This window comes from Jeotgalicoccus psychrophilus DSM 19085 (assembly GCF_000425845.1).
GTDB classification, from domain to species: domain Bacteria; phylum Bacillota; class Bacilli; order Staphylococcales; family Salinicoccaceae; genus Jeotgalicoccus; species Jeotgalicoccus psychrophilus.
Genome location: NZ_AUEF01000001.1, coordinates 57,672 through 288,357 on the forward strand (window position 1 = coordinate 57,672; position 230,686 = coordinate 288,357).

Below are 230,686 nucleotides of genomic sequence, written 5' to 3' on the forward strand. Positions count from 1 at the left end.
CAGTCAGTGTAGCGAGATCAATATTGTTGCCGCGTGCAGTTTCTTCAAGCAGCCTGCGTTGTGCTCTGACTGCAGGCGAAGCCTGCATAAAGATTTTAACATCAGCATCCGGCAGCACAGTCGTGCCGATATCTCTGCCGTCCATAACAACATTGCTGGTTCTGCTGATTTCACGCTGCATCTCGACGAGATATGTTCTGACTTCGCCGATTGCAGATACACGGCTGACATTATTAGTGACTTCCGGCGAGCGGATTTCAGCGGATACATCTTTATCATTTAAATATACTTCGTCATTAATGCCAAACGTAATATGAATGTGTGATGCGATATCCTTAATAACATCATCACCGTGTTCAAGCACGTACAGTGTGACTGCACGGTACATTGCACCGGTATCGATATATAAAAACTCTAATTTTTTTGCGACGCGTTTTGCGATTGTACTCTTGCCGGCAGCCGCCGGCCCGTCAATTGCGATGCTGATATGTGACATTTGATGCCCTACTTTCATTTACGGTATTATAAGTTCCTGCCCGACACTTAAACTATCGGGTGTGACGCCGTTTGCTTCCATGATGCGCTGTACATTCTCTGCACTGCCGTCACCGTAATACTGAATTGCAATACGGTATAAATTATCCTGGGGTGTGACGACGTGCGATGCATTGGCGTTTTGTGTTTCAGAAGAATCGGACTCTGTATCTGTCTCAGTATCTTCTGCTGTTTCAGTTTCTTCTTCAGGCTCTGCTGCAGGTTCGTCTTCTTCTGACTCAGCGCTGTCTGCTTCAGCTTCTTCTGTATCGGCGCCGTCTTCTTTACTGCGGATGGCACTAAGCGCAGCTTCTTCAAGCTCCTGAAGTTCTTCCTGAGAATAATCTGTTTCGATGTTTTTCGCAGCTAAATCTTCATTGCGGTTTGCTGCGAGGCGTCTTTCATGTTCAGCTTTTTGTGCTTCAAGTTCGTCGTTAAAACCTTCTTCGCTATCTTCTTCAGCTCCGCTATTATCAGCAGTCTCTTCAGAAGTGTTTTCCTCGGCCAGCTGAATTTCATCATTCAGTGACGGCCAGAAGTTAGAAAATATTAAGAATGCAAATAAGACTGTAATCGGAATTAACACGAGGACAGCAAGCACCCATGGAAGCATGCGTTTTTTACTGCCGTTATTCTTCTCCGGTTTTTTGCCTGTTTTCTTTGCAGCACCGAGGCCGCCGAGCTTTTCTTTTGAAATCTTAATCTCGTTTTTAATACGGTTTTGATATGAAGAAAATTTGCCTGCAAATAACGCTTTGCCCTTAGCGGCGTTCTCAGCGCTGAAATACCCTTTCAGCTTATCGGTAAAGTTATTTTCTTTTTGCTGTTTTTTTGGCGCTGATTTTTTCTCCGGCGGTTTATTCTCGCCGGTCTCTTTAGTTTTGTGCCGCGCACTGCGGCTTAAAGTTTCGCGGTTTTCTTTTTCTGACTTTTTGCTGCCTGCATTTGTTTTACTAGATTTTTCATCCTGTGCCCGCTTATGTTTAATATCTTTGTAGAAATCATCTTTCATAGCGCATTCTCCTAGTAACTTCATTCTTAGTTTAATTATATATTGTTTGAAAGGACATTTAAAGAGTAATCATCCTTCCGATGGATTGTTGACGAATTCAATGATTGTTCATTGATAAATTTTTGATTTTCTCTTAATATTAGTTATGAACTAATCGTAAACGTTAAGAGGTGAAATATATGAGCGCAAAACAGTACACAATAGTAGATCAAGATACTTGTATCGCATGCGGCGCGTGTGGTGCTGCTGCACCAGATATATATGATTACGATGACGATGGCATTGCTTACGTCATTTTAGATGAAAACAAGGGCGTTACCGCTGTGCCTGACGACCTGCTCGAAGACATGGAAGACGCATTTGATGGATGTCCAACAGATTCAATTAAAGTTGAAGATGCTCCATTTGACGGCGATCCATTAAAATATGAATAAAATTTATTAAGATAAAGGATGGGACCGACACGGTCCTGTCCTTTTTTTGAATGCTGTCGTACTTTAAAGCACGATTCTGCTAAAAACATCCCGGAATACGGCAATGTGAAATCTTCTCTCTCCGCATAAAAAAGTCATCCGGCTCAACCGGATGACCATAAATTACATTATTGTCTGTTTATCAGAACAGGAAGTGCTTTTTTATAAATTACATAACAAATCAGACTTAGAATAACCCCTTTAACGATATTGAACGGAATGATTCCCGCCGTAATTACCGTACGCAGATTATTAATAATATCTGTCTGGTCAACGATCAGACCGTATGCCGGCAGCAGAACGAAGTAATTCAGTACTGCAAGCGCCAGGGTCAGCACGATAGTTCCGGCAATGAATCCTGCGATTAAACTTTTCGCAGTTTTACGTTTGTAGTAAATAAAATATACAGGCAGCAGGAATGAAAATGCTGCGAGCAGGTTTGCAATCGGTCCGATCGGCTCACTTGCCATTAATATACTGTACAGCACTATTTTCAAAATGATGATTAACGAACCGCCGACGCCTCCGAATAGTATAAAGCCGATAAAGGCCGGTATATCAGATAAATCGAGCATTAAAAACGGCGGCAGGAATGGCAACGGAAATTGTATCAGCATCAGAATGAATGATAATGCACTTAATATACTGATGTAAATAATTTTTCTCAGGCGATGTCTGTCCAAATCGCTCATTCCTTTCTATTCTTTAGGTAGTTTAATAGTGAACGTTGTACCTTCGCCGAAGATACTGTCTGCAGCAATCGTTCCGCTGTGCTTCTTAATAATATTGCTGACAATATATAAACCGAGTCCGGTGCCGTGTTTTCCTCTTGTCCGCGCTTCGTCCACTTTATAAAAGCGTTCAAATATATGTTTAATATTTTCTCGTTTTATACCGGTTCCGGTATCGCTGACTTCGATTGTTACACAGTCTTCATCTTCTGCAATATTTATTGTAATCACATCGCCGGCTTTTGTATAGCGGATTGCGTTATCGATTAAATTCGTGAAGACCTGGTTCAGTTTATCGTAATCGAATGGAAACGTGACAGTTTCACTGCCGGCATTAATATTCAGCTCAATGTTGTTATCTTTAAGTTTATAATCAAAACGCTGGTGCAGCTCGTGAAGCAGCAGAGTAAAGTTACGCGATTTAATATCATAAAGGACATCATCTGAATCCATGCGTGCAATAATCAGCAGTTCCGAGACGAGTTTGTTCATGCGGTCGGATTCATCTTTAATAATCGAGACCATTTCCTTAACTTCTTCCGGTTCAGTAACGATATCATCTAACAGAGCTTCTGAATAGCCGCTCAGCATCACCATCGGTGTTTTAAGTTCATGGGAAACGCTCGAAATAAAGTCTGTTCTCATCTTTTCAGTATTGTATTCATCCGTAATATCACGAATCAGCACGGTTACGCCGTTTTGTTCTTCAAGTGATTTAACGGGAGACATTGCCAGCTGTAAATGCAAATCTTCAATATCGAGACGTTCAAGGTGGTTTTCATCTGATTCAGAGACGTCGATAATAAGCGATTTAAAGTATTCAAATTCTTCTTCAGACTGCTGGAACAGTTCATAGTAGCTCCGACCCCTGTCGTTCGAATAGACAGGCTCTCCGGACGTATTAAAGTACATAAGACCGTTCGACAGAGAAGAGAATACAGTTTCCCTTAAATTTTTCTCGTGTGTCAGTTCTGTAATCGTACTTTTAATATTATCATTCATCTTATTAAAGGCCAATGTCAACTCACCGATTTCATCTCTCGATGTCACTTTCAGCTGATTGTAATTCCCGCCTGCTGTTGAGAACGAGGAATTTTTCAGCGCAATAAGCGGCTTAGTAATTCTTGAAATTAGGAAAAATGCAAAAAAAGTCGTAATCAGAAACAGAATCGCCGCAGTGATAATTAAAATAATTAATACTGTTAAAAATGACTGGTTCAAAGTATCGAGATCGCTGTATTTAATAATCGCAGTATCGGATTCAAAGAACTCGCTTAAATCTGATACTTTAACCATAAACTCGCGGTCGTTAATATCGTTAACGATAAACGTGCTGCTCGACAGGTTTGAAGTGGTAATCTCGTTGTAAATCTCTTCGGCTATCTGGTTGCTGCCCGCGATAAACTGCCCGTCTGAATAAATAATCAGGTTTTCTTCAGCTGCAAGGTATGAGTCGTTTAAATCAAGAGTATGATTGCTGAGCACAACATTTTCAATCCGGCTCAGTTCTTCTTCCAGATGATCTTCCGTGCTGCCGAGCGCATAGTTCCTGAAGTAAAAACTCAGAATGATAGATAATATAATTAAAACTGTAGTTACTATCATTAAGATAGTAAACCACAGTTTAGTTACAACGCTGGAGAAAAAACTCATTTGTCATTAACCTCGAATTTATAACCGATACCCCAGACCGTGTGAATCATCTGGCTGGCTTCAGGAGACACTTTGTTCAGTTTCTCCCGGAGACGCTTAACATGTGTATCGACAGTTCTTAAATCGCCGTAGAAGTCATAGTTCCATACTTCTTTCAGCAATTCTTCGCGGTTAAATACTTTATCGGGACTCTTCGCTAAAAATAATAACAATTCGTATTCTTTCGGTGTTAAATTCACCTTTTCATCATCGGCTAAAACGCGGTGAGCGTCGTTGTCGATAACAAGATGTTCATAGACTATCATATCTTTTGCTGATGAATCTTTTTCGATAAATGCCGTTTCAGAAGAACGGCGTAATATTGCTTTTACTCTGAGGACAACTTCGCGGGGTGAAAACGGCTTAACGATATAGTCGTCGGCACCGACTTCAAGTCCTTCAACGCGGTCCCCTTCTTCACCTTTCGCTGTCAGCATAATGACAGGTGTTGATTTTTCCTTGCGCAGTTCTTTTGCGACTTCAATCCCGTCCATTTCAGGCATCATGAGATCGAGCAGAATACAGTGGAAATCTTCATTAAGTGCAAGCTCCAATGCTTCTTTGCCCTCTCCAGCTTCAGTGATTTCATAACCTTCACGTGTAAGGTATAAGTTAAGCAATTTACGAATACGTTCTTCATCATCGACTAATAGTATTTTTTCTGCCATAATAACCCTCTTTTCATATTATGCGTACGAATGCAGGCCAGCTACAATTAAGTTAATTGCAATCAGGTTAAACAGAATAAGAATGAACCCGCCTACTGCTAACCATGCAGACTTCTCGCCTTCATATCCGCGGTTTAAGCGCAGGTGAAGGAAGATTGTGTAGAACATAAATGTAATGAATGCCCATGTTTCTTTCGGGTCCCAGCCCCAGAATCTGCTCCAGGCAATCTGGGCCCAGATTGCAGCGAAGAAAATGCCTCCGAGTGCGAAAAGCGGGAAACCGATAATCACAGAACGATAGCCAATTTCATCCATCAATGCAAGGTCAGCTTTCTTAGTTAACGGTTTAACGAGAGCAAAGAGGCGTTTTCTAATAACAAGACGAACAATGCCGTAAGTAATTAAACCGATAATAATTGACCAGACTACTGTATTTAAAGTATGTGCTTTAATTACAGGCGGTAAATCAATTCCAAGGTGGAAATGATCTGCGGGCTCATATTCATTATTACCGATATGTTCTACCGGAATCGCCTCGCTGTAATTTATAAGACTTGGAAGATGGTATTCAGCAATGACCTGCTGCCCCTGCTGATCAGTATAATAGAACTCATCGTTATAGCCGACAATATTCTGCATGAATACTGTAGTAACCATATACATAACAACAGTCAAAATACCAATCATTATAGCTTCAAGCCAGCGTGCGCGCCATGAATTTTCTTCTGCAGGAATAGCTTTCAATAAGTAGATAAGCCCTGCGACTGCACTCATCGACAGTATACCATAAGACAATGTAACAGTAATAACGTGAATAGCCAGCCAGTTACTTTGCAGCGCCGGGATAAGCGGCTGAACATCTGTAGAGAACAGACTGCCGTATCCTAACAGAAGCAGTGAGATCGGAATGGCGAACAGACCGAATACTTTCGTTCTGAAATAATGATACGTAATTAAGAATCCGCCAATCAGCATAATTGAGAACATCGCTATAAATTCATACATGTTTGAAACCGGAGCGTGTCCAGTCGCCATCCAGCGCAGAATAAAGTACGCGAGTTCAAGGACGAATGCAATAACGATCATCCAAATTGCAATTTTTTCGTATTTCTTAGATTGTGATTTCGATTTAATGCTTATGCCGAGCGGTAAAAGTGATACCAGCAGCATAAGAAACGCGATAAATATCAGTGTATTACTCAGTGATAAGAATGTTTCCTCCATAATTTAAACACTATCCTTTCAGCTTGTCATTTTCCTCTTTTTCCTGTTTATCGAATATCTCGGCTAAATGGTGAGATTCAAGTACTGCGTTCATCTCTTTTTTCAGTCCGAAATAGTTTTTGTTAGTGTGAGCCGCTACGTTCATCGTGTCGCCTTCTGCATTAATCCATATTCTGCGGTGATTAATGTAAGACCCGATAAACAGACCGATGAGGAAAATTACAAATCCAGTTGCAATAATCGGCATTGATAAATCTTTTTTCAGAGTCAGGACACTTGCCATATGCTCTTCGGCTTCGACGAATTTAATACTGTATTCGTTGTCCTGTGTAATATCAGTTGAGTTCATAATCTGCAGCAGGCTGAGTTCTACTTCGTCTCCTTCTGCAACTTCAAACACGAATGCCGGATTTGTCGGAACCGGTGTTTCAGAAACAAGGGTACCGTTATCTTCAATTTCTAAAAAGTCCGGTGCATAGGCTTTCATGTTAATCGTAATATCTTCAGTTATTTTATAACTGTCAGCAGGATCATCAAGGCTGACTTCAAAGTTCTCACCGAGGACATTTCCTTCGCTATCTTCAAGTCTGAAGGTCATCGATTTTAATTGCGAGTTATCGTAACTTGACTGATACAGTTCGTAATCGTCAAAACGGTACGGATGGTTTACACGGATACTGTAATTATCTATTTCTTCCAGTTCCGGCGATGAACCGACGATATCAGCAGTTTTGTTTTCATACATAGTGATATCGGTCTGGAAGTTACTGATTGTCAGAGCCATGCTGTTCTGCAATGTCTCATCAAATACCGTACCCGAATCTTCATCGTATGTATCGAGTGTGAAACCATCGTTACGCATGTAATACTGTCCTTCAGTTGTTGGAATGCTTACTGTTTCTCCTTCTTGTGCATAGATGATTTCATCTATATAAACACCGGGGAAAAATCTCAGCATGCTGCCCGCGAGTAAAATAATTAAGCCGGTATGGTTAATATACGGCCCCCATCTGGACAAACGGCCTTTTTCAAGCAGATAGTGATCGCCGTCAGTTTTAAGTTTGTACTTTTTACTTTCAAATGCTTTCGCAATGTCAGCTGCATTATCAGTGGATTCATATTCATTAAATAAACGCTGGCGCTTAAAGAATGAAGCGTGTTTTTTAGCGCGCTGATTCTTTAATGATTTATACAGCGGTACACCTCTGTCGACACTGGCTGCAATTAAGGATAAGGCAAGAAGTCCCATTAACAGCACGAACCACCATGAAGAATAAAGCTGGGTAAACCCGAACTTGTAATACAGCGTTCCGAATGTACCGTACAGCTCAGTGTAGTGCTGAGCGGGATCTGCACCGATCGGAATAAAGTATTCCTGCGGCAGAATCGTACCGACAGCAGCGGATATTGCAATTATTGCAATAATAGTTACCCCGACTTTTATCGAAGTGAAAAAGTTCCATATCTTATCAAAGATACTTTGTGAACGGACTTTCGAACGTACAGCACTTCCGTCGTAGCGCATAAGATCTTTAATTTTTTTCTTATCGTAATCTTCATTGATCATTTTCCCGCATGATTGGCACAGCTGAGTGCCTGGAGGATTGACATGACCGCAATGATTACATTGTATTTCCTTCTGTTCCATATAAGGTCATCCTATTCCAGAGATTCATCTATAAATGCATAGATATCCTCTTTAGTCAGTTGATATTCCTGTTTCTTAACGACGACACCTTCTTTGTTAATAGCGATTGTCGTTGGCAGCGGTCCGATATTGTAAGCTTTCGTTACACTGCGATTTGAATCTAATGCAATCGGGTAATCAAGATCTTCAGATAGCCCTGAAAGAAACTGTTCAATCTGCTGAGGGTTTTCAGAAACGTTCACAGCAATAATTTCATAATCTTCATGACCTTCGTTATACACCTGGTTCATTTCCGGCATTTCTTCCCGGCATGGTTTACACCATGTACCCCAGAAATTGAGTATTACGCCGTTTTCGGCAGTGATTTCAGACAGCTGAAGTTCTTCTCCGTCCAATGTTTCCAGTTTAAAATCAACTGCATCATCTCCGACGTTTACAGTTTGAGTGCCATCCCTCAAATTTAAGTAAAGTGTTACGCCGAGGAGTACTGCAATCGTAATAATTGTACCTGTACGAATAATTTTTCTAGTTCCTTTTTTCAACGTCAGGCCCCTTTCGTAAATTAATATAACCGCAATAAAATGCGTACGTAGCAATAATTATAACACTACACATTTTGTTGCGGTTTGACAGTATTATGACATTTAATTACTTACTTCTTGCTGTTGGCAATCAGTTTTTTAACTTCATGCGGTTTAAGGAAACGGTATTCGCCTTCTTTTAGGCCGTCGAGTGTCAGGAAGTCAAAGTAGATACGCGTAAGTTTCGTTACGTTTAAGCCGAAGTGCTCAAACATTCTTCTGACCTGGCGATTACGTCCTTCGTGAATTGTAATTTCAAGAATCATGTCCTTGCCGCCCTTGTCGCGGATTACTTTCAAATCACATGGTGCAGTTTTTCCGTCGTCGAGTCTAATACCTCTGCGCATCTCATCCTGCTGATGACGAAGTAAAATACCATCTGTTTTAACTCTGTAAGTTTTCTTCATTTCAAATTTCGGGTGTGTCATGTGCTGTGTAAATTCTCCGTCGTTAGTAACGAGTAATAATCCGGACGTATCGTAATCCAGACGACCTACAGGATAAAGACGTGCATCGATGCCGTGGAAGACGTCGATTACCGTGTCGCGTTTTTTATCGTCTTCTGCAGCTGAGATTTCACCGGCAGGTTTGTAGTATAAAATATGCACGGGTTCTTCTTTCGTTAGCTGAATGCCGTCTACTGTTACGCGGTCTTTGTCTGTAACCTGAAGTCCGAGTTCTGTAACGAGCTTGTCGTTAACGAATACGCGGCCCTCTTCTATTAGTGTATCTGCTTTACGTCGTGAAGTAATTCCTGCATCAGCAATTTTTTTATTTAAACGTGTAGTTTTCATTGATTTTGCTCCTTTAAGCTATTGAAGAACAAGTCGATTTCTTCTTGTTCTGTAATCATATCATCTGCCGGTAAGTCATCTAAAGATTTCAAACCGAATATTTCTAAAAAGCTTTGTGTCGTTTCGAAATGTGCGGCGCGTTCATCAATTATATTTTTCTTTTTCACTAACCCTTTATTGATCAGTGTTGAAATTGGACCATCTGAGACAATGCCGCGTACACTTTCTATGCCGTTCCTTGAGATTGGCTGGTTGTATGCGATAATTGCAAGCACTTCCAATGCTGCCTGCGATAATTTCTTTTGGGGTCTGTCAGCCAGTACCCTCTTGATGTATTTTTCCATATTCTCCGTCGTTTTTAAAAAATAAATATCGCCGTGACGGGTAATTGTTAAATGTTCTTTATCGTATTTTTTTAATTCTATTTCCAGCTGCATTTTAGTAATCGGCACGTGCATCATCAATGCCTCTTCACTTAAACCCAGGTCGCCGGCAATATATAATAAACCTTCAATAATGTTTATCTGCTCCATACTTAAGCCAACCTTTCGAGCTCAAAATCATCTTCATCGATGCGCGTAATATGATAGAGATTTTGACTGATATAATCTAGAATAGTTATAAATACCTGCACTACTTTGCTGCGGGGTTCATCGAAAGTAAGCAACTCAGTCATTTTTAATGACTTTCTGTCTTTAAATTTCGACGCGATAAAAATCACAGCTTCTTCTTTCGTATAGACCTCGCGCTGCACGACGACATATGATTCTTCGGTGATAGATACACGGGATTTTACTTTGTTATACGCTTCTAAGAGATCGTGGAGACTCAGCTCAAGTGTATCCGTGTCATCTTCATCATCTTCGAATAAATGCGGCGCCTTGACGAATTGAAGTCTGTTTTCCTCTTTCAGCTTATTCAATTCTTCAGCATATAATTTATAATTTTGATATTCTATTAGCTGGGACATCAATTGCTCGCGCGGATCTTCATAATCATCATCGGCCATAGGCGGTTCCGGCAACAGCATGTGACTTTTAATTTTCACAAGCTCGCTCGCCATAACGAGATAATCGCTTGCAACGTTAAGCTCAAGTTCTTTCATCTGATTAATATATTCCATATACTGCTCTGTGAGCATTTTCATCGGAATATCGTAAATATCAATTTCAAGTTCTTTAATCAAATGAAGGAGCAAATCGAGCGGTCCTTCAAAAACATCTAATTTCACTTTATAAGCAGTCATTACAAAACCTCAATTTTAGGAGTGATACGTATCGATAAAGAAATACTTTTACAATTCTTTAACGAATTAATTATAAAGCAAGATTACTTCGAATGCCATGAAATCATGGAAGAAGCGTGGAAAGACAAGGAAATATTTACGAAAGAAGACCCCGAAGTGTTTTTTGTGCTCATTGTTACCGGTGAATATCATTACCGGAGAGACAATATCATCGGTGCAGCGACATCTTATAAACGCGCGTTAAAGCTGTATGACAAACACCGCTATGACGTGAAGGCGTTTGGATTTGGCGAAGAATTAGCTGAAATGCTTCAGAGCCGGTTTAATGGGCTGGCAGATACACCGTTCAAACCGATGAACTACCCTGTTGACAGCTGGGTTTACGAATCGCTTTATGAGTTGTATCAGGATGACTATGAATCTTACAGCGCGTTTACTTTAGAAATCCTGGAGCGCTTTGAAAAAGACGAGAGTATTATCCATCGTCACCGCCTGCGCGACCGCGAAGACGTTATTGAAGCGCGGCTCGAGGCGTTAAACAGGAAACTGGCACAGCGCGGGCAGTGAATTTAACCGCTCGATGGGACGAATACGCGTATTCGTCCCAATGTGAGGTGCTCAATGAGACAAATAAGATTATTCGTCCCAATGAACGTTTCCTTCATAAGCTAGATAAAAAATCTTATGCTGGAGAGTCATTTTTGACTCTCTTTTTTGCTGAAAAATTGTACTCAGAGGTTAAAATCCAAACTTCTGCCCTTGAAAATAAAAAACAGTCAAAACACCTTAAACTAAAGGTGTTCAGACCGTTTATCAATCTTACTTATTCAACTTAAACTAAAAACATCCAATAGAGGAATCCCCAAACTATACTCATGAGAAGTATTCCGAAGAAGATAACGTATTTTGCTTTCTTCATCTATTTTATTTCCTTTAAGAAGCTCGTACCATGTGTGTCGTATTCAACGCCGAAGTTTTCAGCGAGAGTTGCTGCAATGTTGCTGAATGTGGCACACTGATCAATTTTACCAAATTCGAGGTCTTTGCCTGTCGTAATAAGCAGCGGCACATATTCTCTCGTATGGTCTGTTCCTGTATATGTTGGGTCGTTACCGTGGTCTGCAGTAATAATTAAAAGATCGTCTTCTGTCAGTTTGCCAGTTATTTCAGGTAGTCTGTCATCGAATGCTTTTAATGCATTGCTGTAGCCAACGGGGTCACGGCGGTGGCCGTATTCTGCGTCAAAGTCTACCAGGTTCAGGAATGATAAACCGTTAAAGTCGCGGTCCATTACTTCGAGAAGTTTGTCGACGCCGTCATCGTTGTTTTTCGTACGGACTGAATCTGTAACTCCGCTGCCTGTGAAGATATCGTTGATTTTACCGATTGCGATAACATCTTTGTCATCTTCTTTCAGGGCGTTCAGCACAGTTTTACCAAATGGCTGAAGTGCGTAGTCATGACGGTTTTCCGTACGTTTAAATTCTCCTTTTTTAGAGCCGACAAAGGGACGTGCAATAACGCGGCCAACTAAAAATTCAGGGTCTTTTGTCATTTCGCGTACTTTTTCACAGATTTCATAAATTTCTTCAAGTGGAATGACTTCTTCATTCGCTGCAATTTGAAGTACAGGGTCATTTGATGTGTAAATGATTAAGTCCCCTGTCTCCATCTGGTGTTCACCGAATTCTTCGATGATGTCAGTACCGCTTGCCGGTTTGTTGCCGACAATGCCGCGTCCTGTTGCTTCTGTAATTTTATTCAGCAGTTCGTCAGAAAATCCGTCCGGATATACTTTAAATGCAGTATCGATGTTTAAGCCGGCAATTTCCCAGTGACCTGTCATCGTGTCTTTACCTTTAGATACCTCCTGCATCTTAGTGTAGAATCCTGTAGTATTTTCCGTCTCATCAACGCCCGGCAATTTATCGATATTGCCAAGCCCGAGTTTTGCCAGGTTCGGCAATGTGTTCGGATGCGCTTCAAGCGTATGTTTCAAAGTATGCGTGCCGACGTCTCCAAATTCTTCAGCATCCGGTGCTTCACCGATACCGACTGAATCAAGAACGATTAAATGAATTTTTTTGTACATAATTAATTTACCTACTTTCTTGGATGGAACTGCTTATACATTTCTCTGATTTTCGTCGCAGAGATTTGTGTGTACACCTGAGTGGTGGATATATCGGAATGACCGAGCATTTCCTGCACAGCGCGAAGGTCAGCACCGTTTTCGATTAAATGCGTCGCAAAAGAGTGTCTGAACGTATGCGGCGTAATATTTTTGTTGATGCCGCTGATCAGCACATACTTTTTAATAGTCTTCCATAACCCCTGACGGGTGAACCCTTTACCTCTGTTCGTAAGGAACAGTATATCAGTATTTTCATGCTTTAATAACGTTAAACGCTGATTTTTTATATAATTATTTAATTTATCTGCCACATATTCGGTTGTCGGGACAATTCTTTCTTTGTCGCCCTTACCGTATACATGAATAAAACCCATATCCAGATTCAAGTCGCTGAGCTTTAAGTTAATCAGTTCACTAACTCTAAGCCCGCTTGCGTAGAGGAGCTCCATTATTGCGTTGTCTCGTATGCCCTGTGCACTCAAATCCGGTGAATGCAGCAGTGTTTCCATTTCATCAACAGTCAGCACTACCGGCAGCTCACGTTCTTCTTTAGGCGTGTTCAATCTGAGCGCAGGGTTCGACTCGATAACCTGCTCGAGCTGCAAAAACTGGTGAAAGTTTCTGAGCGTCGACTGCACTCTTCTGATCGTTTTATTGCTCTTGCCGTTAAGCGATAAAAACTGTAAAAATGTTACGAGGATCTCTGTCGTAATCTGCTCGACACCCGTAACATTTTCATCACTTAAATATTGGCTGTATTGTTTTAAATCCTGTTTATATGATGATATCGATGCATCACTTAAACCATTTTCAATCTTTAAATACGTTAAGTATTCATCGATATAACGTTTAAGCATCTGTGTTTCCTTCTTTCCCTTTGCACAATTTGCAAACGCCGTGGAAGGTTAGACGATGGTCGATGATGTCGAAATTAAAATCCCGTGTAACGATTTTCTCAACATCTGTCAGTAAATCTTCTTCAACTTCTTCAACCGAACCGCAATGTATGCAAATTAAATGATGGTGAAAGTGCTGTGCACCTTCTTTTCTGAGATCATATCTTGAAACGCCGTCGCCAAAATTCACTTTGTCGAGGACGTTCAGTTCATTTAAGAGTTCAAGTGTACGATATACTGTTGCCAGTCCAATTTCCGGATATTTATCTTTTACTTTCATAAAAACATCTTCAGCGCTTAAATGAGAGCTTTCGTTTTCGAGGAGTACTCTCACAGTGACTTCACGCTGTGGAGTTAATTTATACCGAGCATCGTGCAAGGCCTCTTTAATTCGCTCAATTCTTTTTTCCACAACTGCACCTTCCAACTTTCGTAATCTTATTAATAACTATTATACATAAGAAAGCAGAGTTTTAACAGTTATTTGTAATGATTATAAATAACCTTGTGACAGCAGCACATGGTGTACAGCAACCAGTGTTTTACCATCTCTGAACTCGCCGTTATGCATTTTCTCTTTTAATTCTTTTAGCGGAATTTTAACGATATCGAGGAATTCATCTTCTTCCAATTGAGAATCACCGAACGAAACATCTGCTGCCTCGTATAAATGGATCAATTCATTTGAGAATCCGGGTGATACGTAAAATTCATAGAGCTTTTTAATATTGTCTGATTCTCCGCCGATTTCTTCTTTTAATTCTTTTTTCACTGTGTCATCAGGGTGTTCATCAACTTCAATTTTTCCTGCCGGCACTTCGAGCAGTACTTCTTCTGTTGAAATTCTGAACTGTTTGACAAAATACATATATTCCCGGTCAATCGCTATAACAGCGACTGCGCCTTTATGATAGACGACTTCCCTGTATGCTTCTTTGCCGTTTGGCAATTCCACAGTCAGTTTTTTGACATCGATTATTTTACCATCATAAATATCTTCTTTGGAACGTGTATTCTCTATCAAATGATCATTAGAAATAGTCATCACCGCTTTTCAATAGTTATATTAAATATATCACATTATATTATAAAAATAAGGATTTGAAAATATTATACAGGTGATATAATAATGTTTGTTAATAGAATGGAGGACCACAGATGAAAAGTTTTTCTAAATGGCTTGCTGCTCTTGTCGTATCGGCAGCTGTGATGTTTATATCGCTCGGTTATTTTGCTTCGAGCCAGATTATGTTTTTTAAATTGAGAGACGTTGAAATTGTTAAGCGCCGTGAAACGCGTGCGAAACGGATGAATATGGAAGAATACGATAAACTTCCTAAAGACATCGTGAACGTCCCTTCAAGGTTCGGCTATGATATCAGTGCATCATTTATTTATCCGCACCAGACTAATAAATGGATTGTTATTTGCCACGGTGTATCGGAGAACAAACTCAGTTCAACGAAATATGTCAATTTATTTAAAGACATGGGCTTTAACTGCGTTGTCTACGATGCACGACGTCATGGCGATACAGGCGGTGTCGATTCAACCTACGGTTTCTATGAGAAGTTTGATCTCGAAACAGTTATTGAATACCTGCAGGAAAACTACGGCGATGATATCGAGTTCGGCGTACACGGTGAATCGATGGGTGCAGCAACAACACTGCTTTATGCCGGTGAGCTTTCAAACCAGGCGAAGTTCTATATTTCGGACGCATCATTTTCGAAGTTCAGAGATCAGCTCACACATATTTACACATCCTATTCACGTGTTGCGTCACCGATAGTATTGTTGTTCACTTATATATTCTTAAAAGTGCGCAGTAAATTCAGCCTGTATCACGTATCACCGATTAAAGTAGTCGATAAAATCGAACAGCCTGTACTGTTTATCCATTCAAAACGCGATTCATTTATTCCTTATGAATCGACTGAACAGCTGTACGATAAGAAAAAAGGACCGAAAGAGCAATGGTACCCGGAACGCGGCAATCATGTAGAAAGCTACAACCGCAATCCAAAAGAGTACCGTCAGACGGTCTCAGAATTTATTGAACGTTACGCGGGATGGGAAGTTCAAAATAATCGTAGGCAATAACAGCGTGATTATTTAATCCGGCATTGACTTCTTTAATATCTTCATCGGTATAGCGGCTGCTGATATGAACGAACATCAGCATCTTATAATTAATATTTTTAAAAACATCGAGCACCTGGTTAATTTCCGAATGGAAATAATCATGTGCTTTTTCTTTTTCCTCTTTTAAAAATGTTGCCTCATGCACGATTAAATCCGAGCCGTTTATCAGCTTTAAATATTCATCATCACTGTTTAAACGCGTATCACCGTGCACCGTAATTTTACGTCCTTTGATTGTTTCACCGATAAAATCTGACGTATTATAAACAGTATCATCGACAGTGAACGTCTCACTCGATTTAATCTCGCCATATACAGGGCCTGGTTTTACCCCCAGTACGCGGAGTTTATCAGTCTGCAGCCCCCCTATTTTGTCATCTTCTTTAAAAATATAAGCGTACGACTCAATACCATGAGATAATGGGACGACATGAACATCAAAATCATTCAGCCGTAAATTCATATGCGGTGCAACTTCAACAATTTCGAGCCGATAGTTGAGCGTACTTTCCGATATCCGGAAAGTCGTCTGCAGCCACTCTGTGAGTCCCTTTGGACCGTAAATTTTTAAAGGTATACCTTCCCCGCCCTGGAACGCTCTCGACGATAAAAATCCGGGCAGCCCGAAAATATGATCGCCGTGCAGATGCGTAATAAATATGTTTTTTATTTTAGATGGTTTAATATGAGTATGAAGGATGCGGTGCTGCAAAGCTTCACCAGCATCGATTAAAATATATTCGTTGTATTCAAGTACACAGTCAATAACAAAGCTCTGCGTATTTCTATCTTTGGACGGCAGCCCGGCCCCCGAGCCTAAAACAGTAAATTTCATTTCGACACCTCGTTAATTAATTGTTTTATTATATCATATAATCAGTTGTGTTTTAGAGCCGCGGGTGGAATAATAAATAACAGTACATTAAGTATAGGTGATTACATGGAAACGATTCGATTCGTAGAAAGATTTATCGTATATATAGAAGACCACCTCAGAGAAGATATAGATTTCAGTGAGGTTTTGGAAAACATGGGAGTGGAGCAAAAATCATTTATGACGATATTTACATCCCTCGTCGGGATGACGCCGTCCCAGTACCAGGAAAAAAGACGTATGACAGAAATTGCATATGAAGTTTACCAGGGGCACAGACGTCTTGTGGATATTATTAAATATTACGGCTACCGCGACGTTGATAGTTTCAAAAAACTCTACACGCGCACATTTGGTATTTCGGTGCATGAGACAGAACGCAATATTAAAAAGATCGATCTGCTCGATTACATTTCATTTGAAGTGGTGCCGACTAAAAAACCTAAATATCCATCGTATAGAAGTTTTGTAGAAAGCTTCAGACTGATTGGTATCGCACAGTACTTCGATATTAATTCATATCACTCCGACTACAAGTACAAGTTTTTAAAGATCCTTGAACGCGACGGACTGATTGATGAAATATTAAGATACAACGACGGTTTCGTCAAAGGGATATTCGTGCAGGAGCGCTTTGTCGACGGAGAAATAGAAATATTCGTCGGCACAGCAAGCTACCAGCACACACCATTTGACGAAACATTTACCGAAACGATGAACTATGAAGTATTTGAAACATCCGGTGAACCCGGCGTTGCCATCGATAAAGTATACGAATATATATTCAGAAGATGGCACTTCAGAGAAAATGTCAACATGACGTGTGACTTCTCACTCGAATTAATTAAACACACTTACTCTTTTGAAGACCCTACTACTAAAATACAAGTATGGCAGGCATTAGATGAGTAAAAATAATGAACCCGCTAAAAATCTTAGGATTTTTGTCGGGTTTTTATGTTGTTTGACTTTATTTGGTTTGCTCATGCGGTTAAATATTTTTTATCAACCTGATGTGAGCTTCTCATGCGGTTAAATATTGTTTATCAACCTGATGTGAGCCCCTCATGCGGTTGAATACACTTTATCAACCTGATGTGAGCCCCTCATGCAGTCGAATACATGAGCGCGAAAATCCCAAATAAAAAGCCGGGGCACCCGCCCCAGCTCAAAATGATTACATTAAATTATTTACTCTCATTTCGATAATGTACTTTAACAATCTCAACGATCAGTTCAGTCATTTTATACAATTCTTCAAGCGGCATACGCTCGCTTGTTGTGTGAATGTATTCATAACCCACACCTAGAATTGCTGTCGGTACACCCTGGCCGTGGAAGATATTGCCGTCGCTTCCGCCGCCGAGACTGATAATATCAGATTCTCTGCCAATATTTTTAATTGCTTCAGCTGCTGTTGTAATGACAGGGTCTTCTTTAGGTGCATGCAGTGAGGGATACATGATGTCGACCTGCACATCAGCGCTCCCGCCTAATTCTGCTGCTGTTTCTTCGAATGCTGTTTTAATTTTATCTGACTCAGCGTGAAGCTTTTCGTCTGATAAACTGCGCACTTCTGCTAAGATTTCTACGTTATCTGCAACGATATTTGTCGCCTGTCCGCCTTTAATTGTACCGATATTTGATGTTGTTTCATCATCGATACGGCCGAGGTTCATCTTGCTGATTGCTTTCGCAGCTAAGTTAATTGCACTGATTCCTTTTTCAGGTTCAATTCCGGCGTGTGCTTTCTTACCGAAAATTGTTGCTTTAATCTTCGTCTGTGACGGTGCACGGTTAACAATTGTTCCTACCTGGCCTGTTCCGTCCACTGCGTAACCGAATTTACTTTTAATGTTATTAATATCAAGCGCTTTCGCTCCGATTAAGCCGGTTTCTTCTCCGACAGTAATAATAACTTCAACGTCGCCATGAGGAATGTTTTCTTCCTGCAGGACGCGTACCGCTTCGATAATTGCGGAAATTCCCGCTTTATCGTCAGCGCCTAAAATTGTTGTGCCGTCAGAATATACGTAGCCGTCTTCGATATGAGCCTTAACACCGATACCTGGTGTTACTGTATCCATATGTACCATGAATGCGACCGGTGAAATGTTTTCTTCGCCTTTTAGCGTGAAGATTAAGTTCCCGGCACCGTAACCTGTTACTTCCTGTGTATCATCTTCAAACCCGGCAAGTTCCAGTTCATTTAACAGATTTAATAAATAATCTGCCACCTGACGCTCTTGTCCTGATACTGAATCGATTTGTACGATTTCTAAAAATTGTTCTGTCAGACGTTCTTTATTCATAAAATATGCCTCCAGCAGTTGATATATTGATTTGTCTTCATGTATAGTTATTATAACAATAAATTCTTAAGGATGATGGACGAATGCATAATAAAAAAGTACAAAGACTTATTATCTGGTTTATGATAATTCTTATAGTAGTTTCCGGTCTTTTAATGGGCGTCAGCTACTTAACTTCATTTTAATTAAATATTTGCTTACAAAAACACCCTCTTCAGCAGTTGCTATTGGAGGGTGTTTTTTTATTAAGCTTCTTTACCGTGTTCTTCAAACCATGCTTGCAGATTAGTAATAACGCTCATAATCTCATGGCCTTCAATTTCGTGGCGTTCAATCATATCGACGATTTTACCGTCTTTAAAAAACGCGAATGATGGAGATGATGGTAAAAAGTCAGGTGCTTTGTCACGCATTTGTTCAGTGGCTTCTTTATCCTGACCGGCAAATACAGTGAGTACCTGGTCCGGAAGTTTGTCGTAGTTTAACGCATGAATTGCTGCAGGGCGTGCAATACCGCCGGCACAGCCGCATACAGAGTTTACCATAACAAGAGCTGTTCCCTCTTTGTTTAAGTGTGCATCAACTTCGTCAGGTGAACGCAGTTCTGTGTAGCCTGAGTCAGTTAATTCATTACGCGCATTCTGAACTAAATCCTGCATATATAAATTAAAATCCAATTCCATTTTAAAAATCTCCTTTATACGACTCATTAAAAGTCATGTCAGTACTGTTTATTTTAGCGAGCGCATGACTGTTTGTAAAGTTAATAAACTGAAACCGCATCAGGATCGAGATTTTCTATTTTTTCTTTGACAGCTTTCAGGAAGTCCCCTGCAACTAATCCGTCCAATACTCGGTGGTCGATAGACAGGCACAGATTGACCATATGGCGTGCTGCGAGCATATCTCCGATAAAGACCGGTTTCTTGACGATTGATTCCACCTGCAGAATAGCTACCTGAGGCTGGTTAATAATACCCATAGACTGCACTGAACCGAATGCACCTGTGTTATTCACAGTGAACGTGCCGCCGGCCATGTCGTCGCCTGTCAGTTTATTCGTACGCGCTTTATTTGCAAGCGTGCTGATGGATTTAGCGATACCAGTTAATGAGCGTTCATCAGCGTTTTTAATCACCGGAACAAACAGCTTATCTTCATTCGCCACAGCGATTGATAAGTTGATATCATCATGCACGGTAATTGTATCGCCATCCCATGAACTGTTTAAAATCGGATAGTCTTTTAATACTTCAGACACAGCTTTAACGAAGAAACTAAAGAAGGTTAAGTTATATCCTTCTTTTTCTTTAAACGCTGCCTTGTGTTTATTACGCAGATTGACCAAGTTTGTTGCATCGACTTCCATCATCAGCCATGCATGAGGAATTTCAGTTTTTGACTGAACCATGCGTTTTGCTATTTCTTTTCTGATGCCCGAGACTTTAATCGACTCGCCACTCTCATTAGAAGATTTAGCTTTTGGCGCTTGAACCGGTTCAGGTTTTACTGCGGTCTGCTGTACTGGTTCAGCTTTTTTAACCGGGCCGTCAGCAAGATACTTCTCAACATCTTTTTTAGTAATGCGGCCGTTAAAACCGCTGCCGTCCAGTTCATCGATATTAATATTATGTTCACCGATCAGGCGCATCACGACTGGTGATAATCTGCGGTCGCCCTGCTGTTTAGGCATGGCAGGCTGTTCATTTTTAACAGGCGCTTCAGTTTGCGCCTCGTCATTATTGCTGTCAGCTGTTTCGTCAGCAGACGCATCGCCGTCGACCTCAATTTTGTAAATTGGTGCGCCGACATCAACTGTCTCGCCTTCTTGGACGAGTATTTCAGTAATTACACCGTCGTGCACTGATGGCACTTCAGCAGTTACTTTTGCTGTGTTAACTTCACAAACCGGATCGTATTCGCTGACGTGATCGCCAACTTTAACCAGCCAGTTTTCTATCGTTCCCTCGGTTACACTTTCTCCGAGTTTAGGCATTGTAATTTCCGTCATCCTTGTCACCTCTTAATACTCGCTCAATTCGAGCATTTTTTTGTAAATCTTTTCAGGATTCATCATAAAGTAATCTTCCATCGGCGGTGCATACGGCATCGACGGCACGTCAGGTCCTGCGAGGCGCATAATCGGCGCATCGAGGTCATATAGACAGTTTTCACCGATAATCGCAGACACTTCACTGATCAGACTGCCTTCAAGGTTATCTTCAGTTACTAATAGAACTTTTCCTGTTTTAGACGCGGCTTTTATAATCGCTTCTTTATCAAGCGGATACAGCGTACGAAGGTCCAGTATTTCTGCTTCATAGCCTTCTTCTTTTAACTGCTCTGCAGCCTGGATCGCGTAATTGACACACAGTCCGTAAGTAATAACAGTAATGTCATCACCTTCACGCTTAACGTCGGCTTTACCAAGCGGAATTGTGTAGTCGCCTTCTGGTACTTCACCTTTTAATAAACGGTATGCTTTTTTATGTTCAAAGAATAATACAGGGTCGTTATCTTTAATCGCTCCCATTAATAATCCTTTAGCATCCGCAGGTGTTGATGGTACGACAACTTTAAGTCCCGGTGTTGAGACGAAGAGCGATTCGATAGACTGCGAGTGATACAGCGCGCCGTGAATTCCTCCGCCGTATGGTGCACGCATGACCATTGGGGCATTCCAGTCGTTATCTGAACGGTAGCGGACTTTAGCCGCTTCGTTTAATATTTGGTTGACTGCAGGGAGAATATATTCAGCGAACTGAATTTCAGCAACCGGACGTTTTCCCATCATTGCTGCGCCGACACTTGTGCCGACAATATTACTTTCAGCGAGCGGTGTATCCAGTACACGCATTTCACCGAATTTTTCCTGCAGCCCTTCTGTTACTTTAAAGACACCGCCTTTTTTACCGACATCTTCACCTAAAACAAATACATTATCATCTTGCTCCATTGCAACAAACAGCGCATCGCGAATGGCATCGAGATAAGACAATTTAGCCATTGTTTACCTCCTCATAAACATGTTTTAAAGCGTGTTCAGCTTCGGCATAAGGTGCAGCTTCAGCGGCTTTCGTCGCTTTGTTTACAGTGTCCTTGATTTCAGCTTCCGCTGCTTTTAGCCATGCTTCATCTATTATTTTCTCATCAAGTAAATATAATTTAAATGATTCGAGACAGTCCATATCTTTATTTTTAGCCAGTTCATCAGCTTCGCGGTATTTATCGTCATCGTCAGACGAATGCGGTGTTAAACGGATAGACATTGCTTCGATTAATGAAGCGCCTTCTCCGTTAATTGCACGCTCACGTGCTTCCTTCATTACTTTATACACGGCGATGGGATCGTTGCCGTCCACTTGTTCACCGTGCATGCCGTAGCCGATTGCACGATCTGATAATTTGTCAGCTGCATATTGCAGATGCGTCGGTACACTGATTGCGTACTTATTGTTTTCAATCAGACAGATAAAAGGAAGCTTATGCACGCCGGCAAAGTTTAAGCCTTCGTGGAAGTCACCTTGTGACGTTGAGCCTTCACCAAGCGTAGCCAGTGAGACGCGTTTTTCGCCGTCCATTTTAAAGGCATAGCTCGCACCGACTGCGTGAGGAATCTGCGTTGTTACAGCAGAGCCCTGAGTCATAATGTTGCTCGCTTTTTTACTGAAGTGGCCCGGCATCTGACGCCCGCCGCTCTGAACATCTGCACCGCGTGCAAATGCTGACAGCATTGTTTCCTCCGGTGTCATGCCGAAGTGTGTGACTAAAGCTAAATCCCTATAGTACGGATTTAAAATATCAACTTCTTTATCGAGAGCAAAAGCTGCGCCGACCTGTGTTGCTTCCTGCCCCTGGCATGAAATAACGAACGGCAGCTTTCCTGCACGGTTTAATAACCACATACGCTCATCAAGACGTCGTGAAATGAGCATCGTCTTGTACATTTCCTGTAAATCTGTTGCTGTTAAATCTGTTTCTTTATGTGATAACAAAAAGTTCACCTTCCTAAATGTGAATTGCGATACCTTCGGCATCGAGTCCGACTTCTTTAATAATTTCCCCGACAGATGGATGCGCAAATACCGCGCTCGACAGCTCGAGTGCCGATGCATCCATAAATTTCGCCAGCGACAGCTGATTAATCAGTTCCGTCGCATTTGCTCCCACTATTGAAGCGCCGAGAATATCTCCTGACGGTGACACATTTAACTTGATAAAACCTTCACCGCCGTCTTCAATAACAGCTTTCGCAATTGAAGAGAGTGGTAATTTATGTGTTTTAAACTCTGTATTCTGTTCTTTTAACTGCTTAGTGGTATGACCAATAGAAGCAACTTCCGGCGACGTGTATACACATCTCGGTACATTACTGTAGTTCATGACGAGCGGATTATTATCTGTAATATGTTCTGCAGCAATTAATCCTTCTTCTATCGCCACGTGTGCAAGCTGAGGTGATGATGTGACATCGCCAATTGCGTATATGTGGGATTCTTTCGTCTGCTGAAACTCATTGACTTCAATTACGCCGTTATCCATTTTAACTTTAGTGTTCAATAGACCGAGATGCTCAGTGTTTGCCTTACGTCCGATTGCAACGAGTGCTTTATCAAAAACTGCAACTTCATCAGCAATAGTCAGGCTGACATTGTCATCTTTAATATCAACGCCTTCAGCTTCCAGTTTAACACCTGTCTTAATTTCAACGCCACTCTGAGTCAGTGATTTATGCACGGCCTGCGCCACGTCTTTATCTTCAGTCGGCAGTATATGCTCTGACGCTTCGACAATTGTGACGTCTGTACCAAAGGCATTAAGTATTGTTGCAAACTCAACACCGATGACGCCCCCGCCGACTATGACAATTTTCTCTGGGATGTCTTCCATATACATTAAGTCATCACTCGATAAAATTACATTGCCGTCAAACGGCATAAAAGGCAGTTCGGAAGGTTTTGATCCTGCAGCGATAACGACGAAATCATTGACGAGTATTTCACTCTCTTTTTCCTCATCTTCATAGCTGACGCTGACAGCGCCTGCAAGCGGGGAAAATAAAGATGGTCCAAGTACTGTTGCTGTGCCTTCGTAAATATCCACTTTATTTTTATCCAGCAGGTATTTAATGCCGCTCTGCATCTGATTAACAACCTTATCTTTCTGTGCGATAATATTAGCAATCTCAAATGATGGTTCCGCGGGTGTAATCCCGTAAAGATCTGCATTTTTCATAGTGTTAATGACATCAGCACTCTTTAAAAAACTTTTCGTCGGAATACATCCTTTGTTTAAACACGTTCCGCCAAGTTTACTTTTTTCTACGACTGCGACCTGCTGGCCGAGCTGGCTGAGTTTAATCGCAGTGACATAACCGCCGGTTCCCCCGCCGATCACTACTGTATCGTAATTTTTAGACATGTGTCTCCTCCGCTCTGTAAGTCTTAAGCAACGTTCTGTCTTTATTTATCGTATATGCACCATATGCCAGTGCTTCCATTTCAAGTTCACCGGGATAAATTGTAACAGGTGCAAGAAATGAAATATACGGTTTAATTAAATTCATTACATAATCACTGTAGCTGACACCGCCGGTAAAAATAATCTGGTCGATCTCACCGTGCAGCACAGCTGCTTTAGCACCGATTTCTTTGCCAATCTGAAATGCCATTGCTTCAAGTACTTCTGCACTGTATGTATCTCCGTCATTAATATCACTGACAATATCCCGGACATCTTCTGTATTTAAATGAGACAGCAGTCCGCCCTGTTTTGAAATCAGCTTATTAATATCCTGATGTGACAATTCGTGTTCTTCTATATACTTCAGCAGTCCGTTTACCGGCAAGCTGCCTGCGCGTGTCGGACTCATCGGTCCGTCGCCGTTTAAGCCGTTATTCACATCGATGACACGGCCGAGATGATGGGCACCCACTGTAATGCCGCCGCCCATATGAATAACAATTAAATTTAAGTCTTCATAATTCTTATCGACTGAAAGAGCGTACTTTCTCGCAACTGCTTTTTGATTTAATGCGTGAAAGATTGATGTCCGTCTGACATTTTTAATGCCGGTATATTGAGCCTGCATACACAACTCATCGACAACAACCGGATCGGTAATTACAGCTTCGATATTGTAGTTCCCTGCAAATTCTGCTGCGAGTATACCGCTCAAGTTAGATGCGTGATCCCCGTACTTTCCGGATGATAAGTCATTCAGCATATCGTCGTTAATTAAATATGTGCCCCCCTCGACGGGATGAAGCAGTCCGCCGCGTGCTGCAACGATACTGATTTCTTCCGGTGATACTTCACACTCATGAAGAAACTTAATTATTGTTCCGTAGCGTACTGTCTTCTGCTCGTTAATCCCCTGGCTGATTAGTTCCTTGTCATGGGAGTAGGTCTTAACTATGTGGCAATTTAAATCCCGGAAGAGCGCAACTTTCGTCGTTGTACTCCCGAGATTTAATACAAGTATAAACTTTTTCATTATTATTTTCTTCCGGAAAGGATGTTTTTATCAGTTTGAGAATAAACGCTCTTCACATTTTGAATTGCTTTGATGCGTGATTCTGCTAAATGATCAGCTGCATGCTGCGGTGAAATATTTTCATCTTTAGCAATTGTAAAGATTTTATCTAATTGGTTGTACACTTCTTTAACTTTAGCTGTTGCACGTTCTTTGTTGTATCCTTCAAGCTCGTCAGCAACGTTTATTACGCCGCCAGAGTTTACTACGTAGTCAGGTGCGTATACAATACCTCTGTCCTGAAGTGCTTTACCATGTTTTTCAATGTCCAGAAGCTGATTATTTGCACTGCCGCAAATTGCTTTAACTTTAAGCTCGGGAATCGTGTCGTCGTTTAAAATACCGCCGAGTGCACATGGTGCGAAGATATCTGCCTCCACGCTGTAAATCTCATCAAGACCGACAGCAGTTGCACCGAAATCATCTACTGCGCGCTGTACTGCTTTATCGTTAATATCAGTAACGATTAATTTAGCACCAGCTTCGTGCAGGTGTTTACAAAGACTATAAGCAACGTTGCCGACACCTTGAACTGAGACAGTTTTGCCGGTGAGGTCGTCTGAACCGAATGCTTCTTTCGCTGTACGCTGTGTTGCAACGAAAAGACCAAGTGCTGTGAACGGGCTCGGGTTACCGCTTGAACCGTAAGCTTCGCTGACACCGCATACGTAGTCAGTTTCCTGATAGATATAATCCATATCTTCAACAGTTGTGCCGACATCCTCTGCTGCGATGTAGCGCCCGCCAAGGTTGTTAATGTATCGTCCTAAAGAACGGAAAAATGCTTCTGATTTATCTTTGGATGCATCGCCGATTACGACTGCTTTACCGCCTCCGAGGTTAAGTCCTGCAGCTGCATTTTTATATGTCATACCTTTAGCAAGACGGAGTACGTCTGTGATTGCTTCATCTTCATGTTCGTAATTCCAGAATCTGATTCCGCCTAGAGCCGGTCCGAGTGTAGTATCGTGAATACATATAATCGCTTTAAGGCCGCTCGCTTTATCCTGGCAAAATACCAGCTGTTCGTAGTCGCCTTGTTCCATTTCTGTAAAAATCATATTAAATATCCTCCTGATTGTGTTACATCATTTTAATTGCTAATTTAATTGAATTATACTTCTCTTCTTTTGAATCTGCACGCGAAGTGAGTACGAATGGCACTTTCAGTCCGGCAATTATGCCTGCAACGTGAGCCCCTGCTGTAGTAATTAATGCTTTATACAGTATATTGCCTGCGTCAATATGAGGCATAATCAGTATATCTGCATCGCCTGCTACAGCTGAGTCGTAACCTTTAATCCGTGCCGCAGATTTTGACATTGCCAAATCGTACTGCATCGGTCCGTCGATAATTGCACTTTCAAAATTATGAGCCTTTACTATTGTATCATTTGTGACAGTAGAAGCTATTTTTTCATTCACTTTTTCGACTGCAGAAACGAGTGCAATTTTCGGTTCTTTTATACCGAGCTTGCCGGCGACAGTGATTGTGTTTTCTATTATTTTAATTTTAGTTTCTGTATCCGGATCAATGTTCATTGCAGCGTCGCTTATAATTACCGGTTTATGGTAGTTCGGCAGACTGAATAATGCAACGTGGGATAACAGTGCCTGATCCAGTAATTTTAATTCTTTATTCAATACTGCTTTTAAAATAACACCGGTTGAGATAAGTCCTTTCATCAGCACGTTTGCTCCGCCCGATGAAATTAACCTGCCAGCTTCTTCTGCACAAGCAGCATCGTCAGTACAATGATGAATCGTCACACCGAAGTTGCCGTAATCGAATTCCATTGCGCTGAATGCTTCTGCAAGCACTCTTTCATCATCAAAAAGATGCCATTTTATACCGTGTTCAAGTGCTGATTCACGGACTAAATCAAGCAGGTCCTCTGAGCCTGCTCTGACGAGTGCAATTGATGCATCGGTGTTAAAATTGCTCTGTAATGTTTCATCAAAATTCATGAATTCGCCTCCCCGGAATTATTATACAATATTTCGGATAAATACATTTGCCAGAGCTCTTTTGAAAGCCCTTACAAAAAGCATACAATTAATTATTGCAAAAGAAAAGCGTATTAAAAATGTTTAATAATTAAGAATATTACAACGCGTTATTTCATACATGTTTCATAAATTGTAAATTTTACTTTCTCCAGTTTGCTGTATAATATAATTTAGAAATGATTTTAGGAGAAGACTATGCTGAAAATAATTGCTTTAATAATATTAGTGATTCCCGGTATTATCGCGGGGGTCGGAATAAAATTGATGCGTGACAGTGTGTTCGGAATTGTTATCGATCCGTTTACTTATACTGCACTGCAATTTTTTGCCGGCCTTATTATGACTATTTTTGGAATATGGTTTATCGGGGGCTACCTGCTCTACCGCGAACGTAAAAACAAACGTGCTCAGGAACGTTTTATGAAGCAAACGAAAAAATCCAGTGAAGATTAGTCTTCACTGGATTTTAGTAATTCTGCAGCATTCAGCCGTGCGGCTTCAGTTATTTTAGAGCCGCTGATCATACGTGCAATTTCTTCGATTTTGTCTTTGTAATTTAAATATGATGCGGTTGAACGCGTACGTTCATCTTCAACCGTTTTCTCCACATGGAGCAGATGGTCTGCTGTTGCTGCCGCCTGAGGCAGATGTGAAATTGCCAGAACCTGGCGCTGTTTTGATAAAAGCTTCATCTTGTCAACCATGCGCGCAGCAACCTGTCCGCTGACACCTGTATCAATTTCATCAAAAATAATCAGCGAATCGCTGTCAAATTCGGAGAAGATTGTACGGAGTGCTAGACTCACGCGGGACACTTCCCCGCCCGAAGCGATTTTATTCATCGGTTTTAAAGGTTCTCCTTTGTTTGTCGCAATTAAAAATTCAACATCGGTGAAACCGAGCGCGTTAAAATGGGATTCTTTTAAACTGATTTCAAATTGTACGTTCGGCATTTCGAGTTCACTCAGCTCGCGGCGGAGTTTACTTTCCAGAAAATGTTTCCGCTCACCGCGGTAATTGTGCAGCTTCATCGCAGACTGTTCCATTTTCAGATAGAACTTTTTTTGTTCTTCTTCCAGTCTGGTAAACGATTGCGAAATATTCTCGAGATCATCGATGTCTTCCTGCAGCTCCTGCTCGAATTCAAGGAGTCCCGGATATGTTTTCGTAAATTTACGTTTCAGCTGATTAAACTGATTTAATCTCGACTGAATAGAATTCAAACGCTCGGCATCGTAATCAATCGATGACAAATCATTCGATACGTGCGAGTTCAGTTCTGTTAAAAGGTAATATGCATCCGTCAGCGTATTTTTATACGATGTATATGACTCGTCGAACTTAGTTACTGTATCGAGTGACTGATTAATATCATAAAGCATGCCCTGCGGCGGATATTCACTGACAAGCAGCGCTTTAATCCGGCTGAGTGCACCGTGGATATTTTCATAGTTTGATAAGAACTCAAGCTCCTGTTCCAGTTCTTCTTCCTCGTCTTCTTTCAGCTCGAGCGCTGAGATTTCCGCCTGCTGCATTTTTAGCAGCTCGAGCTGCGTCAAACGGTTGCGGTCTTTGTACTCAAGCTCTTCTATACGTTTTTTAACTGATTGATATGACTCGTAATGTTTCTGATATTCCGTAAAAATACTTTCTTTTCCGAGACCGATATAACGGTCGAGATATTCAATCTGTTCACTTTTTTGCAGTACAGCAGCTTGTGATGACTGTGAATGAATCGACAGCACAAGCTCCATAATCTGCTTTAAATTATTCAATGTGATCATTTGATTATTAATTTTAATTAAACTTTTACTGCTGGCCATCACTTCACGGCGGACGATGTATAATTCGTCCTCTACAATACCGAGAGAATTAAGCATACTGGTCAGTTTATCATTGACGGGAAAATCAAACACGCCTTCAATGACAGCGCCGCTGCTTCCGTAGCGAATATCGTCTGCAGATGCGCGGCGCCCTTCTAAATAGCTGACAGCTTCTATAATTTTTGATTTACCGGCACCTGATTCTCCGGTAAATACGGTCATTCCTTTGGAAAAATCCAATTCAATATTTTCAAGCACGGCAAAATTCTGCACACTTAATCTGAGCAGCACATTAAACACCCCAGTTAAATAAGATTAAAAATACGATCTTTAATTAATTGCTGTGATTCTTCGTCACGGCAAATTAACAGACATGTATCGTCTCCGCAAATCGTGCCGACAACTTCTTCCCACTCAAGCTGATCGATAATCGCACCGATTGACTGTGCGTTACCCGGTAATGTTTTCAAGACGAGCAGATTGCCCGTAAAGTCCAGTTTAACGAAACTGTCCATCAAATAACGGCCGAGTTTTTCTAAAGGATGGTACTGCCTGTCTTTTGGCATGCTGTAAACATATTCCCCGCCCGGTGATGGTACTTTAATCAGCTGCAGTTCTTTAATATCCCTTGAAACTGTTGCTTGTGTAACATTAAACTTATGGTCGATAAGTTTGTCGACAAGTTCTTCTTGTGTCTCAATACGGTTATTAGTAATGATTTCTCTGATTTTAATTTGTCTGATTGATTTATTAGACATTAAAATCCCCCCTTTATAAATGAATTGCTGAATATTTATTCATTATATTATCATACAGCAGGTCCTTTGCATAGCAAAAACAAAAGACATCAACCGTATACAACGGTTTTGATGTCTTTGTCTGTTAATGCATATTCACTTTCTTTACTTGTCAGATAGAATAAATATTCTATATTGCCTTTAGTTCCGGTAATCGGTGAACGCTCTATTGCTGAAATATTAAGGCCGAGTAATTCGCATTCCTTCAGTACGCGCTGAATTACTTGGTAATGCGTGTCCGGATTCGTAATAATCCCGCTTTCTTCACGTTCTTCCAAATAACTTTCAAACTGCGGCTTAATCAATGCTGCAATTTCAATATTGTGGCTGAACAGGGATTTTATATGACGGAGTATCGGCACAATTGATGTAAATGATACATCAATCGAGATGACATCCGGCAGCGGTTCGAAATCTTCGATAACTGTTTCTTTAAAATTCGTCTGTTCCATTACAGATACGCGTTCGTCAATTCTTAACTGGTACGCAAGCTGATTTGTTCCGACATCCACTGCATAGACATGCTTCGCGCCATGCTGCAGCGCACAATCGGTAAATCCTCCTGTGGAGGAACCGATATCGAGCATTACTTTCTCAGTTACCTCAAGACCGAATGAATCAATGGCATGTTTTAATTTTAGTCCGCCTCTCGAAACAAACTGCTTCACATTTTTAAATCTGACATGTGCTTTGTCCGGTGCGATTTTATCAGAGGCTTTATAAACAGGTTCGTTATTATTCAGCACCTTGCCTGCCATAATCAATTTTTTTATATCATCAATTGAGCCGACATTGAAATGCTCAAAAATATATTCATCGATTCGTATTTTCTTCATGAGGCGCCCCTGTAAGTTTCTTAGTACGCAGTGCGATATTCGGAGCAGTAATGCCGATATCACGGAGAAGCAGATCGACATCACCGTGTTCGATATACTCACTACCGATACCAAGACGCTGAATTTTATTCGTATATAATTCATCATTCATATAAGTCGAAATCATACTGCCAAGTCCGCCTGTAAGCATTGATTCTTCAATAACAAATACAGGTATGCCGCTCTCACCAAATGACTTGAGCATAGCGTTATCAAGCGGTTTAATAAAGCGCGCATTAATTACTTTAACTTCAATACCGTCTTTTGCAAGTATTTCTGCTGCTTCCATAACAGTCGCAAGTGTCGGACCGTATGAAATTAATGCTGCATCTGCACCTTCTCGGAGAACTTCCCAGCTGCCTATTTTAAGCGGCTCCCGGTTTTCATTCATATCGATGCCGAGTACATTGCCCCTAGGATAACGAATCGCCATCGGTCCGGCTGTAGCAAATGATAAATCAATCATCATTTCAGCTTCTTTTTCGTCTCTCGGCATCATTAAAGTGATGTTTGGCAGCGGCGAGATAAAGCTGATATCGAATACACCCTGATGAGTTTCACCGTCTGCACCGACAAGACCGCTCCGGTCAATGCCTAAGAGGACGTCCAGGTTTTGTCTGTCGACGTCGTGCAAGAGCTGATCGTAACCGCGCTGCAGGAATGTCGAATAGATTGCAAGGTACGGTTTCATACCTGCAGCTGCCATGCCTGCTGCCATTGTAACTGCGTGCTGTTCGGCAATGCCCGTATCAAAGAAACGATTGGGCAGTTCATTCTGGAACTTAGTGAGCTTGCTGCCGACAGGCATCGCCGGTGTCATAGCTACAATTGCCTCGTCTTTGTGAGCACGGTCTAATACAGTATTAGACATAAATGCACTCCATGATTCGGTTTTCTTCGAGCCAAGTACTTCACCGGTATCTATTTTATACGGTCCAAGACCGTGCCAAATACCGAGTTTGTCATGCTCTGCAGGATGATAGCCTTTACCTTTTTTCGTAATGACATGAATGATGACAGGACCGTCATATTCCTTAGAAGTTTTAATTGCAGCACCGAGGTCTTCAAAATTATGACCGTCGACCGGACCGATATATTTAATACCGAGTTCTTCAAAGAAAATGCCGTCGACAAACATATATTTGGTGCTGTCTTTAAAACGGTCTGCCAAATCACGAAGGGTTGTACCGACCTGCGGCAGACGCTCGATAAACCCTTCAGCACCGTGTTTAAATTTATTGTATTGTGCATTTGTTCTCATACGTCCGAGCATATTGTGCAATGCTCCGACGTTTGGTGCGATACTCATTTCGTTATCGTTTAAAATAATCGTCATGTTCGTCTTATCACTGCCGATATGATTAAGTGCTTCAAGCGCCATGCCGCCTGTCAGTGCACCGTCACCGATAATCGGTACAACGTGATTTTTTTGACCTTTAATATCGCGGGCTTTTGCAAAGCCCATTGCTGCAGACAGCGAAGTCGATGAATGGCCCGCTTCCCATACATCGTGTTTGCTTTCGCGCATTTTAGGAAATCCGCCTAAGCCTTTATATTGTCTCAGCGTAGCGAAATCTGCACTTCTGCCTGTTAATATTTTGTGTATATATGCCTGGTGTCCTACATCGAAAATCAGTTTATCGACGGGTGAATCAAAGTACTTATGAAGTGCGATTGTCAATTCAACAACACCTAAGTTTGCTCCGATGTGGCCGCCTGTAACTGCACATGACTCGATGAGAAATTCTCTTATGTCACTTGCTAGCTGTACGAGCTCTTCTTCATTTGAGTTTTTCAAAAATGATGGCTCGTCAAAACTATATATATTCATATAGCAACCACCTTTAATTTTACTATTAATAATTATAACACTTTACTGTTCCGACAAAAAAGAAAAATGATAATTCATACTGACATATGAATTATCATTGGTCTCTTTCAGCAAACATCTGAACGATTTTACGTAATCCCGCTGTCTCTATTAATTCATCCAGGCTGTCTAGGATTCTGTATGCTTCTGTTTCTTTTTGCTGCAAAGCTGTTTTGGCACCTTCAAGTCCGAGTTCGCTAACGTAGGTTACCTTGCCTTTTTTCGCATCGCTGCCTATGTTCTTACCGGTAATTTTTGGATTGCCTTCAATGTCTAATATATCATCTTTAATCTGAAATAAGACACCGATGACTTCACTGAAATTTTGAAGACTTTCAGTAACCTCAGGTACCGCTTCAGCAATAATACACGCTGCTGTTACAGGTGCTGTTATCAGTGCGCCGGTTTTATAAGCGTGAATCGTTTCCAATTCGTCGAGTGACGTTGGACGTTCTTCTGCTTCAATATCGAGCATCTGACCGCTGATCATACCTGCCTGTCCACTCGCCGTAGCAATCGTTTCAACAAGTTTAATTCTGATTTCTGCAGACAATTCCTTATCTTTTGCTATCACATTAAAACTTTCATTAAGCAGATTATCTCCTGCAAGAATAGCTGTGCCTTCGCCGAAGATGATATGATTCGTCGGTTTACCGCGTCTTAAATCATCGTTGTCCATTGCCGGCAAATCATCGTGAATAAGAGAATACGTATGGATCATCTCTATCGCGGATGCCGCACTGAGACCTTTAGAAATATCCGTATTCAGCGCTTCAAGCGCAGTAAATAACAGCAGCGGTCGGAGTCCTTTGCCGCCTGCTTCAACGGAATACTTACTCGCATTGTAAATCGTTTCAGAGTGCTGATACGTTTTTAAGTGCACTAATATATGGGACTTCACTTTATCGATGTACGATATGCTATTCTCCATCGTCATCAGTATCCTTATTGAGCTCTTCCACTTTTAACTCTGCGTTTTTCAGTATATTGTCGCACTCCTGTGAAAGTTTAATGCCTTCCTGATAAAGTTCCAGCGACTTTTCAAGAGATACTTCCTCTTCGTCTAGTGATTTAACGATTGTTTCCAATCTCGTCATTTTCATTTCAAAAGTCTGATCGTTTTTAGTCATCTGTATTCACCTCTGTCACTTTAGCGCTGACTGTGCCCCGATTAAATGATGTTTCAATAACATCGCCAACATTTAAGTTTTTTGCTTCTGTTACTATTTTATTATTAAACGTCGTATAAGAATAGCCTCTTTTTAATATTTGTACGGGACTGACTGATTCCAAGACGTTAATATTACCAGCAAGACGTTCTGACTTTTGGCCGATTACTGCTTTCATACGGCGTTTCAGTTCATTTTCAGTTCTTAAAAGCTCTTCCTGGTAATTCCTGATATCAGGTGCCGGATTGTTATACGACAGCCCTGACATGTGCTTATTAAGCATATGCCGGTTCTCAGAAAGTGATAACGACATATGGTTCTCTATAGTTACTGTTAAATCGCGCAGACGTTCAGTCTGTTCTGTATATAATAAATTCGGATTTTTAAATTTGTAGTAATTTGATAAACCTTCCAGCACTTTACGTGAACGCTCGATTTTAGACATAATCAGATTATCCGATTGTCTGTGCAGTTCGCCGAGACGAAGCTGTAAATCCCTGATGTTTGGTACAGCCTGTTCGGCTGCTGCTGTAGGAGTTGGTGCACGGAGATCACTCACGTAATCTACAAGTGTAATATCGGTCTCATGACCGACACCTGTAATCACCGGTGTATTCATATTAAACACAGCGAGAGCCACTTCCAGCTCGTTAAACGTCCACAGGTCTTCAATAGAACCGCCGCCACGGGCAAGAATTACAGTATCTGCACCGAGTTTGTCAGCACGCGTAAGATTCGTTAACACACTGTCCTGACTGCGGGCGCCCTGCACATATGTATTTAATAATGTCACCTTAACGAGTGGATATCTGCGCGTTAAAGTAGTAATCATATCTTTTATTGCAGCACTTGTACTGGATGACACGATGGCGATATGTTCCGGAAAAGCGGGAATCGCTTTTTTATGCTCTGGATTCAAATAACCTTTTTTCTTCAGCAGCTCTTTGTTCTGCTCGAGCTTTAAAAATAGTTGGCCAATACCGTCAATCTGCATTTCTTTAACGTAAATCTGATATTGTCCGCGGGCTTCGTACAGAGTAATATTCCCGGCGAGAAGAACATTCTGGCCCTCTTCGGGTTTGAAATTGAGCTTCTCGGCATCGTATCTGAACATGACCGCACTGATGACAGACTTGTCATCTTTTATAGAAAAATATATGTGGCCGTTCGTATGATGTTTCACATTCGACAGCTCACCTTTAAGAAAGACCCGTTGCAAGTACGGGTCTTTCTCAAATTTATATTTAATATACTTTGTTAAGGACTGAACTGATAAATACTTTGTACTATCCATTTTTACCTAACCTTCATTCTGCACGGCAAAATTCTTTAATACCCCGTTAACGAAACGATGGCTGTCTTTGTCACCGTAATTTTTTGCGAGTTTAATTGCTTCATCAATAACAACCTTTACAGGTGCACCGTGACTCTGCAATTCACTTACCGCGAGGCGTAATATATTTCTTTCTACTTTTGATATACGTTCAATCGTATACCCTGTTAAGTAACGGCTGATTTCATCATTTACTGATTCCTGATTGTGAACATAGTAATCGACGACCGATTTAACAAATGTCTCAGTCTGGTATACCTCGTAAAAACGGGTATCTTTAAGATCAACGACGTTTTTATCTACCTGGAATAACAGCTGAAATGCTTTCTTACGTTGTTCATGTCTTTTCATGCTTACACCTAAACCTATCTATTAACTTATTTAATAATATTGACGATGTGCACGTTAGTTTCGTTAACTGTGACTTCGAGCATATCATTTACAGCTTGTTTAACATTTTCCTGAATACGCTCAGCTACGCTGTGAACGTTCCGGTCAGTCGATAATACGACGTAAATCGCAATGTGGATCTGATCATCTTTAGTTTCAACTTTAACACCGCGACCGCGGAATTTCTTCCCAATCTTTTCGATATTACCACTGGCAAAATTATTTTGCAATGAGTGAACACCTTTAGTTTCTTCAACCGCAATACTTGCGATTACTTCAATGACTTCACTGGAAATTTCGATGCTGCCTAAATTTGTCTTATGATTTTGTAAAATCATACAATCACCTCACTGTTTTATTATATCACGTGATGCAGGTAATATTAAATGGTTTACTGAATGGATTGATAAACATTCCGGGTCGTCTGAAAACTGAAAAACCGCTGTTTTTAATACTTTAAATATATGACTATTTGTTTGTTTAGTCAATAAGGTGCGGAATACGGGGAGGTTGAGTTCTTTGGTTCTTTGCTCCGCAATGAAGAGCTGTCATTCCCGAGTAAGTGACTTTGCTCCGCAATGAGAGCGTGTCATTGCCGAGTAAACGACTTTGCTCCGCAATGAGAGCGTGTCATTCCCGAGTAAGCGGCCTTGCTCCGCAATGAAGACCTGTCATTCCCGAGTAAGCGTCTTTGCTCCGCAATGAACTAATTTTAAAATAAAAACATGAACTGGATAATTGAATAAAAATTGACCGGCTTCTTGAGCCGGCCAATAAATAAACTATTCCAGATTATCGATTGCGTATTGTGCTTCTTCCGGCGTAAATTTCTCACCATATTCAGATATCAGCTGATCATAAATTGCTGAATGCGACATACTCATCAGGTCCTGATAATTTTCAGCTGATTTCAAAGCATTTTCATTCCAGTCGAATTCAATATTATCAATCGCATATTGCGCAGCTTCTTCCGGGAATGCTTCACCATACTCGGATACCAGCTGGTCATATATACCTGCTTTTGACATGCTCATAATTTCGGCATAGTTATAAGCACTGCTTAATGCAGATTCCCATTCTCTCGGGACATCGTCTGAATCATCTGATGATGAAGCAGTTGCTTTTTCTGCATCTTCCTGTTCATCTGCTGGTTCACTCGCTGATTGATCCTCAGCTGCGAGCTCCAGTTCTTCGACTTTTGATTCAGTTTCTGACAGGCTCATTTCTAAAGAAGAAATTTGTTCATCTTTCTCAGCAATTTGATTTTCCAAGCTGTCTATTTCTTCTTCCAAAGCAGTTACATCAGTATCATTTGAATTGGTTTCATCATTTTCTGAAACCTGCCCTTCCAATTCTGTAACTTGATTTTCCAGTTCACCAATTTGTTCATTCAACTTCTTATTTTCCTCTTCTACCTCAGAAACATCAACGTTTTCTGCAGACGCATCTTCAACTTCATCTCCTGTACCGCACGCGGCAAGTAACAACATAGCCGATAAACTTCCCAGCATTAAAAACCTTCGCATTAGACAGCTCTCCCTTAATTACAATATATTTACATTAATTATAATAAATATAAGTACTAAAGGCTATATAAATTTAGACTTTTCTGTTATTTTTAGTTCGTTAAAGTACAGTCCTACTGTCCGTCTTTCCCCACATATCTCGCGAGTCTTGCAACGTGCTTCTCTAATACTCTCTCAAACTGATCGGTTTCAACAACACCATCCGCGTCCTGGTATGGAATACCAACGAGGTCGTCTTTGTCATTGTCTTCGGTCGATGTGTGTTTATCTTCAAAGTAGTAATAATGACCGTTGTCATTCGTCTGCACCAGCATATCCGGCAGCTGCAGTTTTCCGCCAACTTTAATTCTGTAGGCTGCCGGCACATTGGATGATACTCTTCTCTTTTGCAGCTGATACGAAATCACCGTACTGCCTTTATATAAAACAGCAACTTCATCTCCTGCTTTGTATACTTCTGTATGCCTGACCTCAGCCGTGTCATCATATTTTTCCTGAATAACTTCAATCACGGGTCCGAAGTGGCCGGGAATATCACCGATATCCTTTTCAATTTCTACTAAAAAGTTGTCATTTTCATGCTCTTCAGTTTGTTCTGCATCATTACTCTGCACTTTTTTCAGCTCATCATTAAATACTTCAAGGAACTTATTCATAGTCTTATATCCTCCTCAATACTATTTATTAATGTGTACCCTAAATTTAAGAAGATAAAAACCGCCTCCCTATTCCGTGAGGAATAAAAAGACGGTTCAAAGTCTTACTTCATAATATCCTGTTCTGCCAAAAAGTTAGTATTATAGTCATTGCTTAAGAATGCATTGTTTAATAATATATTCTGGTGGAACGGGATTGTCGTATCGATGCCGCTGATTTGGAATTCATCGAGTGCACGTTTCGCAGTTGCGACTGCTTCTTCTCGGTTTTTACCGTGAACGATCAGTTTAGCAATCATTGAATCGTAATACGGAGGAATCACATATCCTGCGTATGATGCAGTGTCCATTCTTACTCCGAATCCGCCAGGCTGAAGGAATTCTGTAATCTTCCCTGCTGATGGCATAAAGTTTTTATACGGATTCTCAGCGTTAATTCTAAATTCAAATGCGTGGCCTTCGAATTTAATATCTTCCTGTTTATAAGGAATCGGTTCATGGTTTGCGACTAGTATTTGTGATTTCACTAGGTCTATACCGGTAATCATTTCTGTTACCGGATGTTCGACCTGAATACGTGTATTCATTTCCATAAAGTAATATTTATGATCGTTTAAGTCGTAGATGAATTCAATCGTGCCGGCACCGATATAGTCGATACTTTTCGCTGCACGGACTGCTGTTTCGCCCATTTCAAGACGTGTTTTTTCACTAATGACCGGGCTTGGTGCTTCTTCCACAAGTTTTTGCATGCGGCGCTGTACTGTACAGTCGCGCTCGCCTAAATGGACAACATTGCCATGGTAATCTCCGAGCACCTGAATTTCAATATGGCGGAAGTTCTCAATATATTTTTCAATATAAAGACTCTTATTGCCAAATGCACTTTCAGCTTCCTGCTCAGTTAATTTATAGTTTTGAGTCAATTCTTCTTTAGTACGTGCGACACGGATTCCTTTACCGCCGCCGCCGTGGCTTGCTTTAATAATGATGGGATAGCCGATTTCTTCAGCAATAATATAAGCGTCATCAAGTGATTTAACTACACCGTCGCTGCCTGGTACTGTCGGTACATCCGCTTCAATCATCGTCTTTTTCGCAACGTCCTTCACACCCATTAGTGAAATTGTTTCAGACATCGGTCCGATAAAGATTAAGCTTGATGATTCACACATCTCAGCAAAATCACTGTTTTCAGCTAAAAATCCGTAACCCGGGTGAATTGCATCACAGCCTGTGGACTGTGCAATAGTTATAATACCTATCATATCCAGGTAGCTGTCTTTTGAAAGCTTGGGTCCGATGCAGTATGATTCTGTCGCTAGTTTCCGGTGTAGACTATCATGATCTGCTTCAGAGTATATACTGACAGTTTCGATTCCAAGTTCATGACATGCACGAATGATTCTTACCGCAATCTCACCGCGGTTGGCGATTAATACCTTTTTAATCATCGTAATCTGAATAATGGCTGATTGTATTCAACCATATCTCCGTCGTCTACTAGAATCTCTGTAACTTCACCGGATACTTCTGCTTGTATTTCATTGAATAGTTTCATCGCTTCTAAAATACAAACGACTGATGTACTTGAAACTGTGTCCCCTACTTTTATGTAAGCTTCAGCTTCAGGTGAAGGTGCTTTGTAGAACGTACCAACCATCGGCGCTCTGACAACAAGACCTTCGTCTGCAGGCTGAGTTTCTGCAGCTGGAGCCTGATGGGCTACTGCTTGCGTTTGTGCCACCTGAGGTACTGGTGTAACCGCTGGTGCTAATTCTCTTTTAAGTTTAATATCCACATCTTTGTCTTTATAAGAAATTTCAGTAAGAGATGCGCGTTCCATTTTTTCTATTAAAGAATCGACTTGTTCTAAATTCATTAGTTTTACTCTCCCATAAAATAATATGTCTACATTTTACATAGGTGGTCATACCAATTCAAGTATAAATTAGGAGCAGTAAATATTTACTGCTCTTAAAATGTCTTATGCTCTTGAAACGTACGAAGCTTCATCAGTATTAACAACCAGCATATCGCCCTGGTTAACAAATAAAGGTACCTGAATTGTTATACCTGTCTCAAGTGTTGCTGTTTTAGATGCACCGCTCGCAGTGTCACCTTTAATTCCCGGTTCTGTTTCTGTAACTTCAAGTTCAACAGTTTTCGGAAGTTCTACTCCGAGTGTTTCGCTTCCGTACATCATAATTGATACCGGCATATTTTCTTTAAGGAATTTTAGTTCGTATTCCAGCTGATCGCCAGGAATTTCAATTTGTTCATAAGAGTTGTTATCCATGAATACATAGCTGTCGCCATCTGCATATAAATACTGCATCTTCATGTTATCAATTTGAGCTCTGCCGACTTTCTCGCCTGCTCTGAAAGTTTTTTCCTGTATTGCGCCGTTGCGAAGGTTTTTTAATTTACTGCGCACGAATGCCGCACCTTTACCCGGTTTAACGTGCTGGAAGTCTAAAACTCTCCAGATATTGCCTTCTACTTCTACTGTAAGTCCAGTTTTAAAATCGTTAACTGAAATCATGATTTTCCTCCTAGTAATCTGCTTTTCTTATACGATAAACAGTTTTTTACTGCTGTGTGTTAATTTTTTAAGACCAGTTTCGGTAACTATCGTATCATCTTCGATACGCACACCGCCTAAACCGTCCACATAAATGCCCGGTTCTATAGTAATACACATGCCCGGTTCTAGATTCATTGTACTTTTTTGTGCAATGCCCGGCAATTCGTGTACTTCGAGGCCGAAGCCGTGACCGAGTGAATGACCGAAGTTTTCGCCAAAACCGTGTCCGCTAATTACATCGCGTGCAATAGTGTCAGCTTCCTCCCCTGTCATACCAGATTTAATTTCTTCCAATGACTTGAGTTGAGCTTCTAAAACGACATTATATATGTTCTCCATCTCTTCAGATACAGAACCAACGCCGAATGTACGCGTAATATCGGATGCATATCCTTTATAGTAAGCACCGAAGTCCAATGTTACCATATCGCCTGATTCAATCACTTTGTCTGAAGCGACACCGTGAGGCAATGCGCCTCTGTGACCGCTGGCTACAATCGTATCGAAGCTTGGTCCGCTGGCACCGAGTTTTGTCATATAAGCTTCGAGCTCATTTTTGACTTCCATTTCAGTCATGCCGGCTTTAACGTAAGTTAAAATATATTCATAAGCCTGATCAGCAATTTCACATGCTTTTTGAATTATTTTTATTTCTTCATCCGTTTTAATTAAACGGATTTTTTCAACTTCTCCTGTTAATGGCACTGTTTCAAAATCTTCTTTAATTTTAGTGTATGTATTGTAGTTTACGTGTTCCCCTTCGAAACCAATACGTTTAATGTTTTTTGATTGCATAAATGAAATTATTGAATCAAGCAGTCCTTTTTCCTGCAGCACAAACTGGAAACCTTCAGCCTGTTCAGCTCCCTGGGCTTGGTACCTGAAGTCTGACATTAGGAATCTTGAGTCCTTCGTAATAATAAGCGCTCCGCTGGAGCCGGTAAAATCACTTAAATATCTTCTGTTGTGACTGCTCATTACGAGTAATGCATCAAGGTGTTCTCTCTCTAACAACTGTTGTACTTTATCAAATTTAATCATTTCTCCTCCACCTCTCCATAACCATTTTACATGAAATTAATATCTATTTCATTTTCTTTTTATATTTTAACGCTAACATGTTAAAATAGTCTAATGAAATATAGGAGAATGTGCGATGAAACTTAAACTGTCTGCAATGATATTAATATTACTCGCTGCGGGGTGCTCAAATAGTTCACCTGAAGAGTCGCTCATAGAGCAGGAGGAATACAAAAGTGAATTGGAAGGCCTGCTGCAGACCGAACAGGTACGCAATCAGCAGCTTACTTTGCATTTGGAAAACCTCGACACACAAATCGTTAACTTCGAACGTGACCGCGATAATCCCAATGTCGAAAAATATGTAGAAATCGTAAGTACATATGCAACCGGCATTACAGAAAACCTTAGTAAAATGAACGGACATATTGCTGCTTACCGCGGTAACGAACAGCTGAATACAGGCGATATCGTCAAAACAAGAGATGCAGTTACCGACACAGTTGATACATATTATGCTGCTGTCAGCGAACTGGAACTCACCGACGTTCTCGAACGGGAACATTCCAATGTGGTTCTTGCCAATGAAGAAATTACTGAAGCTGTCAACCAGATTGCAGATGCACTGGCTGCAGAAGACGATGCACTGCTTAACGAAGCAATTGAGCGGCTGCAGTCGGCGACAGAATACTTGTAGAGAGAATGAAGAATAATGACAAAACCGATCTACGGCGGCCAGGCAGTGCCTGAGGGCGTCATGTTCCAGTCGAAAACCCATATGTCTACAGCTATCCGGCGGACAAATGGCGACATTGATTATTTTGAGATGCCGCGGCCCGAAAGGTCGTTCTTAACTAAACTAAAGAAAATACCGCTCGCCCGCGGCAATGTCGCCATTTTAGAAGCAAGTGTCTACGGCATGAAGCATATGGACTTTGCAGCGGACCGCTACGACCGGCACCCTGGGGAAGATTATAAAATAGAAGCGGAGAAAAATTCTGCAAATACTGCGAAAGTCGTGCTTTCCACTGTAATTATCGGTATACTTACCTTCTTAATCGGTAAATTTGTGCTGACTTTGATACCTGTTTTTGTAGCGGAGATATTTTCCGGTATTATTACCGGAAAATTCGGACAAGTTGCACTGGAGACACTGATTAAATTAATTATTCTGCTCGGTTACATCTATTTGCTGTCGCTGACACCGATGGTAAAAAGACTGTTTCAGTATCACGGGGCCGAACATAAAGTCATTAACTGCTTTGAACAGGACAAGCCGCTTACGGTGGAAAATGTTCAAGCAGAATCAAGGCTCCACTACCGCTGCGGCAGTTCTTTTATACTGTTTACAGTGCTTGTCGGATTCGTCGTGTACATGTTTGTACCAGTCGACCCGCTGTATGTGAGAGTAATCAACAGAATTTTACTGATACCTGTCGTGCTCGGGCTGTCATTTGAAGTACTGCAGCTTACGAACAAGCTGAGAGAAGTTCCAGTATTGAAATTCCTTGGACTTCCAGGTTTATGGCTGCAGTACTTGACTACAAAACAGCCGCATAATGATCAGGTGGAAGTTGCTATACATTCATTCAACCATCTTTTAGGGAGTGATAAAAAATGAAAAGAGCTTTGGTAATTATCGTTTTACTTATCGCAGCAATCGGCCTTTTGATGAATCTTGATATGGTCTTAAATATGATCGTCAGCTCATTGATTTTTCTTTTAGTGCTTGCAGCAATTTTATACGGCATTTACTATTTCTTTATCTTAACTGAAGATCAGAGAAAATATAAAAAAGCACTGCGCAAAGCAAAACGTAAACAACGTAAAAAATAATAAACATATATAAGGAGAGGTTTTTAAGTGGAAAGCTGGATTATTGCTTTAATTATTCTGGCAGTTGTCATCATTGCATTGGTGATAAATGCATTTTTAAGTATGAGAGGCGTCAACATGCTGAAGGAAGATGAATTTAATCAAGATCTGCGTAAAGTACAGCTGGTGGATTTACGCGAGAAAGATAAATTTGAACACGGACATATCCTCGGAGCAAGAAACCTTCCAATATCATCATTCCAGATGAAAAAAGGCGGTATCCGTAAAGATAAACCGGTTTACTTATACGATCAAAATGGACGTACGGCATTACGTGCAGCACGTATGCTGAAAAAAGACGGTCATAAAGACATCAACGTTCTTAAGCAGGGAATTGCTAAATGGACAGGTAAGATTAAATCTAAAAACCGTTAATATAATATTAAAGCGTCTGGCCGGAATCGGTCAGACGCTTTTTTTGATGACGACGGGAGGATGATTCCCTATAGATAACAAAAGGGCTTGGGAGGACATCGTCACTCGCGGTGCTGTGGATTACCATGTGACTTTAACATCGTCACCCGGGAGGCTTCGGACCACCATGTGACTTTGACATTGTCACTCGGGAAGCTTTGGATTCCCATGTGACTTTGACATTGTCACTCGCAGTGCTCTGGATTACCATGTCCATTCTACATAGGTATCCAAACCGGGAATTTTCACCTCCCAATAAAAAATGGGCTGGGAATCTTAATAAAAAGATCCCCAGCCCGTTTTTATTAGTTTTTATGGAATGGTGTTTTAACGAATTTAGCAGGTACGTCTTTGTTACGTACTTTGATTACGAATTCTTTATCTAACTCATAGAAGTCAGTATCAACTAGTGCGAAACCGATTGAGCGTTTAGTCGTTGGTGACTGTGTACCGCTCGTTACGTAACCTACTTTGTTTCCTTCGTTGTCGTATACTTCGTAATCCGTACGCGCGATTCCTTTGCCTGTAATTTCAAATCCAGACAGACGGCGTGGAATTCCATTTTCTTTTTGTGCTTTTAATACCGGCTGACCGATAAAGTCGCCTTTGTCCACTTTAACAGCGAAACCGATACGTGATTCAAGTGGTGAGATTTCAGGTGATAAATCCTGTCCGTGAAGTGGAAGTCCAGCTTCAAGACGAAGTGTATCACGTGAACCGAGTCCACATTCAACAGCACCGTTATCTACGAATAGTTTCCACAGGTGAAGTGTATCTTCTGGTTTGCAGTAAAGCTCAAATCCGTCTTCTCCAGTGTAACCGCTTTGTGAAATAATAACGTCTTTACCGTCTACTTGAGCGTCTGTTACAAAGTTGAACATTTTCAGTTCAGAAAGATCAGTTTCTGTGAATTTTTGTACTAATGCTCTTGCATTCGGTCCCTGTACTGCAAGCTGACCGTAATCTGCAGATACGTTTTCCACAACAGCATCGTATCCTTCGATAGCTTTAAGCCATTCGAAATCTTCTTCTGTGTTGCCTGCGTTAGGAATAAGCAGGTATTCATTGTCAGCGAGCTTGTATATTACAAGGTCGTCGATTACTCCGCCTTTTTCGTTAGCGAGCGCAGTGTATTGAGCTTTTACATCTGTTAACTTAGTAACGTCGTTAGTCAGTGCATAGTTTAAGAATTTTTCAGCCTCGGCGCCTGTAACACGAATTTCACCCATGTGACTGACATCGAAAATACCAACGTCTTCTCTTACTGCTGTGTGTTCTTCTTTGATGCTTGAGAATTGAACGGGCATTTCCCAGCCGCCAAAATCGACCAGTTTAGCACCATTCTCATGATAGTACTCGTTTAAAGGTGTTCTTTTTAACTCACTCATTACAATTTCCTCCTCAAATAAATAAAACAGGACAGTGACTAATCGCTGTCCTGTTGAAATAATCTTCAGGATTACGTCGCAATACTGTCCTTTTGCCTGAGAGATTGACCTTCTTAGGCTTGCTCCTTCGGCGACGCATAATGCGTTCTCTCCAGTATTATTCATCCGTAACTGTCTTTCTGAATCCGTATACATTATACTCATAATTTATTTAAAATGGCAAGCTGAATACTCACGCCTTAAAATTCACTCTGTCCATGTAGCCAATGATTTCAGCAGCTGTTTTTTCAACTGTCTGCATAGTGCTTATTTCGCTGTCGGCAAGTGAAACGTACTTATCCAATCTTGAATTATAAAGCGTTTGTACTTTATCAATATCCTGATTGCCGAGCGGACGGTTTTCATCTTGCTGAATCCGGCTGTACAGCTCTTCAAATGGTGCGTTTAAAAAGAATACCGGTCTGCCGGTTAAGTCTTTTAACAGATTGTAAGATTTTTCGTACGTGACGACCCCGCCGCCTGTCGCGATAATGACATCTTTTTTAAGCGTTGTCTGAAGTGCCTGGAATTCATATTCCCTGAAGGCTGCTTCCCCTTCTGCATCAAAGATTTCCGGAATCGTTTTGCCGGCGATTGTCGGAATCACTGCATCGAGGTCGATAATTTCTTTATTCAGTTGAGTACCCAGTTCATGTGCGATAGTCGTTTTGCCGCAGCCCATAAAGCCGATTAATATCATATTATCATTCACCTAATTTATTATTTGATCAATTCTTGAAATATAGATTTCAATTAAATTCATGCGGATATCGAGTATCAGCTGAAATCTATTATAGTAATGATAGTATACCCCGATTAAATATATAAGTAAAAAGTATACCGACAGGCTAAAGAACCCGTCACTTTTTAAAAATGAGTGTTTCATCGGCTGCTCCTTTCAGCTGCAGGGCAATTGTTTCTTTCGTTTCTGTAATGATAAATGAGTCGATATTGAACATTAAAGTAACAAATCCCGCATTATCGATACTTTTAATAATCCGACCGCTGCTGTAGCTGTATGAAATTTTTCCTCTGTCTGTCTTAAAATTAATTTCCGACTTTCCTTCAGCACCGATTTCTTTAGCTGCATTAGATACTTCTATAATATCCAGCATAAAGATATCGGTATCATAATGATCTTCGTGAAGCGTCAATCCTTGAAACAGTATCATCACGTTAGGCATAACCGCCATAATTAAAGCGGCCGTCATCAACGACAGCAGCATCTCCAAATAAGTAAATCCGTCAGCCGCATATTTTTTTGAGCCGCTCGTCACATGGTATCCCCGCCTTATCAAAGATTTTTTCTGCAGCTTTAATATAGTCGAGAGGTTCGTCATAACTTGCGCTCAAAATATACAGTTCACGGTAAACTTTCAGAGATTCCAGACTCAGCTGGTCGGTGCTTGAAATATAAAAAATTCCCGGCAGCAGCAGAACGATGAATGTGAAAATCAAGAGAGCCAGCATACTGTCAAACAAAAGAAATCCGTTATTGTTCAATTCTGAATCTTCCTTTCTGTATTTGAAAAATAAATTTAACGATTTTACCTCCGCACGATATATGGACTGTACCGAAAGCATTCGTGTCACCATTTTCTTTGTAAGTGAAACTGTTCATACCGTAGTTTTCCAGACGGCATGTCTTCAGTTCATAACTTGAAATTATTCTGCGTGCTTTATCCCTTACCGTAATCGTTTGAATATCGTGATCCATTAACACGATAAATGACTCTTCTGCAGCGAGCGCCTTCATCTGGGCGCCTTGAAATACATACCTGATGCTGTCAATTTCATCCGCGGCACCATTTTCTTGGTACTCAGGTAAATGCGGAATGGAAAGTGACAAAATAATGCTGACGAGCATTAGCGCCAGCATCATTTCCATCATAGTAAATCCGCTATTGCCGCGTTGCTTCGCCATTAGTTATCGTAATAGAATCACCATTTTGGCAGCTGACCTGTTCAGCTGTTAAATAATCGGGCACTAATTCCTCGATCGACGCAGGTGTTCCGCCTTCATTAAGCGTATATGCTTCTATCTGGCTTTGAACCATACGGACCTGCGCTTCACATCCTGTGTCCTGTACATTTCTGCTCTGTGCGGCAATATTCGGTATAATAAGTATAATCAGCACTGAAATAACGAGCAGTACCAGCAGCATTTCAATCAGTGTAAACCCTTCTTCATTGTTGTTAAATTTACGTTTAATTGTTTTTCTCATAATATTATTCCTCCTATTTTATCGTGCTCATCATATTGAATATTGGTAATACAATTACTAAATACAAACAGACGATTAACAGCCCGAGAATTAAAAATATAATAGGCTGTATTTTCTTCGTTAAGCTTTCAATTTTAATAATGATATTTTCTAAAGAATATTCGCTGTAAATAATGAGCTCCTGCCCTACATTGCTGTTGTATTCGCCGTGATTGACGAACACTGCGAGCCGCCTGTCCAGCATATCCAGTTCTTCAATTGCGTCACCAAGTGATACGCCGTAGAGCAATTGCTGTTCGATTGTCTGTGCCAGCAGGCTTAAGTAACGGTTAATGGTCTGTGTTTTAAACAGCAGAATAATCTCTTTTACTTCAAGTCCGTTATTTAAAAAGTAGCCGAACTCGCGCGAGAAGCGGTAAGTGACATAATATTTAAAGTAAGTTTTAACGACGGGGATCTTTAACAGCAGTTTAGATGCGAGCTCAGTATTTTTAAGATTGATGATAATCAGCACTGTGAGTGCAAAGAAGAATACTACCAGCAGCATTCCTAAAGCTGCATACGGCAAGTAGTTTAAAATTAGCGTCAACATATTGACGAGCATTGTTTTATCGGCCTGCATAGCGCTGTAGAGATCATTAAACTGCGGAATTACCGTGTAATTTAACAGCACCAGCATAATGATGAAAATACAAACGAGCACGAGCGGGTACTGCAGTGTCTTTGCGAGCTGCTGCATCGTCTTTCGCCGCGTATTTAAATATTCCCCCGACTGTTCCAGGTTCATAATAATCTCACCGTGTATTTCTGCGAACGACACTTGCATAATTATCGACTTTGAAAAGCCCAGATACTTAAGTACGGTGCTTAATGATGCACCTTCGTTGATCATATCCAGTAAATTTTTTCTGTCCGTTTGCTTAATTACGTCATACTGCTCCGTTAAAAACGTTAATGCCTGCTTCATCGTGAAGCCGTTTTGAAGTAAACCCGCAAGTTTTGTTAAGAAGTGTGCATCGTATTTACCGAGCTTATTGGAACGACCGATGGTAATATTCATATTCTTCATCCGTCAGTGCCCCTTCCCCGTGTATTTCCTGAAGTTTATCCTGGATTGTTTTATACGATACGCGGCCCCCGTTTAAATGAGTCTGAATCATTTCTTTGTCCAGATATTCATACACGATAAAAGAACCGCGGGCTGTATGAATCAGCCGCTGATTGACGATAAGTGAAATACTCTCGGCCATTTCTTCTTTGTATAAGCCGTAATCTTTAAGTCGCGTCAGTGTGCTGAGCGCATTTTTACTGTGGAAAGTGCTCAGCACGAGGTGTCCCGACAGACTTGTTTTCAGCAGTTCTTCAGCAATTGTACTGTCGCGAATTTCACCGAACATAATAATATCAGGATCGCACCGGAGCACACCGCGGATAAGCGGTCGATAGCTTAGTTTTGCTTTATCATTTATTTCGACCTGTACGAGACCGTCTATTTCAAACTCGACGGGATCTTCAATACTTATTATCTGCCGCGTACTCTCCGTGACTGCATCAGTCGCGAGACGGTACATCACTGTACTTTTGCCGGAGCCTTATGAGTAGTTCGTAAACTGTACAAAAATAAGAGGAATTTATTATGAAATGTTATAGTTTATACATCTATATTTTTAGGGAAGTGTTTACAAAATGTATTTGGTAAGAGATATAAAAATGAAGTACGGAACACTATATGAGAAGATATTCGATATTGATAATAATAGGAAAAAAACAATAGGTGCATTAGGGTTTATAAAAGTATCTAGTGAAAGTGATTTAACGTATTTTATGGTAATGGATCAAGATGGAATATTAAGCGAAGAAATAAATTATTTTCTAAATGTGACTATAAAAAGTGCTGGATATAAGACAAGAGAGAATACCTACAATGCTTTAAAAGTATTATATTCTTACTGTTTAATATTTGATATAGAAAAAGTTGAAGATTTTACAGAAGTAGAAATCAATAAGTTAATACATTTCTTATATGGGGGTAAGTTAGAAGGTAAATTTTTAAGTCTTGATCTAAGTACAACAAGACGTAAAAGTACTATTCTTAATTATCTTAATATCTACAATCAATACTATAAATATTTTTCCAATACACAGATCTCTCCATTTGAAAATACATTGTACTTCCCTACCCCTAATTATAAAGTAAATGGGAGTCGAAGTCATCCAATAACACATATAAATCATACAAAATATATCAATAAAAATCAGTTTGAAAGAATACAAAAAATCATTATAAATGATTACTCCATTAGAGAACATTTAATTATTAATTTAATGTATTTTTATGGATTAAGGATTGGTGAAGTTCTAGGTATTACTTTTGAAGATTTAAAATATGATAACAATCAGTATAAGATTGTAATACGAAATCGTATAACGGATAAACCTTGGCAAAAAGCTAAAGGAGTATTGACTCCAAATAATAAAAATGATTATTCCAGGGATATTTTCAATGAATTAGATTCTGGATTTCAAGTTATATATTTATCCAAGTCTAGTTTTGAAATGTTTGATAACTATATAGAAAATACGAGAACAACAGATCGTTTGATGAATTCTAACAAAAGATTACGGAACATAAATAAAACATGTATCGCAGACAAGATTGACACCTCTTCAAATTTAATGGAAAATCAGTACGTTTTCTTATCAAAAAACTTATTTAAACCCCTAACAAGTACAGGGTGGAATAGTGTCCTCCGAGAAATTTTTCAACGTGCAAACGTTATTATGGATCAAAGTAAAAGAAGAATTAATCTTAATCATAGATTTAGACATGCTTTTGCAATGAATTTAGTTAAGGAAGAATTAAGTCCAAATCAACTTGCAAAAAGAATGAGACATAAAAGCGTATCAAGCTCTTACAAATACTATAACCCTGATGAAGAGGACCAGTTTAAAATACTTGAAAAATACAAGGAAAGTATTGGTGATAAATATGACTTCCGACTATGATTTATTAGAATTTGAAGAGATAGTAGATATTTTAAATAACATACCAAAAAAACAAGTGAAACCAAAAACTAAAAGTATTTTATTTGAATGGATTCAATCAAATGAGTGGCAGCAAGTGATTTATAAAATTCAGTCAGGTTTTTTGAAACTAAAGACTCGTCAAAAATCGATATTTATAAGGTTTTTTGATGCTATTAAAAACAATCATTTTGGTGAAACTGAACAGACAATCTGGATGAGTTATGTTCAAATACAAAATTACGCTACAGATAATGTTGAGAGGAAATATATTACATACATACGTAATATGATTAGAAGTTTCTATATATTTTATATTGGTACTAACTGTACTTTAAAAGATGAAGAACAACTGAAGAGTATTATGTTAAACAATGAACCCCATAGAATGCAGAGGAAAATAGACCCAGAAAATATACTAGGAACTAATTTTCCTCTGCATTCTAAATATTTTCAAGTTATAAGTATTGAATGTCATGCGGGTGATAAAGCTGGTAACTCTTACTACTACGATAGAAATTTTTATATTGATAGTAATAATACTTTTATTATCAATATTATGAAAGATTACTTAATAGATTTGAAAAAGACATCTAAACATACAAGTTTTAACTCAGATTATTTTAGGTATTTTTTGTATCATTTTGAAAAATCTCTAAATAAAAATGTTACTAGTTTAAAACATTTTTCTAAAGTAACATTTTTTAATCAAGTGGAGTATTACAAAAGTTTAGTTGAAAATGAACTAATGCCATCTATGAGGAGAAAATCGGTTATAGCAGATTTAGCTAGGTTTTATAGATACATTGACAACATTGTATTAAAATTAGATGGAGATTATTTATTTAAAAACCACTCTTTCAATTCATCACTTTTAAGGTCTAAATTGTTAAAAAGTTCAATTGAAGAGGGTTTTGAATTTGTATTAATTTCTAAATTTGATTCAATTCCTAAATCAAACAAATGGACTGTAATTCCTGATAATACCACTTTGGGAACAACCCGACATATATACAGAAAAATAGATTTTACCTTAATAGAGAATGAAGAGTTACGATGGGATTTAAAAAGATTCATCTGGCATGCTAACAGTCTTGACCATATTCATCGTTTCACGCATCTAGTTGAGTTCTTAAATAGAATGCATAAGTATACTGGTAAACATGATTTTAATCTGAATGAATCATTAATGTCAGAATTTATAACTTTTTATTATGTAGATATCTGTGACAAAAACGATATTACAAACAGCATGAAAAATTCTATTATATTTTCAATAAGAACACTCTTACGATCAATACAGTTAAAATATAATATTTCCGAAAATCAATTATTATTATTTAGAGAACTACCTAGAGAAGCTTTTTATTCGGGAAACCCGATTACGGTTGATGATTTTAATGTTATTAATAGACATTTTTATAATATGACAAGAGGGAAAAGAGAAGAACTTTATATACTTTTCAAACTCTCAATATTGACTAAACTCCGACCTGGAGAATTAATAAATCTTGAGCGCAATTGCATTGTTTCTAAGAATGAACAGTACGGAACAATTGCCTACTATTCAAAGATGAGCAGTAAGGAAAAAAACTTTGCAACTTTTCCAATTGATATAATAAGAGAAATAGAGCATGCACTTGACTTGACATATCCCTCATTCAAAATAGCGAGACCTGAAGATAGAAAGTATATATTTATAGGACCAAGATATGAAAAAGCTGTGGGAGCATCAGAATATAAAGTAATGCACCTTAATTATCCTTATAGAACCCTTTTCAACAGTATTATCAGTGAACTTTATGAAAATAATCAAATTAGTCGATGGTATACAACTTATTCATGTAGAGATACCCACATCAATAATGCATTTGAACTTCTTGAAGATGGAAAAATTAATTCATTTGAATTAACTACTATCACTGGAAATAGCGCAAAAATTGCTAGAAAACACTATTTAAGTAAAGATAGAAGAACCAGGCATTATTTAGAAAATCTCTATGAAGTTTCATTATTGGATGTTGATATAGAAGGAAATGTTGAGGTAAATAAGTCTGAAAATGCTCTGCAACATATAGTACAGGACGATGCCGGTTCATGTAGTTCGAGTAAATGCATCAAAGAGACAAGCTTTGAAGATAGCTCCTATAAATGTTTAACGTGTAAATATTTCATGACTACATTAGAAAAGATACCTGTGTTCGAAGACAGAGTTAATACATTAAGAGATAAAGTAAATAGGTCTTCAAATAAACAAGAAAAAGAATTTTATACACATTCATTAAAACTTAACTTAGCATACTTAGAAGAGATGTATTCAATAAGAGGTGAATTATGATGACTAGTCTAAATAATCAATACAGTGACCTAAAATGGAATATAGAAGAGACTGTAAAATTTATTAATGCACCTCCGGATGAAACAATAGATAACAATGAATTTTTTTATATAACCGATCAAATTTCTTTCAGAGATGATTTATGGGACTTCAGATATTTATTACAACCAAAGGGGAACTCTACTCATATATTCGAATTTGGGAAATTGTCTTCTGTTGAATTTAAAATGTTATTGAAAAGAACAGTGATACAGCAGTTATTAATAAATAAAAACCGTTTCACTACAGTGTGGTATAACTTTTACTATATAAGAAGATTCCTCTTATACTTGGAAGAACATTTTATTTATCGTGTTGATGAAATTAAACTTAGTGATGTAAAGAGGTATACAGATCTTCTGAACTATAATAATTATGATTCAAAAAGGAAATTCTCACATTCTTTAAAATTATTTTTCTATGATTGTGATGTTCATAATTTAATTGATAATAAAAATGAAATTGTTGCATTCTTAGAAAACTATTCGCTATGGGGTAGAGAGAAGAAGTTCTACAAACGTGGTAAGACCTTTAATATCCCCTACTCTATTCAAAAAAACATAGTGAAAAGTGCATTAGAAGATATAGATAATAATCAGTTAAGTACACGTAATAAGATTATCTCTTGTGCAGTAATAATACTTTTTTACACAGGTATGAGAAGAAGTGAACTACTTTCTCTAGAAGCTAATAAACTTAAAGAAATATCAATCTTTAAGAATAGTAAATCAGCTTATATTCTAGAATTTTTGACATTTAAAACCGTACGAGGAGCTAATGGAAGATGGACAAAGGCCAAAGCTTTCCCCGAGCTTGTATATGCATATCAAGCACTTGAAAAACTTACGCTCACTATAAGAAAAAAATTTGATAGTAACTACTTATTTTTATCGAAATTCGGAAACATATTGGGGAAAACACAACTTTTAACTCACTTAGATAACTTTTTCCACAGGAACCAAAATGAAATAAAATTCTCTAGTTTAAATCATAAGGAATTGCAACAATTAAAGAAAAGAATATTTAAAGAATCAAATTATAAAATCTATGCTCATCCAAAGAAAAAAGTATGGATTGATCAACCTTTCTATTCTATTTCTACTCACCAATTTAGAGTAGCATTTGCAAATAATTTGAAAGATAAAGTAACTTTAGAATGGATTCAAGAACACATGAATCATTTGTCTCAAGAAATGACTAAGTACTACTTCAGAGACGACGAGGATTTAAAAGAAACTTTACTATATAAGTCTAATAAAGAAGGAACAGAAATAGATATCAAATTGAATGATAACATAAAGTCAGACGAAGAAATTCTAGAAGCGTGCAAAGTTATAAATGAATTTCTCTCTCAAAATAAATTGAATATTTTTAAAGATATAGATGAAATTTTAAACATCTTCAAGAATAATCCTTTTAATGAATCTTTAGTGGGTTTGTGTAGCAAAGCTATAATATTATTGTGCGAACGACAAGATAAGCTTAATACTATTGAAAACTGGTATTATAACTCTCCTACAATTCCCAGCATAATAGCTGTTGATTTCACGATTAAAAGATTTTTCGAAAAATGTAAAGTAGTTTACCATAATATGAATCTAGCTTCAAAAAATGAGATATATTTGCGTAACTTTGAAGTAGAAAGAGATTCTTTAAATAGGTTTTATTCTTTTAAATTATTACCTGAGATTCAACTATTAAAGAGCTATACGAGTCAAAATAAAGCTGAAGAATTGATAGATATGCATCCTGGTTTAAAAAACACAATTTTGGAATTAAAGAATATTGAGAAAGAGGTAGTAAATTGGAGCGAAATTTTAAAGCTGAAGAAAAACTACACAATTACTTGAATGAGTTTAATTTAAGTGAAAATGATTTTTCAAAAGGGAACTTATATCATCAACTTCTTGATATAGAATCATTTTTTCAAGAAGTTACAAAAAATCAATTTCATTACTATAAATTACTAAAAGAATCTAAGAAATTAAATGTAAATAAAATATCTAAAAAAACTAATATTTCAAGAAGCTCAATATATAGTAATTCAAATGTTTTATTATATTACATTAATAAAAGAATAGATCAGATTAATGATTCCGACATAACCATGTTAGATTCATTAAATAAACAAAACAATAGAATTAGTCTACTTGAAAACATTAACAATGAGTTAAAACAACAAGTAGTCGACACATATGAATTAAAGCTATATGTCTCAGAATTAGAACAAGATGTGAGGAGTCAATATGAGAGAAATCAAAACTATATTGATGAAATAAATAATTTAAAAGAGCAGATGAAAACCCTTAAAATTAAGTTGAAAAAATACACCAATGACAAGGTTATTAATCTACGTAATGAGGATTGATTAAAAAACTGAGCAATAAAGGATTTGTTTAAATTTGATTAAAAAGACACCAAAAATTATTTTGGTGTCTTTTTTATTAATCTATATTCTATTTATAAAAATATCCATCTGTATCGAATATATGGTTCAATTCTTCATTGTTGGTGGCCCTAAGAACTTTATTTTGAATTTCCGACTTAGCCATATCTAACCGTTTAAATCTTCTCAAACCGGAAATGTCGTTATTAGGTATACGAATCAACTCAATCCGTCCTAGACCTGGATTTAGCCGTGCGTATTCAGCAAAACCTTTAGCCTTTGGTAAGTTATCGTCTAAATCTGGTCTATGAGGCTCTAGTAAATCAGCAACATAAGCTTTTTTGTCGTCTCTTCGTATAATTAGAAGGTCAGGATAAGCACTTCTAGTCTCTCTATCTATTTGATATGGAATGCATAAAGCCCAACTCTTCCTATCCTCATTACGTAACCAGGACACGAAATCATCCCGGTCCTGCTCTTCTTCTAAAACCGCTTTTTCCCAGCTGTTCAGTTTTATTTTAGCCAGACCAGACTCGCTATTTGCAAATAGATGATCTAAATATAAGTCACCATTGAAGTCTTGGGTCACTGTGATGATTTCAGGAAGTTTAAAGTTATGAGGGGTCACTTCGTCACCATTAGCGACAATGCCCTTATATTCTTCTTGAAGCTTATCTTCTATATTCACTGTTTGTCTGCGGTGTCTATCATGTAAATCATAAAATTTATTTTGTGCATAGCTATCTAACTCTACGATATTGTTTTCTTCCATAGAAAAAAGGATAACATCTAGCTTAAAATTATCGGGATTTTCATTATCATAATAGGTGTTCCCATAGCGGTTTCCAACACCTTCGCTTCCCAAACGATGTTCTGCACGTTTAAATTTATTGTCAATATCAGTAGTAGTTGAGGCGAATAATTCTGTTTGGAGTTCATCTACCACTGATTGCCCATAAACATCAAAGCTTTTTGTAAGCATGCTAAATTGAGAAATCTCTTTTACTAATGCTTCATATTGACCTATTTCTTGTAATCTTTCAACGTAAGCACGAATCTTTTTGACGATTTCATTGAATACTTCATCTAAAGCATCAGGTGCTAAGCCATTTTGGGTTAAAAACCGTGCTAAACTAAACATTGTTTTTAAATAGCTATTAATCCTTACACGACGTACACGATAAGTTAACAGACCTGACTCATTGATATATCTAATAATACCTTGGCGGTCGACTGGACTATTTATATTGGTGTCTTCTGACGTTCCTTCATCATTAATAGTTTCAACTTCTTTAGGAAAAATTGTATCATCTTTAAGAGCTTCATCTTCGAAAAAACTTCCTGTAGTAGCAGTTTCTTTAGACCATGAACTTTTATATGGGTCATTTGTATTTGTTGGCGGTTCTAATCTCACGCGATTCTTTGTATTAGGGCTTTCTCTATGTACTGGCGGTACGTGAACTGTCCAAGTTTCAAAGCCAGGTGTTTCAATTGAGTCACTATAGACGTCCGATGCTATGGCTTGATTCCCTTCGGTTGTCTGGAAACGTTGAATGACATCCTCAACATTTTCCTTATTAAAATATGGTAAGAACAAATGAACATCGTTTAACGACTCGTCAACATTTACACGCATTTGTAGAGGAGTTCTTACCATACGACCCAATAATTGTGTGATATACGTTGTATCCTGAGCGCCACGGAAGGAAATCATTGTTTCTGCCCGAGGACAATCCCAGCCAGTCGAGAGGTTTTCCTTAAAGAAAACGATTTTGACTTTACGGTTATCAGCTATTTCTGACGGGTCGATATGTTCTACTTCAAGCCCATTAATTGTTATCTTTCCTGTATCGCCGAAGGTATGAACTACTTCTCCTGCGTCGAACCGTAGACCTATCGTCTCTTCGATCTTAGCCAGACAGTCATCCAAGTCAGTATCTGAAACAGTTTTTCCTTTGGCATTTTTAACTTGAATAACAAAGATTGGATATACTTGCTGATAATGTTGTTCATAGCAATACTGGTGCCAATGGTCCCATTTATCCTGCCACTCGATCGTAGCAGCGGCTAAAACAGCCATGTCATTATTACGTGAATCGTCTTCAGGATGAGTCACAATAATTCTATCTTTAAGGAGTCCTGAAGATCTGACTTCACCAGGCGTTACAGCGACCTTGTGAATCGTCGATGTCGTATCAGACACTAACTTATTGAAGCGTTCAACCGTCGCCGACATCCCAATTACTACGGGGACGGCCGGTAAATCATCTTCAGGACTCCCCTTGATAAACTTTTGCATTATTGTTGTTGCTTTATCTTCTTCGGACTCGCGCATGCCTCGGTGAGCTTCATCAATAATGAAATAAAGTCGATCAGATTTATGTTGTATCGTATTCGTTAAAGTCTCCCAAATAGTATACTGTCTCGTATCTCCATCTTTAGTTAAGTTACTGCTTTTACCTAATTTCTGTGTGTTTAAGAAGTAAATCATGCCATCGTCTAGCATTTCTTGGTCAAAGGTCTCATCGTTAATAATCTCAGTTTGATTTAAGTTGATTTTATCGCTTTTGGTATCAATCTTTTGTTTAGATTGCTCGTTTAACTCGGGCGAATCAGATAGCCATACTAACACCGCGTTAGATTGTTCTGGATGCACATCATCACCGTAAAGAATGCTTTCAAATAAAGCTGTTATGATAATTGTTTTCCCAGATCCGGTAGGAGCGGTAAATGAGACCACTTGAGGGATCTTCATACTAAAATAACTATGCAATGCACCCTGTGCTCTTGAACGCAACTCTCTCAAAGCTTTACGTTGAAATGGATATAATTCGATTCTCATTCTACACTCTCCTTACATTTATCCGAAAATTATCTAAATAATCTCGGTACAACTGATAGGTTTTAAGACCTGGGCTCAATTGTAAGTTCATCTTGCTGAAACCGTTCTCTGAGTCAGTTACTATATAAACTGTACTAATTGTCTCATGATTAGCCAATTCCACTTTAAATTGTTGAAAATATGATTCTTTAATTAAGATAGCCATGTGATTGTCTGGAAATATTAGATAGTCAGGGATGGTATCATTATTTAATTCTGGACATTTCCCAATAGAACCTGCCTTCATCCACAAGACTGATAATAACTCCTTAAGTTGACGGCCTAAAGCAACTGAAGTCTTATCTAAGAATCCAAGCTTAAAATAATTGGCGTTAGTCTGAAAGCCGTCCGAAATCTTCATTTCACTTAGTTTTGGGTTCTCTGGCTTTTTGACCTTCTTGTAGAGGGTGCCTCTATAATTTTTATCTCCTTCAGCATATTTCAAAGAGGTTTTTACTTGCTCAAACTCTTCACTATATGTTCCATAGTTACCTTCGATTTCATTTCCTTTAGTATCTTTTCCAGTTATACTTGAAACAGTTCGAGGCCAAGTAACATGTCGAGCAATTCCTAAAGCTTCCCATTTGTTGTCTCCCGGTTGGTAGCCAGACGCGACTAGATGCCTCGCTTCTTCTGCAGAAACTTCATTATTAGTAACCATAATACACTTTCTACGGCCATCATCTTCAGCATTTAACAGATTGACTGCATGTAACGTTGTTCCAGAACCTGCAAAAAAATCTAAAACAATAGCTTCACTTTTATCAGAAATAAAAAATCGAAGTGTATCTTGAACTGCGTAAAGAGATTTAGGGAAGGTAAATCGTTTTTCACCAAGAAACTTACTTAATAAAGTCGTGCCATATTCTGAAGCACTGTGAGATGCTATTTTCCATTGAGTAGGTGGGCTACTTAATTTACTATCTCTGACATAAACGATTAAAGAACCGTCGTCTCTTTTACCAGCTACCTCATGAATGCCTTTCACAACATTTTCGTACTCTCCCTTAGCTAAATAGCTTATAGAGTATCCATAACTAGTTTCATTGCCTACACGTACACGCCCCTGCTTTATGCGCGAAGCTAATTCAGTACTCTTCATCATCCATCTGCCTTGATCACCGTTTCTTCTTATCGGCAGAACTTGAACTAGCCCTTTTATTTCTTCGCCTCTATCTACGTCAGGAGGCAATGTTTCTCCTATTTTGACTATCATTTTACATTCCGGATCGACATATATCGGATAGTATAATGTTGGCACCTCCTTTCTGGCAGCTGCGGTCCCACTCCTTAAGAGGGACGCCCATCTAGGTTCTTTCTTTTTACTGCTCGTATTCTCTGCACTTGAAGCCAACTTCGAAGAGGAAGACCATTCACTTCTTAACGGTAACCTGTTAGGTAATGAGTCGCCAAACATTACGAAAAAAATGTACTCGTCAGAACGGCTGAAGCCATCTCGAGCACTCCCTTTAGGATTAATTACGCTGCTAATCATTTGTATTTTGGCTTCAGGAAACAACTCCTCTAATAAGGCACCTAAATGGATATATTCTTTCTCGTCAATCGTTACAATTAACACTGACTCATTTGGATTAAGCAATTTTTTTGCCAATTTCAAGCGTTTCTCCATAAAAGATAACCACTTACTGTGCGTATAAGCATCATTAGGATCTACATAATCATTGTTATACTTCCAGTCATTATTTCTAGTATTATACGGCGGATCTATATAAATACAGTCTACTTTACTTGCATAACCGTATTCTAATAACTGCAAAGCATGATAATTATCTCCCTCGATGAGTGTATGCCACAAATCGCTGTCCGGTGCGTTCTCGATTTCATCAATCTTTTCTAAATATGGATAAATTGGCTCACCAAACTCAGCTATAGCAACTACATTGTCTTTAAGAAAAGTAACTGGTTCAGAGTCTATAGCATTTTTTAAAATACACGTTACTTCATTTTCTGCAACCTTTATTACGATATAAATCTTATTATTTTCATTCTTCAAGCTAACTGTCTGTCCTACTCTAATGGGTGTGTTGTATAAAGGTGTATACTCAGGTACATGCTCTTCAAAAACAAGTCCAAACTTCTTCTGCTTACTAAGTTTACGAACTTCTTCAGAAATTCGTTGTTTTAAAGCTTCATCGCTAATTTTTGCAATTAAATCATCAATAACAGCCAAGTGTTATCTCCTCCTTTTATAAAATCATCTCCGATAGAGTGAGGTACTCATCTTCAGTAACCTATCTCGATAGCGAAAGATGACCTCCTACAAACGCGGTGGGCTACTTCTTCCAACTCTTCACGTATGCTTGTTATATCTTATGGATTTTCAATATAAGCTTATCACTGCTTTGGTTAAAGCAGTGATAAGCTTAGATTTATAATAATTCATTCGATTCGTCGCTGACTGAAATTGATTGCTTCAGTATATTCATGCTTTTAATATCTTCTAAAAGACCATCCTTATCGTCACTTAGCCGTAGAAATCGATTAAACCTTTAGAACTGTTTGAGCTTAGAGCTCTCAACATTACTTTTACCAAATCAATCATCGGACCTTAGCTTAATAGTTCATTCCTAGCTATTTTTATCACTACTTTACATAATATCACCTATTCGTTCAGAAAAGTCTTTTAAAAATATAACAAAATCTGAAGATGATAGGATTAAATACGAATTATACTCTTTATCAATGTTATGAAGCATGTTTGTGAAAGGATACAATCCAAATATGCCTTCCTATAACGCTTTCAAATAAACTCGCTCTCCTTTCTATTTAGGAGCATATCAATCCTGTGTCATCATTATTGTTAACAGAAACATAAAGGGACTGATATCATGTACTTTATGTATATTATTATGTCATTTTTAATGATAAATCTCTTATATTTAATCAACTTATACTATTACAATAAACACTCTTTTTAAATTAAAAAATATGGTTTACTTTTAATTAACTAAATACTTGCTATGATTATTGTAGCTTACAGAATCTAAAACCATACAATTGTAAGATATTACGATTTTAACAGAATGTATATAGCCTGTTCTTTCATTCACTCCTTCTACCAATTATTTTATCTAAGATTTATATAAACTTGAAGAATTAGAAGGTAGAGAACAATAAAATAAGAAAAAATTACTTTAACTGATTCTTTTAGGCTACATTATGTATTCCTAATGCATATGTGATCTAATAAAAATTGGAGAAATTAATGTTATACAAATAGAGTTCAATTAATAAATCATCTTGATATTGATACAAGCACCTTAAAAGTATTGAAAGACAAAGCTATGTCTGTTTATTACAAAGAAGGTAAGAGAATACTTTGACATAGATAAAGATAAGAATGGTTAAAAGTAAAAAGAAATGTACATGTATCTGAATATGTTAAGCGTAGAGCGTATGGGCACTGTGATTTTATTGAAGAGTCAGATCCTCTCGTCGATAGGAAAGGTAATCCATTTGTATAGTGCCTTCATGTTTTGTGGCTGAGTGGAGGTGGAGAAAACAGTATAAATAATACAGTCGCATTAGATTCTTTTTGTCATAGAAAAATGCATGAGCTAGATCTGGCAGCCGACATAGAGAAATTACAGGACAAAATAACTGAATACCAAAGTAAACATTTATAATTGTCTATCAACTTTTAGTATGAATAATAATCTTTATGTATTCTTTCAACGAGAAGATTATTTATGACTCGAAATTAATTGTTTTATATATGTAGAATAAGTATGGAATGACTGAAGGTTTTAAAATTAAGTTATATTTAGGAAAGTTAGAAAGTTTTAATCATTCCATACTTATGGAGAATTTGAGAAGATATAGAAAAATATAAAATGTTTGAAATAAAAAGTGTCCAAAATTATTTATTTAAAATTCTAGTGCAAACCTTATGATGGCAGACTTCTATTACAGTTGTACAATTTTTATAGTACTCATAATACGCCTGTCGGTCCTGTAAAGAGTATCAGCCCTTGTGATAATTTCATGTATGAAGTGAGAAATTCATAATCTTCATCTTTATAAAAAAGACTTTCTGAAGATTTTCCTGCACTGGTATTCAACAGTCTGATGACTACAATTTCCTTCATAATTGTCAGCGGCAGCGTGCTGACGCGTATATTGCATTGTAAGTCATCAATGTAAAAACTCGTGCGGCCGCTCTGGGGAATTTTATGTTCGTTAATATCCAGTTCTGCAATGAACTTTAAATAGTTAATCAGACGTTTCAGCATACCTGTTTCCAATGAACGGACGGCTACCATCTTGCCGCGAATACGTTTTTTAACCGATCCTTCGGTCTTTTCAAACGTAATATGAATATCGCTTGCGCCACTGTCGTATGCATCCTTAATTATTGTTTCTGCCAGCTGTTTCAAAAAAAACACCTCCTACCCTATATATACGTGAAAAGTGCGTTTTCCTTTTAAAAAAGTTACTTTAATACAAAAATAGCAAAACTGGTTTACTTTTTACACTAACTTACATAGTTTTGGAATTTAATTACAGCAAAATAAATGCAATTACTATTTACATTGCCGCTGAGTTTATCTATAATTGAATTTAATGATATGTGAAATTATTCAGGTGGGAGGATGTATCACATGGATAAAGTATTTAAAATGATTGGATTCTGGACTGCGATGTTTGCAATTCTGTTCTATATCGGAGATATGGTTACAATGTCACTATTCTTCGTAGCACAGACTGGACTCTTTGTATTACTTGGTTACATGAAATTAAGTGAAAGAATGTACATGTACGTATTTGCTGCTTACTTAGTCTTATTCTTTGTCGGCTTTACATATTACACAACATTCTTACTTGAACCATCATTCGGCAACGAACATTAATTAAAATAAAAGGCAGGAACACATTTGTGTTCCTGCCTTTTTAACTGACTATTTACCTTACGTACGGATTATTTTCTTTTTCATCACCAATTGTTGTTGGTGTATTATGACCCGGATATACAGTTGTTTCAGGCGCAAGCTTATACAGCTTCTCTCTGATTGAGTACATCACTTCAGCTGTGCTGCCGCCGTACAGATCTGTACGGCCGACACCTTTATTAAATAATACATCGCCCGAGATGATAAAATCATTGAATTTATAAGTCAGCGAGCCAGGTGAATGGCCCGGAGTATGAATGACATCGAATTTAAAACCTCCTACAGCAGCTGAACCCTCTTTCAGGGTATTTGGTCTCACTGATGAAGTAATCTCCTCAGTGAAGCGTATTGAGCCGTTTTTAGCGATATCTGTCAGCCAGTCGATTTCGATATCTGACATGTAGACTTCAGCTGCTGTAAAAGCCTGAACTTCATCCAGAGCGCCGAAATGATCGTAATGTGCATGAGTTAACAGAATGCCGTCCACTGGCAGTCCGATATCTTTCAGCTTACCGATAATTACTTTCGCTTCCGCTGACGGATCGACTACCAGCAGTCGTTCTCCGTTACTGACAATGTAGCAATTTGTTTGTAAAGCCCCTAAAGGCAATCTAGTTATTTTCATTAGTAATCACTCTCCAAAATGTTCTCGACAAAACTATAGATTAATTATACAATATTATTAAGTGATTGTTTAAAGAGAAAGATTAGGGGGTCAATATAATGCCTTTCTTCGATACAGGAGAATTATTTACTATTGGTGGATTAACTATTAGAATCGGTGTTAACGCACTTGCAATTCTTATGGGCTTAGTAGCAATTTTTGGAGTGATTGGACTTTTAAACTCTATGAAAGCTAAAAACCTTCTTGCTGCGGGTTTTAGTGCATTAACAGTTCTTGTCTTCGGACTTTGGACACTAGCAACGATATTCACATTCGGTTATCCGGATCTCGGTTAAAAATTTAAGTATAATAAAACTCCCTTTCGGAATATTCCGAAAGGGAGTTTTTAAAATTTACAGATGATTTTTAGCAACTTCCAGCTGCTGTTTAACAGACTCTGTGCCTGTTGAGCCGTAGCTGATTCTTCTGTTAACGACAACTTTCGGAGACAGAATATCATAAATATCTTCTTCGATGACGTCGCTCGCAGCTTTAAATTCGTCAAGTTCCATATCTTTTAAATAGATACCATTTTGTATACATTCAAAAACCAGTTTGCCGACCACTTCGTGAGAATCTCTAAATGGAATGCCTTTAGACACTAAATAATCAGCAAGCTCCGTCGCATTGGAAAAATCTTCAGTAACTGCTTCTTCAAGCACTTTTTCATTAATCGTCAGCGTATCGAGCATGCCGTTCATAATTTTAAGTGACCCTTTGACAGTTGTTAAAGAGTCAAACAGCCCTTCTTTGTCTTCCTGCATATCTTTGTTGTAAGTCAGCGGCAGACCTTTTAACAGCATCAGCATGGACATAAGGTGCCCAGCTGTACGCCCGCTCTTACCGCGAATCAGTTCTGCCATATCCGGATTTTTCTTCTGAGGCATCATTGATGAACCTGTCGTAAACGCGTCGCTCAGCGTCACGAAGTTTGCTTCGTCTGTCGTCCAGAAAATCAGTTCTTCTGACAGTCTCGATAAGTGGACCATCGTCAGAGAGATATTCGACAGCGTTTCGACAATATAATCTCTGTCGCTGACAGCATCCATACTATTATGATAAATACCTTCAAAGCCCAGTTCGTCTTTCGTCTGGAAACGGTCGATATTAAAAGTTGTACCGCTGATTGCCCCTGCGCCGAGCGGAGAGACGTCAATGCGTTTTAAAGAATCGTTAAAACGTGATTTATCGCGTTCCAGCATCCAAAAATATGTCAGTATATGATGTGAAAATAAAATCGGCTGTGCACGCTGCAGGTGCGTGTAGCCGGGCATAATAATATCAAGGTGTTTTTCTGCAAGTTCAATAATTGTCTCCTGCAGCAGTTCCACACTGCTAATGACTGCATTTACTTCTTCTTTTACATATAAATGCATATCCGTTGCGACCTGATCATTTCTGCTTCTTGCTGTATGCAGTTTACCGCCCGCTGCTCCGATTTTTTCAATCAGTTTTGCTTCGACATTCATATGAATATCTTCCTCGGAGACGCTGAATGTTAATTTATCATTATTATAATCATCCAGTATGCTGAGCAGTCCGGCTTTGATCTGGCTGTTCTCGTCTTCTGAGATTATATTCTGTGCCGCCAGCATATTCGCATGTGCGATACTGCCGTTAATATCTTCCTCAATCAAAACTTTATCAAAATGGATGGAAGCATTGAACTCTTCCACCCATGATATTGACTCTTCCTGGAACCTGCCGCCCCAAGCTTTTTTACTCATCCACAGCAACTCCCTGTTCAAGCATTGCTTTAACTTTAGTCGGAAGTCCAAAGATTTCGATGAAGCCGACTGATGCTTCCTGGTTGAACGCATCTTCTTTCGTGTATGTTGCAAGTTTTTCATTATACAGGCTGTTCTCTGACTTACGTCCTGTAACAGTTACGTTGCCTTTGTATAATTCAACACGCACATCACCATTTACCGGCTGCTGCATATCTTTCAGTGTTGCTCTTAACGTGTCTGATAATGGAGTAAACCATAAGCCGTTATACACCTGTTCTGTATATTTCTGCTCGATTACCGGTTTAAAGTGAGCGATATCTTTTGTCAGCGTAATCGTTTCTAAATCGTGTTTTGCAGTTAAAATAACTTTCGCAGCAGGTGTTTCATAAATTTCTCTCGATTTAATACCGACAAGTCTGTTTTCAACATGGTCGATTCTGCCGATGCCGTGTTTACCTGCAACATCATTTAAATGCAAGATTAATTCGTGCAGTTCAAACTTTTCATTATTAATTGCGACCGGCAGTCCTTTTTCGTATGTGATTAATAACTCTTCAGCTTCATCCGGCGCATCTTTAATATTTACAGTAAGGTCATATGCATCTTCCGGAGGCGCCGCCCACGGATTTTCAAGAATACCGCATTCGTTGCTGCGTCCCCATAAGTTCTGGTCTACTGAATATGGTGAATCAAGATCAACTGGAATCGGAATGTTATGCTCTTTTGCATATTCAATTTCTTCTTCTCTTGACCATGTCCATTCACGTACAGGTGCAAGAACTTTAATTGTCGGATCAAGTGATTTAATTGCCACTTCAAAACGCACCTGGTCATTACCTTTACCTGTACAGCCGTGTGCAACGTAATCAGCATTTGTTTCATGTGCAATTTCTACTAATTTTTTAGAAATTAACGGACGGCTGAGTGCCGATACCAATGGATATTTTTCTTCATACATTGAGTTTCCGTAAATAGTGTAGGCAACGAATTCTTCTGCGAATTCTTTTTGCGTATTTATGATGTGACATTCACTGGCACCCATTTTTAGTGCTTTGTCATGAACCTGGTCAAGGTCCTTGCCTTCACCGACGTCCAAACATACTGCTATAACGTCGAATCCTTTATCGATAAACCATTGAATCGTAACGCTCGTGTCCAAACCGCCTGAATATGCTAAAACTACTTTTTTCTGTGCCATATATGTCACCTCATAAGTTTATTTGTTTTCTTGATAATTTATATACTAACATCATAAACTTACATAATCAAGTATATTTATACATATTTATTAATTGGCTTCATCGAGGAGAATCTGCAGGCCTTTATCTTCAACAGGCGTATCCAGTTTGCTGATCGCTTCATTCATACTTTCATAATCCTGGACTTTACGGAATTCGAGTATTTTTTCTTTGGCAGCAAACTCATTTGATGGATCCATCTCATAGCTTTTGTCTACGTACTGCTGCCCTTTCTCTCCGTCGCCCGACTCAATATACAGCTTGCCGAGGAGATAGTAAGTCATATCTGTCGCAACTTCTTTATTAATCGAATTATTTACGACCTCCAGTGCAGCGTCGTAATTGCCCTCTTCATAATAGTGCAGAGCTTCATCGTCCATCGGATGAATAGAAGTCTGCTGATTCATGCCAAAATGGCTGAACATCGTGAATAAGATTAAGACAGCTGCAGCTATAATCGTATATTTAAACTGAATTCTTCTGAAATTGAATATGATACCAAGTAGCACGCCGACAATCAGTCCGCCGATATGTGCATAATGATTAATGTTTGCTGTGAACATAGATAAGACTGAAACGACTGCAAACACTGCGATTATTTGGAAAATCAGTTTTGCTTTGATTTTTCTTGTGATTAATAAATGTATAATAATTAATCCAAGCAGTCCGTATACAGCGCCGCTCGCTCCGAGAGATATTCCTTCGGTAATGAAGACCAGTGAAAACAGGCTCGCGATGGTGCCTGCTGTAATGTACGTTATGAGCATATGCCACGGCGTGTATATTCCTTCAACGAACTTGCCGAGTATATACAAGGCGAAGATGTTAAACAGGAAATGGCTGACTCCTACGTGTAAAAATGTACTGGTGACGAGTCTGTAATATTCACCTGAAGCGACTTCGTAATGACTGACTGCAAGAAGATTCGTTAATTCATAAGTATTAAACAGATGAACAAATATTAGATTGATTAACAGCACAATCGTATTTAATGTAACGAGCAGTAGTGTCATCGGCGTAAATTTGATCATGTATTTCTCGAATGGATGACGGGACATCAGTCTGCGTTTATAAAATGCATCATCTTTCGGCTTCTTATATTTCATATCTATTTTATAAAAAGGGTTTGAGATAATCTTTTCAAGATTGTTAACCGTCCGGTGATTCACTTTTAATGTTTTTGATTTAAATTTACGGGTGAACTTTTTCTCGGTTAAATGATATAAATTAATTGTTTTAACTAAGAAGCCTGCGATTTGTGACAGATTATCCTGTGAATTAAAAATATTATCTGTAATTGATTCAAGCTCACTGTCAGACAAATCAAGATCTAAAAGACACATCAGTGTTTTCTTTTTGCGGTCTTTCAGCCAGATGATTTCCGTATCATTTTCATAATGAAGAAAATCATAATTTGTATATTTAGCAACTTCAAATGCTGCCTGCCATTTATTCTTCATGCTCTCTCACTTCTTTTACGTTAAATATCTCTTTATCGGTAATCAGTGTATTAACCGGCAGATCATATTCTTCAACGATAGTCTCCCCTATCTGCTCACTGAAAATTAATGAAGCTGTATCGCCTTTAAAAGTCGTTAGGAAACGATCGTAAAAGCCGCCGCCGTATCCGATACGGTATCCTTCAGGACTGAAGATGAGGCCGGGCACGATTAATAAATCCACATCGTTGTTAACCGGTGCATCAGGACTCGGAATTGGAATATTTTTCTTATCGAGCGTCACTTCATCCCTGGAAGTCAGACGGTGGAAAGTCATTGACTTATCATCGTAATGACATTGCGGTGAAAACACGTCTACATTCATTTCAAGCAGTTCATCAATCAGTTTCCACGTATCGTATTCTATTTTCATCGGCAGTACTATGCCGACACTCTTATAATTGCCCGACTGAATAAAGTCCGCTGCATATGCTGTAATATTTTCTTCAGCACGCAGTTTAGCCTGTTCGCCCATCGACTTTAAGGTGCTGATCATATTTTGACGTAATTCTTTTTTAGTCATCTTAAAAACCCCTTATATATTTATTTCATATATTGCTTCCTTACAGTTATTCTATATGAATATAGAAAAAACCTCCAGAATTACTGGAGGTTTCTCTTATTCGCTCTTGTGCTTTTCGTACGGATTGCCCGTATGAATATAGTAAATATGTTCAGCAATACTTTTAATGTGGTCGCCGATACGTTCGAGGTATTTAGCTGTTAATTGTATCTGACCGGTTAAAAATGCATCCGATTCTTCAAAAATATCAGAAGTGGTAATCTGGACGAATACTGCGTCGATATCCTGATCTCTCAAAATAATTTCATCGAGCAGATCCATATCTTCTTCTTTGAAGGCGGTATAAACATCTTCAAGCATTAATGAAGCGAGACGCTCCATCGTTTTAAAACGGAGCAGCGTGCGTTCATTCGTAATTTTAATACGTTTCCTTACTTCTGCCACATTGCTTATATTATCACCGATACGCTCTAAGTTATCGGCGATCTTAATGCATGAAATAATCATTCTTAAATCAGTTGCGACAGGCGCCTGTGTCGTAATTAAATTAATAGCATGCGCATTAATATCTGCTTCCATTTTATTAATCTCCGCATCTTTACGGACGACTTTCCTTGCCTCGTCAATATTTTCTGCAACAAGTATTTCAACAGTGTTTGCCAGTCTTACATGACATTCTTTCCCAAGGATTATACATTCGCTGATCAGTGAATTAAGTTCTTCATGGAACTTTTCACGATAAACAGTCATATTTTAACCGAATCTGCCCGATACGTAATCTTCTGTACGTTTGTCAGAAGGATTTTCAAAAATAACATTTGTATCGTCTGATTCAACAACATAGCCTTGGTAGAAGAAAGATGTTCTGTCCGACACACGTGCAGCCTGCTGCATGTTGTGCGTCACGATAATGATACTGTAATCCTTTTTAAGTTCCTGCATTAAATCTTCAATTTTAGTCGTTGAAATCGGATCGAGTGCACTTGTCGGCTCATCCATTAAAATAACTTCAGGTTCAACAGCTAAAGCACGCGCGATACAAATACGCTGCTGCTGTCCGCCTGACAGGCCGTAAGCATTGTCGTTAAGACGATCTTTAACTTCGTCCCAGATTGACGCACTGCGCAGTGATTTCTCTACAATCTGGTCAAGCACTGCTTTCTTTTTAATACCGTGAACACGCGGGCCGTATGCCACGTTATCATAAATTGATTTCGGGAACGGATTTGGCTTCTGGAAGACCATGCCGACCCGTGTTCTTAATTCTTCAACTGACATGCCGCTTTTAAAAATATCATCTCTACGGAACTGGATATCACCTTCTGTACGGACAATCGGTACTAATTCCGTCATACGGTTTAATGATTTAACGAAAGTTGACTTACCGCAGCCTGATGGTCCGATGATCGCATTGATGTCGTTTTCGTGGAAAGTTAAGTTAATATCCTGGAGTGCATGGTTGTCACCGTACCACAGATTAAAGTTTTTAGACTGGAAAACAATGTCTTTTTCTTCCTGGATAATCGGCGATTTCTCTACGCTTTGTTCCTGTGTATTGTGTTTAACTGCAGTTTTTAGTTCTACCATTTATAAAACTCCTCTTTCAAAAATTAATATCTGTTCGAAAACTTATTGCGGATAAATATTGCGACTGAGTTCATCAAGAGCAGTATGACAAGCAGGACAATAATCCCTGCGGCTGCGATGTACTGAAATTCTTCATTCGGCATTTTAACCCAGCTGTAAATCTGCATCGGCATTGCCTGGAATGAATCGAATATGCTGCTTGGAGTAACCAGCAGTGTCGTCGGAACTCCGATGACTACAAGCGGTGCTGTTTCACCAATCGCGCGTGATATTGCTAAGATAATACCTGTGATAATACCGGGAATTGCTGCTGGTAAAATAATTCTTGATACAGTCTGCCATTTAGTGGCACCCATACCGATCGATGCTTCACGGACTGAAGCAGGCACTGCGCGGATTGCTTCCTGTGATGCCACTACAATAACCGGCAGTATCATCAGTGCTAGCGTAAGACCTGCAGCGAGTACCGAGTTGCCAAGTGCTAATGCCCGGACGAACATTGCCAGTCCTAACAGACCGAACACGACTGAAGGTACTCCTGCGAGGTTTGAAATATTTATTTTAATGAATTCTGTAAATTTATTTTTAGGTGCATACTCTTCTAAATATAATGCTGTTCCGACTGACAGTATAATTGCAACCGGTGTGGTTACAAGCATCAGCCAGAGCGAGCCGACGATTGCGCCGAAGAATCCGGCATTCTCAGCCCTGCTCGAGTTAAAGTTAGTCAGGAAGTCGAGATTTAACCGGCTCCAGCCGTCCATCAGCGTATCGGCAATCAGCAAAACTAATACTGCCAGACCGAACATCGTGCAGAGGAAGAATAACCATTTAAATATTTGGTTTCTCGATTGTCTGCCGGTACGTTTTTTGGCAATGATATCTTTGTCTACCAAAGTCATGATTAATACTCCTCCTTAAATCTCTTAGTGAACCACGATGCAATCACATTCATTAACAGTGTCATAATGAACAGCATCATACCGACGGCAAACAGACTGTAGTATAAATCAGTGCCGAATGCAGCATCACCAGAAGTAATCTGAACGATAAACCCTGTCATCGTCTGCAGAGGTTCTGTTAGATCGAAACTTGCGTTTGGCATTGAACCTGCTGCAATGGATACGATCATCGTCTCACCGATGGCACGTGAAATTGCGAGTACAAATGAAGCAACTATGCCGGAAAATGCTGCCGGGATAACGACTCTGACGGCTGTTTCAAAACGTGTTGCTCCCATACCGAGCGAACCTTCACGCATGGCAGTTGGAACTGAGCTCATTGCATCTTCACTTAAGCTCGCAATCATCGGGATAATCATAATACCTACTACAATACCGGCAGAAACCGCATTGTATAAACCAAAACCGCTATATATACCCTGGAGGATCGGGTTAACAAAATTAATTGCGAAGAATCCGTAAACTACTGTAGGAATACCTGCAAGCACTTCTAACATAGGCTTAATAATACGTCTGACTCTTTCAGATGCGTATTCACTTAAGTAAATTGCAGCACCGAGCCCGATTGGCACAGCGAAAACAACTGCGATTGCTACAATTTTAAGTGTTCCCATAATAAGTGCCCATATTCCCCACTCGCCGTCACCAACGTATGGCTGCCATGTTGCTGAAGTCAGGAATTCAGTAATAGGCACACGTGAGAAGAACTCAAAAGACTCAGACAGTAATGTGACCAGAATACCGATAGTTGCGAGAATAGATACTGAAGTAATTAAGAGTAAAATGACTGGAATCAATCTCTCAAAAATATTGGATTTATTTCTGGTGTTGTTAATAATTTGATCTCTGATATTTTTATTACTCATCATAAAGCCTCTCTTTACTTTAAAAATGGACGGGATAAAAGGATCCCCGTCCATCTGTTATAAGTTTTTAATTCTTACTGTTCTAAGTTTGGAAGTTTAGCAAGTTCTTCTTCAAGCGCGCTGTCTTCAAGAGGTACATATCCAACTTCTTCTGCAGCTGATTGTGAATTCTGAAGCGTGTATTCCATAAATGTATGGAACGTTTCATTTTCTTCTAATGCAGCATTGCTCGCATAAACATAAAGCGGACGTGACAATGGATAAGAGAAGTTCATTACATTGTCAAATGTTGGTTCAACAGCTTCTTCGCTGTCAGGTCCTGTGATTGAAACAGCTTTTAATGAATCTTCATTTGCCTGATAGAAACTGTATCCGAAGAATCCGATTGCATTCTCGTCACCTACTACAGATGAAACAACCTGGTTAGTATCCTGGATTAGCTGACCCTGGACACCTTCTTCGTCCATGACTTCTTCATTAAAGAAGTCGTGCGTACCATGTGACTGGTCCGGACCGTATGCTGTAATTGGTTCTTCAGGGAAATCTTCGCGAACATCTGACCAGTTTTCAGCTTCGCCTGAATAGATCATTTTCAGTTCAGCGAATGTTAAATCTTCTACGAAGTCGTTAGACGGGTTAACTGCAACAGTCAATCCGTCAGTAGCTACTAAGAATTCTGTCCATTCAACTCCGCCGTCTTCAAGAGCATCAATTTCTTCCTGCTCAATACCACGTGATGCGTTAGCGAATTGTGCTGTACCGTCGATTAACGCACTGAAACCTGATCCAGTTCCGTTACCTCCAAGCTCAACTGCTACACCGTGGTCAGCGTTAAAGTCTTCGACCAAAAGGTTAAGTATAGGGAATACTGTTGAAGAACCTTCACCAGCGATCTGCTCGTCATCTTCATTTACATTGCCTGTAACTTCAGCAGATGATCCGCCTTCTGAACTTTCGTCCTCAGTATTTTCTTCTTCAGTGCTTTCTTCAGTTGAAGCTTCTTCGCTGCCTGTATCTTCTTCTGATCCTGAACCAGAACAAGCCGCCAGAATGAACATTAAGCTCATTAGTAGCGCAGCAAGAAATAAATTCTTCTTCATAGCTAAAATTCCTCCAATTAGTTATCTAGTAATTTATCTTACATTCTTATTCTAGCCTGCTATTGTAAATGTAAAATTAATGAATTGTTAAGGTTATGTAAAGATGCAAAAAAAGACCTTAATCCGTAGATTAAGGTCTAAAATTTAATAGCTGCCAAACTCGAGCTGAGTATAAAAGTCATCTGCATCATAGTTGTACAGAGGTTCCGCTTCCTGGCCGTAGTATATTTCATAATATTTCTCTATAACATCCTGTCCCATGAATTGCGCCGGGAAGAACGGCACAGTACTCGGCATGGTTGGAAAAATAATTGAAAATGCCATATCGGGATTATCATATGGTGCATAGCCGAGGTAAGTCTGATTTAAAACAGGGTCGCCGTCTCTGAAGCTCTCCGCGGTACCTGTCTTGCCTGCTGCTTTCGGTTCCAGATTATGATAAGCATCCCAACCGGTACCGTACATATCTCTCGCTTCATCATGAGTGTTGAAAACATCATAGAAACCTTGCTGAATCTGTGTCATCTCGCTTTCAGTAATCGAAATCGTATTCAGAACGTTCGTGCCGTATGAATTTAATACCGGTCCTTTTTCATTAGCGTTACTGCCGCGTACCTCTTTAGCTAGATGCTGCTGAACGCGTTTGCCGTCAGCTGCAAATGTAGACATGTACTGCGAAAGCTGCAGTGCTGAATACGTATCGTACTGTCCAATGCTTAAGTACAGATAATTCATCGGATTTGTCAGCTGAGGCGAGAGACCCCTCGCTTCATTTGGCAAATCGATTCCTGTCGATACGCCGAGGCCGAACTGGTTCAGACCGTTACGGAGTGCGTAACCTGCCGCTGTAACATCCGTCGGCAGCGGCATGTTCGGACTGTACTCTTCACCCATTATAGCGAGTGCAATTTTAAACATATACGTGTTGGACGAAACCATCAGTGCTCTCTGGTCATCAACCGGCACCTGGTTATTACGGTTAAAGAATGAACTTACCGTATCCGTGCCTGAAAATGTCATCGGTTCATCGATAAGTGTTTCCCCGACATCGAGAATATCTTCCTGATAACCTGTCGCAACAGTCGCACCCTTAACGGATGATCCAGGAACGTAAGTTGCCGTCAGTGTGCCGTAATCATAATCGACGATATCACCGTCTTCATTAATATGTTTGCCGATCATCGCGAGTATATCTCCATTGTTCGGATCCTGCACAACAAGCTGCACGGTATCGATATATTCTGGAATAATCGTATAATCAATATCACCATTCGCTTCATCCATCTCTACTATTTCTTCAGCCATGTCCCGGATGCCCGTTAAATGATGCTCGGCTATCTTTTCAAGTTCAAGCTGCAGTTCGATATCTATAGTCAGATATAAGTCGTCACCCGCTTTACCTTCTTTAATCGTTTCCTCACCGGTTACTCTGCCCGATTTGTCAGTCGTGTATTTGACCTGCGGTTTTTCACCGCGGAGGACATTTTCGTACTGGAACTCAAGGTATGACTTACCTACTCTGTCGTTACGCGAATAGCCAAGCGCCTGATAATATTCAACCAGTTCACGCGGCAGTCCTTCTTCGTTTGTTGACGCTTCTCCTAATATTGTACGGAGTGCTGCATCGTAAGGATAAGTACGCTGCCAGTCGAGTCCTGTTGATATTCCTGCAAGCTCGTCGAGGTCTTCATTCACTTTCGCAAACTCTTCCTCTGTTACACCTTCACTTTTAACAATGACCGGATTAAGTTCACTTGCCGAAACCATTTCAACGTAAACAGCAATAATATTTAAATCTTCTTCGTTTAATACAGAGTCCGCAAACTCCTCATCGATAATACCGTAAGCATCTTCATTAAAATCACTTTGGGAAATACCGCCGTTTTCAAGCAGTGTAACCTGTTCCGGCATAATCGCCGACAGCTCCCCGGGATAGTTATTTATAATATAATCCTGCTTATCGCGAAGAGACAAACGATCAGTTTCCATGGATATGTATGTACTGAGAGTATTTGCGACATCCATTATTTCGAAGTTAGACATATTTCTGTGTCTGGTGAAATAAATAGCTTTTTCAGCAGTGTTGCCAACAAGAAGATTGCCGTTGCGGTCGTAAATTTCACCACGCGGCACACTCTGATTGATTTCAACATACTGTGCATTCTCAACCTGTTCCTGGTATGTATCGCCGAGAACAATCTGCAGGTAGCCGAGACGTATAATTAGAATTAAGAAAAGAATAAAAATTATTAGCATAATTATATTTATACGCGATTTCAGCACCTGTTTATTTATAGCATCCAAACTTTTAATTTTTGCTCGTTTCAACCTGCATCAAACCCTTTTATAAAGTCCACATCATTTTAACATATTTTAATGCGGGTATACTAAAATAAAAAAAGACGAGGATAGAATCCCCGTCTTTTTAATGCTGTATTATTTAGCAGCCTGATATAATTCGCTAACTTTGTCCCAGTCTACTACATTCCAAATTGCGCCTAAATACTCAGGGCGTTTGTTTTGGTATTTAAGGTAGTAAGCATGTTCCCAAACGTCAACACCGAATACTGGAGTTTTACCTTCAGATACAGGGTTGTCCTGGTTAGGTGTGCTTGTAATTTCTAAAGCACCGTTGTTAACTACTAGCCAAGCCCAGCCTGAACCAAAACGGCCAGCGCCTGCTGCTTCAAATTCTTCTTTAAATTTATCAACTGAACCGAAAGCTGATTCAATTGCTTCTTTTAAGTCACCTGATAATTCTTTTTTCTCTGGAGAAAGTAATTCCCAGAAGAATGTGTGGTTGAGGTGTCCCCCACCATTATTACGTACCGCAGTCTTGATGTTTTCTGGTACAGCGTCTAAGTTTTTAACAATTTCTTCGATCGATTTAGACTCGAGATCTGTACCTTTAACTGCGTCGTTTAATTTTGTTACATAAGTGTTATGGTGCTTAGAGTGGTGAATCTCCATCGTTTCTTTGTCGATATGAGGTTCTAAAGCATCATAAGCGTATGGTAATTTTGGTAATTCAAAAGCCATAATTAAAAATCTCCCTTCAAAATTGTTTACATCCTAAATATAGCAATTTGATGTTAAAATAACAATTAGATTGCTTAAGGTTTATTTAAATAAGACTAAGGTCTTATTATTATACATATTTAAGGATGATAGAATGAAATACTTTGAATTTATTAAACGTCTTGCAACATTTAAAAAGTATCCTCTGTTTCGTACTGTACCCTTTCGGTATCTGCTGCTAAACATATTACTGCTGTCGATTCTTATTTCGCTGCCTTTTATTACTTCTTTATTGGCAACGGTAAATACATTTTCCAGCCTGTCTGAAATTGGCGATGAAATTCCCGAGTTTCAAATAGCAAACGGTGAGTATCAGGGTGAAGAGAAACGACTTAACCTAAATGATCAGCAGCTTCTGTTTACGCCGGATATCTCACAGGATGATACAGCTGAACTGGGCGATGATATTCTATTCGCCTTTCTGAGCGATGGGATTTACATAAAAGATATTCAAAACGGCACATTCAGCTACAGTTTTATAGGAGATATAAATGATAATGAATCACTCGAACAATTTGTCTCAAGTCAGATGTCGAGTTTGTATTTCTACATATTTATTTATATTACTATATATGTTGTCGTTATTTATTTCTTTATTTTTACGCTGATGCTGATGCTGTCTTTATTATTAAGTTTTATTGCAAATCTTGCGGGCAGGAAAACAGATTATATGAACTGGTTTAAAATCGGTTCATATATAATGATGCTGCTCGCACTGCCGATTGGAATAATTGCAGCCTACACAGAAACCTTTTACTGGGTTATACTGGTAACCGCATTAATACCGTATATTTATTACTTTAAAAAGCTGCCAAAACAAAAGAAAACGCATTCCTAATGCAAGATGGTTACATTTGTCTCAGTTTTTTATTATAATAAGATTATAAATTAGAAAGAATTTTAGATTAGGGGCTTGTATATGTCTGGAATTACACATCGTACACAAACTAGAAAAGTTAAAGTTGGCGATCTTACTATCGGCGGAGCCGATGAAATTATCATTCAAAGTATGACAACTACGAAAACACATGATGTTGAAGCGACTGTTGCTCAGATTAACGAGCTTGAAGAAGCAGGATGTCAGATTGTTCGCGTTGCATGTCCAAAAGAAGAAGATGCGCTTGCTATTGCAGAGATTAAAAAACGCATCAATATACCGCTTGTTGTCGATATTCACTTCGACTATAAGCTTGCATTAATCGCAGTTGAAGGCGGAGCGGATAAAATCCGTATCAACCCTGGGAACATCGGGCGCCGTGAAAAAGTGGAAGAAGTCGTTAAAGCTTGTAAAGCTAAAGGCATTCCAATCCGTATCGGTGTTAACGCAGGAAGTCTTGAACGCCATATTATTAAAAAATACGGTTTCCCGACTGCAGACGGAATGGTTGAAAGTGCACTGCATCATATTAAGATCTTAGAAGATCTTGATTTCCACGATATTATCGTTTCGATGAAAGCATCAGATGTTAACCTTGCAATTGAAGCGTATGAAAAAGCGTCTGAAGCATTTGATTACCCGCTCCATATCGGTATCACGGAAAGTGGAACGTTATTTGCAGGTACTGTTAAAAGTGCCGCTGGTCTCGGTACAATTATTTCAAAAGGTATCGGCAACACAATGCGTATTTCATTATCAGCAGATCCGGTTGAGGAAATTAAAGTATGTAAAGAACTTCTGAAAACTTTCGGTCTTGCGAGTAATGCAGCGACTCTTATCGCCTGCCCTACATGCGGACGTATCGAAATTGACCTGATTGCTATTGCAAACGAAATGGAAGAATACATTTCGCACGTTAAAGCACCGCTTAAAGTAGCAGTACTCGGTTGTGCAGTAAACGGACCCGGTGAGGCCCGCGAAGCCGATATTGGTATAGCTGGTGCCCGCGGAGAAGGATTACTCTTCATGCATGGTAAAACAGTGCGTAAAGTACCTGAAGAAACTATGGTTGATGAACTCAAGAAAGAAATCGACATTATGGCAGAAGCACACTACGAAAAACAGCGTCTTGAAAAAGAAGAAGCTGAAGCTAAATAATATATTTACACCCGCGGCTTTGTGCCTCGGGTATTTTTATGTCTTCATTGCTATTTTATATATAGATATATATAGTAAATCATGGAAATTAATTTATTTGAATAAAAGTCAGGTGTAATCTATGAAAAAAGTTATGAATATAATATTTCTTACAATAATCGCTCTGATTCTGCTTATTGTCTTAGTATTCTGGTTTACAGATACAGTTATCCGCCCCTCAGTTGCGGTATTGCTAGTAGTAATTCTCGGCATCGCTGTAATTATTAAAAACAGCTTGGCGAAGAAAACGAGCGAAGAAGAACAAGAGAAATAGTGATGTTCAGGGGCGTTGTTCAAAACACAGTGACGAGTTAACACCTTTATACCGTCATTGTGAAAACCACAGTGACGACTTAACACATCTATCCCGTCATTGTCAAAGTCACAGTGACCCGTTAAGCTCATTATTTCTTATAAAAACAAAAAACAGCGCGTAACTCCAAATTAAGAGTTACACGCTGTTTTATTCTATTGGCATACTTCGCATAAACCGTATAGTTCCACTTTATGGCTGTTAATTTTAACGCCGTTTAATTCGCTTTCCCACGTTTTGACCGGGCAGTATTGAACGACTTTCGTTTCTCCGCAGCGTTCGCATATAAAATGATGATGGTGATGATCCGTACAAGAGATCTTATACTGCATTTCTCCGCCGAATGTCGTCTGCTCCAGTACATTGATGTCTTTTAGAGTATGAAGGTTCCGGTAAATCGTATCATAACTGATTCCCGGATATTCCTTATTCATCATCTCCTGAATTTCTTTAGCAGATAAATAGCGTTCGTCTTCCATAAATATTTCAATCATGCGAAGACGTTTTTTAGTTACTTTAAATTTTGCTTCTTTTAACATTTCTTTATAATCCACTAGTTCTTTGTGCATTCCTAACCACTCCTACACGATTTAATACCAGCGTACATAATAATATAGCGATAGATACAAGTACTATCGTACCTCCGGGTGATATGTTCAGATGGAATCCGAGGAACAGACCCGCTATTACTGAAATTTCTCCAAAAATTATGCTGACAATCATAAGCTGCTTGAAACTTGAAGTGATTCTCATCGCACTTGCAACCGGCAGTGTCATCATTGCACTGACCAGCAGTATGCCGACGATGCGCATCGATGCACTGATTACTAGCGCAACAAGGATAATAAATATGATGTGAATATATTTGCTCAATTTCATAACGCCTGCATATTCTTCATCAAATGAAATAAAGAACATCTCTTTGTATAAGAAGAATACAAACAGGATAACGATTGCACCAATTATACTAATCAGTATGAGGTCGCTGAAACTGACCGCGCTGATACTCCCGAACAGGTAACCGAATAAATCCTGATTAAAGCCGTTTGCCAGCGATAAGAATAATACGCTGAGTGCGATACCGAGACTCATTATTATCGGAATTGCTATTTCCGAGTAATGTTTATACAGGCCTCTAAGCTTTTCAATACCGAGCGCACCGATTACAGAAAATACGACACCTGAAATTACCGGATTAATTACGATATTAAATACTGATGTTAAGTACACACCGAAAGCGATGCCGCCAAGCGCAACATGACTTAGTGCATCTGCGATTAACGACAGCCTTCTCACCACGATAAACGTCCCGAGGAGCGGTGCAATCAGTCCAACGATAATTCCGCTGATAAATGAATATTTCATAAAGTCGTAGTTTAATATTGCTTCGATCATTTACAGCACTCCCTCTGATGGTTATGAGAAACGAGCTGCAGCGGAAAGCCGTAAATTTTTGATAACTCTGCTTCGCCGAGATTCTGGAACTCCGTATTAGTGCCGTGGAAATGAAGGTGCTCATTTAAACAGGCAACTTTATCGGCATTATCGACAACGACACCGATATCATGTGTTACAAGCAAAATCGTTACATTTTGTTTTTTTAATTTGAACAGCACATTATAAAAATCTTTAACATGCTTGCTGTCAATTCCCTCAGTCGGCTCATCCAGCACTAAAATGGATGGCTCATTAATCAATGCACGTGCGATAAATACACGCTGGGCCTGGCCGCCGGACAGGTTTGATACGTTCTGATGCTTAATATGTTCAATATCAAGCAGTTTTAAAGTTTTATCCAGCTGCTCATTATCCTTTTTCGTAAATCTTTTAAACAGCCCTTTTTCTTTTGTCAGCCCGCTTAAGACAACTTCTTTGACGGTAGCCGGGAAGCCTTTCGCATGAGCTGCGGCTTTTTGCGATACGTAGCCGATTTCCTGCCATGCATTAAATGATTTACGTGTCTTCCCGTTAATCAGTATATTGCCCTGCTGCAGTTTATATACACCGAGAATTAATTTCAGCAGTGTAGATTTTCCGGAGCCATTCGGTCCGACAATTGCCAGAAATTCTCCCTGGTTAATTGAAAAGGAAATATTCTGGAGTGCAGGTGTCGCTTCCAGCTTATCTTTATATTCATATGTTACGTCTTTAATTTCAAACACAGGCACAGCCATTAACAAGACTCCTTTTATTTATGTCCAAATATATTTTACAGGAATCATTACGTTTTGTAAATAGGAATGATTACGAAAAAAGAACACCCCCGAAGAAGTGTTCCCTGAATTTAACTATTCTAATGCAGCTACGGCAGGATTAATTTTTACTAACAAGTTCGGATCAAATTCCCCCGACTTAATCATATCAATTTCGTGTTTGTATGGTGCAACGCGATTTGTCTTATCCGGACCGACGAATGGAGTTTCTAATATTTTTGGAACGTCAGTGAATTCCGGATGATTTATAATATAAGCCAGTGCATCAAACCCGATATGGCCGAAACCAAAGTTTTCATGTCTGTCTTTATGTGCGCCAATTGGATTTTTAGAATCATTCATGTGAAGAATTTTAATACGGTCGATACCAACAAGTTTATCAAACTCGTTTAATACACCGTCAAAATCGTTTTTAATATCATAGCCTGCGTCGTGAACGTGACACGTATCGAATGTAACACTCAAACGTTCGTTGTTCGTGACACCGTCCATGATATGTGCGATTTCTTCAAATGTACGTCCGATTTCAGAGCCTTTGCCCGCCATAGTTTCCAATGCAATCTGCACATCGTTGTCGTTAGATAAGACTTCATTAAGTCCTTTTACAATCTGCTTAATTCCCGCTTCGCTGCCGGCACCGACGTGCGCACCAGGGTGAAGGACAATCTGTTTTGCACCAAGTGCTTCAGTACGGACGATTTCTTCCTGTAAAAATTCAACGCCTAAATTGAAGACGTGAGCTTTTTCAGTATTGGCGATATTAATAATATAAGGCGCGTGGACGACGAAATTCTTAATGCCGAGTTCCGCCATCGCCTGCTGTCCTTTTTCGATATTCAGATCTTCAATTTTTTTACGGCGCGTATTTTGCGGTGCACCGGTATAAATCATAAATGTAGATGCACCATAATCTGCTGCAGTAGTCACTGACTCTTCCAGCATTTTTTTACCGCTCATCGAAACATGTGATCCCAATAACATTTATATCAACCTCTACTTATTGTCTTTTTTATTTCGTTTTTTCTCATTGCGTGATTTTGCTTTCGCATAGCGTCTGCGTTCCTGGCGCTCAAGTTCTTCTTTTTGGAACTTAATTTTCTTTTTATAGCCAGGTTTTACTTTTTTAGGACTGCGCACTTTGTAATTTTGTGTTTTGTTCGTCTTGCTTCGTGTGTTTCTGCCTGCGCGCTGCGTACGGTCCTTAATTTCTTTCAGCTCGCCGCCGCGGATGTCTTCATGATTGAAAACATATCCTTTACCTTCAAGAGCATCAATTTCGTTTTGTTCACTCGGTTCGTAAAGTGTAATCGCAACACCGCTGTACTGTCCTCTGCCGACACGCCCTACTCTGTGAGTAAAGAATTCAATCTGCTTCGGAATATCGTAGTTAATAACATGTGATGCGCCGTCAAAGTCCAGTCCTCTTGATGCCAGGTCACTTGCAACAACCCAGTGGTAGTCAAGATTTTCTATTTTCTTAATTTCCTGTGTCCGTTCACGCGGCTTTAATCCTCCGTGGAATAATCCAACGTTTATGCCTGCTTCTTTTAAATAAGCATACAATTCATCGGCACGTTCACGTGAATTGGCAAAAATTAATCCGGTATACGGAGTAATGTTTTTAGTCAGCTCGAGAGTTTTCTCTAATCTGCTGCTTCCTTTTACAGGTACAAGGCTGTAATGAATAGACGCTTTATTAAGCGGTGTATCAATTACAATAATTTCAGTTTCGCCAATGTATTTTTCCATAAATTGTTTTACCGGTTCAGGGATAGTGGCCGAAAAGACCAGAAACTGGCTTGCTGTCGAAATGCGGTTGGATATATAGTCGACGTCAGCCATAAAGCCTAAATCAACCATTAAGTCTGCTTCATCGATTACAACAGACTTCGCAGAGTGAATATCCAGTGCCTGTTTATCGATTAAATCCTTGATGCGTGTCGGTGTACCAATAACAAGCTGAGGATTTTGACGTGCACGCTCTTCATCGCGTTTCATTTCCGTTCCGCCGATAAATGCACGGCAGCTGATTTCATCGTATGATTCGAGAACTTTTCTCGCCATATTATCCAGCTGTTTCGCCAGTTCTCTCGTCGGCGCCATTACTATAACCTGAGGCGTTTTTTTAGCGCCGTCGATATTATAAATAAGCGGCAGTAAAAAGGCATGGCTCTTCCCGCTCCCTGTTGCTGACTGTGCAACAACATTGCTGCCTTTCATTATACGGGGTATCACTCGCTCTTGCACCATCGTCGGATGTGTGAACCCGACCTTCTCTATTGCATCGAGCATTGTGTTGTTAAATTCAAATCTTTTAAATGCATTTGACATATATGTCACCTGTCCCTTTCAAACTCCTTATCAATTATAACTAAAAATGCATATTTACGCTATAATAATCGTTCATCCATTTGGATGATTTGAATATCCCGTAAAATTAAGTATAATCATATGTAAGGAGGAGTTCTACTTATGGATATTATAAAAATCTCACCGCGCGGTTACTGTTACGGTGTTGTTGATGCAATGGTGATTGCACGCAACGCTTCTTTGGATCAGTCACTGCCGCGTCCTATATATATATTAGGTATGATTGTACACAATAAACATGTGACGGATGCTTTTGAAGAAGAAGGTATTATCACACTCGACGGGCCGAACCGCCTTGAAATCCTCGAGCAGATTGAGAATGGTACTGTTATTTTTACAGCTCACGGTGTCTCACCGCAGGTAAAAGCACGCGCTAAAGAAAAAGGACTTGTCTGCATCGATGCAACATGTCCTGACGTAGAATTCACACATGATCTGATCAGAGAAAAAACGGCGGATGATTATGATGTTATCTACATCGGCAAGAAAGACCACCCTGAGCCGGAAGGTGCAATAGGCGTTTCACCGGATCACGTTCATCTAATTGAAACACAGGAAGACGTTGCAACTCTGCCGGCCCACCTTGCAGATAAAAAACTTATCGTTACAAACCAGACGACGATGAGCCAATGGGACGTCAGCCATATTATGGATGAACTTAAAGTACAGTTCCCGCACATCGAAGTGCATAAGGAAATCTGTCTTGCGACTCAGGTCAGACAGGAAGCTGTCGCAGAACAGGCAGGAGAAGCTGATCTTCTTATCGTAGTCGGCGATCCTAAGAGTAACAACTCTAACCGTCTGACACAGGTTTCAAAAGAAATTGCTCATACGAATGCTTACCGTATCAGTTCATTAAACGAATTGAAAAACGAATGGCTTGAAGGCGTTGAAAAAGTTGCAGTTACTGCAGGTGCTTCTACCCCGACACCAATCGTTAAAGAAGTAATTACGTATATTAAAAACTACAACATTGAGCAGCAGACTGCTCCTGAGTCATCAGTACCGATGGCTAAAATTTTACCGAAAATTAAAAATCCTACACCAGTTAAGGTGATGGAATAAAAAAAGACTGCGAAATCTAAATTTTAGATTTCGCAGCTTTTTTATTTATTCAAATGGATTTGTTGATACTTTTGATGCTGTAACAGGAACATCGAGCTCGTCGTCAATTAACTCTGCAAGCCCCGACGTCATTAATACTTCCAAGTAGTGACCTGCGTCGATTATATTATGCCCTGCAGCCTTTGCATCATATGCTTCATGATACTTAACGTCACCTGTAATGAGCACGTCAGCACCCTTGTTAAATGATGCTTCACGGTAGCTCATTCCTGCGCCGCCGATAACAGCTGCAGTGTTAATGATTCTATCGTCTGCTTTAACGACATTAACAGTTTTAAGCCCGGTTTTGTTTTCTATCAAGTGAACAAGACTGTCCAGTGTATCCCCGTAATTGAATTTCACTCCCAGTCCTGTGTCAGTCTCTCTGTCGAGACTGTAGACGTCAAAAGCGGGCTCCTCATAAGGATGATACTTTCTGACTGCATCAATTACAGCATGCTGATCCCTGCCGTCAAAAATACATTCTATGATATATTCATCCACGTATTCAAGTTTTCCGGATTCACCAATCGTCGGATTAGCTTCAGCTTCAGGTTTGAACTGGCCGTGAACTTCGTATTCATAGCTGACTTCTGTATAATCTCCCATATCACCTACCGGTGCATTTTTCAGCAGATTTTGTTTAAACGCTTCTTTGTCCTCAGTATTAATATTTACTCTGAGTTTTTTGAAGTTCCCTTTTTTAGGCAGCAGTATTTCAGTATCGGGATAACCGAGTGCAGCTGCAATTATATGGCTGACTCCATTCTTCTGATGATCCAGATTTGTATGCATCACAATCAAATTAATATCATTCTTAATCAGTTTGCGGATGACCAGCCCCGGCCCTTCGTTTACCACTTTTGAAATTTCAGGGAAAATTAAAGGATGATGACTGATAATAACGTTGGCATTTTTCATGACGGCTTCATCAACAGTATCAGCACTGCAGTCAAGCGCAGTAATAATACCTGTTACTGTATCCTCTTCATTACCAACCAGCAGTCCCGTATTATCCCATTTTTCACTGTCTGAAAATGGGGCAATTTCATTTAATTGTTTAAGCAGATCACTTATCTTTAACATTCTCCAGCACCTCATCGACATATTTAAGATTAGATTCAAGTCTTTCAACTTTATCTATATTCTTCTCTCTATCGTTGATACCATTTAATATTTTCTCCATATGACTCTTTTCACGTTCCAGCTGCCCGATAAACACCGGTTCTCTTTTTTCTATATTTACAGGACCAAAACGCAGTTCAGCTTCACTGTATTCAACAGCTTCTTTTGAATGGTCAAAAACAATAATATCGTAAAAATGAGGACCGTCTTTTAACTGCAGTTCCTCGGTAATCTTATAATTATGTTCAGCCATTATTTTACGTATTGGATAAGGATAAGTATTGGCCTGCACGATAAAGCGCGGTGTACCTTGAACAAACTTCATTCCGCTTTCAATGATACTTGCGATTAATGGTCCGCCCATGCCGCAAATCGTAATAGTATCAGCATCATCCATACTGCGAAGGACAGATAAACCGTCTCCCAGTCTGATTATAATTTCATCGGATAATTTATTCTGCTGTACATTTTTAACAGAAGAATCATAAGGCCCTCTGGCAATTTCTCCGCATATCGCTTTTTTAATAATATTTTCATTTACAGCGTAAATCGGTAAATACGCATGATCGGAACCGATATCAACAAGTTCATCTCCAACAATATATTCTGATACTGTCTTAAGCCTCTGGTTTAACATTTCCTCACTCCTGTATTAAAAAAAGACTCCCATCATTGAGAGTCTTTTTTATAGATAATTACTGTTCAGAAAAGAACTGATATAAAGCTGTAAGTTCTTCATCTGCAATCTGGTCTGCCGAGAATGCAGGCATAGAACCTTGACCGTCACGTACGATTGACGTGAACTCGTCTTCAGCAAGACTTGTTCCAGCTAGTGCAGGACCCATTCCGCCGCTGAAGTCTTGACCGTGACATGAAGCACAGTTATCACGAGCGATACCTTCTGCGTCAACGTCGCCGCTTGATGCTTCTTCGCCGCCGCCTGATTCCTCAGAACCTTCTTCTGTTGCAACATCTTCTTCACCGTCATCAGTTGCGCCTAGTCCGGAAAGCAGGAACACAAGTCCGACTCCAAGGAATATAATCAGTAAGAATGGAATTATAGGATTTTTATTCATTATGTTACCCCCTCATCTGTTATTCATGTTATCTCATATATAATTGTATCTCAAATTGTGTCAAAGTCAAAACAATTTTAAGAAAATATTACACTGCTAATCCATAAAGTCTTTTAATTTCTTACTTCTCGATGGATGTCTTAATTTGCGCAGTGCTTTTGCTTCAATTTGTCTGATACGTTCGCGGGTAACACCGAATACTTTACCTACTTCTTCCAATGTGCGCGTTCGTCCATCGTCAAGACCGAAACGCAGACGGAGTACATTTTCTTCACGATCTGTCAGGGTATCAAGCACGTCTTCGAGCTGTTCTTTTAACAGTTCGTAAGCTGCATGATCTGACGGGCTCTGTGCATCCTGATCTTCGATAAAGTCACCAAGATGGCTGTCGTCTTCTTCACCGATAGGCGTTTCAAGAGACACAGGCTCCTGAGCGATTTTAAGAATTTCACGGACTTTTTCAGCAGGCAGATCCATTTCTTCACCGATTTCTTCAGGAGTCGGTTCGCGTCCTAAATCCTGAAGCAGCTGGCGCTGAATACGGATAAGTTTGTTAATTGTCTCAACCATGTGCACCGGAATACGGATTGTTCTTGCCTGGTCGGCAATAGCACGAGTAATCGCCTGGCGAATCCACCAAGTTGCATAAGTCGAGAATTTAAAACCTTTAGTAAAGTCGAATTTTTCTACAGCTTTAATCAGCCCCATGTTTCCTTCCTGAATCAGGTCAAGGAAGAGCATGCCGCGTCCGACATAGCGTTTTGCAATACTTACCACGAGACGTAAGTTTGCTTCAGCCAAGCGGCTTCTCGCAATATCGTCCCCCTGCTCGATACGTTTCGCCAGTTCTACTTCTTCAGCAGCAGTTAATAAATCAACTCGTCCGATTTCTTTAAGGTACATACGCACAGGGTCGTTAATTTTAACGCCTGGAGGTGCACTCATATCAGAGAGATCCAGTTTTTCGTTTGTATCCGACGAATCTTTTTCATTAATCATCTGAACTTCATTTTCGTTTAATTCTTCGAAAAATTCGTCCATCGCATCTGAATCCAGCTCGAAGTTTGCTAATTTATCTGCAACTTCTTCATGAGACAGCTGGCCGTCCTTTTTCCCTTTTTCCAACAGGTATGCTTTCGCCTGTTCGACAGTTGTGAATTCAAGTTCTTTAATTTCAGCTGCAATTGTTTTTTTCTTCGCCATACTGTGCCTCCTAAGTTATCAAAAACTACATTTTGTACGTCCGGTTAAGCTCAACTAGTTCCTGGGTAAGCTTAATCTGCAGTTCAAAGTCATTATCACGTTCCGCAACTTCAAGTCTGCGGTATAATTCCTGTTTTTCGTTTTCACTATTTCTTATACCACTTAAATCTTCCAGATAATCATTTATTTCACTATGTGAGACATCTTCATGAATCAACATGCCGTCGAGTTCTATCAATGTGTCCGTCAGTGCGGGATCAAGATAATTAAGGGCTAGAGACAGATCGAAAACTGTATGTGCTTCAAAATAGGCACAAAGTCCTCTTATTATATCATAGTAAGGACCGTAAGTTAAGACATTCCCATCAAGCGTATCACTGTATTCAAGCAGATACTCGCGGTTTACCATCATTATTCTCGTCACATAGCGTTCTTTTTTCTGACGCTGTGATAATTGCTGACGCTGCGGTTCAGGTATAGCGTAGTTTGTCTCCTGCCTCACCGGTTTTGGTATTTGCCCGGATAACGCCTGCTTATCGACACCGAAAATAGAACTGATTGTACCAACCAGCCGTTCAGCTGTTAAATGATCACTGACATACTGCATGTCGTTTGCAAGTGAGTTCAAGTGCTGTGTAAACTTCATGTCGTTCTCTTTCGCGTCGTGGCGCAGGACTTCTGCTTTAAAGTGCAGATAATGCTGCTGCTGGTCCTGAATAAACTGTTCAAATTCCTCTGCACCAAACGTTTCAATATATTCATCCGGGTCCATTTTATCAGGAATTTTCTGCACATAGACATTTAGGCCGCGCTTAAGGAGAGTATCCCCCACTTTCAGCGTAGCATTTCGTCCGGCAGAGTCGCCGTCGAACATAATCGTGACGTTTGATGACAGACGTTCAAGCAGATTTAAATTTTCCTGGCTGAGTTCCGTTCCCATCGTTGCAACGATATGTCTGACCTTGGTCATTTTAACTTTTAAAACGTCAAGATGACCTTCCATTAAAATGATGTTATCGAGCTTTCTGACATGTTTTCTGGCATCGTTTAAGTTAAAAAACAGTTCCCGTTTTTTAAATATTTCTGTTTCAGGTGTATTTAAATATTTGGGTTCACTGCCGTCGATGCTCCTCGCAGTATAGCCAACGTGGTGTCCCTGATGATTCTTTATTGGAATCATAATGCGCCCGACAAAGCGGTCGTAATAAGAAAAGTTTTCTTCATTTCTGGACAGCAAGCCTGCCTGGTATGCCGTTTCTTCGTTATAGCCCTGTTCAAGCAGTGCATTTTTTGCAAAGTAAGACATATTCGGTGCGAAACCAATTTTTTCAGCGCGGATCAGATCTGTGCTGAAGCCTCTGTCCCGCAAGTATTGGAGCGGTTTTTCACCCTCGTTGGTGTTCATAAGAAGATGATGGTAAAGATCCGTCATATAATCGTGCATGCGGATAAGCGTCATATCGCTTTCTCTGACATTGCTCGTTTCAGTATCTATTTTTATATTCAGCGGTTCTCCGAGTTTTGCTGCCGCTTCAGCGAAAGACATACTCTCAATTTCCATTAAAAACTGGAATACGTTACCGCCCTTTTTACAGCCGAAACAATGTGCAATCTGTTTTTCCGGACTGACGGAAAAAGATGGTGTCTTCTCATCGTGAAACGGACAGAGACCAACATAGTTTCTCCCGCGCCGTTCAAGTTTAATATAACTTGCAACTAACTCAGTGATGTCGGTCTCGTCCTTTATTTTAGCTATGGTTTCCTCGGGTATTCTCAAATTATCACCCTCTAATATTACTATCGCTGTCTACGTATTTCATAATAGCATTCGCTGTTTCCTCAATCGCTTTATCGGATACGTCTATTATCGGACAGCCTATTTTACCGATTATTTCATCGAAGTAAGTAAGCTCGTCTTCAATGCGCGTACTGTTGGCATACATTGCTGTGTCTTTTAAGCCGAGCTGGCTTAAACGCTCCTTGCGGATTTTATATAATGTATCCGGGTTAATGCGCAACGCGACACACTTTTCAGGGTCTACATCGAATAATTCAGCCGGCGGCTTCACTTCCGGTACGAGCGGAACATTCATCACTTTGTATTTCTTTAAAGCTAAAAATTGCGACAGCGGTGTTTTCGAAGTTCTTGAAACACCAAGCAGCACGATATCTGCCTTATCAAGTCCGCTTGTATCTTTGCCGTCATCGTATTTTACAGCAAATTCAATCGCTTCGATTTTTTTGAAATACTCTTCGTCAAGACGGTGAACACGGCCAGGTTCATTGTATGGTTCAAGACCTGTTGCTTTCGCTATTTCATCCATCAGCGGCCCCATTACATCGATATAGGAAATGTCTTCTTTTTCGAGTTCAGCGGCCATGTATGTTCTTAAATCAGGTGTAATTAAAGTATAGACGACTAATGCATTTTTGCTTTTAGCTAAATCTATCACGTCATCAATGTCATCGCAGCTGTTCACATACGGATAACGATCGATGACATTATCGGGTGCGTCGATTTTAAATTGTGACAGGCATGCTTTCGTTACGAGTTCGCCTGTTTCTCCGACTGAGTCTGATGCAACGATTATTTTAAAATTCGACATTATTTTTTCACTCCATTAAATTTACAAATACTTTTGTAATATTGGTTTTAGTAATCCTGCCTGTAACTTCAATTCTGCCGTTACTTTCTTTTACTACCGGCAGTGAATCAATCTGTCTGTCAATGATCTGTTTTGCAACATATAAAAGAAGGTCATCCGGATAACACATCGTAATGTTGGGCGTCCGGGTCATTACTGCACTGACCGGCGTATTTTCTGTATCATTGAAACTCATCGTTCCTTTTAACAGGTCTTTTCTTGAGACAACACCGGCCAGAGACTGCTCGTTATCAATAACGTACAGCGTGCCTACATCTTCCAGGAACATCTTGACGATTGCATCGTAAATACTTGTTTCAACAGTAATTAAAATAGGTAAACTTTGTACATCCCGCACTAATATATTATTTACTTTAAGTGCGATGACGTCGTTTGTTTCTTTGCCGGTATAAAAATAACCGACACGAGGTCTTGCATCCAAAAAGCCGGACATCGTCAATATAGCCAAATCCGGTCGTAATGTCGCACGGGTCAATGACAGCTGTGCGGCAATTTTACTGCCCGTAATCGGCCCGTGCTGCTTAACTATGCTTAGAATTTTTTCTTGGCGTTCGTTCAGTTCCACGTTCTCACTCCCAACATTAATATTATATAATATTTACAGAGATAAAGAAATATGATCGTACTTGCATTCATTCTGCTCTAATTATATAATAGCCTTAAGCGAGTCAGGAATGGTGTGAGCCTGGCAGCAAATATGGCATAATAATTTACAAATACAATTAATTTTATATATAAAAGCGAGTTTTCTTACTAAATTGGGTGGAACCGCGGGCTACGCTCGTCCCTGGATAGCATTTTTTATGCTGTTCAGGGACTTTTTTATATATAAATTAATAATAAAAAGGAGCTGCATTAACTATGAACATGGACACAATTGTAAACCTGGCAAAAACAAGAGGCTTTGTTTTCCCCGGCAGTGACATATACGGCGGTCTTGCAAACACTTGGGATTACGGTCCGTTAGGTATCGAACTGAAAAACAACGTTAAAGCTGCATGGTGGAAAAAATTCATTCAGGAATCTCCGTATAATGTCGGACTGGATGCTGCAATTTTAATGAATCCGAAAACTTGGGAAGCTTCAGGTCACTTAAATAACTTTAACGACCCGATGATCGACTGTAAACAATGTAAATCACGTCACCGTGCTGACAAATTAATTGAAGATGTTATGCAAAAAGAAGATGACACTTTCGTTGCAGATGGTTTATCATTCGAAGCAATGAAAGATATTATCGACGACAAAAATATTGACTGTCCGACTTGCGGTGCTCACGAGTACACTGACATTCGCCAGTTCAACTTAATGTTTAAAACATTCCAGGGTGTAACAGAAGGCTCAACTAACGAATTATTCCTCCGTCCTGAAACTGCACAAGGTATCTTTGTTAACTATAAAAACGTTCAGCGAGCTATGCGTAAAAAACTTCCATTCGGTATCGGACAGGTTGGTAAATCATTCCGTAACGAAATTACACCGGGTAACTTCACATTCAGAACACGTGAATTCGACCAGATGGAGCTAGAATTCTTCTGTAAGCCCGGTACTGAAATGGAATGGCAAACTTACTGGAAAGAATTCGCTGTTAAATGGCTGAAAGATTTAAACTTAAGCGAAGAAAACACGCGTCTAAGAGAACATGATGAAGATGAACTTTCACACTACTCTAACGCGACAACTGATATTGAATACAAATTCCCGTTTGGCTGGGGAGAGCTGTGGGGCGTTGCCAGCCGTACAGATTTTGACCTTCGACAGCACATGGAACATTCAAACGAAGATTTCAGATATCACGACCCTGAAACTAACGAAAAATATATTCCATACTGCATCGAGCCGTCACTCGGTCTTGACCGTATGACTTTAGCATTCCTTACAGATGCTTATGATGAAGAAGAACTTGAGTCAGGGGACTCACGCACAGTGCTGCGTCTGCACCCTGCTCTTGCACCATATAAAGCGGCAGTACTGCCTTTATCGAAAAAATTAAGCGGAGATGCTATGGAAGTATACAGCATGCTCGCTGCTGACTTTAACATCGAATTCGATGAGTCACAATCAATCGGTAAACGTTACCGCCGTCAGGATGAAATCGGTACACCGTACTGTATTACATTTGACTTCGATTCAGCTGAAGATAAAAAAGTAACAGTAAGAGACCGCGATACGATGGAACAGACACGTCTTGCAATTGACGAACTGCATAATTTCCTATCATCAAGAATTAAGTTTTAACATCATGGGTGCCTCAAACTATTGGGGCACCTTTATACATATAATTATTATTTTAATGGAGGATGCTTATGTTTAGAAGCACTCTGCTTATAGTCCTCGTTATGCTGCTTGCCGCATGCGGCAGCGAGGAAGTTGAGCCGATGTCTTATTACGGCAATACGCTGAATGATTTTGAAGCTGTAAATCAGCATAATGAAACATTTACATCAGATGATATGGACGGGAAAGTATGGCTTGCCAATCTTATATTTACCGAGTGCGTTACGGTATGCCCTCCGATGACACAGAATATGACCGAGCTGACTCAGGAACTTGCAGAAGAAAACCTTGAGGATGTTGGTATTATCAGTTTTTCTGTAGATCCTGATACAGATACACCGGAAGTGCTCAGCGAATATATGAGCTGGTATAATCCGGCGGATAATATTGAATGGCAGCTTGTTACGGGATACGAATTTGAATATCTGCGCGATTATGCACTGAACAACTTCAAATCGATAGTGAAACTGCCGCAGGACGGCTCAAATCAAGTACTGCACGGGACTGCGATTTATTTAATCGATGAAACCGGCACGCTGATCAAAGACTATACCGGCGTTGATGCAGGAGATAATACGTTTGAGACAGAAGAGATTGTAAAAGATGTTAAGACGATGACGAGTAATTTAGATTAATAATTTATAAAAAACGCACTTGATTTCCTGGGTTCAGGAGTCAGGTGCGTTTTTTGTTTTGTGTATACATGAAGCGTTGTCATGACTGCGTAAATGATTATTCATATACATGAGTCTCAATCATAACTACTGAAAAAGAAATACGTATACATGAGGTAACCTAATGTATACGTATTTGTCTTCACTGCGGATCTATTAATTTCTTACTTCTGAAATATACACCGCTGTATTCATCGTACAGCACTTCAATAAATTTAAGCAGCTGTCTGCCGATGTCTGCCGATATTTTTATGCTGTTCACATCTTCGAGTTTTACCGATTTTAAATACAGTGCAAAATACAATACTCTGTTGCTGACAGGTATTGCCCGTTCGAGTGTTTCTTCTGTCAGACAGTCGTGGCAGATGACGTTATGGTATTTAAATGAATAATGGCTGTACTTTTTATAGTCACTTCTGCCGCATACTGCACAGCTGTCGAGATTCAGCTGACCGCCGTAGGCCGGAAGCATTTTGACCAGTACAAGTGACGTGACCCCAAAGCTTTCATTGCCATCATCCAGCAGGTTAAATGCTTTTTTCAGCAGTCTGTAAAATCCCGGTTCAGCAATGTCATCTTCAAGCGCTCTCGTAATGACTTCCAAAATATAACTTGCGTGTGTGTATACATCGAAGTCGCCGTTAATGTTTTTAAACCGCTCGGTCACGTCAACATCATTGAGTGTGCCCATGCCTTTAAAACGGTTATAAGTAAACAATGCTTCCAAATATCCCTGCCGCAGTGTAATAAACTGGTTTTTCGGTTTATTAAAACCGCGTGCCATTAATGGAACCTGTTCTCCCGTTTCTGTCAGTATAGTAATAATCCGGCTGGACTCGCTGTAGCTCGTCTGCCGGATCATCATACCAGTCTGTTGATAGATCATTATCTCACCCAGTTTTAATATTCTTCGTCTTTATACCCAAGCGACCTGATAAACGTAGGTTTATTGCGCCAGTCTTTTTGTACTTTAACCCACAGCTCAAGATATACTTTGCTGCCGAGGAGATTTTCGATATCCATACGCGCATGACGCCCGATTTCTTTCAGCATCTTGCCGCCTTTACCGATAACCATTCCTTTTTGTGATTCCCGTTCAACGTAAATCAGGGCTTCCACTCTGACTTTGCCGCCGTCATCGTCACCTTTCATTTTAAGCACTTCTACTCCAATCGCATGAGGCAGTTCCTGACTCAGCTGGTGAAGTGCTTTTTCACGAATCAGCTCACTCACGATAAAGTGTTCAGGGTGATCTGTAATACGGTCTTCCGGATAGTACATCGGCCCTTCCGGCAGGTGTGATTCAATCACAGTCAGAAGACGTTCGATATTATTTCCCTGAAGTGCTGAAATCGGCACTACATCACTGAAGTCCAGTTTATCTTTGTATACTTCAATCTGCTTAATCAGTTCATCCGGATGAATTAAGTCGATTTTATTTAACACTAAAATAATCGGTGTCTTCGTATTTTTAAGCATATCGATAATGAACTCATCACCGCGCCCGATTTCTTCAGCAGCGTTAATGACGAACAGAATTGCTTCTGTTTCACGGAGCGTATTGCGCGCAACTTTCATCATATGCTCACCAAGCTGGTGTTTCGGTTTGTGAATTCCAGGTGTATCGATAAAAATCATCTGAGTATTATCTTTTGTATATACACCTTGTATTTTATTTCTTGTCGTCTGCGGCTTGTCCGACATAATCGCAACTTTCTGCCCAAGAACTTTATTCATAAATGTAGATTTCCCTACATTTGGACGTCCGATTATACTGACGAAACCTGATTTAAATCCATCAAAATCCATTAATCCATATCCTTCCCGCTAAAACCGAGCGGCAGCAAATCGTCTACCGTCCGTTTTATTACTTCACCTGATTTACTCGTTAAGTAAACCGGCATTTCATCATGGCATAATTCTTTCATTACTTGTCTGCATTCACCGCATGGGCTTGCAGGTCCAGGTGCATCCGTCACGACTACAATCGCTTTGAATTTTCTCTTATTATTTGAATACGCGCTCACCAAGGCAGAACGTTCTGCACAAATTGATGCAGGATACGCAGCGTTTTCAATGTTCGCTCCGTAAATATATTCATCATCTTCTGTAATTAATAGAGCACCTACATTAAAATTTGAGTAAGGTGTATATGCCCGTGACTGTGCTTCCTGCACTTCAGTCAGCCATTCTTTTTTAAATAATCCGTCGTTCATCTGATGTCCTCCTTATATTAAAGCAAATACGGCAGCAGGATAACCATACCGACGATTACAGCATATATACTCGCAAGCAGTACTGCCGCTGCTGCGATATCTTTCGCATAGCGTGCAAGTATATGGTAATCGCCGGTAATTAAATCCACCGTGTATTCAATTGCACTGTTCAATGTTTCTGTAATTAAAACTAAAAATACAGCAGTAATAATAAACAGCCATTCAACTGCTGTGATATTCACCGCAGCGCAAATACAAAGGACTGCTGCTGCAATAACAGAATGCAGTAAAAATTTCCTGTCTTTTTTAAACAGCTGAAAAAATCCCTGGAGAGGATGTTTAAACCGGTCTAAATTAATCGCGTGTCACACCGAATGCGTTTAATATTTCTTCTTGTTTGCCGTTCATTTCAGCTTCATCATCGCTCTCCATGTGATCGTAGCCAAGCAGATGTAAAAATCCGTGGAGGCTTAAAAACATCAGCTCACGGCGGTAGCTGTGGCCGTAATCATCAGCCTGCTCTTTCGCACGGTCGGTGCTGATAACAATATCTCCCAAAGTGCGCGGAGCATCTTCGTGAATAATATTCATGTCTCCTTCTTCAAGTGCGAAAGAAATGACGTCTGTTATGCTGTCCTTATTACGGTAATCTCTGTTAATATTTTGGATTTCTTCATTTGACACGAAAGATACAGATACCTCTGCATCGCCTTCTTCTTTAAGATGATCAAATGCGAACGATAACAGCTCCGATACTTCTTTAAGCTCAGACTCATCTACAAAATTTTCATCGTTAATAAAATCTATATTAATCATAAATTTGTATCCTTTTCATACGCAAGGATTATTTTAGAAACAAGCGGATGTCGGACGACATCTGTTTCATCCATGCGTTTAATAGCGATTCCTTTAATATTTTCAAGACGTTTTACCGATTCAACCAGTCCGCTTTTCGTCGAGCCCGGAAGGTCAATCTGTGTTTCATCGCCGGTAACTATCATTTTCGAACCGAAACCAAGACGTGTCAGAAACATTTTCATCTGCATTTCTGTCGTATTCTGAGCTTCATCCAAAATAACAAAAGCTTCATTCAATGTCCGTCCGCGCATATAAGCAAGCGGTGCAACCTCTATGACCCCGCGTTCAATTAAACGGTCAGTCGTCTCAGCTCCGAGAACCGCATGAAGTCCATCATACAGCGGACGCAGGTATGGGTCTACCTTCTCTTTTAAGTCCCCCGGCAGGAACCCGAGGTTCTCCCCCGCCTCCACCGCAGGACGCGTCAGGACGATGCGTTTAACCTGGTTTTCCCGCAGCATCTGGCATGCGATTACGACAGCTAAAAAAGTTTTACCGGTCCCGGCGGGCCCAATACCGAAAGTCAGGTCGTGTTTACGTATATTTTCTACATACTGACGCTGACCCGTCGTTTTCGCTTTAATACTTTTACCTTTAACATCTTTAGCGATTTCTTCGTTATAAAGATCTTGTAAATATTCGATGGTATCATTTTTAGCCATCATCGCAGCAGATTGCACATCTCTTAAAGAAATTGACATGCCGCGCTGAATTATTTTTAATAAATGAAGCAGCACATCTTCGACTAATTCGACGTCCTTTTCATCTTCGCCGCTGACAGTAATTTCATTGCCGAGCGTATGAATTTTAACTGCGAATTCGTCTTCCAGATATGTGATGTGTGAATCATTTGCACCTATTAAAGCCTGAGCTTCGTCAAGGCTGTCTATATTAATAATATTAGGCATTTACAAACCCCTTTATAATAGTCTTGTCTATTTAAATTTACCACTATCAATAGCCGACTGCAATTATTTCAGACATGATAAAACCGTGCGGGATGTGACAGGTCGTATGAGTTTATCTCATAACGGAAGACGCAGTATTAATTATACTATTAAAAATTAAAAACAGGGCAGAGAATCTGTTATCGAGACTCTCTGCCCTGTTTTATTTGCCGAAGCTTATCCAAGCTTCCTGGTCGATTTTTGTTTGGACTTCGGCTTGCCGAGAACCTCCGACATAATAATGCCGTTGAGGACAGCTTTAGAATCAAACGCCAAATCATCTGAAGTAATATTTGTGCTTTCATGTTCACTCTTTTGCTTTTGAGTAAGAACGTCACCGTCTGAATAACCGGACTTATTACCAATATCCCGACCGAGATCTTCTCTTTTAGTGCGGTCTGTAATACGTTTCTCAATATCAGAAATATTTTGCGCCAAGTTTTGACGCCCGCGTGCTTGCTGAATCGTTTCCCTTACGGGACGCTCAGATGCTTGTCTATCAGGCCGGCTCTCACGTCCGGATGCTTGCACCGGCTGCGGTTTAGACTCTGTTTTAGACTCTGTTTTAGACTGTTGTTTTGTTTCTTGTTCGGGTTGGTTGAATTCATCATCAAATGCCTCTTGCAGCGTCTGGAAGAATCCTTTTTGTTCATTTGTACTCGTCCTTGTATCAGGTTGTCTGCTGCGCGGTGCAGTATTTTGTCTTCTATCTAGCTTAGAAGTATCAATATTGCGGCCGCCTTCTTTTTCTTTGTTGTTTTTACTGCCGATAATCGAAGAGACAATACCTAGAACGATAATTAGTAGTGGAATAAGTTCCATACTATATCACACCCTATTCTTCTTCGTTAAACTGTGTAGGGTTTGTCATTTTGTTAATTGAATCTCTCATGCTGGTATCTGCTTCAACATTTTTCAGATCGTAATAATCAGATGCTGATATATTGCCATCTTCTAATGCTTTAGCAAATGCAAGAGGTACTCTGGATTCTGCTTCTACTACTTTCGCTCTCATTTCCTGTACGCGTGCTTTCATTTCCTGCTCCTGAGCAACAGCCATTGCACGGCGTTCTTCAGCTTTCGCCTGTGCAATATTCTTATCGGCTTCAGCTTGTTCAGTCTGAAGATCTGCACCGATATTACTACCGATGTTCACATCTGCAATATCAATCGATAAGATTTCAAATGCAGTACCTGAATCGAGACCTTTAGCTAAGACAGTCTGTGAAATACGTTCCGGATTTTCAAGTACATCAGCGTGCTTAGTTGACGAACCAATAGTTGAAATTACGCCTTCACCAACACGTGCAATGATCGTTTCTTCACCAGCACCACCGACAAGGCGTTCGATGTTGGCTCTAACTGTAATTCTTGCTTTCGCTTTAACTTCGATACCGTCAACCGCAACACCAGCAATAAATGGCGTTTCGATAACTTTCGGGTTAACACTCATCTGTACTGCTTCAAGTACGTCACGTCCTGCAAGGTCAATTGCAGCACAACGTTCAAACGTTAAGTTAATATCTGCACGCTGCGCAGCGATTAGTGCGTCGACAACGCGGTCGACGTTACCGCCTGCTAAGAAGTGAGACTCTAGCTGGTTTGTAGACAGCTGAATACCCGCTTTATGCGCTTTAATCATTGGTTCGATAACGCGTTTAGGTTTAACACGTCTGAGGCGCATACCTACTAATGTAAAGATTCCTACTTTAACCCCTGCAGCAATTGCTGAAATCCATAAACCGATTGGAACAAATGACAGGATAAATGCAATCACGATAATAATTACTACAAAAATAAGTAATGTTACGAGTGCACCGCCTGTAATAAATGCTAAATTCATTCTCCACTCTCCTTGTTTTTAATCTCCCGTTGGTCTGACGACAACTCTTGTACCTTCTACAAAAATAATCTTAACTTCCACATCATTTGTAATATACGAACCTTCGGCAACAGCATCGATACGCTCATCACCGAGACGTATTGTCCCGGATGGACGGAGCACAGTATGTGTTACCGCAACTTCACCGACTAAATGCGAACGGTCATCAAATGATGTATATCCCGATTCTTTATCCGTTGCATCGTTTAAAATTAAACGATTGAGGAAAGGGATTTTACGTTTCTTATACTTCACAAATATCACCCACTCTATAATCACCATAATGAATATTACGGCTAAGAAAACACTGTATAAAAACACATTGCCGCTGACTAGTAAAATACTTACACCAAATAGCAAAACTCCCACGGCTCCAAGAATCATACCTATGACGAAAAATTCTATAAGCATCAGAATTCCGCTTATCAGGATAAATATCAATGCCAGCAAATTATCATCGCCAGTAAGAAGGTGACCCGAGAAGAATATAAATATCGACAGTACACAAAGGATGCCGATAATATTTACTTTCTCAGAGAAGAGCTGATACACCATACCAAGGAAGAATATTAATAATAATAGAAATGCAACAACGGGTGTAGTCACAACATCTATATAAAATTGAATTGAATTATTAATCATATATAAATACGAACCCCCCATGTACATCCCTCCTGATTCCGATTATACATTAACTGAACCCAAATGAGAAATGGAGAGACAAAAAAACAGCGCACAAAATGTGCGCTGTTTTATTATATATCACTTATCAGAGGGAAGAGTGATATTACTTGAACTTACGCTTACGCGCAGCTTCAGATTTCTTCTTGCGTTTTACGCTTGGTTTTTCGTAAAACTCTCTTTTACGTGCTTCTTGAATAGTACCGTTTTTAGAAACTGTACGTTTGAAACGACGCAAAGCATCTTCAATTGGTTCGTTTTGCTTAACAACTGTTTTTGACATTTGTTTTCCCTCCCTCCGATAATGCAAAAGGCTAATTCACATAGTCTATACTATGTACTTTAATATTATAATATATTACATTGTTTTCAGTCAACTGAAATTTAATAATCGCTGTCTGAAATTGCACCGTTAACGATAGCAATACCGCTTGATGCGCCGATTCTTGTCGCACCGACTTCGATCATCTTCATCGCGTCTTCACTTGAGCGTACACCGCCGCTTGCTTTAACGCCCATATCTTCGCCTACTGTCAGACGCATTAATGCTACAGCTTCAACAGTTGCGCCGCCGCCGTTAAATCCTGTAGAAGTTTTAACAAAATCTGCTCCTGCTTCTTTGGCTAACTTTGATACAGTTACGATTTCATCTTCAGTAAGAAGTGAAGATTCAATAATTACTTTTACAAGTGCTTCTTTGTTCGCAGCATCTACAACGCTTTTAATATCTTCTTTTACGTAATCAAGGCTGCCTGCTTTAAGCTGGCCGATATTAATTACCATATCCACTTCATCCGCACCATTTGAAATCGCATCTTTTGTTTCGAATGCTTTTACTTCAGAAGTTGCTGCACCGTGAGGGAAGCCTATTACTGTACAAACTTTAACTTCGCTATCAGCAAGTTTTTCAGCTGCAGTTTTAACCCATGCAGGCTGAATGCAGACACTGAAGAAACCATGTTCATGTGCTTCTTCACATAGTACTGTAATTTCTTTGTCAGTAACTTCCGGTTTTAGTAATGTATGGTCAATATACTTTGCTACGTTCATTTAAATGACACTCCCAATAATTTATATTCCTTGTAATAATAGCATAAACAATCTATTCATAGTAGCTCCCAATTACAGAAAGTGCATACAGCGGCGCTGTTTCCGCTCTTAATATTCTGCGTCCGAGCGCAACATTTTCATATGACTTAAATATTTCAGCCTCGTTTTCAGAAAAACCGCCCTCGGGTCCGAATACAACCGCAATCGTCTGTGCATCAGAACGACTGAGGACATCTTTAATTGATCGGCCGGTGAGATTATTATCTTCATATGCAAATAACACGACATCATATATTTCAAAATCAATTGATTTCAATGTTTCTGCAAATGAAATCTCAGGTATTTTAGTACGTCTGCTCTGTTCTGCAGCTTCCCTGGCAATTTTTTCATAGCGTGTACGCCTGCTGTCTTCTTTTTTTGCATTCAGTTTTACGACACTGCGCTCGGCTTTATACAACACAAATTCATGTGCACCGAGCTCAGTGGATTTCTGAATCACAACGTCCATCTTGTCGCCTTTTAACAATGGCGAATACAGAGTAATATTTACCGGAAGCTCAACTTCACTCTCTATTTTCTCTATAACTTTATAGGTCACGGGCTCCAGTTCAGTCAGCTTGACAAGATAAGCACTGCCCCTCTTGTCAACAACGTTAAATTCATCATCAACTTTTGCACGCATCACATTTTTAATGTGATGTATGTGCTCTGTGTCCATGACAAAAGTCTCATTAATCGATACTGTTTCTTCGATAAAATAACGCTGCATTATGTCACCTTCAGAGCTAATATTGCAACCCAGCCATCTTCTTCAAGGACATCCGTAATTGAAAAACCGGCCGCTTTCATATGAGTAATAATCTCATCGCGCTTCTCAACGATAATTCCCGACGCGATAAAGCGTCCGTTATCATTCAGCAGTTTATAAGCATCATCGATCATATCACCTATAATGTGAGCGAGAATGTTAGCGACGACAACATCGTAATTCTCTGTTTCCTCTTTTAAAAGGTCTGCAGGCATTACTGTAATATCTTCCCCGCAATCGTTTAAAGCAAAGTTCTCTTTAGAAACCTGCAGCGACAGCTCATCGATATCAGTCGCTTTTATGTTTCTTGCCCCGAGTAAATAAGCACCTATCGCAAGAATACCTGAGCCTGTCCCTACATCGATAACTTTGTCAGATGGTTTTATAACATCTTCCAGGAAGGTCAGACATAAGCTTGTCGTTGCATGGTCACCCGTGCCGAATGCCATTCCCGGGTCGATTTTAATAACTTTATCACTGTCGGCAATTTCGACGTCAGCATATTCCCATGAAGGAACGATTAAGAAGTTTCTGCCGACTTTGAAATTATGGAAATATTTTTTCCATTCATTTTCCCAGTCCATTTCATCTATTATGCCAGTCTTTATTTCAATTTCTTCTTTATTAGCCAAAGGTGTTTCTTCGATAAATTCTCTGATTTTGTTTATCTGCTCATCGATATTATAAGTTTCATCAAAATAAACTAATATTCGAATATCGCTGTCCGGATAATCTTTCGGATCCAGACGGAATTTTTCTTCAAAGTTATCAGTCTTGGATTTCAAAATATCCACGGAATGCTCGATGGATACACCTTTAGCGATTGTATTTAAGAATATCGAAAACTGTTCTTCGTTCTCTTCTTTAGTGCTGATACTGACTTCCTGCCATTTCATAGTTTACTCACCTTTAAAGAATCGTTTTGTTTTATCAAAAATATTTTCCTGCTGCTCGCTGATTACTTCACCGTTAATGTCTGCAAGCTGTTTAAATACTTCGCGTTCCTGTTCTGACAGACGTGTCGGTGTCACAACTGTTACAGTGACATACTGGTCGCCGATGCCGAATCCCTGAACGTTTTTAACACCTTTTTCTTTCAGTCTGAAGCGTCTGCCGGACTGAGTTCCTGCAGGCACTGTCAGCATAACTGATGAATTGATTGTCGGTACTTTCAATTCGTCGCCGAGAGCTGCCTGTGCAAATGAAATTTTAAGTTCGTAGTGAATATCATCGCCGTCGCGTGTAAATTTAGCATCCTGCTTAACTCTGAAGACGATATACAGATCTCCTGCCGGTCCGCCGTTCACACCAGGTTCACCCTCGCCTGATAAACGAATCTGCTGGCCGTTATCGATACCTTCAGGTACTTTAACTTCGATATCAACATTTTTCTGAACTGTGCCGTGACCGTTGCACTTATCACATGCATGTTCGATTTCCTGGCCTGTACCGCCGCATGTAGGACATGTGCGCTGTGTTTGTACACGACCGAACGGCGTGTTTTGTTCCACTGCTACATTACCTGCACCTGAGCATGTTTTACATGTCGATTTTGATGTGCCGGGTTTTGTACCCTCTCCGTCACAAACATCACACAGCACATCTTTTTTAATTGTTACAGTTTTAGTCGCTCCGAAAACAGCTTCTTCGAAAGTAACTGTCATTGTATACTGCAGATCATCACCTTTTTTAGGTGCATTCGGGTCTCTCTGACCCCCGCCGCCGAAAAATGAACTGAAAATATCTTCAAAGCCGCCAAAGCCGCCGCCTGAGAATCCACCGCCGCCGCCAAAGCCGCCTTGAGAGTTCATACCTTCATGACCGAAACGGTCGTACTGCGCGCGTTTATTGTCGTCTGAGAGCACTTCATATGCTTCAGCAACATCTTTAAATTTTTCATCGGATCCGTCTTTCATATCCGGGTGATATTTTTTCGATAATTTGCGGTAAGCTTTCTTTATTTCTTCTTGTGTTGCATTTTTATCTAAACCGAGTATTTCATAAAAGTCTCTTTTAGCCACAATTTTCCCCTCCAACAGTCAATATAATACCATTTAAAAAAGTCAAAGCCAATGCGTTTGGCTTTGACTTTGGTGTTGAAGATTTTATTTTTTATCTTCGTCTTTATCGTCTTCGTCTACTTCTTTATATTCCGCATCGACTACATTGTCATCAGCATTTCCTGCTTCTGCACCCGCATCCGCTGCGCCTTCTTGCTGCTCTTGGGCCATTTGTTCGTAGAGTTTAGTTGTAACTCCTTGAACTGCCGATTCAAGTGCTTCTTTTTTCGTTTTAATCTCTTCTAAATCTGTGCCTTCAAGAGCTGTTTTAAGTTCTTCTTTAGCACTTTCAATTTGTTCTTTTTCATCAGTTTCAACTTTGTCGCCAAGGTCTTCTACTGCTTTATCGCTTGAGAAGATTAACTGATCTGCTTCGTTGCGGAGTTCAGCATCTTCTTTTTTCGCTTTATCAGCCTCTGCATTTTCTTCAGCCTCTTTTACCATTCTGTCGATATCTTCGTCAGTCAGGTTAGAGCTTGACTCGATTGTAATCTTCTGTTCTTTACCTGTACCTTTGTCAGTAGCAGTAACATTTACGATACCGTTTTTGTCGATGTCAAAAGTAACTTCGATTTGCGGTACACCTTTTGGTGCAGGTGGAAGATCTGTTAACTGGAAGCGTCCTAAAGTCTTATTGTCGCTTGCCATTGGTCTTTCACCCTGTACAACATGGATATCTACTGCCGGCTGGTTGTCAGCTGCTGTAGAGAATACCTGTGATTTGCTTGTAGGAATCGTCGTGTTTCTTTCGATAAGAACTGTAGTTACATTCCCCATCGTTTCGATACCTAGTGATAATGGTGTAACGTCAAGTAATACTACGTCCTGAACGTCTCCTGTAAGCACTCCGCCCTGAACTGCTGCACCCATTGCGACTACTTCATCAGGGTTTACGCTGCGGTTAGGTTCTTTACCAAGTTCTTTCGTAATTGCATCCTGAACTGCAGGAATACGAGTCGAACCGCCGACTAAAATAATTTCGTCGATTTCTGATTTATTTACGCCAGCATCTTTAATTGCCTGACGGACAGGTCCCATTGTTCTTTCAACAAGTGAGTGTGTAAGTTCTTCGAACTTCGCACGTGACAGTGTTGTTTCAAGGTGTAACGGTCCTGCTTCTCCGGCAGAGATAAATGGTAATGAAATTTGTGTTGAAGAGACGCCTGATAAGTCTTTCTTAGCTTTTTCAGCTGCATCTTTCAAACGCTGCATAGCCATTTTGTCTTTAGATAAGTCGATACCCTGTTCCTGCTTGAACGTGTCGACCAGGAAATCGATAACTAAATCGTCAAAGTCGTCACCGCCGAGACGGTTGTCCCCTGCAGTTGCAAGAACGTCGAATACGCCGTCGCCAAGTTCTAAAATAGATACGTCAAACGTACCGCCGCCAAGGTCAAATACTAAAATGTTTTCTTCTTTGTCCTGTTTATCTAAACCGTATGCAAGTGCTGCTGCAGTCGGCTCGTTAATAATACGTTCAACTTCAAGTCCTGCAATGCGTCCAGCATCTTTTGTCGCCTGACGTTCAGAGTCATTGAAGTATGCAGGTACTGTAACAACAGCTTTAGTTACTTTTTCACCTAAATAGCTTTCAGCAGTTTCTTTTAAGTTTTGTAAAATCATTGCTGAAATTTCCTGCGGTGTATATTCTTTATCTTCTGCTTTTTCAACGTGGTCTGTACCCATATGTCTTTTAACTGACATAATAGTGTTCGGGTTTGTAATTGCCTGGCGTTTAGCTACTTCACCAACCTGGCGTTCACCATTTTTGAATGATACTACAGAAGGTGTTGTACGGTTACCTTCAGCATTTTGAATTACTTTAGGTTCTCCGCCTTCTAAAATTGATACTACTGAGTTCGTTGTTCCTAAGTCTATACCGATTACTTTACTCATTTATATATTCCTCCAATTAATTTAAATATTATTCGCTTACTTTAACCATTGTCGGTCTGATGACACGGTCTTTTAATATATAACCTTTTTGGAATTCTTCTATCACGATGTCGCTCTCTGAATCAGCCGCTTCGGTCATTACTGCCTGATGGAAGTTAGGATCAAATGGTTGATTAAGGGCATCAATCGCTTTAATATCATGTTTTTCCAATGTTTCAACAAGATTTTTGTACACCATTTCAACACCTTTGTTCAAGGCGATGAAACTTTCGTCTGTACCGTCGATAGCGAGCGCGCGTTCCAGGTTATCAATTACCGGAAGTAAGTTTTCAGCAAACTTCTGATCTTTGTACTTGCTGTTCAATTCAGCTTCCTGACGGTTGCGACGTTTAAAGTTTTCAAACTCAGCATAGAGTTTCAAATACTTATTTTCGCTTTCTTCGACTTGTTCTTTCATAGAAAGAAGTTCGTCTTCTAGTGAAACTTCATCATTTTTCTCAGTTTCTTCCTGTTCTGGTGTTTCTTCAGCTTCTTCAATTGCTTCCTCTTTAACAATTTCTTCCTGCTCTAGTGTTTCTTCAGCAGTGTTTACTGTTTTTGAAGTTTCGTCAACTGGCTTTGTTTCTTTTTCTTCTTCGTTAGTCAATGCCTACACTCCTTTTTTAAATGAGTGAAGTAATTTAATAACTTGTTTGTAGCCCATTAATTCCGGACCGACAACAATTAAATTACCACTCAGTCCAGCGTGCTCAAAATTCGTTGTAATGACTGAAAGTGATTTATAACTTTCATCCAGTTCATCACCGAAGTAAATACTCACATCATTTGATGTCAGCTGTTCGACTGACTTATACAGTGCTTCGGATTCGATATCACCATATAAGTGTTCGAGCGTTTCTACTTCAGTTCTCATGTCCTGCAGTAAATAATTAAACCCAGCATGACCAATCGTCCGTTTCTGTACATCAACAGATGCCATAATTTGTGCAGTCACCTGATTGTACAAATCTCTTATTTCCATCGGAACGTGCGCATTGTTCTTTAAAATAACACGCGTGTCACCGAGATTTTTATCGAGCAGCAATTCATTAAAAATGTTGCTTAACTTCTGAAAATCATCAATCGTTATATCGCGATTTGTTTTAACAGGCATCTGCCTGATTTCACCGCTGTTTAAAACGATGATTGCAATACTTGCAGTGTCGGTTAAAGGCGTAATATAAAGACCTTTAACAGTTTCATTATTCGCCACGAGTGAGACCTGAGTCAAATACTTCGTCCGCTCGCTGATCGTCAGTGCAAGCTCATCAGTTAAATTTTCTAAATTATCCGTGCCCGAATAAAGTTCAAAGGATTTAGCCGGTGATTGTTCAATATTCAGTTTAAGTTCTTCGATGTAGAATTTCAGAGCCTTTCTCGACGGCACCCGTCCAGATGACGTATGAGTCTTAATTAAAAAGCCTTCTTTTTCAAGCACTGCCATGTCATTTCTGATTGTAGCGCTCGACACATCGAAATTATATTTTTCCAATAAATGTTTTGAACTTATGGGTGTCATTACATTTAAGAAATCATCTACGATAAATGTAAGTATGATCTCCTGCCTTTCTGTTAGCAAAGAATCACCTCGTTAGCACTCTTCTCTCTTAAGTGCTAATAACAATTTATCAAATAGGTCAAAGAATGTCAACAATTAACCCCATTTTAATTTCTTATAGTAAAAACTCGACGAAAACATCATTGCCGATCATACGCCCGGCTTCAGTTAAAGATATATAGCCATTCTTTCTCGTGAGCAGTTTTTTTTCTACCAGACGCTTAAGTACATCGCCGTAAACAGCATCGACCGGCACGCTGTATTTTTCTAAAAAGCGTGCTTCACTGACACCTTTATTTATACGCAGTCCTAAAAACATTTCTTCTTCGAACTTATCATTTTGAGTCAGCAGCAGTTTTTCTTTTACGACCGAGCCGTGTTCGTTCATATTATTAATATAATGATTAACAGGTTTGATATTGTAATATCTTTCGTCTCCGGTGTAGCCGTGACTGCCGGCACCTGCACCGATATACGGTTCGTTCAACCAGTATGTTTTGTTATGCATCGATTCGTATTCAGCTTTGGCAAAGTTCGATATCTCATATTGCGGGTAGCCGAGTGCATCCAGACCTGAGATGACTTTATCGTACTTTTCACCTTCTTCAAAGCCACCTGCAATCGTCATCTTGCCTTGCTTAATTTTATTATAAAACACAGTATGCGGCTCGATAATGAGTGAGTACCACGAAATGTGTTTCGGCTTCAGTTCGTTTACGTATTTTAAACTCATATCGATATCTTCAAATGTTTCACCCGGAAGATTGTACATCAGATCAAGCGAGTAATTCGTCAGGCCAATTTTCTCCAGATGGTTAACACTTTTAAAAATATCATCAAAGTTATGCGTACGGCCGAGAACTTTTAACAAGTCATTATTAAACGTCTGCACGCCGAGACTGATACGATTCACACCGTAGTTGTTCAGTACATCGAGTTTTTCAGTCGTCAGTTCATCCGGATTTGCTTCAAACGTGAATTCATCCGTGACGGTAAAATGCTCCGTTATGAACTTTAACAGCCTGTCCAGCTGGCTGACTGTCAGAGCCGTCGGTGTTCCGCCGCCGACGTAGATCGTTTTAAGGGTCTCTTTACCGTATGTTTTCAATTCGTTTATGAGCGCACTAATATAATCATCCACTGGCTGATTTTTAATCAGTACTTTGTTGAAATCGCAATAAGTGCAGATGCGATTGCAAAATGGGATATGGACATACATGCTATCCATTAAATTCCTCCTAAAATTAGAGGAGAAATCAAATGATTTCTCCTCTTGGTGTTGTTAATCTTCATCCATTTTTAGTACGGCCAGGAAAGCTTCCTGAGGTATCTCTACGTTACCTACTGCTTTCATTTTCTTCTTACCTTCTTTTTGTTTCTCTAAAAGTTTCTTCTTACGAGTGATATCTCCGCCGTAACATTTAGACAGTACATTTTTACCCATCGATTTAATGTTCGTACGGGATACAATTTTCTGGCCGATTGCTGCTTGAATCGGCACTTCAAACTGCTGCCTCGGGATAATTTTTTTCAGCTTGTCAACGATTGCCTTACCACGGTCATAAGCAAAGTCCTTATGGACGATAAAGCTGAGTGCATCCACTTTTTCAGCATTCAGCAGAATATCCATCTTCACAAGCTTGGATTCTTTATAGCCGATAAAGTCATAATCAAGTGACGCGTAGCCCTTAGTATGTGATTTAAGCTGATCAAAGAAGTCGAATACTATTTCAGATAATGGAATTTCATAAATAATGTTTACGCGCACATCATCCAGATAATCCATCGTCATAAAATTACCGCGTTTTCGCTGACACAGTTCCATTACAGCTCCAACGTAATCGTTTGGCACCATAATTTGTGCTTTAACGTACGGCTCTTCTATGCGTTCAGTTTTTTGCGGATCCGGCATCTGTGCCGGGTTATCTACTCTGATTGTGCTGCCGTCTGTTAAGTCAACACTGTAAATCACTGAAGGTGCTGTAGCGATTAAATCGATACCGAATTCTCTTTCGATACGTTCCTGAACAATTTCCATATGCAAAAGGCCTAAGAATCCTGTACGGAAACCAAACCCTAATGCTTGTGATGTTTCAGGTTCGTACTGAAGTGATGAGTCATTTAACTCCAGTTTTTCAAGCGCTTCACGTAAATCGTTATACTTTGAAGAATCGATCGGATACATTCCGCAGAATACCATCGGGTTCATCTTTTTGTAACCCTGCAGCGCTACTTCAGCCGGATTTTCTGCACCGGTTATCGTGTCACCAACCATTGAATCTCCAACTTTTTTAATCGATGCAGAAATATAACCTACATCTCCAACTGTTAATTCATCAACAGCAAGCTGTTTCGGAGTGTTGATACCAACTTCGTTAACTTCGAACTCCTTGCCTGACGACATCATGCGGATTTTATCGCCGGCTTTAACTGTTCCGTCGACAATTCTAATCGATGAAATTACGCCGCGGTACGGGTCGAAAACAGAGTCGAAAATAAGGGCTTTTAACGGCGCTTGTGGATCGCCGTCCGGTGCTGGAACATCTTTAACGATACGTTCAAGAATTGCTTCGATACCGATATTTGCTTTTGCTGATGCGTAAATTGCATCTTCTTTCGGCAGACCGATAACATCTTCTACTTCAGCTGCGACTCTGTCCGGGTCTGCAGCTGGCAGATCAATTTTGTTAATGACCGGAATAAGTTCCAAATCATTATCAAGTGCAAGATAGACGTTTGCGAGCGTCTGCGCTTCAATGCCCTGGGCTGCATCGACAACAAGTACTGCGCCTTCACATGCCGCAAGTGAGCGCGACACTTCATAAGTGAAATCGACGTGTCCGGGTGTATCTATTAAGTGGAAAGTATACTCTTCCCCGTCTTCAGCTGTATATTTTAAGCGGACAGCGTTCAGCTTTATAGTAATACCGCGTTCTCTTTCAATGTCCATTGAATCTAAAAGCTGCGCTTTCATATCCCGGCCTTCAACCGAGCGTGTGTTTTCCAGTAACCTATCAGCCAAAGATGACTTACCGTGATCTATATGAGCAATGATAGAGAAGTTCCTTATATTTTCCTGTCTTTTCAAACGTTCCATATTGTTCATTAAAAAATCCAACTCTCTTCATGTTTACAATGTTATAATTATATCAATGCATAGCACTAACTTCAATTCATTTCGGATTGATTATTGCATAATAAGCTTAGATTTGGTAAAATATCTGTTGTTGCAATAAAAGTTGTACAACTTTATGTCGGAGGTGACATTATGCCAAACATTAAATCATCAATCAAACGTGTTAGAACTAGCGAAACTGCTCAAAGCCTTAACATCGCTCAGAAAAACGCTATGCGTACTGCAGTGAAACAAGCTGAAACTGCTAAGAGTGAAAATGCTGAGAACAAAGCTGAGTTAGTTTCTAAAGCTGTCAAACTTATTGACAAAGCTACTAAAAGTAACCAGGTTCATGCTAACAAAGCGAGCCGTCTTAAATCAAAATTAATGGCTAACTAATAAAAAAACCTTCTTTATGAAGGTTTTTTTATTTTGCCTTTTATATTTCCAGTATAAATAATTCAAACAAAGCATTACGATCGAGATAACTTGATTTGAACTTGTAATCGATATCACGGCATATAACCATTTTCTGAAGCAATGCATCCAGCGGGTACTTTCTCGTGTGTCTCTGTGCAAGTTTAACTCTGTACGGATGGACTTTCAGTGTTTTCGCAATATTATCTTCTTGATACCCTTCTCCGTTTAAAATCTTCACCTGATACAGCAGTCTGAACTGTCCGATAACCAGATGAAGCAGTTTCATCGGCTCTTCCTTTTGTAAAATCAGTTCACGCACTAAATTAACAGCTTTCGTTTTTTCATTTTTTAAGATGAAATCCGTCAGCAGAAATACATTTTGTTCCAGAGATACACTGACTGCACTTTCGACGTCCTCTACTGTAATATTCCCGTCAGCATAAAGAACTAATTTCGTTACTTCATTATGTACAGACTCATACTTATAACTGGTTTTTTCAAGCAGCAGATTCAGTGCATCAGTAGAAATTTCAATATCGTTACGGTCCAGCACCGTACGGACATAGTTCGTTAATTCCTGTTCGTTCATCTCGTTAATCTCTATCTGTTTACCGCGCTCTGTTATCATTTTTGTAATTTTTTTACGCTTATCGAGCTTCTCTGTAATAACAGTAAAAATAAGCAGCGTATCATCGCTTTTATTTTTAATATAATCAATCAGCAGATCAATATTATGATTCACAGCTGTTCCTGATTTCTGAGCGGTAAACAAAATCGCTTCTTCAACGACGATGACTTTTCTGTCAGCAAGAAAAGGCAGGGTTTGTGCTTCCTCGACAATCTGTTCAACAGTCGTATCTTTAAAATTAATTTTTGTATAGTTAAAATCGTCTAGTGTTCCGACGTATTCTTTGGCAATACTTTTTATTTTATCTTCTATGCGGATAATATTAGTGCCATACAGAAGCTGCAGCAATTCCATAAATAATCTCCTTAATGTTTATAAATCTATTATAGCTTTTTATTTAAAATTAGCCTATACTGTAACTAAGTGTTTAGGGGGTAATTATATGAATAAGTTTGAGAAAAATGTTCAGTCAAAAAACAATGACGTTATTGACGCAGGTCTTGCTTTCATAGTTGGATTCGTGGCACTTGCTGTAATTTATATTATTCCACAAGTATTCGCTATCGTTGCAGGATAATCGACAGAATCATCAGGGCCGGCTCTCCGGCTCTTTTTTTATGTCTTTTTTCAGACACTCTTCACCGTACTCACTAAATTTTGCACGGATACATATTGTATCATGATTTATTTTAAACTCCACCATTCCCTTAGCATTTGTACTGATAATTCTGCTCGGCTCCAATGTCTCAACTACACTGTCATGAGGATGACCGTAACGGTTATTGACCCCGGCTGATATCAATGAGATTTCAGGGCTTACTTCATCAATAAAACGTTCACCGCTCGACGTATCACTGCCGTGATGCCCTACTTTTAAAATATCACTTTTTAAATTATACAATGACATCAATTCCTCTTCAGTCCGAAGACCAGCATCACCTGTAAATAAAATACTGAAGTGGTTTAGATGCGCTTTTAAGACGACGGATTGTTCGTTCGAGTCCAAAGGTTCACTCTCATGTAAAAAGTTTTCAAAATGAATATCTCCGACACTGAATTCAGAAAATCGGCGGCTGTCGACAATTAAAGACTGCTGCTCGGGACTCAGCTGCATCACCCACTCATTAAATTTAATATCCTGTGTATTCATAATAATATTCCCAACTTCTTTCTTCTCAAGAATATTAATCACTTCCCCGCTGTGATCAAGATCCAGATGACTGATTATAAGCAGGTCGATAAAATCTATGCCCTGCTCTTTTAAATAAGGCAGCAGTGTTTTATCGCTTAGATTAATAGTGCTATCATCATGCTTATAGGCACCGCCTGTATCAATCAGAACAGTTTTATAGTTTTTGTGGTCCTGTATAACAAATGCATCTCCCTGGCCGACATCAACCATTGTGAGCGTAAATTCTGTATTTAAGTGCTGATGATTAACGACGAGTACAGTAATGAAAATCATAATACAGACTATTATCTTCTTTGCTTTAAACTGTAAAACATTTACCGTCAGCCGGTAAGTTAAAAACAGCAGAATGATAATAGTGGTTCCGGATAAGTTTTTTACAGATATTCGATGTTTAAATGCATCTGAAATTAAATAAATACAGCTTTTCATCAGCGAAAACAGCAAATGATAAAGTTCATTTATAGTCGGCGGAAAATGTAAAAATATAAGCAGGTTAAAAATTATTACGCTCGGAAAGATAATAAATGAAAATACGGGTACGAAAACTATATTCAAGAGCAGACCGCTGATGCTGATTTCATTAAAGTGGATTAACACTATTACGAGTGTCGACAGTTCGCTGATGACTGTAATCAGTACAAGCTGAATAATACTGCTGTAGTGCATAAACAAAGGACGTGTCAGCAGGATAAAGTATGTAGTGACATATGACAGCTGAAATCCGGCATGATAAATCACATATGGATTAATGAGAATTTGAATAAGTGCACTTAAGGAAATAATTGCGAGATACGGTTTTTTCTTAAAAAAGGAGCAGACCAGAAGCAATACACCCATAAAAACTGCACGGAGCACACTTGGAGAAAAGAAATTTAGAAACAGGAAAAATATCAGTGAAATTATTATAATAATTTTGATTATATTTAACGGCAGTCGGAAATATTTTAAAACACCAAAAATAACCCCACTTAAAAATGCAACGTGAGTACCGGAAATTACGTATAGATGATATATACCAAGTTTTTGCAGTGAATCAAAAAAATCCGGACTGATATAATTTTTATTGCCGATTGACAGTGTTAATATATCGAATTTGTAATCGTACACTGAAGCATTCAGTACTTTTGACATATATGCATGCCTGATATTGCTGAACTTCTGACTGTAAGTTAAACTGCCTGGTTCACATTCAAGCTCAGCAGTATCATTTAAATATATTCTGCCGGCGAGTTCATTAATCTTTAAAGACTCGTGAGCATTCTTTTTAATAAAGTTCCGCTGTTCCTGCGGTATCGTGACCTGCATACGGCCTCTGCATGTACTGCCGATATCAAGACGGGCATTTCCCGCACCGTCATACAGCTCGTAAGTTCTGCCGTTATTACTGACTATATAATGGAGACTGTCGGTGTAATACTTATAGTCCTCGATAACAACATCAGTCAGTATATGCTCATCGAGAACAATATCTTCGTTAAAATAAGTGAGTGCAGAGGCAGCTGCTGTTAAAGTCAGTACAGATTTAAATAACAGACTCCCCCCTTTTAAATGACAGCTGTACAGTAAAATTGCATAAAAAAATAAGCCCAGTAATGGGCTTTTAATTATTGTACATCCGGCAATAATTGATATAAAAAGATAAAATAATATCATTTTATTGACTCGAAATACGTATTCAGCTTTTGATTGTCAAGCTCGATCAGTTCATAATGCACATTGTTTTTATTTAACAATTCAATTGCGTAAGGATGATTTTTATAATCGGTACGGTAATATATATTTTTAATGCCTGCCTGAATCAGTGATTTGGTACAGTTTACACATGGAAAATGAGTAACATATACGGACGCGCCTTCTGTTGAGACACCAAATTTAGAACATTGAAGAAGTCCATTAATTTCTGCGTGAATGGTTCTGATGCAATGACCGTCTTCCACATAGCATCCTTCATCCACACAATGGACTTCACCGGAGACGGAACCATTGTATCCACCTGCGATAATCCGGTTATCTTTTACGATAGTTGCACCGACGCTCAATCGTTCACATGTTGAACGGAGCGACAGCAGCATTGCCTGTGCCATAAAATATTCATGCCAATTTATACGCATAAAGTCACCTCAGTTTATAGTGATATACGGCTTCAGATTTTCAAATGTTTTGTCACCAATGCCGGGTATATTTTTTAAATCTTCAAGTGTGGCGAATAAGCCCTGTTCTTCGCGGTAAGTTAAAATTGCCTGCGCTTTTTTCTCGCCGATACCGTTTAGAGTCGTCAATTCGTCTATGCCTGCCGTATTTATATTAACCAGTTGATCGGAAGCATCAGATGTCCCTGTTCCGCCTTCAACCAAATCCAGTACAGCACTCTCATCAATTTCGCCTTCATAAGGAATATAAATAACCATTTCATCAGTAAGTTTTGCGGATTGGTTCACTGTCATTAAATCCGCTTTATCAGACAGCACTGCAATATCGAGTACATTTTTAACTCTCGCGTCTGACGGCAGTTCATATACTCCCGGAGTGCTGACTGCACCTTTTACTTCAACGAATACAGTGGCAGCAGGAACTGAGACCTCAACAGGCTCTTCGACTTCAGGTTCCGCAGATCCGCTGTCAAATGCCAGTGACTCTACAGGCTCCTGTATACTCGTAATTAAAAAGTACACAAGAATAATAACAGCAGCAATGCCTCCAATTACATAAAACTTATACTGTTCAAAAAAAGATTTAATATCCATCGTTTTCCCCTCCATATAAAATACCTCTCATACTATATATAGGGAAAAACGGCGATTTATTTTTTTTTCGTACAAGTTAATTTATAAACCTGCATAAATGCAAAAATCATTTCTTTAAAATGTAAAAGTTTCTTTCAGCTACTTCAGTAATAACATTAGTGGTATCAAAGTCACTGAATGTTTTATCGATAATAAAACCTGCATCATTCACTATTTTTAAAATTTCACTGTGTTTATATGTCTGCTGATAGTGAGTTTCTTCGTACTTTTCATATAAATTTTCATGATTTCTAATGAAAAATGTCAATTCATGCCAAACGCTGAGCGCTTCTTCACCCGGAACTGTCTGCCATGTGTAAAAAACATCGTCTGTACTGTCCGAATATAACTCAAAATTAAAATCATTCTGCATTTTATGTTCTGTATGCACATCAAAAATAAACACGCCGCCCTCATTTAAATGAGCATAAACATTTTCAAGCACAGTAGTAAAATCTTTCTTTGAAGGTGCATAATTCAGTACGTCAGCTGTTGCTGTAATCATATCAAACGATTCATCCAGCTTCATAGTCATCATATCACTGACTTTGTATTCGCTCGAGGCATCATTTTCTTTGGCAATCTTCACCATTTCCAGCGAGTTATCAATGCCGAGTTTTCTCTTTGCACTAAGTGCTTTTAAAATCTCACCGGTACCTGCACCAATGTCTAAAATCGACTCTGCACCCGCTTTTACTTCATTAATAATATCGAGCCACAAATTATACGGCATATCATAGTTTAATATATCGTATACTTTGGCGAATGTTTTGTATTCGCTAGCCTCCAATAGTATCACCGGAATCTTTAAATAAACGCTCTAAATTATAATATTCGCGTTCTGTTTTCAAGAATATATGAACGATAACGTCGCCGACATCACAAAGAATCCATTTACCCTGTTTTTGTCCTTCGATATTGATATCGAGTCCATTTTTATGAGCTACTGATCTGACTTCGTCACTGATTGCTTGTGCCTGACGTTCTGAATTACCGTGGCATATAACAAAATAGTCCGTCACCGGGCTCGTTTCTTTTACATCATATACTTTAATTTCAGCAGCACGCTTATCGTCACATGCCTCAACCATTAATTCCAATACTTCTTTACTTTGCATCCTGTCACTCCCTGGCCATATTATAATAATTTAGACATTCAATTGTCTTATAGTAAATCGTCTGATCTTTATTCAGCAAATGTTTCACATTTGCTTTTGTAATTGTATAAATTGCTAAATCCAGATTCTGCTCTTTAAACACAATATCACGTACAGCGTCGACACCCGGCTGAGTGCGTTTAGGCTCGATGTAGTCTGCAACGAAAATAATCTTTTCGATGATGCCCATCTGTTTTCGGCCGGATGTGTGGTAAGCAATTGCATTTAAAATCTCTTCATCTGTAATGTCAAACTTATTCTTCATTTTAGCCGCTGCAATTGGACCATGCAGGACTTCAGTTTTATACTGGAGCAGCTCAGGATCGAGATTCTCTGCAGTTACCGTCTGATACATTTTACTCAGTTCATCGTATTTCGAATAATCATGCAGAATACCGGCTAAAAAACATTTTTCTGCATCTGCGTTAAATATTTCAGCCATTTTTACAGCTGTTTCAGCAACGCGCTGACAATGGTTAAATCTTTTTTTCGGCAATTTTTCTGCTGCAACTTTCAGTGCTTTTTTACGTTTCATATAATCGCTGCTCCTTAATGTATCCGTACACATTCTCATGCATTAAGTGCCTGACTTCAGTATTTGTTTTTAAACGCTCTCTTATAAGCGTCGATGAAACCTCAACGATATTAGTATTTAATTTAATAAACGGAGCTTTAACATTATATAATTCATCATTACGGTCCAATACTACAAATTTTGCAAGTTCATGTAATTTGTCAGCATTCGCCCATTTATCGAATGATATATAATGATCTGTTCCGATAATAAAATACAATTCATCGCCGGGATATTTTTCATGCAAATACTTCAGTGTGTCAAAAGTATACGTTACCTGATGCTGATCGATTTCAAATGTGTCTATCTCAGCGAAATCGTAATCTTTTACTGCGAGTTTTAACATATTTAAACGATGTCTGTCACTGGAACCTGTCTGTTTTTTGAACGGTGAAATAAAGGTCGGCACAACGATGACCTTATCCAGTTCCATGCCGATATAAGTTTCCGCGAATGCATTAATATGACCGTTATGAACCGGGTCAAATGTTCCGCCGAATACACCTATTTTCATGGCAGTTTAATTTCTTTGTTATCCTTTGATTCTCTGTAAAGTACAATTGTGCTGCCCATTACTTGTACAAGTTCAGATCCTGTACCTGCCACAAGTCTTTCAACAATTGAATCTTTATCTTCCATGCAGTTTTGCAAAACAGACACTTTCACCAATTCACGTTTTTCAAGAACATCATCAAACTGTTCTACAAAATTTTCTGTAACACCATTCTTACCTACTTGAAAAAGCGGCTTTTCATGGTGTGCTAATGAACGCAAATAGCGTTTCTGTTTACCTGTTAATGTCATTTTATTTCCTCCATATATCGTTGCAGTGCATCTTGCACCGCTTTATTGCTGCCTGTTTTGGCAGTCCAGATTTCAAATGCATCGAGTGCCTGATTAATCAGCATCTCAAGCCCATTCGCATTATTTTTAAAATAGTTCATAAATGGTGTTACCGCCGGATTATAAATTAAATCCATGCCTGCAGTATCTTCTGTTATAAACGACGTATCAAGCTGCATCATTTCAAACACATCTTCACCGTTCAGTCCGAGCGGTGTTGCATTTATGACCGCATCGTATGATTCGCCGGTAAACTCCGTATTTAAAAGTCTGTTAAAGTCGGCTGTCTTAAATGAGTCAAAACTTTCGGCTCTTCTCGCCATCACTGTCACTTCATCATTGTTATCCGCATGTGCACGGTGCACAGCTTTCGCAGCACCGCCTGCACCAAGTATAAGAACATGTCGTTTTTTTAGTCCGAACGCATCGTTAAAAGCTTTCATATAACCGGTAATATCAGTATTGTATCCGTGATACTTGCCATTTTTAACATGGACTGTATTTACTGCTCCAATTTTCTCTGCTGCGGGTGCAATATAGTCCAGATACTTCATGATATTTTCTTTATGAGGCACAGTAACATTGAAGCCTGATAAATTATGTTCATTTACCAAAGTTTTAATATTAGCAAGTGACTCAGGTTTTATTTCAAGCGCCTTGTAATCAGCATAGATATTTAACACTTTAAAGTTTGCATTATGAATGACTGGTGACAGTGTGTGTTTAACAGGATAGCCGATTACTGCATAGTTCATCTTTACTGCACTCCTTTAAAAATAGTCGAACGTACAGTGACATTAACGCCTTTCGGTACAGTAACTGTAACGACGGACGGTTTTGCAACCGACACAAAAGTCAGTCCGCTGATTAAAATATCACTTGCATCGTCCAGCGTAAATTCATGGACATCAAAACTTGTGCTTAAATATGCTTCTTCAATTTCCGGCGGTGCAAGTAAACCATTGTAATGCTTATCATAAAATTCACCAGCATTAACAGTTTTCGTGCGGTGAACATTCAAATGGTGGTTGCAGTATACCGAAAAGCTGTTTGCTTCCCCTGAAATATAATCCACGCGTGCAAGATTTCCGATAAAGAGCGTCTGCTCACTTTTCAGCTGGAAAGTTTTCGCTTTGATTTCTTTATCAGGCGAAACATATTTTAAATCTTTTATTTTTACGTAGTGTGCAATTTGAGAATCAACGACAATTCCCGGAGTATCATACAGTGTCTGAGTATCTCCAAGAGGAATATCAATCATGCCGAGAGTCGTTCCAGGTATATTGCTCGTCGTAATAACATTTTTTAAGCCTGTGTTATCTTCAAGCAGCTTATTGATTAAAGTCGATTTGCCGACGTTAGTTGTGCCGACGATATACACATCTTTACCATTTGCCATTTCGCTAATTTTCTTCATCAGAGTATCCAGGTTACGGCCTTTTAATGCACTGATTGCAATCGTATCATTCGCTGTAATACCAGCATCTTTAAGCATTTTTTTAGCACGTTCCACTAAGCGGCTGACATTTGTCGATTTAGGGAATAAGTCTGTTTTGTTAATTACAGCCAGTACTTTTTTATCTCCGACAATACGGTTGAACGACGGAATAATACTGCCTTCGAAATCGAATACGTCGATTACTTTAACAATCAGGCTGTCTGTTTCGTAAAGTGAATTCAGCATCGTTAAAAAGTCTCCTGAATCCACGTTTAACTCCTGCACTTCGTTATAATGTCTTAAACGGTAGCAGCGCTGACAAATCGGCTCTTCTTTATCGAGTCCGCTTGCTGGAATATACCCTTCTTCGTTCTTGTTTTCTGTTTGCAAGATGCTTCCGCATCCGACACATTTTATATCAGTCAAATTAATCCTCCCATGTAATCATGTTTTTTCTTTTAAAGTACTTCATTATAACACGTTCTATTCTGCGGTTTAAGTAGGTCGCCCAGCCGTCCTTCTCTTTCACAGGCACGACGAGAATACTGTTAATATTCACGCGGTTTGCGCCGAGAATGTCCGTCATCAGCTGATCGCCTACCATAACAGTGTTTGCTTTTTTCGTACCGAGTATTTTTAAGCCCCGGTGGAAATTGCCGAGCATTGGTTTTTTTGCAGCAGAGATATACTTAATACCATGCGGTTCTGCAAAACCTGCCACTCTGCTGTCATTGCCATTCGACAGAATAAGCAGTTTTATATTGGAATCTTCCAATGTTTTAATCCATTTTAAAACATTGTCATCGGCATCAGCCTCATCAAATGCAACCAGTGTATTATCAAGATCGGTCATAACAGCTTTTATGTTATGCGCTTTTAAAAATTCAGGCGTAATGTCTTCATAACGATGAACAAAGTGGCTTGGCATAAATTTATCTTCTATAATTTTCATAAAATCTCCTCGGAAATTAAATTCATATTAACACAAAAAAAGCACCTTAAAATTAAGGTGCGTTTTCTTTACTCGATTATTTCAGGATCTTCTGTGTCAGTTTCCGTAAATACAACGAAACCGATGACAACCGTTATTACAATTGAAAGGATCATTAAAAATAACATAGTAACCTCCACATCACAGTACTCTTAATAATGATTTTACAACTTCAGACGAATGAACACAAGCTTTCGCTAAAAATTCTTCATAATTCATGTCTGCTGATTCATTTGCCGAGTCGCTCATTGAACGGATAATGACAAATGGCGTGTTAAATTGCCAGCATGTCTGTGCAATACTCGCCGACTCCATATCGACACACATTGCATCCTGGAAGTTCCCTAGAATATGCTCTTTTTTAGCATCGCTGTCGATAAATGAATCACCGCTCACAACGAGACCGCTGCTGCCGTTAACTTCATCGTTTAAGGACAGCGCTGCAAGTGATTGTCTGACAAGCATGTCGTCACTTGTATATACTGCCGGCATACCAGGCACCTGGCCGTAGCTGTAGCCGAAGTTAGTTGCATCGACATCGTGATGCAGCACTTCAGTCGACACCACCATATCAGTTACCTTAAGGTTTTCACCCATCGCCCCCGCAACGCCGGTGTTAATCACGTAATCGATATCGTAACGCTCAAGAAGAAGTGCTGTAATAATACTTGCATTCACTTTACCGATACCGGATTGAACGAGTACAATGTTCTGTCCGTTTAAAGTACCTTTATATGCTGTTGTGTGTGCGATTCCTTCTTCTTTTTCCACGAGCATTGCATTTTTTAACAGTTCAACTTCCGGCTCCATAGCTCCAATGATGCCAATTGTGTAATTAGTCAATTTTAACAATCTTAACTTTCATATCGCTGCCGTTCGGTAAAGAAACTTTAACTTCGTCTTTAAGTTTAGAACCGAGCAGTGACTTAGCCATCGGAGATTCATTTGAAATTTTCCCTTCAAATGGATCGGCTTCTGCGCTTCCGACAATCTGGTAAGATTCTTCATCGCCGTCCGGAATTTCTTTGAATGTTACTGTTTTACCAAGTGCTACAGTTTTGTTATCCCCTGTGTCTTCGATAATTACAGCGTGTCTGATCATTTCTTCAATTTTCGTAATTTCTTTCTCAACGAAGCCCTGCTCGTCTTTCGCTGCATCGTACTCAGAGTTCTCTGAAAGGTCTCCGAAACTGCGTGCAACTTTAATTTTTTCTACTACATCAGGTCTTCTAACTGTTTTGTATTCTTCTAAATCTACGTGAAGCTGATCATAACCAGCTTGTGTCATTGGGTATTCTTTATTTTCCATCGTAAATCCTCCGTTATTTAAATTACTTCTTAATAATTTATTCGTTTACCAGCGTGCGTATCTTGGTTGTAATAATATCTATCGCAACCATATTTTCGCCGCCTTCCGGAATTATTATATCACTGAAGCGCTTTGTCGGCTCGATAAACTGCAGATGCATTGGGCGCACCACTGATAAATACTGTTCAATAACTGAATCCATCGAACGTCCGCGTTCTTTAATATCTCTGCTTAAGCGGCGTAAAATACGAATGTCAGAATCTGTATCGACATATAATTTTACGTCCATAAGATTTCTCAGTTCGTCATTTTCAAGGGCGAAAATACCTTCGATAATAATAACTTCTTTCGGCTCCACAGTGATTGTTTCACTGCTTCTTGTATGATTTGCATAATCGTACGTGGGAATATCTATCGTGTCACGATTTATCAATTGCTTAATATGTTCAATCAGTAAATCGTTATCAAAAGCGAATGGATGGTCGTAATTCGTCTGGAGACGTTCTTCCATCGTCTTATCACTTTGATCCTTATAATAATAATCCTGTTCGATTAAAACAATACTGTGGCCTTTCAGTGATTCCATAATCTTTCTCGTCACTGATGTCTTACCTGAACCGGAACCTCCGGCTATACCGATAATTGTCGGTTTCTCCATTCTGTTACACACCCTTAGTAAATTACGAGCAAGCCGTCGCCGACATTTAAAAATGAAGTCGTATACTCGCTGTCTTTCATTGACTGATTAAACGTTCTGACTTTGTCGCGCAGTTTACGCTTATTTTTATTTTCGACATTGTCATTGGCAATAAGTCCGCGGACAAAAATATTATCGACAATAACTAGAGCATCTTCAGTTAAATATTCTTTATATTTATTAAAAAATAACTGATTATTCCCTTTTGAAGCATCGATAAAAAGAAAATCAAACTGAGCATTGCCAAGTTCAGCTTCTTTGGCATCCGCTAAAATCGTTTTAATATTATTACTGTAGTCACTCGCCTCAATATTCTGATTGGCAATATCATGGCTCGCTTCATCTTTTTCAATCGTCGTGACATGAACACCTTCCGCCGCACTCGCAAAATGCAGAGCACTGTAACCTATAGCGGTACCGATTTCAAGAATATTTTTGACACCTTTAATTGCGATGTACTGTTTTACAACATTCAGTGCATCGCTGTCTATTATTGGTACGTGGTTATCAATAGCGTACCTGTGAATAGCAGGGAACAATTCTTCGTTCGTATTCAAATCTCTTACATAGTTTATAAGTTCCATCTAATCACCATATACAAAAAATACAACTGATAACAAAAGTTATCAGTTGTTCGTCCATTACAAAAGATAGTACCATATTTAGCACTTTTTGAAAAGAGCCGATTACTGGTTATCTATATATTTTTCTCTGTTTGCCAGATGCTCATCATACGTTTCTGCAAAGTGATTCGTACCTTCACTGTCAGCAAGGAAATAGAAATAGTTAGTATCCGACGGATTCATCGTGCTTTGCAGTGATTCCTGCCCAGGTGATGCAATCGGCCCCGGTGTTAGTCCGGCATTTAAATAAGTGTTATACGGATCTTCAACTTCCAGATCTTCAAACAAGACAACTTCCTGATGTTCGCCGAGTGCATACAGCACTGTCGGGTCAGTCTGCAGCGGCATTGCCGGATTCACAGACATACGGTTTAAAAATACACTTGCAATACGCGATCTGTCAGCGAGTGACGTTGCTTCCTCTTCAATAAGAGATGAGAATGTCAGGAACTCATGGAAAGTCAGGTCTATCGGCTCGCCTTCGTAATCGATAGTGTATTCAGGAATTGATGTGTAGAGACTATAGCTGTTCTGCTGTGTTGCATCCAGCATATTTCTAACCAGCTGTTTTAAATCAGGCTCTTCAGTCGTAATATCATATGTTGCAGGATATAAATAACCTTCAAGCGGATATTTAATATCCTCAGCTAAAATTTCATCCGTCAGCATATCAGGGTATTCACCAATCAGCTCCTGAATGAATTCTTCGTCCTCCATCAGGGTCATGAAATCATCCGCTGAAACAGGCAGGTTGCTTTCAAGCTGTGCAGATATTTCCTGCAGTGTGTAGCCTTCCGGGACTGTTACACGGTGCATCACTTCCTGATATATTGTACCGGATTCAAGTGTTCTTGCAATCTGTTCGAAGTCCATTGCAGGTGACATTTGGTAAGTCCCTGCCTGATAACTCGAAATACTGTTTAAACGCAAATATAATTCAAACATCGTACCATTTTTAACGATGCCCTGTTCTTCAAGAATATCTCCGATATCTCCGGCAGAGTATCCCTGATCAATTGACAGTTCGACTGTTTCTGTCGAATCTTCATCCACTGGCTGTAATCCGCCGCGTATGTATAAAAAGGCGGATATAATACCGATAATAATAACAATAAGTAATGCCAGGACGATGAACAGAGTAAGGTACGATGAAACATTTTTAGAAAATTTAACATCGTCGTATTTGCTCATATTGTTCTCCTATCTGAAAAAATAGCTTCCAATAAGTTATTGGAAGCTTAAATAATTTTACTCGTCGTAGTCATCCATCTGAGTGTTGACTACTTCTTCGATCATGTCCCATTCGTCATCAGTCTCAACAGGCAGGAATTTACCGCCGTCTCCATTTTCGTCAGGTACATTAATCATCGGAATGAGTTCTATGTCTTCTTCGTCATCGCTGAAATTTCCTTCTTCAGCTAAAATAACGTAGTTTTTATCGAAATCCGGGTGATAAAATTCCAGCATTTTGCGGTAAAGTACTTCTGAACCGTCCTCATCATATAGTGTAAGCAGTTCTTCTTCTTTGTTAAATTCAGTGTTTTCTTCGCTCATAATTATGCTCCTTTGTGCGGGTTATCTAAGTACCCTTGTAATATAAATACTGCTGCCATCTTGTCGATAACCGCTTTTCTTTTCTTGCGTGATAAATCTGCTTCCAGCAGAGATCTTTCAGCTGCAACTGTGCTCAGCCGCTCGTCCCACAGAGTTATTTTAACATCTGTGAGTTCAAGCGCAAGTAATTTGACGAAATACTGGGATCGCTCCCCGCTTTCGCCGATTGAGTTATTCATGTTTTTCGGGAGTCCGACTACAATTGTATCGACTTCGTTAGCCTTTGCAATCTCGACTACCTGATCTATGCCGTAATCCCCGGCATGTGTATTGATTTTAAGCGTTGTAAGTCCTTGAGCTGTCCATCCCAGTGCATCGCTTAAAGCTACACCGATTGTTTTTGTACCTAAATCAAGCCCTAAAATTCTAACCATTTATCTCTTTGGAAACGTAGTTATTAACTAGTACTTCCATTATTTCATCACGTTCAACGTGGCGAATCTGATTGCGGGCTTCATTATGACGCGGAATATAGGCTGGATCTCCGCTTTGAAGGTAACCGACGAGTTGATTAATAGGATTATAGCCGCGTTCTTCCAATGTGTTATAAACGTTAGTGAGTACTGCTTTTACGTTTTCTTCTTTACGTTCATCAACACTGAACTTCATTGTTTTATCGAACTGGTCCACAAAAAGCACTCCTATTCCTACTTCTGTATTTATTATTAATTATATCATCTTAACTGTGCTAAAGAAAATCTTTAATGTACTCGTCAACAAACTGTAATGCTGCTGTTATACTCTCGATATTTGTTCCGCCGCCCTGGGCCATATCCGGTCTTCCGCCGCCTTTGCCTCCGGCGATATTTGCCATACCTTTCATGATATCCCCTGCACGGACTTTTCCTGTTAATTCTTTCGGCACAGTAACGACGAGTGATACTTTATCGCCTGTTACTGCAGCAAGCGCTACAATTGCATCCTGATTCTGCGATTTGATTAAGTCCATCTGGTCGCGGAGATCTTTAGCATCTTTAGCTTCAACTTCTTTTCTAATGACAGTCACACCGTTTACTTGTGCTGTTGCATCGCTTAAATCATTCAGTTTTGACTGCTGAAGTTCAGCTTTCAGTTTATCGTAAACATCCTGCAGTTCTTTTTTCTCAGCAAGCAGCTGTGCAACCTTATGTTCAACATTGCTGACTTTCGACTTAACTGTAGCCGCAATATTTTCAACAGTCGTTTCATGCTCTTTGTAAATTCCAATTGCATATTTGCTCGTTACAGCCTCGATGCGTCTAATACCAGCACCGATTCCGCTCTCAGAAACAATTTTAAAAACGCCGATATCAGCAGTGTTTCTGACGTGAATACCGCCGCACAGCTCAACAGAGTATTGATCGATATCAACGACACGTACTACGTCGCCGTACTTCTCGCCGAACAAGGCCATAGCCCCTTTTTCTTTCGCTTGTGCGATCGGCATTTCTTCTATTGAAACATTTAAGCTTGCATATATTTTTTCATTAACGATATTTTCAATTGTTTCAAGCTGTTCTTCGCTTAACGATTCGAGGTGCGAAAAGTCAAAACGAAGACGCTCTGCCTGCACGAGTGATCCTGCCTGATTTGCATGTTCACCAATAACATCTTTTAATGCCTGGTGCATTAAGTGAGTTGCCGTATGGTTTTTCATGACGAAATTGCGTTTCTCGCTGTTTACTTCGAGCTTATACGTTTCTTTTGCTGTTAAAGTTCCTTCAACAACACGGATAACGTGAACGTTTTGTCCGTTAGGCGCTTTATAAACATAATCCACTTCAGCTTTGCCGTGTGCATTTGAGATTGTACCTGTATCAGCAATCTGTCCGCCGCTTTCAGCGTAGAAAGGTGTTTCAGCGAAGATTACTTCTACTGATTCTTCACCTCTATAGTCAGTGACGATTTTATCATTAGAAACGATGTACAACAGACTGCTTTCTGCTGTTTTATTGTCGTAACCTGTAAATATGCTCGGTTCTGTAATTCCGCGGAATGTTTCCGACTGTACCTGCATTGAGTCTCCTGCTTTACGCGCCTGTCTTGCACGCTGTTTCTGAGCGGTCATTTCTTCATTGAAAGCCGCTTTATCGACAGTCAGTCCGTCAAGCGCTGCATATTCAACCGTCAGTTCAAATGGGAAACCATATGTGTCATAGAGTTTGAATGCATCTTTACCGGCAATTACTTTATCGCCTGACAGTGCATGGTCACGAAGATTCTGGTAAATTTTAATGCCGTCATCAAGCGTCGCAAGGAAACGGTCTTCTTCACCTTTTACAACATCTTTAATAAATGATGCTTTTTCTTTCACGTTCGGATAAAATCCGCCCATCACATCGCCGACAACATCTACAAGGTTATACATAAATGCTTTTTCAATTTTAAGGTCTTTACTGAATCTTACTGCACGGCGGAGTAATCTGCGGAGTACATAGCCGCGCCCTTCGTTTGAGGGCAGTGCACCGTCAGCAACTGCAAATGTCACAGTTCTGATATGGTCGGAAATCACTTTAAATGCAGTGTCGAGTTCATCAGATTGACCGTATTTCTGTCCGCTGACTCTTTCTACTTCTTTAATGATTGGTACGAATAAATCTGTATCAAAGTTTGTTTGAGCATCCTGAATTACACTCACTATACGCTCAAGGCCCATTCCCGTATCAATATTTTGTTTCGGTAATGGTGTGTAGCTGCCGTCTTTATTATGGTTAAACTCACTGAATACCAGATTCCAGATTTCAAGATAACGTTCGTTTTCCCCGCCCGGATACATTTCCGCGAGCGGTGTTACTGTGTCATAATGCGCACCGCGGTCATAAAATATTTCACTGTTCGGTCCGCATGGTCCTTCACCGATATCCCAGAAGTTGCCCTCGATGCGGATAATGCGCGATTCATCTAGACCGATGACATTCTTCCAAATATTTAATGCATCTGTATCTTCGGGGTGTACTGTGACGTACAGTAAATCCGGATCAAATCCAATCCAGTCAGCGTGTGTCAGGAACTCCCAGGCCCGGACGATTGCTTCTTCTTTAAAGTAGTCGCCGATAGAAAAGTTTCCGAGCATTTCAAAGAACGTATGGTGCCGTGCTGTGAAACCAACATTTTCAATATCGTTAGTACGGATTGCTTTTTGCGCATTAACAATACGCGGATTCTTTGGTACTACACGCCCGTCAAAATATTTCTTCAGTGTAGCAACACCCGAGTTAATCCAAAGAAGTGAATCATCATCGATTGGAACGAGCGGAGCACTGGGTTCAACCATATGGTCGTGTGCTTTAAAATAATCTAAAAACATCTGACGTACTTCATTGCCTGTTAATTTTTTCATCGTTATCACTCCTGTAATTTTATAAAAGAATACAAAAAAACCGCCCCTTAAGAAAAGGGACGATTGTTACCGCGGTACCACCCAAATTATGACTAAGTCATCACTTTAGCTTGTTTTAAACTGACTGAAAAACAGCACATATACGGATTATCATTGTTTTCACCAGCCACAATGTCTCTAAAATTAATTACCGCACATTCAAAATTTCAGCTTTTATTAATTGCAATTATAATTTTTTAATCAATTAGTGTCAAACAAATTCATAGGGTGTGACACTTTCCATGCCAATCATCGGATCGACAGTCAGGTTTTCAACCATTTCTTCGGTTAAATACTCAGGCAGTTCTGACGGTTCTTTTTCGTATACTTTGCAGTATTTCTGCAAGAACTGCTGCAGCATCGTATTCCTCGGAATACCTTCACGTTTAATTGCCCCGTAAAATGCATTGGCATCGCCGCACAGAATTAAAGATTCTTTTGCCCGTGTAATTCCCGTATATATAATATTCTTCATCAGCATATGGTAATAGCTCGACACGATAGGCATAATCACTATCGGATACTCGCTCCCCTGCGCTTTATGAATACTCGTACAGTATGCGTGCGACAGTTCTGTTAAGTCACTGCGTTCATATGCAATTTTAGTATTGTCGTAGTCGACGACAAGTGTATCTTTATCAACGTCATCTTTATCTTTAAAATAAATGCCGTCGATAATGCCTGAGTCTCCGTTAAAGATATTATCTTCTGTCCGGTTAATCAGCTGAATAACTTTGTCGCCAGTCCTGTATACTTTATCTCCAAATTCAAGTTCACTTTTGTCTTCTGCTTCAGGATTTAAAATACGCTGCAGCAGCTGATTTAATGTGTTAATTCCTGCCGGGCCTCTGTAAATCGGCGCCAGCACTTGAATATCCCGCATGTCATAGCCTTTTTTAACGGCTTTTGATACTACTGTATCGACGACCTCTGCAATCTGATTCGCAGCTGCAGGAATAAACAGTCTGTCTTTAAATTTATCGCTGATATTCATCGGTACGCCTTTGTCGATATCATAAGCCAGTTTAACAATCGATGACCCTTCACCCTGACGGTATACTGTATCAAGAATTGTTGTTTTGATAGTGTCTGAACCGATTAAATCTTTAAACACCGTTCCAGGGCCGACTGACGGCAGCTGAGCACTGTCACCGACAAATACGAGTTTCGTGTGCGGCATAACGTTTTGCATAAACTGATAAAACAGCCACGTATCCACCATCGACATTTCATCGACGATGATCAGTTCGGCTTCAATTTCATTATCGATTATATCGTCGACAGCCGTATCCTGGCCCCAGCCGATTAATCTGTGAATCGTACTTGCTTCAATGCCGGATGTATCTGCCATCCGTTTCGATGCTCTGCCGGTCGGCGCCACGAGTTTAATCGGGTAATTTTTCGATTCGTAAGAATCGTAGTCTTCATATTCAAAAATTTCCTGATATAAAGTAATAATCCCTTTAACAATCGTCGTCTTTCCAGTCCCTGGACCACCGGTAATAATCGATACTTTTTCAGTTAAGGCGTTTAAAATTGCAGCCCGCTGATTATCGTTGTAATCAATCGACAGTGTCTTTTCAATATCTTTTACTACATCTTTAGCAGTATCCAAATCAATTTCATCATGATTATCACGGAGAGTATGACTGAGTTTCTCAGCTGCTTTGTGTTCTGAATAATAAATATTAGGCAGCGTAACCCGGTTTTCGGTAATAATCAGCTTTTTATTCAGTGCGAGCTGCTCCACAGCGACTGCTACGTCTTCACTTCTGAAATACATATCGCCTGTATTCAGACGTTCAAGCGTTTTCTCCTCAAGCTCATCATGCATAATATACGTATGACCAATGCTCGTAATTTCATCGCTCAGCGTATACATCACTCCGGCGACGAGACGTTCTGGATCACTTGGTGCAATACCTGCATTGATAGCAATCTGATCAGCTTTTTTAAAACCGATTCCAAAAATATCACTAACGAGCTGATACGGGTGATTCTGCAGCACGTTTAATGTGTCTTCTTTATATGTATCGATAATTTTTGAGCGTTTTGACGGCTCAATGTTTAATTTAATCATGATTAAATAAGCTTCATCAGCTACATTTGAACTGCGGACTGTTTCTGTAATCTGCAGTTTTTTTGTCTTTGTTAATCCTCTTACTTCATTTAGAGCATTGTCGTCTTTAGCAATCTTACTCAATGCATCCAGCCCGAGTGCTTCGACTATTTTTTCTGCGGTCTTTGTCCCGATACCGGGGAATTTATCGCTTGAGAAATACTGGACCAGCCCGTGGCTGGTATTCGGTATTTCCTTTTTAAATTCAGTAGCACTGAACTGCTCGCCAAAGCGTGCGTGCATCGTTACTTTGCCTGTGAATTTATAGCTTTCGGTTTCCTCGATATCGTGAAAATGACCGGTGACAATCGCATCCTCTTTAAATTGAGTATTCGTTTTCGTCACGTTGACACGCAGCACGTGAAAGCGCGTATCTTCACTCATGAAGATTACACGGTCCACATCACCGATAATATAAAGTTCATCATATATAGATGTCTGTGCATCAGGTGTCATAATAATCTACTCCAGCTCTTTAAATTTTTTCAATGCATGATGTGCCAGGTGATGGTCAGCCTGAATATCAATTGCGCGCTTAAAGTGCCTCTCGGCCGCTTCGATGTCGTCATCTTTCATATACGTCGCGAGACCGAGATTATATTCGGCATCTGCGTGATTTGTTTTCTCTGTGACTAATGTTAACAGCTTCTGCGCCGGTTCGTACTGTTCAAGCTGGCACAGTGTCAAGCCGTATTCGAAACTGATATCCATATCTTCCGGTTCGTTTTTATGAGCAGTATCAAAAAAAGGAATACTCATTAAAAAATCGCCGGTATTGACGTATGAACGTGCAATCATAAAGTTTAAATCACTGTCTTCATAATGTTTATCATAGACATTTAAATAAAGCGTCAGTGCTTCTTTATAACGTTCTGCGTTAAAATACAGATTGGCAAGCGTGTAGCCTGCACTGAAACTCTCAGGCTTCAGTACAAGGGCCTGCTGGAGAAAGCGTTCCGCTTCCTCAATTTTACCGATCTGACTCAGCACCACCGCACCATTAATATAGTGTGTTTCATCTTTCGGATTCTCATCAATTGTTTTAAAAATAATTTCCAGTGCCTTTTCATGTTCCCCTGCTTCAATATGCTTCTGATAATCAAACATTACGCAAGGTACTCCAGAGCTTCTTCCTTACGGAATACTTTATCGATTGTTGCGCCGCCGATTACTGTCTCACCGTCGTATAACACAACAGCCTGACCCGGAGTCACCGCGCTTGCACTGTCATAAGATACTTCAATCAGATCGTCTCCAAGGACTTTAACAGATACAGGCACATCTTTTTGTCGGTATCTAAATTTAGCAGTACATTCGAAGGCTTCAGCAACAGGATTGATAAAGTTCACTTCACTTGCTGTCAGACTAGTTGACAGCAGTGCTTCGTGGTGATCTCCCTGTACAACGTATAATTCATTTGTTTCAAGGTTCTTGCCGGCTACGAAATACGGTCCGCCGTCTCCGCCGATACCAAGCCCTTGACGCTGGCCGATTGTGTAGTACATTAAACCGTCGTGTTTACCCTTGTCTTCGCCGGTTTCCATATTTATCATGCGTCCTGGATTTGCAGGCAGATAGCTGCTTAAGAACTCTTTAAAGTCTCTTTCGCCGATAAAGCAAATACCGGTAGAGTCTTTTTTATCTTTCGTTGCAAGATCGTATTCATGTGCCAGTCTACGGACTTCAGGCTTTTCTAAGTGGCCGAGCGGGAACATTACTTTCGACAGCTGTTCTGTTGTCAGCTGATTTAAGAAATATGTCTGGTCCTTGTTGTTATCCACACCGCGCAGCATCTGTACGCCATTTTCGTCGTGTGTCACACGCGCATAGTGACCCGTTGCGACATAGTCTGCGCCGAGTTTCATTGCGTGATCTAAAAATGCTTTAAATTTAATTTCTTTGTTACACATTACATCCGGGTTCGGGGTGCGGCCTTTTTTATATTCATCAAGAAAATACTGGAATACACGGTCGTGATATTCTTTTTCAAAGTTTACAGAATAATAAGGAATACCGATTTCTTCCGCAACGAGTCTCACATCTTCGTAATCATCCGTTGCTGTACATACTCCAAATTCATCCGTGTCATCCCAGTTTTTCATAAATATACCGACGACGTTGTATCCCTGCTCGAGCAGTAATTTAGCCGTCACTGAAGAATCGACGCCTCCGCTCATTCCAACAACAACAGTCGTGTCTTTATTAGTCATTAAAATACTTCCTTTCTTATCCTTTAAAATTATATAAATCCATTCGAGTCGAGACCCGTATAAATATCTTTTAGTTTTGCTGCTATATATTTCATATCTTTCTCAGCTAATTGTTCTCCGAAACTGAAACGTATCGAACTTCTCGCACGGTCTTCATCGTACATTGCTTCAATAACATGAGACGGCTGTACTGTACCGGCGTTGCATGCTGAACCGCCGGAAGCATATATTCCTGCCATATCCATCGCTGTTAACAGATACTCGGATGTGCTCCAGGGGAAATACAAATTAACGATATGGTTCGTCTGTGTCCGGGCACTGCCGTTAATTTTAAACGGTACTTCCTGCTGCTGAAGCTCTGTAAGCAATGTTTCTTTTAATGCTTGAAGAACAACTGAAGTTTCTTCACGGCTCGTTTTGGCTTTGTGCATCGCTAAACTCATCGCATGTGCATATAATGTATTTTCTGTACCTGCACGCCGTTCACGCTCCTGCGAGCCGCCTGTAATTATTCTGTTCAGATGGGTATTGCGTTTTATAAACAAAACACCGATGCCTTTTGGTGCATGCAGCTTATGACCGCTCAATGTAAGAAAATCGCAGTCCAGAGTGTTTACATTTACCGGCAGCTGTTTAAATGCCTGTACTGCATCAACGTGCAGCAATGCATTGCTGTCTTTTACCGCTTCACTGATTTCTGCCATCGGCTGAATTGTGCCTGTTTCATTATTTACCATAATAATCGACACAAGTTTTGTTTGTTCTGTCAGTGCGTTTCTCAGCTCATCGATATTAATTCGACCATTTTCATCGACGCTTAAATAAGTCACATCAGCAGTCTTTTCCACATCTGCGTATGTTTCTTTTACAGAAGCATGTTCAACTGCTGTCGTAATAATATGCGGATTATCATAGTAACTTGTAATACCGCGGATGACCATATTATTCGCTTCAGTAGCACTGCCTGTGAATACTATTTCATCTGGCTTGGCACCAAGCTCTTGTGCAACATTTTTACGCGACGTTTCGTAAAATGCCTTAGCTTCTTTGCCGATACGGTGAATGCTTGACGGATTGCCGAATTTATCCGCGTTATCGAGCATACTTTTTAAAATTTCTTTATCTATAGGAGTCGTGGCTGCATAATCCACATAAATTGACATGTTATCCCTACCCATCATCTACATTTAATTCTTATAGATTTTACCACGTTCAAGCAGATATTTATACTTTTCTGTTTGGTTATAAGAGAATACTATATGATAGATAATTTAGTTGGAGGTTTCAGGATGACAAAGAAAATAAATATTTCAGTACTTAATTTAGTACCTGTCCGCGAAGGCTCAAATGCAACAGGTGCATTTGAAGATATGATAAAGCTCGCTAAACATGTAGACGGCTCAAGTTACCAGCGCTACTGGATATCTGAACACCACAATATGATATCCATCGCATCGAGTGCAACGCGCCAGCTGATTCAGCATATTCTTCAGAACACTGAACATCTCCGCGTCGGGAGCGGCGGGGTCATGCTGCCAAACCATTCACCATATATTGTAGCTGAAGAATTCGGTACGCTGCACGCCATATTCGGCGACCGTCTGGATTTAGGTCTTGGACGTGCACCAGGAACGGATATGCTGACAGCAAATGCCATCCGCCGCAACAATCATGACGGTGTATTTTCATTTAAAGATGAAATTGAAGAGCTGCAGAGATATTTATCGAACTCAGGCACATCCCTTGTTGCCTATCCCGGCAAGAATACAAACATTCCAATTTATGTACTCGGTTCATCTACGGATTCTGCACATATCGCAGCGAGCCTCGGTCTGCCTTATGCATTCGCAGCACACTTTGCACCGGCACAGATGAAAGATGCATTTACAATTTATGAAAACAACTTTAAACCGAGCAAACAACTGTCTGAGCCGTATAAAATGGTTTCTAATAATGTGATCTTAGCGGATACTAATGTTCAGGCTGAGTATTTGGCAACAACACACTACCAGAATATACTCGGCATGTTCAGAAGTTCCCGTCAGCTGCTTCAGCCCCCGGTCGACTCAATGGACGGCATCTGGTCACCGCGTGAAGAACACACAATCAACACACAATTCCCGCTGCAGTTCTTCGGGACGAAAGAAGATGCTCTGCAGCAGCTTAAAGACTTCCAGCAAGAATTCAATGTTGATGAAATTATCGCAGCAGCATATATTTATGATGTCGATCAGTTATTGAAATCATATGACATATTCGAAGAAGCCGTTAAGGAATATAACGCGGAAATTGAATAAGGTTTAAATTTGACAGCAGAGTCGTCCTTTTGAAGACGGTTCTGCTGTTTTTTTGCTGGTGGTTTTGTTTGGAGTACTACACCGGGTCGCCGTCGTACTCCAGCAACTCTTAAAGTACAACACCGGGTCGCCGTCGTACTCCAGCAACTCTTAAAGTACTACACCCGTTCGCCGTCGTACTCCAGCAACTCTTAAAGTACTACACCCGTTCACCGTCGTACTCCAGCACCTTTTAAAGTACAACACCCGTTCACCGTCGTACTCCAGCAACTTTTAAAGTACAACACCAGTTCGCCGTCGTACTCCAGCAACTCTTAAAGTACTACACCGGTTCGCCGTCGTACTCCAGCAACTCTTAAAGTACTACACCCCATATCAAACAAAATAAAAAGGGCTGATTATCAGCCCTTACAATTGAAGCTATTCTTTTTTACCGTCTTTTGTATACGTCACGACGTTAGAATCTTTATTCTCTGCAATCTCACGAGCGCGCTCCACAGCTTCGGTCTTATATTTATAAGTGCCGGCTGCGCGCTCTGCTTTAACGGATTTCACTGTCCATTCACCAGCTTCGCTGTCATACGAGACGACAACGTCTTCATCCAGCAGATCCGGATTGGAACTGTCGGTATCGTGTGTATCGTTTTTCGACGGATTGGGTTCTTCGTCAAATTCTTTCAGTTCTTTGTCAGATGCGTTTTCGTACCAGTCTTTACCTTCAGACGTTGCAATCGGAATTGCGCGGTCTTCACTGTAGCCGCTGTCCAGAAGAGCATTCGCAATATCGATAATCTTTTTGCGCTGTAGAGCATCAAAGTTCTTCAGTGAATCGGGATAGTCCTGCATATTCCAAGCCATGGTATCAGTCCTTTTTATAACATAGTTAACTCTTACCAGTTTTCCCTTTTAACTGTTTCTTAAACGCCCGACTTCGTATACACGCTTACAATTTCATGGTGAACGTCTTCGACAGACTGCAGATTTTTAAGTACTGTATTAAGCGTATCTTCCTCAGCCAGTGTCAGTACTGTCGGTCCTGCCCCGCTGATCACTGTAGCGAGTGCGCCTGAACCGAGCGCCGCAGCTTTAATGTCATCGAATTCTTTAATTAACGGCTGACGGTACGGCTCATGGAAGCTGTCTTTCATCATCAGCTCGCCCATCAGTTTGTAATCTTTATTATGCAGTGCCAGAATCATCACGTTCGCAAGTGCATTTTGCGCGACTGCTTCATTTCTCGTATAAGCATTCGGCAGCACATCTCTCGCGTCTTCTGTATTAATTTCATATTCAGGGACGCTGACAATTAAGCCGAGATTATCCAGAATTAGATGATAGTAAAACAACTCGCCCTGCTGGTAATAGCCGACGAATGCGCCGCCTGTAATACACGGACCGATGTTATCAGGATGGCCTTCGATTTCACAGCCGATAAGCACTTTATCGTACTCGGATAAATTTAGTTCTAAAAAGTGGTCGGCGATTTCAATGCCCGCAACGATGGCACTGGATGACGACCCGAGGCCGTGCGATAAAGGAATCTCACTCTGCATTTCAATATGCAGCGCCGGCAGTTCCCTGCCGTATTTTTTTGCAATATTTTGTGCAGTTGTAAAGACTAAGTTTGTCTCATCTGACGGCAGCACTGATAATGCGAAGTCTTTAAATGATACTTTAAATTCGTCTGAAATATTTGCTTCGATATACAGAAATTTATTAACAGCGACACCGATTGAGTCAAATCCGAGTCCGAGGTTTGCACTCGACGCCGGTATTTTTAACGATAAATCAGCCATTTTACTGTTCTAAACTTTCAATATATTCAACGATAATTTCTTCATCCAGCGGTAATTTCTTAGGCTGATCCAGTGCAACTTCCATCGCTGTATCCGGATCTTTCAAACCGTTGCCTGTCAATACAGTAACGACTGTCGAGCCTTTTTCAATACTCCCGTTTTCAACTGATTTAATGACACCTGCAAGTGAGGCAGCTGAACCTGGTTCACAGAATACGCCTTCTGTTGATGCGACCAGTTTATATGCAGAGAGGATTTCTTCATCAGTCACAGAATCAATTTTACCGCCTGACTCATCGCGTGCCGCTACTGCTTTATCCCAGCTGGCCGGATTGCCGATACGAATTGCAGTGCCGACAGTTTCAGGATTTTCGATAACTTTATCTTGCACGATTGCTGCTGAGCCTTCTGCTTCAAAACCGTACATTTTCGGCAGCGATGACCCTTTTTTCTCATTATATTCTTTAAATCCTTTCCAGTAAGCTGCAATATTTGCAGCATTGCCGACAGGAATACATAAATAGTCCGGCGCTTTTCCTAAAGCATCAACGACTTCAAATGAAGCTGTTTTCTGGCATTCGATACGGTATGGATTTAACGAGTTAACGAGTTCGATGCCTTCGTTGTCATCAGAAATTTTGCGCACAATTTTTAATGCATCATCAAAGTTTCCTTCAATCGTTACTGTTTTCGCACCAGACATCATCGCCTGCGTTACTTTGCCGAGAGCCACTTTCCCTTCAGGCAGCACAACGATTGAGTTTAAACCTGCGCGTGCTGCATAGGCAGAAGCTGCTGCAGAAGTATTGCCAGTGGACGCACAGATTACAGTATGTGCACCGTTCTCCTTCGCTTTAGCGACTGCGAGCACCATGCCGCGGTCTTTAAATGAACCTGTCGGATTTAAACCTTCGAACTTGGCATGCAGTTCAATACCGAGCTGCAGAGAAATCTTTTCAAGTTTAATCAATGGAGTATTTCCTTCATACAAAGTCAGTTCCGGTGTGTTTTCTGTTACAGGTAAATATTCTTTATATTCTTTTAAGACACCTTGCCACGTCATTATTATTCAGCTCCATTTATTTTATACACTGCTTCAACTGCAAATGCATCTTTAATTTTTTGTAATACTGTTCCGCTCATTTTAACTGTTCTTAATGTAACTTCCTGTGTATCAATAATATCAAATTGCACATCAAGCGATGATAAAAACGCTTGAACATCATGTAAAGATTCGTTAAATCTTAAATAATACGCGCTGTCTGGAAGTTCTTCAGACAGCAAACCATTTTCTTCAGGTACATTTTTCGCTGCCGTTTGAATCACAGCACTGTTAATCATGTCACTGACTACAGCTGAAGCAGTCTCATAGCTGCCTGCACCGGGGCCGTAGAACATTGCTTCGCCGATCATGTTGCCGTTAACGAACACAGCATTTTTTTCATAGTGCACATTCGCCAGCTGATGTGTTGTTTCAACGAATATCGGTTCAACTGCAAGATTGTATTTGCCCTCGATATCTTCAGCGACACCGAGCAGCTTTAATGTTAAACCAGCACTTTTTGCAAGCTCAATATCTTTTATATCCACAGTGGAAATACCGTTTAATTTCACCTGATCGAGCGTAAATTTTTTATCGAATGCGAGACGTGCAAGAAGCAGTGTTTTACGTGCGGCATCAATACCTTCAACGTCAGCCGTCGGATCCGCTTCAGCATAGCCGATGGCCTGTGCATCTTTCAATGCATCATCGTAGTTCCAGCCGTCAAATGCCATCTTCGATAAAATATAGTTTGTCGTACCGTTTAAAATACCCATAACCTTTGAAATCTTATTAGCATTTAAACTGTGCTGAATCGTATGAATAATCGGAATACCCCCCGCTACTGCCGCTTCATAATATAAAGCCGTATTATTTTGTGCAGCCGACTTCTCAAGCTCATCTATATGCACAGCGAGCATATCTTTGTTCGCAGTTACTACCGTTATTCCTTTTTCTAAAAATTTATTAATAATATCTTTCGTGCTGTCAATACCGCCCATTACTTCGACAGCAAGATCAATATCTGCATTTTGAATTTCGGTAATATCATCGGTCACCCGAATCCCTGACACATCAGCAGTTCTGGTTTTCGTCGTATCCGTAACCAGAACATGGGTAATTTTAAAGCTCACCCCTGTCGATGAATGTATCAAATCTTCGTTTTCTCGTATTAAATTAACGACACCGCTGCCCACGGTGCCCATGCCGAGTAAAGCAATTTTCTTATCCATAGTGACCTCCAATATTAATTAGTATAAATACTCATATTAGAGCGGTTCGTAAAAAAACTCAAGTGATTATTCAGAAAACTCTACACTTTTCTAATCTTTTCATGTAATATAATCAGCTAAACTAATAAAAAAAAGGTGTTAATTATGAAAGTAGCTAAATTTGGTGGAAGTTCCCTATCTAATGCAAGTCAAATAAAGAAAGTCGCATCCATAGTTCAAAACGATAAAGATATTAAAACAATTGTTGTCAGCGCACCCGGTAAACGTCACGATGATGATGTTAAAGTGACCGACATGCTTATCGCACTGTACACAAATAAAGTTGCGGGTATTGATACCGATGACGCTTTAAAAGAAATATTAAAACGGTATAAATCAATTAATGAAGAATTATCAATCGATCCGTCGCTGCTCGATGATTTCGAGCGTATTTTATCGGATTACTTAAATACAATTGATGATAACGCTGTACTGCTCGATGCGCTGAAATCGCGTGGTGAAGATTTCAATGCCCGTCTGATTACTGCATACTTAAATTCGCTTGGCATCCGTGCGAAGTACGTATCGCCTGAAGAAGCTGGTATTAAAGTGACAAACACACCGGCAAATGCTCGTTTAATTCCGGCGTCATACGATGATATTAATAAATTAAAAGACTACCCGGAAGACGTCCTTATTATCCCGGGCTTTTACGGCATCGCAGACAACGGCAATATCGTGACCTTTGCACGCGGCGGCTCCGATATTACTGGGGCAATTATTGCACGCGGCATCGGTGCGGATATTTACGAAAACTATACGGATGAGTCACACATTTACGCAGCTCACCCCGGTATTATCGATAATCCGTATAAAATCGAAGAGATTACTTACCGAGAAATGCGTGAACTGGCATATGCCGGTTTCGGTATTTTCCACGATGAGGCCCTTGAGCCGCTGTATCAGGAAAAAATCCCGGTAATGATCCGCAATACGAATGAACCCCATATCGAAGGCACAAAAATTGTTCCGGAGCGCACGCTTGATCCGGATATTCCAGTTATCGGTTTCAGCTGTGATGAAGGATTTACTTCAATCTCACTGCACAAATATTTACTGAATAAAGAAATTGGTTTTACACGCCGTATCCTGCAGATTCTTGAAGACTATCAGATTTCTTATGAGCATATGCCTTCAGGTATCGATGATATTTCTATTATCATGCGCTCGAATCAGTTTGAAAATAATAACTCACTCGATAAAATCATAGAGGAAATAAATCTGCAGCTTGAACCTGAATGGATTGAAGTTGAAGAAGATTTGAGTCTGCTCTTTATCGTCGGACTTGGTATGGCACGCCAGATTGGTATTGTCAGCCGCGTTACGGCTGCTCTCGCAGCAGAAAAAGTAAACATTCGCATGATGAATCAGGGCTCTACAGAGTACAGCATGATGTTCGCTATTAAGACTGAACATCACAAACCTTCAATCAGAGCGTTATTCAAGGAATTTTTCTAAGGGATTATCCTTTAACTAAAATACGTGCACATCTATAATGGAAAGTAGTATTTAAATTTTAGGAGTGACCGGCATATGAGTCTTCAGACACGGGTAAATTATATTAACCGATACCGCGAAATTGCAATGCAGTTTTCAAAAAGCGGACTCGGCTTCCTTATAGAAGAAATCGGCCTGGACCGTGTGATTTCACTGCCTAAGCGTATTTTAATGCGCCAGCAGAATAATGACGTTCTCGAGAAAACGTATGCAGAAAGAATTCGCATCTTTATCGAAGAGATGGGCACGACATTTATTAAACTCGGACAGATTGCCTCAACGAGAGCCGATCTGCTTCCGCCTGACTTAATTAAAGAACTGGAAAAGCTTCAAAGCCATGTGGCACCCTTCCCGGCAGCTGAAGCACGCAGATTAATTGAGGAATCACTCGAAGCACCGATTGATAAGCTCTTTATGATATTTGATGATGAGCCTGTCGGTTCAGCGTCAATTGGGCAGGTTCACCGTGCAATGCTGCACACCGGCGAGGATGTAGCTGTAAAAGTTCAGCGTCCAAACATTGAAAAAACTGTCCGTACAGATCTTGAAATACTCCGTCATCTGGCGGTGCTTGCTGAATCCAATCTGGAATGGGCACGTAACTATCAGGTGACCGACATGATTGAAGAATTTTCCGATGCGCTGATTAATGAGCTCGACTATACAATCGAAGCACGTAATGTTGAACGTATAGGGAAAACTCACAAAAATGACGCCAATATAAAAATCCCTGAAATATACTGGGAATATTCTACAAAAAATGTCATGGCGATGGATTTCATTAAAGGTATACCTGTAAATCACTTTGACAAGCTTGATGAGATGAATATTAACAGGAGTGAACTTGCAGATACTCTGGCAAAAGCAATATTCCAGCAGATTTTTGAAGAGGGATATTTCCACGGTGACCCGCACCCCGGGAACGTGAGTGTTTTAGAAGACGGCACGCTCGTCTTTTTAGACTTCGGTATGATTGGCAGGCTGACCAGCGATTTGAAAAGCAACTTCGGTTCCCTGCTCATATCACTGATGCGAAAAGACTCCTCCGGCGTTGTCAAAGCCATCGTTAAAATGGGTGTTGTTCCCGGTGATGTATCGATGCGCGACTTAAACCGCGAAGCAGAAATTATGCGCGATAAGTATTACGATGTGCCGCTGGCAAAACTCAATTTCAGCGATGCAGTGAATGACTTATTCGGTATTTCCAATAAGTATAAAATTAAACTGCCGCAGGACTTTACTATACTGGCGAAAACATTGTTAACACTGGAAAGTGTTGTCAGTCAGCTGGACCCTGATTTCAGTATTATGGATGTTGCCGAACCATTCGGTAAAGCACTGCTCCTGGAACGCTACAATCCGAAAAATCTGATAAACTTCCAAATCGATGAGGTACAGCAGCTTGCCAGTGAATTAAGAGAAGTGACAGAAAATGTTCACACTTTCTCAAAAGGATTAAAAAACCAGAACCTGCCGATAGAAATCGATGTTAAAGGCCGTTCTCAGTTTTCCAAACACCTCGACAGAGTCATTAACAGACTGTCGTTCAGTATCGTGCTCCTCGCCTTCAGTATAATTATGGTCGGTTTAATTGTCGGTTCGGCAATACTCGGTGAAGGCAGTATCATCTTCAGAATTCCGATTATAGAAATCGCCGCGATATTTGCTATGGGTATGTTCGCATGGCTGTTATGGTCTATCGTTAAATCCGGACGGTTTTAAATTAAAAATCGCACTTGCTCGTATACGAGTCAGGTGCGATTTTTATTAGTATTATTAAATATAGAACATATAGCCGTCGAAGTCGTCCGTATCATTATCGACGATATCGTGCAGGGTCGTATGATCCAGCACATCGTTCACTGCATCTCTGATACGTTTCCACAGGAAACTTTCATTTTTAGTTTCATGGTTATCAGCATCGACAATCATAATATTTTCTTCAACTGCACTGAATACCTGACCAACTGTAATTTCGTCGGGGGCAAAATTCAGCTCATAGCCTCCGTAAGCACCTCTCGTACTTTTAACCAGACCGTCTTTCTTTAAGTTGGCAACAATCTGCTCTAAATAGAGATCACTGATGTCGCGCTCTGTTGCGACAGACTTTACACTGCGTTTTTTAACGCCGTAATCTTTCGCAAGCGTCAGCATAAAATATAAACCATATCTTCCTCTTGTGGATATTTTCATTGTTACACCTCAATAATTTTAGTTCATGTACTTTTTATATTATAATTAAATATAACATATCTTTTAAAATAAGGTGAAATACTATGAATAAACAACCATTAAGTTACCGTATGCGCCCCGAGTCGATTGACGAAGTCCTCGGCCAGCAGCATCTTGTCGGAAAAGGCGGTATTATCAGAAGAATGGTCGATGCGAAACGACTGTCTTCTATGATACTGTATGGACCGCCTGGCATTGGTAAAACCAGTATCGCCAGCGCGATTGCAGGTTCAACTAAATATAAATTCCGCACGCTGAACGCCGTGACGGATACAAAGAAAGATATGCAAATTGTTGCAGAAGAAGGGAAAATGAGCGGCAGCGTTATTCTGCTGCTTGATGAAATTCATCGACTCGATAAGGCGAAACAGGATTTCCTGCTTCCGCATCTTGAGAAAGGCACGATTATTTTAATCGGAGCCACAACATCCAATCCTTTTCATGCCATTAACCCTGCCATCCGTTCGAGAACTCAAATCTTCGAACTTGAACCGCTGGATATTGAAGATATAAAAACTGCCATTCACCGTGCTTTAAACGATGCAGAACGCGGACTCGGTGAATACAATATCGAAATAGAAGACGACGCTGTTGAACACTTTGTCACATCAGCCCATGGTGACGTCCGAAGCGCACTAAACGCGCTCGAACTTGCAGCTTTAAGCACTGAAAAAAACGATGATGAAGTAATTAAAATAACACTCAAGGACGCACTCGACTGCATGCAGAAAGCTGCATTTCTGCACGATAAAGACGGCGACATGCACTACGATGTTATGAGCGGGCTGCAAAAATCGATCCGCGGCAGTGACGTCGATGCCTCACTGCACTATCTCGCGCGACTGATTGAAGCAGGAGATCTTGTGACGATAGCAAGACGCCTCCTAGTTATCAGTTACGAAGACGTATCATTAGCTAATCCAAATATCGCATCACGCACACTCGATGCAATTATCAGTGCAGAGCGGCTTGGTTTCCCGGAAGCGAGAATCCCTTTATCGCAGGCAGTTATTGAACTCGCACTCTCACCAAAATCGAATACAGCCATCTCAAGTATCGATAATGCACTGTCAGACGTACGAAAAGGCCGCAGCGGCGCCGTGCCGAGACATCTTCGCGATGGTCATTACAAAGGTGCTAAAGAGCTCGGCAATGCGGTTGGTTACAAATTCCCTCACAATCATCCAAACCACGTCGTCGCTCAGCAATATCTGCCTGACACGCTGATTAATCAGCGCTACTATAAAGACGACGGCATCAGCAAATACGAAGCATCGCTGAACGAGACTTATCATAATTTGAAGAAAATGAACAAAGACTCAGATTACGGCAGAAAGAAATAGTTTTAGTTAAACCCCGTCCTTTTTGGCGGGATTTTTTTATGTCCTTAATACTTATTATGGAAATAATCATCGCTCATTGACTGAGTAAACCCACTACACGGTCAGTGAGTTCCACGGTGGCACACAAACACCAAATGCGCGCCACCGAAATCTCACAGTAGAGCGCGCTCTATATAACTTTTATAATAACTCGAGTAAAATTATTAATTTTTAGAAAACACATAAAAAACTACATAAAAATAGCCACCAAGTAAACTTGGTGACTACCGAAATACCCAATGTAAGCCGTGTGTTATAGTTGATTATTTTGGCCTGCTATTTGCAGGTGGGTGCCCTGTTTCCAACTCCAAACGTCCTATTACGTTCATAGGCTTGTTTTTTGAAGGAAAACCAATTAAGCTCCCGATAAAAAAAGTGTTAGGTCAAAATATAAGTCAACACATCACGAACTCTTCAGGATTTTCTATTAATTTAATAATACCATATATTTTTTATATGTAAACTAAAAAGCATGAAAGCGCTTTAAAAAACTTGGCAAACATCTATATGACAGTTTTCACAGTTGATTAAATGACGTAATTTATCCATGTCATGTATCGTAATTATCTTCTGCTCGACAGATATAACCCCTTGTCTTTTAAGATCCCCGAGCAGTCTGTTTATGACTTCTCTCGACGTGCCGCAAATCAGTCCGAGTTCCTGATTCGTAATTTTTATAGTAATACGGATCCCTTCCGGAACTGTTTCTCCAAAAGAATTCGACAGCCGGATTAAATTCGAACACAACGCCCCGAGTTTGCCGTACATTACGCTATCACGTATTTTCGTAATCGCGCGCTGACGGTCTATTTCTATCCAGCGCATCCACTCTGTTTTTATTTCTTCGTTATTTAAAACGAGCCCTTCAAACTCTTTTTGAGGAAGTCTGTATACCGTAATATCAGTTTTCGCCTTCGCTGAAGCTGTATGCGCCTTAGGCCCGCAAAACAGCGTCACTGCTCCGAATATCCCTTTTTCCTTTAGCAGGCTGGTTGCGAGTTCTGCACCCTCTGCATGCATTCTGCTGATAAAAACCTGTCCTTTTTGAATGATATAAATATAAGCAGTCGGATCGCCCGGATGGTATATAAACTCACCCTTCTTAAACGTAATTCTATTACCGTTTTTTTCGATTTGGCTAATGAGCTCGTCAGGGTAAAAAATTATTTTATTAGTCATTTTCTGCTCCCTCGTCATTTGCTTAAATATTATCACAAAATGTGAGATTTATCACTTTTTTATAAATGAAAGTATTTTACAATTTACCTATACAAAACGTCTGAAAAAGAAGGTGAAATCATGGCTGAAGAACAGGACAGAAAAAAAGAAGAAGAAAAGCACGATGAAGATGATCATCACAAACTTGATTTACGAGGTACCTTTATGATGGTTATGGCAATTGGCGGACTGATGCTTTTAAGCTGGTTCGCTGTATTTATATTATTTATGGAAAGGATGTAAGGTGAACCGATATGCATAAATACGAAAAGATATGGATTTCTTTAGGAACAGCTTCTCTTGCAATATTTTTAATTATTTTAGGTATTTCAGCTGTTCACGGCGGACATACGCCGGCTGCAAGCGGTATTGAAACAATTCATCCGGAACATATCCGTGAAGATGCACGGTTCAGTGAGCCGGGCTTGAAGAAAGCAACTGAAGGCGATTATGACTATGATCTGTACTTTATCGCCAGTGCTTTTATGTACGAACCAGGGGAAGTCGAAATCCCTGCAGGTTCTACCGTAAAAATACACGTGACCAGTCCTGACGTTGTTCACGGTTTTCAAGTGGTTGGCACGAACATTAATATGATGGCGGAACCGGGCTTAATTTCTACATATGAGATGACATTTGATGATCCCGGTGAGCATCTTATCGTCTGTAATGAATATTGCGGCGTCGGCCATACGGATATGACATCGACGCTGAAAGTAGTAGATGGAGGTACGGATCATGACTAACTATACCGGTTCTGAAATTTTCTCAAGTAAGACAAGAGTAAATCCGAAAGATGGAAAACTCGTCTTAGCGAACATGTTCTGGGTCGCTTTTGCTTTATTAATCGGCGGCACTGCCGGTCTCTTGCAGACACTCGTCCGTTCCGGCCATTTTGAATTGCCGTTTGGCATCGGCTACTATCAGCTATTAACATTGCACGGTGTAATCCTTGCGCTCGTAATGACATTCTTTTTCATCATGGGTTTTCAGATCGCAGCCTTGTCGAGAACTGCAGGAGTATTTAACAATAAAGAGCGTACGCTCGGCTGGATTGGTTTCTGGGTAATGACAGTCGGAACCTTAATGTCCGCTGCAATGATCGCAATGAATGAAGCATCTGTTTTATATACATTTTACGCACCGCTGCAGGCGCATGTTCTTCACTACATCGGCCTCACTCTTGTTATTGTCGGCACATGGGTTTCAGTTGCCGGACAGCTGATGAGATATTTCAGATGGCGTAAAGAAAACAAAGGACATAAAACACCGCTCTTAAGCTATATGACTGCAATTAACAACGTCATGTGGATCGTCTGTACTATCGGTGTAGCAACTACTGTAATATTCCAGTTTATTCCATGGTCACTCGGCTGGGTTGAAACGATTAATATTACGCTGAGCCGTACTTTGTTCTGGTACTTCGGCCATCCGCTCGTATACTTCTGGCTGCTCCCTGCCTATATGATATGGTATGCAGTAATTCCGAAAGTACTCGGGACAAAAGGATTTTCTGATAACCTGGCCCGTGTCTCTTTCGTGCTGTTTTTATTTTTCAGTATTCCCGTCGGTATTCACCACCAGCTGGTTGATCCGGGAATCGATGCATTCTGGAAAGGTCTGCAGGTTGTACTGACGTTTATGGTCATCATTCCTTCACTGATGACTGCATTCAGTATGTTTGCTGTATTTGAAACATACGGACGTAAACAGGGCGCTAAAGGACTGCTTGACTGGTTTAAAAAGCTTCCTTGGACAGATGCACGCTTCGTACTCGTATTCATTGGTATGCTGTTCTTCATTCCAGGCGGCCTCGGCGGTATTATTAATGCCTCAGGCCAGATGAACCAGGTCGTTCACAATACAATATGGATTGTCGGACACTTCCATATTACAGTTGGTGCGCCGGTTATTCTGACATATTTCGCTGCAATGCTGTTCCTGCTGCCGCACATTACAGGCAGAAAAATCGATAAAATTGCTAACAGACTTGGCCTGTTCCTCGCCTACACTTGGGCGCTCGGCATGGGAATCATGTCATTGGCGATGCACTGGGCTGGCCTTCGCGGCGCACCAAGACGCTCTACATATTCAGAGTACGGCGGAGCTGAAGTGGCCACAGAATGGATTACCTATCAGGTCATGCAGGCTGTCGGCGGATCATTTCTGTTTATCGCGATCATTATCGCAATTCTGATGTTCTTAAAACTGATTACCGGCCCTAAAGCAGATGACATTGAAGAATTCCCGGTAGCAATGTTTATGGACCAGGACGCACCTGTTGTTAAATGGGTGGAGAACTGGCGCTTGTTAATTATTATTACAATATTCCTTATACTGATTGCATATACAGTACCGATTACACAAATGTTTACAGAAGAAATTCCAGGAGCCAAAGGCTTTAAACTCTGGTAAATACTAAAGGAAACACCAGTTTTATACCGGTGTTTCCTCTTTTTTGTTTTCAGTTTTATTTTTTCTGCTGTTAAATAAATTAATACTTAAACGAATAATTAATGCGACAATCACAAAGCCGATTCCTATCCCGAACATATTCAAAAAGAAGTATACCGGATCACTCAGGTCATGCATAAACGGTCTGTCTTCAGTATAGAAGTAGTTGCTGCCGATAGCGTTGTTCAAGAGCTGCATACCAGTTAAGTAAACAGCAAATAATATTGCGGACTGGAATGCCCCTCTAAGTGACGGCACAAATCCGTTTGTAAAATACCGGATAATCGGATAAACGATAATCAAACTGTGCAGCATAAAGAACGACATACCCAGCATGTGCAGTGCCGGTGAAATACCAACAGGGTATACGAAAGATGCATATGCAAATAATCCGAAATAGAAAATTACCTGATCGAGCCATTTCTTTTTAATGAAAAATTGAATAATGATTAAGTAACACACTAGTCTGCAGATATGCAGAGGGAGTGAATCTGTTACAGTAAACTCACCGATTATAAGGTAATAACTGACACTTACGATTCGCTGAACTACAGCAAAAATCAATATACCGAGCATTACAAGCCCGGAATTTTCTTTAATCTGATTCCGAAATTTAAACAGTAAAAATAAAATAATTTATATACCAAGCAGATAGCTCACATGATTGAAATCACCTATCTGTACCGTCTGTGCATTTGGATCAAGAAATGACTGCATATACGCCTCCTCCAAAATAAAAAAGATAAACTAAGATCTTACAATTTTAGTTTACCCAATTCTCTTAGTCTTTATCAACTGCCACGTCGATATGAAGTTCTTTTAACTGTGCTGCCGATACATCTGACGGTGCATTCATCATCAGATCGCTCGCATTTTGTGTTTTAGGGAATGCAATAACGTCGCGGATATTATCAGAACCTGTTAAAAGCATTACAAAACGGTCAAGACCGTATGCAATTCCGCCGTGCGGCGGTGCGCCGTACTGGAATGCTTCAATCAGGAAACCGAACTGGCTGTCTCGTTCTTCATCAGTGAAACCAAGTGCTCTGAACATTCTCTCCTGCAGTTCTGCATCACTGATGCGGATAGAGCCCCCGCCAAGTTCATAACCGTTTAAGACGATATCATATGCATTCGCTTTAACTTCATGCGGTGCAGTTTCAAGCTTGTCGATATCTTCTTTTTTAGGCGAAGTAAACGGATGATGTGCTGCAAAGTAGCGTCCGAGATCTTCGTCGTATTCGAATAAAGGCCAGTCAGTAACCCAGATAAAGTTAAACTGTTCTTTATCAGTTAATCCAAGGTCTTTACCAAGTTTATTGCGCAGGTTGCCGAGTGCCGCATGTACAACGGAGTCTTTATCTGCTACGAATAATACAAGATCATCAGTTTTCAGAGACAGTGTTTCAGACAATTCCTGTTTCTTCTCATCGTCGAAGAATTTAGCAATCGGCCCCTGCAGTCCGTCTTCATTTACTTTCATCCACGCAAGACCTTTTGCTCCGTAGTTTTTCACGAATGCTTCAAGTTTGTCGATGTCTTTACGCGAAAAATCAGGTGCAGCGCCTTCTACAACAATCGCCTTAACAGAACCGCCTGATTCAACCGCTGCTTTAAATACTTTAAAGTCAACGGTGCTGCTGAATTCGCTTAAATCCTGAAGTTCCAGTCCAAAGCGTGTATCCGGCTTGTCTACACCGTAGCGTGCCATTGCGTCATCATACGTAATACGCGGAAACGGTGCAGGAATGTCGAGACCTTTAACCGTTTTCATCACATACTGAATCAGACGCTCGTTCATGTCGATAATATCTTCCTGATCGGTGAATGATTTCTCAATATCGATTTGTGTAAACTCAGGCTGTCTGTCAGCACGGAGGTCTTCATCGCGGAAACATTTAACAATCTGATAGTAGCGTTCCATACCCGACAGCATTAACAGCTGTTTGTAAATTTGCGGAGACTGCGGCAATGCGTAAAATTCGCCCGGGTGAACACGTGACGGCACTAAATAGTCACGCGCGCCTTCGGGTGTCGACTTGGACAGTACAGGTGTTTCAATATCCATGAAATCTTCCTGAGCTAAAAAGTCCCTGACTGCTTTATTAATTTTAGAACGTGTTTTTAGAATCCCCTGAAGTTTTGGACGGCGCAAATCAATATAGCGGTATTTCAAACGCGTATCTTCATTGATATTGTCATCGCTTACTTGGAAAGGCGGTGTTTTGGATTTTGCCAGAATTTCAATTTCTTCAGCGTAAACTTCTATTTCACCGGATTCAATATTTTTGTTCACCTGTTTTGCGTCACGTTTTTTAACAGTACCTTTAATATCCACTACAAATTCCGTACGGATTTTATCGGCAATCGTTAACGCTTCTTTAGATACGTCAGGGTTAAAGACAACTTGAATCAGCCCGTTTTTATCTCTTAAATCGATAAAAATCAGTCCGCCAAGGTCACGTCTTTTTTGTACCCAGCCCTGCAGATGAATTGATTCTTCAACTGTATCCATTGTTACTTCATTAGAATATATACGTGTCATCTACAATTCCTCCAGTGTATTAATTATTTCTTCAAATGATAATTTTTTAGTTTCGCCTGTCGCCATTTCTTTCAGTTCGGCCTGACTGCTCTGTAACTCATCTTCACCAAGCACGATAGTATAGCGTGCTTTCTTTCTGTCAGCATCTTTCATCTGTGCTTTCAGTTTGCGGTTTTCATAATCCATATCCGCACTGACACCGCGGGAACGTAATTTGTGAAGCAGTGTACCTGCAGTATCACGTGCTTGATCAGTCATTGTGCAGACATAAATATCGATACCTTTATTTTCTGGAATATCGATACCTTCTGCTTCAAGTGCAAGCAGTAGACGCTCAATACTTAAAGCAAAGCCGATGCCAGTCTTGGCAGGGCCGTCTATCATCTCTAAGAGACCGTTGTAGCGCCCCCCGCCGCATAATGTTGTAATGGCACCAAAGCCTTCAGCATCGCTCATCAGCTCAAACGCAGTGTGCGTGTAGTAATCGAGTCCGCGCACAAGGTTGTAATCCACTTCGTATTTAATATCCAACTCATCAAGTTTTGCCTTAACTGTTTCAAAATACGCTTTTGACTCATCGTTTAAATAGTCATAAATACGCGGTGCCGATTTAACAAGCTCGTGATCGTGATCTTTTTTACAGTCGAGAATACGCATCGGATTTGAATCAATGCGTGTCTGACAGTCGTGACAGAATTCATCGATGCGCGGTGAGAAGTGTTCTACAAGCGCTTTGTTATATTGTGTTCTGCTGTCAATATCTCCGATAGAGTTAATGACTAGCTTCAGATTCTTAAGACCGAATGACTGGTAAATGTGCATCAGCATGCTTAGAATTTCCACATCGATTAATGGATCTTCAACACCGATTGCCTCAACGCCGAACTGAACAAACTGGCGGTAGCGTCCTTTCTGTTTGCGCTCATAACGAAACATCGGTGCTACATAGAATAATTTAACCGGCTGTTCAACATTGTGCTGCATTTTGTTTTCAATGTAGCTGCGTGCTACGGGTGCAGTACCTTCCGGACGCAGTGTTAAGCTGCGGTCGCCTTTATCCTGAAATGTATACATTTCTTTATTTACAATATCTGTTGAGCCGCCCACTGCTCTGACAAAGAGATCAGTTGATTCGAACATCGGTGTGCGGATTTCATCGTAGTTATAATTTTTCGCAATTTCATGAAGTTTTTTCTCGATAAACTGCCATTTATATGACTCTTTTGGCAATATATCCTGTGTGCCTCTTGGTACCTGTATCATAATTATCACTCCTGTTTTTTTATAAAAAAAATAAAATCCCTTATACCGAAAAACGGTATAAGGGACGAAATGGTCGTGGTGCCACCCTAAGTTCAGCACAAAAAAGTGCTCTCTATTACAGATAACGGCTGTGACCGCTGTATATACAGCTTCTCTGATTCGAAGTGTCGGCAAATATCATTTGAAGTATTCACTTTCAGCCTGGGTGAATTTCTCTGTGTCTCATTATTGATATTCTCTTCGTTAAGAAGGAAATATATTAAGTTGAATTATTCTCTTTATAATAGTCAGATTGCTTATCTTTGTCAAGCTAACGACTTAAATAACTGTCTATGCCTTCCATAATTGCCGTAACCATTTCGCCCTGATATTCTTCCTGATTTAAAATATAATCATCGAACTCATTGCTTAAATAGCCGAGTTCAATTAATACTCCGGAATAATCGAGCTGCCAGACGACCTGGTACTCCATGACCTGATTGCCGCGGTTATAAAGAAGAGAATGCTCATCGAGCGCAGCATTTAAATGCTTGCCGAAGTCTTCCTGGTTCGGATAAGTATAAAATGTCGTGAACCCTGAAATTGCAGGGTCATCAAAAGCGTCACTGTGCAGACTGATAAATAAATCCGCTTCGACTTTACGGTCATCGAGACTGACAGTTTCGTCCTCTCCGCGGGTCATAATTACCTCTGCTCCCGCTGCAATCAGCTGACTCTCAAGCTGTGAAGCGATTGAGTAAACTACATGGTCTTCATCTTCCCCGTAATTGCTCGGCGCACCGGGGTCATCCCCGCCGTGTCCCGGATCAAGTGCCACTGTCGTACCGCTGAAATCATAACTCACTGCTTCTTCATTACCTGTGAAGTCCATAGTAATTAATTCTTCCGGTTCATGTATGACATTTTTATAAACGTAAACCGAAATTAACACTATACCCAGCGCAATAATTATAAAAAAGAGCGGTTTAACGTACAGATGCTTTTTGTACTTAAGGAAATAACCGATTGCTTCCGCAGTTTTTTTGAAGATTGATTTAAGTGAATCCATCAGATAACTTTACCGCCCTCGGCTTCGTAAATAATAGTAATGGGACCGTCATTTGTCAGCCTCACATCCATATGTTCCCCGAAAAAGCCTTCTTTAACGACGATATCTTCAGCGCGGAGTGCTTCGTTAAATACTTTATAAAGTACTCGTGCATCTTCGCCTGAAGCCGCTTCAGTAAAACTCGGACGGTTGCCTTTTAAAGTGGATGCATACAGTGTAAACTGCGACACACTTAAAATTTCTCCGCCGACTTCTTTTATCGATAAATTAATTTTACCGTCTTTATCTTCAAAAACACGGGCATTTGCAATCTTTCTTGCAAGAATGCGGGCGTCGTCTTCAGTAGATGATTTGCTGACACCTACTAATAAACAGTAGCCGTCATTAATTTCATTAAACATTTCGTTGTTGGCAACCAGTGCGTGTGAAACCTTCTGTAAAATGATTTTCATCTCTATACCTCACTTAAATACGCGTTCAACGCTGTATATGTCTTTTAATTGTTTAATTCTGTCGACTGCACGGTGCAGTTCATGCTTGTTCGGCACCATAATCGATAAACTGACTTTTGCCTGTTTCGTTTCGTCTGCGTGTCCGTTAACTCGTGTAATCGGCACTTTCAAACTGGAAATTAAATTTAAAATTTCATTGACCAGACCGTTGCGGTCGTAGCCTGTAATTTCGAGATCAACCTGATACCGCTTATCGAGACTCTTGTTGCCGACCCATTCAACATCGATCAGACGTTCGGTTTCATGCATAATGTTCGGACAGGTTGCCACATGTACTTTTACGCCGTGCCCTTTTGTTATATAACCGATAATGTCGTCTCCCGGAATCGGATTGCAGCATTTGGATAAATTGATAAGCATATTATCCATACCCTCAACATATACACCGGACTCTGTCGTAATTTCCTTATAATGATGTCTGCGGTCAATCTCTTCAATCTGGTTCGACTTCAGTTCTGTTTCCTTAATTTTTTCAAGGAGACGGTTCGTCACCTGATTCGCTGTCACTCCGCCGAAGCCGATCATCGCAAACAAATCATCTTCTTCGTTCAGATTATATCGTGAAAGAACACTGTCTACATTAGAATCATGAATGACGTCATCAGGATTATAACCGCGCGCTTTAATTTCAAGGTCAACAGCCTGACGTCCTTTTTCAATGTTTACTTTACGGTCCTGTTTCTTAAAGAATGAACGGATTTTATTGCGTGCACTCGATGTTTTGACCATTTTCATCCAGTCGATACTTGGTCCGTAAGACTGCTTGCTCGTTCTGATTTCTAAAATGTCTCCTGTTTCAAGTTCATGGTCAATCGGGACGATTTTACCATTTACTTTGGCACCGACCATCTTGTTCCCTACTTCGGAGTGAACCTGATAAGCGAAGTCAATCGGAATTGCGCCCTGCGGCAGTTCAATAACATCACCGTCCGGTGTAAAGACGTATACTTTATCGCTTAATAGATCCGTTTTTAATGCAGCCATAAATTCCTCTGCATCAGGGTTATCCGTCTCGTTGCCGACGATATCTTTAAACCAGTCAAGGCGTGCATCGAGCGAAGCTTTGTCCGCATCGACACCTTCTTTATATGCCCAGTGTGCAGCCACACCATGTTCTGCGATTTCATGCATTTCATGTGTGCGAATCTGAATCTCAAGCGGATCGCCGTTCGGTCCGACTACAGTCGTATGAAGTGACTGGTACATATTCGGTTTCGGCATTGCAATATAGTCTTTAAATCTGCCCGGCATCGGACGCCATATTGTATGAATTATACCGAGTGCTGCGTAACAGTCTTTCACATCGTTGACGAGTACACGGATTGCGAGCAGATCAAATATCTGTTCGAACTGTTTTGACTGCTTCTGCATTTTTTTGTAAATACTGTATATATGTTTCGGACGTCCGGATAAGTTATGTTCCACCGAACTGTCATCGAGCTCTGAATCTATTTTTTCAATAGCTTCGTCAATAACATTTTCCCGTTCACTGCGTTTCTTTTTCATCAGACTGACAATACGGAAATACTGTCCAGGCTCTATGTATCTGAGTGCTATATCTTCAAGCTCCCATTTAATGCTTGAAATACCAAGACGGTGAGCGAGCGGTGCATATATTTCCAGCGTTTCACGCGAGATACGCACCTGTTTTTCTTCAGGCATTGCTTTCAGCGTGCGCATATTGTGAAGACGGTCAGCAAGTTTTACTAAAATCACACGGATATCTTTCGCAATTGCGATAAACAGTTTACGGTGATTTTCAGCCTGCTGCTCCTGCTGAGAACGGTATTTTACTTTTTCAAGTTTCGTTACACCATCTACGATAATCGCCACTTCTTCATTGAACATGCCGATTAAATCATCATATGTATACTGGGTATCTTCAACGACATCATGCAAAAATCCTGCAACAATTGTCGGTGCATCGAGTTTCAGCTCTGCTAAAATTCCCGCAACCTGTACAGGGTGTGCAATATATGGCAGACCATTCTTACGGAACTGTCCCTCGTGTGCTTCATGTGCCAGCTCATATGCTTTTTTGATCAGCAGCATATCGCTGTCATCGAGATAATCACCGCACATATTGAAAACATCTATTGCTGTATACGGGTATTCCTTATCCATGATCACGCCACCCTTCCCTGAAATTTATATATAAAATAATAATACTACAAATAAATGTCTAAAGAAACCGAACCTATAGAAAAAAGCCTGTATTTACAGGCTTTTCTTAACTTTCATAAGTGATTAATGAAATTGTATCATAACCTTCGAGCAAATCCATTCCATTTAAATACTCAAGTTCAATAAGGAATGCAATTCCGACTACAATGCCGCCCATTGCTTCGATTAATTTAATCGTCGCCATGATCGTACCGCCGGTTGCTAAGAGATCATCCGTAATCAGCACACGCTGACCGGGTTTAATCGCATCTTTGTGCATTGTCAGCAGGTTTGTGCCATATTCAAGTTCGTATTCGAACTCCAGTACTTCGCGAGGTAATTTACCTTTTTTACGTACCGGTGCAAACCCGATTTCCATGCTGTAGGCTACCGGGCAGCCGATAATAAATCCGCGCGCTTCAGGTCCGACAACGATATCCACATCTTTCGCATCGGCGTACTCTACAATCTGGTCAGTTGCATATTTATATGCAGGACCGTTGTCCATAATCGTAGTGATGTCTTTAAAACTGACACCTTCTTTTGGCCAGTTTTCAACTTCTGATACATACTGTTTTAAATCCATAATTTCCTCCAATTTACGTTGTAATTAATGTACGTAAATAATCTTTCATATTTTGGCCGGAAGACATTTTAAGTTTGGCTTCGGCTTCAATTTTAGTAGTTAAGCGTTTTAAATATTGACTGTTTTCTATATGAATTGAGCTCTGTACTTCATCCTTATATACTATACCACTTTCGAGCCGAATTCGTGACAAATCTGCTAAAATATCGATAATAATTTTTAAGTTTCTCATCGATGTGCCTATTCTCTCAGCAAGATGCGGCGCATGAATTGATAAATCAATCGCCCCGTCTTTTGCCTTCATTATTATTTCATCCGCAGACTCAATTAATTGCTTCGATGGCAGTCCTTCAAAGAACAATTCATTTTTATCGTTGAAGATAACGATAATTTTAGAAGCCTGCAGTCCTTTCATCGTCGTCTTCAATTCTTCAAGGTCGTAAGGAATATCCCGAAGCACTAAAGTGCTGACCGCAATCGGCAGTGACTCACCGTATGTGAAGTAATTATTTTTACCATCATTATCTTCACTTGTGACAAACAGATCATCCTGTTTTATCAGTGAAAAATCCTGTTCATTCTTTGCGCGCATATCTATAATCTGCAGATCGTCGATACGTGCATCGAGCAGCACCATCTGCAGCGTGCGTTTATGATTAAAATCATTAATGTTTAAAGAACCAATCAGACTGATTTTATCTCCAGGCTGAACTTCATTGTGCAGAAAGCCGAATTTAAAGCCGATAATATCAATATCCAGTTCCTGGAGTGTAATTTTAATATGGGATAAATCCTTGCCGACCTGACGGATACTTTTAACCGTCTGGTTTGTAATCATAAATACGGGCTTGTTAAAGTCCTTGCCGAAAGGTTTTAATCTGCGGATTCTCTCAAAATCTTTCAGCGTTAAATTATCATTGGTAATTTTATAATCAATATACTGAATCGGTTTTAAGTTCAATTCAAGGTTATTAAAATATGCTGTCACAGTTTCTTTAAATTCATTAATCGAGTCTTCATAAACGGATAAGCCGAGTGCTTGTGAATGACCGCCGAGTGTTGCGAAATAATCCTGATGTTTTTTTAGTACACTGAGCAGGTCAATGCCTTCGATAGAACGTGCCGATCCTTTAAATACATCAAAATCACTGCTCATTACAATAGCCGGCTTGCCGAACTGATCGACCAGTCTTGATGCTACTATCCCTAAAACACCCTGATGCCAGTCTTCACCTGTCACAATATTGATTTCATTATTTTGATTGACCTGTGCCGATGCTTCTTTATAAATCATTTCAACGAGTGCTTTTCTTTCGGTGTTCAATTCTTCAATGCCTGAAGCAATTTCATATGCGCGGTTTTCATCATCGGCCATTAACAGCTCCACACCGATTGATGCTTCGTCCATTCTGCCTGTCGCATTTAGTCTCGGCGCAATAGTAAAACCGATTGTTTCCTCATCAATTGTACCTGAGTGATTACTCATTTTTAACAGCGTCGATAAACCGAGCGGCATTTGCTGATTGAGCACAGCGAGCCCTTTTGTAACAAGTGATTTATTTTCATCTGTCATCGAGACGATATCTGCGACTGTGCCGATAGCAGCAAGACCGAGATATTCATCTTTCTGGAGACCCAATGACTCAAGTACTTTGTATGCTGCACCGACACCGGCCAGTTCCTGGAATGGATATTTACTGTCAGGATATCCTGCGTGGACAATTACAGCATCCGGAATTTCATCGGCAAAAGCATGGTGGTCAATAATCACCACATCGATGTTATTTTCACGGAGCAGTGCAATTTCCTTCGCTGCGGCCACACCATTATCAACCGTAATTACAAGATCGGCATTTCCGACAACTTCAAATTCAAAAAAATCATAGTTCGGCCCGTAACCGTGTTCCATTCTGTTCGGGATAAAATAAAAAACATTTTCATTTTTCTCTTTCAGTGCATCATAAAGAATCGTTGTGCTGGTAATGCCATCCGCGTCATAGTCACCGTAAATTAAAATCCGGTTGCCGGCATAGAGATGTTTTTGAATCATTTCAGCCGCTTCATTAATATTCGGTATATACTGCCAGTTGTATTCCGCCGGCGCTAAAATCTCATCGACTTTATCCGGAGTATTATATCCGCGGTTTTCCAGCAGTGTCGTTTCAAGATGGTTTAATTTATATTCTTTTTTAATGTCTTCACTTAATTTTTCAGTACGTTCCCTTACCTGCCATGTATATTTTGATGTAAACATAATTATCACCTTTTTAAAAAACGTCCAGGCGCACCCGGACGTTTTGATTTACTATTCTTATACTAACACTTTATCATCATTTTTTGATTTTTCACTGTAGACGACAATTTCTCCGCCCGACTTTCTGAACTGTCTGCGTTTTAATACACCCCACAGCTGAATCGCGATAAAGAACGATGAATACACACCGCTGACGAGACCGATTAACAGTGCCAGCGAGAAGTTAAAGATTGATGTTGCGCCGAACAGCACGAGAAAGACAACGACGATTAATACCGTCAGTATCGTATTGATTGAACGCGTTGCTGTTTGTCTTAATGAACGGTTGATAATAACATTGATCTCATCTTCACTTCTAATAACTTTAATCTTACGGTTGTTTTCACGTATTCTGTCCATCGTTACAATGGTGTCATTAATCGAATAACCGACAACAGTTAAGACCGCAGCAATTATCGTAATGTCCACTTCGATGCGGAAAATTGAAAATACTGCAAGAATGACAAAGACATCATGCATCAGCGCAATAACTGCCGGTAATGCCATGCGCCATTCAAAACGAATGGATGCATAAATGATAATACCAATTGAGGCGATGATTAATGCAATAATTGCATTTTGCACCAGCTCCTGTCCGATTACCGGACTGACTGTACTGACCATCGGGTCACTGCCGTAAAGCTCATTGAAGTGCGACTGCATTGCTGTGACATCTTCCTGAGGAAGATCTGTACCATAGCGTGCAACAATTGTATCTTCACCTGACATCGTCAGGTTTTCAGGCGGTATGCCCAATGTCTCAAGTTCACTTTCAACCTGCTGCACTGTCGCAGTCCCGTCTGTCACAATATCTGCTCTCGTACCGCTGGTAAAGTCGATACCGAGATTCAGTTTAAAAATAAATAGAATGATTAATCCTGCAGCTACGATGAGTCCGCTCAGCGCGAAAAACTTATTCGCATGCTTGACGAAATCAAAGCGGTCCCATGGAGATGATAAATCTTCAATATCTTTACCTTCAGCAATATTATGAATATTTTTTTGCTTAACTCCGAACCAGCCTTTTTTATTGTTGGCGTAATTCGACTGCACAATCAGCGACATAATGACACGTGTCAGGAATACTGCAGTGACGAAACTCATTAAAATGGATAAGAGGAGCATCGTCGCAAATCCTTTAACACTGCTCGTCCCGAAAATAAACAGGACTATTGCCGCGATTAAAGTAGTTAAGTTAGCGTCGACTATCGTCCATAAAGACGATGCGGCGGCTTTTTTATAAGCCTGTTTTAAGCTGCGGCCGATGCGCAGTTCATCTTTCAGCCTTTCGTATAAAATAATATTCGCATCGACTGCCATGCCGACCCCTAAAATTAAAGCGGCAATTCCAGGCAGCGTCAGCATTCCGCTGATAGCATTAAAGCCGGCGATTGTGAGGAATATATAGACAGTCAGTGTAATAACTGCAACAAGACCCGGCAGTCTGTAAAATCCGAGCATAAACAGGAACACAAGACCAACCCCGATTAAGCCTGCTGTAACTGTTTCATCGAGTGCCTGTTCACCGAACTGGGCACCGACAGATGTCGAATACACTTCATCCAGTTTTACCGGTAATGATCCAGAATTAAGTAGTGATGAAATATTCTGTGCGCGTTCGACACCTTCCTGGCCGTCAAATCCTCCGGAAATCATAACGTCGGTAGAATTTATCGGCTGTGATACAGTTGGTGCAGAAATAAATTTCGGATTTTCCTTTTGGACTTCCTGGACAAATGAATCTTCACCTTCGACAAAATCCATCCAGATTACCATCAGGTTTTCACCTGGCGGACGTTCGGAAATTTCTTCAGTGACTTCTCTGAACTTATTGCTGTCTTGAAGTTCTAAAGACACCATTGCGTTGTTCATTTCATCATAACCCTGTGAGGCTCCGCCCTGAACTAAATCTTTCCCTGATAACAGCACATTATCATCAATATCACGGATCGTCAGTTCCGCCTGCGTGCTTAACAGCTCGCGCGCTTCCTGCTGATCCTCAACACCTGCGAGCTGTACTCTAATTCTGTTATTGTCCTCAATTTGAATATTCGGTTCTGATACACCAAGGACATTGACCCGGGAATCGAGTGTCGATGCTGTACTCCGGACTGCATTATCATCAATCGTATCCCCTTCTTCAAGCGGTTCAACCTGATAAAGCACTTCAAAACCGCCCTGAAGATCCAGCCCCAGATTCACATCATTCAGTACATCTTTAAGCGTTAATGCGATCGTTGTAAACAGTACAACAACAATCATCAAAGCGATAACTAATTTACTAGACTTCTTTTTCACGTGGACACCTCTAATTTTTACAGTGAGTTAATTATAACGTTAAAAATTATAAAGATAAATAAAAAAAGCCGACGAATGCCGACTTGGTTTCATTGTTTTTATTTTACAACTTCTTTTAATGCAACACGGTCAAATTTAAGAACCGCTGCTTCATCTGTACGTAAGTACATGTGTTTTTGATCAAATGATTCTACAGTGCCGTGCATGCCGCCGATTGTAATAACGTTATCGCCTTTTTGCAGTCCAGCCTGCATTTCTTGAACTGCCTTCTGTCTCTTTTGAGCCGGGCGGATCATTAAGAAATACATAACTAAAACTAAAACGATTATCGGTGCGAAAGTTACGAGTAATTCCATTGCGCAATTTCCTCCTGCTTAGAAATTTTTCGGATTTTCTTTATTTAATCCATAAGATTCGAAAAATGCTTCTTTAAAGTCCAATAAATTATCATTTAAAATTGCAGTTCGAACATCTTCCATTAAGTTTAACAGAAAATACAAGTTATGATAAGTAGTAAGTCTCAATCCGAGAATCTCATTTGCTTTAAATAAATGTCTGAGATACGCGCGGGTATAGTTTTTACATGTGTAGCAGTCACAGTTGGGATCAAGCGGTGTAAAATCGCGCTCGAATTTTTTGTTTTTTACAACGACGCGCCCTTGTGAAGTCATCGTTGTGCCGTTACGTGCAATACGAGTCGGCAGCACACAGTCAAACATATCAACACCGCGGATAACCCCTTCAATTAATGCATCCGGCGAACCGATACCCATTAAATATCTGGGTTTATCTTCAGGTAATAAATGAACAGTTTCTTCAAGTACTTTGTACATGACCGGTTTCGGTTCACCAACGGATAAGCCGCCGATAGAATACCCTGGGAAGTCCATAGACACTAAATCTTTGGCACTCTGTTCGCGGAGGTCTTTATACTCTCCGCCCTGGACGATACCAAACAGCGCCTGGTGTTTATCGTGTCCTTTTTTAACGTGGTGGTTTAAACCGCGTTCAGCCCAGCGCGTCGTACGCTCAACCGATTGTTTTACGTAATCGTGTGTCGACGGAATTGCCGCGCATTCATCAAAGCTCATCATAATATCAGAGCCGAGGTCGTGCTGGATATCCATCGCGCCTTCAGGTCCTAAAAATAATTTAGAGCCGTCCAGATGGCTGCGGAAATGCACACCCTCTTCGGTAATCTGACGTCTGTGGCTTAAGCTGAATACCTGGAAACCGCCTGAGTCAGTAAGAATCGGCTTATCCCAGTTCATGAACTTGTGAAGTCCGCCGGCCTCTTTAATAATGTCATTACCCGGACGCAGCCATAAATGATATGTGTTCGATAAAATAATCTGCGAACCAATATCAGCAAGCTCTTCCGGTGACATCGACTTGACTGTTGCCAGCGTGCCGACCGGCATGAAAATCGGCGTATCAATAACACCGTGCGGTGTATGAAGTTTACCGAGACGCGCTCCAGTCTGTTTGCACGTTTTAATATGTTCATAGCGAATAGCCATGATGTTCACCTCTTTATTAATTTACTGCGGCTGCGGGATATTGTGTCTGGGTTGGAGTTGAGTTGAGCTGGAATACTTTGTGGAGTCCGCATGGTACTTCAAATGCTTCAGGAGTACCTCGCGCATTCAACATCGTACTTCAAACGCTTCAGGAATACCTTGTCGATTCAACATCGTACTCCAAGCGCTTCAGGAGTACCTTGTCACTTCAACATCGTACTTCAAACGCTTCAGGAGTACCTCGCGCATTCAACATCGTACTTCAAACGCTTCAGGAGTACCTTGTCAATTCAACATCGTACTCCAAACGCTTCAGGAGTACCTCGCGCATTCAACATCGTAGACCAAACATATATCCAACCTCAATATCCGCGTCCGTAAAATTCTTTAGTATAATATCATCGCATCGCCAAACGAAAAGAATCGGTATTCCGAGTCAACTGCATGTGCGTATGCGTTTAAAATGTGTTCTCTTGAACTGAACGCGCTGACCAGCATAACGAGTGATGATTTTGGCAGATGGAAGTTCGTAATTAATACGTCCACAGCTTTATATTCAAATCCGGGATAAATAAAAATATCAGTAAATCCGGATGCTTCTTTAAATTCACCGTGGTCATGGATAATTGTTTCAAGCGTGCGTGTACTTGTCGTACCGACGCTGATAATTTTACCGCCGTCTGCTTTCGCATTGTTCAATGTTTCTGCTGCACTTGATGTCATCGTGTAAAATTCGCTGTGCATTTTGTGATCTTCGATTGTTTCTGCTGCGACTGGTCGGAATGTTCCGAGTCCGACGTGCAGCGTAATATAAACAACTTTAACGCCTTTATCTTCAATTTCTTTAAGCAGTTCCTCAGTAAAATGCAGTCCTGCTGTCGGTGCCGCGGCTGATCCTGATTCACGTGCAAAGACAGTCTGATAACGATCTTGATCTTCAAGTTTTTCTTTAATGTAAGGCGGCAGCGGCATTTCGCCGAGGTCGTCCAGAACATTTTCAAGTATGCCATCATAAATTAATTTCATATGATGGATGCCTTCTTCGAATTTTGCTGTACATTCCGCCACAAGTTTACCTTCGCCGAAAGTAATTCTCGTACCGATGCTGATTTTTTTCGACGGACGGATTAACACTTCATATCCGTCATCAAGCGGTTTTAACAGCAGCATTTCAATTTTCGCGCCTGTTTCTTCTTTTATGCCGAACAGCCGTGCCGGCAGTACTTTTGTATCGTTTAATACAAGTGCATCGCCAGCTTTAAAATAATCTGCGACATCGTAAAAGTGCTTATCAGTAAGCTCTCCTGTCGTTTTATTAACAGCAAGCAGTCTTGAATTTGTGCGTTCTTTTAACGGTGTCTGGCCGATTAAATGCTCGGGTAAATGAAAATCAAATTCATCTAACTTCATGTGTTTCCTCCTAAACCAGCTTAATCCATATCTATATTTTTAAAATACTCAAAGGATTTCGCTGTAGCTTTACGCCCTCTCGGTGTACGCTCTAAAAATCCGCGCTGTATTAAATACGGTTCATATACATCATTCAATGTGATGACTTCTTCACCTATAGACACTGCGACAGTTTCAAGTCCGACCGGACCGCCGCCGTATGTACCGATAATTGTCCGCATAATTTTATGATCGATCGGTTCAAGTCCTTCCGGATCGACTTCAAGTACTTTAAGTGCGTAGTTCGTAGTATTAAGCGTAATCGCTTCTTCACCTTTAACCATCGAGAAATCTCTGACACGGCGCAGCAGCCTGTTGGCAATCCTCGGTGTGCCGCGTGATCTTCTCGCCAGCTCATCCAAACTGTTTTGTGGAATTGCCACTTCAAAAATATCCGCTGTACGTTCAATTATCATCTTCAGACTGTCAAGATCGTAATACTGCAGGCGTAACTGCACACCAAAACGGTCTCTGAGCGGTGCTGAAAGACTTCCGAAACGGGTCGTTGCACCGACGAGTGTAAACGGCGGCAGGTCGATTCGGATACTTCTCGCTTCATCTCCCTGTCCAATGACTACGTCGATAAAGAAATCTTCCATTGCAGAATATAAAATTTCCTCAACGAAACGCGGCAGTCTGTGAATCTCATCGATAAAGAGCACATCACCCGGTTCTAAACTCGATAAAATCGCAGCGAGGTCACCGGCACGTTCAACGGCCGGTCCGGATGTCGTTTTAATATTAACGTTCATTTCACTAGCGATAATGTTCGCGAGCGTCGTTTTACCAAGTCCCGGCGGACCGTGTAAAATGACATGGTCCAGCGCTTCTTCACGCATTTTTGCCGCCTCGATAAATACACTTAAATTATTTTTAAGCGCATCCTGTCCGATATACTGCTGCAGTTTATTCGGACGGAGCGACAGTTCAAGCGATACTTCATCATTGTGTTCATGTTCATCTAAAATACGTTCATCCATTACTTCACCCCGTTTAATTTAGTAATAGTTTAAGTCCAAGTTTCACTGCTTCATCGACAGAAGTGATTTCTTCTTTCGTAAGTTTTTTCTCAATGCGAGTGAGTTCTCGTTTCGAATAGCCGAGCGCTTCTAATGCCATCAGCGCTTCTTCAACATAAGATGGATTTGCTGCCGGCGCTGTTTCAGCAGGTGCCGACAGTTCATCAGGTTTAAGCTTGCCTTTTAAGTCCAGAATAATCTGGCTCGCAGTCTTTTTCCCAATACCGGGAAACTTCTGCATAAAGGCATTATCTTCTCTTTCTATTGCACTTATAATTTCATTTGGCGTTGCTGCAGCAAGTATAGCCAAGGCACTTTTAGGACCAATACCGGTCACTTTCAACAATGATTTAAACATCGATTTTTCGCTTTCACCGGTAAATCCGTAAAGCGTATGAGCATCTTCTCTCACTATAAGCTCTGTAAAAATCGTTACATCCGTATTGATATAGCGTTCAAGACGAAACGGGTTCGGCACGAGCAGCAAATACCCGATACCGCCAGTTTCCACCGTCACTCCTATTGGTTTAACTTCCGTTAACTTACCTTTTATATACTGATACATTTATAATCACCTATTCTACAAATTCGAACTCTCCGCCTAAAATTCGTACGATATTCCCGGCCTGTATGCCGCGGTCTCTAAGTGCGTCATCGATACCCATTGTACGCATTTGTCTTGCAAATCTTCGAACTGCAGCTTCACGAGTAAAGTCAGTCATCATAAACAGACGTTCAATTGCTCCGCCTGATACGACGTATGCACCGTCATCATCACGTGTAATGACAAATTTATCAGGGTCTTTCTCGTGACGATAAACAACACGGCTTTCCGTCTCGATTTCTTCTTTAAGTACAGGCTGTTCTTCTAACAGATCTGCTACTTTATACAGAAGAGCATCAATATTCTCACCTGTTGCTGCTGATATTTGCACGATCTCGCTGTCTGTATCAATACTGTTTATAAAGTTATTAATAATCTCTTGATCATGATCAATTAATTCCACTTTATTCAGTGCGATAACTTCCGGGCGCTCTAACAATTCTTCGTTAAACAGAGCCATTTCATTGCGGATTGTTTTATAATCTTCAACCGCATCTCTGCCGTCTGTTTCAGAAATATCCACGACGTGGACGAGTACTTTTGTACGCTCGATATGACGTAGGAACTGGTGTCCAAGTCCCGTACCATCTGAAGCACCCTCAATAAGTCCCGGCATATCAGCCATAACAAATGTACGTCCGTCTTTTGACTGTACAACACCTAAGTTAGGCTGCAGCGTCGTAAAGTGATAATCTCCGACTTTCGGTTTTGCTTTAGAAACAGTGCCAAGCAATGTGGATTTACCCACACTCGGGAATCCGACAATACCGACATCCGCCATCATTTTAAGTTCAAGTGTAATTTCCAGCTCTCTTCCCGGTTCGCCGTTTTCTGCGAAGTCAGGTGCCGGGTTACGGCTTGTAGCAAAACGGGAGTTACCGCGTCCGCCGCGTCCGCCTTTGGCAATTACTGCCTGCTGACCGTGTTCAACCAGGTCGGCAAGTGTTTCACCATTTTCCGTACTTTTTACAATTGTACCTGGCGGCACTTTTAATACTAATGGCGCACTGTTTTTACCGTGCATATTAGAATTCATTCCATTTTCCCCGTGTGCTGCTTTAAAGTGGCGCTGGAATCTGAAGTCCATTAATGTTCTTAAGCCTTCATCCACTTCCATAATAATATCTGCACCGTTACCGCCGTCTCCTCCAGATGGTCCGCCCATCGGGATATATTTCTCTCTGCGATATGCTACCAGACCGTTACCGCCGTTACCTGCTTTTAAATACACGGATACGTAATCTATAAACATAACACTCACCTCCATTTAATTAATCTCTATTTTAAATTATAACATTCATAAAAAAAGACATCAGCAGAAGCTGATGCCACAAAATTATTATTTTGCTTCCTGATAAACAGAAACACGTTTTTTGTCGCGTCCGAAACGCTCGTATTTAACAACACCATCAATTTTCGAGAATAATGTGTCGTCTCCACCGCGTCCTACGTTTTCACCCGGGTGAATTTTAGTGCCGCGTTGACGGAATAAAATAGATCCGCCTGTTACGAATTGTCCATCTTGTCTTTTAGCACCAAGGCGTTTTGATTCAGAGTCACGACCGTTTCTAGTCGACCCAACACCTTTTTTCGATGCGAAGAACTGTAAGTCTAATTTTAACATTGGTATACACCTCACTCATATTCAAGTTTTATAAATTCGTTATATTCAGATTCAATAGTAGCCAATGATACAATCATTGTTTCCAAAATCAATTGAACTTTGTCATCGGATGTATCCTCAAGCTTAACACTTAAATATCCACCTTCTTCGGCCAAGTCTATGGCCGGCTCGTAATCAGTCAGCGCATAAAGCGCATTAACACTGCCGAACACAACTGCCGAAGCACCTGCACATACGAGATCTTTACCGTGGACATCAAAGTCCGCGTGGCCGCTCATCGTAAATCCGGTAATATGCTGTTCACTGTTACGTGCAACGATAACTTTAATCATTATGCGTTGATCTTGCCGATTGTTAATTTAGTATAAGGCTGACGATGACCTTGTTTACGGCTGTAGTTCTTTCTGCGCTTGAACTTGATAACGTTAATCTTCTTACCGCGTCCATGCTTATCAACTGTAGCTGTAACAGTAGCACCTTCAATTGTAGGAACTCCAACTTTAACGCTGTCGCCTCCAACAAAAAGTACTTTGTCAAACGTGAATTCAGCACCTGCTTCAACCTCTAGTTTTTCAACGTAGATTGATTGACCTTCTTCAACTTTTACTTGTTTTCCACCTGTTTCGATGATTGCAAACATACTTACACCTCCTATTATTTAAGACACGCCATTATAGGTGGGCTCTGCCTCTTATACCTATATATGTGCGGTTGACGTTTACGTTTCATCAACTACTGTATTATATAAAATTTAACTCAATGTGTCAATTGATTCTCCGTAATTCTTTTCTCACTTTAGCCGTTTGAATTGCCAGGACATAAAGGATAACGAAAAACACTGCACTCACCAGCACGCTCGGTATTGCACGAAGTGCGATATAGTCGAAAAACGGCATCGCTATAAAGTCGAGTACACTGTACACCGCGTACTGATATAAATCGAATAAAAATGTATTCAGCAGTACGACAAATGCCATCGCTACAAAATCTCTGTAAAACACTCTGAATGCAGTCTGCATAAAGATAACAAATGCTATAAAGCCGAATATGTGGATACCGTACAGGGAACCGATATAAACGTCCAGCATAACACCAAACAGAATTGCAAAAAGCATACTGATACGGGGACCCGCGTAAATTGTTAGGAGCAGAATGTACATAAAGAGCATTTTCGGTACGAAGTATACTTCAACACTAAACATCATCAGTGGACTGAAGCTGGTAAAAGCCATGTCAGCATACATTAATATGACTCCAATTATAAAAATCACTATCGTCTGCATCGTATCAGTCCTCCAATGAATCAGGATCGCGTTTTAAGACAAACACATTATCCACATCATTTAAGTCACTGTTCATTTGCACGTATGCATTTTGACTCAGTCCGTATTCATCATTTTCTACTTCTACTACTTTGCCGATAACTATGCCTTCAGGGAAAGCACCAGTTAGACCAGAAGTATATACTTCATCGCCTTCTTCAAGTTTTACCTGACTTTTAATATTTTCAACGACAAGCACATCTTTTTCAGTATCAAAATTGCGGATATTACCGTAGACCGCTTCATCGTTATGTCTCACTTCAACCGACATATTGTTCTGTGATGCATTCGTTGAAATCATCTCGATAAAACTCGAATTGCCGTTAACTCTCGTGACAATACCGATTAATCCTTCCGATGTCGATACCGCCATGCCTTCTTCAACGCCGTCCTTTTCTCCTTTATCTATCGTAAAGGATTCGAGCCACTGGTCTGGTGCACGTGAAATCACGCGAGCGTTGACTGTTTCGTAAGCCATACTGGAGCTCACTTCAAGAGATTCACGCAGCTTCTCGTTTTCAGCTGCAAGACGCTCATTATCAGCCTGCAGCTGCGGCAGCATATCCAGCTGTTCTTTCAGCGCTTCGTTTTCTTCAAGCGCACTGAAACTTCCTGTAATACTGGAAAATATGTTTCCTATAAAACTGAACGGTGCATCGACAACCTTTTGAGTCACAGCGACCGTATCACCGGTAAATTGTTCCGCTTTCGTTGTGGAATCTCTGTCCGACAATGAAAATCCGATTAATGCAATTAATACTACTATGCCAAACAGCACAATCAACATGCGGTTTCGATTAAAAAACTTAGTCACTCTCATGCCGCCCCCAAAAATTAATATCTGGGTAAATAATACCACATTTGATGTCAGACAATAAACTAATCTTGATAGAGATCTTTAATCTCTCCTAGTCTTTGTACGAATGTTTTTAAATCTTCGTCCCGGACCGCAAGAGATATACGTATATAATCCTCTGACAGGCTGCCGAAAGGTTTTCCTGGCGTAGCGAGAATGGACTGTTCTTTCAGCAGGTAGGTGACGAAGCTCTCACCGTTAAAACCCGGCGGCACTTTTATCCAGCCGAATATGCCGCCCTGTATCGGTTCTAGCGGAATATTTAAATCCAGCAGCGCTTCATTGATAAAGTCTTTGCGCTTTTTGAATATTTCGTTCTGTGCAGGAATTAACGTATCAGCATTGTCAAGAGCTGCGATTGCTGCATCCTGTGTGACACCGAAGACACCAGCATTCGTATGATCCTGAAACCTGTTAATGCTTTCAATCATCTCTGTGTTCCCTGCTGCAAAACCGATTCTGTAACCCGACATATTAAATCCTTTAGACAGCGAATATATTTCCATGGATACTTCAAAATCAGGATCGCTCGTCAATATGCTTGGATGAGGCCCGTTAAAGCCGAACGCTGAATAGGCAAAGTCGTGGACAACCTGTGTTTTACTTCCTTTGAATCTTTGTATCACATCATCAAAGAATGATTTGTCTGCAGCGGCACCGACAGGATTAGACGGATAATTTAAATAGATAAGCTCCGTTTCTCTAAGTTCGGTTTCCAGTGAATCAAAATCCGGCAGGTAGCTGTTTTCTTTAAGCAGCGGCATATCAATCAGTTTCGCCTGTGCAAGTTCCACTGCGGTAATATAATCTGCGTAGCCCGGATTCGGCAGCATAATACCGGCGCCCGGATTGACGTGTGCCAGAGGAAAGTTCACCAGCGCATTTTTCGTCCCGAACAGTATCGCAATATTTTCGTCCTTCAGATCCACATCATAAGTTCTTTTGTAAAATCTTTTAATGCTGTCTTTTAATTCAGGTTTACCGCGGAAGGCACCGTACTTTTGATTTTCTTCTTTATCGATTGCTGTCTTTACTGCATCAGTAATGACTTTCGGCGTTCTGCCGTCGGGAATACCGACGGCGAGGTTTAACAGCGGTTTGTCCCCGACTTCCAGCTCAGCATTCATCATACTGCTGAAGTAGCTCGGGCTTAATGAGTTTAATCGTTCGCTCGCCATTTACTCATCCTCCTCTGGTTTATCGAATCCTTTAAAGTCAGCATCGATCACTTCATTAAACGCTTCTGACTCCACTGCTTTAATTAAATCATCTTCTATTTTAGTGCCTGCATCGTCACCGTTAATTACAATCTGGTTTCTAAAGTTTTCATTCATATTTTCTAAAGTTAATGCATCGTCCAGGTTCATTTCACTGGCAAGTGCAAAGTTACCCGGCACAAGTGATAACCCAATCTGTTCAACGCTTCTCGGGAGCTGACCGGCATCCTGATAAATAAACTCAAGATTTTTCTTATTATTAATAATGTCCGCTTCATCGATAGCAAACATATCTGCATCTTCACTAATTGTGATCAATCCCGCATCCTGCAGAGTTAAAAATCCGCGGCTGGAGTTAACAGGGTCTAAAGGAAGGGCAACTTCACTGCCTGACGTAATATCTTCCAGTGAACTGAATTCACTGCTGTACAGGCCCATCGGCGCTGTCGGCACCTGGATGATATTTTTTAAATCTGCATCGTTTTCTTCATTAAAACTTTCCATAAAGAGCACATTCTGAAAGAGGTTAGCATCTAAGTCTCCGTTGGCGAGTGCATTATTCGGCTGAATGTAGTCGCTGTATTCAACTATTTCAACAGAATAACCCTGCTCTTCCAGCACCGGCTTTAATGCGAACGATGCCATGTCGGCAAAAGGCCCGCTTGAAGCCCCGATCGTAATGACTTCTCCTTCATCTTCATATAAAAGAATACTGGTACTTGCTATAACGACTAATGTACCGATTAAAAATATTATAATTCCGCGCATTTATCTTTCCTCCGCTCTGTTAGAAATAAAGTCTCCGGCCCACTGGACGATTTGTACAATAATAACAAGCACAATCACTGTCACAATCATCGTCAATGTGTCGTAGCGGTAATAGCCGTATCTGATAGCAAGGTCACCGACCCCGCCGCCGCCGACAACACCTGCTGTTGCACTGAATGCAATAATCGAAATAATCGTCAGTGTAATTGCCTGAGTGATACTCTTCTTAGCTTCCGGCAGAAGAACGTCTGTCACGATTAAATAAAGCGGTGCGCCGCCTGAGATACTCGCTTCAATAACACCGTCACCCACACTGTTAAAGCTGGATTCAACAAGACGTGCAAAAAGCGGCACAGCAGCTATAGATAATGCAACACTGGCAAAAACGGGACCATGTGAAGCATTAACAAGCCATGTTGCAAACGGCATAATTGCCACGATTAAAATTATAAAAGGGAAAGACCTGATTATATTTACGAGCCATCCCAGTGTCGCATTTAACGGTTTAATTTTAAAAAGTAGCGGATGCTGTGTAATATAGAGCAGAATACCGAGCGGCAGTCCGATCAGTACTGCAAAGAATATTGAAATTGAGACCATCAGTGCCGTTTCTAAAAGTGCACGGTACAATAATGGCCAAAGCTGACTGAAATTATCCAATATAACCCACCCTTTCTATTCCATGAGTATTATCGATATGTGTTTTAAGACGCTCGATTTCTTCAACTTTTCCTGAGACCTGAAACATTAAAAATCCAAGCGGCTTTTCTTTAATATATTCGATTCTGCCGTTTAAAATACTAATACTTAAATCGAAGTCTCTGTAGAGCTGATTTAAATAGTTTTCTTCAGCATTCTCGCTCAAAAACTGAATTGTAATCACTTGATTTTCAGGTGTTTCTTTAATTTGTTCCGGCACTTCAAAATTATATATTTCCTGCACGAAATCTTTTGTAATTTTCTCTTTAGGATGACTGAATACATTGTATGTTTCGCCGCTTTCAATAATTTCACCGGCGGACATTACACCTACACGGTCGGCAATTTCTTTAATAACTTCCATTTCATGAGTAATGATAACCATCGTAATACCGAGCGTTCTGTTAATACTCTTTAAGAGATTTAAAATACTTTTAGTCGTATCCGGATCAAGTGCACTCGTTGCTTCGTCACATAAGAGAATATCCGGGTTATTGGCAAGTGCCCTTGCAATACCGACACGCTGTTTCTGTCCGCCGCTTAAGTTTGCTGCATTGATACCGGATTTATCGTTTAAACCGACGAGCTTTAAAAGCTCTTCAATTCTTGCCGGCACATCTTTTTTATTGTATCTGCTCGCTTTAAGTACAAATTCAATATTTTCATAGACTGTCTTTGATTCAATTAAGTTAAACTGCTGGAAAATCATGCCGATTTTCTGACGTCTTATTCTTAAATCCTTAGATGATAATTCAGTCAGATTGTCTTCACCAACAATAACTGTGCCCGTCGAAGGTTTTTCAAGCAAATTAATCAATCTTACCAGGGTACTTTTCCCAGCGCCGGAATAGCCGATCAGCCCAAAAATTTCACCGGTTTCAACTTTTAATGATGTCGGTTTTAATGCTTCAATATTTCTTCCTTTTAAATGATACGTTTTTGAAACGTTATTCAGCTGAATGCTCATGAATTCCCTCCTATGTATATTAAAAAAAGCCATTTATCTATATAGACAAATGGCGTTTTGTGATTATCTTCCAAGCCGCTGCCTGCAGGAATTAGCACAGTACTTAAAAAGCCTGCTGCTGAGACTTCACAGGGCCTGATCCCTCCGTCTCTCTGGATAATTTCATATTTAATTGTATTTCATACTAAAGTAACTTGAATAAATAGTCAAACAATTTTTAATAATTTGTTATCAGCGTGATTCTACCATGCCTTTATAGATAAACTTTCCACGGCAATGCTTGCAAATATAACGTTTGTTATAGCCCTTAACTCTTTTAGTAAATTGATAGCTGCACTTTTTGCACTCATATAAATAAGCTTGTCCTTTATATTTATAAGTTCTTGTTTTGGCAATGCCGAGACGCTCAAGTGTTTCGGTAAATTCCCGGTCTGAATCCCTGTAAGGTTTCTTTAATGTGTAAAGTGCGTAATGAACGCATTCATGATAAAGCACATCTAGAATAGTTTCCTTGGAGTTGTTAATAAGAAAGCTGTGTGACATTACAATTTCTTTCGAGACTACTTTTCTGTTCTGCAATTTAATCTGAAATGCACCGAGCTTAGACTTCATTCTTTTCGACACTCTGATTGGAATATCGAGCTCGAGACCGAAATTGTCCCTGAGAAATTTATCGGCCCAGTTATGTAATTCACTATTGTTCATAATATGTTCACCTTCTTAATGTTTTAAGCGCCTTAAAAAAGGCAACAAAAAAAGGGAGATCTAAAGTCTCCCTAACAGATAAATAATATAATATGATATCTAGGCCAAAGGCACTATCGAAGAACGACTAGTTAATGATATGAAGAGTATAGCTTTAACTTATGTTTGTGCGTTCTGTTATGTATTTCTTAATGTATTTTCATTATATTTTAATGTTCAGCATATTTCAAGGTTATTAGCCTAATTCTTTTGCTTTGTAACCTGTTTGTAATAAACAGGGTAATATTTCATGAACATTTGTTTTCTTTAGTGTAATTATTGCCTAACACGTTCTAAATAGCAAGATGTTAATTGAAATTATCTTAAAAATATTTCAGGAGTTCTATCCTGCCTGTGCAATAATGATATGCATATCTACTGTAATTTCTTTGCTTCCGCTACCTACAAATGTTTCAATCTGTGCTGCATCTGCATGCCAGCCAAGCGGCGTCATGGAAATTAAATCCTTCAATGCTGAAGCATTGAGAGTTTTCTTATAAGTAATACGTTCTTCACTTACTACTTTAACATTTCTCTTCATCAATTCAAGTGTATCGTTATTTTCATATTCACTTTCACCGGTATTATTGAACAGTTCATTACGCAATTCCTTTAAATATCCGCTTCCCGGAATCACTTTTATAATCATGCCGTCTTCAGTTAAAATTCGTTTAAATTCAGCGTAATTGGCAGGGGATAAAAAGTTTAATATAAACTTGCATGATTTGTCAGCAAGCGGCGGATTTGCAAGATCTCCGACAAACCATACCGGCCCCTCATAGTTTTTCGCAGCCATCATGACACCTGCTTTTGATATATCAAGACCGACGCCTGTCAGCGTTTCTGTGTTTACCTTATGCTGAATCATCTTTAAATGAGAGCCTTCACCAGACCCTGCATCAAACAGCAGTGAGTTTTCTGCCGATTGGTTTGTTATGATGTCAGAAATTCTATTATGTATCGGCGCATACAGTTCTACTTCGATGATAATTCTCTGACGTGCATCAAATAATGCATCATCATACTGCGTATTTACAAGTTTCTGAAGCAGATTCACATAGCCCTGTTTTGCGAAATCAAAAGTGTGATTATTAATGCAGACTAAACTGCTAAGTGCTCTGACCTCAACAGCACCGTAACAAAGCGGACATCTTAATTTGCCGCTTATATTCTGTGCTGCCGCTGCGTTTTTTTCTCTTTTCTTCATTTAAATCCCCTGCCTGAACTTATATTAAAATAGAAATATTACTACACCGATTGCGAAAAACACCATACCGATAAAACCCGGTATAAATGCTGCAATCGTCTGCATTTTCGTGCCGCCGATTAAACAGCGTTTAGGTTTATCAGGATCGTACAGAACCTCGAGCTCGTAACCGAACGGGTAGCCGTTATTGATCGAGCCGTGGGCTGTCATATTTTTCTTTCTTCACTGCCACACCGAAAGTATAAATCACCAGTGAAATTAAAATTAAAAAGAGCCCTATAGAACCGAAAACTATAGTTAAAATCTGCTGATCTGTCATTATATGAAACACTCTGATGAATTACTATATTGAAAAGTAATTATATCATATGACTGTCGATATAAATTTAAGAATCAGTCAATAAAAAGTATGTTAAAATCTTGTAAATGTCTTAGTAGGAGTTTAAAAACAGTCGTATCCATGGTAAGTTTTAATAAATTACATATACAGGAGAAATTAATGAATAAACTCAGAATTCTTTTAGAAATACTATTAGTATCTACGAGACTCGGGCTGACATCATTTGGAGGTCCGACTGCACATCTTGGTTATTTCCATACTGAGTATGTACGCAGAAAGAAATGGATGGATGAGAAAAGTTACGCAGATTTAGTCGCACTTTCACAATTCCTACCGGGGCCTGCGTCCAGCCAGGTAGGTATCGGTGTTGGTGTAATGCGCGGCGGCGTACTCGGCGGTCTTACATCATTCATCGGTTTTACACTGCCGTCCGTTATTGTGTTAATGATTTTCGCATCTCTATTAACAACATTTGATATCGCAGATGCGGGTTGGATACACGGTTTGAAAATCGTTGCCGTGGTTATCGTTGCCCATGCAATTATGGGAATGAGTAAAAATCTGGCACCTGACGTCAAACGAAAAGTAATTGCCTTGTTTGCACTCGTCGCAACCTTGCTCTTTCAATCGGTGTTTACACAGGTCGGCGTCATTCTGATTGCAGGGGTCATCGGTTTTATTCTTTATAAAAATCATGATGCAGATGATAATAAAAAAGCAGCGACTTTCCCGATTAAGAAAAGTTTTTCCGCTGTCTGTTTAGTGATATTTTTCGTACTGCTATTTGCATTACCCGCCCTCCGTGAATTAACAGGCTCATACTGGGTTGCGGTAGTAGACAGTTTCTACAGAGCCGGCTCACTCGTATTCGGCGGCGGACACGTTGTACTTCCGCTTCTCGAACAGGAACTGGTTCCGATGGGATGGATTTCTGCAGAAGAATTCCTTGCAGGATACGGTGCAACGCAGGCTGTGCCTGGCCCGTTATTCACATTTGCAGCATACTTAGGAACAGTGATGAACGGCTGGGTCGGCGGACTGATCGCAACTGCCGCGATATTCCTGCCGGCATTCCTGTTAATCCTGGGCGCACTGCCATTTTGGGATATGCTCCGTAATAACGATAAAGTTAAAGGCGCAGTCATGGGCGTTAATGCTGCAGTCATCGGCATATTAATTTCAGCATTATACACACCGATTTGGACAAGCTCAATACTGGAGCCGGTTCACTTCGCACTTGCAGCAATACTGTTTGTGATGCTGGTCTACTTCAAACTACCCCCGTGGGTCATTGTTGTAACCGGTGCACTCGGCGGTATGCTGATTGGATTCATTTAAATATTATTAAATCAGGTGCAAATTTTATTTGCACCTGATTTTTTAGTTGGAAATGGAATTTGGTTGACGATGTCGATATAACAAGTTATTTATCCAAGTAAATTGCGCGCACTTTCAATAATTTCTTCCACAATTTCAGCAGCCGGCTGTTCTTTCACAACAAGACGCAGGTTCTGCCCTGCCCACAGCGACATATATTCAGCATTATTATTTTTCGCGGCAGCACCTCTGATACTTTTAGTTGCTGAATTCTGATACGGATACGCTAACGGTTCTTCACTGAATTCTTCTATAAATTTATTGAGTATGCCGCGGGCCGGCCTTCCTGAAAATACTTTGGTGATGACTGTATCGTCTTCTTTACTGGTAAAAAGTTTTTGCTTATAAGCTTTATGAATGCCCGCTTCTTCACTCGATAAAAACCGGGTGCCGATCTGCACTCCGTCTGCACCGAGTGCGAGTGCAGCAATGAGACTTCTGCCGTCATTCACTCCGCCGGCCGCAACTACTGGAATATTCACATGATCTGCAACTTGCGGTACTAAAGAAAAGGTGCCGATATCCGCTCCGTTTTTATGATGACTTAAATCAAAAGTACTTCTGTGTCCGCCGGCATCTGAGCCCTGGGCAATAATAATATCCGCACCGCTTCTCTCGGCAAGGACTGCTTCTTCAACTGTTGTGATCATTGATGTAATTATCATACCGTTCTCTTTTGCCTGATTCGCTTTAGCCTCAGAAAGCAGTCCAAATGCTGTACTGATTACTGGTACTTTCTCATCAATTAATACTTGAAACTGTTCATCAAAATAGTCAGCTGCATTAAACTGAATATCTGATTCCCTGACACCTAAATCTCTGCCAATTCTATACAGTTCATTTTTTACCGCTTCCTTCTCATCATTACTTGGCTCATCAGAGTTTTCAACACAGAATAAATTCACTGAAAACGGCTTCGCTGTGAGTTTTCGAATTTCATGAACAGCTCGCTTAATATCTTCTGGTTTCATATAAGCAGCACCTAACGTGCCAAGGCCCCCTGCATTGCTCACGTTAGCAATCAGCTCCGCCGTCGTTGCTCCCCCTGCCATTCCAGCCTGGATAATGGGATATTCTATATTTAAGATAGAACACATTTCAGTTTTTAAATTAAGCATTTAAATCCCCCTTTAAAAATTCTGTTACTGTAAACATAATTTAAAAATATTCAAATCAACAGTAAAAGACTCCATTCTGATAAATTCAAAACGGAGTCTTAATATATTACTCAGGTGTCTTCGAAGCGTTCATTCCTGTAACGATATCCATAATATCGTAGTCCACAATACGCGCATATCGTCCATCAAGCTCTGCAATTTTTTCCATATCAGATTCATCAAGTGAAAAATCATGAACATCTAGGTTTTCTGCCATACGTTCTTTACGGACGGATTTCGGAATAATAATTATCCCCTGTTCCAGATGCCATCTTAAAATAACCTGCGCAACTGATTTATCATGCTTAGCCGCTATTTCATTCAGCATTTCATCGTCAAGAATACCGTGTTTAGCTTCAGCAAGCGGACCCCATGATTCGACTTTAACACCGTACTCCTTCATCACTTTCTGAGCTTCTTTCTGCTGGAGAAAAGGGTGAAGTTCAATCTGATTAACAGCCGGCACGATTTCATTATTGACTATTAAATCTACCAGACGTGTTGAATCAAAGTTCGATAAACCAATCGCTTTAATTTTGCCATCTTTGTAAAGTTCTTCCAGTGCACGCCATGAACCGTAATAGTCTCCGAGCGGCTGATGAATTAAATACAGATCAAGATAATCTGTACCAAGTTTATTTAATGTCTTCTCAAATGCTTTCTTAGCTTTTTCATATCCCTGATCTGCAACCCACAGTTTACTCGTCAGGAAAATTTCTTCACGAGGTATACCGCTTTTTTTAAGTGCGTTGCCGACCCCTTCTTCATTGCCGTAAGTTGCTGCAGTATCGAGACTGCGGTAACCCGTTTCGAGTGCATCCAGCACACAGCGCTCTGTTTCATCAGGTTTAACCTGGAATACACCATAACCTTCAATTGGCATTTCAAGACCATTATTTAATTTCACATGCTGCATATAAATACCTCCGCCAAAATATATAGTATGAATCGCTTTCTACTATTAGTATACAGATATATCTCTTACGAGAACAGACTGCAATTTTCTCAGGTTTTCTATGTAAATGAGGGTTTTATCGGCTGTGAAACAGGGAATTTATAAATCAATATACATCGAGAGGTGTTACTGTAGGCAGACATTTAGGAGTGAGTATATGTCCCAAGCAATTTTGACTTTGTTTATATTATTTTTCCTATTTCAAATCGGTATGTTCGCTAAGAAAAAAGGAGAAATGGCCGGTACACATAACTTTACTATGTAATGGCCGCTTTACCTCTATATTTTTACAGTAATGATTTCTCTCACAATAATCTTTGCCTTAATATATTATGTTATGTCTTTTTCAACACCGATACTGATAGACAGTAACCAGGGAACAATAATGAAAGATCACAATCTAGCTGAAATGATTTACTACAGCGGATCCACCTTACTTTCTATCGGATATGGTGACTTAAATCCAATTGGCCCCATACGGTATATTTCATTATTTGAAAGTTTCCTCGGTATTGTCGCTCCTACAGTAATATTTATCAGTGAAGTGAACAAAAAATTTAAAGACAGCTGATTTAATAAACACCTCGCTGAAATAACAGCAGAGGTGTTTATTAATGAGAGCACTTCAATTCATTCCGTTTATATACAAGTCAAAAACAATTGCTTCTATATAAAAAACGGGTGGAATATCCACCCGTCAGTCTAAGTTTATTATTGTGTTACCAAATGGTTTAAAGTACGGACAAGCTGAGCAGTATAAGACATTTCATTATCATACCACGCAACAGCTCTTACAAGCTGGTTGCCGTCTACTTCAAGTACACGTGTCTGAGTCGCATCAAATAGTGAACCTTCTTTGATGCCGATGATATCAGTCGATACAATTTCATCTTCGTTATAGCCGAATGACGGGTTTGCTGCATTCTTCATCGCATTATTTACATCTTCAACTGAAACATTTTTATCAAGAGTTACAGTGACTTCAGTTAATGAGCCGGTTGCTACCGGTACTCTCTGGGCTCCGCCGTCAAGTTTACCTTTAAGTTCAGGCAGTACAAGACCAATTGCTTTTGCAGCACCTGTAGAATTTGGCACGATGTTTTCTGCTGCTGCACGTGCACGGCGGTAGTCGCCTTTTGCATGCGGCGCATCCAATGTGTTCTGATCGCCCGTATAAGCGTGGATCGTTGTCATTAAACCTTGTTTAATTCCAAATTCATCATTTAATACTTTAACGACCGGAGCCAGGCAGTTTGTAGTACAAGAAGCTGCCGAAACTATTTTCTCAGAACCATCAAGTGTATTTTCGTTTACGCCGTAAACGATTGTCTTCATATCGCCTTTACCAGGTGCAGAGATTAATACTTTTTTAGCCCCTGCGTCAAGGTGCTTTTTCGCATCCTGCTCTTCAGTGAAGAATCCTGTACATTCAAGCACGATATCTATATCAAGCTCTCCCCAAGGTAAGTTGGCAGGGTCTTTTTCAGTGAATGATTTTACTTCACGGCCGTTTATTTTGAAACTGTTTTCGAGTACTTCGATATCTCCATCAAAACGTCCCTGAGTTGAATCATATTTGAATAAGTGTGCTAAAAAGTCATCATCTGTTAAATCATTAACTGCGACTACTTCCATATCCTCATAATTTTGAATTTCTCTTGCTGCTAGTCTTCCAATTCTGCCAAATCCGTTAATTGCTACTCTAACCATTAAAATGGCCTCCTTTGTTTTATCCTAATAAGTGTTCTGCTATGACTTCATCTATAAATAAAATTGTATTTTGCGGTGCTAATTTCAAATACGCTTTAACTGCTTCTTTTTTTCCATTTCCGCCTGCAACGGCAAAAATAGAAACTTTATCTCTAAGATCTTCCAGCTGCAGTCCAATAGTATCTACCTTATGGACGACATTTCCGTCAGCATCAAAGTAAAATCCGAAAACTTCACCAACTGCCTTGCCTTTTTCCAGTTTCGATATCACTTCAGAGGTGACGTTTCTTCGCTCTGCCATCTGCAGTGCGTCTCCGATACCGTGAATAACAAGCGATGAACGATTATTTAAATTGATAATCTCTCTGACCATCGGTTCTTCTTTTAACAGATCCAGCGACGCCTTGCTGATACTATCAGGAGCGTATAGCATCCGGTGTTCCCCTGCTGTCGCTTGTGCAAGCCGGCTCACTATCGAATTCGCCTGTAACGCGACATCTTCTCCGAGGCCGCCTCTTGCAGGAATGAATAATAAGTCATCGTACTTCGGCTTTAAAAATTTACTGACCAATGCCATAGTTGAGCCTCCTGCGACCGAAACAATCGTTCCATTGGACAAATTCGCAGTCAGTTCACCTGCCATTAATCTGGCTAATTCTTCTTTAACCAATGTGTTCTGATCAGCATCTCCCCTGACTACAAATATATCTTTTAAGGAGTATTTCTCTTTTAGCTGTACTGCCAGGTCATCGCGATTTTCTATTAGTGTGAGAAATGGTTCGACATCAATTAAAGTCTGTCCGCCTAAGTCAGAGATAGAAATCCCTTTCGATTCAACTTTTATTAAATTCAATTCCAGAAGGTTATCAACTTCACTGCGTAAAACTCTTTCAGTCATCCCAAGTTCCCTGGCCAAAGTTCTTCTGCCAATCGGCTGTTCATTTTTGATGCAGCTTAATATGTTCAGGCGTTTAAGCATGTGAGATAACATATCAGGTACAATACTTTTCTGGATGTCAATCAGACTTTGCCACATTAGTTCAACCACCTCATATTTTAATGGGACTTAATAAGTCCCTACAGGGACTGTTTATACGATTAATATATCAGACATCTATAGGTTAATACAATATATTTGATTATTTTATGATAATTTTTCTTATAATAATGAATAATAAACATAAGAACCACCGTATAAATTACACGGCGGTTCTTATTAGATGCTTTAATCGATGCATCACCAGTCCGACGCATAATATAATTTATATTTGCTGTAATCTAGAAATTTCGCATGATAAAAATCGATTGCTGCCTGATTAACATACGAATGGTACAGTCTGTCATATTCATATGTACCAAAAAATGGTCCCGGGTATGACGGCAGCAGCAGATTCGCTTTTTCCGGAGAGTAACGAATTTCATTCAGCCTTATATATAAATCTGAAATCATATCTTCCTTTAGCAGTATTTTACCGGGGTTCGAAATGTTGTAATTCGCTTCAAAGTAGCCCTGCAGCGCGTTAAATTTTCTATAGTAGCTGTACTCGATGATCTCTCCTGTTTCAATATCTTCCAAAAGCAGATACATATCTAAACCCATAGACTGACCCCCATCATATATAATTCATTTCTTTCAATGAAACGTATTTACCATCACCAATAATGATATGGTCTAAGAAATCAACACCGATTAACTCACCGCATTCACGCAGCCTTTTTGTCACTTCAATATCTTCCTCGGACGGCGTCGGATCGCCGCTCGGATGGTTATGTACGCAGACGAAAGCGGCAGCACTTCTTTTAACAGCTTCTCTGAAAATTTCCCTAGGATGCACAATACTCGTATTAAGCGATCCGATAAATAATGTCTTCTCTTCTATTACCATATTTTTTGTCGTTAAATACAGCACGATAAAATGCTCCTGATTATAATATCTGACTTTCTCCATTAATATATCCGTCACGTCTTTCGGAGAACGGATGTATTTATCCTCTTCTCTTGAATGCGTATGCATTCTGACAGCGAGTTCTATAAACGCGAGTATCGTAATTGCTTTCGCTTTACCAATACCGTTAATTGCAGTCAGTTCTTCATAAGTTACATCTCGCAGTTCTCTTATAGACTGTAAATCTCTTAAGATTTTACTCGCCAGACTGATACTTGATTCATTCCGGTTTCCCGTGTTGATTAATATTGCCAGCAGTTCCTGATTCGTTAATTTATCCGGTCCGTAATTCATTAACCGCTCCCGGGGCTTATCGGAATCATGCATTTCTCTTATAAGCAGTTCACCAGTCATTAAAACCCTCCATAATAAATATCGATAAAATCAGCGTACAGATAAAATGTCGTTATTAAACTCGCAGCGATAAATGGAACTAATGGGACTTTTGTAATTCGGGAAGTTTGGAATAGATCCAAAATGATAACAGCAATACCGCCGATAATATATGTAAACAGGAATGTGAAGATAAAAAAATCAAAAGGTGTAATCATCGTTAAAACTGAAAAAAGCTGAATATCTCCGTAACCGATTTTATCTTTGAAAAGTACGTAGAAAATATGGAGCACAACGACTGTCAGAAAATCCAGCCTGATATCCATATACTCGAGCCCGGTTAAATATAAACCGCAGACAAAAAGTAAAATCAGCATATGCGTTGGAATCAGCAGCGTTTCAAAATCGTAAATGGATAATGGAATGAGTATACTGACGAGCAGATAGTACAGCAGCATATTGTCGTAACCGAGAGGGACGATAAGCGGCAGAACAAACAGCATAATCGTTACTACTTCAACCAGCAGATAATTGATTGAAATGGACGTACGGCAATGACTGCAGCGTCCGCAATTTTTTAAATAGCCGATTACTGGAATTAAGTCTGTGACTTTTAAATTATTTGAACACGAATCACAACGGCTTCTTCTTGTTAAAAAAGAAATATTGTCTGTCTGAGTCAATGCATAAAGGAATGATGCCAGCAGTCCGCCTATTACTATGATAAGAGACATATTTAACCTCCAGCTCGTGATAATCACAATATAAGCTGTGAGTAAATTGTTGTAAAATCGCATAAATTTAAAATTTGTATGTAAATCTGATCAATTTCAAAAAGATTGAATTGAAACTAGTACATTAGTGGAAAACTGCAAGATAAAAAGGATATTTTGTATAATTGCGGATAGTTTAAAAAACAAAAAAACCCCGTAATCTACTAGCATAGATTACGGGGTCGGTGTTTAACATGATAAGCGAATTTTTGAATCCTTAAACTATATCATCTGTTTCTCGTTTTATAAAATTACAAGTTGAGATATCATTCATATATACCTTCAGGCACTGTGATTCCGCTGTCATCATATTCACCGTAATTATCCAGGTTCGATGATACTTCTATGTGCAGTCTCTCACCCTCAACTACTCCAGGTGCCGTTGATACATAGGCTACCTGTGATAACTCATTAGTTTCTTTATCGACAACGCCAATTACGCCGTTTTGCTGCTCTGCGAGGTCAGCATTAGTAAATTCAACGCTGAACAGTGTACCAAATGTATCATGCAGGACGTCTTCTGATCCTATATTATGAAGATAATAATTTTCATCATCTTCCGACACATTAACTACATCAGCACTTTCCATAAAAGCATCGTACAGATTTGAATATGAACCATAATAAATTTCTTCTGCATCAGCCTGTCCTGTATAGTCATTCCACATACCGTTTTCATAGACAAACAGTGAGTCGGTATTCGCATAAGCATACGGAACAACTGCACTTTCGGCCGGGTCGAACATTCCGGAGAACACTTCAAACGCGTCGCTTTCATCAATTTCAGCAGTCAGTCCCGCCATATCACTGTCAGCCGGCTGTTCAGAATCTCCGGTAAATACGTGAATGACCATAAAAGTTTCAGCATAATAAGTTGATACGTCCTCTTTAGGCATTAGAACTTCCTCTAGAGCTGCATCTGATTCTTCAGCGTTACTCAGCTGTTCTCCAAGTCCCGAGTTCATTTCAAACATTGAGGTCATTTCAGTACCGTCAAGTCCTGTCAGCGGTTCTTCAGTAACCTCAAAATTAATATCTCTTGATGCTGATTCAGCGCTGTCAGCGGAAGCAGAATCGGTTATAGACGATGAACTGTCTGATGAATCATCTTCTTCTGTGCCATCTTCATTCTCAGATTCTGTTTCTTCATCTTCCGCTTCATCATCTCTGTCTGAATCCTCTGTACCTCTGTCTTCTCCTGTTGTATCTTCTGTTTCTTCAGTAGACTCTTCTTCCGATGTATCCCCTTCTGACTCCGTACCCTCTGTATCCGTTTCAGGGTCGGTCTCAGATCCTGTACCTTCTTTGTCTTCTACAGATTCATCTGAAGCATCTTCTTCAGTACCTTCAGTCGATTCTGTATTTTCTTCTGCTGGTTCCTCTGTATCATTGGATCCGCATCCTGCCAGAAATAAAAAGCCTGCAAATAACAGCAATAGATATCTGATAAAAATCCTCTCCTTAGAATTAGTAAAATAACTCATATTATATAACTTCACTTTCCCTAAAGTTTTCTGATATAAACGAAAATATACATATTTCTGTCACATATACTATTTTAAAGTTAAATTTCAGAATTTATTAAATAATTTGTCAGTTCATTTTAATAATGCTAAAATTGCCTAATATATAAAAAGGGGGATTTAAATTGAGTTTAAAAGAAAAACTTTTTAGTAAACTGGAAGCAAAAGAACAGCAGATGATTGAGACGAGAAGGCATTTGCATGCCAACCCGGAACTTTCATTTAAAGAAGAAAACACAGCGAAGTTTATCGAAGATTTTTATCAGGACAAAGATGTTAAAGTCACGGCAAATGTTGGAAACGGTTTTGGGATTATCGTTGAAATTAACGGCAAGGCTCCCGGGAAAACAATTGGTCTCCGTGCAGACTTTGATGCACTGCCGATTCATGAAGAAGCTGACGTCCCTTTCAAATCTAAAAATGATGGTGTTATGCATGCGTGCGGACACGATGTACATACCGCCTACCTGCTGCACCTGGGCGAAGCACTGATTGAACTGAAAGATGAATGGAACGGCACGATTAAACTTATCCACCAGCACGCTGAAGAAGTACCGCCGGGCGGTGCTAAGAGTATCGTTGAATCTGGAATGCTGGACGACCTGGACGAAGTTTACGGAATTCATATTTTCCCAATGCTCGATGTTGGCGAAGTTGGTTTAATATCCGGAAATTCTATGGCTGGCCGTTCTAACTTTGATTTAACTATACAAGGTTCAGGGGGACATGGTGCAATGCCTCAGACGACACGTGACGCACTTGTTGCTGGTGCGTATTTTGTCGCAGAAGTACAAACGATTGTATCACGCCGTATGGATCCGATGGATTCGGTGGTTGTTTCGGTCACTGCGTTTGATGCACCGGGCGGCTACAATGTTATTCAGGATAAAGTGACGTTACGCGGTACAGTTCGTTATCTTGACGAAAACAATAAAGTACCTGCTTACGAAGCAATGAAGAAAATTTCTGAAGGTATTGAAAGTTCATTCGATGTTAAATGTGACCTTGATTATGTTTACGATTATCCAGTTGCGTATAACCATCCAGATGAAACTCAGTATGTTGAAGATATTCTTTCAGAAAGTGTCGGTTCATACATTACTGAAATTAAACATCCCAGACCTTCAAGCGGCTCTGAAGACTTTGCATACTATACACAAAGAACACCTGGTACTTTCATACACGTAGGTTCAAAACCGGAAGGCGTAGAAAATCCATACCCTAACCATCACCCTAAATTTGATGTGCATGAATATTCTCTTCTGATCAGCGCTAAAACTTTAGGTGACGTTGTACTCGGCCGACTTGGAAATTAATGTAATTTAAAAACAAAATAAACAAAGGGGTTTCACATGTACTTTCGGACTACCTTTTTATTTTGCCTAAAGTTTCAAATCAGATGGCGGTTTATACTAACGCATTGATTTGGAAACCGCGGTCTTCCAATACGTATAGAATTGCTTCTGCTGTATCGATGGATGTTAATAGTGGCACACCACGCTCGATGGCAGCTTTACGAATTAATTGACCCGAGTTTTGGTCGTGTCGCGCGCGCCCCCATGTATTAATGATAATTTGTGCACGTTCTTCGGTAATCAAGTTCACTAATGTTTGCTCAATTTCTTTTTCGTCTGTTACTTCATTTGATGTCACTGCAACAGTATCAATACCTGCAGCTTCAAATTCCGCTTGCATGTCGCCCGTTACCATGACACTGAAGCCAATTTGACGGAAACGTTGTGCCAATGCCAAACTTTCTGCTACGTCAGCCTTGGTAATTGTGAACAAGACATTACCGAAATCATTGACGTGGATGTTGCTACCTGCAAAGGCCTTGTATAGTGCTTTTTGTAGGTTGATATCTGAACCCATCACTTCACCAGTTGATTTCATTTCTGGTCCTAATTGCGGATCAACTAGGTTCAATTTAGTGAATGAGAATACTGGTGCTTTTACATGAACCATGTTGCCTTCAGCGTAAAGACCTGGTTGGTAACCTTGGTCAATAATGCTTTCGCCAAGGATAGCACGCGTTGCTACTTGTGCCATTGGAATACCCGTTACCTTACTCAAGAAAGGTACTGTACGGCTGGCACGTGGATTTACTTCAATCACATAAACTTGGCCATCTTGAACAATGAATTGAATATTCATCATACCCAAGCAATTTAAGCCAAAAGATAGACGTTCAGTGTAATCGACGATGGTCGCCTTCACCTCATCAGATAGACTTTGTGAAGGATAAACGGCCATAGAGTCACCTGAGTGGACCCCAGAACGTTCGATATGTTCCATAATTCCTGGGATTAAGACATTTTCACCGTCACAAATTGCATCGACTTCGACTTCGGTACCCACTACATAATGGTCAATCAAAATTGGACGGTCTGGAGAGGCAATCATGGCATCTTCCATATAGCTGCGTAAGTCGGCATCGTTATCCACGATTTCCATACCACGCCCACCTAAGACATAACTTGGACGTACTAAGACTGGATAGCCAATCTTACTTGGGATTTGTAAAGTATCTTCTACAGACATTGCTGTAAAACCTTCTGGTTGAGGGATTCCTAAGTCTGTTAAGGCTTGCTCGAACAAGTCACGGTCTTCAGCACGATCTAAGTCTTCTACGGTTGTCCCTAAGATAGGAATACCTAATGCATGTAATGGTTCAGCTAGATTTATCGCTGTTTGACCACCAAATTGTACAATAACCCCTTCTGGTTGTTCAAGGTCGATGACATGTAGTACGTCTTCTAAAGTAAGTGGTTCGAAGTAAAGTTTATCCGAAATAGAGAAATCAGTTGAAACTGTTTCTGGGTTGTTATTCATGATAATCGCTTCGTAGCCAGCTTGTTGGATTGCTTTAACAGAGTGAACTGTGGTGTAGTCAAATTCTACCCCTTGACCGATACGGATGGGACCTGAACCTAATACTAAAACAGTCTTTTTGTCTGAAGGCATACTTTCGTTATCAGCACTATAGGTTGAATAGTAGTATGGTGTGTTCGATTCAAACTCGGCCGCACAGGTGTCAACGGTTTTGTAGACTGGGCGAATGCCGTTTGCAGCTCGTAAGTCACGTACATCTGCTAAATCATTTTCCCATAGTCTAGAGATGGCTAAATCAGAGAAACCATAACGTTTTGCTTCTTTTAAGACAGCAACATCTTCTTTATTGGCTTCAAGTGTATTTTCTAATTCTACAATGTGCATTAAAACATCTAGGAAATAGAGATTAATTTTTGTCATGTCATGCAATTGTTCAATGGTATATCCGCGGCGCAAAGCTTCAGCTAAGTAGAAGATACGGTCATCTTGTGCACGTGTAATCTTATCAATTAAGGTTACTTCATCAGCTTCGCGACTAGCAGTTTTTGCCATGTGTTCAGCACCAATTTCTAGTGAACGGACAGCTTTTAACAGCGCTTCTTCAAGGTTCGTACCAATAGCCATGACTTCACCAGTGGCTTTCATTTGAGTACCTAACTGACGATCACCTTTCTCGAATTTATCGAATGGCCAACGTGGAATCTTCGCAACCACATAGTCCAAAGCTGGTTCAAATTCGGCTAAGGTTGTACCTGTTACAGGGTTGATCATTTCATCAAGTGTTAACCCTACTGCGATTTTGGCTGCAATTTTGGCGATTGGATAACCAGTTGCTTTAGATGCAAGCGCTGAAGAACGGCTCACCCGTGGGTTTACTTCAATAACGTAGTAATTGAAGCTGTTTGGATCTAAGGCTAATTGCACATTGCAACCACCTTCAATACCTAAGGTACGGATAATCTTTAATGATGCATCGCGCAACATTTGGTTTTCGTGGTCTGTTAGAGTCAAGGTCGGTGCGAAAACAATTGAATCTCCTGTATGAATACCAACTGGGTCAAAGTTTTCCATGTTACAAACAACCAAAGCATTATCTGCGCTATCACGCATTACTTCGTATTCGATTTCCTTGTAACCAGCGATTGAAATTTCAATCAAACATTGGTTTACAGGCGATAATTTAAGGCCCTTAGCAACAATTTCACGTAATTCAGCAGGGTCATTACAAATCCCCCCACCTGTTCCACCCATGGTAAAGGCAGGACGTACAATTACTGGATAACCAGCCTGTTCTGCGAAAGCTAGTGCTTCGTCAACTGTATGTACAATATCACTCTCAGGAACTGGTTCATTCAATTCACGCATTAGATTACGGAAAAGGTCACGGTCTTCAGCTTGATCGATAGCTGATAATTTTGTACCCAATAATTGGATACCTAATTCATCTAAAATACCATCATTGGCTAATTCAATCGCCATGTTTAAACCTGTTTGGCCACCTAAAGTAGGTAGAATCGCGTCTGGACGCTCTTTACGTAAGATGCGTGATACAAATTCTAGCGTAATCGGTTCAATATACACTTTGTCAGCAATTTCCGTGTCAGTCATGATAGTTGCTGGATTGGAGTTAACTAATACAACTTCATAACCTTCTTCACGTAAAGATAAGCATGCTTGTGTACCAGCATAGTCAAATTCTGCTGCCTGTCCGATGATAATTGGACCAGATCCGATAACCATAATCTTGTGAATATCAGTACGTTTTGGCATTAAATAGTCCCCTCCAAGTTCTTGTTGTTATCCATTAATTCAATAAAACGATCAAATAAGTGGTCTGCATCATGTGGTCCTGGTGCTGCATCAGGATGATATTGCACACTAAAAGCAGGTAAAGTTTTGTGGCGCACACCTTCTACCGTTTCATCGTTGATTTCGATATGAGTGATTTCTAAATCTGTATGCACTAATGAATCAGCATCTACCGCATAACCGTGGTTTTGAGAAGTGAAATCAATACGACCAGTAGCAATTTCACGTACAGGGTGGTTAAAGCCACGATGGCCGAATTTCATTTTGAAGGTTTCGCCACCATTCGCTAAACACAACAATTGGTGACCAAGACAGATACCAAACAAAGGTATTTTACCTTGAATTTCATTAATCATGTCTAAAGCTTCTGGAATACTCGTTGGATCCCCAGGGCCGTTGGTTAACATGACGCCATCAGGAGCTAAACGTAAAATTTCTTGGGCAGTTGTATCATATGGTACCACCGTTACATTACACTCACGTTTGTTTAATTCACGTAAAATTGAATGTTTCAAACCAAAGTCTACTACGACCACATTCTTACCAGCATTTGGATTCACATATCGCGTTTTAGTTGATACTTGCGCTACTTGGTTTGTAGGCAAGTCTGTCGCGCGAAGTGTCGCAAGCGCAGCTTCAATGTCAGTCCCCTCATTTAGTAAACTAGCTTTCATCGTTCCGTGACTACGGATTGTTTTGGTTAATTGACGCGTATCAATATGTTTAATGCCTGGTATATCATATTCCACTAAGAACTCATCCAAGCTCATTTTTGATCGCCAGTTAGATGGGAAACGTGCAACTTCACGACAAATGATAGCCTTCACGGTAGGGTCTACAGATTCAAAATCATCAGCATTTACACCATAGTTTCCAATTAATGGAAAGGTAAATGTTAACATTTGACCGTTATAACTCTGGTCAGTTAATGATTCTTGATAACCTGTCATTCCTGTTGAAAAGACTACTTCGCCAATAACCTCTTTCGTAGCACCAAAAGCTTCACCATAAAATGTTTCACCAGTTTCTAACAACAATATTTTTTCCATTTTTTCACTCACCTTCAACGAACATACCGATTATGACCATTTACATTTACACTATAAAAAAAAGCACTTAGCCCGAGGGCTAAGCGCTTTACGACACTACAAGTAAATTGAAGATATAGTAAACAAACCATTCGCATGGTTTCACTTGACCCCTTGAAAGCCTCACAGGACTTGATTTAAAGGTTGCTTTATTTTTTCTAAGATTACGCTATTGACTATGCAAAGTCAACAAAATCATGTAAAAAACTATCATGTTTCACAATTTTATATACAATCTACTCATAGAATTCTAATAAAAGTCCCTTAAATCCGGTCTCCTGAAATTTCATTACTATATTAATTTAGGTTAGAATGTGCAAATACTGTATAAAAATGAAAAGACAACAAGCAAGCACAAATCCTTATTCCTTAAAGCTACTTGTCTCTTTACAAATGCACTAGCTTTATTTAGCTTGTCTTATCGAATGCTTCTCGTTCAATCTTATGCCAACTATGCAAGTGGGTACTATAAGTAATCGCAGCATATAAACGAACAAATAGTAGATAGGGTCTATAGAAGATCGAATCTAGAATTGTAATACCAAAAGCTTTTAAGGTATCCCCGCGGAAAAATTGATAGTCTTGGATAAAATATCTGCCCACGTAGAAAACCATCGTTTGAAAAACACAAAACAGAAAATATAACAGCGCAAGTGCTATCGCGGAAGAAACATTTAATATGCCTAGCATGAATGATAAAGAAATAATGATGATACCTATTAATTCAATAAATGGCGCCATCAATTCACATAGAAAATAGAATAAGTACGATACGGTACCTAGTAAACCATATTTAGGATTTAACATGATGGTACGGTGTTGCCACATACTTTGTATTAATCCTCGATGCCATCTCGACCGCTGTTTCGTCAAGTCTTTTAAAGTAAAAGGCGCTTGCGTCCAACAGATTGCATTCGCAACATACCGATTATTATAGGGGATTTTATTCTCTACGTAATACCGATGTAAGCGTAAAGCCAAGTCCATGTCTTCAGCCACACTATTCACATCATAACCATTCACACGAATAAGCGCTTCCTTTTTAAAGAGACCAAACCCACCCGATACATTTAAATTACCATTAAAAGCATCGCTAAAAATGCGAGAGCCCATAAAGGCTCGTGAATACTCTAGTGACTGCATAGCTGCTACCAAACTTTTAGAGATTTTTGTTTCCACAGGATATGCATGTTTAAAAACAACATCATTTGAAACGCCTAATAAACCACCAACAGCAACCGTAGTCGCGTCCTCAAAGAAAGGTCTAATCGCATGCTTTAAGGCGTCCGCTTGTAAAATTTCATCGGCATCCATTGACACAATATACGGATACTCTGAAACGTTAATCCCAGCATTTACAGAGTCAGCCTTATTCCCCCCATTCTCTTTGCGAATCAATTTAATCGAAATGCGTCCTATTTTATGACCATAAACCGCTTGTATAGGTTTACTAAGGACTTGAAGACGAATTGGATGGGTTATAAGTGACAAATCAAATGCATCAATCACTTTTTGCCCAGTACCATCTGTAGATCCATCATCGACAACAATTATTTCAAAAATTTTGTAATCCTGGTACAACAAGTTATTGATTGTCGAAAGAATGGTCGCACTCTCATTATAAGCTGGCACGATAATAGAAATTGGATAGTAATATTCGTGGTCTAACTGATTCATCATCAACCTGCGTTGTCGATTTCGGTAAATTTTAACCATTGCAAATATATTCCCAACTGAAATATAGGTCACATAAAAAAATAAATAGTATAAGAAAAATATTTCCGTATATTGAATCACTTCCCTAACATCCATGACTTAATCCTTTCTGGTCATAATAATAGATTAATTGCTCCTTAGCATACGGATCATCTCCATTAAATATGATACTCAACTCACTTGGAGCAACCGCTAATTCGCTTAAAGCGATACTTGCATTTCTTCGAATATACCACTCTCTCGAAAAAATATTTTCTTCAATTGATCAATAGTTGCTGGTCCTGGATAGTGGGCTAATGTTGAGGTAGCGACTCCTGCACACGCCCATTCTCGCACGTCACTGGTATCTGCCCATTTTAAAATATATGGATATGCCTTATCTACATGAACTTTTGCATAATAACGTAAAATAGCACAGGTTAAATCAACATTCTCGTCTTTATTTGTTCAGTTTAACGGTAGGGTTTCATTATTACATGACAGGAATGGATTTTGCCAACTCGCCTGTTGTCTGGATATTTGCTTCTGCAATTGTTGCACTGGTTATATTTCAGGCACTTAAATTTTTATCTTTATCAAAAAAAGCAGCAAGAGATGTCGGCATCAGTGAAACAAATATTAAACGTGCAATTAAAACAGGAAGTATTACTGCGATTGGACCGTCAATCGGTATCATCATCGTGGCTGTGTCGCTGATTTCATTAATCGGCAACCCGCTCACAATGATGAGAATCGGTGTTATCGGATCGGCTCCTATTGAAAGTATGGGTGCACAGCTGTCCGCACAATCAGCAGGAGCAACTTTAGCAGGAGATGGTTTTACTCCTGAAATATTTAACCTTATTGTCTGGACATTATGTATCGGCGGTGCCGGCTGGATGATTTTTACATTTTTCGCTACACCGTACTTGAGCAAGATTCAGACTAAACTCACATCAAGACCTAAAGGTGAATATCTAATGGGCATCATTGCAAGCGGTGCAATGATTGCGGTGTTCGGTTCATTAACCGGTGCTGAAATGATTAAAGGCGCGCCTTATCTTTTCACGGCAATTGTGGCGGTAATTTCGTCACTGACATTTAATTATATAGCAAATAAAAAAGGAATTAACTGGCTGAAAGAATGGTCATTAGGTTTTTCTATACTGATCAGCTTATTCGCAGTTTATTTCTTTATATAAAACGGAGGGGTTTTTATGCAGGAATTTAGAGCAGCCTCTCATAAATGGGGCCGTATTACTTTAGGGTTAGCAATTTTAATATCATTTGCAATGCCGTTATACATTTCATTCATAATGGGATTCCATCCCGGATTCTCATTAATTATTAACAGCTTTTTAGCATACGCAGCAGTCGTTGCCATTGTCTGGTTTTTAGAACCGATTATGTATTTCCCTGTCCTCGGAGTATCCGGGACATATGTTGCATTCTTTACAGGAAACATATCAAATATGTGTCTCCCGGCAGTTGCATCATGTCAGGAAGCAGTCGGAGTCAAGGCGGGAACTGACGAAGGTGAAATCATTGGAACACTCGGCATCAGTGCAGCATCACTGGTCAACAAAATTATACTGATACCGGTTATCCTTGCCGGACTGTGGCTGTTAACAATTATTCCGGAAAGTGTTCAGGAAGTATTTCCGTTCGTACTCCCGGCAATCTTTGGCGCAGTACTCGCACAATTTGCAGGTAAGTTCCCAATTTACGGTCTACTGGCACTCGGTGTCGGTATACTTATTAATATGTCGGCACTGCCGTTGTTCTCGAAAAACATTTTATGTATCGTAATTCTTATTGCAATCATGCTTACTATAAACAAGATGAAAAACAAAAACGCTGCAGCTTAATATTTTGATAAGTGACCTGGAAACTTACGTTTCCGGGTCTTTTTTGTATTGATTGCTGTTTTGGGAGACAACAGGGATGTGGTGTTGTCCTTTAACAGACCTTCGGGGACAACGGGGATATGGTGTTGTCCTTAAATGAGGCTTCCGGGACAACGGGGATGTGGTGTTGTCCTTTAACAGAGCTTCCGGGACAACGGCGATGTGGTGTTGTCCTTTAATGAGACTTTGGGGACAACAGGGATGTGGTGTTGTCCTTTAACCTCACCATCATTTCCACGAAAATAAAAGACGGCGCCTTAATAAAGGACACCGTCATAACCATAATTTTATTATCTTAGTCTGTTAATGACTGCTTCTGCAACAGCCTGTGATGATGCCGGATTCTGCCCTGTAACGAAATTGCCGCTTGAAACAACATTTTCTTCCCCTGCCGCGCCTTTAACAAAACCGGCGCCGTTTTCTTCAAGTTTAGTCTGCAGCATAAACGGCATATCTTCGGACAGGTTCGCCCCATCTTCTTCTTCATTTGTAAATGCAGTCAATTTAATCCCATCGACTAAATATTTACCGTCCTTAGTTTTCGCATTGGCAAATGCTGCCGGACCGTGACATACTGCACTGATAACTCTTCCATTATCTTTAAAGTAAGCCATAATATTTTGAATATCCGCATCTCCCGGGAAATCGAACATTGCGCCGTGCCCACCTGCTAAAAATATCGCATCATAATTCTCGTAAACGAGATCTCCGATACGCGGTGTGTTTTGAAGCAGTTTAGTTACTTCAGTAAATTTCTCATCATCGTTACCATTCTCGACTGAATTTGGATCGATAGGTACTTCCCCGCCTTTAGGTGATGCTATATCAACTTTGAAGCCCGCACCTTGAAATGCAATATACGGTTCAGCCGCTTCAGACAGCCACACACCTGTCGGTTTATTCTTGTTACCTGCAATTGTGTCAGCATTTGTAACCATAATTAATACAGATTTACTCATATTGATATCCACTCTCCTTTTAATTTATCTACCCTGAAAATTTGATAATTAATCCCGGTTTAAAAACTTATGTGATCTAAATCTCTTTTTTCTGCGTATCCTTATTAAGACAAGGAGGAATTTTATGAAGCTGTTAATGCCTTTATTGCTTACAATTCTGCTCGCCGGCTGCACTGCAAACGATTCTGAAAAGCAAGTCCCGGAAAGTGAACCGGCTGAAGAAAGCGTGACTGCCTCTCTCGGCCTTTTAGATAATGGAGAAATGGCAGTACCAGAATCTATCGATGACACTTCCTGGTATGAACCAGGCTATAAACCAGGTGAACCTGGTAACGCTGTTATTGCAGGTCACGTGAGTGATACTGTTGATCCCGGAGTGTTCTCAGAGCTTCATACGCTGAATCAAGGCGATGAAATTATCATTCACGGTATGGAAGGTGAAGTGCTCACTTTTACTGTTTTCGATAAAGAACTATATGATGCGGACGAAGCACCATTAGATAAAATTTTCGGCTATTCCCACCGCAGCTTATTAAATCTTATTACATGTGAAGGCGTCTATGATTATGATGTTGGCGGCACGCCGAACCGCTGGGTAATCTATACTGAGTTGAATTCTGAAAGTTAAGACTGCATAGAAGCTATGTCACCTACGCTTCTATGCTTTTTTATTATATAAAATATGATGAAAGACGTAAATTGAGGAGAATCAGATGACTAAAACGGACTTGGAACTGTACGATAGCATGTGTTCAGGTGACAAGAGCGCACTCGAATCCATCTATTCCAAATACGAAAAATTACTTTATTCCTATGCCTACAAAATGACTTCGACCCACGAAGTTTCCGAAGAAATTGTTCAGGATGTATTCACCAAGCTATGGCAGAACAAAAATCCATATGATGCCGACAAGGCCAAAATGTCTACCTGGCTGATTACTATTACAAGAAACTCCGTCATAGATCTTTTCAGAAAGAAGAATTCTCAATGTTCATGGATACAGCAACAGACGGCAACCTGCCTGCCGAAGCATTAGCTGAAGGATTACAGATGCATGTAGAACAGCTTGTTGGTGCATTCGATGCATATGCAGCTGAAGATTATCAAGTTGCATATGAACAAACAAGAGAAGCATATCACCATATGTTTATGACAAGTAAAGGACTGTCCGGTGCAATCGTTACACAAATGCCAGATCAGTTTATGATGGAAATGCCTGCTGAAATGCCAAACACAGCAATGGCAGCCCCGGCAGACAATAATAATACCCTGCTAATCAGCATTTTCGCAGGTCTGGTTCTGTTATCAGCAGTCATGATTACTTTAAGAATCAGAAAAACTAGCTAAAACTTGTTTAAATTCAAAAGGCTGAGACATAAGTATTTTCAGCACAAATAATCCGTACGTTAGCAATCCTTTAGGCACCGCGTATGCCTGTAATCTTACGCTGATGCTATTCCCCAAGGAGTCTCGCGTGCGAGTTTTACTTATGACTATACTTTATGAAATATACTATCATCTGACGTTTTTGTCCCATTCCCTTAAATTTTTTTATTAAAAAGTCTAATCCTCTTAATTTCAAGAAAATTAGACTTTTATTGTACAAATTTATACACTTAATAATATAAAATTTTATTTATCGCCGCTTAATTTGACTAAAATCTTAGCCTGGCTCTTATCGTTAATTAACGCTTCAAATCCTTTTTCAACAATATCTCCCAGTTCAATGTGATCTGTAATTACCGGGTACGGATTAATCTGACCGCTTTCCATCATTTTCACAGTCGCCTCAAAGATATCCGGTTCATAAGCAAGTGTGGATGCAATTCTCACACCGCTTGATGTCAACAGCATAGGATTAAATTCCATAGCTTTCTCAAATATCGAAACTATTGTAACCATACCGCGCGCTCTTGTGACAGCTATTGCTTGATTAAGAGTAATAGGTACACCTGCAACTTCAAATGTTCTGTCTACACCATCCGGATAATGTTTTTTCACAAATTCAACAGGGTCTTCACTACCTGAGTTCACAGTATAAGTTGCTCCGACTTCTTTTGCTTTTTCAAGTCGAGTATCACTTAAATCAAATACAATAATATCTTTTGCTCCAGCTGCACGCGCTGCAATAACTGTAAGAAGTCCAATAGGACCTGCACCAAACACCGCAACTGAATCACTAAACTTCATTTCTGACTCTCTGATTGCCTGTAAGGCCACAGCAGTAGGTTCAACCAAAGCTCCAAGTTCCAGCGAAGTATCGTCTTTTAATTTAACGATATTTTCCTTGTCCACTACAACATAATCAGCAAAGCCGCCATCACTTCCTAAGCCTACAAATGTAAAACCTTTGTACATATCTACCAATGTTTTTTCGTGTACTTTACCGGTGATTAAGGGATTAATCGTCACCTTATCTCCTGCTTTTAAACCTTCAACGTTTGATCCTGTTTCTTCAATTACTCCCGAAAATTCATGGCCCATAGTCAATGGCGCTTTTCTACCCGTTAACGGAGATTCTTCATCTTTAGGGATGAAAATTGGACCTGCATTATACTCATGTAAATCACTTCCGCATATACCAGCCCACGCCACTTTAACTTTTACCTGATTATCCTGAATCTTTGGTGCATCGATGTCTTCTACTCGAATGTCTTTTGCATTATGAAATACTGCTGCTCTCATTTTAAAACCTCCTGATTGAATTTTCTTTCAATTAAATTATCTCATGTATTGCAAAAGTTTAACAGCCTAAGCAGAGTAGATTTTTAACATAAAAAAGACATCCCCTTCTCAGGGAATGTCATATTTACTTAGTTCTCTTCATTATTCTGTTCTACCAGTTTCTCAACATCCGATACCACTTCAGCCTGCGGGAATTTATTGTCTCCTGAATCCACACCAGCATAATCTTTAATAATTGTACCGTTAGCATCGATTAAGTAAAATGAAGTTCCGTGGGTTACCTGGTTACTGCCTTTAGGCGGCGGTGCAACGATTGTTTTAAAGTTGTCTTCCGCAAATCCTCTAATGAATCCGTAATCGTATCCAGTTAAGAATTGCCAATCCGTATTTTCCGGTATATCATACCAGCTTGCATATTCTGTGAGTACTGCAGGTGTATCGACCTCAGGATCAACCGAGAAACTCATAATACCGTAGTCCTCAATACCTTTGTCTTCCAGTTCCTGCGCTACTGCAGTCATGTTTTGACTCATCGGCGGGCATACAGTCGCACAGTTCGTAAAGATAAAGCTTAAGAGCCATACTTTACCGTCCATATCTTCTCTCGTGAACGTTTCATCATCTTGATTCGTCACTTCGAAGTCCTGTATTTCATCACCGTACCGGCTCATCGTCTCTACTGCGCCTGCACTGCACGCTGATAAAAACATGAGTGATGCCAAAACCGCGATTAACCACTTTTTCAAGTGTGTCCCCTCCTACCATTCATCTTACTTCTTATGTTAACAAAATTTAAAATTACTGCGCATGTAAATTATGCACTTTTTATGACTAATCATTGTCTACAGTGTCACAATCTCTGTCGTGCTCCGTTCGTTATCAGGTTTCACATATAAAATATGTTCCATACGTTCTTTTAATTCTTCCACATGTGAAATAATACCAATTGTTTTCCCTGTAGTCTGCAAGTCTATTAAGGTGGATATTGCAACTTCCAGCGTCTCGTGATCGAGCGTCCCGAAGCCTTCATCAATCAGCATCGTATCGAGTGTAATTCCGCCTGACTCCTGCTGCAGTGCTTCGTTTAATGCAAGTGCCAGAACGAGTGATGCCTGGAATGTCTCCCCGCCTGATAATGAATTAATATTACGCGCCTGATTATTGTAGTAATCGAACACTTCAATATCAAGACCGCTGTAACGGTTCACTTTTTTCATGCTGCGCTGCAGCTTGTAGCGGTGGTTTGTCATCGCAGTCAATCTTACATTGGCAAGATCCAGTATGCGTTCTAAGAAGTACGTCAGTACGTATCTCTCTAGTGATACTTTCTGGCCTTTCTTCCCCTGCACCGCTTCAACCAGTTCGTTCAGCTGACTGAATTCCTCGTAGGATGCATTGAATGTATCGATTAATTCCGCAAGATAGTTCCTGGAAGAAATATTCTGATTCTTTCTTTCATTCACAGCAGCATAGTATTCCCGTGCAGACTCTAGCGCAGTCTCGGCCTCGCTCACAGCACGCACATCTTCATCGGTACTGAATTTCTCTGTCGATTCGAGATTTTTCTTCAGCTCATCAAGATGATTTTTAAGAGATAAATTCTCGTCATCAAATGATTTCACCTTATTTTTTTTAACTGGAATCGACTCATCGTGAATAATCTTATAAAGCACGTCTTGAGCTGAATACTTATGTACTTTCATAAACGTATCGATTTCACTGTTAAACTGCGTCAATGAAGCTGCTGTTTTTTCGCTATCCGCTTCAAGTGATTTAACTTTCAAAGAGGACAGTTCCTGCTGATTCGTTAAGCTGTTTACTTCTTCTTTCAGCTGATTTAAGCTGGCCTGGAATTCTTTAATGAATTTATGCTCATTACTCATGTGAACTTTAAAGTCATTATAATCAGTGAAGCCCGTTACTTCTTTGAAGTTATGCTGTTTTTCTGACAGCTGATCTGCAGTATTTTTCATTTCCTGATTTTTTAGCTGCAGTGTATGAATGTTTTCATTCTGTCTGGATAGTTCATTGTTCAGCTGTTCTTTTTGTTCAAGTTCACTGTTAATTTGAGCAAGTTTTCTGCCCATTGTATCTTTTTGTTCCTTCAGCTTTTCGAGTTCTGTATCCAGCACTGAAGGATCTTTATGTTCTTTATCTTTCAGCAGTTCATCGATAACATCGATGCGCACTACGCGTTTCTGGTTAGCTTCTTCATGCTCTGACAGCTTTTCCTGCAATGTATTCAGCTGAAGTCTGTCCTCTTCAGAAAATCCGCCCGACTCCGGAAGTTCGAGGATATTCTGTTCACAGACCGGACATGCTGCACCCAGCTCTAAATGATTAATCAAATGATTAATCGTCTGCACAGTTTCTTCATCATAATCAGCAAGGTTGCTGTTAAACAGTTTTACTTCTTCTTTCAGTTCAGCGAGCTTTCTATTGTTCACTTCAATACTATTTTTAATTTCACTGCGTTCATCCAACAGAGCCTGATCAGCGTGAGCCGCTACGGCTTCAGCCTCAAGCTTGCTGCACTTATCGCGTAATTCAATGTGATGTTCCTGCAGTTCAGAGGCATCGGAGCGTGTTGCTGACAGCTTTTCAAGCTGCGCCTTTGTGTCTTTTGCAGAACTCGTTAATACTTTAGCTTTTGTTTCTTTTTGTTCGAGTTCTGCAGACAGAGCGGCAATATCATCATTCAGCGCTTCATATGAGGTTGCCAGGAATGATTCTCTGCTGTAGTACTGCTGCTGCCTCTTGTTCATATCCGGTATATTTTCTTCAGCCTGTTCAAGCTGTGTCTTACTGTTTTTAAGCTGCTCTGACAGTTCTGACTGCTGTTCTTTTTCTTTAGTCAGAGCCTCATTAATCTCGTCTACTGACCGAGCCAATTCTTTACGGCGCAGCAGTTCGTATTTAATTGATGAAACTGTTTCAAAGTCATTAATTTCTTTACGCCAAATATCGATTGATTCAGTCTGGCTCTTTAAAGCATCAATTGATTCAGTTAACTGATTAAGTTTATTAATTTGTTCATTATGCTGTTGTTTTTTCAGTAATGCCTGTGTGTTGTTTTCAAGTTCAGTTTTAAGTTTTTTACCGTCTTCAGTCAGCTCTTCAAGTTTTTTCTCATAACTGAAAATCACACCATCGGCGTATTCCAGCACAATATTATAGTTTGGAAATTCCTGCTGCTCTGTAATATCAATGTCCTCAGTATGAATGTGTTTGACACGCTCACTAATTCTCATATCCAGTTTAGCCGCTTCAGCCGACTGTTCTTTCAGCTTGTCTTTTAAATTGAGTTCAAAGTTTAAAAAACGTCCGGTCTGGAATAATGTGCGGAGTATTTCCTGTTTATCAGTACTCGATGACACGAGCAGCTCTTTAAACTCACCCTGCGGCAGTATTAAGATCTTTCTGAACTGAGCACGGTTGAGTTTTACAATATCCTCAACTGTATCTCTTACTTCATTCAATTTTCCTGCGAGAATATTATTTTCGCTGTCATACAGTACAGCTTTCGGCGGTGTCGCACTTTTATTACCGGGCTTATGATATTTCAAAGTACGCTCTACTGTATATTCTTTACCGCGCACTTCAAAAGTAAGCTTAACCTGTGCCTGCTTATCTACCGGTGCAAACTGACTGCGCAGCGACTCCTCATCACGCCCGGTCGTTGACGCGCTGCCGTACAATGCATAGACAATCGCATCAAAAATCATCGTCTTGCCTGAACCCGTACGTCCGCTAATTAAAAACAATTTATTATTAAGACTCTCGAAATTGATTTCTTCAGCTTCGAACGGTCCGAAATATTCTACTTTTAAGTTAATCAGTTTCATTATGTTCACCTGCAAAATATGACTTAAACATCGTTTTATCGAAATCCGTTACATTTCTGTCGAGAGTCGTTTCTATAAATGACTGATAGATATCCACGTCACTTGTCGTCGTCATATCCACCGTCTGTAGCTCTGATGAACGATCTTCAATTAACGGTTTTAACTCCAGTGTATTCGGATAAATCATTTTAATTTTACTCATCGGTTCTGTTACATAACTCATATTTGATAATTCAAATTTAAAATATGCATCGTTATCTTTAAACGTGACCGTCTCGTTAACGACCGCTTCATAATCACCGGTAAATACGACGACATCGTGTTTAGGTTCCAGCGGAATGAAAGAGACCTTCTTCTTTTTAGTATCGATTATTCTGTAGCCCTTAGGCTGTTTATGTTCCGAGAATGAATATTTTAATAAAGACCCGCTGTAAAATGATTTCTCGCTGTTTACTGCAAACGGATGATGCAGATGACCTAGCAGTGAGTAGTCAAAATTACTGAACGTATCCTCGCTCACCGCTTCACTCAGCCCCATCGACAGCGGTCTTTCTGAGTCACTTTCGATACTGTCTGATAAGTATAAATGTCCAACCAGTATGTTCGTCTTTTCTTTGTCCAGACGGACGTTAATTTTTTCAAGTATTTTATCGTAGGCATCCTGATGAGAAACGATTGTCTCCTCCTCAAAATAGTTCCGCGCCTCAAGTACTTCAATATGCGGCAGCAGATAAAAATCTGTGTCACCGATGCTTACAGGAATATGTGCCTGATCGAGATTTGTATTTATATGAAAATCCGTTGCTTTAAACCATTCGCTGCCATAATTCAAACGTTCACGACTGTCGTGATTGCCGTTAATAACGAGGAGCGGTTTTTCTAATGTCATATTTATTTGATAAAGTGTGTCGTTCGCAAGCTTTAACGCACGCTGTGACGGATTTGCACGGTCAAAAATATCCCCGGCAACGACTACCATATCAATATCATTTTTTTCAATTTCGGTCATTAATTGTTTCAATATGTATGCCTGATCTTCGATTAAATCGAGACCGTTCATTTTGCGGCCGATATGCCAGTCGCCTGTATGTAAAATCCGCATTATAGTCACCTCTTAAAGTCATTATATTGATTTTATCATACTTCCTGAATGACAAAAGACTCTCACCGGTAAAACCGGTAAGAGTCTGTATATTATTTGAGCTGCTGGATTGTAATGATTAAATCGTCTAATTTAGTTTCCATGCGGTACAGCAGGAAAAACGTAATTACAGCCGGAAATCCAACCTCGCTCACAAAAGGTATCCAGTCCATATTATTTAAGCACTGTCGTTGCTGTGTTGACGATTTTCGCTGAATACAGGGAAACCGGAATCCCCTGTACCGGGCGCAGAATATCTTCTGCAATTATACGCGCTGCCTCTGCCTCAACTTCTGCAGGGGTAATACCTGCTTTCGGGTTATTAACAGTCAGATTAAATCTTTTATCCACGTTCGTAGTAAATACCATTACTAATTTTTCATCCATTGGTGTTCCTCCTCTCTATTAATGATGTTCAGTTTAATTAATCGACGATATGCGTCACTACTTTTTCAACCAGTGAATACTGTTCCCCTGTCAAATTCTCGTAAATGGCTGCCAGAGCGTTGACACCCGCATCACTGGCTTCACTCGACAGACTGTGAATCGAGCGTGATTTCGTCACCTCCTTACCTTCTTCGTTTACAGCGTAGAAGTAAAACTTTGCACTCAGTTTTTTTATCATGTTCCCACCTCCTCTCACACTATATATCGTCACAAATTATTAAATGGACAAACAAAGTTCAAGATATGTATAATATGAGTTAAGTAGAGGTGATTACAGTGTCATTTGATATATTTATGATTTTAATTGCGATATGGACATTCATTATGCTCGGGGCGATGACGATTGGCGGATTCTTCATGTTTAGAAAATTCTTGCGCCGCATGCCTAAAGGAGACGGCTATTCAGAACTCGACTGGCAGGATTACTACATAGAAAAAGCCCTGCCTTTATGGAATAAGGACGCCCGCTCACTGCTGAACGAACTGGTCAGCCCGGTTCCGGAACTGTTCAGAGATGTTGCAAAGGAAAGAATTGCCGGCAGGATTTCAAAAATAGCGCTGGATGAAGGTGTTAAAACGATTGAACTCGATCAGATAATGAAAGGCTACATTATCGCTACACCGAAGAAAGACCATAAGTTTATGAAGAAAAAATTAAAGCAGCTTGAGATAGATTACACACCATACACAGAACTGTTTGAACTTGCAGATGACGAGAAACAAAAATTCTCCATCTTTGAACAGACAGAAAAAGTAAGCGGCAAACCATCATAGGATGGTTTGCTTTTTTTGTTGCAGTATCAGTGATGGATTCACAACGGGGAAATGCCGTTGTTAACCGGGAGCCTTGGATTCACAACGGGGAGATGCCGTTGTTAACCGGGAGCCTTGGATTCACAACGGGGAGATGCCGTTGTTAACCGGGAGCCTTGGATTCACAACGGGGAGATGCCGTTGTTAACCGGGAGCCTTGGATTCACAACGGGGAGATGCCGTTGTTAACCGGGAGCCTTGGATTCACAACAGGGACACGCCGTTGTGAACCGGAAGCTTTGGATTCACAACAGGGAAATGCCGTTGTTAACCGAGAGACGTGGATTCACAACAGGGAGATGCCGTTGTTAACCAAGAGCTGCAGATTCACAACAGAAAGATGCCGTTGTTAACCGGCACAAACATTCTCATAAAATCAAAAAAACAGCATACCGTCATGCGACGGCCTGCTGTTTTTTAAAGTCATGATGTTTGATAAACATTGATAAACGCCAAATTCCGATCATAACGAACGCGAGCAGGAAAAACATTCCGCCGATTTCGCCTGGTGTTGTATTCAGTGAGAATATATACTTCAATGCAATTCTCGCCAGCAGCAGACCCATTAAAATTACGGGGAATGCTTTTGTCTGTCTGACATACAGTTCGGAATTCTTAACTTCGTATTTCGTCGTAATAATCAAGACTACTGAGAATATTGCGCCGATAACTATCGTTTCAGCGATGTGTATCCATGACAGTCTGAAGTATGGGAATATATACATCAATGCTCCCGTTGACATCATTACTGGCGGTATTATAATTTTCTTTAATGTCAGCGGTGTTTTACTTGCATGCTTGCGGACAAAAATAACGACAATCCCCATTATAACCGCACCGATTGATGCGATCAAAAACAGGAGTTCTTCTATCGATTCCAGAAATTCTATCATCTTAAAATCCCTGGAAGTCTCCGAAGAACGGCTGCAGCCATATAATAATCTGCGTTAAACCGTCAAAGTATAATAATATTCCCATCAATATCATGATCACTCCGCCAGCTTTCATAATACCGTTTGAATATTTCAGCATCCAGCGTGTCTTCGATACGAAGAAACTTAAGACGAAGAACGGAACGCCAAATCCGAGACAGTATACAACCATAAGCATTAATGCGTTGCTCGGTTCTGATGCACTCATTGCAAATATCGCACCGATAATCGGTCCGTTACATGGTGTCCAGCCGGCTGCGAATGCCATACCGATTAAGATTGAACCTAAAAATCCTGATGGTCTGTTCTTAAATTGCACTTTATGGTTTTTCATCAGAAAATCAAATTTAAGGACACCTGTAATAACCAGTCCAAAAACAACGATTAAGATCGCACCAATTTGACGAATTAAGTTACTGTGTTCAATAAGGAAGCCGCCAAAGAATGACGTTCCAAAACCTAAAGCGATGTATATTAAGCTAAATCCTATTAAGAAAAACAATGTATGTAAAATGGCACGCCCATTAAAATTCTGTTTTTCAACCTCGTTGTAGCTCATTCCGGTAATATACGAAACGAAAGCAGGGAAAACCGGAAGTACACAAGGGGACACAAAACTCAGTACACCTGCACCGAAGGCAAGGAGAAATGTTACTTCTGAACCCATTAAAAATACCCCCATTCAGATTCAGTATACCAAATCTGACGGGGGCAATGAATATCTTAAGCTGATTAAATATGACAAATTATTGTTTACTGTTTTGCAAACGGTACATTTTATAGTAAATTCCCTTTAATTGTACCAATTCATCATGAGTTCCACGTTCAACGATTTCACCTTTGTTTAAAACGAGAATTTCATCGGCATCCTGAATCGTCGACAATCTGTGTGCAATTGCGAGCGTTGTTCTGCCGCTTCTCATCTTCATCAGTGAGGCTTGAATTTTCTCTTCTGTCGATGAATCAATATTTGCTGTTGCTTCATCTAATATTAAAATTTTAGGATTCGTTGCCATCGTACGGGCAAATGCCAGGAGCTGACGTTCCCCGCTCGAGAAGTCTGCACCTTTTTCGACAACTTTCTGTTCGTACCGGTTTTTCAGTTTATTAATAAAACTGTCTGCTCCGACAAAGTCCGCTGCCGACCTTACCATCTCGAACGTCATCGTGCTGTGATACAGTTTAATGTTCGATGTTAAAGTACCGTAGAAGATAAATGGATCCTGCAGTACGAGTCCGATGTTATTTTTCATTTCTTCTTTAGGCAGTTCTTTAATAGAATGTCCGTCAATTAAAATTTCACCATGTTCGTATTCATAAAATCTCATCATCAGGTTAATGATAGAACTCTTACCGGAACCAGTATGTCCGACGAGTGCCGTTGTTGTTCCGGGCAGCACTTTAAAACTGATGTTTTTCAGCACATCGACATTGCCGTCGTAACTGAATGTGACATTTTTAAACTCTACCTGTCCATCCGTAATTTTATACTCTTTTTTAATAATTTGTGCCGGTTCGTGACGGTCGTCATCCAGCAGCGTAAATACTCTGCTCGCCGCAACGAGTGCCTGCTGGAAAATGTTCAGGTTCTGACTGACCTGGTTAATCGGTTCAAAGAACCGCTCCATATATTGAATGAACGCGAAAATAACACCTGCTGTCACACTCGTTTCAAAACTAAGAAAACCGAAGTAACTTAAAATAACTACAATCGATAAAATATAAATCATATCGATTGCCGGTCTTAGGAGAAGTCCGTCCAGTTTTATCGTGCGTAAATTATACTGATAATGTTCTTCGTTAATCACTTCAAATTCACGCTGCAGACGTTTTTCCTGATTAAAGACCTGAATAATCTTCATGCCTTCTATTGATTCTGAAAGTTTTGCGTTCATGTCGCTTAACAGACCGCGTGCATGTGAAAAATAGCGCGCGGAATATTTACGGTAAACGAGCAGTATAAAGATGATAACCGGCATAAAGATCAGCGTGATAAACGCCAGTTTTACATCCAGAATGAACATCATCACAAAGCTCGATATCACCATAAATATTGCCATTAAGAATGTGCCGAGGACCGATGTGAACATATCAACAATTGCCTGCGTATCATTTGTCAGACGGGATACCACGCTGCCTGACGGCACTTTATCGAAGTAAGTCATACCGAGCTTGCCGATTTTTTGGAAGGCATCGATACGCAGCTGCTGAATCACTTTAAAAGCGAGCACCTGCAGTAAATATATTTGCCAGTACGTAGTAAGCACCGCAACGACGTTGACTGTTATAAACGCGATGATCAGCCACATGATATCTTCTTCCGGGAAGATCGACGGTGTTAAGTAATCATCGATAAAAATCATTACAAGATAAGGCGTCATCACACCCATCACCGTCGAGATTATCAGCATAGTGAACGCGAGTGCCAGGATACCTTTAAACGGCAGCGTATATTTTAACAGCCGTCCAAGTACGCGGAACTGATCTTTTAACGTTAAATTAATTACATCAGTTGTCATCAGCTCGACCCCCTTCCAGTGTTTCATCAAGCGCTTTCGATAAACTCTGGCGAAGAGACTGCGTTTTAAATGTTTCGTAATACCAGCCCTTTGCTTTAGTAAGTGAAGCGTGATTTCCGCGTTCAATGATACGGCCGTCTTCCATTACTAAAATTAAATCAGCATCTCTTACCGCACTCATACGGTGAGCTGTAATTATATTTGTTTTACCTCTTCTGTTTTGTTCAATGTTGTTTAAGATTGCTGTCTCTGTTTCAGCATCTACTGCCGACAGTGAATCATCCAGTATAAGAACCTCCGGATTTTCTATTAAAGCCCTGGCGATCGAAATCCTCTGCTTCTGGCCGCCTGACAGTGACACACCGCGTTCACCGACAATTGTGTCGTAACCTGCAGGGAAAGCTGTAATATCCTGATGAATATAACTTAACTCAGCAGCACGATAAATTTTTTCAATATTGATGTCAGGATTGGTAAAGGCAATATTATTTCTGATTGTCGTCGAGAACAGGAAATTATCCTGCGGCACATAGCCGAACAGCTGACGCAGATTTTTAATATCTGCCTGTTTAATATCAACACCGTTTACAGCGACTGTATTATCAGCATCTGTATCAAACTCACGGAGCAGGAGCCTGATAATTGAACTTTTGCCTGATCCGGTGCGTCCGACAATACCGAGTGTTTTACCCTCTTTTAGAGTGAAATGAATATCACGAAGTGATACTTCTGCTTCACCGGGAAACGAAAATTCGGACACGTTAAAAGTAATATCACCTGACGGTACAACATCACTTGTTACATTCGTACCGATATCACTTTTAGTGTTCATTATTTCCTCTATCCGGTCGTAAGATGCCTTGCCCCGCTCGATTAAATTAAAGAACCAGCCGAGAGCCAAAAGCGGCCAGACCATCATGCCGAGATACGTCGTAAATGTAACGAGCTGACCGAGCGTAATTTCATCAGCCACAACCATACGCGCACCGAAAAATATCGACAGAAAATAACTGATTGCGATAATCGCCGTAATTGTCGGATCAAATAGTGCATCGATTTTTGCCACTTTTAAATTCTTCTTTACGACATCATCGGATAAATTGGTAAAGTCTTTTAAATCTTCATCTTCATAGCCGAAAGTTTTTGTCACTTTGATCCCCGCAATGGACTCCTGGGTTTTATCGTTTAAAGAACTGAACGCTGCCTGGGCAACGCGGAACAATCTGCTTAAAATCGAACCGTACCAGCTGGTTAGAATCACCATAAAAGGCAGCGGAATCATCGCAATCAATGTTAATTTCGGACTGACAGTCAGCGCCATCGTAATCAGCACGGCACCGCCTGTAATTACCGAGTCGGCAATCGTTAAAATACCAGCCCCCGCCGTCATCTGAACCGCATTAATATCATTCGTCGCGTGCGCCATTAAGTCCCCTGTCCGCCGCTTGCCAAAAAATGCCGGAGACATTACCGAATATTTTTTAAACAGCCGCTCTCTTAATGTACGTCCAAGTCTGTTCGACGCTCCGAAAATCATCACGCGCCAGAAGAATCTGAATATGTAAGTTAAAATTGCGACAAAAACCAGCATCACACCGAATAATATAAGTGTATTTGATGTCAATGTTTCCGTCGTAATCTGATCGATAACCCGGCCGATAACCTGCGGCGGTACGAGCTCCATCAGTGCAACGAGAACAAGCATCACTAATCCTATAATATAACTTTTCTTTTCGAGCTTAAAAAACCATCCCAAATTCTTAAATACCCGCATTAATACACTCCCCTTATTTACACACCCCTATTTCACTTTGAATTTTACCATATATTTCGGAAATTGAAATAAATCATAAGGATGAAAAATGGTGGGGAGCTGATATTGCCTCGGGACTGGCGTGACCTTGTCTCATGCGTATCCGCAGTCTGCCGGACTGGCATGATCGGGTCTCATGTGTATCCGCAGTCATCCGGACTGGCATGATCGGGTCTCATGTGTATCCGCAGTCTTTCGGACTGGCATGATCGGGTCTCATGCGTATCCGCAGTCTGCCGGACTGGCGTGATCGGGTCTCATGTGTATCCTCAGTCTGCCGGACTGGCATGATCGGGGTTCATGCGTATCCGAAGTCAGCGGGACTGGTATGAGCCAAATCTTTCCATCAAATAAAAAAAACCGCAGAAGCTCTGCGGCTGTAAAACTTTTAATATGAAAGATTTGTTCCTGGACCGACCGGAATACCGAGAAGCATCCAGATGACGAACATAATAGTCCAAGCTATTAAGAAAATGACTGAATACGGCAGCATTAATGAAATAACTGTACCGATACCGTTTTCTTTGCCGTAGCGCTGTGCGAATGCAACAACGAGCGGGAAGAATGGCATCAGCGGCGAAATAATATTCGTCGATGAATCACCGATTCTGTATGCAATCTGTGTTACTTCCGGTGCGATACCGAGCTGCATGAACATCGGCACGAAAATCGGCGCCATAATTGCCCACTTGGCTGAATCCGCTGCGATTGCAAGATTGATCAGCGTTGTAATCAATATAAACACAATCAGTACCGGCACACTGCCGATATTTAAGTTCTCTAGGAGTCCTGCACCGTTAACGGCAATAAGCGTTCCAAGATTGGAATAGTTAAACAATGCAACGAACTGTGCTGCAAAGAATATCAATACGATAAAGCCGGACATCGTCGCGAGAGAGCCGTCCATCAGTTTTACGGCGTCTTTATCGTTTTTAATCGTCTTATTCACTGCACCGTAGACAAGACCCGGCACAAGGAAGATTAACATCATAATAAAGATGATACTTGAGATAAACGGTGAACCGACTATACCCCCGTCTTCACCCCGTAAAGGAGAGCCCGGGAAGACGACGAGACTTAATATTGCAAGTACTGTAACAACTGCAGAAATATTTGCCCAGTTTAATGCGCGTTTCTCCTGTTTATCTAAAGCCTTGTTCTCACTGATTTCTTCATTATCAAAATCAAATTTCTTCAGACGCGGTTCAACAATCTTATCGGTAATTAAAGTACCTAAAATTACGACAAGGAAAGTCGACACGAACATAAAGAACCAGTTATCCGTTGCCTGAACGATATAAGTCGCATCGAGAATGCCTGCTGCTTCCGTCGTAATACCTGAAAGCAGCGGATCATTCGTACCGATTAACAAGTTAGCGGAATATCCGCCGGCTACACCGGCGAATGCTGCAGCAAGACCTGCAAGCGGGTGACGGCGGAAGCCGAGGAAGATAATCGCACCTAGCGGCACAAGAACGACATAGCCGACACTGGCAGCGACGTTTGACATCACACCCATAAATACAACAATCGGTGTAACGAACTTACGTGGTGCTTTTGTGACCACATTTGTCATCAATGCACTGATATAACCACTTTTCTCTGCAACACCGACACCGATCATAGCGACCAGTACTGGACCAAGTGCCACGAATGTAGTAAAGTTTTCAACCACACTCGTAAACATGTAGCGTATACCGTCACCTGTTAAAAGACTGACAGCGTGAACCGTTAATTCTTCACGCTCGCCCGACTCGGGATTAATTCCGACATAGCTGACATTGACACCAAGTAAATATAAAACATGAGAAATTGTAATAACAAGCAATGTTAAAATTAAAAATATCGTGACCGGATGCGGTAACTTATTACCGGTAATTTCAATCCAGTCGAGAAGTGAACGCTTCTCTTTTAAACTGTTATTCATAGTATTCTCCTCTAATATAATAATCGCTGTTTATTATACTACGCGTTATTACTATTTACTAGCCAGTAAGTTTAAGTTAGTAAGTGAATACGTTTTCTAACAAAACACCCGGACAGAACCTAAGTTCCATCCGGGCATTTATTACTATTTAATTTTATTCTTCAGTACCGAACGAAGCATTTTCAAGTCTGATATTTCCTACAGGATCAAGACCGATATTGTTTACGCTGTCGTTGTTCACACCTAATAGGAAGCTCGTGTGATTTAGATATACTGCCGGTGAATCGTCAATCAGGATTTGCTGTACTTCGCTGTACGCTTCCTGACGTCCTGCTTCATCCGGGTTCATACGTCCTTCATCAAGCAATGTATCTACTTCTTCATTCTCGTAGAATGAACGGTTCCCTGGTGCACCGAAGTTGTTAGAGTGGAATAATGCATACAGTCCGTAGTCAGCGTCAGCTGTAACTGTCGTCCAGCCGAGAATAAACATATCGTGTTCTCCGTTTGCTGTCTGATCAAGGAATGCGCCCCACTCAGATTGCTGAACTTCTACTGTAATGCCAATTTCACTTAGTGCGTTTTGAATATATACTGCCGAGTCAACAATTGCTGGATCGTCGTTCACCCATAATGTTGTAGTGAAGCCGTCCGGCTGAGAAGATTCGCTTAACAGTTCCTGAGCTCGCTCAACGTCAACGTCGATGCTCTCAAGATTTTCATCGTAACCCCAAACGTCCGGAGCTAACGGACTTTGTGCTGTGATACCGTAGCCATCATACACACCGCTGATAATTTCATCGCGGTCAATTGCGTGTGCGATCGCCTGACGTACTAAAGGATCATCGAATGGATCTTTCTCCATGTTAAATCCTAAGTAGTTCATACGTACTGATTCACTTTCAATTAACTCAGTCGCATCACCATTTTGAATACGTTCAGCACTTGCTGTATCAATTTCGTTGGCAATATCAATGCCGCCAGTATCAAGTTCAGCTAAACGCGCCTGTGTTTCAGGAATAACTCTGAATACCACTTCATCAAATTCGCGCTCTCCATTTTGGAAATCCTCGAATTTGCTTAGTGTTACCGAGTCACCTGGTGAACGGTCCGTCATTTGAAGGTGGTTTGTACCATCTGTTTCAGCACCGGTAACTCCGCCGATATGCTCGCTGATTTCATCAGCAACAGCCTGGAACTCATCTCCGCCTGCTTCACGCAGTTCATAGTATTCTTCTAAAGTAACATCACTGCCGGCTTCATCAAGTGCAGCCTGGTAGTCTTTATCAATTAAATCCTTACTCATAATCCCGCCTGCGTTATGTGATAAATGTGCAGGTAATGGAGCGAAGGCATATTCTGTATGTAAATTTACTTCGTAATCTCCAACAACTTCAACTTCTTCAATCATTTCGTAAAGGAATGCAACCTGTGATGCAACGGCCGGGTCATTAACACGGTCAATTGTCGCTTTCACATCTTCAGCAGTAAACTCCTGTCCGCTGTGGAATGTAGTACCTTCGCGTAATTTGAAATTCCATACTGTATCTTCTGTCGCTTCCCATTCAGTTGCAAGACCTGGAGTTAATTCCAGCGCTTCATCTTGGAAAATAAGCGATTCGTAAATATTACGTCTGATTTGAGCACTTGCCGAGTCATTCGAACCGTGCGGATCAACCGTGACCATATCTTCAGACATCCCGATATTAATCGTGCCGCCTGCCGTTTCTTCTGTACTGCCTTCCCCTTCTGCCGCTTCGTCTACATTTTCATCACTTGAACATGCAGCTAAAACTAAAGCAACAGTGAGTAAAAGAAAATACTTAAATCCTCTTTTTACCATTTTTGTTAACCTCCAAAATATTTTGATAATTTGAATTATATAGAAAATAGCGAATTTATGCAATATAATAATTCGATTTCGTATAAAGATAAATTTTAAAACAAAATATTGCATAAAAATACCCCTTAGCTGCGAGAGGCAGCCAAGAGGCACTTCCATATTATTTAAATCTCACATTATCTAAATGAATTCGTCCTGTTGGATCTATTTCTACTTCAGATAGTGTAGCATCGTTATAACCTACAGCGTATTGTGAATGGTTTAAGAATGCTGACGGTGCTTCCTCTACTAATATTTCTTCAACTTCTGTATAAATTTCCTGACGCACTTCTTCATCGGTCTCTGCGCGTCCAGCGTCTAATAACTCATCGACTTCAGGATTGTCGTAGAATACACGGTTACCCGCTGCCCCATGATTTTTAGAGTGGAATAACGCATATAAACCATAGTCGGCATCACCTGTTACTGTCGTCCAGCCAAGCATGAACATTTCATGATTACCATTCGCCAGCGTGTCATAGTATGCACCGAGATCGAATTGTTCAATTTCAACATTTATATTCAGTTCAGCAAGCTTATTTTGAATGTACACTGCAGTATCGATAACCTGCTGATCATCATAAACCCACAGTGTTGTGTCAAAGCCGTCTGCAAGTTCTGTTTCTGCTAACAATTCTTTTGCTTTATTTAAATCATACCCTTGTCCTTCAAGGTCTTCAGAATACCCCCAGACATCGGGGGCGAGTGGTCCTTTCGCTGTAATCCCCATGCCGTCGTATACACCTTCGACAATCTCTTCACGATTAATTGCATAAGAAATTGCCTGTCTAACTTTAATATCATCAAACGGTTCTTTATTCATGTTAAATCCAAGATATGCCATACGTACAGAATCCTTAACTGACATCGCAGTATCCGCACCATTCTCGATACGCTCTACACTGGATGAATCAATATCTGCAGCAATCTGCACGCCTCCTGTTTCAAGTTCTGCAATACGTGCACTCGTTTCAGGTATTACTCTGAAAGTAACATTTTCAAAATAACGGTCGCCGCCCTGGAAGTCTTCAAATTTTTCTAAAGTAACTGATTCACCAGGACTGCGTGAAACGAATTTTAAGTGATTGGTTCCGTTCGGTTCATTACCAATGACAGTACCGAGGTGTTCACTTATTTCTTCCAGGACTGCATCGTATTCTGTTCCGCCAGCTGCACGAAGTTCATAGTACTCTTCTAAAGATACATCACTCCCTGATGCCTCAAGTGCCGCTTCATAATCTTTATCGATTAATTCTTTAGACATAATACCTGCAGTACTGTGCGCTAAATGACTTGCTAGCGGTGCGAAAGGAATTGATGTGTGAATATTAATCTCATAGTCACTAACAACTTCAATCTCCTCAATCATTTCATAAAGGAATAATACAGGTGCTCCGAGTGCCTCATCTCTGACTCTGTCAAAAGTTGCGACTACATCTTCAGCTGTGAATTCTTCACCATTGTGGAATGTTGTTCCTTCACGAAGTTTAAAATTCCACGTCGTTTCGTCAACCTGTTCAAACTCTGTAGCCAGACCCGGCTGCAGTTCCATATTTACATCCTGATTTAAAAGTCTTTCGTAAATATTTGATCTCACCTGACTTGAATGAGAATCATTTGAACCATGTAAATCGAGAGATACTACGTCCGACAGCATACCTATAGTAATATCTCCTGTCTTCTCACTGCCAGCCGATTCATCGCTATCCCCTTCTTCACTTTGATCACTTGAACAGCCAGCGATTACGAATAACATTGCCAGCATAAAAATCGATAACATTTTTTTACTAATCATTGATTTCTCTCCTCCACTGTGATGTTGATAAAATATATGTCTCAATAATGAAAAATGCCCTTTAACCAGTAAAGCAATTAAAGGGCGTTTTATTTTTAGTAATTATTTAAATCTCACATCTTTGAAGTGCAGTCCGCCTGCCGGATCCACTTCGATACCGCTTATTGCTGTTTCGTTATAGCCTGCAGCAAACTGTGCGTGGAACAGGTATGATGATGGCGATTCTTCGACAAGAATATTTTCAATGTCAGTATAAATCTGTTGACGTGCTTCCTCATCTACTTCTGCGCGTCCTGCGTCTAATAATTCATCGACTTCAGGATTGTCGTAGAATACACGGTTACCCGCTGCTCCCTGGTTTTTAGAATGGAATAAAGCATACAGACCGTAGTCAGCATCCCCTGTTACAGTCGTCCAGCCAAGAATAAACATTTCGTGGTTACCCTGTGCAAGTGTTTCTAAGTACGCGCCCCACTCGAACTGCTCAATTTCAACATTGATGTTAAGTTCAGCAAGTTCGCTTTGAATGTAAACAGCTGTATCGATAATCTGCTGATCATCGTTTACCCAGATTGTAGTGTCAAAACCGTCTGCTACATCTGTTTCAGCTAAAATTTCTTTTGCTTTTTCAATATTGTATTCCTGTCCTTCAAGGTCTTCAGAGTAACCCCAGACATCCGGTGCTAAAGGTCCTTTTGCCGGAATCCCCATGTCATCGTAAACTCCTGCTACGATTTCTTCGCGGTCAATTGCGTAAGAAATTGCCTGCCGGACTTTCATATCGTTGAACGGCTCTTTGTTAATGTTAAATCCAAGGTATGACATACGAACTGAATCCGTTGCAGTTACGGCAGTATCCGCTCCATTTTCAACGCGTTCCATATTAGTTGAATCCACATCAGTTGCAACCTGGATTCCGCCTGTTTCAAGTTCTGCCATTCGCGCGCCATTCTCTGGAATTACTTTGAATGTTACGTTTTCAAAGTAACGGTCGCCGCCCTGGAAGTCTTCAAATTTCTCTAATACTACTGAATCCCCTGCACTGCGTGAAACGAATTTCAGATGGTTCGTTCCGTTTGGTTCACTTGCCACAACAGTCCCTAAATGTTCACTGATTTCTTCTTTAACAGCATCGTACTCGTCTCCGCCAGCTTCACGCAGCTCATAGTACTCTTCTAAAGTAACTTCGCTCTCAGCAGCATCTAATGCAGCCTGATAATCTGCATCGATTGTTGCTTTAGAAATAATACCGCCAGTGTTATGTGCTAAGTGACTCGCTAAAGGAGCGAATGGTATGGATGTATGAATATTAATTTCGTAATCACTGACAACTTCGATTTCCTCGATCATTTCGAACAGGAAAAGTACCGGTGATGCCATTGCATCATCCTGCACACGGTCGAAAGTTGCGACAACGTCTTCCGCGGTGAATTCCTCACCGTTATGGAAAGTTGTGCCCTCACGAAGTTTAAAATTCCATGTTGTTTCATCAACTTGTTCGTATTCAGTTGCAAGACCTGGTGACAATGACATGTCAACGTCCTGGAATACTAAAGTTTCATATATGTTTGCTCTGACCTGGCGTGATGCTGAATCGTTCGATCCGTGTGGATCCGTCGTCACCATTTCCGCCATTGTTCCAATTGTTAAATCCCCTGTTTTTTCACTTTCAGCCGCTTCATCGCCAGCCGCTTCTTCTTCGACGTTATCATCGCTTGAACATGCTGCCATGACAACTAAGAAAGCGATTACAAGAAACGCTAAAAAATTTTTCTTCTTCATTGCTGTATTCCCCCCTTTGTTTGATAAATTTATTATATCCATGCCAATGTCATAATTGCAATAATTTTCTAAAATTTAAATAAATATAAAAAACACGCACTTTAAAAAGTGCGTGTTCTCTATGTTTTTACTTCTTCTCTTTTTTAGCTTGTTCTGATGATTTATTCATCATACTCAGCATTTGATTAATTTTCTTCTGCGAAGGTTTTTGTCCCATCTGCATCATCATAATTCTGAGCATGTCTTCATTAATAGGAGGGTTCTTCTCCAAATAATCCATCATATATTTTCTAGAGATCCAAAATCCTAATGCGAAACCACCAATGAGGGCTACGATTACAATTAGTATCCATATCCAAGTCGCCAAAATGCTCACCTCTTTTCCGTGTAAACCACTATTTAGTTTACATTAACGGCCATTTAAATTCAATGCTTATTTACTCAGGATAATATTCGACAGGTTCTCAACTGTAAAGCCGTAACGCTCAACAACTTCCCCGCCCGGTGCACTTGCACCGAATGTATCGATTGTTAGGAGCTTGCCTTTGATACCGACAAATCTGTGCCAGCCGAGGCTTGCAGCCATTTCCACTGCCGTACGGTTTTCAATATCCGTATTTAATACCGATTCAATATACTCTGCATCCTGGTTTACAAATGCTTGTACGTTAGGAATCGATGCAACTTTAATATTAACGCCCTCTTCAGCTAATTTCAGAGCTGTTTCAACTGCAAGAGATACTTCGCTTCCTGTTGCGAAAACAATCGCATCGCTGCCGCCGTCATAAGCAAGGTATCCGCCGCGGCGTACGCCTTCTTCGACTTTATTGCCTTCGATATCGAGAACTTTTAGATCCTGACGTGTCAGTACTAAAGCTGTCGGTGTATCTTCAGATTCTAAAGCAACTTTCCATGCTGCACGTGTTTCGTTGCCGTCTGCCGGACGAATTACATTCAGATTAGGAATGGCACGAAGTCCTGCCAGCTGTTCAACCGGCTCATGTGTCGGTCCATCTTCGCCGACTGCAATTGAGTCGTGAGTGAATACGTAAGTTACCGGTAATTTCATTAATGCACTTAAGCGTACTGCCGGCTTCAGATAGTCACTGAAGACGAAGAACGTTCCTGCATAAGGATAAACGCCGCCGTGTGCTGCCATACCGTTAATTGCAGCTGCCATCGCAAATTCTCTTACGCCAAACCAGATGTTGCGTCCAGCGTAGTTGTCTTTAGCGTAATCCGATGCTTCTTTAACGTTTGTTTTGTTACTGCCTGCAAGGTCAGCTGCACCGCCGAAGAATGTCGGAATTGTTTTTGATAATTCCTGAATCATATCTCCTGAGTTGCCGCGTGTTGCTTTTTTCGTTCCTGCTTCGTAAACCGGAAGTTCTGAAGCATAGTCTTCAGGCAGTTCACGTTTAACCGCAGCCATGAAGTCATTATATTTAGCTCCGTCAGCCGCTTTAAATGATTCCATAACTTTGTTCCATGCCGTTTCTTCTGAAGCCCCCCGTGCAGTTAATGTTTCTTCAAAGCGAGCGTAGACAGACTCGTCCACATCAAATGTTTTCAGGTGGTCAAGACCGTATGCTTCATAAGCACCCTGACGCTCTGCGTCACCAAGGGGTGAACCGTGTGCATCAGATTTACCTGATTTATTCGGCGCACCAAATCCGATAACTGTTTTCACTTCGATCAGCGATGGTTTATCGCTTTGTTTCGCTTCTTCAATCGCTTTATCGATTGCATCTAAATCATTGCCGTCTTCAACGCGCAGGTAGTGCCAGTTATACGCTTTAAAACGAGCCGCAACGTCTTCAGAGAAGCTCTTGTCGAGGTCCCCGTCGAGTGAAATATCATTTGAATCGTAAAGTACAATCAGCTTCTCTAAGCCTAAGTGTCCCGCAAGTGATGCCGCTTCATGCGAAATCCCTTCCATCAGGTCACCATCTGAAGCAAGTACATAAGTATAATGGTCAACAACTTCGTGCTCATCTGTATTAAATACAGAATTAAGGTGAGTTTCAGCCATTGCCATACCGACGCTCATTGCAAAGCCTTGTCCAAGCGGCCCTGTAGTAACCTCTATGCCGTCTGTATGTTTGAACTCAGGGTGTCCCGGAGTTTTGGATTCATACTGTCTGAATTCCTTTAAGTCATCCATTTCCAAAAGTCCTGAAAGATGAAGCAGGCTGTAAACTAACATTGAACCGTGGCCCGCACTCAGTACGAAACGGTCTCTGTTAAACCAGTCAACATTTTTCGGGTTAAAGTTTAAATGTTTTTGCCACAGTACGTACGCCATCGGTGCAGCGCCCATAGGCAGTCCCGGGTGACCCGAGTTTGCTTTTTCAATTGCATCAATACTTAAAGAACGGATCGTATTGACCGCCAATAAGTCAGTTTTATCAAATGACATTTACTTTCGACTCCTTTAATTCTCTTCATTATTATTTTTTGTTGCGCAGTGCCTTAACTTTGTCAGGGGTAACATCTTTACCGTCCGGATCGATCACTTTAGTGTTTTCAATCTGGTTTTTAAAAGAATTTCTAAAGTTTGATAAATACTGTTCTCTCAAACCAGTCAGCTCTTTAAGTTCCGCTGCAGATATTTTATCTTTGCGCTTTAACTTTGCAAGCTGGTTGAGACGTTTTAATTTTTGATCGTCTAACATGAGCTCCACCCTTTCCAATATAATTTACCATAAAAAAGGTGCGGAAACCAAACGGTCCCGCACTTTAATAGACAATATATACACTTATTAATTAATTTCTGCTGGAAACGTCATAATTAAGATGTTCTGTAAGCGTTCCGCTGCTGATAAAACCGTTCGCAGAACCTTCTTCTCCGTTCGTTTCTTCCTCATCATCTTCCGGTTCATTAATTGACGAAGCCGACACCGTACCGTTCGCCTCTTGTTCGATTGATTCTTCAGCTGTATTTTCAGAAAATGCAGTATTTTCATCAGAATGTATGTTCTCTGCATAATCCGGTTCAACCATATTAAAACTATATAAAAGCCCGAAGCTTAGCATTACAGCGAATAAACCTGTGAGAGTTTTGAAATCTTTCATTGTCATTAATATCCACTCCTAAGAACAAATGTTTGTAATAACAATATAACAGAACACCTGTTCGCAGTCAACATAAATACGAACAAATGTTTGTAAGTGTATATGGTATATGATAAAATTTAATTAATATAAGGCTGGAGGTAACAATATGAAAGATTTAACAGACAGACAAAAAGATATTTTTCAATATATAAAACGCAGCGTCAATGATAAAGGTTATCCGCCAAGTGTCCGTGAGATCGGTAATGCGGTAGGACTTCAGTCGAGTTCTACAGTGCACGGGCATCTCGCAAAACTTGAAACTAAAGGATATATCAGACGGGACCCGACAAAACCCCGCGCAATTGAAATCGTCCAGGCTTCAGATGACAACGCATCGCCCGTCATTCATGTCCCTGTACTTGGTAAAGTTACAGCCGGCCTCCCTATTACAGCCGTTGAAAACATCGAAGAGTACTTCCCTCTTCCCGAACACTTTACGGCAAACCATAACAGCGAAATTTTCCTGTTAAATGTTTCCGGTGACAGTATGATCGACGCCGGCATACATGACGGTGACCGGGTTATCGTCCGCAAACAGAACATTGCACACAACGGTGAAATCATCGTTGCAATGACAGAAGACGACGAGGCGACAGTTAAACGCTTCTATAAAGAAAAAGGCTATTACCGTCTGCAGCCGGAAAACACGACGATGGAACCTATTTACCTCGATAACGTAATCGTTCTTGGTAAAGTCGTCGGGCTGTTCAGAGAATTTATTTAAAATTATAATTTATGACCGCCCGGGGCTCTGTGCCCTGGGCGGTTTTTGTGTTGGGCGGGATGTTGCTGATACATGAGCAGGTGTCATGTATATGTATTGTCGTTTACGTATACATGAAGCTTAGTCACGACTATGTATGTTGGCTTTCGTCGGCATGAGACTTCGTCATGACTATGAATCATGGAATGCGTATATATGAGTTGCTGTCATGACTATGCATTGTGATTTGCATATACATGAGAATATAATCTCGCTTCACATCACAAATTCCTCAGTCGAAATGACGTCACAAAACGTTTATCATTCCTATGTACGTCCTCATTGGGTCGATAAATCTTATTCAACCTAATGTGAACTCCTCATCGGGTCGAAAACCAAAAAACACCCGGATTTCACCAATCCGGGCGCTCATGCTCATTATTTCTGTATATAGTTTTCCGTATAATACGGTACGTTGTCACCGTTGTACTCTATTCCGACACCGAGATAGTTAAACTGATCGTTCAGCACGTTAACACGGTGCGATGGCGAGTTCATCAGACTATGGTGGGCAAATATCGGCGAAGTGTGTCCTGTCGCAATATTTTCTCCTGCCAGCCTGAAGTCAACCGAGCCGTTTAACATTCTGTCTTTCAGCGTGCGGCCGTCCGGCGAGTCGTGATCAAAGTAATTGTTTTCTGCCATATCGGCGCTGTGGTAATATGCGACTTCATCCGCTGCAGCGTCGCGTTCCAGTGTCGAATAGCCGTACTCTGCACGCGTTGCATTAACTAAATTAAAATGCATCTGCTCGTTGTCTTCCTGAGACGGATGGTTATAAAGATCGTTGATTTCAATTACTTCATCTTTATTAATAATCAGCATACCGTTCGCTTTATCGTTCTCATGTATATCGTAAAAGAAATATGCATAATAGTTGCCGGCATCGAAGACATCGTATTCGTCATGTTCGACTTTCAGTCGTTTCCACTGCTTACGTATATAATCGAGCGGTTCCCCGTAAACTTCCCGCAGTTCTTCACGGTTCATGCCGTCAAGACTCATCTTACCAAATGACACATCACTGGAATTCGTATAGCCGCCTGTGACTATGCCGTCACGGACCAGGAGCATATGAAATGCCCCGGGCTGATTTTTTATGACAAAGTCACCTTCGTATTCTGAATTAATGACCGTCTCGTTATCTGTTTGGAACGATGAACCGAGTGAATAATCTATATTCGTCTCCTGCGCACCGTGCACCTGTTCTATTTTAGTCGTATCATAGTTCGGAATGACATTCTGTTCAAGCCAGTGATTAAAATAATCTTCGGTCAGACCGTCCTTAAAGTCGTAGGATTGCATGGCCGGTACGATAATAAACAAAGATGCGTATAAAATTAATAGCGCTGTAATTCGCCGTACCATATTATTCCTCCATTAAATGCTGACGTATAAATTATCAATCAGTCTTGCTTTTTTAAATTGCACTGCAATAAATATAATAACATCCTGGTCGATATTTTCAACGAACTGCAGTGCGCGTGCTGTATAAATCGCGAGATCATCCACAGTACCGCTTGTCTTTTGTTCAATATGAAGTCTGATAAACGACATGACCTTATCGGTATTAACAGTACCATTTTTAATCTGTTCCGCCGCATTTAATAATGCCGCGTTAATTTCGCCCGCTTCAATAAATTCCGACTCACTTAAATTCACATTGCGTGAACTTTTTGCAAGACCGCTTTCTTCACGCTTCGTCGGCACACCGATAATTTCAACCGGCACATTAAAATTATCCACATAACGTTCAATAATCATCAGCTGCTGGCGGTCTTTCTCTCCGAACACAGCAAAATCAGGCTGAATAATATTAAACAGTTTGCTGACTACTGTCACAACACCTTCAAAGTGTCCCGGACGCTTCACGCCGTCCAGTATGTTCGCCATTGATTTAATGCCTAAATTAAATTCCATTTCCTCAGGATACATTTCGTTCACTTCAGGATGGAAAACAATGTCCACACCGTGTTCGCGGCAAATATTTAAATCGCGCTCCAGATCTCTCGGATAGCTGTCGTAATCTTCTTGTGGACCGAACTGCAGCGGATTGACAAAAATACTCACCGCAACTAAATCAGCGTGTTTTTTCGCCTCTTCAATCAGCGCCGTATGGCCTTCATGCAGATAACCCATCGTCGGTACAAGCGCAATTTTTTTATCGTTATGAGCACTTAACAGCACTCTGACTTCTTTAATGCCTGCTGTGTGCTGCATTTACTCGTACACCCGTTTCTTGTACGTCGTTTCCTCAGACGGGAACATTCTGCTCTTCACTTCGTTGCGGTAGTTCGTCAGTCCTTCTTCAACGACTGAGTTTACATCCGCATACGGTTTAACAAACTTCGGCAGACGGTCGCTGCCGTACTGAAGTACATCATGGTAAACAAGCACCTGGCCGTCAGTATGAATCCCTGCACCAATACCGATAGTCGGAATGTTGACTGATTCAGTTACTTTTTTAGCAAGGTCCATTGGAATTGCTTCAAGCACCATCATCGACGCACCCGCCGCTTCAAGCGCTTTCGCATCTTCAATCAGTTTTTCAGCCTGCTGAGTATCTCCCGCCTGCATTTTAAACCCTGTAATTCCGAAGTGCTGCGGCGTTAATCCTAAATGTCCGCATACAGGAACGCCTGCTTTAACAAGTCCTTCGATAACATCAAACGACTCGGCACCTTCCATTTTTATCATGTTCGCATCACTGTTCTGATACAGTCTGATGCCGTTTTTAATTCCTTCATTTACATCTGCATGGTGTGAACCGAAGGGCATGTCAACGACGATAAACGTATTCCCCGCACCGCGTCTCGCTGCTTTAGAGTGGTGAATCATATCATCCAGCGTTACCTGCACCGGCGATTCGTATCCCAATACGACCATTCCAAGTGAATCTCCCACTAAAATGACGTCTACCTCCGCCTTCTCTGCAAGTTTTGCAGAGGGATAATCATATGCTGTTACCATCACTATTCTGTCATTGTTTTTCATGCTGATTAAATCTGCTGTCGACTTCATAGTTTCCCTACTTTCTGAAATTAGATATACTTATTTTACCACAGAAATGATAAAAAATAACGGAGTGAAAATATGAAAATAGGTATTATCGGTGCGGGGGCAGTCGGCAGTATTATTGCCCGCGAGTTCCATAAACTCCCCGCAGATAAAGTTGAGCTTACATTAATGGCGAAATCCGCCCGGGACGGCTTTACCATACTCGAACAGGGTGTCAAAACATTTCATGAAATTAAAGTTCATAAAGTGAGTCAGGTAACAGATAAATTCGATGTGCTCTTTATCGCCACGAAGACACCAGCACTTACGGCGCTGAAAGATACGATTAATAGTATTACCCATAAGGACTCGGAAATAATTTACGCATTAAACGGCATGGGCTACGATTCAATTTTTGATCAGGGAATTCCCGGCGTTGTCTACATCAGCGGCCAGCAGCATGACGATTACATCGAACATTATGTAAATCAGAAGATTATTTTGCCGGAGCGTCAGTTCATCTATACCGATAAACTGATTGAGCTGATCGATAACACAGAGTCAGTGAATTTCGAGCTGCTGAAAAGTTCAGAGTTTAACAAAATGCGCTATGAAAAGCTGCTGATTAATGTCGGGATTAATTCAATGACCGCCCTCAGTAAAAACACATCGAAAATATTCGAAGATGAAAAAACAGTGCAATTAACAAAGCGGTTACTTACAGAATCCGTAGCTGTTGTGAACTTGTGCAATAAGGATAAGGTGGAAATCGATGAAGGATTCGTAGATTACGCGATGAATATGTATTACAGCTATCCGCGGGATATGGGCACCAGCATGTATTACGATGTGATGGCGAATAAAACGACTGAGTTTAAATACATCCAGCAGTATGTCCATAGCATGAAACAGGGTTACGACGTTGACACACCAGTCCTCGACATCGTTGTCACACTCCTCGCTGCTTACGAAAAAAATTAATCTAAATAAAAATGGGGATAACCGTTATGCCGGTTATCCCCTATTACTATTATTTCGCTTTTTTCTTCGGTCTGAAGTAAAAGAACCATACTAAAAATGCGATACCTAAAACAGCAATAACTGCATAGGCAATATTCGAATACACATCCATCACTGCAACGATATCTTCCCAGTTCTCTCCCACTGAAGCACCGAGATTTACGAGTACCGTGTTCCAGATAAAAGTACCGATCGTCGTCAGCATTAGAAACTTCGGCATGCTCATTTTACTCATCCCGGCAGGAATGGAAATCAGACTTCTGATTAACGGAATGAAGCGGCAGAAAAACACAGTCCATGAACCGTATTTATTAAACCAGCCGTAAGACTTATCAACGTCGTCGGTCGTTACCCGGAGCCATTTTCCGTATTTCACAACGATGCGTTTCATGCGTTCGGCACCCAGTATGCTTCCAAGATAATACAGGATAATCGCACCGCCGACAGAACCTGCCGTCGAGGCAATAATTACCCCGGTTACTGTCATATCAGTTGCCGCCGTCATAAATCCGCCAAATGTTAAAATCACTTCTGAAGGAATCGGCGGAAAAATATTCTCCACGGCAATCAGGACTATAATTGCGGCGTAACCAAACTGGTTAATGACTTCTTCCAAGAAATTCTGCATTATACTTCTATCCTTTTAATAAAATTAATTATCATGTGCCGCAATATGTCTTAAAGTCCGGATCAATATCGTCTTTGCCCGGTGCATTAATGTATTTTCCGCCGAGCTTATCATTAAACGGCTTGGACACAGCTTTTAAGAGCTGTTTTAACTCGCCGTAATGACCTTCCAAAGCAAGATTTAATGACTTCTGAACTAAATGGTTACGCGGAATAAAGCTTGGATTCGCCGCATTCATCGCAATATTAATTTCATCTATTTTAGCACTTTGCGCTTTCTTTCTCGCCTGATACTGTTCGAACCAGTTTATAAATTCGCTGTCGTTAAACATCGGCAACTTGTCGTAATTAGTCAGATAAAGATCTCTGAACGTCCGCGTGTAATCTGCTTCATATTTAAACATAAATCCAAGCAGCTCATCGACCAGTTTCACGTCATACTGTTCCTCATAATCCAAGTCCAGAATACCGAGTTTGTTGCCCATTAATGAAATATACTTTCTATTATAGTACTGCGGATATTTATCGAGTACTTCCTGAGCAAGCTTCACCGCTTCATCCTGTGAGCTGTCAAACAGCGGACACAGCGCTTCACCGAGCTTGCTTAAATCCCACTGCCCGATCGGCGGCTGATTTTTATAGCGGTAGCGACCTTCTGTATCGATTGAACTGAAATACGTATCCGGATTATATACATCGATAAACGCACATGGTCCGTAATCAATCGTCTCACCCGAAATTGTAATATTATCCGTGTTCATCACACCGTGAATAAATCCGACTGACTGCCACTGGGCAATTAATTCAGCCTGCTTTCTTACTACATGGTCATAAAACAGCAGATATTTTTTATCTTCTGTGAGCGCTGCAAGATACGGATAATGGCGTTCAATCGCAAAGTCAGCAAGCGCTTTTAACTCGTCAGCCGACTGGCGTGCAGCATATTCAAAAGTACCGACGCGGATGTGTGAACTCGCGATGCGTGTTAAGATGCCGCTCGCCGTTGTTGTCTGACGTGTCAGCTGTTCTCCCGTATCGACGACAGCCAGTGCACGAGTCGTGGCGATCCCGATGTTTGCCATATATTCACTGATAATATATTCGCGCATCATCGAGTCGATTGGCGCACGGCCGTCGCCCTGGCGTGAGTACTTCGTCGCACCTGATCCTTTTAAGACGACATCATATTTTTCACTATCTGTGTTATGCTCACCAAGGAGAACGTTGCGTCCGTCACCAAGCATATTTAAAGTGCCGAACTGATGCCCCATGTAAGCCTGGGCAATCGGTTCTGCTGAATCCGGCAGCTTATTGCCGCTGAAAAATTCAGCATCATTTTCAAGTTCGTTTTCATCGATATTTAATAATCTCGCTAAATGATGATTAAACAGAACAACCTTAGGTGCCTCTGACTCTTCCGGTTCGTAAGGTGACCAGAATGTACGCGGCAGCGATTTATAGTCATGTGTAAAATTAAAGCCTTTATACATTAAAATTCTCCTTTTTAAAAACAGTCGTGCAAATCTAATCTATAGTAATTGAGTATACTATATACATATATAGTTGCATAACAGAATACACCGTTTTCTGAACAAATAAATAATTTTTGTTAACATGGTAAAAAAGAGGGTATAATCATTAACATACAGAAATAGGAGTTGGAATTATGTCAAATGGTAGCAAACGTGCTTCCTGGAAATATGCCTTTGCATACACCGGTATTGTAGTGGGTGCCGGCTTCGCAACAGGTCAGGAAGTACTTCAATTTTTCGCGAGTCACGGGTTAATCAGCATTGCAGGAGTTATTTTAACAGGATTGATTATTATGTTTATCGGCCGGCAGGCAGCTAAACTGGGATACTCAACACACGCTGAATCCCACGTATTACCGCTGAACACACTATTCGGCAAAAAGCTTGGACTTGTCGTTGATATTATTCTCGCCTTCTTCTTATACGGTCTTGCGATTGTTATGATTGCGGGAAGCGGCGCGACGTTCAATGAAGGCTTTGGTATACATCCGCAAATTGGGGCAATCATCCTCATCATACTTGCATTTATCACATTACTTATGGACTTTGATAAAATCGTTTCCATAATCGGTGTTATCACACCAGTACTAATCATCGCAATGTTCTTAATTGCGGGGTATAACATATTGAATCCGATGATTCCTTTGTCCGAGGTCAATCAGCATAATGATGTATCATGGGCACCAACGAGCAGCTGGTGGTTTGATGCAATTACTTATTCAGGATTCACACTCGCAACAGCATTCAGCTTTTTATCAATAATGGGCTCTGAATCTGCACGCCAGTCAATTGTCAGACGCGGCGCAGTATACGGCGGACTGTTAATTATGGTACTTATGCTGCTGATCACATTCGGTGTACTGTCAATTCTTCCGGTCGCATACGATGTCGCACTGCCTACAATGCAAATGGCATCAAATATTGCACCTTGGCTTGGGACAGTATACTCGGTAATTATTATATTATTAATATATAATTCAATCGTTGGATTTTTATATCCGTTTCTTGCAAGATTCAGTAAACCGAAATCAAAGAAATATAAAATCTTACTGGTAACTTCACTGGTTGTAGGTTATTTCGGTACTTATGTCGGATTCGTCGAACTTGTTAACATTGTCTATCCATTATTCGGATATGTCGGTTTAGTTATCGGTGCGATGCTGACACTTCGCTGGGCATTCTTAAAACTTAAAGCCCTTAAACTTGCAGAAAAACTTTCGGATAATAACGAAGAATAAAATTTATTCCTGGATATTACTTCATAGTAATATTCAGGTTTTTTTGTTATTAAATGTTTATCTTTTTTTTAATAGTTTATATAAGTTATGTAAACAACAAACAGGAGATGAATTTATGTCACAAGGTAAAAACCGCGCCTCATGGCGCATCGGCTTTGCGTATGCCGGCATTATCGTCGGCGCAGGATTTTCAACAGGACAGGAAGTACTTCAGTTCTTCGCAAGTCACGGACTGGTCAGTATTTTAGGAATAATACTGGCTGCTCTGATTTTAATGTTTGTCGGCAGACAGACAGCAAAACTCGGCTTCCGTTTAGATGCGGATTCCCACGAATCACCACTCCGGGCATTATTCGGAGCAAAACTCGGACTCGTTATTGATTACGTATTAATATTCTTTTTATACGGCATCGCAGTCGTTATGATTGCGGGCAGCGGCGCAACATTCAACCAGTCATTTGGAATACATCCGCAGCTCGGCGTACTGATTATGATACTGCTCGCATTCGGTACACTGCTGCTCGATTTTAATAAAATCGTCAATATCATCGGCGGGATTACTCCGCTGTTAATTGTCGCGGTAATTATAATTACCGGCTACAACATATTAAATCCGGAAGTACCCTATTCGGAAGTAAATAACTACGTCGATCCTTCACGTACACCTACTTCATTCTGGTGGTTCGATGCAATTACTTATGCCGGCCTGGCACTTGCGACAGGTTTCAGCTTTTTATCAATAATGGGCTCTGAAGCATCACGTCACGCCATTGCACGACGCGGAGCAATTTACGGCGGGCTGATAATAATGCTGTTAATGATACTTGTTAACGTCGGCGTACTGTCAATCATGCCGACAGCAAACGAAGTACCGCTGCCGGCGATGACCATGGCAGAAAACATGGCACCGTGGCTCGGCACAGTTTACTCAGTTATCATCATCTTGCTGATATTCAACTCAGTTGTCGGATTAATGTATCCATTCCTGACCCGCTTCACAGAACCATACTCAGGAAAATACAAAATCATGCTCGTCGCTTCGCTGATTGCCGCGTTTATCATTTCAAACGTCGGTTTCGTCGAACTCGTTAACATTGTCTATCCGATACTCGGTTACATTGGCCTCGCGATATCCGTCGCATTGTTGGTCCGCTGGATAATGAACAAAAACACGAGGAAAAAGCTGCTTTAAATGTGATAAACCCCATCCGCCTGTGCGTGGATGGGGTTTTTGGTGTGAGGTGAGGAGATTTTGAGAGTCTGACCAATATTTTGCGTCGTGGGATTACCATGTCAAAGCCACATGGTAATCCAAAGGCTCACGGACTACCTTGTCAAAAGTACATAGTAATCCAAAGGCTTCCGAACTACCTTGTCAAAAGTACATGGTAATCCAAACGCTCACGGACTACCTTGTCAAAAGTACATAGTAATCCAAAGGCTTCCAAACTACCATGTCAAAAGCACATCGTAAACCAAACGCTCACGGACTACCTTGTCAAAAGCACATCGTAAACCAAACGTTCCCGGACTACCTTGTCAAAATTACATGGTAAACCAAACGTTCCCGGACTACCTTGTCAAAATTACATGGTAATCCAAACGCTCACGGACTACCATGTCAAAAGTACATCGTAAACCAGGCATTGATTATTCTTTCAAATGGTCTTTGTATTTAACAAATAGTTCCGGTTTCGCCATGGCATTATCAAAATTTCGATATTTAAATGTATATGTCGTTTGATTGCCTTTTTTATTAATATAACAGTGCTTTAATAGGATTCTGTACACAACTCTAGGTGTTAAACAGTCGCCAATAAAACTCATAAACGATATTCTAGTCATATCTTTTCCGTAAAATAAAAATTGATAGTCGCTCATCGCCCGCAGCAGATGTGTTTCGTTACTCTCTTTACTTTCACATTCACCGCAGACTAAGTGAAACCTGGATTTTATCAAATTAAAACTTCCACACTGTCCGCAATATAATCCCTTCCTCAATCTTCCTTCATCCACATTATTATCAATATACGGATTCTCGACTATATTTTCACTGAGCAGCCGCACTATAAATTGCGACTTATTGCCAATCTTCCCGCCCCTGAATTTCCTCAAGTATCGCCGTAAATCCATCCGCACAACAATTTTCGACCACAGTGAGTTGTCATCGGTTTGAAGATAAAAATCATCGCTTACGAAAATCAGTTTACCGCTGACTCCAAAATTGCCGTTCACCGAATTTCTCAAACCGATTAACTTTCCAACTGAGCGGTTCAGCTGGGCAACAGGCTCTTCGGATATTCTCTGTCCGTTTCTGAACCAGTCACCACCCTCAACTTTGTATTCTCCGGTGTAGTTTTTTATCTCGTTAACAACTATGCCATTATCATTAATTACGAGAGCATCGTACTGTGTGACCGATTTTCCAAATTTAAGATAAAGATCCCGATAAACTAATACATCGTCATGCCCCACGTCTTCAAAAATTTCATCATACAGGCACTCTCCCACAAAGCCTTTCTGAAATGTTTTAAACCAGCTTTTCTCCCCATTCGTTAAATCGGTCCTTCTCTGCAGCGCTTCGTAAAATAATAAGTCCTGTGATTTATTTCTCGGATTCAAGAACATTTATCCGCCTCCTGCAAAATATTAAGTTACTTCAGTTATACAGCATAATCCTTCAAAAAAATCAGCACAGGCAAACAACATACAAAAATCACAAAACTGCAGATCTAAGATTTCGAAATAAAATTACATGAATTTACATCTAATTTTATCTTACTTTTTACACATTCATGATTATTATAAAGCCGCAACTGTGTTACTATGTTAACTTGTGTTATTTAATTAGGAGGAAATTTTTTGTGAATTCACAAAAAAGTGTAATGAAATTCGCGCTCGCCTATACAGGTATTGTCGTAGGTGCAGGATTCTCTACTGGACAGGAAGTTTTACAATTCTTTACCAGTTTTGGACTGTGGAGTTATGCAGGGATAGCGCTCACTGCAATATGTGTAATATTTATCGGCAG

Annotated in this window: 235 protein-coding genes, 1 other RNA gene, 2 riboswitches and 1 other annotated feature (2 of these 239 only partly in view); of the genes, 45 read left to right on the top strand and 191 right to left on the bottom strand. The window is 40.3% G+C overall.

The annotated features are described in order from the left end of the window. On the bottom strand, positions 1 to 496 hold the 5' portion of the coding sequence (gene cmk / locus H625_RS0100310; protein ID WP_035784851.1) for a (d)CMP kinase. 158 nt of this gene lie to the left of the window's left edge; only the first 496 of its 654 coding nucleotides appear in the window; it begins with the start codon at positions 494 to 496; its stop codon lies off the left edge, out of view. A gap of 18 nt (positions 497 to 514) precedes the next feature. Continuing rightward, the gene (locus tag H625_RS0100315) at positions 515 to 1,546 is read right to left on the bottom strand and encodes a LysM peptidoglycan-binding domain-containing protein (protein ID WP_026858082.1); all 1,032 of its coding nucleotides are present in this window, start codon (positions 1,544 to 1,546) and stop codon (positions 515 to 517) included. Positions 1,547 to 1,725: 179 nt separating this feature from the next. Here H625_RS0100315 and H625_RS0100320 point away from each other — a divergent pair, with 179 nt between their 5' ends. Next, positions 1,726 to 1,980 carry a ferredoxin gene (locus tag H625_RS0100320; RefSeq protein WP_026858083.1) on the top strand — a complete coding sequence of 85 codons (255 nt, stop codon included), beginning with the start codon at positions 1,726 to 1,728 and terminating at the stop codon, positions 1,978 to 1,980. Positions 1,981 to 2,147: 167 nt separating this feature from the next. Here H625_RS0100320 and H625_RS0100325 read toward each other — a convergent pair whose 3' ends face one another. From H625_RS0100325 to H625_RS0100365, 9 genes are all read right to left on the bottom strand, one after another. Then, positions 2,148 to 2,702: an ECF transporter S component gene (locus tag H625_RS0100325; RefSeq protein WP_026858084.1), complete on the bottom strand. Its 555-nt coding sequence runs from the start codon at positions 2,700 to 2,702 to the stop codon at positions 2,148 to 2,150. A 15-nt stretch (positions 2,703 to 2,717) separates the two neighbouring features. After that, positions 2,718 to 4,355, bottom strand: coding sequence for a sensor histidine kinase (locus tag H625_RS0100330; RefSeq protein ID WP_245573074.1), 1,638 nt, complete (start codon positions 4,353 to 4,355; stop codon positions 2,718 to 2,720). 44 nt (positions 4,356 to 4,399) lie between these two features. Next, positions 4,400 to 5,110, bottom strand: a complete 711-nt coding sequence (locus H625_RS0100335; RefSeq protein ID WP_026858086.1) for a response regulator transcription factor — start codon at positions 5,108 to 5,110, stop codon at positions 4,400 to 4,402. A gap of 18 nt (positions 5,111 to 5,128) precedes the next feature. Continuing rightward, positions 5,129 to 6,334, bottom strand: coding sequence for a c-type cytochrome biogenesis protein CcsB (gene ccsB / locus H625_RS0100340; RefSeq protein ID WP_026858087.1), 1,206 nt, complete (start codon positions 6,332 to 6,334; stop codon positions 5,129 to 5,131). A 10-nt stretch (positions 6,335 to 6,344) separates the two neighbouring features. Then, complete coding sequence (locus H625_RS0100345; RefSeq protein WP_026858088.1) at positions 6,345 to 7,982, bottom strand: cytochrome c biogenesis ResB family protein; 1,638 nt, start codon at positions 7,980 to 7,982, stop codon at positions 6,345 to 6,347. 11 nt (positions 7,983 to 7,993) lie between these two features. Beyond that, complete coding sequence (locus H625_RS0100350; protein WP_026858089.1) at positions 7,994 to 8,524, bottom strand: redoxin domain-containing protein; 531 nt, start codon at positions 8,522 to 8,524, stop codon at positions 7,994 to 7,996. Positions 8,525 to 8,634: 110 nt separating this feature from the next. Next, the gene (locus tag H625_RS0100355) at positions 8,635 to 9,357 is read right to left on the bottom strand and encodes a pseudouridine synthase (protein ID WP_026858090.1); all 723 of its coding nucleotides are present in this window, start codon (positions 9,355 to 9,357) and stop codon (positions 8,635 to 8,637) included. Further along, a complete protein-coding gene (gene scpB / locus H625_RS0100360; RefSeq protein WP_026858091.1) occupies positions 9,354 to 9,890 on the bottom strand; it encodes an SMC-Scp complex subunit ScpB in 537 nt (178 codons plus the stop codon). The genes H625_RS0100355 and scpB overlap by 4 nt, the downstream gene beginning before the upstream one ends. A gap of 2 nt (positions 9,891 to 9,892) precedes the next feature. After that, a complete protein-coding gene (locus H625_RS0100365; RefSeq protein WP_026858092.1) occupies positions 9,893 to 10,603 on the bottom strand; it encodes a segregation and condensation protein A in 711 nt (236 codons plus the stop codon). Between the two features lie 21 nt (positions 10,604 to 10,624). On the opposite strand from H625_RS0100365, the gene H625_RS0100370 reads away from it, so the two are divergent. Then, on the top strand, positions 10,625 to 11,170 hold the full coding sequence (locus H625_RS0100370; protein WP_026858093.1) for a DUF309 domain-containing protein: 546 nt from the start codon (positions 10,625 to 10,627) through the stop codon (positions 11,168 to 11,170). A 352-nt stretch (positions 11,171 to 11,522) separates the two neighbouring features. On the opposite strand, the gene deoB is transcribed toward H625_RS0100370, so the two are convergent. From deoB to H625_RS0100400, 4 genes are all read right to left on the bottom strand, one after another. Then, positions 11,523 to 12,695, bottom strand: coding sequence for a phosphopentomutase (gene deoB, locus H625_RS0100385; protein WP_026858095.1), 1,173 nt, complete (start codon positions 12,693 to 12,695; stop codon positions 11,523 to 11,525). Positions 12,696 to 12,706: 11 nt separating this feature from the next. Continuing rightward, positions 12,707 to 13,594 carry a site-specific tyrosine recombinase XerD gene (xerD, locus tag H625_RS0100390; protein ID WP_026858096.1) on the bottom strand — a complete coding sequence of 296 codons (888 nt, stop codon included), beginning with the start codon at positions 13,592 to 13,594 and terminating at the stop codon, positions 12,707 to 12,709. Beyond that, positions 13,587 to 14,045 carry a ferric iron uptake transcriptional regulator gene (fur, locus tag H625_RS0100395; protein ID WP_026858097.1) on the bottom strand — a complete coding sequence of 153 codons (459 nt, stop codon included), beginning with the start codon at positions 14,043 to 14,045 and terminating at the stop codon, positions 13,587 to 13,589. The genes xerD and fur overlap by 8 nt, the downstream gene beginning before the upstream one ends. An 81-nt stretch (positions 14,046 to 14,126) precedes the next feature. After that, on the bottom strand, positions 14,127 to 14,657 hold the full coding sequence (locus tag H625_RS0100400) for an NUDIX hydrolase (protein ID WP_245573075.1): 531 nt from the start codon (positions 14,655 to 14,657) through the stop codon (positions 14,127 to 14,129). 134 nt (positions 14,658 to 14,791) lie between these two features. Between H625_RS0100400 and H625_RS0100405 the strand changes: the two genes are divergently transcribed. Next, the gene (locus tag H625_RS0100405; RefSeq protein ID WP_026858099.1) at positions 14,792 to 15,736 is read left to right on the top strand and encodes an alpha/beta hydrolase; all 945 of its coding nucleotides are present in this window, start codon (positions 14,792 to 14,794) and stop codon (positions 15,734 to 15,736) included. Here H625_RS0100405 and H625_RS0100410 read toward each other — a convergent pair. Next, complete coding sequence (locus H625_RS0100410) at positions 15,687 to 16,613, bottom strand: MBL fold metallo-hydrolase (protein WP_026858100.1); 927 nt, start codon at positions 16,611 to 16,613, stop codon at positions 15,687 to 15,689. The genes H625_RS0100405 and H625_RS0100410 overlap by 50 nt on opposite strands. A 105-nt stretch (positions 16,614 to 16,718) precedes the next feature. Here H625_RS0100410 and H625_RS0100415 point away from each other — a divergent pair, with 105 nt between their 5' ends. Beyond that, on the top strand, positions 16,719 to 17,564 hold the full coding sequence (locus H625_RS0100415; RefSeq protein ID WP_026858101.1) for a helix-turn-helix domain-containing protein: 846 nt from the start codon (positions 16,719 to 16,721) through the stop codon (positions 17,562 to 17,564). 275 nt (positions 17,565 to 17,839) lie between these two features. On the opposite strand, the gene H625_RS0100420 is transcribed toward H625_RS0100415, so the two are convergent. Further along, entirely contained in the window at positions 17,840 to 18,964 is a 1,125-nt protein-coding gene (locus tag H625_RS0100420; protein WP_026858102.1) for a M20/M25/M40 family metallo-hydrolase, read from the bottom strand. Between the two features lie 83 nt (positions 18,965 to 19,047). Here H625_RS0100420 and prli42 point away from each other — a divergent pair, with 83 nt between their 5' ends. Further along, the gene (gene prli42, locus H625_RS14015) at positions 19,048 to 19,149 is read left to right on the top strand and encodes a stressosome-associated protein Prli42 (RefSeq protein ID WP_156897159.1); all 102 of its coding nucleotides are present in this window, start codon (positions 19,048 to 19,050) and stop codon (positions 19,147 to 19,149) included. Between the two features lie 60 nt (positions 19,150 to 19,209). On the opposite strand, the gene H625_RS0100425 is transcribed toward prli42, so the two are convergent. From H625_RS0100425 to H625_RS0100460, 8 genes are all read right to left on the bottom strand, one after another. Beyond that, positions 19,210 to 19,647 carry a BrxA/BrxB family bacilliredoxin gene (locus tag H625_RS0100425; RefSeq protein ID WP_026858103.1) on the bottom strand — a complete coding sequence of 146 codons (438 nt, stop codon included), beginning with the start codon at positions 19,645 to 19,647 and terminating at the stop codon, positions 19,210 to 19,212. 80 nt (positions 19,648 to 19,727) lie between these two features. Beyond that, on the bottom strand, positions 19,728 to 20,975 hold the full coding sequence (locus tag H625_RS0100430; RefSeq protein ID WP_026858104.1) for a dihydrolipoamide acetyltransferase family protein: 1,248 nt from the start codon (positions 20,973 to 20,975) through the stop codon (positions 19,728 to 19,730). A gap of 12 nt (positions 20,976 to 20,987) precedes the next feature. Then, on the bottom strand, positions 20,988 to 21,971 hold the full coding sequence (locus H625_RS0100435) for an alpha-ketoacid dehydrogenase subunit beta (RefSeq protein ID WP_026858105.1): 984 nt from the start codon (positions 21,969 to 21,971) through the stop codon (positions 20,988 to 20,990). Continuing rightward, positions 21,964 to 22,959: a thiamine pyrophosphate-dependent dehydrogenase E1 component subunit alpha gene (locus H625_RS0100440; protein WP_026858106.1), complete on the bottom strand. Its 996-nt coding sequence runs from the start codon at positions 22,957 to 22,959 to the stop codon at positions 21,964 to 21,966. The genes H625_RS0100435 and H625_RS0100440 overlap by 8 nt, the downstream gene beginning before the upstream one ends. 13 nt (positions 22,960 to 22,972) lie before the next feature. Next, a complete protein-coding gene (lpdA, locus tag H625_RS0100445; RefSeq protein WP_026858107.1) occupies positions 22,973 to 24,385 on the bottom strand; it encodes a dihydrolipoyl dehydrogenase in 1,413 nt (470 codons plus the stop codon). Then, positions 24,378 to 25,460 (bottom strand): butyrate kinase, encoded by a 1,083-nt coding sequence (buk, locus tag H625_RS0100450; RefSeq protein ID WP_026858108.1) that lies wholly within the window; start codon positions 25,458 to 25,460, stop codon positions 24,378 to 24,380. Before buk ends, lpdA begins: the two co-directional genes overlap by 8 nt. A gap of 2 nt (positions 25,461 to 25,462) precedes the next feature. Beyond that, a complete protein-coding gene (locus H625_RS0100455; RefSeq protein WP_026858109.1) occupies positions 25,463 to 26,560 on the bottom strand; it encodes a Glu/Leu/Phe/Val family dehydrogenase in 1,098 nt (365 codons plus the stop codon). Between the two features lie 22 nt (positions 26,561 to 26,582). Beyond that, positions 26,583 to 27,467: a phosphate acyltransferase gene (locus tag H625_RS0100460; RefSeq protein ID WP_026858110.1), complete on the bottom strand. Its 885-nt coding sequence runs from the start codon at positions 27,465 to 27,467 to the stop codon at positions 26,583 to 26,585. A gap of 237 nt (positions 27,468 to 27,704) precedes the next feature. On the opposite strand from H625_RS0100460, the gene H625_RS0100465 reads away from it, so the two are divergent. Further along, complete coding sequence (locus H625_RS0100465; RefSeq protein ID WP_026858111.1) at positions 27,705 to 27,962, top strand: DUF2627 domain-containing protein; 258 nt, start codon at positions 27,705 to 27,707, stop codon at positions 27,960 to 27,962. Here H625_RS0100465 and recN read toward each other — a convergent pair. The 15 genes from recN to H625_RS0100540 all read right to left on the bottom strand — a co-directional run bounded on the left by recN (position 27,959) and on the right by H625_RS0100540 (position 41,576). Beyond that, positions 27,959 to 29,623: a DNA repair protein RecN gene (gene recN / locus H625_RS0100470; RefSeq protein WP_026858112.1), complete on the bottom strand. Its 1,665-nt coding sequence runs from the start codon at positions 29,621 to 29,623 to the stop codon at positions 27,959 to 27,961. The two genes, H625_RS0100465 and recN, sit on opposite strands and share 4 nt — an antisense overlap. A 14-nt stretch (positions 29,624 to 29,637) precedes the next feature. Next, entirely contained in the window at positions 29,638 to 30,090 is a 453-nt protein-coding gene (ahrC, locus tag H625_RS0100475) for a transcriptional regulator AhrC/ArgR (protein WP_026858113.1), read from the bottom strand. An 89-nt stretch (positions 30,091 to 30,179) separates the two neighbouring features. Next, the gene (locus H625_RS0100480; RefSeq protein ID WP_026858114.1) at positions 30,180 to 30,965 is read right to left on the bottom strand and encodes a TlyA family RNA methyltransferase; all 786 of its coding nucleotides are present in this window, start codon (positions 30,963 to 30,965) and stop codon (positions 30,180 to 30,182) included. After that, positions 30,943 to 32,835: a 1-deoxy-D-xylulose-5-phosphate synthase gene (gene dxs, locus H625_RS0100485; RefSeq protein WP_026858115.1), complete on the bottom strand. Its 1,893-nt coding sequence runs from the start codon at positions 32,833 to 32,835 to the stop codon at positions 30,943 to 30,945. Before dxs ends, H625_RS0100480 begins: the two co-directional genes overlap by 23 nt. A 94-nt stretch (positions 32,836 to 32,929) precedes the next feature. Then, positions 32,930 to 33,805, bottom strand: coding sequence for a polyprenyl synthetase family protein (locus H625_RS0100490; protein WP_026858116.1), 876 nt, complete (start codon positions 33,803 to 33,805; stop codon positions 32,930 to 32,932). Then, entirely contained in the window at positions 33,795 to 34,004 is a 210-nt protein-coding gene (gene xseB, locus H625_RS0100495; RefSeq protein ID WP_026858117.1) for an exodeoxyribonuclease VII small subunit, read from the bottom strand. Before xseB ends, H625_RS0100490 begins: the two co-directional genes overlap by 11 nt. After that, complete coding sequence (gene xseA / locus H625_RS0100500; RefSeq protein WP_026858118.1) at positions 33,997 to 35,337, bottom strand: exodeoxyribonuclease VII large subunit; 1,341 nt, start codon at positions 35,335 to 35,337, stop codon at positions 33,997 to 33,999. The genes xseB and xseA overlap by 8 nt, the downstream gene beginning before the upstream one ends. 6 nt (positions 35,338 to 35,343) lie before the next feature. Further along, positions 35,344 to 35,727, bottom strand: coding sequence for a transcription antitermination factor NusB (nusB, locus tag H625_RS0100505; protein ID WP_026858119.1), 384 nt, complete (start codon positions 35,725 to 35,727; stop codon positions 35,344 to 35,346). A 26-nt stretch (positions 35,728 to 35,753) separates the two neighbouring features. Continuing rightward, positions 35,754 to 36,104: an Asp23/Gls24 family envelope stress response protein gene (locus tag H625_RS0100510; protein ID WP_026858120.1), complete on the bottom strand. Its 351-nt coding sequence runs from the start codon at positions 36,102 to 36,104 to the stop codon at positions 35,754 to 35,756. Positions 36,105 to 36,548: 444 nt separating this feature from the next. Beyond that, complete coding sequence (locus tag H625_RS13840) at positions 36,549 to 37,292, bottom strand: Ltp family lipoprotein (protein WP_245573076.1); 744 nt, start codon at positions 37,290 to 37,292, stop codon at positions 36,549 to 36,551. 113 nt (positions 37,293 to 37,405) lie between these two features. After that, complete coding sequence (locus H625_RS0100520; protein WP_026858122.1) at positions 37,406 to 37,948, bottom strand: hypothetical protein; 543 nt, start codon at positions 37,946 to 37,948, stop codon at positions 37,406 to 37,408. Positions 37,949 to 38,052: 104 nt separating this feature from the next. Then, positions 38,053 to 39,399: an acetyl-CoA carboxylase biotin carboxylase subunit gene (accC, locus tag H625_RS0100525; RefSeq protein WP_026858123.1), complete on the bottom strand. Its 1,347-nt coding sequence runs from the start codon at positions 39,397 to 39,399 to the stop codon at positions 38,053 to 38,055. After that, complete coding sequence (accB, locus tag H625_RS0100530; RefSeq protein ID WP_026858124.1) at positions 39,399 to 39,830, bottom strand: acetyl-CoA carboxylase biotin carboxyl carrier protein; 432 nt, start codon at positions 39,828 to 39,830, stop codon at positions 39,399 to 39,401. The genes accC and accB overlap by 1 nt, the downstream gene beginning before the upstream one ends. Before the next feature lie 105 nt (positions 39,831 to 39,935). Continuing rightward, positions 39,936 to 40,493 (bottom strand): elongation factor P, encoded by a 558-nt coding sequence (gene efp, locus H625_RS0100535; protein ID WP_026858125.1) that lies wholly within the window; start codon positions 40,491 to 40,493, stop codon positions 39,936 to 39,938. A gap of 27 nt (positions 40,494 to 40,520) precedes the next feature. Further along, positions 40,521 to 41,576, bottom strand: a complete 1,056-nt coding sequence (locus H625_RS0100540) for a M24 family metallopeptidase (protein ID WP_026858126.1) — start codon at positions 41,574 to 41,576, stop codon at positions 40,521 to 40,523. 115 nt (positions 41,577 to 41,691) lie between these two features. Here H625_RS0100540 and H625_RS0100545 point away from each other — a divergent pair, with 115 nt between their 5' ends. Genes H625_RS0100545 through H625_RS0100560 form a run of 4 tightly spaced genes read left to right on the top strand, consistent with a single transcriptional unit; the run spans position 41,692 to position 43,805 of the window. Further along, on the top strand, positions 41,692 to 42,252 hold the full coding sequence (locus H625_RS0100545) for a hypothetical protein (protein ID WP_026858127.1): 561 nt from the start codon (positions 41,692 to 41,694) through the stop codon (positions 42,250 to 42,252). Positions 42,253 to 42,267: 15 nt separating this feature from the next. Continuing rightward, positions 42,268 to 43,176, top strand: coding sequence for a DUF1385 domain-containing protein (locus H625_RS0100550; protein WP_026858128.1), 909 nt, complete (start codon positions 42,268 to 42,270; stop codon positions 43,174 to 43,176). Next, the gene (locus tag H625_RS0100555) at positions 43,173 to 43,391 is read left to right on the top strand and encodes an SA1362 family protein (RefSeq protein WP_026858129.1); all 219 of its coding nucleotides are present in this window, start codon (positions 43,173 to 43,175) and stop codon (positions 43,389 to 43,391) included. Before H625_RS0100550 ends, H625_RS0100555 begins: the two co-directional genes overlap by 4 nt. A gap of 27 nt (positions 43,392 to 43,418) precedes the next feature. After that, positions 43,419 to 43,805, top strand: coding sequence for a rhodanese-like domain-containing protein (locus tag H625_RS0100560; protein ID WP_026858130.1), 387 nt, complete (start codon positions 43,419 to 43,421; stop codon positions 43,803 to 43,805). A 344-nt stretch (positions 43,806 to 44,149) separates the two neighbouring features. On the opposite strand, the gene gcvT is transcribed toward H625_RS0100560, so the two are convergent. The 8 genes from gcvT to H625_RS12345 form a co-directional block, all read right to left on the bottom strand. Beyond that, the gene (gcvT, locus tag H625_RS0100565; RefSeq protein ID WP_026858131.1) at positions 44,150 to 45,232 is read right to left on the bottom strand and encodes a glycine cleavage system aminomethyltransferase GcvT; all 1,083 of its coding nucleotides are present in this window, start codon (positions 45,230 to 45,232) and stop codon (positions 44,150 to 44,152) included. 74 nt (positions 45,233 to 45,306) lie between these two features. Next, positions 45,307 to 45,397, bottom strand: a riboswitch (glycine riboswitch). A 67-nt stretch (positions 45,398 to 45,464) separates the two neighbouring features. Continuing rightward, positions 45,465 to 45,971, bottom strand: coding sequence for a shikimate kinase (locus tag H625_RS0100570; RefSeq protein ID WP_026858132.1), 507 nt, complete (start codon positions 45,969 to 45,971; stop codon positions 45,465 to 45,467). A gap of 160 nt (positions 45,972 to 46,131) precedes the next feature. Continuing rightward, positions 46,132 to 46,548, bottom strand: a complete 417-nt coding sequence (locus H625_RS0100580) for a hypothetical protein (RefSeq protein WP_026858133.1) — start codon at positions 46,546 to 46,548, stop codon at positions 46,132 to 46,134. After that, a complete protein-coding gene (locus tag H625_RS0100585; RefSeq protein WP_026858134.1) occupies positions 46,517 to 46,774 on the bottom strand; it encodes a hypothetical protein in 258 nt (85 codons plus the stop codon). Before H625_RS0100585 ends, H625_RS0100580 begins: the two co-directional genes overlap by 32 nt. Further along, positions 46,764 to 47,195: a prepilin-type N-terminal cleavage/methylation domain-containing protein gene (locus H625_RS0100590; RefSeq protein ID WP_084135640.1), complete on the bottom strand. Its 432-nt coding sequence runs from the start codon at positions 47,193 to 47,195 to the stop codon at positions 46,764 to 46,766. Before H625_RS0100590 ends, H625_RS0100585 begins: the two co-directional genes overlap by 11 nt. After that, positions 47,173 to 47,496 (bottom strand): competence type IV pilus major pilin ComGC, encoded by a 324-nt coding sequence (gene comGC / locus H625_RS0100595; RefSeq protein WP_051238918.1) that lies wholly within the window; start codon positions 47,494 to 47,496, stop codon positions 47,173 to 47,175. Before comGC ends, H625_RS0100590 begins: the two co-directional genes overlap by 23 nt. A gap of 13 nt (positions 47,497 to 47,509) precedes the next feature. Continuing rightward, complete coding sequence (gene comGB / locus H625_RS0100600; RefSeq protein ID WP_026858137.1) at positions 47,510 to 48,565, bottom strand: competence type IV pilus assembly protein ComGB; 1,056 nt, start codon at positions 48,563 to 48,565, stop codon at positions 47,510 to 47,512. Continuing rightward, positions 48,528 to 49,067: an ATPase, T2SS/T4P/T4SS family gene (locus tag H625_RS12345; RefSeq protein WP_051238919.1), complete on the bottom strand. Its 540-nt coding sequence runs from the start codon at positions 49,065 to 49,067 to the stop codon at positions 48,528 to 48,530. The genes comGB and H625_RS12345 overlap by 38 nt, the downstream gene beginning before the upstream one ends. Before the next feature lie 139 nt (positions 49,068 to 49,206). On the opposite strand from H625_RS12345, the gene H625_RS0100610 reads away from it, so the two are divergent. The 4 genes from H625_RS0100610 to H625_RS0100625 are packed head-to-tail and all read left to right on the top strand — an operon-like array spanning position 49,207 to position 55,265. Then, a complete protein-coding gene (locus H625_RS0100610) occupies positions 49,207 to 50,502 on the top strand; it encodes a tyrosine-type recombinase/integrase (protein ID WP_026858138.1) in 1,296 nt (431 codons plus the stop codon). Then, positions 50,486 to 52,858, top strand: coding sequence for a hypothetical protein (locus H625_RS13165; protein ID WP_051238920.1), 2,373 nt, complete (start codon positions 50,486 to 50,488; stop codon positions 52,856 to 52,858). Before H625_RS0100610 ends, H625_RS13165 begins: the two co-directional genes overlap by 17 nt. Further along, positions 52,855 to 54,747, top strand: coding sequence for a tyrosine-type recombinase/integrase (locus H625_RS0100620; protein ID WP_026858140.1), 1,893 nt, complete (start codon positions 52,855 to 52,857; stop codon positions 54,745 to 54,747). The genes H625_RS13165 and H625_RS0100620 overlap by 4 nt, the downstream gene beginning before the upstream one ends. Continuing rightward, positions 54,702 to 55,265 carry a hypothetical protein gene (locus H625_RS0100625; protein WP_026858141.1) on the top strand — a complete coding sequence of 188 codons (564 nt, stop codon included), beginning with the start codon at positions 54,702 to 54,704 and terminating at the stop codon, positions 55,263 to 55,265. Before H625_RS0100620 ends, H625_RS0100625 begins: the two co-directional genes overlap by 46 nt. Positions 55,266 to 55,353: 88 nt before the next feature. Here the strand turns inward: H625_RS0100625 and H625_RS0100630 are convergent, their stop codons facing one another. From H625_RS0100630 to H625_RS12350, 3 genes are all read right to left on the bottom strand, one after another. Then, entirely contained in the window at positions 55,354 to 58,125 is a 2,772-nt protein-coding gene (locus H625_RS0100630) for a DEAD/DEAH box helicase (RefSeq protein ID WP_026858142.1), read from the bottom strand. Position 58,126: 1 nt separating this feature from the next. After that, on the bottom strand, positions 58,127 to 60,355 hold the full coding sequence (locus tag H625_RS0100635) for a site-specific DNA-methyltransferase (RefSeq protein WP_026858143.1): 2,229 nt from the start codon (positions 60,353 to 60,355) through the stop codon (positions 58,127 to 58,129). Positions 60,356 to 62,117: 1,762 nt separating this feature from the next. Then, entirely contained in the window at positions 62,118 to 62,561 is a 444-nt protein-coding gene (locus tag H625_RS12350) for an ATPase, T2SS/T4P/T4SS family (RefSeq protein ID WP_051238921.1), read from the bottom strand. Between the two features lie 225 nt (positions 62,562 to 62,786). On the opposite strand from H625_RS12350, the gene H625_RS0100645 reads away from it, so the two are divergent. Continuing rightward, positions 62,787 to 63,035 (top strand): DUF2626 family protein, encoded by a 249-nt coding sequence (locus tag H625_RS0100645; RefSeq protein ID WP_026858144.1) that lies wholly within the window; start codon positions 62,787 to 62,789, stop codon positions 63,033 to 63,035. Positions 63,036 to 63,087: 52 nt separating this feature from the next. On the opposite strand, the gene H625_RS0100650 is transcribed toward H625_RS0100645, so the two are convergent. Beyond that, positions 63,088 to 63,699: an MBL fold metallo-hydrolase gene (locus H625_RS0100650; protein WP_026858145.1), complete on the bottom strand. Its 612-nt coding sequence runs from the start codon at positions 63,697 to 63,699 to the stop codon at positions 63,088 to 63,090. Between the two features lie 98 nt (positions 63,700 to 63,797). Between H625_RS0100650 and H625_RS0100655 the strand changes: the two genes are divergently transcribed. Then, on the top strand, positions 63,798 to 64,034 hold the full coding sequence (locus tag H625_RS0100655) for a DUF2759 domain-containing protein (RefSeq protein WP_026858146.1): 237 nt from the start codon (positions 63,798 to 63,800) through the stop codon (positions 64,032 to 64,034). 57 nt (positions 64,035 to 64,091) lie between these two features. Here the strand turns inward: H625_RS0100655 and argH are convergent, their stop codons facing one another. The 11 genes from argH to H625_RS0100710 form a co-directional block, all read right to left on the bottom strand. Continuing rightward, complete coding sequence (gene argH / locus H625_RS0100660; protein ID WP_026858147.1) at positions 64,092 to 65,465, bottom strand: argininosuccinate lyase; 1,374 nt, start codon at positions 65,463 to 65,465, stop codon at positions 64,092 to 64,094. Then, on the bottom strand, positions 65,458 to 66,666 hold the full coding sequence (locus H625_RS0100665; RefSeq protein ID WP_035784869.1) for an argininosuccinate synthase: 1,209 nt from the start codon (positions 66,664 to 66,666) through the stop codon (positions 65,458 to 65,460). The genes argH and H625_RS0100665 overlap by 8 nt, the downstream gene beginning before the upstream one ends. Positions 66,667 to 66,756: 90 nt before the next feature. Continuing rightward, the gene (locus H625_RS0100670) at positions 66,757 to 68,166 is read right to left on the bottom strand and encodes a rhomboid family protein (RefSeq protein ID WP_026858149.1); all 1,410 of its coding nucleotides are present in this window, start codon (positions 68,164 to 68,166) and stop codon (positions 66,757 to 66,759) included. Next, positions 68,156 to 68,728, bottom strand: a complete 573-nt coding sequence (locus H625_RS0100675) for a 5-formyltetrahydrofolate cyclo-ligase (RefSeq protein ID WP_026858150.1) — start codon at positions 68,726 to 68,728, stop codon at positions 68,156 to 68,158. The genes H625_RS0100670 and H625_RS0100675 overlap by 11 nt, the downstream gene beginning before the upstream one ends. A 96-nt stretch (positions 68,729 to 68,824) precedes the next feature. Continuing rightward, a complete protein-coding gene (gene phoU / locus H625_RS0100680) occupies positions 68,825 to 69,478 on the bottom strand; it encodes a phosphate signaling complex protein PhoU (protein WP_026858151.1) in 654 nt (217 codons plus the stop codon). Between the two features lie 3 nt (positions 69,479 to 69,481). After that, on the bottom strand, positions 69,482 to 70,315 hold the full coding sequence (pstB, locus tag H625_RS0100685; protein WP_026858152.1) for a phosphate ABC transporter ATP-binding protein PstB: 834 nt from the start codon (positions 70,313 to 70,315) through the stop codon (positions 69,482 to 69,484). Positions 70,316 to 70,338: 23 nt separating this feature from the next. Then, positions 70,339 to 71,217 (bottom strand): phosphate ABC transporter permease PstA, encoded by an 879-nt coding sequence (pstA, locus tag H625_RS0100690; RefSeq protein WP_026858153.1) that lies wholly within the window; start codon positions 71,215 to 71,217, stop codon positions 70,339 to 70,341. A 2-nt stretch (positions 71,218 to 71,219) separates the two neighbouring features. After that, positions 71,220 to 72,146 (bottom strand): phosphate ABC transporter permease subunit PstC, encoded by a 927-nt coding sequence (gene pstC / locus H625_RS0100695; RefSeq protein ID WP_035784876.1) that lies wholly within the window; start codon positions 72,144 to 72,146, stop codon positions 71,220 to 71,222. Between the two features lie 71 nt (positions 72,147 to 72,217). After that, positions 72,218 to 73,243: a phosphate ABC transporter substrate-binding protein PstS family protein gene (locus H625_RS0100700; protein WP_026858155.1), complete on the bottom strand. Its 1,026-nt coding sequence runs from the start codon at positions 73,241 to 73,243 to the stop codon at positions 72,218 to 72,220. Positions 73,244 to 73,387: 144 nt separating this feature from the next. After that, positions 73,388 to 75,499: a peptidoglycan D,D-transpeptidase FtsI family protein gene (locus H625_RS0100705; protein ID WP_084135684.1), complete on the bottom strand. Its 2,112-nt coding sequence runs from the start codon at positions 75,497 to 75,499 to the stop codon at positions 73,388 to 73,390. A gap of 180 nt (positions 75,500 to 75,679) precedes the next feature. Continuing rightward, a complete protein-coding gene (locus H625_RS0100710) occupies positions 75,680 to 76,282 on the bottom strand; it encodes a superoxide dismutase (RefSeq protein WP_026858157.1) in 603 nt (200 codons plus the stop codon). Between the two features lie 133 nt (positions 76,283 to 76,415). Here H625_RS0100710 and H625_RS0100715 point away from each other — a divergent pair, with 133 nt between their 5' ends. The 3 genes from H625_RS0100715 (at position 76,416) to H625_RS0100725 (ending at position 78,669) form a co-directional block, all read left to right on the top strand. Then, positions 76,416 to 77,159, top strand: coding sequence for a DUF1189 family protein (locus H625_RS0100715; RefSeq protein ID WP_026858158.1), 744 nt, complete (start codon positions 76,416 to 76,418; stop codon positions 77,157 to 77,159). A 75-nt stretch (positions 77,160 to 77,234) separates the two neighbouring features. After that, positions 77,235 to 78,356 (top strand): flavodoxin-dependent (E)-4-hydroxy-3-methylbut-2-enyl-diphosphate synthase, encoded by a 1,122-nt coding sequence (ispG, locus tag H625_RS0100720; RefSeq protein ID WP_156897161.1) that lies wholly within the window; start codon positions 77,235 to 77,237, stop codon positions 78,354 to 78,356. A 121-nt stretch (positions 78,357 to 78,477) separates the two neighbouring features. Further along, the gene (locus H625_RS0100725) at positions 78,478 to 78,669 is read left to right on the top strand and encodes a hypothetical protein (RefSeq protein WP_026858160.1); all 192 of its coding nucleotides are present in this window, start codon (positions 78,478 to 78,480) and stop codon (positions 78,667 to 78,669) included. A gap of 194 nt (positions 78,670 to 78,863) precedes the next feature. Here H625_RS0100725 and H625_RS0100730 read toward each other — a convergent pair whose 3' ends face one another. The 5 genes from H625_RS0100730 to H625_RS0100750 form a co-directional block, all read right to left on the bottom strand. Further along, positions 78,864 to 79,277, bottom strand: a complete 414-nt coding sequence (locus H625_RS0100730; RefSeq protein WP_026858161.1) for a Fur family transcriptional regulator — start codon at positions 79,275 to 79,277, stop codon at positions 78,864 to 78,866. Further along, positions 79,252 to 80,103: a metal ABC transporter permease gene (locus tag H625_RS0100735; protein WP_026858162.1), complete on the bottom strand. Its 852-nt coding sequence runs from the start codon at positions 80,101 to 80,103 to the stop codon at positions 79,252 to 79,254. The genes H625_RS0100730 and H625_RS0100735 overlap by 26 nt, the downstream gene beginning before the upstream one ends. Beyond that, the gene (locus H625_RS0100740) at positions 80,100 to 80,882 is read right to left on the bottom strand and encodes a metal ABC transporter ATP-binding protein (protein ID WP_026858163.1); all 783 of its coding nucleotides are present in this window, start codon (positions 80,880 to 80,882) and stop codon (positions 80,100 to 80,102) included. Before H625_RS0100740 ends, H625_RS0100735 begins: the two co-directional genes overlap by 4 nt. 114 nt (positions 80,883 to 80,996) lie before the next feature. Next, positions 80,997 to 81,902 carry a deoxyribonuclease IV gene (locus H625_RS0100745; protein WP_026858164.1) on the bottom strand — a complete coding sequence of 302 codons (906 nt, stop codon included), beginning with the start codon at positions 81,900 to 81,902 and terminating at the stop codon, positions 80,997 to 80,999. 12 nt (positions 81,903 to 81,914) lie between these two features. Beyond that, positions 81,915 to 83,252 carry a DEAD/DEAH box helicase gene (locus H625_RS0100750; protein WP_026858165.1) on the bottom strand — a complete coding sequence of 446 codons (1,338 nt, stop codon included), beginning with the start codon at positions 83,250 to 83,252 and terminating at the stop codon, positions 81,915 to 81,917. Positions 83,253 to 83,393: 141 nt separating this feature from the next. Here H625_RS0100750 and H625_RS0100755 point away from each other — a divergent pair, with 141 nt between their 5' ends. After that, the gene (locus H625_RS0100755; RefSeq protein ID WP_026858166.1) at positions 83,394 to 84,356 is read left to right on the top strand and encodes a 4-hydroxy-3-methylbut-2-enyl diphosphate reductase; all 963 of its coding nucleotides are present in this window, start codon (positions 83,394 to 83,396) and stop codon (positions 84,354 to 84,356) included. A 45-nt stretch (positions 84,357 to 84,401) separates the two neighbouring features. Here H625_RS0100755 and H625_RS0100760 read toward each other — a convergent pair whose 3' ends face one another. From H625_RS0100760 to ccpN, 7 genes are all read right to left on the bottom strand, one after another. Next, positions 84,402 to 85,481: a Nif3-like dinuclear metal center hexameric protein gene (locus tag H625_RS0100760; RefSeq protein WP_035784879.1), complete on the bottom strand. Its 1,080-nt coding sequence runs from the start codon at positions 85,479 to 85,481 to the stop codon at positions 84,402 to 84,404. Next, entirely contained in the window at positions 85,465 to 86,157 is a 693-nt protein-coding gene (locus H625_RS0100765) for a tRNA (adenine(22)-N(1))-methyltransferase (protein WP_026858168.1), read from the bottom strand. The genes H625_RS0100760 and H625_RS0100765 overlap by 17 nt, the downstream gene beginning before the upstream one ends. Before the next feature lie 58 nt (positions 86,158 to 86,215). Next, positions 86,216 to 86,596 (bottom strand): c-type cytochrome, encoded by a 381-nt coding sequence (locus H625_RS0100770; protein WP_026858169.1) that lies wholly within the window; start codon positions 86,594 to 86,596, stop codon positions 86,216 to 86,218. Positions 86,597 to 86,692: 96 nt separating this feature from the next. After that, positions 86,693 to 87,799, bottom strand: coding sequence for an RNA polymerase sigma factor RpoD (rpoD, locus tag H625_RS0100775; protein ID WP_026858170.1), 1,107 nt, complete (start codon positions 87,797 to 87,799; stop codon positions 86,693 to 86,695). Between the two features lie 25 nt (positions 87,800 to 87,824). Further along, the gene (gene dnaG, locus H625_RS0100780; protein ID WP_026858171.1) at positions 87,825 to 89,576 is read right to left on the bottom strand and encodes a DNA primase; all 1,752 of its coding nucleotides are present in this window, start codon (positions 89,574 to 89,576) and stop codon (positions 87,825 to 87,827) included. Positions 89,577 to 89,580: 4 nt separating this feature from the next. Continuing rightward, positions 89,581 to 90,405, bottom strand: coding sequence for a pyruvate, water dikinase regulatory protein (locus H625_RS0100785; RefSeq protein WP_026858172.1), 825 nt, complete (start codon positions 90,403 to 90,405; stop codon positions 89,581 to 89,583). A gap of 7 nt (positions 90,406 to 90,412) precedes the next feature. Further along, entirely contained in the window at positions 90,413 to 91,030 is a 618-nt protein-coding gene (ccpN, locus tag H625_RS0100790; RefSeq protein WP_026858173.1) for a transcriptional regulator CcpN, read from the bottom strand. Positions 91,031 to 91,326: 296 nt separating this feature from the next. Here ccpN and H625_RS0100795 point away from each other — a divergent pair, with 296 nt between their 5' ends. Together H625_RS0100795 and H625_RS0100800 are read left to right on the top strand one after the other, a co-directional pair. Beyond that, on the top strand, positions 91,327 to 92,703 hold the full coding sequence (locus H625_RS0100795) for a glycine--tRNA ligase (protein ID WP_026858174.1): 1,377 nt from the start codon (positions 91,327 to 91,329) through the stop codon (positions 92,701 to 92,703). A gap of 68 nt (positions 92,704 to 92,771) precedes the next feature. Continuing rightward, on the top strand, positions 92,772 to 93,377 hold the full coding sequence (locus H625_RS0100800) for an SCO family protein (protein WP_026858175.1): 606 nt from the start codon (positions 92,772 to 92,774) through the stop codon (positions 93,375 to 93,377). A gap of 181 nt (positions 93,378 to 93,558) precedes the next feature. Here H625_RS0100800 and recO read toward each other — a convergent pair whose 3' ends face one another. The 19 genes from recO to lepA form a co-directional block, all read right to left on the bottom strand. Beyond that, positions 93,559 to 94,302: a DNA repair protein RecO gene (recO, locus tag H625_RS0100805; protein ID WP_026858176.1), complete on the bottom strand. Its 744-nt coding sequence runs from the start codon at positions 94,300 to 94,302 to the stop codon at positions 93,559 to 93,561. A gap of 14 nt (positions 94,303 to 94,316) precedes the next feature. Then, on the bottom strand, positions 94,317 to 95,225 hold the full coding sequence (era, locus tag H625_RS0100810; protein ID WP_026858177.1) for a GTPase Era: 909 nt from the start codon (positions 95,223 to 95,225) through the stop codon (positions 94,317 to 94,319). Continuing rightward, positions 95,225 to 95,632 carry a cytidine deaminase gene (gene cdd, locus H625_RS0100815; RefSeq protein WP_026858178.1) on the bottom strand — a complete coding sequence of 136 codons (408 nt, stop codon included), beginning with the start codon at positions 95,630 to 95,632 and terminating at the stop codon, positions 95,225 to 95,227. Before cdd ends, era begins: the two co-directional genes overlap by 1 nt. Positions 95,633 to 95,649: 17 nt before the next feature. After that, on the bottom strand, positions 95,650 to 95,991 hold the full coding sequence (locus tag H625_RS0100820) for a diacylglycerol kinase family protein (protein ID WP_026858179.1): 342 nt from the start codon (positions 95,989 to 95,991) through the stop codon (positions 95,650 to 95,652). After that, a complete protein-coding gene (ybeY, locus tag H625_RS0100825; RefSeq protein ID WP_026858180.1) occupies positions 95,987 to 96,448 on the bottom strand; it encodes an rRNA maturation RNase YbeY in 462 nt (153 codons plus the stop codon). Before ybeY ends, H625_RS0100820 begins: the two co-directional genes overlap by 5 nt. Continuing rightward, entirely contained in the window at positions 96,445 to 97,398 is a 954-nt protein-coding gene (locus H625_RS0100830; protein WP_026858181.1) for a PhoH family protein, read from the bottom strand. Before H625_RS0100830 ends, ybeY begins: the two co-directional genes overlap by 4 nt. A gap of 216 nt (positions 97,399 to 97,614) precedes the next feature. Beyond that, positions 97,615 to 98,259, bottom strand: coding sequence for a hypothetical protein (locus tag H625_RS0100835; protein ID WP_026858182.1), 645 nt, complete (start codon positions 98,257 to 98,259; stop codon positions 97,615 to 97,617). Positions 98,260 to 98,272: 13 nt separating this feature from the next. After that, positions 98,273 to 99,280, bottom strand: a complete 1,008-nt coding sequence (floA, locus tag H625_RS0100840) for a flotillin-like protein FloA (protein WP_026858183.1) — start codon at positions 99,278 to 99,280, stop codon at positions 98,273 to 98,275. 18 nt (positions 99,281 to 99,298) lie between these two features. After that, on the bottom strand, positions 99,299 to 99,961 hold the full coding sequence (locus H625_RS0100845; RefSeq protein WP_245573077.1) for an NfeD family protein: 663 nt from the start codon (positions 99,959 to 99,961) through the stop codon (positions 99,299 to 99,301). Between the two features lie 145 nt (positions 99,962 to 100,106). Next, positions 100,107 to 100,283: a 30S ribosomal protein S21 gene (gene rpsU, locus H625_RS0100850; protein ID WP_026858185.1), complete on the bottom strand. Its 177-nt coding sequence runs from the start codon at positions 100,281 to 100,283 to the stop codon at positions 100,107 to 100,109. A gap of 101 nt (positions 100,284 to 100,384) precedes the next feature. Beyond that, the gene (deoC, locus tag H625_RS0100855) at positions 100,385 to 101,050 is read right to left on the bottom strand and encodes a deoxyribose-phosphate aldolase (protein ID WP_026858186.1); all 666 of its coding nucleotides are present in this window, start codon (positions 101,048 to 101,050) and stop codon (positions 100,385 to 100,387) included. A gap of 52 nt (positions 101,051 to 101,102) precedes the next feature. After that, complete coding sequence (locus H625_RS0100860) at positions 101,103 to 101,819, bottom strand: RsmE family RNA methyltransferase (protein ID WP_026858187.1); 717 nt, start codon at positions 101,817 to 101,819, stop codon at positions 101,103 to 101,105. Continuing rightward, positions 101,819 to 102,754, bottom strand: coding sequence for a 50S ribosomal protein L11 methyltransferase (prmA, locus tag H625_RS0100865; RefSeq protein WP_026858188.1), 936 nt, complete (start codon positions 102,752 to 102,754; stop codon positions 101,819 to 101,821). Before prmA ends, H625_RS0100860 begins: the two co-directional genes overlap by 1 nt. 3 nt (positions 102,755 to 102,757) lie before the next feature. Beyond that, positions 102,758 to 103,879, bottom strand: a complete 1,122-nt coding sequence (gene dnaJ / locus H625_RS0100870) for a molecular chaperone DnaJ (protein WP_026858189.1) — start codon at positions 103,877 to 103,879, stop codon at positions 102,758 to 102,760. Between the two features lie 84 nt (positions 103,880 to 103,963). Continuing rightward, positions 103,964 to 105,814: a molecular chaperone DnaK gene (gene dnaK, locus H625_RS0100875; RefSeq protein WP_026858190.1), complete on the bottom strand. Its 1,851-nt coding sequence runs from the start codon at positions 105,812 to 105,814 to the stop codon at positions 103,964 to 103,966. Positions 105,815 to 105,842: 28 nt separating this feature from the next. Beyond that, entirely contained in the window at positions 105,843 to 106,460 is a 618-nt protein-coding gene (gene grpE, locus H625_RS0100880) for a nucleotide exchange factor GrpE (protein ID WP_026858191.1), read from the bottom strand. Positions 106,461 to 106,463: 3 nt separating this feature from the next. After that, the gene (hrcA, locus tag H625_RS0100885; protein ID WP_026858192.1) at positions 106,464 to 107,432 is read right to left on the bottom strand and encodes a heat-inducible transcriptional repressor HrcA; all 969 of its coding nucleotides are present in this window, start codon (positions 107,430 to 107,432) and stop codon (positions 106,464 to 106,466) included. A 94-nt stretch (positions 107,433 to 107,526) separates the two neighbouring features. After that, entirely contained in the window at positions 107,527 to 108,639 is a 1,113-nt protein-coding gene (hemW, locus tag H625_RS0100890) for a radical SAM family heme chaperone HemW (protein WP_026858193.1), read from the bottom strand. 54 nt (positions 108,640 to 108,693) lie between these two features. Continuing rightward, a complete protein-coding gene (gene lepA / locus H625_RS0100895; protein ID WP_026858194.1) occupies positions 108,694 to 110,517 on the bottom strand; it encodes a translation elongation factor 4 in 1,824 nt (607 codons plus the stop codon). Between the two features lie 162 nt (positions 110,518 to 110,679). Here lepA and rpsT point away from each other — a divergent pair, with 162 nt between their 5' ends. Beyond that, positions 110,680 to 110,925: a 30S ribosomal protein S20 gene (gene rpsT, locus H625_RS0100900; protein WP_026858195.1), complete on the top strand. Its 246-nt coding sequence runs from the start codon at positions 110,680 to 110,682 to the stop codon at positions 110,923 to 110,925. A 40-nt stretch (positions 110,926 to 110,965) separates the two neighbouring features. On the opposite strand, the gene holA is transcribed toward rpsT, so the two are convergent. Next, on the bottom strand, positions 110,966 to 111,928 hold the full coding sequence (gene holA, locus H625_RS0100905) for a DNA polymerase III subunit delta (protein ID WP_026858196.1): 963 nt from the start codon (positions 111,926 to 111,928) through the stop codon (positions 110,966 to 110,968). Positions 111,929 to 112,016: 88 nt separating this feature from the next. On the opposite strand from holA, the gene H625_RS13325 reads away from it, so the two are divergent. Continuing rightward, positions 112,017 to 112,151 carry a YqzM family protein gene (locus H625_RS13325; RefSeq protein WP_084135646.1) on the top strand — a complete coding sequence of 45 codons (135 nt, stop codon included), beginning with the start codon at positions 112,017 to 112,019 and terminating at the stop codon, positions 112,149 to 112,151. Positions 112,152 to 112,163: 12 nt separating this feature from the next. Here H625_RS13325 and H625_RS0100915 read toward each other — a convergent pair whose 3' ends face one another. From H625_RS0100915 to H625_RS0101035, 24 genes are all read right to left on the bottom strand, one after another. Further along, positions 112,164 to 114,419, bottom strand: coding sequence for a DNA internalization-related competence protein ComEC/Rec2 (locus H625_RS0100915; protein ID WP_026858197.1), 2,256 nt, complete (start codon positions 114,417 to 114,419; stop codon positions 112,164 to 112,166). Next, positions 114,416 to 114,877: a ComE operon protein 2 gene (locus H625_RS0100920; RefSeq protein ID WP_026858198.1), complete on the bottom strand. Its 462-nt coding sequence runs from the start codon at positions 114,875 to 114,877 to the stop codon at positions 114,416 to 114,418. The genes H625_RS0100915 and H625_RS0100920 overlap by 4 nt, the downstream gene beginning before the upstream one ends. A gap of 9 nt (positions 114,878 to 114,886) precedes the next feature. Beyond that, entirely contained in the window at positions 114,887 to 115,510 is a 624-nt protein-coding gene (locus H625_RS0100925) for a ComEA family DNA-binding protein (protein ID WP_026858199.1), read from the bottom strand. A gap of 106 nt (positions 115,511 to 115,616) precedes the next feature. After that, positions 115,617 to 116,339: a class I SAM-dependent DNA methyltransferase gene (locus tag H625_RS0100930; RefSeq protein ID WP_035784883.1), complete on the bottom strand. Its 723-nt coding sequence runs from the start codon at positions 116,337 to 116,339 to the stop codon at positions 115,617 to 115,619. After that, on the bottom strand, positions 116,329 to 116,667 hold the full coding sequence (rsfS, locus tag H625_RS0100935; protein ID WP_026858201.1) for a ribosome silencing factor: 339 nt from the start codon (positions 116,665 to 116,667) through the stop codon (positions 116,329 to 116,331). Before rsfS ends, H625_RS0100930 begins: the two co-directional genes overlap by 11 nt. Before the next feature lie 4 nt (positions 116,668 to 116,671). After that, complete coding sequence (gene yqeK, locus H625_RS0100940; RefSeq protein ID WP_026858202.1) at positions 116,672 to 117,241, bottom strand: bis(5'-nucleosyl)-tetraphosphatase (symmetrical) YqeK; 570 nt, start codon at positions 117,239 to 117,241, stop codon at positions 116,672 to 116,674. After that, positions 117,231 to 117,794 (bottom strand): nicotinate (nicotinamide) nucleotide adenylyltransferase, encoded by a 564-nt coding sequence (gene nadD / locus H625_RS0100945; protein WP_026858203.1) that lies wholly within the window; start codon positions 117,792 to 117,794, stop codon positions 117,231 to 117,233. Before nadD ends, yqeK begins: the two co-directional genes overlap by 11 nt. Continuing rightward, positions 117,791 to 118,084: a ribosome assembly RNA-binding protein YhbY gene (yhbY, locus tag H625_RS0100950; protein ID WP_026858204.1), complete on the bottom strand. Its 294-nt coding sequence runs from the start codon at positions 118,082 to 118,084 to the stop codon at positions 117,791 to 117,793. Before yhbY ends, nadD begins: the two co-directional genes overlap by 4 nt. Next, positions 118,081 to 118,878, bottom strand: a complete 798-nt coding sequence (gene aroE, locus H625_RS0100955; RefSeq protein ID WP_026858205.1) for a shikimate dehydrogenase — start codon at positions 118,876 to 118,878, stop codon at positions 118,081 to 118,083. The genes yhbY and aroE overlap by 4 nt, the downstream gene beginning before the upstream one ends. A 2-nt stretch (positions 118,879 to 118,880) precedes the next feature. Beyond that, positions 118,881 to 119,987: a ribosome biogenesis GTPase YqeH gene (yqeH, locus tag H625_RS0100960; protein ID WP_051238922.1), complete on the bottom strand. Its 1,107-nt coding sequence runs from the start codon at positions 119,985 to 119,987 to the stop codon at positions 118,881 to 118,883. 1 nt (position 119,988) lies between these two features. Beyond that, positions 119,989 to 120,513 carry a YqeG family HAD IIIA-type phosphatase gene (locus tag H625_RS0100965; protein WP_026858207.1) on the bottom strand — a complete coding sequence of 175 codons (525 nt, stop codon included), beginning with the start codon at positions 120,511 to 120,513 and terminating at the stop codon, positions 119,989 to 119,991. Between the two features lie 180 nt (positions 120,514 to 120,693). Beyond that, positions 120,694 to 121,395, bottom strand: coding sequence for a 5'-methylthioadenosine/adenosylhomocysteine nucleosidase (locus H625_RS0100975; RefSeq protein ID WP_026858208.1), 702 nt, complete (start codon positions 121,393 to 121,395; stop codon positions 120,694 to 120,696). Then, complete coding sequence (gene greA, locus H625_RS0100980; RefSeq protein ID WP_026858209.1) at positions 121,388 to 121,861, bottom strand: transcription elongation factor GreA; 474 nt, start codon at positions 121,859 to 121,861, stop codon at positions 121,388 to 121,390. Before greA ends, H625_RS0100975 begins: the two co-directional genes overlap by 8 nt. 37 nt (positions 121,862 to 121,898) lie before the next feature. Next, entirely contained in the window at positions 121,899 to 122,519 is a 621-nt protein-coding gene (gene udk / locus H625_RS0100985) for a uridine kinase (RefSeq protein WP_026858210.1), read from the bottom strand. Positions 122,520 to 122,533: 14 nt separating this feature from the next. After that, positions 122,534 to 123,142 carry an O-methyltransferase gene (locus H625_RS0100990; RefSeq protein ID WP_026858211.1) on the bottom strand — a complete coding sequence of 203 codons (609 nt, stop codon included), beginning with the start codon at positions 123,140 to 123,142 and terminating at the stop codon, positions 122,534 to 122,536. A 102-nt stretch (positions 123,143 to 123,244) separates the two neighbouring features. Next, the gene (gene mltG, locus H625_RS0100995; RefSeq protein ID WP_026858212.1) at positions 123,245 to 124,372 is read right to left on the bottom strand and encodes an endolytic transglycosylase MltG; all 1,128 of its coding nucleotides are present in this window, start codon (positions 124,370 to 124,372) and stop codon (positions 123,245 to 123,247) included. 57 nt (positions 124,373 to 124,429) lie between these two features. Next, positions 124,430 to 124,735 (bottom strand): DUF1292 domain-containing protein, encoded by a 306-nt coding sequence (locus H625_RS0101000; RefSeq protein ID WP_026858213.1) that lies wholly within the window; start codon positions 124,733 to 124,735, stop codon positions 124,430 to 124,432. Between the two features lie 2 nt (positions 124,736 to 124,737). After that, on the bottom strand, positions 124,738 to 125,169 hold the full coding sequence (ruvX, locus tag H625_RS0101005; RefSeq protein ID WP_026858214.1) for a Holliday junction resolvase RuvX: 432 nt from the start codon (positions 125,167 to 125,169) through the stop codon (positions 124,738 to 124,740). Then, positions 125,162 to 125,425, bottom strand: coding sequence for an IreB family regulatory phosphoprotein (locus tag H625_RS0101010; protein WP_026858215.1), 264 nt, complete (start codon positions 125,423 to 125,425; stop codon positions 125,162 to 125,164). The genes ruvX and H625_RS0101010 overlap by 8 nt, the downstream gene beginning before the upstream one ends. A gap of 58 nt (positions 125,426 to 125,483) precedes the next feature. After that, complete coding sequence (alaS, locus tag H625_RS0101015) at positions 125,484 to 128,114, bottom strand: alanine--tRNA ligase (protein ID WP_026858216.1); 2,631 nt, start codon at positions 128,112 to 128,114, stop codon at positions 125,484 to 125,486. 250 nt (positions 128,115 to 128,364) lie between these two features. After that, positions 128,365 to 130,728 (bottom strand): SF1B family DNA helicase RecD2, encoded by a 2,364-nt coding sequence (recD2, locus tag H625_RS0101020; RefSeq protein ID WP_035784890.1) that lies wholly within the window; start codon positions 130,726 to 130,728, stop codon positions 128,365 to 128,367. Between the two features lie 6 nt (positions 130,729 to 130,734). Next, complete coding sequence (locus H625_RS0101025; protein ID WP_026858218.1) at positions 130,735 to 131,379, bottom strand: tetratricopeptide repeat protein; 645 nt, start codon at positions 131,377 to 131,379, stop codon at positions 130,735 to 130,737. Beyond that, positions 131,379 to 132,482 carry a tRNA 2-thiouridine(34) synthase MnmA gene (gene mnmA, locus H625_RS0101030; protein WP_026858219.1) on the bottom strand — a complete coding sequence of 368 codons (1,104 nt, stop codon included), beginning with the start codon at positions 132,480 to 132,482 and terminating at the stop codon, positions 131,379 to 131,381. Before mnmA ends, H625_RS0101025 begins: the two co-directional genes overlap by 1 nt. A gap of 29 nt (positions 132,483 to 132,511) precedes the next feature. Then, positions 132,512 to 133,645 carry a cysteine desulfurase family protein gene (locus tag H625_RS0101035; protein WP_026858220.1) on the bottom strand — a complete coding sequence of 378 codons (1,134 nt, stop codon included), beginning with the start codon at positions 133,643 to 133,645 and terminating at the stop codon, positions 132,512 to 132,514. 126 nt (positions 133,646 to 133,771) lie between these two features. On the opposite strand from H625_RS0101035, the gene H625_RS0101040 reads away from it, so the two are divergent. Further along, the gene (locus H625_RS0101040) at positions 133,772 to 134,779 is read left to right on the top strand and encodes an LLM class flavin-dependent oxidoreductase (protein WP_026858221.1); all 1,008 of its coding nucleotides are present in this window, start codon (positions 133,772 to 133,774) and stop codon (positions 134,777 to 134,779) included. Between the two features lie 420 nt (positions 134,780 to 135,199). Here the strand turns inward: H625_RS0101040 and H625_RS0101045 are convergent, their stop codons facing one another. The 4 genes from H625_RS0101045 to H625_RS0101060 are packed head-to-tail and all read right to left on the bottom strand — an operon-like array spanning position 135,200 to position 138,849. Beyond that, positions 135,200 to 135,637 carry a DUF2188 domain-containing protein gene (locus H625_RS0101045; RefSeq protein WP_026858222.1) on the bottom strand — a complete coding sequence of 146 codons (438 nt, stop codon included), beginning with the start codon at positions 135,635 to 135,637 and terminating at the stop codon, positions 135,200 to 135,202. 59 nt (positions 135,638 to 135,696) lie between these two features. Further along, the gene (thrB, locus tag H625_RS0101050; protein WP_026858223.1) at positions 135,697 to 136,575 is read right to left on the bottom strand and encodes a homoserine kinase; all 879 of its coding nucleotides are present in this window, start codon (positions 136,573 to 136,575) and stop codon (positions 135,697 to 135,699) included. 1 nt (position 136,576) lies between these two features. Beyond that, positions 136,577 to 137,638 (bottom strand): threonine synthase, encoded by a 1,062-nt coding sequence (thrC, locus tag H625_RS0101055; protein ID WP_026858224.1) that lies wholly within the window; start codon positions 137,636 to 137,638, stop codon positions 136,577 to 136,579. Between the two features lie 2 nt (positions 137,639 to 137,640). Next, a complete protein-coding gene (locus H625_RS0101060) occupies positions 137,641 to 138,849 on the bottom strand; it encodes a homoserine dehydrogenase (RefSeq protein WP_026858225.1) in 1,209 nt (402 codons plus the stop codon). 144 nt (positions 138,850 to 138,993) lie between these two features. Between H625_RS0101060 and H625_RS0101065 the strand changes: the two genes are divergently transcribed. Together H625_RS0101065 and H625_RS0101070 are read left to right on the top strand one after the other, a co-directional pair. Beyond that, complete coding sequence (locus H625_RS0101065) at positions 138,994 to 140,346, top strand: aspartate kinase (protein ID WP_026858226.1); 1,353 nt, start codon at positions 138,994 to 138,996, stop codon at positions 140,344 to 140,346. A gap of 75 nt (positions 140,347 to 140,421) precedes the next feature. Then, positions 140,422 to 142,107, top strand: a complete 1,686-nt coding sequence (locus tag H625_RS0101070; protein WP_026858227.1) for an ABC1 kinase family protein — start codon at positions 140,422 to 140,424, stop codon at positions 142,105 to 142,107. Between the two features lie 54 nt (positions 142,108 to 142,161). Here the strand turns inward: H625_RS0101070 and H625_RS0101075 are convergent, their stop codons facing one another. Beyond that, complete coding sequence (locus H625_RS0101075) at positions 142,162 to 142,578, bottom strand: RrF2 family transcriptional regulator (protein WP_026858228.1); 417 nt, start codon at positions 142,576 to 142,578, stop codon at positions 142,162 to 142,164. Positions 142,579 to 142,661: 83 nt separating this feature from the next. Between H625_RS0101075 and H625_RS0101080 the strand changes: the two genes are divergently transcribed. Further along, complete coding sequence (locus tag H625_RS0101080) at positions 142,662 to 143,960, top strand: replication-associated recombination protein A (protein ID WP_026858229.1); 1,299 nt, start codon at positions 142,662 to 142,664, stop codon at positions 143,958 to 143,960. 268 nt (positions 143,961 to 144,228) lie between these two features. Here H625_RS0101080 and ssrS read toward each other — a convergent pair. Both ssrS and H625_RS0101085 read right to left on the bottom strand, forming a co-directional pair. After that, a non-coding RNA gene (ssrS, locus tag H625_RS13330) (6S RNA) lies at positions 144,229 to 144,423 on the bottom strand. A gap of 59 nt (positions 144,424 to 144,482) precedes the next feature. Then, positions 144,483 to 145,178: a Crp/Fnr family transcriptional regulator gene (locus H625_RS0101085; RefSeq protein WP_035784894.1), complete on the bottom strand. Its 696-nt coding sequence runs from the start codon at positions 145,176 to 145,178 to the stop codon at positions 144,483 to 144,485. Between the two features lie 120 nt (positions 145,179 to 145,298). On the opposite strand from H625_RS0101085, the gene H625_RS13525 reads away from it, so the two are divergent. Genes H625_RS13525 through H625_RS0101100 form a run of 3 tightly spaced genes read left to right on the top strand, consistent with a single transcriptional unit; the run spans position 145,299 to position 147,632 of the window. Further along, positions 145,299 to 145,460 (top strand): cytochrome c oxidase subunit 2A, encoded by a 162-nt coding sequence (locus H625_RS13525; RefSeq protein ID WP_156897163.1) that lies wholly within the window; start codon positions 145,299 to 145,301, stop codon positions 145,458 to 145,460. Between the two features lie 11 nt (positions 145,461 to 145,471). Next, the gene (locus H625_RS0101095; RefSeq protein WP_026858231.1) at positions 145,472 to 145,963 is read left to right on the top strand and encodes a cytochrome c oxidase subunit II; all 492 of its coding nucleotides are present in this window, start codon (positions 145,472 to 145,474) and stop codon (positions 145,961 to 145,963) included. Next, complete coding sequence (locus tag H625_RS0101100) at positions 145,956 to 147,632, top strand: b(o/a)3-type cytochrome-c oxidase subunit 1 (RefSeq protein WP_051238923.1); 1,677 nt, start codon at positions 145,956 to 145,958, stop codon at positions 147,630 to 147,632. Before H625_RS0101095 ends, H625_RS0101100 begins: the two co-directional genes overlap by 8 nt. A gap of 21 nt (positions 147,633 to 147,653) precedes the next feature. Here the strand turns inward: H625_RS0101100 and H625_RS0101105 are convergent, their stop codons facing one another. The 28 genes from H625_RS0101105 to H625_RS13945 all read right to left on the bottom strand — a co-directional run bounded on the left by H625_RS0101105 (position 147,654) and on the right by H625_RS13945 (position 174,694). Continuing rightward, positions 147,654 to 148,307 carry a YwaF family protein gene (locus H625_RS0101105; RefSeq protein WP_084135650.1) on the bottom strand — a complete coding sequence of 218 codons (654 nt, stop codon included), beginning with the start codon at positions 148,305 to 148,307 and terminating at the stop codon, positions 147,654 to 147,656. A gap of 145 nt (positions 148,308 to 148,452) precedes the next feature. Further along, positions 148,453 to 150,216: an aspartate--tRNA ligase gene (aspS, locus tag H625_RS0101115; RefSeq protein WP_026858234.1), complete on the bottom strand. Its 1,764-nt coding sequence runs from the start codon at positions 150,214 to 150,216 to the stop codon at positions 148,453 to 148,455. Next, complete coding sequence (hisS, locus tag H625_RS0101120; protein WP_026858235.1) at positions 150,217 to 151,479, bottom strand: histidine--tRNA ligase; 1,263 nt, start codon at positions 151,477 to 151,479, stop codon at positions 150,217 to 150,219. It abuts the gene before it with no gap. Positions 151,480 to 151,789: 310 nt separating this feature from the next. Then, a complete protein-coding gene (locus H625_RS0101125; protein WP_026858236.1) occupies positions 151,790 to 152,527 on the bottom strand; it encodes an N-acetylmuramoyl-L-alanine amidase family protein in 738 nt (245 codons plus the stop codon). Beyond that, the gene (gene dtd / locus H625_RS0101130) at positions 152,527 to 152,979 is read right to left on the bottom strand and encodes a D-aminoacyl-tRNA deacylase (RefSeq protein ID WP_026858237.1); all 453 of its coding nucleotides are present in this window, start codon (positions 152,977 to 152,979) and stop codon (positions 152,527 to 152,529) included. The genes H625_RS0101125 and dtd overlap by 1 nt, the downstream gene beginning before the upstream one ends. Before the next feature lie 9 nt (positions 152,980 to 152,988). Continuing rightward, positions 152,989 to 155,163: a RelA/SpoT family protein gene (locus H625_RS0101135; protein ID WP_026858238.1), complete on the bottom strand. Its 2,175-nt coding sequence runs from the start codon at positions 155,161 to 155,163 to the stop codon at positions 152,989 to 152,991. Positions 155,164 to 155,269: 106 nt separating this feature from the next. Continuing rightward, positions 155,270 to 155,788: an adenine phosphoribosyltransferase gene (locus H625_RS0101140; RefSeq protein WP_026858239.1), complete on the bottom strand. Its 519-nt coding sequence runs from the start codon at positions 155,786 to 155,788 to the stop codon at positions 155,270 to 155,272. 13 nt (positions 155,789 to 155,801) lie between these two features. After that, a complete protein-coding gene (gene recJ, locus H625_RS0101145) occupies positions 155,802 to 158,042 on the bottom strand; it encodes a single-stranded-DNA-specific exonuclease RecJ (RefSeq protein WP_026858240.1) in 2,241 nt (746 codons plus the stop codon). 57 nt (positions 158,043 to 158,099) lie between these two features. Next, the gene (gene secDF, locus H625_RS0101150) at positions 158,100 to 160,379 is read right to left on the bottom strand and encodes a protein translocase subunit SecDF (protein ID WP_026858241.1); all 2,280 of its coding nucleotides are present in this window, start codon (positions 160,377 to 160,379) and stop codon (positions 158,100 to 158,102) included. A gap of 98 nt (positions 160,380 to 160,477) precedes the next feature. After that, the gene (yajC, locus tag H625_RS0101155) at positions 160,478 to 160,735 is read right to left on the bottom strand and encodes a preprotein translocase subunit YajC (protein ID WP_026858242.1); all 258 of its coding nucleotides are present in this window, start codon (positions 160,733 to 160,735) and stop codon (positions 160,478 to 160,480) included. Positions 160,736 to 160,753: 18 nt separating this feature from the next. Next, a complete protein-coding gene (tgt, locus tag H625_RS0101160) occupies positions 160,754 to 161,902 on the bottom strand; it encodes a tRNA guanosine(34) transglycosylase Tgt (RefSeq protein WP_026858243.1) in 1,149 nt (382 codons plus the stop codon). 384 nt (positions 161,903 to 162,286) lie between these two features. Beyond that, positions 162,287 to 163,309 carry a tRNA preQ1(34) S-adenosylmethionine ribosyltransferase-isomerase QueA gene (gene queA / locus H625_RS0101165; RefSeq protein WP_026858244.1) on the bottom strand — a complete coding sequence of 341 codons (1,023 nt, stop codon included), beginning with the start codon at positions 163,307 to 163,309 and terminating at the stop codon, positions 162,287 to 162,289. 20 nt (positions 163,310 to 163,329) lie between these two features. After that, positions 163,330 to 164,328, bottom strand: a complete 999-nt coding sequence (ruvB, locus tag H625_RS0101170; RefSeq protein ID WP_026858245.1) for a Holliday junction branch migration DNA helicase RuvB — start codon at positions 164,326 to 164,328, stop codon at positions 163,330 to 163,332. A 13-nt stretch (positions 164,329 to 164,341) separates the two neighbouring features. Continuing rightward, the gene (gene ruvA / locus H625_RS0101175) at positions 164,342 to 164,932 is read right to left on the bottom strand and encodes a Holliday junction branch migration protein RuvA (RefSeq protein ID WP_026858246.1); all 591 of its coding nucleotides are present in this window, start codon (positions 164,930 to 164,932) and stop codon (positions 164,342 to 164,344) included. Positions 164,933 to 164,942: 10 nt separating this feature from the next. Then, entirely contained in the window at positions 164,943 to 166,223 is a 1,281-nt protein-coding gene (gene obgE / locus H625_RS0101180) for a GTPase ObgE (protein WP_026858247.1), read from the bottom strand. Positions 166,224 to 166,310: 87 nt separating this feature from the next. Then, complete coding sequence (gene rpmA, locus H625_RS0101185) at positions 166,311 to 166,595, bottom strand: 50S ribosomal protein L27 (protein ID WP_026858248.1); 285 nt, start codon at positions 166,593 to 166,595, stop codon at positions 166,311 to 166,313. An 11-nt stretch (positions 166,596 to 166,606) separates the two neighbouring features. After that, positions 166,607 to 166,927 carry a ribosomal-processing cysteine protease Prp gene (locus tag H625_RS0101190; RefSeq protein ID WP_026858249.1) on the bottom strand — a complete coding sequence of 107 codons (321 nt, stop codon included), beginning with the start codon at positions 166,925 to 166,927 and terminating at the stop codon, positions 166,607 to 166,609. Continuing rightward, positions 166,927 to 167,235, bottom strand: a complete 309-nt coding sequence (gene rplU, locus H625_RS0101195) for a 50S ribosomal protein L21 (RefSeq protein WP_026858250.1) — start codon at positions 167,233 to 167,235, stop codon at positions 166,927 to 166,929. The genes H625_RS0101190 and rplU overlap by 1 nt, the downstream gene beginning before the upstream one ends. Positions 167,236 to 167,246: 11 nt before the next feature. Beyond that, positions 167,247 to 167,318 (bottom strand) — a sequence feature (ribosomal protein L21 leader region). 41 nt (positions 167,319 to 167,359) lie between these two features. Next, complete coding sequence (gene mreD, locus H625_RS0101200) at positions 167,360 to 167,878, bottom strand: rod shape-determining protein MreD (RefSeq protein WP_026858251.1); 519 nt, start codon at positions 167,876 to 167,878, stop codon at positions 167,360 to 167,362. A gap of 4 nt (positions 167,879 to 167,882) precedes the next feature. After that, positions 167,883 to 168,731, bottom strand: a complete 849-nt coding sequence (gene mreC / locus H625_RS0101205) for a rod shape-determining protein MreC (protein WP_026858252.1) — start codon at positions 168,729 to 168,731, stop codon at positions 167,883 to 167,885. 65 nt (positions 168,732 to 168,796) lie between these two features. Then, on the bottom strand, positions 168,797 to 169,951 hold the full coding sequence (locus tag H625_RS0101210) for an aminotransferase class I/II-fold pyridoxal phosphate-dependent enzyme (protein ID WP_026858253.1): 1,155 nt from the start codon (positions 169,949 to 169,951) through the stop codon (positions 168,797 to 168,799). Continuing rightward, positions 169,952 to 170,758, bottom strand: coding sequence for a MetQ/NlpA family ABC transporter substrate-binding protein (locus tag H625_RS0101215; protein WP_026858254.1), 807 nt, complete (start codon positions 170,756 to 170,758; stop codon positions 169,952 to 169,954). Continuing rightward, positions 170,759 to 171,418 carry a methionine ABC transporter permease gene (locus H625_RS0101220; RefSeq protein ID WP_026858255.1) on the bottom strand — a complete coding sequence of 220 codons (660 nt, stop codon included), beginning with the start codon at positions 171,416 to 171,418 and terminating at the stop codon, positions 170,759 to 170,761. Next, positions 171,411 to 172,424 (bottom strand): methionine ABC transporter ATP-binding protein, encoded by a 1,014-nt coding sequence (locus H625_RS0101225; protein WP_026858256.1) that lies wholly within the window; start codon positions 172,422 to 172,424, stop codon positions 171,411 to 171,413. Before H625_RS0101225 ends, H625_RS0101220 begins: the two co-directional genes overlap by 8 nt. A gap of 60 nt (positions 172,425 to 172,484) precedes the next feature. Then, positions 172,485 to 172,587, bottom strand: a riboswitch (SAM riboswitch). A 68-nt stretch (positions 172,588 to 172,655) separates the two neighbouring features. Then, a complete protein-coding gene (locus tag H625_RS0101230) occupies positions 172,656 to 173,129 on the bottom strand; it encodes a SprT family zinc-dependent metalloprotease (protein WP_026858257.1) in 474 nt (157 codons plus the stop codon). A 382-nt stretch (positions 173,130 to 173,511) separates the two neighbouring features. After that, positions 173,512 to 174,375 (bottom strand): putative RNA methyltransferase, encoded by an 864-nt coding sequence (locus tag H625_RS0101235; protein ID WP_026858258.1) that lies wholly within the window; start codon positions 174,373 to 174,375, stop codon positions 173,512 to 173,514. Positions 174,376 to 174,399: 24 nt separating this feature from the next. Continuing rightward, positions 174,400 to 174,585: a DUF3592 domain-containing protein gene (locus H625_RS0101240; RefSeq protein ID WP_026858259.1), complete on the bottom strand. Its 186-nt coding sequence runs from the start codon at positions 174,583 to 174,585 to the stop codon at positions 174,400 to 174,402. Then, entirely contained in the window at positions 174,560 to 174,694 is a 135-nt protein-coding gene (locus H625_RS13945) for a hypothetical protein (RefSeq protein ID WP_281170636.1), read from the bottom strand. The genes H625_RS0101240 and H625_RS13945 overlap by 26 nt, the downstream gene beginning before the upstream one ends. 180 nt (positions 174,695 to 174,874) lie before the next feature. On the opposite strand from H625_RS13945, the gene H625_RS0101245 reads away from it, so the two are divergent. After that, positions 174,875 to 176,053 carry a chromate transporter gene (locus H625_RS0101245; RefSeq protein ID WP_026858260.1) on the top strand — a complete coding sequence of 393 codons (1,179 nt, stop codon included), beginning with the start codon at positions 174,875 to 174,877 and terminating at the stop codon, positions 176,051 to 176,053. Between the two features lie 89 nt (positions 176,054 to 176,142). Here H625_RS0101245 and H625_RS0101250 read toward each other — a convergent pair whose 3' ends face one another. Further along, positions 176,143 to 177,210: an NAD(P)H-dependent flavin oxidoreductase gene (locus tag H625_RS0101250; RefSeq protein ID WP_026858261.1), complete on the bottom strand. Its 1,068-nt coding sequence runs from the start codon at positions 177,208 to 177,210 to the stop codon at positions 176,143 to 176,145. A gap of 106 nt (positions 177,211 to 177,316) precedes the next feature. Continuing rightward, entirely contained in the window at positions 177,317 to 178,165 is an 849-nt protein-coding gene (locus tag H625_RS0101255) for an aldo/keto reductase (RefSeq protein ID WP_026858262.1), read from the bottom strand. A 334-nt stretch (positions 178,166 to 178,499) separates the two neighbouring features. Here H625_RS0101255 and H625_RS0101265 point away from each other — a divergent pair, with 334 nt between their 5' ends. Beyond that, complete coding sequence (locus H625_RS0101265; RefSeq protein WP_084135652.1) at positions 178,500 to 178,775, top strand: ion channel; 276 nt, start codon at positions 178,500 to 178,502, stop codon at positions 178,773 to 178,775. A 140-nt stretch (positions 178,776 to 178,915) separates the two neighbouring features. Here the strand turns inward: H625_RS0101265 and gap are convergent, their stop codons facing one another. The 6 genes from gap to H625_RS0101295 all read right to left on the bottom strand — a co-directional run bounded on the left by gap (position 178,916) and on the right by H625_RS0101295 (position 184,402). Beyond that, positions 178,916 to 179,914 carry a type I glyceraldehyde-3-phosphate dehydrogenase gene (gap, locus tag H625_RS0101270; RefSeq protein WP_026858264.1) on the bottom strand — a complete coding sequence of 333 codons (999 nt, stop codon included), beginning with the start codon at positions 179,912 to 179,914 and terminating at the stop codon, positions 178,916 to 178,918. Positions 179,915 to 179,933: 19 nt separating this feature from the next. Further along, positions 179,934 to 180,950: a sugar-binding transcriptional regulator gene (locus tag H625_RS0101275; RefSeq protein ID WP_026858265.1), complete on the bottom strand. Its 1,017-nt coding sequence runs from the start codon at positions 180,948 to 180,950 to the stop codon at positions 179,934 to 179,936. Positions 180,951 to 181,151: 201 nt separating this feature from the next. Further along, a complete protein-coding gene (locus H625_RS0101280; protein WP_026858266.1) occupies positions 181,152 to 181,514 on the bottom strand; it encodes a hypothetical protein in 363 nt (120 codons plus the stop codon). A 13-nt stretch (positions 181,515 to 181,527) separates the two neighbouring features. Further along, positions 181,528 to 182,214 carry a RadC family protein gene (gene radC / locus H625_RS0101285; protein WP_084135654.1) on the bottom strand — a complete coding sequence of 229 codons (687 nt, stop codon included), beginning with the start codon at positions 182,212 to 182,214 and terminating at the stop codon, positions 181,528 to 181,530. Continuing rightward, entirely contained in the window at positions 182,214 to 182,927 is a 714-nt protein-coding gene (locus H625_RS0101290; protein ID WP_026858268.1) for a prepilin peptidase, read from the bottom strand. The genes radC and H625_RS0101290 overlap by 1 nt, the downstream gene beginning before the upstream one ends. Positions 182,928 to 183,232: 305 nt before the next feature. Further along, the gene (locus H625_RS0101295; protein WP_026858269.1) at positions 183,233 to 184,402 is read right to left on the bottom strand and encodes a hypothetical protein; all 1,170 of its coding nucleotides are present in this window, start codon (positions 184,400 to 184,402) and stop codon (positions 183,233 to 183,235) included. A gap of 212 nt (positions 184,403 to 184,614) precedes the next feature. Between H625_RS0101295 and H625_RS0101300 the strand changes: the two genes are divergently transcribed. Then, the gene (locus H625_RS0101300; protein ID WP_026858270.1) at positions 184,615 to 185,805 is read left to right on the top strand and encodes an amidohydrolase; all 1,191 of its coding nucleotides are present in this window, start codon (positions 184,615 to 184,617) and stop codon (positions 185,803 to 185,805) included. A gap of 91 nt (positions 185,806 to 185,896) precedes the next feature. Here H625_RS0101300 and carB read toward each other — a convergent pair whose 3' ends face one another. The 3 genes from carB to H625_RS12355 all read right to left on the bottom strand — a co-directional run bounded on the left by carB (position 185,897) and on the right by H625_RS12355 (position 192,030). Then, positions 185,897 to 189,091: a carbamoyl-phosphate synthase large subunit gene (carB, locus tag H625_RS0101305; protein ID WP_026858271.1), complete on the bottom strand. Its 3,195-nt coding sequence runs from the start codon at positions 189,089 to 189,091 to the stop codon at positions 185,897 to 185,899. Continuing rightward, complete coding sequence (locus H625_RS0101310; protein ID WP_026858272.1) at positions 189,091 to 190,179, bottom strand: carbamoyl phosphate synthase small subunit; 1,089 nt, start codon at positions 190,177 to 190,179, stop codon at positions 189,091 to 189,093. The genes carB and H625_RS0101310 overlap by 1 nt, the downstream gene beginning before the upstream one ends. A gap of 447 nt (positions 190,180 to 190,626) precedes the next feature. Then, positions 190,627 to 192,030: a glycosyltransferase family 2 protein gene (locus tag H625_RS12355; RefSeq protein WP_051238924.1), complete on the bottom strand. Its 1,404-nt coding sequence runs from the start codon at positions 192,028 to 192,030 to the stop codon at positions 190,627 to 190,629. A gap of 380 nt (positions 192,031 to 192,410) precedes the next feature. Here H625_RS12355 and H625_RS0101320 point away from each other — a divergent pair, with 380 nt between their 5' ends. Further along, complete coding sequence (locus tag H625_RS0101320; protein ID WP_026858273.1) at positions 192,411 to 193,115, top strand: DUF5058 family protein; 705 nt, start codon at positions 192,411 to 192,413, stop codon at positions 193,113 to 193,115. Positions 193,116 to 193,130: 15 nt separating this feature from the next. Next, a complete protein-coding gene (locus H625_RS12360; RefSeq protein WP_035784902.1) occupies positions 193,131 to 193,781 on the top strand; it encodes a hypothetical protein in 651 nt (216 codons plus the stop codon). 329 nt (positions 193,782 to 194,110) lie between these two features. Here the strand turns inward: H625_RS12360 and H625_RS0101330 are convergent, their stop codons facing one another. Continuing rightward, a complete protein-coding gene (locus tag H625_RS0101330) occupies positions 194,111 to 194,779 on the bottom strand; it encodes a type 1 glutamine amidotransferase domain-containing protein (RefSeq protein WP_026858274.1) in 669 nt (222 codons plus the stop codon). Between the two features lie 124 nt (positions 194,780 to 194,903). Here H625_RS0101330 and H625_RS0101335 point away from each other — a divergent pair, with 124 nt between their 5' ends. From H625_RS0101335 to H625_RS0101340, 3 genes are all read left to right on the top strand, one after another. Next, positions 194,904 to 195,407 (top strand): class F sortase, encoded by a 504-nt coding sequence (locus H625_RS0101335; protein WP_035784905.1) that lies wholly within the window; start codon positions 194,904 to 194,906, stop codon positions 195,405 to 195,407. A gap of 85 nt (positions 195,408 to 195,492) precedes the next feature. Further along, complete coding sequence (locus H625_RS13335; RefSeq protein WP_084135658.1) at positions 195,493 to 195,816, top strand: RNA polymerase sigma factor; 324 nt, start codon at positions 195,493 to 195,495, stop codon at positions 195,814 to 195,816. Continuing rightward, positions 195,774 to 196,127, top strand: a complete 354-nt coding sequence (locus tag H625_RS0101340) for a hypothetical protein (protein ID WP_245573079.1) — start codon at positions 195,774 to 195,776, stop codon at positions 196,125 to 196,127. Before H625_RS13335 ends, H625_RS0101340 begins: the two co-directional genes overlap by 43 nt. A gap of 285 nt (positions 196,128 to 196,412) precedes the next feature. Here the strand turns inward: H625_RS0101340 and H625_RS0101345 are convergent, their stop codons facing one another. The 7 genes from H625_RS0101345 to H625_RS0101370 all read right to left on the bottom strand — a co-directional run bounded on the left by H625_RS0101345 (position 196,413) and on the right by H625_RS0101370 (position 203,076). Beyond that, entirely contained in the window at positions 196,413 to 197,465 is a 1,053-nt protein-coding gene (locus tag H625_RS0101345; protein WP_026858277.1) for a 2,3-butanediol dehydrogenase, read from the bottom strand. Between the two features lie 128 nt (positions 197,466 to 197,593). Then, positions 197,594 to 198,211: an SCO family protein gene (locus H625_RS0101350; protein WP_026858278.1), complete on the bottom strand. Its 618-nt coding sequence runs from the start codon at positions 198,209 to 198,211 to the stop codon at positions 197,594 to 197,596. A 96-nt stretch (positions 198,212 to 198,307) separates the two neighbouring features. Continuing rightward, positions 198,308 to 201,310, bottom strand: a complete 3,003-nt coding sequence (locus tag H625_RS0101355) for an AAA family ATPase (protein WP_026858279.1) — start codon at positions 201,308 to 201,310, stop codon at positions 198,308 to 198,310. Further along, a complete protein-coding gene (locus H625_RS0101360; RefSeq protein ID WP_026858280.1) occupies positions 201,297 to 202,412 on the bottom strand; it encodes a metallophosphoesterase family protein in 1,116 nt (371 codons plus the stop codon). The genes H625_RS0101355 and H625_RS0101360 overlap by 14 nt, the downstream gene beginning before the upstream one ends. 92 nt (positions 202,413 to 202,504) lie before the next feature. Further along, complete coding sequence (locus tag H625_RS13340; RefSeq protein WP_084135661.1) at positions 202,505 to 202,624, bottom strand: YvrJ family protein; 120 nt, start codon at positions 202,622 to 202,624, stop codon at positions 202,505 to 202,507. A gap of 1 nt (position 202,625) precedes the next feature. After that, positions 202,626 to 202,838: a DUF2922 domain-containing protein gene (locus H625_RS0101365; RefSeq protein WP_026858281.1), complete on the bottom strand. Its 213-nt coding sequence runs from the start codon at positions 202,836 to 202,838 to the stop codon at positions 202,626 to 202,628. 37 nt (positions 202,839 to 202,875) lie between these two features. Further along, a complete protein-coding gene (locus tag H625_RS0101370) occupies positions 202,876 to 203,076 on the bottom strand; it encodes a DUF1659 domain-containing protein (protein ID WP_026858282.1) in 201 nt (66 codons plus the stop codon). Between the two features lie 116 nt (positions 203,077 to 203,192). Here H625_RS0101370 and H625_RS0101375 point away from each other — a divergent pair, with 116 nt between their 5' ends. Beyond that, the gene (locus H625_RS0101375; protein ID WP_035784999.1) at positions 203,193 to 203,672 is read left to right on the top strand and encodes a DUF2621 family protein; all 480 of its coding nucleotides are present in this window, start codon (positions 203,193 to 203,195) and stop codon (positions 203,670 to 203,672) included. A 434-nt stretch (positions 203,673 to 204,106) separates the two neighbouring features. On the opposite strand, the gene H625_RS0101380 is transcribed toward H625_RS0101375, so the two are convergent. The 12 genes from H625_RS0101380 to H625_RS0101435 all read right to left on the bottom strand — a co-directional run bounded on the left by H625_RS0101380 (position 204,107) and on the right by H625_RS0101435 (position 219,442). Next, the gene (locus H625_RS0101380; protein ID WP_035784908.1) at positions 204,107 to 204,604 is read right to left on the bottom strand and encodes a CcdC family protein; all 498 of its coding nucleotides are present in this window, start codon (positions 204,602 to 204,604) and stop codon (positions 204,107 to 204,109) included. A 1-nt stretch (position 204,605) separates the two neighbouring features. Further along, positions 204,606 to 205,310, bottom strand: a complete 705-nt coding sequence (locus H625_RS0101385) for a cytochrome c biogenesis CcdA family protein (protein ID WP_026858285.1) — start codon at positions 205,308 to 205,310, stop codon at positions 204,606 to 204,608. A 79-nt stretch (positions 205,311 to 205,389) separates the two neighbouring features. After that, positions 205,390 to 207,162 carry an ABC transporter ATP-binding protein gene (locus H625_RS0101390; RefSeq protein ID WP_026858286.1) on the bottom strand — a complete coding sequence of 591 codons (1,773 nt, stop codon included), beginning with the start codon at positions 207,160 to 207,162 and terminating at the stop codon, positions 205,390 to 205,392. Further along, positions 207,152 to 208,936 carry an ABC transporter ATP-binding protein gene (locus H625_RS0101395; RefSeq protein ID WP_026858287.1) on the bottom strand — a complete coding sequence of 595 codons (1,785 nt, stop codon included), beginning with the start codon at positions 208,934 to 208,936 and terminating at the stop codon, positions 207,152 to 207,154. The genes H625_RS0101390 and H625_RS0101395 overlap by 11 nt, the downstream gene beginning before the upstream one ends. Before the next feature lie 427 nt (positions 208,937 to 209,363). Continuing rightward, positions 209,364 to 210,902 (bottom strand): AbgT family transporter, encoded by a 1,539-nt coding sequence (locus tag H625_RS0101400; RefSeq protein WP_026858288.1) that lies wholly within the window; start codon positions 210,900 to 210,902, stop codon positions 209,364 to 209,366. Between the two features lie 154 nt (positions 210,903 to 211,056). Continuing rightward, complete coding sequence (locus tag H625_RS0101405; RefSeq protein ID WP_026858289.1) at positions 211,057 to 212,745, bottom strand: glutathione ABC transporter substrate-binding protein; 1,689 nt, start codon at positions 212,743 to 212,745, stop codon at positions 211,057 to 211,059. 160 nt (positions 212,746 to 212,905) lie between these two features. Beyond that, complete coding sequence (locus tag H625_RS12365) at positions 212,906 to 214,579, bottom strand: glutathione ABC transporter substrate-binding protein (protein WP_035784911.1); 1,674 nt, start codon at positions 214,577 to 214,579, stop codon at positions 212,906 to 212,908. Between the two features lie 102 nt (positions 214,580 to 214,681). Continuing rightward, complete coding sequence (locus H625_RS0101415) at positions 214,682 to 216,361, bottom strand: glutathione ABC transporter substrate-binding protein (RefSeq protein WP_026858290.1); 1,680 nt, start codon at positions 216,359 to 216,361, stop codon at positions 214,682 to 214,684. Between the two features lie 127 nt (positions 216,362 to 216,488). Further along, positions 216,489 to 216,728, bottom strand: a complete 240-nt coding sequence (locus H625_RS0101420; protein ID WP_026858291.1) for a YneF family protein — start codon at positions 216,726 to 216,728, stop codon at positions 216,489 to 216,491. Between the two features lie 66 nt (positions 216,729 to 216,794). Further along, positions 216,795 to 218,780 carry a transketolase gene (gene tkt, locus H625_RS0101425; RefSeq protein WP_026858292.1) on the bottom strand — a complete coding sequence of 662 codons (1,986 nt, stop codon included), beginning with the start codon at positions 218,778 to 218,780 and terminating at the stop codon, positions 216,795 to 216,797. Positions 218,781 to 218,811: 31 nt separating this feature from the next. Next, positions 218,812 to 219,036, bottom strand: a complete 225-nt coding sequence (locus tag H625_RS0101430; RefSeq protein ID WP_026858293.1) for a DUF896 domain-containing protein — start codon at positions 219,034 to 219,036, stop codon at positions 218,812 to 218,814. A gap of 91 nt (positions 219,037 to 219,127) precedes the next feature. Continuing rightward, the gene (locus H625_RS0101435; RefSeq protein ID WP_026858294.1) at positions 219,128 to 219,442 is read right to left on the bottom strand and encodes a hypothetical protein; all 315 of its coding nucleotides are present in this window, start codon (positions 219,440 to 219,442) and stop codon (positions 219,128 to 219,130) included. Positions 219,443 to 219,584: 142 nt separating this feature from the next. Between H625_RS0101435 and lexA the strand changes: the two genes are divergently transcribed. Further along, complete coding sequence (gene lexA, locus H625_RS0101440; protein WP_026858295.1) at positions 219,585 to 220,202, top strand: transcriptional repressor LexA; 618 nt, start codon at positions 219,585 to 219,587, stop codon at positions 220,200 to 220,202. A gap of 417 nt (positions 220,203 to 220,619) precedes the next feature. On the opposite strand, the gene H625_RS0101445 is transcribed toward lexA, so the two are convergent. From H625_RS0101445 to panB, 3 genes are read right to left on the bottom strand one after another with little or no spacing between them, the layout of a single operon-like run. Continuing rightward, positions 220,620 to 221,609 (bottom strand): CAP domain-containing protein, encoded by a 990-nt coding sequence (locus H625_RS0101445; protein ID WP_026858296.1) that lies wholly within the window; start codon positions 221,607 to 221,609, stop codon positions 220,620 to 220,622. Between the two features lie 12 nt (positions 221,610 to 221,621). Beyond that, positions 221,622 to 222,461 carry a pantoate--beta-alanine ligase gene (gene panC, locus H625_RS0101450; RefSeq protein ID WP_026858297.1) on the bottom strand — a complete coding sequence of 280 codons (840 nt, stop codon included), beginning with the start codon at positions 222,459 to 222,461 and terminating at the stop codon, positions 221,622 to 221,624. After that, positions 222,462 to 223,262 carry a 3-methyl-2-oxobutanoate hydroxymethyltransferase gene (panB, locus tag H625_RS0101455; RefSeq protein WP_026858298.1) on the bottom strand — a complete coding sequence of 267 codons (801 nt, stop codon included), beginning with the start codon at positions 223,260 to 223,262 and terminating at the stop codon, positions 222,462 to 222,464. Between the two features lie 72 nt (positions 223,263 to 223,334). Here panB and H625_RS0101460 point away from each other — a divergent pair, with 72 nt between their 5' ends. After that, a complete protein-coding gene (locus tag H625_RS0101460; RefSeq protein ID WP_026858299.1) occupies positions 223,335 to 224,219 on the top strand; it encodes a ketopantoate reductase C-terminal domain-containing protein in 885 nt (294 codons plus the stop codon). Between the two features lie 49 nt (positions 224,220 to 224,268). Here the strand turns inward: H625_RS0101460 and H625_RS0101465 are convergent, their stop codons facing one another. Further along, positions 224,269 to 224,886, bottom strand: a complete 618-nt coding sequence (locus H625_RS0101465) for a DedA family protein (protein WP_026858300.1) — start codon at positions 224,884 to 224,886, stop codon at positions 224,269 to 224,271. A 31-nt stretch (positions 224,887 to 224,917) separates the two neighbouring features. Next, positions 224,918 to 226,375: a protein adenylyltransferase SelO gene (locus tag H625_RS0101470; RefSeq protein ID WP_035784915.1), complete on the bottom strand. Its 1,458-nt coding sequence runs from the start codon at positions 226,373 to 226,375 to the stop codon at positions 224,918 to 224,920. 176 nt (positions 226,376 to 226,551) lie between these two features. Here H625_RS0101470 and H625_RS12370 point away from each other — a divergent pair, with 176 nt between their 5' ends. Further along, positions 226,552 to 227,655, top strand: a complete 1,104-nt coding sequence (locus H625_RS12370) for a YkvI family membrane protein (protein ID WP_211222566.1) — start codon at positions 226,552 to 226,554, stop codon at positions 227,653 to 227,655. A gap of 115 nt (positions 227,656 to 227,770) precedes the next feature. Continuing rightward, the gene (locus H625_RS0101480; protein WP_026858302.1) at positions 227,771 to 228,847 is read left to right on the top strand and encodes a YkvI family membrane protein; all 1,077 of its coding nucleotides are present in this window, start codon (positions 227,771 to 227,773) and stop codon (positions 228,845 to 228,847) included. A gap of 458 nt (positions 228,848 to 229,305) precedes the next feature. Here the strand turns inward: H625_RS0101480 and H625_RS0101485 are convergent, their stop codons facing one another. After that, the gene (locus H625_RS0101485; protein ID WP_026858303.1) at positions 229,306 to 230,283 is read right to left on the bottom strand and encodes a nuclease-related domain-containing protein; all 978 of its coding nucleotides are present in this window, start codon (positions 230,281 to 230,283) and stop codon (positions 229,306 to 229,308) included. A gap of 236 nt (positions 230,284 to 230,519) precedes the next feature. Here H625_RS0101485 and H625_RS0101490 point away from each other — a divergent pair, with 236 nt between their 5' ends. Beyond that, positions 230,520 to 230,686, top strand: partial view of a YkvI family membrane protein gene (locus H625_RS0101490; RefSeq protein ID WP_026858304.1) — the start only. 904 nt of this gene lie beyond the right edge of the window; 167 of the gene's 1,071 nt are visible here — the first part of the coding sequence; the start codon lies at positions 230,520 to 230,522; its stop codon lies off the right edge, out of view.

Coding starts and splice junctions, on each gene's coding strand:
- prli42 (WP_156897159.1), top strand. CDS start 19,048: ATGCATAATAAAAAAGTACAAAGACTTATTATCTGGTTTATGATAATT.
- H625_RS0101370 (WP_026858282.1), bottom strand. CDS start 203,076: ATGATAAAAAAACTGAGTGCAAAGTTTTACTTCTACGCTGTAAACGAA.
- H625_RS0101310 (WP_026858272.1), bottom strand. CDS start 190,179: ATGGAAAAAATATTGTTGTTAGAAACTGGTGAAACATTTTATGGTGAA.
- H625_RS0101485 (WP_026858303.1), bottom strand. CDS start 230,283: ATGTTCTTGAATCCGAGAAATAAATCACAGGACTTATTATTTTACGAA.
- H625_RS0100670 (WP_026858149.1), bottom strand. CDS start 68,166: ATGAAGAATAAATGGCAGGCAGCATTTGAAGTTGCTAAATATACAAAT.
- xerD (WP_026858096.1), bottom strand. CDS start 13,594: ATGCTTAAACGTTATATCGATGAATACTTAACGTATTTAAAGATTGAA.
- H625_RS0100430 (WP_026858104.1), bottom strand. CDS start 20,975: ATGACGGAAATTACAATGCCTAAACTCGGAGAAAGTGTAACCGAGGGA.
- H625_RS0100990 (WP_026858211.1), bottom strand. CDS start 123,142: ATGGAACTTATAAACTATGTAAGAGATTTGAATACGAACGAAGAATTG.
- H625_RS0100665 (WP_035784869.1), bottom strand. CDS start 66,666: ATGGCACAGAAAAAAGTAGTTTTAGCATATTCAGGCGGTTTGGACACG.
- yajC (WP_026858242.1), bottom strand. CDS start 160,735: ATGGAATTACTCGTAACTTTCGCACCGATAATCGTTTTAGTTTTAGTT.
- accB (WP_026858124.1), bottom strand. CDS start 39,830: ATGAATTTAGAACAAGTCGATTCTTTAATAGAAAAAATGGAACGCGCA.
- H625_RS0101290 (WP_026858268.1), bottom strand. CDS start 182,927: ATGTCTCTTATCATAGTAATAGGCGGACTGCTGGCATCATTCCTTTAT.
- panC (WP_026858297.1), bottom strand. CDS start 222,461: ATGCAGCACACAGCAGGCATTAAAGAAGTCAGAGTGCTGTTAAGTGCT.
- xseA (WP_026858118.1), bottom strand. CDS start 35,337: ATGGATAGTACAAAGTATTTATCAGTTCAGTCCTTAACAAAGTATATT.
- H625_RS0100795 (WP_026858174.1), top strand. CDS start 91,327: ATGAACATGGACACAATTGTAAACCTGGCAAAAACAAGAGGCTTTGTT.
- gcvT (WP_026858131.1), bottom strand. CDS start 45,232: ATGAGTGAGTTAAAAAGAACACCTTTAAACGAGTACTATCATGAGAAT.
- ruvA (WP_026858246.1), bottom strand. CDS start 164,932: ATGTATCAGTATATAAAAGGTAAGTTAACGGAAGTTAAACCAATAGGA.
- mreD (WP_026858251.1), bottom strand. CDS start 167,878: ATGCAGACGATAGTGATTTTTATAATTGGAGTCATATTAATGTATGCT.
- queA (WP_026858244.1), bottom strand. CDS start 163,309: ATGAAGTTAGATGAATTTGATTTTCATTTACCCGAGCATTTAATCGGC.
- H625_RS13525 (WP_156897163.1), top strand. CDS start 145,299: ATGGCTGAAGAACAGGACAGAAAAAAAGAAGAAGAAAAGCACGATGAA.
- obgE (WP_026858247.1), bottom strand. CDS start 166,223: ATGTTTATAGATTACGTATCCGTGTATTTAAAAGCAGGTAACGGCGGT.
- H625_RS0100630 (WP_026858142.1), bottom strand. CDS start 58,125: ATGAGAATCGAATTATATCCATTTCAACGTAAAGCTTTGAGAGAGTTG.
- H625_RS0101065 (WP_026858226.1), top strand. CDS start 138,994: ATGAAAGTAGCTAAATTTGGTGGAAGTTCCCTATCTAATGCAAGTCAA.
- H625_RS0100520 (WP_026858122.1), bottom strand. CDS start 37,948: ATGAATAAGTTCCTTGAAGTATTTAATGATGAGCTGAAAAAAGTGCAG.
- H625_RS0100550 (WP_026858128.1), top strand. CDS start 42,268: ATGACAAAACCGATCTACGGCGGCCAGGCAGTGCCTGAGGGCGTCATG.
- H625_RS0100455 (WP_026858109.1), bottom strand. CDS start 26,560: ATGATTTTTACAGAAATGGAACAAGGCGACTACGAACAGCTGGTATTT.
- dtd (WP_026858237.1), bottom strand. CDS start 152,979: ATGAAAATCATTTTACAGAAGGTTTCACACGCACTGGTTGCCAACAAC.
- H625_RS0100645 (WP_026858144.1), top strand. CDS start 62,787: ATGGATAAAGTATTTAAAATGATTGGATTCTGGACTGCGATGTTTGCA.
- H625_RS0101470 (WP_035784915.1), bottom strand. CDS start 226,375: ATGTATAAAGGCTTTAATTTTACACATGACTATAAATCGCTGCCGCGT.
- panB (WP_026858298.1), bottom strand. CDS start 223,262: ATGAAGTCGACAGCAGATTTAATCAGCATGAAAAACAATGACAGAATA.
- H625_RS0101390 (WP_026858286.1), bottom strand. CDS start 207,162: ATGACAACTGATGTAATTAATTTAACGTTAAAAGATCAGTTCCGCGTA.
- H625_RS0100405 (WP_026858099.1), top strand. CDS start 14,792: ATGAAAAGTTTTTCTAAATGGCTTGCTGCTCTTGTCGTATCGGCAGCT.
- H625_RS0101460 (WP_026858299.1), top strand. CDS start 223,335: ATGAAAATAGGTATTATCGGTGCGGGGGCAGTCGGCAGTATTATTGCC.
- H625_RS0100725 (WP_026858160.1), top strand. CDS start 78,478: ATGAAAAAAGTTATGAATATAATATTTCTTACAATAATCGCTCTGATT.
- H625_RS0100555 (WP_026858129.1), top strand. CDS start 43,173: ATGAAAAGAGCTTTGGTAATTATCGTTTTACTTATCGCAGCAATCGGC.
- H625_RS0101255 (WP_026858262.1), bottom strand. CDS start 178,165: ATGCAGCATGTGAAATTAAATAATGGTCTTGAAATGCCAATTGAAGGT.
- rpoD (WP_026858170.1), bottom strand. CDS start 87,799: ATGGCGAAGAAAAAAACAATTGCAGCTGAAATTAAAGAACTTGAATTC.
- pstB (WP_026858152.1), bottom strand. CDS start 70,315: ATGGTAGAACTAAAAACTGCAGTTAAACACAATACACAGGAACAAAGC.
- H625_RS0100800 (WP_026858175.1), top strand. CDS start 92,772: ATGTTTAGAAGCACTCTGCTTATAGTCCTCGTTATGCTGCTTGCCGCA.
- era (WP_026858177.1), bottom strand. CDS start 95,225: ATGGATTTTGATGGATTTAAATCAGGTTTCGTCAGTATAATCGGACGT.
- H625_RS0101075 (WP_026858228.1), bottom strand. CDS start 142,578: ATGAAAATATCCACAAGAGGAAGATATGGTTTATATTTTATGCTGACG.
- comGC (WP_051238918.1), bottom strand. CDS start 47,496: ATGAGAAAAACAATTAAACGTAAATTTAACAACAATGAAGAAGGGTTT.
- H625_RS0101135 (WP_026858238.1), bottom strand. CDS start 155,163: ATGGATAAGGAATACCCGTATACAGCAATAGATGTTTTCAATATGTGC.
- nadD (WP_026858203.1), bottom strand. CDS start 117,794: ATGAAAATAGGTGTATTCGGCGGAACATTTGACCCGGTTCATAACGGT.
- H625_RS0100925 (WP_026858199.1), bottom strand. CDS start 115,510: ATGGATATTAAATCTTTTTTTGAACAGTATAAGTTTTATGTAATTGGA.
- phoU (WP_026858151.1), bottom strand. CDS start 69,478: ATGACTGTTTATCGTGAAAAGTTCCATGAAGAACTTAATTCACTGATC.
- H625_RS0101080 (WP_026858229.1), top strand. CDS start 142,662: ATGAATAAACAACCATTAAGTTACCGTATGCGCCCCGAGTCGATTGAC.
- H625_RS0100420 (WP_026858102.1), bottom strand. CDS start 18,964: ATGAATAAAGAACGTCTGACAGAACAATTTTTAGAAATCGTACAAATC.
- floA (WP_026858183.1), bottom strand. CDS start 99,280: ATGAATTTAGCATTTATTACAGGCGGTGCACTCGTAACATTACTTATT.
- gap (WP_026858264.1), bottom strand. CDS start 179,914: ATGGTTAGAGTAGCAATTAACGGATTTGGCAGAATTGGAAGACTAGCA.
- H625_RS0100545 (WP_026858127.1), top strand. CDS start 41,692: ATGAAACTTAAACTGTCTGCAATGATATTAATATTACTCGCTGCGGGG.
- H625_RS0100345 (WP_026858088.1), bottom strand. CDS start 7,982: ATGGAACAGAAGGAAATACAATGTAATCATTGCGGTCATGTCAATCCT.
- H625_RS0101430 (WP_026858293.1), bottom strand. CDS start 219,036: ATGTTAGACGATCAAAAATTAAAACGTCTCAACCAGCTTGCAAAGTTA.
- H625_RS13325 (WP_084135646.1), top strand. CDS start 112,017: ATGAATAAGTTTGAGAAAAATGTTCAGTCAAAAAACAATGACGTTATT.
- H625_RS0100755 (WP_026858166.1), top strand. CDS start 83,394: ATGGATATTATAAAAATCTCACCGCGCGGTTACTGTTACGGTGTTGTT.
- H625_RS0100765 (WP_026858168.1), bottom strand. CDS start 86,157: ATGTTAAACCAGAGGCTTAAGACAGTATCAGAATATATTGTTGGAGAT.
- H625_RS0100335 (WP_026858086.1), bottom strand. CDS start 5,110: ATGGCAGAAAAAATACTATTAGTCGATGATGAAGAACGTATTCGTAAA.
- H625_RS0101140 (WP_026858239.1), bottom strand. CDS start 155,788: ATGGATTTAAAACAGTATGTATCAGAAGTTGAAAACTGGCCAAAAGAA.
- H625_RS0101445 (WP_026858296.1), bottom strand. CDS start 221,609: ATGGTACGGCGAATTACAGCGCTATTAATTTTATACGCATCTTTGTTT.
- H625_RS0101480 (WP_026858302.1), top strand. CDS start 227,771: ATGTCACAAGGTAAAAACCGCGCCTCATGGCGCATCGGCTTTGCGTAT.
- H625_RS0100655 (WP_026858146.1), top strand. CDS start 63,798: ATGCCTTTCTTCGATACAGGAGAATTATTTACTATTGGTGGATTAACT.
- H625_RS0100830 (WP_026858181.1), bottom strand. CDS start 97,398: ATGCCTAATATTATTAATATAGACAGCCTTGACGAAGCTCAGGCTTTA.
- H625_RS0101085 (WP_035784894.1), bottom strand. CDS start 145,178: ATGACTAATAAAATAATTTTTTACCCTGACGAGCTCATTAGCCAAATC.
- dxs (WP_026858115.1), bottom strand. CDS start 32,835: ATGAATATATATAGTTTTGACGAGCCATCATTTTTGAAAAACTCAAAT.
- H625_RS0101320 (WP_026858273.1), top strand. CDS start 192,411: ATGACAGGAATGGATTTTGCCAACTCGCCTGTTGTCTGGATATTTGCT.
- H625_RS0100465 (WP_026858111.1), top strand. CDS start 27,705: ATGCTGAAAATAATTGCTTTAATAATATTAGTGATTCCCGGTATTATC.
- deoC (WP_026858186.1), bottom strand. CDS start 101,050: ATGAACGTAGCAAAGTATATTGACCATACATTACTAAAACCGGAAGTT.
- H625_RS0101095 (WP_026858231.1), top strand. CDS start 145,472: ATGCATAAATACGAAAAGATATGGATTTCTTTAGGAACAGCTTCTCTT.
- scpB (WP_026858091.1), bottom strand. CDS start 9,890: ATGGAGCAGATAAACATTATTGAAGGTTTATTATATATTGCCGGCGAC.
- H625_RS0100915 (WP_026858197.1), bottom strand. CDS start 114,419: ATGATATTATTTTATCTTTTTATATCAATTATTGCCGGATGTACAATA.
- hemW (WP_026858193.1), bottom strand. CDS start 108,639: ATGGATAGCATGTATGTCCATATCCCATTTTGCAATCGCATCTGCACT.
- recD2 (WP_035784890.1), bottom strand. CDS start 130,728: ATGACACCTGATGCACAGACATCTATATATGATGAACTTTATATTATC.
- alaS (WP_026858216.1), bottom strand. CDS start 128,114: ATGAAAAAATTAACAGGCAATGAAGTACGTCAGATGTTTTTAGATTAT.
- prmA (WP_026858188.1), bottom strand. CDS start 102,754: ATGAAATGGCAGGAAGTCAGTATCAGCACTAAAGAAGAGAACGAAGAA.
- H625_RS0101465 (WP_026858300.1), bottom strand. CDS start 224,886: ATGCAGAATTTCTTGGAAGAAGTCATTAACCAGTTTGGTTACGCCGCA.
- H625_RS0101190 (WP_026858249.1), bottom strand. CDS start 166,927: ATGATTAAAGTTATCGTTGCACGTAACAGTGAACAGCATATTACCGGA.
- H625_RS0100355 (WP_026858090.1), bottom strand. CDS start 9,357: ATGAAAACTACACGTTTAAATAAAAAAATTGCTGATGCAGGAATTACT.
- greA (WP_026858209.1), bottom strand. CDS start 121,861: ATGGAAAATAAAGAATACCCAATGACACAAGCTGGTTATGATCAGCTT.
- rpsT (WP_026858195.1), top strand. CDS start 110,680: ATGCCAAACATTAAATCATCAATCAAACGTGTTAGAACTAGCGAAACT.
- H625_RS0101375 (WP_035784999.1), top strand. CDS start 203,193: ATGATTTTAATTGCGATATGGACATTCATTATGCTCGGGGCGATGACG.
- H625_RS0100590 (WP_084135640.1), bottom strand. CDS start 47,195: ATGGCGAAGCAACGCGGCAATAGCGGATTTACTATGATGGAAATGATG.
- H625_RS0101210 (WP_026858253.1), bottom strand. CDS start 169,951: ATGGCGAGCGAACGATTAAACTCATTAAGCCCGAGCTACTTCAGCAGT.
- H625_RS0101225 (WP_026858256.1), bottom strand. CDS start 172,424: ATGAGCATTCAGCTGAATAACGTTTCAAAAACGTATCATTTAAAAGGA.
- H625_RS0100620 (WP_026858140.1), top strand. CDS start 52,855: ATGATGACTAGTCTAAATAATCAATACAGTGACCTAAAATGGAATATA.
- H625_RS13945 (WP_281170636.1), bottom strand. CDS start 174,694: ATGACAGATCAGCAGATTTTAACTATAGTTTTCGGTTCTATAGGGCTC.
- H625_RS0101280 (WP_026858266.1), bottom strand. CDS start 181,514: ATGGGTTTAGATATGTATCTGCTTTTGGAAGATATTGAAACAGGAGAG.
- H625_RS0101340 (WP_245573079.1), top strand. CDS start 195,774: ATGGATACAGCAACAGACGGCAACCTGCCTGCCGAAGCATTAGCTGAA.
- pstA (WP_026858153.1), bottom strand. CDS start 71,217: ATGACTTTGGTAGACAAAGATATCATTGCCAAAAAACGTACCGGCAGA.
- H625_RS0100330 (WP_245573074.1), bottom strand. CDS start 4,355: ATGATAGTAACTACAGTTTTAATTATATTATCTATCATTCTGAGTTTT.
- H625_RS0100425 (WP_026858103.1), bottom strand. CDS start 19,647: ATGGAATTGGATTTTAATTTATATATGCAGGATTTAGTTCAGAATGCG.
- H625_RS0100835 (WP_026858182.1), bottom strand. CDS start 98,259: ATGGAACTTATTCCACTACTAATTATCGTTCTAGGTATTGTCTCTTCG.
- tkt (WP_026858292.1), bottom strand. CDS start 218,780: ATGTCATTTGATAAAACTGACTTATTGGCGGTCAATACGATCCGTTCT.
- aspS (WP_026858234.1), bottom strand. CDS start 150,216: ATGACACGTATATATTCTAATGAAGTAACAATGGATACAGTTGAAGAA.
- H625_RS0101265 (WP_084135652.1), top strand. CDS start 178,500: ATGATTTCTCTCACAATAATCTTTGCCTTAATATATTATGTTATGTCT.
- H625_RS0101345 (WP_026858277.1), bottom strand. CDS start 197,465: ATGAGAGCAGCAGTATTTCATAATGCAAAAGACATTCGAGTAGAAGAC.
- H625_RS0101125 (WP_026858236.1), bottom strand. CDS start 152,527: ATGGATTCACTTAAATCAATCTTCAAAAAAACTGCGGAAGCAATCGGT.
- H625_RS0101335 (WP_035784905.1), top strand. CDS start 194,904: ATGAAGCTGTTAATGCCTTTATTGCTTACAATTCTGCTCGCCGGCTGC.
- ahrC (WP_026858113.1), bottom strand. CDS start 30,090: ATGTCTAATAAATCAATCAGACAAATTAAAATCAGAGAAATCATTACT.
- H625_RS12355 (WP_051238924.1), bottom strand. CDS start 192,030: ATGGATGTTAGGGAAGTGATTCAATATACGGAAATATTTTTCTTATAC.
- lepA (WP_026858194.1), bottom strand. CDS start 110,517: ATGAACAATATGGAACGTTTGAAAAGACAGGAAAATATAAGGAACTTC.
- cdd (WP_026858178.1), bottom strand. CDS start 95,632: ATGAACGACGGATTATTTAAAAAAGAATGGCTGACTGAAGTGCAGGAA.
- lpdA (WP_026858107.1), bottom strand. CDS start 24,385: ATGTCTAAAAATTACGATACAGTAGTGATCGGCGGGGGAACCGGCGGT.
- xseB (WP_026858117.1), bottom strand. CDS start 34,004: ATGACTAAAAACGATCAGACTTTTGAAATGAAAATGACGAGATTGGAA.
- mnmA (WP_026858219.1), bottom strand. CDS start 132,482: ATGACTAATAAAGACACGACTGTTGTTGTTGGAATGAGCGGAGGCGTC.
- thrC (WP_026858224.1), bottom strand. CDS start 137,638: ATGACGTGGCAAGGTGTCTTAAAAGAATATAAAGAATATTTACCTGTA.
- H625_RS0100735 (WP_026858162.1), bottom strand. CDS start 80,103: ATGATCGAAGCAATATTAAACTACGACTTTATGAAATATTCATTTATC.
- H625_RS0100410 (WP_026858100.1), bottom strand. CDS start 16,613: ATGAAATTTACTGTTTTAGGCTCGGGGGCCGGGCTGCCGTCCAAAGAT.
- H625_RS0101070 (WP_026858227.1), top strand. CDS start 140,422: ATGAGTCTTCAGACACGGGTAAATTATATTAACCGATACCGCGAAATT.
- H625_RS0100490 (WP_026858116.1), bottom strand. CDS start 33,805: ATGGAGAATAGCATATCGTACATCGATAAAGTGAAGTCCCATATATTA.
- H625_RS0100315 (WP_026858082.1), bottom strand. CDS start 1,546: ATGAAAGATGATTTCTACAAAGATATTAAACATAAGCGGGCACAGGAT.
- H625_RS13335 (WP_084135658.1), top strand. CDS start 195,493: ATGACTAAAACGGACTTGGAACTGTACGATAGCATGTGTTCAGGTGAC.
- H625_RS0101230 (WP_026858257.1), bottom strand. CDS start 173,129: ATGAACAATAGTGAATTACATAACTGGGCCGATAAATTTCTCAGGGAC.
- H625_RS0100760 (WP_035784879.1), bottom strand. CDS start 85,481: ATGTTAAAGATAAGTGATCTGCTTAAACAATTAAATGAAATTGCCCCA.
- H625_RS0101275 (WP_026858265.1), bottom strand. CDS start 180,950: ATGTGGCAAAGTCTGATTGACATCCAGAAAAGTATTGTACCTGATATG.
- rpmA (WP_026858248.1), bottom strand. CDS start 166,595: ATGTTAAAATTAGACTTACAGTTCTTCGCATCGAAAAAAGGTGTTGGG.
- H625_RS0101365 (WP_026858281.1), bottom strand. CDS start 202,838: ATGGATGAAAAATTAGTAATGGTATTTACTACGAACGTGGATAAAAGA.
- H625_RS0100705 (WP_084135684.1), bottom strand. CDS start 75,499: ATGCTAATAATTTTTATTCTTTTCTTAATTCTAATTATACGTCTCGGC.
- H625_RS0101405 (WP_026858289.1), bottom strand. CDS start 212,745: ATGGTAAAAAGAGGATTTAAGTATTTTCTTTTACTCACTGTTGCTTTA.
- H625_RS0101060 (WP_026858225.1), bottom strand. CDS start 138,849: ATGGATAAGAAAATTGCTTTACTCGGCATGGGCACCGTGGGCAGCGGT.
- H625_RS0101235 (WP_026858258.1), bottom strand. CDS start 174,375: ATGAAGAAAAGAGAAAAAAACGCAGCGGCAGCACAGAATATAAGCGGC.
- H625_RS0101240 (WP_026858259.1), bottom strand. CDS start 174,585: ATGACAGCCCACGGCTCGATCAATAACGGCTACCCGTTCGGTTACGAG.
- yhbY (WP_026858204.1), bottom strand. CDS start 118,084: ATGACATTAACAGGTAAACAGAAACGCTATTTGCGTTCATTAGCACAC.
- H625_RS0101250 (WP_026858261.1), bottom strand. CDS start 177,210: ATGCTTAATTTAAAAACTGAAATGTGTTCTATCTTAAATATAGAATAT.
- H625_RS0101395 (WP_026858287.1), bottom strand. CDS start 208,936: ATGCGGGTATTTAAGAATTTGGGATGGTTTTTTAAGCTCGAAAAGAAA.
- H625_RS0100785 (WP_026858172.1), bottom strand. CDS start 90,405: ATGTCGAATTTTAAAATAATCGTTGCATCAGACTCAGTCGGAGAAACA.
- H625_RS0101040 (WP_026858221.1), top strand. CDS start 133,772: ATGACAAAGAAAATAAATATTTCAGTACTTAATTTAGTACCTGTCCGC.
- H625_RS0100650 (WP_026858145.1), bottom strand. CDS start 63,699: ATGAAAATAACTAGATTGCCTTTAGGGGCTTTACAAACAAATTGCTAC.
- H625_RS0100730 (WP_026858161.1), bottom strand. CDS start 79,277: ATGCACAAAGAACTAGTGGATTATAAAGAAATGTTAAAAGAAGCAAAA.
- H625_RS0100460 (WP_026858110.1), bottom strand. CDS start 27,467: ATGAATTTTGATGAAACATTACAGAGCAATTTTAACACCGATGCATCA.
- lexA (WP_026858295.1), top strand. CDS start 219,585: ATGAAAGATTTAACAGACAGACAAAAAGATATTTTTCAATATATAAAA.
- udk (WP_026858210.1), bottom strand. CDS start 122,519: ATGGAGAAACCGACAATTATCGGTATAGCCGGAGGTTCCGGTTCAGGT.
- H625_RS0100540 (WP_026858126.1), bottom strand. CDS start 41,576: ATGATTAAATTTGATAAAGTACAACAGTTGTTAGAGAGAGAACACCTT.
- H625_RS13165 (WP_051238920.1), top strand. CDS start 50,486: ATGACTTCCGACTATGATTTATTAGAATTTGAAGAGATAGTAGATATT.
- H625_RS0100480 (WP_026858114.1), bottom strand. CDS start 30,965: ATGAAGAAAATACGAATCGATGAATATATTTTTGAGCATTTCAATGTC.
- H625_RS13840 (WP_245573076.1), bottom strand. CDS start 37,292: ATGCGAAGGTTTTTAATGCTGGGAAGTTTATCGGCTATGTTGTTACTT.
- holA (WP_026858196.1), bottom strand. CDS start 111,928: ATGGAATTGCTGCAGCTTCTGTATGGCACTAATATTATCCGCATAGAA.
- comGB (WP_026858137.1), bottom strand. CDS start 48,565: ATGAAGAATATGAATATTACCATCGGTCGTTCCAATAAGCTCGGTAAA.
- carB (WP_026858271.1), bottom strand. CDS start 189,091: ATGCCAAAACGTACTGATATTCACAAGATTATGGTTATCGGATCTGGT.
- H625_RS0101435 (WP_026858294.1), bottom strand. CDS start 219,442: ATGACAATGAAAGATTTCAAAACTCTCACAGGTTTATTCGCTGTAATG.
- H625_RS0100750 (WP_026858165.1), bottom strand. CDS start 83,252: ATGTCAAATGCATTTAAAAGATTTGAATTTAACAACACAATGCTCGAT.
- H625_RS0100570 (WP_026858132.1), bottom strand. CDS start 45,971: ATGATATTAATCGGCTTTATGGGCTGCGGCAAAACGACTATCGCACAT.
- H625_RS0101385 (WP_026858285.1), bottom strand. CDS start 205,310: ATGGGTTCAGAAGTAACATTTCTCCTTGCCTTCGGTGCAGGTGTACTG.
- H625_RS12365 (WP_035784911.1), bottom strand. CDS start 214,579: ATGATTAGTAAAAAAATGTTATCGATTTTTATGCTGGCAATGTTATTC.
- H625_RS12360 (WP_035784902.1), top strand. CDS start 193,131: ATGCAGGAATTTAGAGCAGCCTCTCATAAATGGGGCCGTATTACTTTA.
- H625_RS12345 (WP_051238919.1), bottom strand. CDS start 49,067: ATGTACCGTCTCGCGACTGATGCAGTCACGGAGAGTACGCGGCAGATA.
- H625_RS0101380 (WP_035784908.1), bottom strand. CDS start 204,604: ATGATAGAATTTCTGGAATCGATAGAAGAACTCCTGTTTTTGATCGCA.
- recJ (WP_026858240.1), bottom strand. CDS start 158,042: ATGTTTACATCAAAATATACATGGCAGGTAAGGGAACGTACTGAAAAA.
- ruvX (WP_026858214.1), bottom strand. CDS start 125,169: ATGGTTAGAATTTTAGGGCTTGATTTAGGTACAAAAACAATCGGTGTA.
- H625_RS0100740 (WP_026858163.1), bottom strand. CDS start 80,882: ATGGCTGTGCCTGTGTTTGAAATTAAAGACGTAACATATGAATATAAA.
- buk (WP_026858108.1), bottom strand. CDS start 25,460: ATGAAAAAGTTTATACTTGTATTAAATCTCGGGAGTACAACGACGAAA.
- H625_RS0101245 (WP_026858260.1), top strand. CDS start 174,875: ATGAATAAACTCAGAATTCTTTTAGAAATACTATTAGTATCTACGAGA.
- H625_RS0101045 (WP_026858222.1), bottom strand. CDS start 135,637: ATGGCTTGGAATATGCAGGACTATCCCGATTCACTGAAGAACTTTGAT.
- H625_RS0100860 (WP_026858187.1), bottom strand. CDS start 101,819: ATGCAGCGTTATTTTATCGAAGAAACAGTATCGATTAATGAGACTTTT.
- H625_RS13340 (WP_084135661.1), bottom strand. CDS start 202,624: ATGGACTGGATACCTTTTGTGAGCGAGGTTGGATTTCCGGCTGTAATT.
- H625_RS0101330 (WP_026858274.1), bottom strand. CDS start 194,779: ATGAGTAAATCTGTATTAATTATGGTTACAAATGCTGACACAATTGCA.
- ruvB (WP_026858245.1), bottom strand. CDS start 164,328: ATGGATGAACGTATTTTAGATGAACATGAACACAATGATGAAGTATCG.
- H625_RS0101400 (WP_026858288.1), bottom strand. CDS start 210,902: ATGAATAACAGTTTAAAAGAGAAGCGTTCACTTCTCGACTGGATTGAA.
- H625_RS0100745 (WP_026858164.1), bottom strand. CDS start 81,902: ATGTTATTGGGATCACATGTTTCGATGAGCGGTAAAAAAATGCTGGAA.
- nusB (WP_026858119.1), bottom strand. CDS start 35,727: ATGAAAAGACATGAACAACGTAAGAAAGCATTTCAGCTGTTATTCCAG.
- H625_RS0100365 (WP_026858092.1), bottom strand. CDS start 10,603: ATGACTGCTTATAAAGTGAAATTAGATGTTTTTGAAGGACCGCTCGAT.
- H625_RS0101035 (WP_026858220.1), bottom strand. CDS start 133,645: ATGTCAATTTATGTGGATTATGCAGCCACGACTCCTATAGATAAAGAA.
- H625_RS0101415 (WP_026858290.1), bottom strand. CDS start 216,361: ATGAAGAAGAAAAATTTTTTAGCGTTTCTTGTAATCGCTTTCTTAGTT.
- H625_RS0101100 (WP_051238923.1), top strand. CDS start 145,956: ATGACTAACTATACCGGTTCTGAAATTTTCTCAAGTAAGACAAGAGTA.
- ybeY (WP_026858180.1), bottom strand. CDS start 96,448: ATGATTAATATAGATTTTATTAACGATGAAAATTTTGTAGATGAGTCT.
- H625_RS0100435 (WP_026858105.1), bottom strand. CDS start 21,971: ATGGCTAAATTGTCTTATCTCGATGCCATTCGCGATGCGCTGTTTGTT.
- H625_RS0100610 (WP_026858138.1), top strand. CDS start 49,207: ATGAAGTACGGAACACTATATGAGAAGATATTCGATATTGATAATAAT.
- yqeK (WP_026858202.1), bottom strand. CDS start 117,241: ATGAAACGTAAAAAAGCACTGAAAGTTGCAGCAGAAAAATTGCCGAAA.
- dnaK (WP_026858190.1), bottom strand. CDS start 105,814: ATGAGTAAAGTAATCGGTATAGACTTAGGAACAACGAACTCAGTAGTA.
- H625_RS0100415 (WP_026858101.1), top strand. CDS start 16,719: ATGGAAACGATTCGATTCGTAGAAAGATTTATCGTATATATAGAAGAC.
- recO (WP_026858176.1), bottom strand. CDS start 94,302: ATGATCTATCAACAGACTGGTATGATGATCCGGCAGACGAGCTACAGC.
- radC (WP_084135654.1), bottom strand. CDS start 182,214: ATGACTGGTGAACTGCTTATAAGAGAAATGCATGATTCCGATAAGCCC.
- H625_RS0101025 (WP_026858218.1), bottom strand. CDS start 131,379: ATGTTTGATTATCAGAAGCATATTGAAGCAGGGGAACATGAAAAGGCA.
- rsfS (WP_026858201.1), bottom strand. CDS start 116,667: ATGCAAAGTAAAGAAGTATTGGAATTAATGGTTGAGGCATGTGACGAT.
- H625_RS0100770 (WP_026858169.1), bottom strand. CDS start 86,596: ATGAATAAAAATCCTATAATTCCATTCTTACTGATTATATTCCTTGGA.
- H625_RS0100320 (WP_026858083.1), top strand. CDS start 1,726: ATGAGCGCAAAACAGTACACAATAGTAGATCAAGATACTTGTATCGCA.
- H625_RS0100710 (WP_026858157.1), bottom strand. CDS start 76,282: ATGGCTTTTGAATTACCAAAATTACCATACGCTTATGATGCTTTAGAA.
- hisS (WP_026858235.1), bottom strand. CDS start 151,479: ATGATACAGGTACCAAGAGGCACACAGGATATATTGCCAAAAGAGTCA.
- deoB (WP_026858095.1), bottom strand. CDS start 12,695: ATGTACAAAAAAATTCATTTAATCGTTCTTGATTCAGTCGGTATCGGT.
- H625_RS12370 (WP_211222566.1), top strand. CDS start 226,552: ATGTCAAATGGTAGCAAACGTGCTTCCTGGAAATATGCCTTTGCATAC.
- H625_RS0101355 (WP_026858279.1), bottom strand. CDS start 201,310: ATGAAACTGATTAACTTAAAAGTAGAATATTTCGGACCGTTCGAAGCT.
- H625_RS0101000 (WP_026858213.1), bottom strand. CDS start 124,735: ATGAGCGAAGAAAACACTGAATTTAACAAAGAAGAAGAACTGCTTACA.
- rpsU (WP_026858185.1), bottom strand. CDS start 100,283: ATGTCAAAAACAGTTGTTAAGCAAAACGAACCAATTGAAGATGCTTTG.
- H625_RS0100675 (WP_026858150.1), bottom strand. CDS start 68,728: ATGACTAAAAAAGAATTACGTCAAAATATGATCAGCACCTTAAAGTCG.
- efp (WP_026858125.1), bottom strand. CDS start 40,493: ATGATTTCAGTTAACGATTTTAAAACTGGACTTACAGTAGAAGTAGAA.
- ccsB (WP_026858087.1), bottom strand. CDS start 6,334: ATGGAGGAAACATTCTTATCACTGAGTAATACACTGATATTTATCGCG.
- H625_RS0100845 (WP_245573077.1), bottom strand. CDS start 99,961: ATGATTAATAATTCAATTCAATTTTATATAGATGTTGTGACTACACCC.
- argH (WP_026858147.1), bottom strand. CDS start 65,465: ATGAGTAAAAAAGCTTGGGGCGGCAGGTTCCAGGAAGAGTCAATATCA.
- H625_RS0101215 (WP_026858254.1), bottom strand. CDS start 170,758: ATGCGCGGAATTATAATATTTTTAATCGGTACATTAGTCGTTATAGCA.
- H625_RS0101360 (WP_026858280.1), bottom strand. CDS start 202,412: ATGCGGATTTTACATACAGGCGACTGGCATATCGGCCGCAAAATGAAC.
- aroE (WP_026858205.1), bottom strand. CDS start 118,878: ATGAACTATGCAGTAATCGGCTATCCTGTTAAACACACACTGTCACCA.
- H625_RS0100700 (WP_026858155.1), bottom strand. CDS start 73,243: ATGAAGAAGAATTTATTTCTTGCTGCGCTACTAATGAGCTTAATGTTC.
- mltG (WP_026858212.1), bottom strand. CDS start 124,372: ATGAGCAAATACGACGATGTTAAATTTTCTAAAAATGTTTCATCGTAC.
- H625_RS0100510 (WP_026858120.1), bottom strand. CDS start 36,104: ATGATTTTACAAAATCATAAGACAAATTTAGGCAGCATCGAAATTTCC.
- pstC (WP_035784876.1), bottom strand. CDS start 72,146: ATGATGAGTAATAAAAATATCAGAGATCAAATTATTAACAACACCAGA.
- H625_RS0100715 (WP_026858158.1), top strand. CDS start 76,416: ATGAAATACTTTGAATTTATTAAACGTCTTGCAACATTTAAAAAGTAT.
- H625_RS0100965 (WP_026858207.1), bottom strand. CDS start 120,513: ATGAAAATTATAGAAGATAAATTTATGCCAAGCCACTTTGTTCATCGT.
- rplU (WP_026858250.1), bottom strand. CDS start 167,235: ATGTTTGCAATCATCGAAACAGGTGGAAAACAAGTAAAAGTTGAAGAA.
- H625_RS0100920 (WP_026858198.1), bottom strand. CDS start 114,877: ATGCGTATAAATTGGCATGAATATTTTATGGCACAGGCAATGCTGCTG.
- thrB (WP_026858223.1), bottom strand. CDS start 136,575: ATGGCTGATTTATCGTTAAAAATACCGGCGTCGAGTGCAAACCTCGGA.